The following is a 200069-nucleotide window of genomic DNA, read 5'->3' on the forward strand; positions in this document are numbered from 1 at the left end:
GCATGCACGCCATCGTCCGGCCCGGCCCCTACATCTGCGCCGAGTGGACGAACGGCGGGCTGCCGTACTGGCTCTTCACCGACGGTACGGTCGGGGTCCGGCGTGACGAGCCGGGGTTCCTGGGGGCAGTCTCCTCGTACCTGCAGGCGTTGGCACCGGTGCTGGTCCCGAGGCAGATCGACCACGGCGGTCCGATCGTCCTCGTGCAGGTCGAGAACGAGTACGGCGCGTACGGCTCCGACCCCGTGTACCTGCAGAAGCTCGAGGCGATGCACCGCGCGATCGGGCTCACCGTCCCCTTCACGAGCGTCGACCAGCCGATGGGCACGATGCTCGAGGACGGTTCGTTGCCGTCGTTGCACAAGACCGGGTCCTTCGGGTCCCGCTCGACCTCACGCCTGGAACGACTCCGACAGGCCCAGCCGACCGGACCGCTGATGTGCTCGGAGTTCTGGGACGGCTGGTTCGACAGCTGGGGTGAGCACCACCACACCACGCCCGCCGCTGCCTCGGCGTCGGACCTGGACGACCTGCTCGCCGCCGGGGGGTCGGTGAACGTCTACATGTTCCACGGCGGCACGAACTTCGGCTTCACGAACGGCGCGAACGACAAGGGCGTGTACCGGCCGATCGCGACGTCGTACGACTACGACGCACCGCTCGACGAGGCCGGTCGGCCCACCGCGAAGTTCCATGCCTTCCGTTCGGTGATCGAGCGCTACGCGCCCGTCCCGGTGCTGCCGGCATCGATGGAGCCCGGTGGATCCGGTCGCCTAGAATCGTATGCCTGTTCAAGCGACAGCCTGGAGGCACGGGTCGCCCCCGCCACGGACGTCGCCGTCCGCCTCGACCGCGTCGCGTCGCTCCGGTCCCTGCTGCCCGCGCTCACCGACTGGTCGACGCACGACAGCCCGCCGACGTTCGACGCGCTCGGCGCCGCCTCCGGCTTCGTGCTGTACCGGACCGAGGTCGACCTGCCGTCCGGTGGCGTGCTCACGGTCGGGGACGAGGTCTGCGACCGCGCGATCGTCTCGGTCGACGGCACCGTCGTCGGGGTCCTCGAACGCGAACACCACGACCGCGCGATCGCGCTCCCGCCGGTGACGGGCACGCTCGAGCTCCTCGTCGAGGACCAGGGCCGCGTCGACTACGGCCCACGCATCGGCGAACCGAAGGGCCTGATCGGCGGGATCGCCGTCGACGGTGTCCCGCTTGCCCGGTGGACTGCGTCGCCCCTGGCCCTCGACCCGATACCCGAGGCCGCGCTGACGATCCTCGCCGACGCCCTGCCCACCGACGGCAACGCCCTCGCCGGACCGGTGTTCGCCACGGGGTCGTTCGACCTCGACTCCGCCGACGACCGGTACCTGCGCCTCGATGGGTTCCGGAAGGGCGTCGCCTGGGTGAACGGGTTCTGCCTCGGCCGGTACTGGTCACGGGGGCCGCAGCGCACCCTGGCCGTCCCCGGGCCGGTGCTCCGTGCCGGGCGGAACGACGTCGTCGTGCTCGAGCTGCACGCCGCGGCCGCTCGTACCGTGCACCTGCTCGCGGAGCCGGACCTCGGTCACACGGAGGCGTAGCCCCGGGCTGTTCCGCGCGTAGGTCGTTTCGCGCGTACGAGGCTCGAGCGTGATGGGAAGGATCAGACCGCATCGAGGCCGTCGAGCTCGGCGAGGGCAGCGCACGCATCCGCGATCCGGTCGACCTCGGGGCGCGTCCACCACTCGGGTCCACGTTCACCGAGGCCGTGCTTCGCCAACCCGTTGCGGCGCCGCGCGGCTTCGAGGGCGTCGTCGTCGCCCGTGCGCTTCGCCTGCTTGACGGCGTTCCGCCCACGACCGAGGTGCGATCGAAGCGCGGCGGCGACGTCCTCGGGGAGCGCCGGGTCGGTCCGACGCCACCGCCGACCGTCGACGACGAAGAAGTGGTCGTCGGGTTCGCTCATGCCCCCAGCCTGCACCGTCGGTGGTGGCGGGTAGACAGGAGACGATGACCCACCCTCGCGCGCGACCGATGCTCGACGTCCGCCGCATCTACGCCGAACCGGCCGCCCTCGAACTCCCGCGTGGGCAGGAGGTCATCGGGCGCTGGCCCGGCGCCGAGATCGTCCCCGTCGACTCACACTGGAACATCCCGGAGGTGCACGGCGACGAGCGGAACGTCCAGCGGTGGGTGCGCATCAAGACCGAGGCGCTGGTGCTCGGGGTGAAGAAGTCGCTCGTCACCCGGCCGAACGGGCGCTCCGCCGACTTCATCGCGCCGTCGACCGCGAACGGCTGCGCCATGGCGTGCGCGTACTGCTACGTGCCGCGGCGCAAGGGGTACAGCAACCCGGTGACCGTGTTCGCCAACATCGACCAGATCACCAAGCACGTGGCCCGGAACATCGCGAAGCAGGGGCCGAAGGTCGAGCCGAACCAGTGTGACCCCGACGCGTGGGTCTACGACATCGGCGAGAACAGCGACTGCTCCGTCGACGCGATGATCAGCGACAACGTGCGTGACCTGTGCGACCTGTTCCGGATGACACCGACGGCCAAGGCGTCCTTCGCGACGAAGTACGTGAACCGGGACCTGCTCGACTGGGACCCCCTGGGACGGACACGCATCCGCTTCTCGCTCATGCCGCACGAGACCGCGAAGGTCACCGACATCCGGACGAGCCCGATCGCCGAGCGGATCGCCGCGGTGAACGACTTCGTCGACGCCGGGTACGAGGTCCACCTCAACTTCTCGCCCGTCATCCTGACGCCCACGTGGGAGTCCGACTGGGCCGAGTTGCTCCGGCAGGTCGACGACGTCCTGTCGCCCGCGGCGAAGGCGCAGCTCGCAGCCGAGGTGATCTTCCTCACGCACAACCAACCCCTGCACGAGGTGAACCTCGGCTGGCACCCGAAGGCCGAGGACCTGCTGTGGCGGCCGGACCTGCAGGAACCGAAGGTGTCGCAGAACGGTGCCGTGAACGTGCGCTACCGCTCCGGGATGAAGGGGCAGCTGGTCGAGCGGTTCCGCGAGCTCGTCGCGGAGCACCTGCCGAGCTGCCGCATCCGCTACGCCTTCTGACGCGTCGTCGGCTGCTGCCGTTCGGCCAGGGCTCACCGCACCTGGTCGCCACGGAGCGGGCGAGCGCGCAGTGGCTCACGGGCCACTTCCGGAGCGCGGAGGGCATCGAGCGCGAGGTCGACCCACCGACGGAACGCGTCCGGGGCCACCCCGCCGAAGGTGTCGATCGTGGTGGCGATCGACAGCTGCACCATCGCGACGTCGGCGAGCACGGCGTCCGTTCGAACGGCGCCGGCGTCCTGCGCGGCGCGGAACAGCGCATCGATGCCGTCCTGCACGCGGACCCGGAGGTCGAGCAACGTCGGAGCGTTTCGGTAGTCGGTCGTCATCAGGTCGCTGAAGCCGGTGTTCCGGGCCTCGATCTCGGCCGTCTCGCGGACGAAGGTCGCGAACCCGGACCACGAGTCGTCGGCGGACGGCGTCCGGCAACGGTCGACGAGCACTCACTGCATCGGCTCCGTGAGGACGGCCTGCCACAGCGCTGCGCGCGTGGGGAAGTGGCGGTACAGGGTCGCGTTGCCGAGTCCGGCCGCGACCGCGATCGGTTCGAGTGCAGCATGGAGGCCGTGCTCGCCGAACGCAGTCCGGGCCGCGTCGACGAGCGCCTGACGGTTGCGCACGACCGCGACCTGCAGGGAGCCGTCGTGCTCCTGGCGCTCTCGGTCGCGACGCTCGTCGTGCTGCTGCTCGCGCTCTAGCAGATCCGGGTCAGGGGATGAGCCGGTCGGCGCGGTAGCGGTCGAACAGTTCCGCGAAGGCACGCTCGGTCCGTCGGAAGGCGGTGAACCCGGCGTCGCGGCTCTTCCCCATGTCCGTGACGACCTCCATCGCGCGACCGAGGTCCGCGTCGGTGTGCCACCACGAGGCGAGCCGGGCGATGTCCCGCTCGGCGAGCCCGTGGCGGTCGGCGATGCCCGCCCACTCGGACTCGTACGGCGCCATCTGCTCCTCGAGCGGACGGACGGTGCCCTCGTACCCGACGACACGGGCCGGGTCGACACCGAGGTGCTCGGCCAGCCGCGGCCACATCCACCGCCACCGGAAGACGTCTCCGTTCACGATGTTGAACGCCTCGTCGGCACCCGCCGGCGTGGTCGACGCCCAGACCATGTGCTCGGCCAGGATGCCCGCGTCGGTCATGTCGGTCAGGTCGTTCCACTGCGCCGCGCTGCCCGGGAACACGAAGTCCAGGCCGAGTTCCTTCGCCAGCGTCGCCTGGACCGCGATCGTCAGGCCCATGTTCATGGCGTTGCCGACCGCATGACCGATCACCGTGTGCGAGCGGTGCACCGACCACGTGAAGCCCTGGCGCTCGGCGGCGGCGAAGAGCTCGTCCTCCTGCGCGTAGTAGAAGTTCGGGGTGTCGAGCCGCGGTTCCTCTTCGTGGAAGGGCGTGTCCGGCATCTCGCCCGCGGCGTAGGCCTCGAACGGGCCCAGGTAGTGCTTGAGGCCGGTGACGAGCGCGACGTGCTCGAGCGGTGCGTGGGCGAGCGCGGCCAGGAGGTCCCGGACCATGCCGCCGTTCACACGGATGTTCTCTGCCTCGGTCTCCTGCCGCTGCCACGCGGTGAAGAACACGTGCGTGGGGCGCTCGTCGGCGAGGGCGGTGCGGAGCGAGTCCGGGTCGCGGAGGTCCGCGGCGACGGTCCGGACTGCGTCCCGGGCGAGCGGACGTCGGGAGAGGGCCGTCACCTCCCACCCGAGGTCGAGCAGGTGCTCGACGAGGGCCGAGCCGGTGATGCCGCTGGCACCCACCACGAGGGCTCGGGGACGGTCGGTGGACGGTTCGATCGCTGTGGTCATCACCGGGTCCAACGTCGCTGGGCGACAGGTGTTCCCTCAGCGCGGTCGGCGGATACGGATCGGGCCCTTGGCGGTCGACGGGTCGACGACGCTGCCGTGCTGCGTGATCTCGACCTCGCCCCGGGCGACCATCCGGCGGGCTGCCCGGCGAGCGGGCTCCATGAGCGGGCGCCAGTCGTCGGGGTCGATCGAGCGGGCGACCTCGGACGGGCAGATGCTCGACGTGCGCGCCCGTGCGGCGAGCAGTTCGTCGATGCGTCGTTCGAGTGCGTGGTCGGTCGCGTCGACGCCGTGCTTCCGGCAGGCGCCTGAACACCACTTCGCCTCGGGTGCGGCCGACGAGGGCATCCGGCGTCCGCACGAGGCGCAGGTGCGTTCCGCGTGCGCCGAGTCCGACGCGTCGGCGTCCGCTGCGGTCCTGATCGCTCGTCCCATGCGGCCCATCATCGTCTGCGCTGTCCGGTTGCGCGCACAGCACAGGTCCGGCTGGCACGATCGTGGCGGTGAGCACCGACACTGCACCCGATCGCCCGCGCGAGCCCGCCTGGGTGGAGCACGTCATGTGGTGGCACGTCTACCCGCTCGGGTTCGTCGGTGCCGACGTCCGGCCGGACACCCCCGTGGACGGCCGCACCCTCGACCACCGGCTCGGCCGCCTCGAGCCCTGGCTCGACCACGTCGTGGACCTCGGCCTGAACGGGCTGCTGCTCGGGCCGGTCTTCGCGAGTTCGACGCACGGGTACGACACGGTGGACCACTTCCGGATCGACCCGCGCCTCGGCGACGACGCGGACTTCGACCACCTGGTCGCCGCCGCACACGAACGCGGTGTCCGGGTCCTGCTCGACGGCGTCTTCAACCACGTCGGTCGGGAGCACCCGGCGTTCCGCGCCGTCGAGGAGCAGGGTCCGGACGCGCCGACGGCCGAGCTGTTCGCGATCGAATGGACCGGGTGGTCGCCCGGGGACGACGTGCCGGTCGGACTGTTCGAGGGGCACGACATCCTCGTCGCGCTCGACCACGAGCGTCGCGCGACGGAGGACCTCGTCGTCGAGGTCATGACGCACTGGCTCGCACGCGGGGCCGACGGGTGGCGACTGGACGCGGCCTACGCGGTGCCGGCGACGTTCTGGGCACGGGTGCTCCCGCGGGTCCGGGAGCGCTTCCCGGACGCGTGGTTCACGGGCGAGGTCATCCACGGGGACACGGCTGCGTTCGTCCGCGACTCGAGGATCGACTCGACCACGCAGTACGAGCTCTGGCAGGGCATCTGGCACGGCATCGCCGACGGGAACTGCTTCGAGCTCGCGCACGCCGTCGAACGGCACGACGCGCTGCTGGTCGCGCAGGCACCGAGCACGTTCGTCGGCAACCACGACGTCACCCGCATCGCGAGTGCGGTGGGGGAGCGGTTCGCCGCCCACGCCGCCGCGGTCCTGTTCACCGTCGCCGGCACCCCGAGTGTGTGGGCCGGCGACGAGTACGGCTGGACCGGGGTGAAGGAGGAGCGCCTCGGTGGTGACGACGCCGTCCGCCCGGAGTTCCCCGCCGTGCCGCCAGAGCCCGTGGAACTCACGCACGCGTACGAGGCGCTCGTCGCGCTCCGTCGGCGGAACCCCTGGCTGCACCGCGCCCACACCGACGTCGTGCACCTCACGAACACCGCGATCGTGCTGCGGACCGCGACCGCGGAGCACGCGGTGGTGACCGCCCTGAACCTGGCGGACGATCCCGTTGACCTGCCCACGGCGGGTGCGACGCACGTGGAGGCGGGCGGTGCCGACGTGCAGAACGGGACCCTGCGCCTCCAGGCCGGCGGTTGGGCAGTTCTCGCGGACTGAGGGAGCAGGAATCGTCGAGTCGCGGAAGGCGACCCGACGATTTCTGCTCCCTCGACGGCCGGACGACGACGACCGGACGTCCGCGCCTACTTGCGCGCGGACGCCGCCCGGCGCTTGTTGAACACGTCGAACGCGACCGCGGCGAGCAGCACCAGGCCCTTGATGAGCGACTGGTACTCCGTGCCGATGCCGAGGATCGACATGCCGTTGTTCAGGATGCCGATGATGAGACCACCGACGATCGCGCCGGGGACGGTCCCGATGCCGCCGGTGACGGCCGCGCCACCGATGAACACGGCCGCGATGGCGTCGAGCTCGAACCCGTTGCCCGCTCCCGGAGCCGCCAGGTTCAGCTGCCCCGTGAACACCACGCCTGCCAGCGCTGAGATGACCCCCATGTTGACGAAGAGCAGGAACGTGACCCGCTTCGTCTTCACGCCCGAGAGCTGCGCGGCGAGGGCGTTGCCACCGATCGCGTAGATGTGGCGGCCGAACACCGCGCTCCGCATGACGACCGAGTAGATCACCACGAGGGCGCCGAGCACGACGAGCACGATCGGGGTGCCGTTGTAGCTGGCGAGCAGGAGCGCCACGTAGACGACGAGGGCGACGGTGAACGCGAGCTTCACGATGAACCAGGCGAACGGCTCGCTCTCGAGCTGGTACTTCCGGCGGGTCGCCCGACCACGGAACGACGTGATCACGAGGACGATCGCGGCCGCGAAGCCGAGGATCATCGTGAGCGGCTCGTAGCCGGTGGTGCCGAACGACGGCAGGAAGCCGGAGCCGAGCGAGCGGAAGCCCTCCGGGAAGGGCGAGATCTGCTGGTTGTGCAGGACGATCTGGGCGGCACCGCGGAAAGCGAGCATGCCCGCGAGCGTCACGATGAACGCCGGGATGCCGAAGTAGGCGATCCAGAACCCCTGCCAGGCACCGACGAGGGCGCCGACGACCAGGCAGAGCACGACCGCGACCGGCCAGGGCAGGCCCCACTGCGTGATCATGACGCCGGCCATCGCGCCCGTGAAGGCGACGACGGACCCGACGGACAGGTCGATGTGGCCGGCGATGATCACCATCACCATGCCGATGGCGAGGATGAGGATGTAGCTGTTCTGGACGATCAGGTTCGAGACGTTGATCGGGGCGAGGGTGATGCCGTTCGTCGTCACCTGGAAGAAGATGACGATGACGATCAGCGCGATGAACAGGCCGATCTGTCGGAGCTGCCCGGTGAGGTAGCCGGCGGCGGACTTAAGCGCGTTCATTGACAGGGGTCTCCCGTTCCTGGGTCATGTACTGCATGAGGACCTCTGGTGTGGCCTCGGAGCGGGGCACGTCGGCGGTGATCGTGCCCTCGGAGAGCGTGTAGATGCGGTCGCAGATGCCGAGCAGCTCGGGGAGCTCGGAGGAGATCACGATGATCCCCTTCCCCTGGTCCGCGAGCTGGTTGATGATCGTGTAGATCTCGTACTTGGCACCGACGTCGATGCCGCGCGTGGGTTCGTCGAGGATGAGCACGTCGGGGTCGGCGTACATCCACTTCGACAGGACGACCTTCTGCTGGTTCCCGCCGGAGAGCTTCCCGGTCACGACGTCGACGTTCGGCGCCTTGATGTTGAGGCTCCGGAGGTACTGCCCGGCGACCGTCGTCTCCTGGGACGCGTTGACGAAGCCCCAGTTGGCGAGCTTCCCGAGCGCCGACCCGGAGATGTTCCGCTTGATGTCGTCGATGAGGTTGAGGCCGTAGCGCTTCCGGTCCTCGGTGACGTAGGCGATGCCGTGGTCGATCGCCTGCGTGACCGTGTGGGTCTTGATCGGCTCGCCGCGCTTGTACACGGTGCCGCTGATGCCGGCGCCGTAGGACTGCCCGAACACGCTCATCGCGAGTTCGGTCCGTCCGGCGCCCATGAGCCCGGCGATGCCGACGACCTCGCCCGCGCGGACGGAGAGGTTCGCCTGGTGGATGATCTCGCGTGAGGAGTCGAGCGGGTGGTGGACGGTCCAGTCCTCGATGCGCAGGAGCTCCTCGCCGATCTGCGGGTCATCGCGCGAGGGGTACCGGTTGGACAGGTCACGACCGACCATGCCGCGGATGATCCGGTCCTCGGAGACGTCGTCGGCGCGCATGTCGAGCGTCTCGATCGTCTTGCCGTCGCGGATGATCGTGACCTTGTCGGCGATCGCCTTGATCTCGTTGAGCTTGTGGCTGATGATGATCGCCGTCATGCCCTCGGCCTGCAGCGACCGGATGAGGTCGAGCAGGTGCGCGGAGTCGTCGTCGTTCAGCGCCGCGGTGGGCTCGTCGAGGATGAGGAGCTTCACCCGCTTCGACAGCGCCTTCGCGATCTCGACGAGCTGCTGCTTGCCGACGCCGATGTCCACGATCTTGGTGACCGGGTTGTCCTTGAGGCCGACGCGCTGCAGGAGCTCGGCGGCCGCCAGGTTCGTCTTGTTCCAGTCGATGAAGCCGGCCCGCGACTGCTCGTTGCCGAGGAAGATGTTCTCGGCGATCGACAGGAACGGGCTGAGGGCGAGTTCCTGGTGGATGATGACGACACCCGCGGCCTCCGAGCCGTTGATGTCGCCGAACTCCACGGGGGAGCCGTCGATGAGGATCTCCCCGTCGAAGGACCCGTGCGGGTAGACCCCGGACAGCACCTTCATCAGGGTGGACTTGCCGGCGCCGTTCTCGCCGCAGATCGCGTGGACCTGCCCGCGCTCGACCTCGACCGAGACCCCTTGGAGTGCCTTCACGCCGGGGAACGTCTTGGTGATGTCCCGCATCTCGAGGATGGTGTCCGCCATGCGGACCGCCTTTCCGTCGTGCGCGCGTGCGCGCGCTGAGGAGGCGGACTGGAGGCACGGGGCGGGGTCGACCCGCGCCTCCAGTCCGACGGATGGGTTGCGACTACTTCAGGTCGGCTTCGGTGTAGTAGCCCGAGTCGACGAGGACTTCCTTGTAGTTGTCCTTCGTGACGACCGTCGGCTGGAAGAGGTAGGTCGGGACGACCTTGACCTTGTTGTCGTAGCTCTTCGTGTCGTTGACCTCGGGCTTCTTGCCCGTGAGCAGGTCCTCCGCCATCGTCACGGACTGCTTCGCGAGCTTGCGCGTGTCCTTGTAGATGGTCGAGTACTGCTGGCCGGCGATGATCGACTTCACGCTGGCCTGCTCGGCGTCCTGACCGGTGATGGTCGGAAGCGGGCGGTCACTCGATCCGTACCCGGCACCCTGGAGCGCCGAGATGATGCCGATCGACATGCCGTCGTACGGCGAGAGCACGCCGTTGAGCGTCGTGCCGCCCGAGTAGGACTTCGCGATCAGGTTCTGCATGCGGGCCTTGGCGGTCGCCGGGTCCCACTGCTGCGTCGCGGCCTGGGAGAGCTGGTCCTGGCCGGACTGGATCTTCAGCGTGCCGTCCTCGAGGTACGGCTTGAGGGTCTTCATCGCACCGTTGAAGAAGAAGCCCGCGTTGTTGTCGTCGAGCGATCCGGCGAAGACCTCGATGTTGAACGGTCCCTTCTCGCCGGTCTTCTTGCCGTCCGCGTCGAGGACGCCGAGGCCGGTGAGCAGGCTGTTCGCCTGGTCGACGCCGACCTTCTCGTTGTCGAACGAGACGTAGTAGTCGACGTTCTTGTTGCCCGTGAGCAGACGGTCGTACGAGATCACCTTGATGCCGGCCTTCGCGGCGGCGTCGAGCTGGTCGGAGAGTGCCCCGCCGTCGATCGACGCGATGATGAGGACCTTCGCGCCCTTCGTGATCATGTTGCTGACCTGCTGCGCCTGCTGCTGGACCTTGTTGTCGCCGTACTCGAGGTCGACCTTGTAGCCGGCCTTCTCGAGGTCGCTCTTGACCGCGTTGCCGTCCTTGATCCAGCGTTCCGAGACCTTGGTCGGCATCGCGACGCCGACGAGGGCGCCCTTGTTGTCGGTGCTGCCGCCGCCGTCGGTGGACGCACGGCCGCCGGCCGAGCAACCGGCCAGGGCGATGGCGATGCCGAGGGCGGCGACGCCCGCGACGATCTTGCGCTTCATCATCGAAGTACCTCAGTTCCTGCGCGTCGACGTCGACGCACTCGGGTGCCGGGGCTGCTGTGCCCCGCGGGATTTGCTCGTGTGAGCGCTCACATACTGTGGGTTCCGTGACGGGGTGTCAACTCATCGTGACCGTTTCGCGATCTTGTCGCGTCGGCCGGACTGCGCGGTACGGTTGGCCTCGTGACGACCACGACCGCGCTCGGGGACGCCGGCGGCAAACGTCGCAAGGCCCCCACGATCTTCGACGTCGCCGAGCGCGCGGGCGTCTCCCACCAGACCGTCTCCCGGGTGATCAACGGCGACCCGACGGTCCGTGAGCAGTTCCGCGCCCAGGTGTCCGACGCCGTCGCCGCACTGGGGTACCGCCCCCGTGCCGCGGCCCGGGCGCTCGCCGGGGGACGCAGTCGCGCGCTCGGCATCATCACCGCGGGCGACGCCCTGTACGGACCGTCGAGCACCGCCATCGGCTTCGAACGGGCAGCCCGGTCGGCCGGGTACCACGTGCTGCTCTCGACGTTGCCCGACGACCCCCGTCCCGTCGACCTGTCGAACGCCCTCGTGACGCTGCTCGCCCAGGACGTCGCCGCGATCGTGCTCGTCGCCGCCGACAACCGGGTGCTGGACGCCCTCGCCTCGCTGACCGTCCCGGTCACGGTGCCCGTCGTCGTGGCGAACGCGGTCCAGCGCGACGCCGCCCGAGCTCCGGTGGCACCCAGCGTCGCCGCGGTCGCGATCGACCAGTCCGCCGGCGCGGAACTCGTCATGCGGCACCTGTTCGACCACGGGCACCGGCGGATCGTGCACATCGCCGGACCAGCGGTCTCGCAGGAGTCCGAGGTGCGCCGGGTGACCTACGAGCGGATCATGCGCGACGCCGGGCTCGAACCCGTGGTGCTCGACGGTGACTGGACCCCGGCCAGTGGTTTCGCGGCCGCCCGGACCATCGACGTCCACACCGTCGACGCGGTGTTCGCCGGGAACGACCAGATGGCGCTCGGGGTGCTGCACGCCTTCGCCGACGAGGGGCTCCGGGTACCGGACGACATCGCGGTCGTCGGGTTCGACGACGTCCCCGAGGCCGCGCACTTCACCCCGCCCCTCACCACCGTGCGCCAGGACTTCCGGGCGATGGGCGAACGCGTGCTCGACACGGTGCGGGCGCTCGTCGAGGGCGAACCCCGCGACGAGACCCTGCTCCTGCCCGAGCTCGTGGTGCGTCGGAGCGCGTAGCGGCGGCGAGGCGCACGCAGTGTGCGAGGTTCCGCGCTCGGTGCGGGGTTTGCGCCGTCCCACGGTGCTCGGAACCTCGCACACTGGCGGCGCCCCCTCGCACGGTGCGAGGGGGGCGCCGCTCCGAGCCGACCCGACCGTCAGCCCTTCAACGCACCCGACGACAGGCCCGCGACGTAGAACCGCTGCAGCCCGACGTAGAGCGCGATGCACGGGATCATCGCCACCACCGACCCGGCGACGAGGTTCCCGTACGACACCTGCCCGTACGCGCCGGTCTGCAGGTTCAGCAGCGCGACGGGCAGCGTGTAGAGCGAGTCCTTCGTCAGGAAGGTCAGCGCTCCGAGGAACTCCGTCCACGACGCCAGGAACGCGTACAGTGCGGCGGTGGCGGCCCCGGGCAGGAGCAGCGGACGGAGAACGGACACGACGACCCGGAAGCGGGACGCCCCGTCGACGAACGCCGAGTCCTCGAGCTCGGTCGGGATCGACTCGAACGCGTTCCGCATCACGAAGACCCCGAACGGCAGGTTCACGGTCGTGTAGAACAGCACGAGCCCGAGCAGCGAGTTCGTGAGCTTCATCGCGTTCAGCTCGAGGTACAGCGGCGTCAGGATGGCCTGGAACGGCACCATCATCGTCAGCAGCACGAGTCCGAACACGAGCCCCGACCCGCCGAACCGGAAGCGGGCGAACCCGTACCCGGCCATCGTCGCGATGACCGCGGTCAGGACGGCCGTCGACACCGAGACGATCACCGAGTTGAACACTCCCGTCAGCAGGTGCGACGACGAGCTGAACACGGCGCTGAAGTTCTGCCAGCCGAGCTGGAAGAAGGTCGCCGGGTCCGGTGCCTGCGTGATCACGGCCTCGGGTTGGAACGCCCGCAGGATCGACCAGACGAGCGGGACGCCGAACACGAGCGCCGAACCGATGCCGGCGATCGCGTAGAGCGTGCGCTTGACGGCGGTGTCGCGCGGGTGCTGCACGCTGCCCTGGTGGTGGCGCCGCCTGCGCCCGTCGCCGCCGGTCGTGAGGGTCCGCGTGGACAGGTCCGGGGCGGCGAGCGAGGCCCGCGGTGTCGTGGTGCTCATGGCTCAGTCCTTCTCTCGGAGTGCCCAGAACTGGAACACCGTGACGGCGGCGATGACGATGACGAGTGCGATCGACTGGGCGGTCGCGGCTCCGAGCTGCAGGTTCACGAACCCGCGGTTGTAGATGGCGTTGACGATGGTGGTGGTCTCGGTCCCCGGCCCGCCCTGGGTCAGGATGTAGAACTGGTTGAACGCCAGCAGCGACCCGATCACCGAGATGATCACGCTGAGCGCGACCGTCGACCGGATCATCGGGAAGGTGATGAGCCGTTCGGTCTGCCACCACGACGCGCCCTCGAGCTGCGCGGACTCGTACACCTCGTCCGGGACGCCCTGCATCGCGGACATGAGCAGCACCATCGTCAGCCCGGACACGGCCCAGACGACGAGCACGCAGATGAGCAGCGTCGCGAGGGGGCCGTTCACGAGCCAGGCGGTACTGCCGTCGGTGATGCCGAGCCAGCGGAGCACCATGTTGACGGCGCCGGAGTTCGGCTGGGCCTCGAGCACGAGCATGAACGACAGCGTGGTGAGCCCGACGACGTACGGCAGGAAGAACACCGTCCGGAGCAGGGTGCTCCCGCGTCGCCGCGCACGGACCAGGACGGCCAGGAAGTACCCGAGCGCCAGGATCGGCAGCGTGACGATCGCCGTGTACAGCAGCGTGTAGCCGATGGCGTGCACGAACGTCGGGTCCTGGAACAGCGTCGCGTAGTTCTGCAGGCCGATGAACCGGTACGGGCCGATCAGGGGCCAGTTCGTGAACGAGATGTACAGCGCGAACACGAGCGGGGCGAGGACGAACACCGCGACGAAGAGGATCGCGGGGGCGACGAGCACGGCGCCGGTGCGCGGCGGGTGCGTGAGCGAGTTGCGGGTCCGGACCGGGCCGCGGCCCACGGTGGGTCGGCCCGCACCGGTCCGGCCGGCGGAGCGCCGGGTGGAGATGGTGGTCATGTCTGCACCTCTCTGTGCAACGGTCAGGCCTGGACCTGGTCGAGGATCCGCTGGTACTCGGACTGCGCGGTCTTCATGGCCGCGGCGGCTCCCGAGCCGAACACTGCCTGTCGGAACATCGCGAAGTACGGCGACGACGGCTGGTTGTTGAGCAGGTTGTACGCGAGCGTCCGCGGCGCGTAGCCCTTGTCGATGGCGTCGAGCGGGCCGAACGCGAGCGGGTACTGCTTCCGGTACTCCGGGGTCGCGGCGTCCGACCGGGTCGGGAAGTACCCGCCGTCGGGGAGCGCCTGCTGCTGCTGCAGCCCGTTCGCGTACTGCATGAACGCCCAGCCGCCGGACGGGTTCGCCGCCCCGTTCGGGATGCACATGTTGTCGCCGCCGTCGAAGAACGACCGCTTGCCGTCCCACGACGGGATGAGCACCGTCCGCATCTTCGCCCGCATCGCCTTCGTCGCGGCCGGGACCGTGGCGCCGTACGAGGTCGGGAAGATGCCGACCTTGCCGGCTCGGAAGTCCGCGCCCCACGTGGTGCCCGCGTCGGAGTACGTCGCCTTCGAGAGCACGCCGTCCTTCCACAGCTGCCGGTAGAACTCGAGCATGCGTTCGAGGGCCTCGTTGCCGGTGATGTTCGCCTGCTGGGACCCGACCTCGCCGGACATCATGTCGACGCCGGTGGCCCAGACGTGCGGCTGCGTGACGAAGCCGATGATGCCCGCGGCGTTGCCGGAGATCGACCAGCCGTAGACGTCGTCGCCGGTCTTCCGGATCGCCTTCGCCGCGGCGAGCAGCGAGTCGAGGTCCTTCGTCGAGTCCGCGACGTCGAGTCCGGCCCGCTCGAACAGCTCCGTGTTGACGAACAACTGCGAGTTGTCCGCCAGGTACGGCAGCCCGTAGTACCGGTCCCGGTACTCGAGCAGCCGCAGATGTCCCGGAGAGATCGCGTCGAAGTAGTCCAGGCCCTTGACGACGTCGGTGAGGTCGGCGAACGCCTCGCGGAAGATGAACAGCTGCGAGTTGATGTCGTCGATGTCCACGACGTCCGGCGGCTCACCGCCACGGATCGCGGTCGCGAGCTTCGTCACGTACTGCCCGTCGGGCACCGGCGTGAGCTCGACCTGCAGCTTCGGGTTCGCCTTGTTGAACCCGGCGACGGCCGCCGTGAGACCGGCCTGTGTCGCCGACCGGCACCAGACGTGCACCGTGCCGGTCGCGTTCCGGCCGAACGACGCCGCCTTCGCGTCGACCTTGGGCAGCGTGCCGGAGCAGGCCGCCAGGGTGAGGGCCGCCCCGCCGGCGAGACCGCCGGCGAGGAACGCTCTGCGCAGCATCACGTCACCGCGCCAGCGGGAGCCAGACGCGCATCGGCGCGGCGCCGCGGTTCGCCCAGGCGTAGTAGGGGACCGCAGTCGCGGTGACCGCCTGGAGGCCCGTGGCGGGGCCCGCAGCGCCGGCCGCGTCGTCGACGCTGGTGGCGTCCAGAGCGTGATCCGCGCCTCCCGGCCCGTCCAGTCGTCGGTACGGCCACGCTGCCTGCACGTGCTCGGCAGGCGCACGACCCGGAACGCGCAGCGTGACGATGCCGTCGAGCAACCCGTCCTGGCGGTCCTCGGTGATCGTCGCGTCCGCGTCGACCGTCAGGTCGTCGACCGTGAAGCCCTGCTGGTCCGCCTGCTCGACCGCGTACACGAGCGGGCCGCGCTCGATCGCGACCTGCCCGCGGGCGGCGTCGATCCGGGTGTCGGCGACGTACCGGTGCGGCGTCGTGTCGAAGGCGAGCTCGACGGTGTCGCCGGCGGTCCACTCGCGGTCGATGACGTGCAGCGTGCCCGGCGCGGGGCTGTCCGTGCCGTCCGGACCCGTGACCTTCGTGGTGTCCGACCACGCGGGGATCCGCAGACCGAGGGCGAGCGGGCCGTCCTCGGTGACCGTGACGCGCACGTGGCCGTCGTGCGGGTAGCCGGTCTCGACGTCGACCCGGCCGAGCGACGCTGTGGCGTACTGGTGCAGCTGCAAACCGCCGTCGGTCGCGGTCGCCAGGTAGCCGTCCAGGCTCGCGAACGTCCGCATGATGTTCGGCGGGCAGCACGCGCAGTCGAACCAGCCGCGGCGCCCGTGCGCGGGGGAGCGGTTCTCGTCTTGGTGGGCGTGGTCGCGCTGCTGCAGCGGGTTCACGTAGAAGTACTCCGTGCCGGCCAGGCTCACCCCGGCGAGGAACGCGTTGTACAGCAGGCGCTCGATCGCGTCGGCGTACTCGGGCTTGCCGGTCGCGAGCAGCAGGCGCCAGGCCCACTGGATGCCGCCGATCGCCGCGCAGGTCTCGGCGTAGCCGCGGTCGGTCGGGAGCTCGTACGGGTCGCCGAACGCCTCCCAGTCCCAGCGGGCACCGAGGCCGCCCGTGATGAACGCCTTCGTCGCGAGCATGTCCGCGAACTGCCGCTCGCTCGCCGTCAGGAGTTCGGTGTCGCCGGTCTCGATCGCGACGTCGACCGCTCCGGCCGCCAGGTACACGGCGCGGACGGCGTGCCCCTCGACGGTCGTGGCCTGTCGACTCGGCACGCGGTCGGAGAAGTACGTCGGTTCGCCGCCGGCCCGCTCGATGATGCCGTGCCCGCGGGCGTCCACGAACCAGTGCGCGAGGTCGAGGTAGTCGCGGTCGCCGGTCTCGCGGTAGAGCTCGACGAGGCCCATCTCGACGACGGGGTGGCCGTCGACGTCGGTCTTCTTGCCCGGCCCGTCACCGAACGTGCGGACGAGGTGGTCGGCGTTCTTGACCGCGATGTCGAGCAGACCGGTGTCGCCCGTCGCCCGGTGCTGCGCCACGGCGGCCTGGTACAGGTGCCCGGCGCAGTACATCTCGTGGCTCCACTTGAGGTCCGTGTACCGCTCGCCCTTCCCGCGGATCTGCTGCACGGAGTCGAGGTAGCCGTCGTCGGCCTGCGCCTGGGCGTAGAGGGCGGTGACCTCGCGCTGCAGTTCGAGCAGGTCCTCGGACGGGGCGCGGCCGTACTCCCACGCCACCGCCTCGAGCCACTTCGTCACGTCGGAGTCCATGAAGATCGGGCCGGTAGCCTCGCCCTCCTCGAGCCCGGCGGCGATCCGGAGGTTCCGGAAGTTCCCCGCGGCCTCGAGCAGGGCGTACCCGCCGCGGATCGCGTCACGGCCGTTCCGCTCCTGCCGGAGGGCCCAGAAGCCGCCGGTGATCCGGGCGTCGCCGGTCGGAAGGGGCCGGAGCGTGAGGTGCGCGTCGGCGGTCGGGAGGACCGGGGTCGCGGTGTGCGCGCGGCTGGTCGCGGTGCGCGCGCGGCTGTCGGTCGCGGGTGGGGTGGTCATGTCGCCTCCTTGCGATGTGACTGGTCCGTCGGCCGGTCCGTCGATCGGTGCCGGAAAACGGTTTCTGGCGGGGACGCTACGACACGTCTGACCGTTGCGCAAGGGTCGTCCGCGTCGAATGCATATGATCGTCATCTCAGTTCGTGGGTCGGAAAGGTGGTTGCCGTGACGGTCGATCGTGTCTCGCAGCCCGTCCGGATCACCGACGTCGCCGCGCTCGCCGGGGTGTCGATCGGCACCGCGTCGAAGGCCCTCAACGGGACCGGACAGCTCCGGGACGCCACCCGCGCCCGGGTGAAGGACGCCGCCGAGAAGCTCGGGTTCGTCGGCGACGCCCGTGCTCGTGCGCTGTCGTCCGGCCGGACCTACACGGTCGGCATGATCACGACGGACTCGTTCGGCCGGTTCTCGATCCCCGTGCTGCTCGGCGCCGAGGACGCCCTGTCCGCCGGGCAGATGGCCGTGCTGCTCTGCGACACCCGCGACGACCACGTCCGCGAGGCCCACTACCTCCGCTCGCTCGCCGCGCGCGGCGTCGACGGCATCATCGTGACCGGGCGTTCCGCGGACCCCAGGCCGCCGATCGACGTGTCCATCCCGGTCGTCTACGCCTTCACGCCGTCGACCTCGGACGCCGACGTCTCGATCACCCTCGACGACTCCGCCGGCAGCGCCGAGGTGGCATCGCACGTGCTGTCGCTCGGACGGCAGCGGGTCGCGATCGTCACCGGGCCCGCGCGGCACCGGTCCGCCGAGCGCCGCGTGTCCGGTGCCGTCTCGGTGCTCGGGTCCCGGCTCGTCGGCGAACCGCTGTACGGCGAGTGGTCGGAGCGGTGGGGACGACAGGCGGTCGACGTGCTCGCTCGGGGGTCGGTGGACGTCGACGCGATCGTCTGCGGGAGCGACCAGATCGCCCGTGGCGTGTGCGATCGACTGCGGGAGGTCGGTCGGTCCGTCCCCGACGACGTCGCGGTCACCGGGTTCGACGACTGGGACGTGATGGCGCTCGCGAGCCGGCCGCCGCTGACCACGGTCGACCTGCGGCTCGAGGAGCTCGGGCGTGTGGCGGGGCGGGCGCTCCTCGACCTGATCGACGGTGGGGCGGCGGCGTCCTCTGCGGTCACCCCGACGCTCGTCATCCGCGAGAGCACGATCGGCGCGTAGCCCGCGGGGTGCGCCTGCTTCCCGAGCGGGTGAAATACGTCGCGCTCGACGTCCCCGACCGGTGCGTTCTGCCCGCTCGCTGTCACACTGACGGCGGGTCCTGCCCGTTCGCGGGGTGCGAGGCGGGCGGGCATGCCGCGCGTGCACGCCAGGCCTTCCCGCCGGCGCCGGCGTCCGCGTCGCGCAGCCGCTGGCGCCGACCGGGCAAGACGTGCCGTCGTATGCGCGGCGAGCGGGCGCAACACGCCGATGAGGCGAGGTGAGCGCGACGTATTTCACCCCTCGGGGATCGTTCGGGGTTGGATCGAGCGCTTCGGTGCAGCGTCCGACGCGCGGCGGCGTTGCATGAGTGAGCGCTCACGTGCCAGGATGTGAGCGCTCACGGAGGACGATGAGGTTCTGGAGGAACGCATGGGCGACGATCGCCGGCAGCAGGTCGTGGACGGCCGCACGACACTCGGCATCGAGCTCGGCTCCACACGCATCAAGGCGTGCCTGGTGGACGAGGACCTCGTGCCCGTCGCCGCGGGCGCCCACGAGTGGGAGAACGAGTTCGTCGACGGCCGCTGGACCTACTCCCTCGAAGCCGTCGAGACCGGACTCCGCGCCGCCTACGCCGCCCTCGTGGCCGACGTCGAGGCGCAGTACGGCGTCACCCCGACGACCTTCCGCGCCGCCGGCGTCAGCGCGATGATGCACGGGTACCTCGCGTTCGACGCCGCGGGCGAGCTGCTCGTGCCGTTCCGCACCTGGCGCAACACCTCGACCGGTCCCGCCGCCGAACGGCTCAGCGACGCCCTCGACTTCAACGTCCCGCTGCGCTGGTCGGTCGCGCACCTGTACCAGGCGGTCCTCGACGAGGAGCCCCACGTCGCCGAGCTCGCCCGGGTCACCACGCTCGCCGGCTACGTCCACCACCGGCTCACCGGACGCGACGTCCTCGGCGTCGGCGACGCCTCCGGGATGTTCCCCATCGACAGCGGCCCGGTCGACAGCGGTCCCGGCGAGCCCGGCCACCGGGACTGGGACCGCGACAAGCTCGCCACGGCGCAGGACCTGCTGGGCGGAGCCGTCCCCGATCTCCGCACGCTCCTGCCCGAGGTGCTCGTCGCCGGGGAGCACGCCGGCGACCTCACCCCCGAGGGCGCCGCGTGGCTCGACCCGACCGGCACCCTGCAGCCCGGCGTCCCGCTCTGCCCGCCCGAGGGTGACGCCGGCACGGGCATGGTCGCGACGAACGCCGTCGCTCCCCGCACCGGCAACGTCAGCGTCGGCACGAGCATCTTCGCGATGGTCGTCCTCGAGCACCCGCTGAGCACCCCGCACGAGGAACTCGACGTCGTGACGACCCCCTCCGGTGACGCCGTCGCGATGGTGCACTGCAACAACGGGGCGAGTGAGATCGCGAGCTGGGCGAAGGTCTTCGGACGGTTCGCCGAAGCGTCGGGCAGCCCGATGGCGACGGACGACGTGTTCCGGGTCCTCCTGGGCGAAGCCGAGCACGCCGACCCGGACGCCGGCGGGCTCCTGTCCTTCAACTACCTCGCGGGGGAGCCCGTCACGCACGTCGAGGACGGCCGACCCCTGCTGCTCCGGACCCCGGACGCACGGTTCACGCTCGGCAACCTCGTCCGCTCCGAGGTGCACGGCGCCTTCGCCACCCTCGCGATCGGCATGGACGTCCTGCACGGCGAGCACGTCCAGATCGACCGGATGACGGCGCACGGCGGTGTCTTCCGTACCCCCGGTGCGCCGCAGCAGTTGCTCGCCGCGGCCCTGCGGGTCCCGGTCGCCCTCGAGGAGACCGCGGGCGAGGGCGGCGCCTGGGGCATCGCCGTGCTCGCCGCCTACCTCGAGCACACCGACCAGCACCTGGCGGACTTCCTGGCGGACACGGTGTTCGGCGGCGATGCCGTGCACGTGGCCGACCCCGCGCCGGGCGACGTCGACGGCTTCCAGACCTACCTCGGCCGGTACCGTGCAGCGCTCCCCGTCCAGGACGCAGCAGCCGCTGCTACCAGCCACGCGACCCGACCCAGCGCCACCACCCACCACGGCGAGCCGACGGCGGGTGCCGAGCCGCGCCTCCAGGAAGAGGAAGTGACCCGATGAACGACGAGATCCAGCAGGCGGTCGCCGCCACCCGTGAGCGCGTCGCGAGCCTGCACGGTGAACTCGTGCGCTACGGCCTCGTGATCTGGACCGGCGGCAACGTCTCCGAGCGCGTTCCCGGCACCGACCTGTTCGTCATCAAGCCGTCCGGTGTGTCGAGCGACGACCTGACCCCGGAGAACCAGGTGGTCTGCACGCTCGACGGTGTGCCCGCCGAGGGCTGGGGCAACGAGCACGGTCCGTCCTCCGACACCGCCGCCCACGCGTACGTGTACCGGAACATGCCCGAGGTCGACGGTGTCGTGCACACCCACTCGACCTACGCGACGGCGTGGGCTGCCCGCGCCGAGGAGATCCCGTGCGTGATCACGGCGATGGCGGACGAGTTCGGCGGCCCGATCCCGGTCGGCCCGTTCGCGATCATCGGCGACGACTCGATCGGTCACGGCATCGTCGAGACGCTCAGCGGCCACCGCTCCCGCGCGGTCCTGATGCAGAACCACGGCGTGTTCACGATCGGCAAGGACGCGAAGGACGCCGTGAAGGCCGCCGTGATGTGCGAGGACGTCGCCCGGACCGTGCACATCGCACGGCAGGGCGGCGAGACCGTGCCGATCGCGCAGGAAGACATCGATCGACTCTTCGATCGCTACCAGAACGTCTACGGACAGAACCCCGAAGGAGCCATGCGATGACGCAGGTGAACCCCCAGGCCACCCTGGACAGCTACGAGGTCTGGTTCCTCACCGGGTCCCAGGGGCTCTACGGCGAGGAGACCCTGCGCCAGGTCGAGGAGCAGAGCAAGGCCGTGCACGCCGAACTGGCCGGTGCGCTGCCGGTCAAGCTCGTCTGGAAGCCGGTCCTGAAGGACGCCGACGGCATCCGTCGCGCCCTCATCGAGGCCAGCGCCGACGACAAGGTCATCGGCGTCACGACGTGGATGCACACGTTCAGCCCCGCGAAGATGTGGATCGGCGGGCTCCAGGCGCTCACGAAGCCGCTGCTGCACCTGCACACGCAGGCGAACGTCACCCTGCCGTGGGCGGACATCGACTTCGACTTCATGAACCTCAACCAGGCCGCGCACGGCGACCGGGAGTTCGGGTACGCCCTCGCGCGCCTCGGGGTCCGGCACGCCACCGCCGTCGGGCACGTCTCGGACCCCCGCGTGCAGCAGCGGGTCGCGAACTGGACCCGTGCCGCAGCCGGTGCCGCTGCCGTGCGGGAGCTCAAGCTCACCCGCTTCGGCGACAACATGCGCTACGTCGCCGTCACCGAGGGCGACAAGACCGAGGCCGAGATCGAGCTCGGCGTGCAGGTGAACACCTGGGCGGTGAACGAGCTGGCTGCCGCGGTGGACGCCGCTGCGGCGGACACGGCCGCGGTGGACGCGCTCGTGGCGGAGTACGACGCGCAGTACGACGTCGTCGACGACCTGCGTGACGGCGGACCACGCCGTGCCGCGCTCCGCGACGGTGCCGCGATCGAGATCGGCCTCCGCGCCCTTCTCGCGCAGAACGGGTCCGCGGCGTTCACCACCAACTTCGAGGACCTCGGCACCCTCAAGCAGCTCCCCGGTCTCGCCGTGCAGCGCCTGATGGCCGACGGCTACGGCTTCGGCGCCGAGGGTGACTGGAAGACGGCCGTCCTGGTCCGTGCGATGAACGTCGCCGGCGCCGGACTGCCCGGTGGCGCGAGCCTGATGGAGGACTACACCTACGACCTCACCCCGGGTGCCGAGAAGATCCTCGGTGCCCACATGCTCGAGGTCTCGCCGACCCTCACCACGACCAAGCCGACGCTCGAGATCCACCCGCTCGGCATCGGCGGCAAGGACGACCCGGTGCGCCTGGTCTTCACCGCCGACGCCGGCGAGGCCGTGGTCGTGGCGCTGTCCGACACCCGCGACGGCTTCCGGCTCACCGCCAACGTCGTCGACGTGGTGCCCCCGACCGAGGCCCTGCCGAACCTGCCCGTCGGCCGCGCCGTCTGGGAGCCCCGGCCGTCGTTCCCGGTCGCCGCCGAGGCGTGGCTCACCGCCGGTGCCGCCCACCACACCGTGATGACGACGGCCGTCGGACTGCAGGTGGTCGAGGACCTCGCGACCATGGTCGGCACCGAGTTCCTGGTCATCGACGAGCACACCACCGCGCGCGGCTTCCGCGACGAGCTGCGTCTCCAGCAGACGTGGCACCGTCTCGACCGCGGCTTCTGAGGGACACGGACCGTACGATGAGCGACGTGATCGCAGAGCAGCGCACGCGGACGAACTGGGCGGGCAACGTCACCTACCGGGCCTCCGGGTTGGCGCGTCCGACCTCGGTGGCCGCGGTGCAGGAACTCGTCGCGTCGACCGCGCGCCTGACGGCGCTCGGCTCGCGGCACTCGTTCAACGCGATCGCCGACACGGATGCCCTGCAGGTCTCGCTGGCGGACCTGCCGCCGGTGCTCGACATCGACACCGACCGTCGCGTCGTGCGCGTCGCCGCCGGCATGATCCACAGTCAGGTCGCGGCCGGCCTGGAGGCACGTGGCTGGGCCCTCGCGAACCTCGCGTCCCTGCCGCACATCTCCACGGCCGGCGCCGTCGCCACCGGCACGCACGGCTCCGGCATCCGCAACCCGTCGCTCGCGCAGGCGGTGATCGGCCTCGAGGTCGTCCGCGCTGACGGTTCACTCGAGCACGTCGATGCGTCCACGCCCGACGGCGCCCTGGACGCGCACCGGGTGGCACTCGGCGCGCTCGGCGTCGTCACCGCGGTGGAGCTCGCCATCGAGCCCTCGTTCCAGGTCGCCACGACCGTGCACCTCGACCTGCCCTGGGACGCCGTCATCGAGCACTTCGACGAGGTCATGGCGGACGCGTACTCGGTGTCGATGTTCACGTCGTTCGACGACCGCAGCGCACGCCAGGTCTGGGTGAAGCACCGCGTCGACGAACCCGCTCCGGCCGTCGACCTGGTCGCGCTCGGGGCCCGGCCGGCGACCGGCCCCGTCCACCCGGGCGAGAACGACCCCGCCGGGGTCACCGAGCAGGGCGGCGTCTCCGGACCGTGGTCCGAGCGGCTCCCGCACTTCCGGTCCTCGTTCACGCCGTCGACCGGGGCCGAGATCCAGGCGGAGTACCTGCTGCCCGCGTCGTCCGCCGTCGACGCGCTGCAGGCCCTGCGTCCGTTGCAGTCGATGTTCGCGCCGCTGCTCATCGCCGCCGAGGTCCGCACGGTCGCACCCGACACCGCCTGGCTCGCGCCGTCGTCCGGGCGACAGTCGGTTGGGATCCACTTCACCTTCCGGCGGGACGCGGACGCCGTGGCCGCCGCGGTCCAGCGCATCGAGGAGGCACTCGCCCCCTTCGACGCCCGGCCGCACTGGGGCAAGGTCTCGGCCGCGAGCGCCGAACGCCTGCACGAGGTGTACCCGCGGCTGGACGCGTTCGCTGCTGTGGCGCGGGACCTCGACCCCGCGGGCAAGTTCCGCAACGACTTCCTCACGCGCGTGCTGACCTGACCCGAGGGCGGAACGCCGACGGTGTGGGCCGTCGGTAGGGTCAGCGGAGGAGCGGCGGTCGGTTGCCCCGGGCGACCTCGCGCTCGGCCAGCGTGCGCATCTCATCGTGGACGAGCTCCAGGAGCAGGTCAGCGGCGACGAGCCCGTCGTGCTGTCGCCGGAGCACCGAGAGTGGTGTCGTGGCGTGCTCGTCCGTGACCGGGACGTATCGGACGCCGTCGAAGGCGTGCAACGTCGACACGAACGGCATGAGTGAGACCCCGAGTCCGCACGCGATCGACGAGAGCATGGCGACGTCGTCGAGGGAGTACGTCCGGATCTGCGGGGAGAACCCGGCCCGGACGCATGCGCTGACGATGGCGTCGTAGCCCGGGATCCCCTCGTCGCGGTGGAAGAGCACGAACGGGTCGTCGCGGAGCTCCACGAGGTCGATGCGCTCCCGCGCTGCGAGCGGATGTGTGGAGGGCACGGCGGCGACGAGCGGTTCGTGCGCGATGAACGAGTGGGCGACGCCCTCCGGGGCCTCGACGAGCCGCCCGAACGCGAAGTCGACGCGGTGTTCGAGGACCGCCCGGTAGACGTGGGTGTCGAACACGCTCATGAGCGACACGCGGACGTCCGGCATCGCCGCACGGAGCCGCGGGACGACGCGAGGCACCAGGCCGGCGAACGTCGACGAGATCGAGGACACCTTGAGCGGCACGGTCGCCGTCGGCTCGTCCGCGACCGAGGCTTCGACGCGCTCGGCGTGGTCGAGCAGCGCCTTCGCCTGTTCAGCGAGCACCCGACCCTGCGGAGTGAGCTCCGGCGCTCGCCGCTGTCCCCGTTCAAACAACGACACGCCGAGTTCCCGCTCGAAGCGCGAGACCGACTGGCTGAGCGCCGACTGGCTCACGCCCAGTCGAGCGGCGGCGTCCTTGAAGGAGAGATCCTCGGCGACCGCCGTGAACGCTCGGAGATCGCGCAGTTCCATGCCCTGATCGTCGCACGATACTTCGCTCGATCTGCGATTCCGGTCGGTAAAGGTCGTGTTACTAAATTATTTCCGGACGTTTTTCATGCGCTTGTATCGCCTACGGTGATTTTGCCCGCACCACCTCACCTCCCCAGCACAGGAGTCACCATGCGACGCACCCACACCAAGGCCGCGGCGGTCGCGGTCATCGCGGCCCTCGCCATCGGGCTCACCGCCTGCTCGACGACCTCCACCGCCTCGACGTCCGGCTCGTCCGAGGACTACGGGACGCTCACGCCCGGGACCCTCAAGATCGGGACCCTGAGCGACGCCAAGCCGTACGCGTACAACGAGAACGGCAAGCTCACCGGCTTCGAGGTCGACATGGCCACCGCGATCGCGAAGCGCCTGGACCTCAAGCCGGTCTTCGTCCAGCAGGAGTTCTCGACGCTCCTGCCCGCCGTCGCCGCCGGATCGCTCGACGTCGCCGCGGCCAGTACGTCGGTCACGCCCGAGCGCAAGAAGTCCGTGGACTTCTCGAACACCTACTTCATCGGCTACATCTCGATCATCACCCCGTCCGGGTCGAGCATCACGGAGAAGGCCTCGACCCTGAAGGGCAAGCGCCTCGGCCTCATGCAGGGCACCCTGGAGGACCAGTACGCGCAGGACCACTTCCCCGGCGTCCAGATCGTCCGGTACCCGGACAACAACGCGGCGAAGGCCGCGATGCAGGCCGGCAGCATCGACGCGGTCTTCCTCGACTACCCGATCGGGCAGGACTTCGTCGACAAGGACTCGTCGATCCAGATGCCGATCAACATCGAGCTGCCCGAGTACCCGGTCGCGATGAGCATGCACAAGGACAAGCCCGCGCTCAAGAAGGGCATCAACGCCGCGATCAAGGACATCATCGCCTCGGGCGAGTGGCTGGAGATCGAGAAGCAGTACTACCCGGACGCGCCGGTGCCGGACCAGTTCCAGCCGACCGAGAAGTAGGACGCCATCGTGGACCAGCTCCAGACGCTCCTGCAGTCGTTCTTCAACGTCCCGGACATGCTCGTCGTCCTCCCCGACATCCTCGGGTACGGGCTCTGGAACACCCTGCTGCTCGCCGCGGCCGCGACCGTGGTCGGCATCGTCATCGGCCTGGTGCTCGCAGCACTCGCGGTGTCGAGGAGCCGCGCACTCCGAGTGCTCGCGGGGATCTACACGGACGTGTTCCGCGGGTTGCCGGCGATCCTCACGATCCTGGTCCTGGGGCAGGGGCTCGCCCCGCTGTTCAACCCGATCACCAAGGGCAACCCCTACCCGCTCGGCATCCTCGCCCTCGGTCTGATCGCCGGCGCGTACATCGGCGAGATCTTCCGGTCGGGCATCCAGAGCATCGACAAGGGGCAGCTCGAGGCGGCGAGGGCGCTCGGCATGGGCTACGGACCGGCCATGCGGCTCATCGTCATCCCGCAGGGGATCCGGCGGGTGCTGCCGGCCCTCGTGAACCAGTTCATCGCGATCGTCAAGGACTCGTCGCTGGTGTACTTCCTCGGACTGGTCACCTCGCAGCGCGAGCTGTTCCGGGTCGGACAGGACGCGGCGGTCACCTACGCGAACCTCTCGCCGCTCGTCACCGCGGGCATCTTCTACCTGCTCATCACGGTGCCGCTCACGCACCTCGTCAACGTCATCGACCGCCGTCTCCGGACCGGCCGTGCCGCCGTCGACGCGAGCGACGAGGGCGGCCCGCGTTCCTCGGCGAACCCAGCCACCGCTCCCGCAGGAGCCGTCACGATCGGACAGGACGGATGACCATGACCACGCCCACGAACAGCGCGACCACTCCCGGTCTCGACACCGGGGTCACCGACCTCGTCGGGGACATCCGGGGAGCCGGACTCGAACTCCGCGGGATCACCAAGCGCTTCGGCGCCAACGAGGTGCTGCACGGCGTCGACCTGGCGGTCCGGCCGGGTCACACCGTCTGCGTCATCGGACCGTCGGGCTCCGGCAAGTCCACCCTGCTGCGCTGTGTCAACCGACTCGAGGAGCCCACCTCCGGCACGATCCTGCTCGACGGCGAGGACATGACGGCGGGCGACCCGGACCGGCTCCGCAGTCGTGTCGGCATGGTGTTCCAGCACTTCAACCTGTTCCCGCACAAGACCGTCCTCGACAACATCGTCCTGCCGTTGCGGAAGGTGCGCGGGCTCGCGGTCGACGAGGCCCGGGACCGCGCGGTTCGATCGCTCGCGGACGTCGGGCTCGCCCACAAGCGCGACTTCCGGCCGTCGAGCCTGTCCGGCGGGCAGCAGCAGCGCGTCGCGATCGCCCGGGCACTGGCGATGCGTCCGGAGGTGATGCTCTTCGACGAGGCGACCAGTGCACTCGACCCCGAGCTCGTGAAGGAGGTCCTCGACCTGATGACCGGCCTCGCGACAGCCGGCATGACCATGCTCGTCGTCACGCACGAGATGGGGTTCGCCCGCCGCGCCGCCGACCACGTCGTGTTCATGGACCAGGGCCGGATCGTCGAGCAGGGCGAGGCTGCGACGATGTTCGAACGCCCCGAGTCCGAACGGCTCGCCGGCTTCCTGTCGAAGGTCCTCTGATGTCGTCCCGGCCCCGCGTCGCCGTCGTCGGGACGGGCACCATGGGCGCGATGACGCTGTGGCAGCTCGCACGGCGCGGGGTCGAGGCGGTCGGCTTCGACCGGTGGGCGCCGGGTCACGCGTTCGGCGCGGCGGGCGGTGAGACGCGGCTGTTCCGCAGTGCCTACGCCGAAGGCCCCGAGTACGTCCCCCTCCTCGCCGAGTCGCTCCCGGAGTGGCGGGCACTCGAGGCGGAGAGCGGCCTCGACCTGCTCACGCTCACCCGGGGGCTGATGATCGGCCGCCCCGGCTCGGCCTTCATGCGCGGCGTCGTCGCCTCGGTCACCGAGAACGACCTGCCCCACGAGGTGCTCACCGCAGCGGACGCCCGCGCCCGGTTCCCCGAGACCGTCATCGACGAGGACGAGACAGCCGTCCTCGACGAACGGTCGGGGGTGCTCCGTGCGGAGGTCTCCGTGTCGGCCGCCGCCCGTGTGGCCACCGACCGCGGTGCCGTGCTGCGCATCGGTGACGCGGTGGTGGCGGTGGAGCCGACCCCCACCGAGGTGACCGTCGTCACGGAGGGCGGGGCGCGCCTCCCGTTCGACCGCGTGGTGATCGCCGCCGGAGCCTGGTCGAACCGCGTCGCGGGGGTCGACCTGCCACGGCTCGACGTCCAGTCGATCGCCGTGCACTGGTACCCGGTCCGTCACCCGGCACGGTTCACGCCCAACCGCTTCCCGTTCGTCTGCCGGGACGCCGGCGTCGACTTCTGCGTCTGGCCGACGACTGACGGGGCGACCGTCAAGGTCGGCCTGGCCGCCGGCCTCGACCACCTGGCGAACGCCGACGAGCTCGACCAACGCATGCCGGACGAGCTCGTCCCCGTCGTCGACGAGTACGTCCGCCGCTACGTGCCGGACGCCGTCCCGGCTGCGGTCCGGCACGCCGTCCAGGTCGACGCGTGGACCGCCGACCACGACTTCATCGTGGACACCGCGGCCGACGGTCGCGTCGTCGTGCTCGCCGGGTTCTCCGGCCACGGCTTCAAGATGGCGCCCGTCATCGGACGCGCCGCCGCCGACCTCGCGCTCACCGGGTCCACCGCGCTGCCGGTCGGGCGGTTCCGCGCGGACCGCTTCGCACGGAACCCGACGCTCCGATGACCCGCTTCGACGCCGAGGTCGGCGTGGTCGGCGTGGGGACGATGGGGGCCCAGACCATGTGGCAGCTCGCCCGCCGCGGGATCCCGACCATCGGGTTCGAGCAGTTCGCACCGGGACACGACCGGGCTGGCGCCGGCGGTGAGTCGCGGCTCTTCCGGACCGCGTACCTCGAGGGCAGTCACTACGTGCCCCTGCTCCGACGGTCCCGCGCCGAGTGGGAGCAGCTCGGTGCGGACACCGGGGTGCGACTGCTCCACATGAGCGGCGGCCTGATGATCGGGACGGACGGCTCCGCGTTCCTGCGGTCGGTGGCGCGGTCGATCGACGAGCACGCCGTCGACCACGAGTTCCTCGACACGGACGCGCTCCGTGCCCGGTACCCGCAGCACACGGTCCGTGCCGGCGACGTCGCCTACCTCGACCACGAGTCCGGCTGGCTGCGGCCCGAGGTCGCCGTCACGCTCGCCGCAGCCGAGGCCGAACGGCTCGGCGGTATCGTCCACCGCCGGGCCCGCGTGACCGAGATCCGGATGACCGACGCAGCGGTGGAGGTGCACACCGACGAACGGGTGTTCCGGTTCCCGAAGCTCGTCGTCTCGGCGGGGGTCTGGACCTCGCAGCTGCTCCCCGGCATCACACCGCTGCACGAGGTCATCCGCATCGTCATGACGTGGTTCCCGACCACGACCCCGGAGCGGTTCACCGAGGACGTCTTCCCGATCTTCGTCCGCCAGTCCGACGGGTTCGACATCTCCGGCTGGCCGTCCGTCGACGGTGCCACGGTGAAGATCGGCCTGAACAACGGATGGGACCGCGTCGCCGATCCCGACGACCTCGACCGGTCCGTCCCGGACGCGCTCTTCGACGAGGTGCGGGACGCCGTCCGTGGGCTCGTGCCCGGCGTCGTGCCGGAGGTCGTCCGCGCCGGCGTGTACATGGACGGCTACACCGCCGACCACGACGCGTTCGTCGGGCCGCTCGGATGGGACGACCGGGTCACGGTGCTCGGCGGCTTCTCCGGACACGGGTTCAAGCTCGCCCCCGCCATGGGCACCGTCGCCGCGGACCTGGCGACGACCGGTGCCACCGACCTGCCCGTCGACTTCCTCGACCCCGCCCGCTTCTCCGCCAACGTCACCGCGGCCGACCGACTGCGCTTCGGCCGCCGCGTGACCCACTGACCCAGCACCCATCGGAAGGAACCTCATGGAGACCATCACCACCGACGTCGTCGTCGTCGGACTCGGCGCGTTCGGATCCGCAGCGCTCTGGCGTCTCGCCGCCCGAGGGGTGGACGTCGTCGGCGTCGACCGGTACGGGCTCGGACACCACATGGGTTCGTCGCACGGCGCCACCCGGCTGTTCCGCATCGCCTGCCAGGAGCACCCCGGCCTCACCCCCATCGCGCAGAAGTCCCTCGAACTCTGGACCGCCCTCGGCGAAGCGAACGGCGAGACCTACGTCCGGCAGACCGGCTGCTTGTCCACCGGTTCGCCCTCGTCCCGCCCGGTGTCGGGTGTCACCGCGGCCGCTGCCCGCGCCGGACTCGACGTCACACACCTCGGTCACGACGAACTGCTCCGCGACTTCCCCCAGTACGGCGGCACCGCCGAGGACACCGTCGGCGTGCTCGACCCGGGTGCCGGTATCTGCTACCCGGAGAAGAACGTCCGGGCCCAGGGGGAGGCAGCCATCGCCCTCGGGGCACGAGTCTTCACGGACACCCGGGTCACCGCGGTCGAGCTGGTGGACGGCGGGGTGCGCGTGACGACCCCGACGCTCGTGATCGAGGCGGCGCAGGCCGTGGTCGCCGCCGGCGCCTGGAACGGCAAGCTCGTCCCGGGGCTGCCCCTCCGCCCGCGTCGCACGCCGCTGTACTGGTTCAAGCCGAAGGACGACGCGACCGCCTCGTTCGCCCTCGACGCCTTCCCCGCCTTCATCCACGAGCTCCCCGACGGTCGGCACCTCTGGGGGCACGGCTCCGACGAGGACTACCTGGTCAAGATCGGCATGGAGGACTCCGGAGCGAACTTCGCGGACACCGACGCGGACACCGTCGACCGGTACATCCACCCGCGCGACGACGTCGAACAGCTCTCCTCGTGGGTGGCGGACGCGTTCCCCGAGATCGACCCGGTCCCGGTCAAGGCCATCCCGTGCATGGTCACGAACTCTCCGGACGGACAGTTCCTGGTCGGCCGTCCGGACGGGGACCCGCGCCTCGTGATCGCGGGCGGTGACCACGGTCACGGGTTCAAGCACGCCGCCGGCGTGGGCGAGCTCCTCGCCCAGATCGCCGTGGGGGAGATGCCGTACACGACGATCGACTTCCTCGACCCGGACCGGTTCGCGAACGGAGCGGGCGCCGACGCGGGGACGGTGCACGCCGGATCCGTCGCACCGGTCGGCGCATGAGCGGGCGCCCGGTCGCGCTCGTCACCGGTGCGTCGCGGGGCATCGGCCTCGCGATCGCCCGGGACCTCGCCCGCACGCACACCGTGATCGCCGGGGCCCGGTCTGCGGTCGCGCTGACCGTGCTCCTCGACGAGTGGCCCGAGGTCGTTCCGTTCGTCTGCGACGTGGGGGACGCCGACTCGGTGGCGGCGGCGGTCCGAGACCTCGGGGTCGACCGGCTCGACGTCGTCGTGCACTCGGCGGGCATCGCGGACGAGCGCGCGTTCGACACGTTCACCCGCGACGACTGGCGCAGATCGTTCGAGGTCAACGTCTTCGGCGTGGCCGACCTGACGGCGAGGCTGCTCCCCGCACTCCGCGTCGCCCGCGGCACGATCGTCTTCCTGAACTCGGGGTCGGGGATGTTCTCGTACCCGGACGGCGCGGTCTACTCGGGCACCAAGTTCGCCCTGCGGACCATGGCCGACTGCCTGCGCGAGGAGGAACGGGAACGTGGGGTCCGTGTCGTCTCCCTGCACCCGGGGTTCGTGGACACCGACATGGCACGGACCATCCGGCAGGCGTCCGGACGCGAGGGGCCGGACGAGTCGTACGTGCGGCCGGAGACGATCGCGTCCGCGGTCCGGGTCGCGGTCGACGCCCCGCACGAGGCGCAGTTCGAGACCATCTCGGTCAGAGCGACGCTCCGCGCGGAGGCAACGGGTTCCGTTCCGGGCGCGTCGGGAATAGTGGGACGTCACGGGTGACTTGGACCGTTACGTCATGCGACGTCCGTCGCACGCAGGATTCGGACGGCCGACCGCCGCGGTGTCAGGATGGACGCCGCCCGGTGACCCGACCCGGACCACGTCAGCGATCGCCCCCACGGTCGCCACCCCACCACTTCCCACGAGGAGCAGCATCGTCATGAGACGCCCCAAGCGCCTGACCATCACCGCGGCGGTCGCCGCAGCAGCAGCCCTGGTCCTGACCGGCTGCTCGGGCGGAGGGGCCTCCGACGACGCATCGAGCGGCACGGCCAAGGGCGGCACGCTCAACATCCTGACGACGGCGACCTCGGTGCACCTCGACCCGGCCACCAGCCAGAACCTCAACATCACCACGCTCGGCCTCGTGCTGCGTCGCCTGACCGCGTGGGACGTCGAGCCCGGCAAGACGGCCAAGGTCGTCCCGGACCTCGCGACGAACACCGGCGACTCGAGCGACGGCGGCAAGACCTGGACCTACCACCTCAAGAAGGGGCTGAAGTTCCAGGACGGCACGGCGATCACCACGAAGGACATCAAGTGGGGCATCGAGCGCTCGTTCGCGCCGACCCTCACCGGTGGCCTGAGCTACCACAAGTCGCTCCTCGTCGGCGGTGACACCTACAAGGGCCCGTTCGACGGCAAGACGCTCGACAGCATCGAGACGCCGGACGACTCCACCATCGTCTTCAAGCTCAACGCGGCCTACGGCGACTGGCCGTGGCTCGTGTCGATGCCCGCGTTCGCCCCGGTCCCCGAGGGCGACGGCACCGACACCGGTGCCTACGACGCCAAGCCCGTCGCGTCCGGCCCGTACCAGGTGCAGTCGAACACGCAGGGCTCGCAGATCACGCTCGTCCGGAACAAGGAGTGGAGCGCGTCGACCGACGACGTCCGCACCGCCGGTCCCTCGAAGGTCGTGTTCAAGGAGAGCCGGGACCCGTCGACGGTCACCCAGACGCTCATCGCCGACAACGGCGACGCGAAGGACTCCTTCGGCGCCACGTACCTCGGTGCGGCCGAGCTGAACCAGGTCCGCTCGAACCCGTCCGCGCAGGACCGCCTCGCCACCTCGAAGGCCGGCCCGATCACCTACATGGCGATCAACACGCAGAAGGGCTCGCTCAAGGAGCTCAAGGTCCGCCAGGCCCTGCAGTACGCCGTCGACAAGAAGTCGTACCGGATCGCCGCCGGTGGTGCGCTCGCCGGCTCGTACGCCACGACCCTCATCACGCCGGGCATCGCCGGTCGCCAGGACTACGACCTGTACAAGCCGGGTGCGTCCGGTGACGTCGCCAAGGCGAAGGAGCTCCTGCAGGAGGCCGGTGTCTCCGACCTCAAGCTGACCCTCGCCACGCCGAACGACCCGTCGAGCCTCGCCCAGTCGCAGGCCCTGCAGGCCGGCCTCAAGCGCGCCGGCATCACCGTCACGCTGAAGCCGCTCGACTCGGACTCGTTCTACACCGCGACGACCGACGGAACCGACTTCGACCTGGCGCTCTTCAGCTGGCAGCCGGACTTCCCGAGCGCGAACGCCAACATCCAGCCGCTCTACGACTCCTCGCAGATCGGTGGCGGCGGCTACAACGTCTCGAAGTACAGCAACCCCGAGGTGGACGCCCTCATCAAGGAGGCCAGCGCGACCGTCGACCAGAAGGACGCGCAGAAGCTCTGGGCCGAGGCGGACAAGAAGATCATGGGCGACGCCCCGATCGTGCCGCTGACCTACGCGAAGCAGTCGTTCCTCGCCGGCTCGAACGTGCAGAACTTCCAGATCGCGGACTTCCCGGCGTACCCGAACTACCTCAAGGTCTCGCTCGCGAAGTGAGTGCACCGCTGCTCGAGGTCGAGGGGCTCCGCGTCGCGTTCGGCGACGCGGAGCCCGTCGTCCGTGACGTCTCCTTCACCCTGACGCCCGGCCGGGTGCTCGCCCTGGTCGGCGAGTCCGGCTCGGGCAAGTCCGTCAGCGCGATGAGTGTGCTCGGCCTGCTCCCGCCGGAAGCCCGGGTCAGCGGCAGCATCCGGTTCCGCGGCACCGAGCTCGTCGGCGCGACGGACGACCAGCTGCGCGCGGTCCGTGGCGCCGGCATCGGCATCGTGTTCCAGGAGCCGATGAACTCCTTCACGCCCGTGCTCTCGATCGGGACGCAGATCGCCGAGGCGATCACGGCGCACCCGACGGACCTCGACCGTGCCGGGGTGTCCCCGCGGATCGACGAGCTGCTGCGTGCCGCCGGGCTCACCGACCCGCAGCGGATCCGGAAGGCGTACCCGCACGAACTGTCCGGCGGGCAGCTGCAGCGAGCGATGATCGCGATGGCGCTCGCGGGGGACCCGGTGGCGCTGATCGCCGACGAGCCGACGACGGCGCTCGACGTCACGGTGCAGGCGGGGATCCTCGACCTCCTCCGCAGGCTCGGGCGCGAGCGTGACCTCGCGGTGCTGCTCATCACGCACGACATGGGCGTGGTGGCGGACGTCGCCGACGAACTCCTCGTGATGCGTCGGGGCGACCCGGTCGAACACGGGACGGTCGCGGAGGTCTTCGCGCACCCGACCGCCGAGTACACCCGAGCACTCCTCGACGCGGTCCCCAGCCTGGAGGCGCGGGGTGCGGAAACCGATCACGTCACGACCGCAGGTGGGGCACCGGAGGCGAGTCGTGCCTCCAGGCCGCTCGTCGCGCAGCTGCGCGACGTCGCCGTGCGCTACGCACGCCGCGGCGAGCCTGTCGTGTCCGGCATCGACCTCGAGCTCTGCGCCGGCGAGACCCTCGGCCTCGTGGGGGAGTCCGGCTCCGGCAAGTCGACCATCGGGCGGGCGCTCGCCGGCCTGGTCCCGGTCGTGGCCGGTTCGGTCGAGGTGGACGGCAGTGACCTCCGCACGGCCCGCGGCGGACGGCTGCGGGAGCTCCGCAGCCACGTCGGCATCGTCTTCCAGGACCCGGCGTCCTCGCTCAACCCGCGGCAGACCATCGGGTGGAGCATCGCCGAGCCACTCTTGGTGCACGGCACCGCCTCCACCGCCGAGCGTGCGGAACGGGTGCGGGAGCTCCTCGTCGCGGTGCAGCTCGACCCGTCGTGGGCCGAGCGGTTCCCGCACCAGCTCTCCGGCGGACAGCGGCAACGCGTCGCCGTCGCCCGGGCCCTCGCACTCCGGCCCGCGCTCGTGATCGCCGACGAGCCGACCTCCGCCCTCGACGTGACCGTCCAGGCCGCCGTGCTCGACCTGCTCGCCGACCTGCAACAGGAGTTCGGCTTCGGCATGCTGCTGATCAGCCACGACCTCGCCGTCGTCCGGCAGCTCGCCGACGAGGTCGTCGTGCTCCACGACGGCCGAGTGGTCGAACGCGGCACGACCGACGCCGTGCTCGACGATCCGCAGCAGGACTACACGCGCATGCTCCTCGCCGCAGCGCCCGTCGCCGATCCCGTGCGACAGGCCGCCCGCCGCGAGGCCTGGCGCGCGTGGGAAGGGGTGGCCTCGTGACCGCCAACGTCGTCGACCGTCCGGTGTCGGCCGCTGCGAACCGGAGCACCGGGTTCCGCGCCGTCGTGCGCCGGGTCCGGCAGGACCGCTGGGCCGTGGCGTCCGCGGTCGTCATCGTCGTGTTCGTCGTCGTGGCGATCGCCGCGCCGCTCATCGCCGCGATCACCGGCCAGGACCCGTACGGCTACCACATCGACGCGCTGAACTCGTTCGGTGCGCCGAGGGGCGTCGGTGGTGGGATCAGCGGCGAGCACTGGTTCGGCGTCGAGCCGCTCACCGGGCGCGACCTGTTCGCCATCGTGACCTACGGCGCGCGGACCTCGCTCGGCATCGGCCTCGCCGCGACCGTCCTGTCGATCGTCATCGGCGTGCTCGTCGGTGTGACGACCGGGTTCTTCGGCGGCTGGTACGACCGGGTGCTCTCCCGGGTCGTCGACGTCATCTTCGGGTTCCCGTCGCTCGTGTTCATGATCGCCCTCACCGCGATCGTGCCGACGTCCTTCCCGAAGCCCGTGCTCGTCGTCCTCGTCATCGGCTTCTTCGGCTGGCCGTCCGTCGCCCGTGTCGTCCGCGGTCAGACCCTGTCGCTCGTGAGCCGGAACTACGTCGTCGCCTCGACCGCGATGGGCGCCGGCCGGTGGCACGTCATCCGGACCCAGCTGCTGCCGAACCTCGCGGCGACGATCACCGTCTACGCGACGATCTCGATCCCCTCGATGATCGGTGCCGAGGCCGCCCTGTCGTTCCTCGCCGTCGGCGTGACCCCGCCGACACCGTCATGGGGTCGGAGCATCGGCGACGCGATCGGGTGGGTGCAGACCGACCCGATGTACCTCGTGTTCCCCGGTCTCGCGCTGTTCCTGATCACCCTGGCCTTCAACGTGCTCGGCGATGCGCTCCGCGATGCCCTCGACCCCCGTGGAGGTGCACGATGAGCACGTTCCGCTTCATCGCCATCCGCGTCCTCGGTGCCGCGGTCGTGCTGCTCGTCGTCGCCGCGATCACCTACGCGCTGTTCATGCTGCTGCCGACGAACCCCGCACGGGCGATCTGCGACAAGCCGTGCACGCCCGACCGGCTGCGGGAGGTCCAGGCGTTCCTCGGCACCGACAAGCCGTGGCTCGCGCAGTTCGGGGCGTACCTCGCCGGGATCTTCACCGGTCGGACGTTCGGCTCCGGGGCGTCCGTCATCCACTGCGCCGCACCGTGCTTCGGGTACTCGTTCCAGCTGCACGACAGCGTCACGAACCTGATCCTGTCCCGCCTGCCCGTCACCGCCTCGATCGCGGTCGGCGCTGCCGTGCTGTGGCTCGTCGCCGGGGTCGCCGGTGGAGCACTCTCGGCCCTGCGCCGGGGGACCTTCGTCGACCGTGCCGTCATGACCGTCGCGGTCGCCGGGGTGTCCGCGCCGTCGTACCTCGTCGGGTTGCTCGGCATCCTGCTGTTCGGGTTCGTGCTCGGCGTCCTGCCCACCAGCGGGTACGTCGCCTTCGGTGACGATCCCGTCGGGTGGTTGACACACCTGATCCTGCCGTGGTGCGTGCTCGCGTTCATCAGTGCGGCGATCTACGCCCGGCTCACCCGCGGCGAGATGCTCGAGTCGATGTCGCAGGACTTCGTCCGGACCGCCCGCGCGAAGGGCCTGCGCGAACGCCAGGTCGTGGTGCGCCACGGACTCCGGACGGCGATCCTGCCCGTGGTGACGCTGTTCGGGCTGGACCTCGGGTCGCTGCTCGGCGGTGCGGTCATCACCGAGAAGGTGTTCTCGATGCAGGGCCTCGGTGCGCTGCTGATCGACGCGGTGCACACGCTCGACCTGCAGGTGGTCGTCGGCTTCACGCTGTTCTCGGCGCTGCTCATCGTGACGGCGAACGTGATCGTCGACGTGGTCTACGCGTTCGTCGATCCCCGGGTGCGCCGGCGGGCGTAGGGCACGGCGCGTCGCCGTCGCCGTCGCCGTCGCCCTCGCACGGTGCGAGGCCGTGGTTCGTTCGGTGCGAGGGTCACGCGGAGCGTGCGTCGTCCCACCACCGCAGGACTCGCGTGCCCGAGAGGGTGAGCCACCGCGACGGTTCACCCGCGGGGACGTCCACCTCGAACCACTGCCGCCCGGCCGGCCGTTCGCCCTGCGTCCACGTGCCGTCCGGGTTCCGTGCGGCGCGGACGACCTCGACCGCCTCGGCAGCGCGCGGGTCCGGCGGGGTGCCGTCGTGCAACGATGCCGCGCGCAGGTGGTCTGTCACCCGCAACGCGGTGTAGATCCACCGGAACGGGTACGCGAAGCGGTGCACCCAGGGGCCGACGACCTCGCCGTCGGACTTCCGGTGCAGCAACCGCCGTTCCAGCAAGTACTCCGCGCCCCGGTGCCGGGCCTCCCGGAGCTCCTCGGCACGTGGGTGCCGGCCGCCCGTGAGCTGCTCGTGCTGCAGCAACCCGTCCAGCACGTTGAGGGTCGAGTGGAACGAGGACACCGTCGAGCCCTCGACCCACTCGCAGTTCCAGCCGCCGTCGGGCTGCTGGTGCTCGAGCATCCAGTCCGCGATGCCGTCCACGTCCGCGCCGAGCCACGTGCCGTTCGCGAGCGTGAAGGCGTTGATGCAGCAGTCGACCTCGCCGCCCCAGTACGGCAGTTGCTCGTACTCCCACCGGCTGTTCGCGTCGAGCCGCGCGGCGGTGTCCCCGAGTACGGCGGCGTCGAGGCCCCAGTCGCGCAGGGCGTTGAGCGACCAGGTGGTCGCCGTGTACGGCTGCCCGGGCCCTTTCGCCTCGGGGCCGTCGAAGTCGAAGTCCGCGGGGAAGTACGCACCGCCCGCCCACTGCCCGTCCGGGTCCTGGTGGGAAAGCAGTGCCGCGCCGAGTCCCGCGGTGGCGACGCGTGCTCGGGTGGCCTGCCACGTCGAGGCGGGCCCGCCGAGGAGATCCCGCTCCACCTGCCACCGGATCGCCGGGTCGGAGTCGAGCAGCCAGTCGACCACGTCGTCGTCGCTCATGGCGCGGAGACTACGCCGAGCTGCCCGACCCGTCCTGCCCCACGTACCGGTAGGCCGCGCCGTCGTCCGTCCGCTCGAGCACCCCGAGGTCCACCGCGTCCCGCCGTACGATCGCGACGTCCTCGGCGAACATCGCGATCGCCGCGTTGAGCACCGGCTCGGGGACCGAACGAGTCGCCCCGAGCCGTGCGAACACCAGCCCCACGATGCGCAGTGACAGGGGGTGCCGTTGGTCGTCCGGAGCGGGCATCCGTGCGATGCGGTCGAACTCCAGCAACGCGGCCGGTGCCTGCAGCCGCTGCAGGTCCTGCGCCGTCCGCCCGAGCAGTGGCGTGTCCGGGCCGTCGTCGCCGAGCCAGTCGAACGCGGCGATCGCCGATCGGGTCCGATCGTCGATCTCGCCGTCACCCACCACGGCAGCACGCAGCGTCGGACTGGCCAGCACGGCGACCGCCTGCCTCGCTCGCCCCACCGACCGGCCGACGTCCATCAGAAGTACGTGATCCCGTGCGGCGTCCGCGGCGGGGTGAGCATCGCGCGGAGCAGCGCCGGCACAGCCGGGTCTGCGGCGCGCAGCAGGCCGGCGGCTGCCAGCGTGACCGGCGACACCGAGCCGAGCAGCAACGCACCGAGGTCTGCGACGTCGAGCTGGACGTCAGAACCGGCCACGTCGGCGACGTCGGCGGTCTTCGTGACGGTGCCCCGTGCCTCCAGGACGTCCAGCCGGTACGTACCGGTGGTGAACCCGAGCGTGTCCGTGACGGCGAGCGTCAGCGAACCGTCGACGGCGTACGGCCGCGACGCGAGCACCGCCGGCACGTCGAGGACGCGCAGCCAGACGTGGTCTTCCTCGTGGTCGACGTCGTACGCGCGGTTGTCCCCGAGGGCCGCCACGATCGGGTCGTCCAGCCGCGACCGGTTGTACTTGACGACGTCGTTCAGGTCGATCGAGAGCAGGAACTCCCACAGCGACAGGTACGCGGCGTCGGTCGCGTAGACCAGGTCGACGACCTCGAGCACGGTGTCGCCGTCGCGGCTCTCCTTGACGCGCCAGGTGACGTAGCCGTCGACCTCGTCGGAGTCGTCCGGGCGGTGCACGGCGGCTCGGACGTCCTTCGCCTTCTGGCCCTCCTGGTCGAGGAGCCCGAACACGACCGGCCACGTGCCGGCGTTCCGGACCATCGAACCCGGGGTGCGCGCGTTGAAGCGGTCGAACACCGCGCGGCCGGGACCACCGGCGAGCCACTGGGGCGTGACGACGCTGACGACGCCGGTCGTCGGCGCGAGGAACGGCAGCGCGCGGTTGCGGCGGACGCTGACCGCGCGCTCGCGGATGGCGCTGCCGAAGCCGAAGCGGCGGTAGATGGTGCCCTCCGACGCGGTGAGCGACGCGATGGCGTAGCCGTCGGCGGCACCGCGCTGGAGCGCGTGCGTCATCATGCTGCGGAGGATCCCGCGGCGTCGTTCGGTCGGTCGGACCGTGACCGCGGAGATCGCCTGCGTGTCGATCGACGATCCGTCGCCCCAGCTGAGCGACTTCCGGAACCACGCGAACGTGCCGGCGGGCCAGGTCTCGTCGACGGAGCCGCTCGCCGGACGACGCACGTAGGCGCCGAGCCAGGTGTTGCCGTCCTCGACGAAGTGCTCGACCATGCGCGCGGCGTGCTCGTCGCCGGGGTGCGTCTCGTGGAACCCGAGTCCGACGGCCTGCATCCATGCCTCGGTCTCGGCGTCGGGTGCGCCCTGCTCGCCCGCGCCGGGCGCGAACTCGCGCAGTTCGTAACGGTCGTCGAATGCCTCGTTGCTCACGTCTCGACACTATCGGTGGCCGGTGACGAAGGAGAAGGGCCGGCCTGGAGGCACGGGTCGCCTCCGCCTCGTCGGTCGCGTCGTACGGTCCGCGGCATCTCGGTCCGTGGTCGGCTCGGCAGGTCCCGTCACTTCACGCGGCGTCGGGCCGCTGACCGCGGCGGGTTCGCGCGGAGGTGCCCGCTGATCGTGCCGAGGATGCGGGCGAGGTCGGCGGCGTCATCGTCGGTGATCGACGCGAACAGGAGCCCGTGCACCGTGCTGATGTGCCCGGGGAACACCGCGGCGAGGACGTCCCGTCCGGCATCGGTGATCGAGACCATCGTGCTGCGTTCGTCGTCCGGTGACGGCGATCTGGTCACGAGTCCGCGCTGCTCGAGCAGCTGCGCCTGGTAGGTCAACCCGCTGCGGCTGTACACGACCCCGTCGGCGAGGTCCGTCATCCGCATGTGCCCGTCGGGGGCGTCCCCGAGCGTGGCCAGGAGCTGGAACTGCACGTAGCTGAGCCCACCCACGTCCTTGAGCTGCTGCTCGACGGCGGGGCGGAGGAGCGCACCGACCTCGGTGAAGGCGAAGTACGCGCCCAGCTGCGTCGGGGTCAGGGAGGTCGGGGTCTCGGACATGATCCGATCCTACCTGTTGCTTCGAGTTCGAAGCAGTGGTACGTTCCTGGTATTCGCTTCGAATTCGAAGCAAACGACGAAGGAGATCATCATGAAGGCAGTGCAGTTCCACGAGGTCGGCGGACCCGAGGTCCTCCAGTACGGCGAGGTCGAGCAGCCCACGCCCGGTATCGGCGAGGTGCTCGTCCGGGTCACCGCGTCCGCCTACAGCGCGGCCGACAACGGCATGCGCGCCGGGTTCCTCCCGATCCCGATCGAACTCCCGCACATCCCTGGCTACGACGTCTCCGGCGTGGTCGACATCCTCGGCGACGGCGTCACCGACCTCGCGGTGGGCGATGCCGTGATCGGGTTCCTGCCCATGGAGCGCGACGGGGGAGCGGCCGAGTACGTCGTCGCCCCGGCGGACGCCCTCGTCCCGGCGCCGACGAGCATCCCGCTGGCCGACGCCGCGGCCCTGCCGTCCGTGGCGTTGACCGCGTGGCAGGCGCTCGTCGACTCCGGTCGGCTCGAAGCCGGGCAGCGACTGCTCATCGTCGGTGCGGGCGGTGTCGTCGGCAAGTACGCGATCCAGCTCGCGAAGCGCCTCGGCGTGCACGTCATCGCGACGGCCAGCCCGCGCAGCGCCGACGCGGTCCGGGCAGCGGGTGCCGACCAGGTGATCGACCACACCGAGACGGACGTCCTGCAGGCGGTCGAGGGGCAGGTCGACGTCCTGCTCAACCTCGCGCCGCTCGAGCCCGAGCGGTTCGAGGCGTTCGTGGCCGCGGTCCGTGACGGGGGAACGGTGGTGAGCACCACGGCGTTCATCGCGACGCCGGGCGACGAGTCCCGGGGTGTCCGTGCCGAGACGGTGTTCGTCCTGCGGAACCGGGAGCGTCTGGCCGAGCTCGTGTCGCTCGTCGACGCCGGTGAGCTCACGGTCGAGGTGACGCGGCGGGTCCCGCTGACGGAGCTCGGGGCCGTGCACGCCGAGGGCGCTGCGGGGCGGATCGCGGGCAAGGTCATCGTCCTCGTCTGAGAGCCCGTCGGTCGCGATCAGGTCTGGACGGGTTGACCGTCCTTGGACGGTCCGCTCAGTCCGTCGCACCCCGCGGCGGATCGACCAGCAACCCCACCCGATCGGCGAGGTACGCCTCGAGCGGCACGGCAGAACCCGCGGCGGGGGACCAGCGCACGAGCGGGATACCGTCGTCGACGAAGAGCACCGCCGACGAACCGACGAGCGACTCGTCGAGCGGGATCGGCGTCGCCCCGTGGTTCACGGTGTCGCCCGGCGCGAAGTGCCCCTTCTGCGCCGCTGCCCGGTACGCCCGTCGTACCTCGGCGGAGACGGAGACGAACTGTGAGCGTCCGGGGTCGGTGACCCGCGTGATCAGGCCCGTCGCCCAGACACGACCGCCGGTCTCGAGCGACGAACCCACGAGCAGTGCACCGATCCGCCAGACGCGACCGAGCGACCGCATGGTGGGCTCGCGGCGGATGCCGAGCACGGCCTTCGGCTCGACGTACTCGCCGAGTGCCTCGTCCGGGACCGCGGCGGTCCGGAGCGTCCGGGCGGCGTCGTCGAGCAGCGCCCTCGCCCGTTCCACGCCGTCCGTCACGTCACCCGAGCGTAGCCCGGTGCGCCCCCGATGACCGACGCCCACCAGCCGTGCTGCTCCGCCGGCGCCGCGCCGCGGACACGATCCCGATCGTCACCATCACGGCTCCGTAGGCGAGCAGCACCCCCGCGATCGCCGGGATGAGCCACGTGCGCGACCCGTTGACGAGCTGGTTGACCAGCCCGATGTCCGGCAGGCTGTACCAGACCACGCCACGGACCTGTGCGGCGGTGACCGGTGCCGGGTCGGCGAGCGCGTTGTTGTCGCCCTTGAGCGTGAAGGTCCGGGACCCGTCGGACGACGACGCCACGGAGACCACCCGGTGGCTGATGACCGCGGGCTGCCCGGAGGTGATCTGGTACGTCACGACGTCGCCGATCCGGATGTCGTCCACCGGGGTCGGCCGGACGACGAGCAGGGTGCCCGGGGGCAGCGTCGGGTCCATCGACTGCGTCAGCACCGTGAGCGGGGTCGACCCGGTGGCCTTCGGCACGACGATCAGCACGACCGCCAGCCCCGCGACGAGCAGGAGCAGCCCGGTGCTCAGGCCGAGCCCCACGGCGCGGACCACGGCCTTCCAGCCCGCGACCGAAGAACCGGTGACCGACGCACCGGCAGTGCTCATGCGCCGCATCGGACTGCCTTCCCGTTGTTCTGCGTGAAGAGGGTGATCGTGCCGCTGGCCACGACGGTGCTCGTCGGGTTGCCCGCGCTGTCGAGGATCTTGACCGTGACCGTCACCGGGCCGCTGGTGGCGATGTTGGCCGGGATCTGGTCGGGCGCCAGGGTGAATCGCCCGTAGTAGTCCTGCTCCTTCTGGCCGACCATGGTCGAGGCGTCGGGACCGACGAACGCCCCGTACCAGGTGTCCTTCGGGCGGTTCGAGGTCGGCCACGCGACCTCGACGTACGTGCCGCTGTGGTCCGTGCAGGTGAACGCCGGGGTGGCGGCCGAGGTGTTCAGGTAGAAGCCGCCCTGCACGACGCCCGACGTCCACGTGCCCGCCGTGACCGTGAGGTTGACGTTCACGTTCGTGGTGGTGGACGCGGGAGCGGACGAGCTCGGCGTGCTCCGCGTGCACCACACGGCGCTGGCGCCGGCGGCGAGCTTCGACGTCATGCTCGGCAGCGACGCCCAGGTGCCGGAGACGGACCCGGTGCCGACCGAGGTGGACGCCGTGCAGGCCGACGTCGAGGCAACGGGCCACGCGACGACGCTCACCGCTTGCGCGAGGGCGGTCGAGCTGCCGGACACGACGGACACGGTGGTCGTCGCGGTGCCGGCGAGCGAGCCGGAGTTCGTCAGGGTGATCGGCTTCGTCATCGACGTCACGCTCGACGAGAACGTGGTCGTCATGTCGCTGGTGCCGCTCAGGGACGCCCCGGTCTTGCCGATCGTCACGCTCGAGGCGGTGGTCCCGGTGGCGCTCCACAGTGCCCACGCGGCCGAGGACCCACCGGCGAGGAACGCCGCGGTGAGCAGGACCGCGAGCAGGGCGCGGATGCGGCGGCTCACGCGCTCACCTGCGTCCCGGTGACGGTGAGGGAGAAGTCGGTCACGGCGCCCGCCACGCTCTGCGGCGCATCGGCGTCGAGGTCCATCTCGACACAGCCGACGGCGCTGGTTCCGGCGGCGAGTGTGAAGGACCCGCTCCCGGTGTCGAAGGCGGCGAGCCGACCGCTCGCGCCGGACAACCCCGTGCGGCAGTCGGCCGTCGAACCGACGACGGACAGGCGTAGCGTCAGCTCGCCGAGCACGGTGGCGGTCGTGGAGTTCGTGGCGTACGACACCTTGGTCGAGGTGGTGGCGACGCGCATGCTGAGCGGGATCGATCCCGTGTTCTGCACGGTGAAGGTCCCGGTCACGCCGGTCCCCGGCCCGAGCACGGCCGTGTTCATCGCCGAGAGCGGCCCGGTGGTGATGGTCGCGGTGGCGGACCGGACGGTCGACGCCGAGGTGCTCGCCGTGCCGTTCCAGAGTGCGTAGGTGCCTCCGGTGCCGAGCATCGCGGTGACGACCGCGACGACCAGGGCGGTGACGGTCGGCCAGATCCACCGGTGACGACGCGGTGCGCGGTGGCGCCCGGTCGTCCTCGGCGTGCTGGTCATGTCCGTCCCCTGGTCGTCGTGGTCGTGCGGTCACCGCCGGTGGGGCGGTGCGGTGGTGCAGGTGGTGCCGACACGGCCTGGAGGCACGTGGTCGCGATCGGCGGATCAGGGACCCATCGAGACCACGGCCTTCCAGGCCCGGGGCGGCACCCGCGGGTCAGGAACCGATCGCGGTCTGCGTCAGCGTGAAGGCGAGGGCGCCGACGTTGAGGGTCCCGCCCTGCCCGGTGGTCGCCGAGGAGGGGAGCGCGATGGTGAAGACGACCTTCACCGTCGAGGTCGCCGCCGAGGGCGAGACGACGAAGGTGTTCGCGTTCGACGTCGACTGCACGACCGAGGCGCTCGACGACGCCACCGCGAGGGTCTTCGTCGTCGCGGCGAGGAGCGCGGCGTCGCCGGTGATGCTCTGGTTAGCGTACGTGAGGTTGGCCTTGAGGTCCTGCCCGGTCGCACCGATCGTCAGCGTCTGGGTGAACTGGTACGTGTTGCCCGGCACCATGAGGGCGCTCGCCGGGTTGATCGTTGCCGAGCGGCCGTTCGTGACGTCCGTCCAGACGCCGTCGTTGTTGGCGCTGAGGGTCAGCGAGCCGGAGCTCACCGAGGACGCGGCCGTGCTGGCGCTGGCGTTCCACAGGGCGAAGGTGCCCGCACCGCCGAGGAGGAGAGCGACGCCGGCGGCGCCGGCGATGGCACCGGTCACGATCTTGTGCATGGAGGAGTCCGTTCCTGCGCGTTCGGGCGCGCTGAGGCCACCGGCAGCGCCGATGGGACGATGTCATCGGCCCCTGGTTCGCGGGGCCGCGGCTGACCTGTGCCGGAGAGTGGTCGCCGGGCTCCGCGACGTGACACGTCTCGGGCGGGCTGGACTCGCTCTGGTGACGACGCTACCGGTCCCCCAAAGTGCCGACAAGAGGGAACATGCGTCTGAATGGACCCAGTGCTGGGGGCATTTTCGTCCCCGAGAGTGCCGACACATTTTGTACCCCGGTCTGACGCTCCGGGAACGCGGAATGCCGGACACCCCCGTACCGTTGCACCGTCCGGAAACGAGGAGGGCCCATGGGCATCGTGCGGTGGCTGTTCGACGCGCAGCTCGTCATCGGCGACCAGACCGTGCTCTGGCGCGAGGTGATCGGCAACGTGTTCGGCCTGCTCAGCGCCCTCGGTGGGATGCGGCGCAAGGTGTGGGCCTGGCCGGTGGGCATCGTCGGCAACGCCCTGCTCTTCACCGTCTTCATGGGTGCGCTCTTCGACACCCCGAACCCGGTCAACCTGCTCGGCCAGGCGGGCCGACAGGTCATGTTCATCATCGTGAGCGTCTACGGCTGGTACCGCTGGACGCACCGTCCCGACGACGCGACGACCGTGATCGACCCGCGCTGGGCCTCCTGGAGGGCTCGTGGACTCATGGTCCTCGTCATGGTGGGCGGCACCGCGGTCCTGACCCCGATCTTCCGCGCCCTCGGTTCGTACGAACCGGTCTGGAGTGACGCCTGGATCTTCGTCGGGTCGCTGCTCGCCACCTACGGAATGGCGAAGGGCTGGGTCGAGTTCTGGCTCGTCTGGGTCGCGGTGGACCTCGTGGGTGTTCCGCTGCTGTTCTCGGCCGGCTACTACGCATCCGGACTCATGTACGTGTTCTACGGGGTGTTCACCCTGACCGGGTTCTTCGTCTGGATGAACCAGCGGACGAAGCCCTCGGCGGCACCGGTCACCGTCGGCTGACCGTCCGGAGTGCGCGGCCCCCGGTCTGGGACGAGACACCGGTCCGCCGACGAGGTGGGATGGTCGGATGGAACACGACCACGACGCCTCGCTCGGGGACGAGCAGTCCCTCGCCGAGCGGATCGTCCGCGGCGCAATCCGCGCCTACCGCCTCCACCCGTTCGACAGCGTCGACGCGAGCGTCGTCGCCGAGGTGGCCGGGATCGAGGTCGACGTCGTCGAGCGGCTGTTCCCGACCTGGGACGCCCTGCTGCTCGTGACGTACGACCGCTGGACGCAGCTGCGCGGGACGCGCCGGAAGAACCCGCCGTCGTGCACGATCGAGTACGTCCGGATGACCCTCGCGGAGGACGTCGCCGATCCGGGGCTCGTCCGGGTGCTCGCCGGCGTGATCACGATCGCGGCCGCCGACACCGGGTTCGCCGAGCTGTTCCGGAAGCGCTTCGAGGAGTACGTCGAACAGCTCTCCGCCGGGCTCCAGCGCGACGTCGACGCCGGCAGCGAGCGGCTCGCGATCCCGGCGTACCAGGCCGCGACACAGCTGCTGGCCGTGTACGAGGGGCTGCAGATACAGATGCTCGTCCGGCCGCACATCGACGTCCTCGTGGAGTTCGACCGGTCCGTCCGCACGCTCCGTCAGGGGTGGCGTGAGCGCGAGGTCCCCGCGTGGGACCTCGACGAGGTCGTCCTGACCCGCTGACGGCGCTACGGACGTGCGCGCCGCCACGACGCGATCTGGCGGAGTGTGACCTTCGACCCGTACTGGGCGACCGAGTGCCGGAACAGGTACTGCGCGAACCACAGCAGCAGTGCGGCGACGACGAACACCTCGACGATGCAGACGACGGACTCGATGACGGTGAGCGATCCGACCGCGTTGCGCACCATCGCGGTGATCGGCGTGAAGGTCGGGAAGTACGTGAAGAACGACGCGATCGGCGACGTCGGGGTGGTCATCACGAAGAACGCCGCGTAGAGCGGGATGATCAGCGAGAAGATCGCGACGGACTGGAGCGCCGAGGCGTCCTTGATCGAGGGGACCGCGGCACCGACGGCGACGAACAGCGCCGAGGCGAGCAGGACGCCGCCGATGAGCAGCAGCGCGCCGACGAGCATCCGCCAGGGGTCGACGACCAGCCCGCCGAGCCGCGAGGCGATCAGGGGGAGTGCCACCAGCAGTCCGATCAGCCCGGGCACCAGGAACACCCCGATCTGCACGAAGCCGACGAGCAGCATCGCGATGACCTTGCCGCGGATGAGGTCACCGGCGGTCACGGTGGTGAGGATCATCTCGGAGATGCGGTTCTCCTTCTCCTCGACCACGACCGTCACCATGCGGGTGGCGAGCAGGATCACGAGCCCGAAGAACGCGGCGACGTAGAGGAACGGCGGCACGATCGACAGCCAGCCCGGGGCGACCTGGCCGTCCGCGTAGGTCGTGACGTCGGTGTCCGGTGGCGACCGCAGCAGCTGGACGCTCTCGGGGTCGTCGACGGTCGCGGCGACGCTCTGCTCGAGCACGCGTTCGGCGAGCGAGGAGTACCCGCCGTTGCCGAACAGTCCACGATCGGCGGCGTCCACGCGGATGGGCTTGGTCGACGGCGACTCCGGGAACTCGATGAACGCGTCGAGCGTGCCGTCACGGACGGCTGCCCGGTCGGCCGCAGCGTCCGTGGAGGGCGCTCCGCCCCACTTCGCCGCGACGGTCTGGGACACGAGTCCGGAGTGGTCGACGTACCGGAACGGGGTCTTCGACGCCGAGGAGCTCGTCATGACCGAGTCGGTACCGGCTGCCTGGCCCACGCCGACGAGCAGTGACACCACGACGATGATGACCGGCAGGGCGAGCGTTCCGATCCAGAACGCGGGCTTCTTCACCGCGCGGACGAACTCGAACCGGACGACGGTCCCGAGGCGGCTCACGCGGCGACCCCCGGCGCTGCCGACTCGGCCGCGAGGGCGTCGTGCCCGTAGACCTGGACGAAGATCTCGTCGAGCGGGATCCGGCGCATCTCGAACGCGGTGACGTGCACGCCGGCCGACACGAGCGACGCGAGGATGTCCGACCCGTCGGCGGCCGCTTCGGGCGTCGGGACCAGGTACGCGCGGTGACCCTCGTGCCGGGCCATCCGGTAGAGCGGCGACTGCGGCACGGGGCCGTCGAGCCCGACCCTGGCGACCGCGCCCCCGAACGCGTCCTGCACGTCGGGGATGGTGCCGTACGCCGCAGCGGCACCGTCCTTCAGGAGCAGGATGCGGTCGCAGAGCCGTTCGACCTCGTCCATGTGGTGCGTGACCAGGATGACGGTGGCACCGTCCGCCTTCCGCTCGTCGACGAGGTCGAGCAGCAGTCGGCGGTTGACCGGGTCGAGGCCCTTCGTCGGCTCGTCGAGGATGAGCAGCCGCGGCCGGTCCATGATCGTGATCCCGAGCTGCACCTTCTGCTGCTGGCCACCGGAGAGCTTGTCGACGCGGAGCTTCGCACGGTCTGCCAGGCCGACCCGGGCGAGGTAGTCCATGCTCCAGGCCGTCGCCTCGGGGCCTCGCAGGCCGCGCAGTCGCCCGAAGTAGGTCATCACGTCGATGACGGACTCCTTGCGGTATAGGCCGCGTTCCTCGGGCAGGTAGCCGATGCCGCCGGTAGCGGGCTTGTAGGGGTGTCCGTCGATGGTGAGGGTGCCCGACGTCGGGGTCGTGATGCCGAGCAGTGCGCGGATCGTCGTGGTCTTGCCGGAGCCGTTGCTGCCGAGCAGGCCGAAGGTCTCGCCGGGGGCGATGTCGAACGACAGCCCGTCGACGACGTTGCGGTCCCCGAAGCGCATGACGAAGTCCCGCACGCTGATGCTCGCCCCACTCATGGGGCGACTGTACCGGGACCGCCTGACGGACTGGAGGCGCGGTGCCTGCCCGCACCGCGCCTCCAGTCCGCCTCCTGGTTCCGTCAGGAACGCAACCAGGCGGTCCCCACACCCGACAGTGCGCCGTCCGCCACCGGCGCGGAGGCGAGCAGCAGCTCGCCGGAGGGGAGTTCGTACGGCTCGTCGCCGAACACCGTGACGCTGGTCCAGCCGTTCGGGCGGCGGAACGCGAGCACGTCGTCGCGCCCGGTCTCGAGCCACTCGAGGTGCTCCTCGGACTGCAGCTGCCCGCGCAGGCCGAGGGCCTTCCGGTACAGGTTCAGGGTGGAGTCGGGGTCCGCGTCCTCGGCCTCGACGCTCGACGCCCCGAACCACGAGGGCTGCGGCAGGTGTGCCGTCCCGGAACCGAAGCCGAACGACGAACCGGACGTCGTCCAGGGGAGCGGCACGCGGCACCCGTCACGGCCGACGTCGACGCCCGGGTTCCGGAAGAACGCCGGGTCCTGGCGGTCGGCGTCGGGGATGTCGCCGACCTCCTGGAGGCCGAGCTCCTCGCCCTGGTACAGGTACGCGGAGCCGGGCAGAGCGAGCTCGAGGAGCGTCGCCGCCTGCGCACGACGCAGGCCGAGCGACCGGTCGAGCTCGTCCTGTGAGCCGCCGGCGAGCAGCCAGGCGCTGCCCTGCTTCTCCTCCGCGCCGTTGCGTGCGGGCAGGGCGTAGCGGGTGGCGTGCCGGACGACGTCGTGGTTCGAGAACACCCACGTGGTCGACGAGCCGGACTGCTCGGCGAGTCCGAGGTTGAACTCGATGATCGTCCGGAACTGGCCGGCGTCGAAGTCGGCCTCGAGCAGGTCGAAGTTGAACGCCTGCCCCAGCCCCTCGGCGCTGGCGTACCGGGCACGGCGGTCGGCGGCGACCCACGCCTCGGCGACGGCGGTGCGTGCCGGGGTGTACTCGTCGAAGACCTTCCGCCACTCGGCGTAGATCTCGTGCACGTCGTCGCGGTCCCAGAGGATGTGCGAGCCGTCCTTCGGGGACGCGATCACCTCGGCCCAGGTCGGCAGCTCACCCTCGGGCAGGTCCTTCGCCAGGCCGTGCGCGACGTCGATGCGGAAGCCGTCCACGCCCCGGTCGGACCAGAAGCGGAGGGTGTGCAGGAAGTCGTCGCGGACCTCGCGGTTCGCCCAGTTCAGGTCGGGCTGCTCCTTGGCGAAGTTGTGCAGGTACCACTGCCCGTCGCCGACCGCGGTCCAGGCCGGGCCGCCGAAGATCGACACCCAGTCCGCAGGGGCCTGTTCGCCGGACGGCCCGGTGCCGTCGCGGAAGACGTACCGGTCGCGGGCGGGGGAGCCCTTCGGCGAGGCGAGTGCCTCGCGGAACCACTCGTGGCGGTCGCTCGTGTGGTTCGGCACCACGTCGACGATCACCCGGATGCCGGCACCGTGCAGGGCCGACACCATCTCGTCGAAGTCCTCGAGCGTGCCGAGGCGTGGGTCGACATCGCGGTAGTCGTCCACGTCGTAGCCGCCGTCGGCCAGGGCGGACGGGTAGAACGGGCTGAGCCAGACGGCCTCGATGCCGAGCGACGCCAGGTACGGCACGCGCGAGGTCACGCCGGGCAGGTCGCCGATGCCGTCGCCGTTCGCGTCCGCGAAGGACCGCGGGTAGATCTGGTAGACGCTCGCCTGGCGCCACCAGGTCTCGTCCGTCGCGGTCGGGGCTGGCGTGTTCTGGACCAGGTTGTCGGTCACGAGGGGCCTTTCGTCGTTCGTTGTCGTCAGGTTCGAGTACGTCACTTGATGGCGCCCTGCGTCACACCGGCCATCACCCATCGCTGGGTGATGAGGTAGACGATGATCGCCGGTGCCATCGCCATCAGGTACGAGGCGAACGACACGTTGTAGTTGTTGCTGAACTGCGTCTGGAACATCTGCTGGAGCACCGGCAGCGTCTGCAGCGCCGGGTCCGACGTGATGAGCGACGGCATCACGAAGTCGTTCCACGATGCCAGGAACGCGAAGATGCCGACGGTCGCGCTCATCGGTGCCAGCAACGGGAACACCAGCCGCCAGAACACCTGTCCGGTGCTCGCGCCGTCGATGCGGGCGCTCTCCTCGAGTTCGGCCGGGATCGACCGCAGGAACGCGGTGAAGAGCAGCACGCTGAAGGACAGCTGGAACATGACGTGCAGGATCGCGACGCCGAACGGGTTGTCCAGGTGCGCGAGGCCGGTCAGCTTCACCTGCGAGAGCGCGAGGACCGGGAACGGCAGGAACATCGCGGCGAGCAGGTAGAAGAACGACCAGCGGAACAGTCGGCGGTCCCAGTTCCGGGCGATCGCGTACGCCGTGAACGAGGCGAGCAGGATCGTGCCGACGACGGTGATCGCGGCGACCAGCACCGAGACGCCGAACGCCCGCGGGAAGTCCGTCAGCTGCCAGGCCTGCACGAAGCCGTCGACGCTGAACGGAGCGGGGAGCGAGAACGCGTTGCCGTCGACCGACTGCGCCGTGGTCTTGAACGCCATCGTCACGGTGACGTAGAGCGGGACGAGGACGGACAGCGCGCAGACGATCAGGACGATCGTGACGGGCCAGTTCGCGTTCCCGCCGCGGCGGCCGGCGGCACGTCCGCCGGCGGACCGGTCCGCGTCCACCGACCGGATGCTGCCGGTCTTCGTCGTGCCCGGTCGCAGGGGTGCTTGCAAGGACATCAGAGCGCTGCCTTCCCGCGGGTCGCCCGCAGCTGGATCACGGCGATGACGACCGCGATGACGAAGAAGATCGTGGCGTTCGCCATCTGGTAGGCGTAGTCGCCGCCGTTGAAGCCCTTGAAGATGCTCATCGCGACGCTGGTGGTCGAGGTGCCCGGGCCGCCGTCGGTGAGGCCGACGATGATGTCGTACGAGTTCAGGAAGTTCTTGAACCCGATCACGAGGTTGATGAGGATGTAGCCCGCGGTGAGCGGTGCGGTGATCGAGATCAGCTGGCGCCACGAGCTCGCGCCGTCGAGTGCCGCGGCCTCGTACACCTCGCCGGGGATCGACAGCACACCCGCGATGTAGATGAGCAGTGTCGACGGGATCGCCTGCCAGGCGGTGACGATCACGATCGCCACCCATGCCAGGTCCGGGTTCGCCAGGATGCTCTGCTCCAGCGGAGCGAACCCGAGCGACGTCGCGAGCGCCGGCAGGCTGTTCGCGAACAGGAACGAGAACACGTACGCGATGACGATCCCGGAGATCACCATCGGCAGGACGAAGACGCCGCGGAGCGCGATCTTCCCGCGGATCTTCGACGTCAGGGCGATGGCGAGCAGGAACGCGACCGCGTTGACGACGATCACGGTGACGAGCGAGAACCCGATCGTGAACAGGTACGCCTGCAGGATCGCGGGGTCCGAGAACACCGCGATGTAGTTCGTCAGGCCGGTGAACCGGAACTCGCCGAAGCCGACGGAGTTGGTGAAGCTCAGCACGATGCCCATCACCGCGGGGAGCGTGATGGCGAGGGTGAACAGCACGAGGGTGGGGAGCAGGAACGCCAGGAAGAGCGGGTCGAGACGCCGGCTGCGGCGTCGTGTCCCGGTCGTTCCGGCCTGGAGGCGCGGTGCGGCTCCGCCCCGTCGGCGGCGGTCCGCCGTCGTGACGGATTCGGTGGTCGTGGTGGCCATTCGACGTCTCCTTACGCGGCCGTGCGGAGCGCGAGGCGCGCCCAGTCGGCGTCGAGGGTGCGGAGCTGGGGCTTCGGGTCGCCGCCGAAGGCGATCGACTGCGCGTAGTTCGCGACGGGGATCTCGGCGGGGATGAGCTGCGAGGCGCCGAGGTAGAACGCGGCGTCGTCGTAGTACGACTGCATGCCCGTGAGTGCCGGGTTCGAGGCGGGAGGGGCGTCCTTCCGCACGCCGAACCCGTTGTTGTCCGCGTTGTACTTGTCGTTCACCCTCGGGGTCATCAGGTACGTGAGGAACTCCCGGGCGGCCTCCTGCTTGCGGGACGCCTCCGGGATCCAGAGCGCGAGGTCGACGTTCACGCGCACCTTGTTGTCGGCGGCGTCGTCGGTGACGGGCAGCGGGAACGTCCCGAGGTCCATGTCGGGGGTCGTCTTCGCGATCTCGCCGAGTGCCCACGGCCCCTGCAGGTACATCGCGGCCTTCCCCTGGGCGAAGGCGAGGTTGCCGTCGCCGTACCCGCGGCTGGCCGCGCCCTTCTGGTGCCACTGGCGGAGCTGCACCATGCGCTCCACCGGTGCCCGGAAGTCGCGTTCGAACGACACCGAGGCGTCCTTGCCGACCTTCGTGCCCTCCCGCTGGAGTGCCGCGAAGGTCTTCGGGACGTCGACCATGCCGCCGATCGAGTAGTCGAACATGCCCTGCGCGATCGTCCAGTTGTCCTTGAACGTGCCGTAGATCGGTGCGATGCCGGCCTTCGTCAGGCGTTCGCACACCTCTGCGAACTCGCTCCACGTCGTCGGGACGTCGAGCCCCTGCTCGGCGAAGAGCTGCTTGTTGTAGATGACCGACGCCGCCGTCACCGAGTACGGCAGGGCGCTCTTGCGGCCGGGGTAGTCGGCGGTCTGCTCGAGGAGCGGCCACAGGTCGGGGTTGATCGTGTCCGCCTGGGGCAGGTCCGACAGGTCCGTCAACGCACCGTGCTCGACGAACGGGGCGACCGAGAAGTTGTAGTTCCAGCACCCGAGGTCCGGCGGTCGGTTCCGCACGAAGTTCGCGGACATGCTCGACGTCGAGTCGCGGACGACGCGGATCTTCGACTGGCTGGCGTGGAACTTCGCGATCACGTCGTCGAAGTACCCGATGACCTCGGGCTTGGACACGTAGAACGTGATCGTCTCGGGTCGGCTCCTCGAGGAACCGAGCGGAGCGCACCCGGCGAGTGCCAGGCCCGCCCCGATGCCGCCCGCCCCGAGCAGGAACCCGCGGCGGCTGACCGCGGCGGCGCTCCTGGTGGCGTGTGTCTGCACGTCGTCTCCGTCCGTCCGGACCCGGCGTCCCTGCCGTTCCGGTTCGCGGACCGGCTCCGGTGCCGCCCGCAGGACTTAATCTAGCGAGAAAATCTAATTACGCAAGGAAGTGTCTCCGCGATAGGGTCACCGCATGCCGCCGCACCGTGGAACGAGCGCCGAGACGCTGCTCGAGTACGCCTTCGCGGTCCGTGCGTTCACTGCGACCGAGGCGATCGACAGCACCGGACTCACCCGCTCCACGATCCTCGGCACCTGCGAGGAACTCGTCCGGCTCGGCTGGCTGCGCGAACTCGACGACGCACGGGCTGCGGGGGAGTACCGGATGGGGCGTCCCGCTCGGCGCTACGAACTCGACACCACGGCCGGCGTCGTGGTCGGCGTCGACGCCGGACAGCACCGGGTGACCGCGTTCGTCGCGGACCTCCGCGGGGCCGTCCTCGGCCGTGCGTCGGGGACACTCGGCGAGTCCGGGCTCGACGTCCCGGTCCGCCTGCGGGTCCTCGCCGAGACCGCGGCAGAGGCACTCGCCGACGCCGCGGTCGACCCCGGACACGTGCTCGTGACGGTCGTCGGCATCCCCGCTCCCGTCGACGCCGGCGGGGCCTCCCCTGGCGACGGCGGCTTCTGGGACCGGATGAACCCCGGGTTCGCGGGCACCGTCCCGAACGGACGGGTCGTCGTCGAGAACGACGCCAACCTCGCCGCGCTCGCCGAGCGGCCGTCCTCCGGCGAGGCCTCGTTCGCGGCGCTGCTGTCCGGCGAACGCTTCGGTGCGGGTCTCGTCGTCGACGGCGTGCTGCTCCGCGGGGCCCACGGCGGCGCGGGTGAGATGCGGGTGCTCGAACTCGTCGAGGGGGTCGGGTCCTCGGACGGCATCGGCGCCACGGCCCGGACGCTCGTGGCCGAGGCCGTCGCCGCCGGCCTGGTCCGGCCCGACAGCCCGCTCGCAGCCGAGGGGATCGACGCCGCCACCGTGTTCCGCGCCGCGCGAGACGGTGACGCGCAGGCCACCGCGATCGTCGACCGGCTCGGGGACCGCCTCGGCCGCGTGTGCGTGCTGCTCGCGAGCCTGCTCGACATCGACCGCGTGGTCGTCGCCGGCGCGATCGCCGAGCCCGCGGCCGCTGTGATCGATCGTGCCCGGGCGCTGCTCGACGACGGGCACTTCGACCCCGTTCCCGAGATCGTGGCGTCGTCACTCGGCGCGGACGTCGTGGTCATCGGGGCGGTCGCGCACGCCGTGGACGCGGTCCGAGCCGACCCGCTGTCGTTCCCGCTCCGCGTCCTCAGCTGAGCGCGAGCTCCAGCTCGTCCGCGTCCACCTGCGTCGCGGTCCACGAGCGACCCCAGGAGTCGAGGCTGGTCACGAGCGGGCGGAGGGACGACCCCATCGCCGTCAGGGAGTACTCGACCCGCGGCGGGACCTCGGCGTACACCGTCCGTTCGACCAGCCCGTCCGCCTCGAGCTCGCGCAGCTGCCGGGTGAGCACGCGGTCGGTGACGGTGCCCACCGCTCGGCGCAGTTCGCTGTAGCGGAGGGTGTGGTCGAGGAGCTCCTGGATGATGCTGAGCTTCCAGCACCCGCCGATCACGCTCATCGTGACCTCGACGGGGCAGACGGCCAGGGCGTTCCGGGTGGCATCGCGCATGCACCCACTATCCCCGATGTGTGTACCTCACATCAAAGTGCATACTTCCCAGATCCGGCGGTGGCGGCTGTGATGGAGGCATGGCAATCCACGACGACACCGTTCGCCCGCAGGCCCTCTACGTCTACGCACACCCCGAAGCCGTTTCGCTCAACCGGCAGCTGTTCGACGCTGCCCGGGCCGAGCTCGAACGGACCCACACGGTCGAGGTGAGCGACCTGTACGCGATGGAGTTCGAGCCGCTGCTCGGTCCCGGCGACGTCCCGGCCCAACGCAACGCCGACGGGAGCTTCCTCGACCGGTGGCTCGCGGCGCAGCACGGTGGGACCCTGCCGGACGACGTTCGTGCCGAGCAGCGCAAGCTCGTCGATGCCGACCTGATCGTGCTGCAGTTCCCGCTCTGGTGGTACGGCGTCCCGGCCGTCCTGAAGGGCTGGATCGACCGGGTGTTCGGCGCCGGGTTCGGCACGGACGGCGTGGACGAGTCGACCGGGTTGCCGACCCGGTACGGCGCCGGGCTGCTCGCCGGGAAGCGCGCGCTCGTCATCGTCACGGTGGGCGAGGACGAGCGCACGATGGGCGCCCGAGGGCTGAGTGGTGACCTGGACTCGGTGCTCTTCGGGCTCCGGCACGGCACGCTGTTCTACTCCGGCATCGACCCGTACGAGACGCACGCGGTGTTCGACGCCGACGGTCTGGACGCCGACGGTGTCGCGCGCGAGGTCGCTCGGCTCACCGAGCGGATCGCCGGTCTCGGGTCGGAGGAACCCGTGCGCTACCGGACCCTCGCGAGCGGCGAGTACCGGACCGGACGCGCGCTCCGCGCCGATCTCGCTCCGGGGCGGACCGACCTCGGCATCCACCGCACCGACGTCCGCTGACGAGCGCGAGCCAGAATGAGTGCATGGCCGATCGGTGGAACCACAACACGCACTTCCACGACCTGGTGCTGCGTGCGGTCCCATCTGGCGCGAGGACGGCACTCGACGTCGGAACGGGCAACGGCCTGCTCGCCCAGGACCTCGCCGATGCGGGCCTCGAGGTGACGGCGATCGACCTCGACGAGACGGTGCTCGACGCCGCCCGCACCGAGCACGCCGACGCAGCGATCCACTGGGTGCGCGGAGACGTGATGGCGGCCGACCTCGGGCAGCAGTTCGACGTCGTCGCCTCGGTCGCGACCGTGCACCACCTGCCGGACCTCGCCCTCGCGCTGTCGCGCCTGGCGGACCTGACTGCGCCTGGCGGAACGCTCGTGGTCGTCGGTCTCGCGAGGTCGACGCGGCTCCGGGATCGCCTGCCCGACCTGGTCGGTGTCGTGCAACACCGCTGGTACTCGTGGCGGCACGGCTACTGGGAGCATTCGGCACCCACGTGCTGGCCGCCGCCGCACCCCTACTCCGAGGTGCGACGGACCGCCTGGGCGGTGCTGATGGGCTCCCGCTACCGACGGCACCCGCTCTGGCGCTACACGATCACTTGGCGTCGACCGCGCTGATCGTCACGTCGAGTGCCGCCAGACTCCGTCCCCAGCGCATGTCGCGCCGCGACACGCGCAGCCTGCGTAGGCTCGTTGCGTGAGGGATGATCAGCCGGACGAGGCCGCCGCACAGGAGCACGACCCGTACGCCCGGAGGCCCGGGTACGTCACCGATGTGAGTGGCCGCACCGACAGCACGACCACGGCTGCCGCGCTCGGTGTCGCGGCGGGACTCGTCGTCACGTTCGTGTTCGGTTTCGTGCACCTCGTGCAGTGGATCGCCCTGCCCGCCGCGCTCGTCGTCGGTGTCGCCGTGTGGCTGCTGCTCCGGACCCGTCAGCGTCGCATCGACCGGAACGCCGGACGTTCACCCGACGCGGTCCCCAGCGCACGGGACCAGGCCGCCGCCGAGGCGAACGGCGGGCGCCGGCACTTCGTCGCACCGAACCCGGTCGTGCTGATCGTCATGGCGAGCGTCTTCATCGCCTTCGCGGTGGTGTCGCTCGTCTTCGGCCGGATCGCGGTGACGGGACTGCTCGTCCCGATCCTGCTCGTCGGCAGCGCAGCGTTCTTCCTCGTCGAGGGGATCGGCACCCTGGTCGTGCGGCGCCGTGCCTCCGTAGGGCGCTGACGGGATCGCGCGTCAGGACGGACTGGAGGCGCGGTGCCAGCTGGCACCGCGCCTCCAATCCGTCGTAACGGTCGCCGACCCCTACTCGGTCGTGGCGACCCAGTCGATGAGCAGGTTGCCGGACTCACCCCAGTTCCCGGTCTGGAACATGAACCGGTGCTCGGTCGTCGGGACGTCGTGGGTGACGGTGCCGATGACCTTGCCGTCGACCTTGTACGTGACGGACTTCCCCGGGTCCCAGTCGATCGTGTAGGTGTGCCAGTCACGCCACGAGACACCGGAGCCGAGCTGGACGCGCTCGACTTCCTGACCGGGGGTCATCGAGTGCTGGAATGCCGACGGGCTCTCGTCGAAGTTGCCCTCGGGGAAGTCGATCTCGCCGTCGGACCAGACGTCGGAGCTCGGCCACAGCATGAACGCCGCACCGTTGCCGTCGCCACCGGTCGCCTTCGCGCGGACGGAGAACGATCCGCCGACGTGGTCGTAGGCGCCGCTGCGCGAACCGAACGTGCCGGCCGTGCCGGCACCACCGAGCTGCACGTCCATGACGCCGTCGTGGACGGACACGGTCTTGCTCGGCTCGTAGATGCCGGACGTGCCGTCCGGGTACGGCTGCCAGGCCTGCGGGTAGAGGCGGCTGACGAGACCGGTCACCGCGGAGAGGTCGAAGTTCTCGACGAACGACGTTGCGGGCGCGAGCGAGATCAGGTCCGCCTGCGCGCTGTCGTCGCCGGGCGCAGTGTCGTCGCCCGGCGTCGCGTCGTCGGTGGGCGCCGACTCCTCGATGGGGGCGGAGTCGGCGGACGGCGTCTCGGTCGGGGTGGGTTCGTCGGTCGGGGTCGAGTCGTCCGAGGGCGTCGCCTCGTCGGTCGGCGTCGGCGAGACCGGTGCGGTCGGCGGGGCGTGGTGGCCGCGGCCACCCCACCAACCGTGGGCGGAGGCGGCGGTCGGGACGCCGATCAGCAGGGCGCTGGCGGTGGCTGCCGCCAGGACGATCCGGCTGCGGCGGTTGCGGGTCGAGTGGTTCGTCGTGGATGCGTGCTGCGCTCGGGCATGCACGTGCTTCGAAGCAGAGATGTCGGGCTCCTCGGGTGGGGCTCGGGCATGGAAGGGGCCCGCTCCACGGCGCGATCCGAGGATTTCGGTGACGGGTCCCCGAACATCATGCATCATCTGTGCCCCGTTCGGGGGGTTCTGCCCGATCCGGCCGCACCGAGACCGGGGTCCGGGGTCCCGCATCCGGACGAACAGATCCTCAGCTCCGGGCGATGGGTGTGAGCCGCTGCAGCTGCGTCACGTGTCCCGCCTCGAGCTCGTCGAGCGACGCCACCCCGAGCAGGCGCATCGTGCGCTCGATCTGCTCGGACAGGATCTGGATCATCCGGTCGACGCCGGCCTCGCCACCCGCCATCAGGCCGTACAGGTAGGCGCGTCCGACCATCGTGAACTTCGCGCCGAGGGCGACCGCAGCGACGATGTCGGCGCCGGACATGATGCCGGTGTCGAGGTGCACCTCGGTGTCCTTGCCGACCTCCTTGACCACGGAGGGGAGCAGGTGGAACGGCACGGGAGCCCGGTCGAGCTGCCGACCGCCGTGGTTCGACAGCGTGATGCCGTCGACGCCCATGTCGGCCAGGCGCTTGGCGTCCGCCAGGGACTGCACGCCCTTGACGACGACCTTGCCCTTCCACTGCGACCGGATCCACTCGAGGTCCTCGTAGGTGACGGTCGGGTCGAACATGTGGTCGAGGAGCTCCCCGACGGTGCCGGACCAGCGGTCGAGCGAGGCGAACGCGAGCGGCTCGGTGGTCAGGAAGTCGAACCACCACCAGGGCCGGGGGATCGCGTTGAGGATGGTCTTGGCGCCGAGCTGCGGCGGGATCGAGAACCCGTTCCGCTTGTCCCGGAGGCGCGCGCCGGCGACCGGGACGTCCACCGTGACGAGCAGCGTGTCGAACCCGGCCTTCTCGGCCCGGGACACGAGCGCCATCGACTTCTCGCGGTCCTTCCACATGTACAGCTGGAACCAGTTGCGCCCGTGCGGGTTGGCGTCGCGGACGTCCTCGATGGCGGTGGTGCCCATCGTGGACAGCGAGAACGGGATGCCGGCGCGTCCGGCGGCACGGGCCCCGGCTCGCTCGCCCTCGGTCTGCATCATGCGGGTGAAGCCGGTGGGCGCGATGCCGAACGGGTACGCCACGGGAGCGCCGAGCACGGAGCGGGAGGTGTCGACCTTCGACACGTCGCGCAGGATCGCGGGCGTGAACTCGATGTCCTCGAACGCCTGACGGGCGCGGGCGAGGGAGATCTCGGCCTCTGCAGCGCCCTCGGTGTAGTCGAACGCGGCGCGGGGCGTGCGCCGTGCGGCGATGTCCCGCAGGTCCCAGATCGTCAGCGCCTGGTCGAGTCGACGGCGCCGCGCGTTGAGGTCGGGCTTCTTGAACTGCATCAGTGGCGCGAGGTCGCGGACGGTCGGTAGCTGACGCTTGATCGGCGTGCGCCGAGCCGACGGAGCGCCGGGCGTCGCTGCCGGTGCGCCCGTCGCCGGGTCGACTCGGTGCTGGTTGTCGGTCGAGGTCATACAGACATCCTACGTCTCGGGGCGGATCGGTGGGTCGAAGTGGGGGAGGTGGCGGGGGTGTACCGCACGGGCTCGACGGTGCGGGCGACTCGGTCACGCAGGGCTTCGAGCGATGTACCGGCCAGTCCGCCGAGCCCCGCGGCCCGTGCCTGCACGAGGACGTTGCCGAGCGCGGTCGCCTCGACGGGGCCGGCCAGGACGGGCAATCCGGTCCGGTCGGCGGTCAACTGGCACAGCAGACGATTCTGCGACCCACCACCGACGATGTGCACCTGTCGGACGTCTCGGCCCGTGACGGCCACGATAGTCGCGAGCGTTTCCGCGTACGCGGTGGCCAGGGACTCGAGGATCGACCGGACGTACTCCGCCGGCGAAGCCGGTGCGCTCAGGCCGTGTGACGTGCACCAGGCCGCGATGCGCGACGGCATGTCACCCGGGGGCGTGAACGACTCGTCCGCGACGTCGAAGACGGGAACAGGGGCGGTGACGGCCGCGGCGGAGGCGAGCAGTGCCTCCAGGTCGATGCGGTCCCCGCCACGCTCCCAGGTACGGACGCTCTCGGAGAGCAACCACAGTCCGGACACGTTCTTGAGGAAGCGCACGCGGCCGTCGACCCCGCCCTCGTTCGTGCAGTTCGCGTCGCGTGCCGCGTCCGACAGGACCGGCGCGTCGAGCTCGACGCCGACGAGGGACCACGTGCCGGACGAGATGTAGGCGAAGTCCGGTTCCGTCGCGGGGACCGCGACGACCGCGGACGCCGTGTCGTGCGACCCGACGAGCGTCACCGAGGCGCGGCCGCCGACGGCGTCGGTCACGGACGGCAGCAGGGGACCGAGACGGTCGCCCGGGTCACGCAGCGTGGGCAGGAGTCCGGACGGGAGGCCCGCAGCAGCCCGCAACGTCGGATCCCACCCGCGGGTGGTCGCGTGCAACAGCCCGGTGGTGGACGCGTTGGTGCGCTCGGCAGCCTCGACCCCGGTGAGCCAGTACCCGAGCAGGTCGGGGACGAGCAGCGCCCGCTGGGCGAGGCGCAGTGACGGATCGGCGGCGAACTGGAACACGGTGTTGAAGGGCAGGTGCTGCAGGCCGTTCCGGGCGTACAGCTCGGCTGCCGACACCCGCTCGTGCACCGGAGCGACGCCGTGCTCGTGCCGCTCGTCGCGGTAGTGGTACGGCAGGCCGAGCAGGCGCCCGTCGCGGAGCAGACCGTAGTCGACCGCCCACGAGTCGATGCCGATGCTCGCGATCTCGGCGTGCCGGCCGAAGGCGTCGCGGAGGCCCGCCGTGACCTGCCGGTACAGCTCGACGACGTCCCAGTGCAGGGCCTCTCGGTCGCCTTCGTGGAGCGTGACCGGACCGTTCGGGAACCGGGCGACGTGCTCCATCCGGATGTCGTCGGCGTCGACGTGCCCGAGGATCACCCGGCCGCTGGTGGCTCCGAGGTCGACGGCGGCGACGGTGCCGGACATCAGCGCAGGAACGCGGCCGCGACGCCCGCGTCCACCGGAACGTGCAGGCCGGTGGTGTGCGAGAAGTCGTCGGTGCAGATCGCGTAGACGGCGTTGGCGACGTTCTCGGGCACGACCTCGCGCTTGAGGATCGTGCGCTGGGCGTAGAACTTGCCGAGGTCCTGCTCCTCGACGCCGTACGTCTTCGCGCGGTTCGCACCCCAGCCGGACGCGAAGATGCCCGAGCCGCGGACGACGCCGTCGGGGTTGATCCCGTTCACGCGGACACCGTGTTCGCCGAGTTCCGCGGCGAGCAGGCGGACCTGGTGCGCCTGGTCGGCCTTGGTCGCCGAGTACGCGATGTTGTTCGGTCCGGCGAACACGGAGTTCTTCGACGAGATGTACACGATGTCGCCGCCGAGGCCCTGCTCGATGAGGACCTTCGCCGCCGCCTTGGACACCAGGAACGAGCCCTTCGCCATGACGTCGTGCTGCAGGTCCCAGTCCTGCTCGGTGGTCTCCAGGAGGCTCTTGCTCAGGCTCAGGCCGGCGTTGTTCACGACGAGGTCGAGGCCGCCGAAGTGCAGCAGCGTCTGCTGGATCGCCTGGTCGATCGCGCCGGCGTCCGTCACGTTCGCCGCGACGCCGATGGCCTTGTCCGTGTTCCCGATCTCGGCCGCGGCGTCCTGCGCCTTCGCGAGGTCGAGGTCGGCGATCACCACGGCGGCTCCCTCGGCCGCCAAGCGCTTGGCGATGGCCTTGCCGATGCCGCTCGCGGCGCCGGTCACCAGGGCGATGCGCGTGGCGAGCTTCTTCGGAGCGGGCATCCGCTGCAGCTTCGCCTCCTCCAGTGCCCAGTACTCGATGCGGAACTTCTCGGCCTCGTCGATGGGGGCGTAGGTGCTGAGCGACTCGGCGCCGCGCATGACGTTGATCGCGTTCACGTAGAACTCGCCGGCGACCCGGGCGGTCTGGGCGTCCTTGCCGTACGAGAACATGCCGACGCCGGGCACCAGCACGATGAGGGGGTCGGCGCCGCGGATCGCCGGACTCGTCTCGTCGGCGTGGCGGTCGTAGTAGGCCTGGTAGTCCTCGCGGTACTGCTGGTGCAGCGTCCGCAGCCGCTCGATGGTGTCGTCGATGCTCGCCGAACCGGGCAGGTCGAGGATGAGCGGCTTCACCTTGGTCCGCAGGAAGTGGTCCGGGCAGCTCGTGCCGAGGGCGGCGAGTTCCTCGGCGCGAGCGCTCGCGAGGAAGTCGAGCACGACGTCGGAGTCGGTGAAGTGCCCCACCACGGGCTTGTCGTGGCCGGCGATGCCGCGGATCGTCGGCGCGAGCGCGGCTGCGCGTGCGTGGCGTTCGTCGGTCGGCAGCGCTTCGAACCCGGGGCGGACCGGCCCGAACGGCTGGTCCTTCCCGTTGGCTGCGATGTACTGCTCCGCCGTGTCGATGATCCAGCGCGAGTTCGTCTCGGCCTCGTCGCTCGTGGCGCCCCACGCGGTGATGCCGTGCCCGCCGAGGATCGTGCCGATCGCCTGCGGGTTGTCGCGCTTGATCGCGGCGATGTCGAGGCCGAGCTGGAACCCCGGGCGGCGCCAGGGGACCCACACGACCTGGTCGCCGAAGATGCGCTCCGTGAGCGCGGGGCCGTCCGCCGCCGTCGCGATCGCGATGCCGGCGTCCGGGTGCAGGTGGTCCACGTGCGCAGCGTCGACGAGGGCGTGCATCGCCGTGTCGATGGAGGGCGCTGCACCACCCTTGCCGTGCAGCGTGTAGTCGAACGCGGCGACCATCTCGTCCTCACGCTCCACGCCGGGGTAGACGTCCTCCAGTGCCCGGACCCGGTCCACGCGCAGGACCGCGAGGCCCGCCGGAGTGAGAGTGCCGAGGTCGCCCCCGGAGCCCTTCACCCAGAGCAGCTCGACCGGTTCGCCCGTGACGGGGTCGGTGTCGGTGCCCTTGGCGGAGGTGTTGCCGCCCGCGTAGTTCGTGATCCGCGGATCCGAGCCGAGCGCGTTCGATCGTGCGATGAGCGCACTGATCGTCTCGTCTGGATCCGTGCGCTGCGTTGCGGGGTCCACCCGTGCCTCCAGTCCTGTTGTCATGATGTCTACGCGCCCCATCCGGCCTGGACGCCGCCGACGCGGTCCTCGGCGATCGACTGCTGGTAGCCGGACTCGAGGTACGCGCGCATCGGGTTCGCCGGGAGCCCGCGGGACTCCCTCCACGAAGCGAGGTCGGCACGGACGTCGGTCTGGTACGCGTCCATGAAGATCTCGTTCGCGCCGAGGACGTCGTGGGCCTCCTGTGCCGCGGTCAGTGCGACGCGGTCGAGCAGCAGGGCACGGGCCGTCATCTCCTGGACGTTGAGCACGGAGCGGATCTGCCCGGGGATCTTGTCTTCGATGTTGTGGCACTGGTCGAGCATGAACGCGACGTCGGGGTTGTCGTAGCCGCCGCCGCGGATGACCTCGACCAGGATGCGGAACAGCTGGAACGGGTCCGCCGCCCCCACGATGAGATCGTCGTCCGCGTAGAAGCGCGAGTTGAAGTCGAACGAGCCGAGCTTCCCGAGGCGCAGGAGCTGCATCACGATGAACTCGATGTTCGTGCCGGGAGCGTGGTGGCCGGTGTCGAGGCAGACCATCGCCTTGTCGCCGAGGGCCGTCGTCTGTACGTAGCTCGTGCCCCAGTCCGGCACGTCCGTGTGGTAGAACGACGGCTCGAAGAACTTGTACTCGAGCACCAGGCGCTGGTCCGGGCCGAGGCGGTCGTAGATGGTGCTGAGCGACTCGTGCAGGCGGTCCTGGCGGGAGCGCATGTCCTCCTGCCCCGGGTAGTTCGAGCCCTCGGCCAGCCAGATCTTGAGGTCGCGCGAGCCCGTGGCGTCCATGACGTCGATGCAGCGCAGGTGGTGGTCGATCGCCTTCTGCCGGATCGTCTCGTCGACGTGGGTCAGGGCGCCGAACTTGTAGTCGTCGTCCTGGAACGTGTTCGAGTTGACGGTGCCGAGGGAGACGCCGTGCTCCTCGGCGTGGCGCTTCAGGTCGGCGTAGTCGTCGACGAGGTCCCACGGGATGTGCAGCGCGACGCTCGGGGCCAGACCGGTGTACTTGTGCACCTGGGCAGCGTCGGCGATCTTCTCGTAGGGGTCGCGGGGGGTGCCGGGCGTCCCGAACACCTTGAAGCGGGTGCCGGAGTTGCCGAACGCCCAGCTGGGCAGCTCGATCGCCTGCCGGGCCAGCTGGTCGGCGACGGAGCTGAAGCTCGCTGATGTCATCGTGTCACTTCCTCGTGGTCGATTGAATCGTTTCATACTGTACGGCCCGCGCGCGGTTCGCGCAAGCGCGGGTGGTCGCATCGGTGTGCCTGGTCGGTTGCGCCCCGTTCCGGACATCGCGCCCCGTTGTGTGGGGGCGCGATGTCCGTGCGAGGGCGCGAACGGCAGCCGGGCGAACGGCAGCCGGGCGAACGGCAGCCGGGCGAACGGCAGCCGGGCGAACGGAGACGGGCTACGCGGCGGGCACGGCGGCCGGCGCACGCAGCTCGTGCGTTCCGCCGCCGACGCGCTGCTCCGCGGCACCCGGCAGGCGCACCACGGCCGAGACGCCCTCGGGGACCGTCGCACGGACGAGCAGCTCCCCGTCGACGAGCTCCCACCGCACCGCGACGTGCCCGTGCACCGTGTCGAGCGAGGTCGACGCCCACGTCAGGCCTCCGCCCGGCTGCGGCGCGATGAGCACCGACTCGTACCCGGGGGTCAGCGGCGCGAGGCCACCCACCACGCGGTGCATCCAGTCCGCCACGGCACCGAGGGCGTAGTGGTTGAACGAGGTCATCTCGCCCGGGTTGATCGTGCCGTCGGGCAGCATCGAGTCCCAGCGCTCCCACACCGTGGTCGCACCCATCGTCACCGGGTACAGCCATGAGGGGCACTCCGTCTGCAGCAGCAGCCGGTACGCGTCGTCGAGGTGGCCGGTCTGCGTCAGCGCGTCGGTGATGAACGGCGTGCCCGCGAACCCGGTCGAGATCCGGTACCCGGACTGCTCGGCCAGCTCCGCCAGGCGGTCGCCCGCCGTCGCCTCGTCCTCGGGCGACAAGATCCCGAAGACGATCGCGAGCGCGTAGACGGTGGTGCAGTCGGAGCGGATCCGACCGTCGGTCACGTAGTGCTCCTGGAAGGCGGCCTGGAGGCCCGTGGCGAGTTCGTCGGCTTCGGTCGCCTCCGCCTCGTGGCCCGTCAACCGCGCCGCCTGCGCCACCAGGGTGGCGCTGCGGTAGGCGCACGCCGTCGCGACGACGCCCGGGTCGGCCTTCGCCTTGGCGGCGTCCTCCGGCGGGGCGTCCGGGTCGAGCCAGTCGCCGAACTGGAACACGGTGTCCCACAGCCCCTCAGGTGACAGGTGGCCCTTGATGCGCCGGAGGTGCGCGACCATCGAGTCGAGCTGCTCCTCGAGCACCGCGGTGTCGCCGTACGCCTGGTACAGCGTCCAGGGCACCCACACGCCGGCGTCCGACCAGATCGCGGTCGCGTCGGGCTTGCCGAAGTCCTCGGCGGGGGAGTACTTCAGCACGTCCGGCACCACGAACGGGATGATGCCGTCGGCGTGCTGCTGCTCGAGCCACACGTCGCGCAGCCAGTCGCCGAGGAACGCCCTGGTGTCGAACAGGTACGACGCCGTCGGGGCGAACGCCGCGATGTCGCCCGTCCAGCCGAGGCGCTCGTCGCGCTGCGGGCAGTCCGTCGGCACGCTGAGGAAGTTGCCCTGCATGCCCCGGACGACGTTGTCGTGGAAGGTGTTGAGCAGCTCGTGGCTCGACTCGAACGTGCCCGTGCGGGCGAGGTCCGACCCGACCTGCACAGCGGTGACCGCCGCGCGGAGTTCGTCGAGCGTGCCGGTCCACCCGTCGACCTGGGCGTACCGGAAGCCGTGGAAGGTGAAGCGCGGCTCGAAGACGTCGTCGCCACCGCTCAGGGTGAAGTGGTCCGTCGCCTTCGCGGTGCGCAGCGGGCGGGTGCCGAGCTCGTCGTGTTCGAGCACCTCGGCGTGCGTGAGGGTCAGGACGGTCCCCGCGGCACCGGAGGCGGTCACCCGGATCCAGCCGACGAGGTTCACACCGAAGTCGATCAGGGTCGCGCCGGACGGGCTCGTCCAGACCTCGACCGGGGCGATCTCGGCGAGGGGGCGGACGGGCGGCACGGTGTCCGCGACGAGTTCGCGCTCGCCGAGGTCGACCGTGTGCACGGCTGCTGCGGTGTCGATCCGGCCCGGGTACTTCCACGTGGTGTCGTCGACCCGGGCGTCGATGTCCTCACCGTCGTAGAGCTGGTCGGCGGTGATCGCACTCGACAGCGCCTGCCAGTCGGTGTCCGTCGCGACCCGCTGCTCGTGGCCGTCCGCGAACACGATCCGGAGCTCGGCGAACCCGGCGACCTCGTCGGCGTACCAGCCGCCACCGCCACCCCAGGCGAGGCGGCCGGCGGCCCAACCCTTGCCGAGGACGAGTCCGAGGACGGCTGCCTCGCCCGACCCGGTGCCGGTGAGGTGCTCGGTGACGTCGTGCGTCACGACGCGGAGGCGCCACTCGTAGCTCGTCCAGCCCGGCTCGAGCAGGTGGTCGGAGACGCGGGTCCCGCCGAGCCAGGCCTCGACGACGCCGAGGGCGCTGACGTCGAGGGTCGCGCTCGTGACGGCGCCGTGGCCGTCGTCGAGGGTGAACTCCCGGCGCAGGATCGGTGCGCTGCCGAGGTCGGCGTCGCTCGCGATGAACGGTGCGGTCCAGGTGGTCATGTGGTGTGGTCCTTTCACGCGACCGGTCGTCGTCGACCGGTGCGGGGGTCTGGGGTCCGGCCGCCCGCCCAGGGTGGGCGGTGCGGCGGAGGCGGGTCGCGCCTCCAGGCCGGGTCGGGCGTCAGCCCTTGACGGCGCCGCTGGTCATGCCGGCGACGATCTGACGGTTGAAGAAGATGTAGAGGATCAGCGGCGGGATCGTGATGAGCAGCACGTCGGTGAAGAGCAGGTTCAGCTGGCTGACCGACTGGCTCTGGAACGTGTAGAGCGTCTGCTGCACCGTCGCGTTCTCGGACCCGGGCAGGAAGTACAGCGGGTTCGTGAAGTCGTTGAACACGGTCACCGACTGCACGAGCACGACCGTGATGATCACCGGCTTGAGCAGCGGCAGGACGACCCCGAAGAACAGGCGGATCGGCCCGGCGCCGTCGAGCACGGCTGCCTCGTCGAGTTCCTTGGGGATCGTCGCGACGAACGCCCGGAACAGCAGGATGCAGAACGACAGGCCGAAGGTGGCCTCGATGAGGATCATCCCGCCCATGGTCTTGAACAGGTTGAGCCCCTGCAGCACCCAGATCGTCGGGACGATCGCGGGCGGGACGATGAGGCCGGCCAGGACGAAGAAGTTGATCAGGCCGTTCCACTTGCTCGGCCGCCGTTGCAGGACGTAGCCGACCATCGCGGAGAACACCACCATGATGATGACGCTCCCCACGGTCAGGACGGCGCTGTTCATGAACGAGCGCAGGATCCCGCCGTCGCCGGTCTGCATGACCGCCACGAGGTTCTGCCACAGCTGCCACTGGGTCGGCAGGCTGAAGCCGAGCTGGTTCGCCTCGGCCGGGCTCTTCGCGGCCTGCAGTAGGACGAAGACGAACGGCACGAGGAAGACCACGAAGCTGACGACGATGGCGATCGAGCCGACGGTCCACCGCTGGACGGTCTGGCGCTTCACGGGGCGGCGCGCGGGCGCGGCGGTCGCGGTCACAGGTCCGCCTCCTTGCGGTTGAGCAGCCAGGAGATCGGGACCATGATCGCCGTCACCACGATGAACAACACGACGTTGCCCGCGGTCGACAGCCCGTAGAACCCGGCCTGGTACTGCTTGTAGATCACACTCGCGATGACGTCACTGGTGAACCCTGGTCCGCCGCCGGTCATCGCCCAGATGAGGTCGAACGACCGCAGACCGCCGATGAGCGACAGGATGATGACCGTCCCCATCGCGGGTCGGGAGAGCGGCAGCGTGATGTTCTTGAAGATCGTCCAGGCGCTCGCTCCGTCGACCCTGGCGGCCTCGAAGTACTCCTGGGGGATCGCCACGATGCCGGCGATGAAGATGAGCGTCGCGATGCCGACGCCCTTCCAGACGTCCACCGCGGCGACGCTCCAGAGGGCGAGGGCCGGGTCGGTCAGCCACCCCGGTGTGGGGAGGCCGACCGAACCGAGGACGCCGTTGATGATCCCGTGGAAGGGGTCCATCAGCGCCTTGAACGTGATGCCGATGCCGATGGTCGACACCAGCACGGGGAAGAACACCACCGCTCGGAGGTACCCGCGCCCGAGCACGGGGCTCGTGAGGAGCAGGGCGAGGGCGAGTCCGAGGACCACCTTCGCCGCGCTCGTCACGAACCCGTACTCGAACGTGTGCACGAACCCGGAGACGAGCTGGGGGTCCTGGAAGAACCGGACGAAGTTGTCGAAGCCGATGAAGGTCTGGTCGAACAGCGTCCAGCGGGTGAGCGAGAAGTAGAACCCCGCGAAGGTCGGGACCGCGAAGAACACGACGTACAGCGCGATCGCCGGGATGAAGAACCACGCCGGGTAGAACGAGCGCATCCGCTTCCGGGCCGGGCCGGGGCCCGCCTTCGTTGTCTGCGGCGGGGCCACCGCCGTCGTGAGCGTCGCGGTCACGCCGGTCACCAGCCCTTGATGCCGAGCTGCTGGGCCTGCTGGACGACGTCGTCGTCGTACTGGTCAGCGCCCTTGGCTGCGTTCGTGATGCCCGAGCCGACCTGCACGCAGATCTTCTCGAGGTTCGGGCCCTTGATCGGGGAGAGGAACTCGAGCGCCGGGCTCGCCTTGCCGTCGTCGAGGTACTTCTGCAGGTCGCCGATCATCGGGGGCACCGAGTCGGGCAGCGTGCAGGTCGAGATGACGTACGGGCCTCCGGGGGTGCCGGTGTCGTTCTGCACCTTGCAGCCGTCGGACGAGTTCGCGAAGGCGATGAACTTCTTCGCGGCCGCGAGCTTGTCACCCGTGGTCGTCTTCGGGATGTAGAGGCCGTTCGGCTCCCAGATGGTGAGGTTCGTGTCCTCCGCGTTCTCCGCCGGCAGGGCGAAGGCGCCGATGTCGTTCACCGCGTCGGGCGAGTCCTGCTGGATCGCCGAGATCGCGTTCGTCAGCATCGGGTACTGGGCGCCCTTGCCGTCGGCGAGCATCTTCAGGCCGTTCGCCTGGGTGGCCGACGCGTAGTCCTCGTTGTAGAGGTCCTTGTCCTTGCCCTCCTGGAGGTGCTGGAACCCGGCGAGTGCCGGCTGGTCCGCGTAGGACTCCTTGTGCTTCGTGTACTGCGTCGCCCAGTTCTTCTGCTGCGCGGTGATGTTCGCGAAGTCGCCGAGGACGAACAGCTGGCTGGTCCAGGTGTCGCCGTAGGTCTGGATGATCGGCGCGATGCCGGCGTCCTTGATCTTCTCGCTGTTGCTGATGAAGTCCGCCCACGTCGTCGGGACGCTCAGGCCGAGGTCCGCGTAGACCTTCTTGTTGTAGAGGACCGCGCCGCCGAAGCTGGTGCCGAACGGTGCGCCGTACATGCCGTTGTCGGTGCTGACGACCTTCGTGAACTGCGGGTCGACGTCCTTCGCCCAGCTCTCCTTCGAGAGGTCGACGAGCGTGTTGTCCGGGTTGAGGGCCTGCATGAGCGAGCCGGAGTTGTAGTTGAAGACGTCGGCCATCTCGCCGGTCGACAGCCGGGTCTTCACCAGGTTGTCGCCGTCGGTGCCCTGCGGCTTCGTGTCGAACTTGACGGTGATGTCGGGGTTCGCCTTCTCGAAGGCCGCGATGAGCGGCTTCGCGGTGGCGGCGGTGGCCTCGGCGTTGTCGGCGAGGTACGTGATCGTGACCTTGCCGCCGCCGCTGCCGGTGTCGGCGGAGCCGCCCGACGAACAGGCGGCGAGACCGCCGATGAGGACCGTGGCGCCGCCGATGGCGAGCAGCCGGGTGGTCAGGGAACGAGCTGACATTCCTTACCTCCTCGTAAGGCCCGGGACGGGGTGACCCCGGGTGAAACGGACCCGGAGCCCGCGCCGATGCGGGTTCCGGTGGTGCTGTTTAGAACGTTTCAATCGGAATGGAACCATGCGGATTGAAGCGTGTCAATCACCGATTCGGATTCGTTACGGAAGTGCGTGCTCCCGCACGGTGCGCGGGCCGGGAGGGCGCGGTGCGGCACGGGCGCGGGCGCGGTTCGCGAAAGCGACAGTCTGCCGCGGGAGTTCCCCGGGAGACAGTCGCTCTGGCGGCACGGACGGTGCGTGTCTGCCGGAAGCTGTCGCTCTGGCGGGACGAGTGCGCCTGCGAGTGCGCCGCCGACTCAGGCCGCGCGCCCTCGCTCAGGCCTCGGTACGCCTCGGGTCGCTCGGCGTCCCCGCTGCGGCCACCTCGGCGGCGCGCGCCCGTCCGAGTGTGCTCTCCCGCGGCACGAGCTCACTGCCGAGCACCACCGTCCGGTGCACGTGCTCCGCGGGGTCGTCCGTCAGCTCGTCGAGCAGGAGCGACACCGCCGCCGCGCCCATCTCGGAGCCGTGCATCGTCACCGAGGTCAGCGGCACCGCCCCGCCCCACGCCACGGAGTTGTGGTCGCAGCCGGACACCGGGATGTCCTCGGGTACGCGGATACCTGCCGCGCGCAGTTCGGACACGACCGCCATCGCGAGGAGGTCCGTCACCCCGAGCACTCCGTCCGGCCGCGCATCGGCGGGCATCGCGGCGATGCGCGCGCCCGCGTCCGTCCCACCGGGGGGATCGATGTCGCCCGCGTCGATGTCCACGAGGGTGACACCCGGGTGTGCGGCGACGGCGCGCAGCACTCCGGCGCGTCGGCGTTCGACGGGCTGCAGTTCCGCCCGCGCACTGACGAAGCCGATGCGTCGGCAGCCGAGGTCGATGAGGTGTTCGGTCGCGAGGAACGCTGCCTGCTCGTTGTCCACGACGACCGAACACGCATCGACCTCGGTCGGTTCGAAGTTCACGTACACCACCGGGCGTCCGTGCCGACGCGTCGTCTCGACCTGCTCACGTGATTGCGTCATCGGGGCCAGGAGTATCCCCGAGACCCGTGCACTCTCGAGGAAGGCCAGGTGGTCGCCCTGCGCCTGCAGGTCGTCCTCACTGCTCGTGATGAGCAGTGTCAGGCCACGTTCGCGCGCGGCCAGCTGTGCCCCGTTCACCATGTCACTGAAGAGCGAGTTGCGCAGGGACATGACGACGAGGCCGATCGCCCGCGTGCTGCCCGACACCAGGGCGCGCGCGTTGCGGTTCGGCGTGTACCCGAGCTCCGCGATCGCCGCTCGGACGCGGGCCGCGGTGGCGTCGGCGACGCGCTCGGGGTGGTTCAGGACGTTCGAGACCGTCGCGAGCGAGACGCCCGCCCGAGCCGCGACGTGGTGCACGCTCGGCGGTCCGTCGCGCCGTGGGACATGCACCATGCTCCGATCGTAGGCGGAGCGGGGGGCCGTCCCGGCCCACCACCGGACTGGAGGCACGGTGCGGCGCCGCCACGCGCCTCCGGTCCGACACGGCGGAGCCGCTGGGGCGCGGCGCGCGCGTCAGCGCTCGGCGACCGTGGACTGCCGCACGACGAGCTCGGGGGTGAACTCCACGTGGAGGGTCTCGACCTCCTGGCCCTCCTCGACCTGGGCCAGCAGCAGCTCGATCGCCCGCCGCCCGAGGTCCTGCGCCGGCTGCCGGACCGAGGTGAGCGGGACGACGGCGGCCTCGGCGAACGCGATGTCGTCGTACCCGACGATGGCGATCTCGTCCGGCACGCGGACCGACCCCCGCATGATGAAGGCCTGCTCGAGTCCGACGGCGAGCAGGTCGTTCGCCGCGAAGACCGCATCGGGGCGCTCGGCGGTCGGGCGTGCCTGGATCTCCTCGCCGATGCGACGGCCCTCGAGGACCGACAGTGACGAGGTGGTGAGCACCTCGAGCGAGACCCCGGCCGCGGCCGCGGCGGCGACGGCTCCGGCGTGCCGGTCGGTGACCTGCCGGATGCCGAACGGGCCGCCGACGAACGCGACGCGCTTCCGCCCGATCGCCGCGAGGTGCGACACCGCGATGTGTCCGCCCGCGACGTCGTCCACCGACACCGAGGCGAAGTGTTCGTCGTCGGCTCGTCGGTCGACGAGCACCACGGCGGTGCCCTGGTCGCGGAGTCGTCCGAGCCGGGTGAGGTCGTCGCCGGCGGGGGAGATGAGGAGTCCCGCGACGCGACGTTCCTCGAAGAGGTCGACGTAGGTGTGCTCGCGGTCGACGGACTCGTCGGAGTTGCCGACGAGGACGGCGAGGCCCTTCCGCATCGCGGCGTCCTCGGCGCCGCGGGCAACGTCGGTGAAGAACGGGTTACCGCCGTCGAGCACGATGAGCCCGACGGTGGAGCTGCGGCCGGCGCGGAGCTGGCGCGCGGAGTCGTTGCGGACGAAGCCGAGTTCGGCGATCGCGGACTGCACCCGTTCGACGGTGCCGGGGGCGACCTTGTCGGGGCGGTTCAGCACGTTCGAGACCGTGCCGAGTGACACGCCGGCGAGCGCTGCGACGTCACGAACGCTCACTGCCATGGGGTCATCCTGGCATCGGGCCCGGTGTTTCGGGGGAGCGACTTGCCCTCGTGTCGATCCGCGGGTAACGTCCTCGCAGCACCGTTGAAACGATTCACAGACGAACACGCGAACGGAGGACCAATGGCGGTCCGTATCGGAGCCCGCAACACCACGGGCTGGAAGGCGACGATCTCGGTCGCCATGTCGAACTACATCGAGTCCGGGTCGATCATCGCGATCGCCACCAGCCTCAGTCTCTGGCAGGCCCAGTTCCACGTCGGGGACCTGCAGGTCGGACTCCTCGCGAGCCTGTCCGCGAACGCGTTCGGGGCTGCCGCCGGCGCCATCATCGGCGGACCGCTCTGCGACCGGTACGGCCGGAAGTTCATCTACACCTACGACCTGCTGCTCTACATGCTCGGCATCCTGCTCGCGGTCTTCGCGGGCAGCTACGGGATGCTGCTCGTCGGCTTCATCCTCACCGGCATCGCGGTCGGCGCCGGCGTCCCGGCGAGCTGGACGTACATCGCCGAGCAGGCGCCCGCCGACAAGCGCGCCGCCCACGTCGGCACCGCGCAGCTCGCGTGGTCGATCGGCCCGATGGTCGGGTTCGCCCTGGCCATCGCCGCCGCGCCCCTCGGACTGCTCGGCAGCCGGCTGATCTTCGCGCACCTGTTCGTCGTCGCCGCGATCGTGTGGTGGCTCCGGCGCGGCCTGCCCGAGTCGACGATCTGGAAGGACGAGCGCGCCGCCACCGGCAACGCCAACTTCTTCCACGGCTTCACGCAGCTGTTCAGCCGCCGCAAGAACCTCACCGCGATGCTGTTCCTGTTCGGCGTCTACGCGCTCTGGAACACCGTCGCGGGACAGGCCGGCATCTTCCAACCCCGCGTCTACTCGGCCACCGGGGTCACCAGTGTCACCGAGCAGTACGGCCTGCAGATCCTGGTGTGGGGCTGCACCGTCGCTGCGACCTACTTCGGGTTCATGCGCTACGGCGACCGGGTGAGCCGCCGGCTGCTGTTCGCGATCGGCGCCGTGCTCGCCATCGTCTCGTGGGCCGTCCTGATCTACGCACCGGCGAACCTCGGCACCCTGCTGTTCTTCGCGGTCGCGTGGGGTGTGTCCTCGGGCATCGGTGCGCAGGCGTTCTACGGCCTCTGGACCTCGGAGCTCTTCGCCACCCGCTACCGCGCCAGCGCCCAGGGCGTGCTCTTCCTCGCCGCCCGGGTCATGGTCGGCCTGCTGAGCATCTGGTTCCCGCTGCTCCTGTCCGACATCGGGCTCCGTGCGCTCGGCGGGCTCATCCTCGGCCTGCTCGCGCTGTCGTTCCTCGTCGGCACGATCTGGGCCCCGCGGACGCAGGGCAAGACGCTCGAGGCGATCGAGGCCGAGCGGTACGGCACCGTGACCAGCGTCACCGGCACCGTGCGGACCGCCGACGAGCGTGCCGTCCGCGATGCAGAGCAGCGTCGCCGCGCCGAGGCCGACCGGTGACCCGCGTCTGCTTCCGGTTGCAGGTGCAGGGCGCACACCTGGACGCCTACCGCGAGCGGCACGCGGCGGTCTGGCCGGCGATGCTCCGGGCGATCGCGGCGGCGGGGCGGCGGAACTACTCCCTGTTCCTCGACGACGACGGCCTGCTGATCGGCTACTACGAGACCGACTCGGTGGCTGATTCCGATGCGTCGCTGGCCGCCTCGGAGGTCGCCTCGGCGTGGGAGGCGCACATGCAGGACCTCTTCGACGGTGCGACCGGGCGGGCCGACCAGACCGCGCGGGTGCTCCCCGAGGTGTTCAACCTCGAGGACCAGTTGGCGGCCGCCGCGGATTGACGCGCTGCGGGTGCGTGCGCGCTGCGCGTGCATGCGTACTGTGCGTGCATCGAGTGAGCAGAAGTGGTCGAGTCCCGCGAACGGACTCGACCATTTCTGCTCACTGAACGACGGCGCCGGGGGCCTCAGGAGCTGCGGAGCGTGTCGTTCCCGTCGGACGTGATCGGCTCCTTGGGGGTCCAGCCGTACCAGCGCCCGTCGACCTCGGCGGTGATCCGACCGTCGCCACAGGTGAGGAGCCCGGTCGCCGGGAGTTCGTCGGGCAGGAAGCCGGCGGTCATCGCGGGCCCGCCCTTCGTCCCGTTCACGGCCGTGCACGCTGCGGTGTCGACGCCGTCCTTCGAGGTGAAGGCGATGACGTACCCGGGGTCGCTCGTGTCGAGCCGGACGTCGATGTCCTTCGCGTCCCCGGCGACCCACGACGGCATGAACCACGCGACGTCCTTCGAGTTCGCCTTCGAAGGGGCGTCGCCGTAGGAGTCGAAGTGCTTCTGTTGTTCGGGCATGTACGGCTCGACGACGCTGCACCCGGCGAGGGTGGCGACGATGAGCCCCATCCCGAGGACGGCGGCGGCGGAGGTGAGTGCGGATCGTTCGGAGCGGTTCGTGTGCATGCTTCCATCGTCCCGGTGATGTGCCAGCGGCAGAATCCAGCACGCACCCGCTCGGTGGTGGGGAAAACCCCCGGTTGTCGCGCACGCCCCCGGCGCATCGAGTGAGCAGGAATCGTCGAGTCCCGTCGACGGACTCGACCGTTTCTGCTCACCGGACGCAGGCCGAAGGCACCGGGGGCGGCAAGGGACGCTCGGTAGCGTGGGCCGCATGCAGCAGCCAGCCGCCGGGACCCTCCGCATCCTCCACCTGTCCGACACCCACCTGACGGGCGACGGCGCCCTGCACCAGGGATCCGTCGACACCACAGCAGCGCTCGAGAGTGTGCTCGCCCGCATCGACGGCGTCCCCGGGATCGGCCTCGTCGTGGTGTCCGGCGACGTCTCCGAGGACGGCAGCCCGGAGTCCTACGCCGCACTCGTCGAGCGGGTCGGCGGCTGGGCCGAACGACACGGCGCCGCACTCGTGGCCGTGCCCGGGAACCACGACCTGCGCGAGGGCTTCCGGCAGGTCCTCACGAACGGGCACGTCCTCGGCGAGGGTGGTCGTCCGCTCATGCACACGATGGAGTACCACCCGCCGACGGTGCCGGTCTGGGGCCAGTCCCTCGTCGCCGGGCGCCGCATCGTGACGGTCGACACCAGCGTCCCGGGTGCCGGGTACGGGGAGATCAGCGAGGCGTCGCTCGACCGACTCCGAGCAGCACTGGACGGCGAGCACGCTCCGCACGGCACCGTCGTCGTCCTGCACCACCCGCCGCTGCCCGGCCCGACGGCACTGCACGCGGCCCTGCAGCTCCGCAACCCGGGGGCCCTGGCCGACGTGATCCGCGGTTCGGACGTCCGGGTCGTCCTCGCCGGCCACTACCACCACCACTTCGCCGGTTCGCTCGCGGGCGTCCCGGTCCTCGTCGCGCCCGGCGTCGCGAACGACACGGACGTCACCGGTCCCTACGACGAGGAAGCCGCGTACGTCGACGCCGGGGCCCTCGTCGTCGACGTCGCCGAAGACGGCTCGGTCTGGTCGACGCCGGTCCGCGTGCCGCGTCCGGACGCCGATCCGCTCGCGTTCGCGTTCGACGCGGACACGGTCGCCCGCATCATCGAGGCGTCCACCGGGCAGTAGACGCACCCACCAGCGGACGGGAGGCACGGGGCGGGCCCGCACCGTGCCTCCAGTCCGCTGACTGCGCACGCTGGTACCCCGCACGCACGGGTTGCATCCGGGAACTCCGAGTAGGCCGGTGCCACACCTCCAGCGAAGGAGCACCCCATGCGGATCGGCAGTGCAGTGCAGTACGACCGGTACGGCGGGTTCGACGTCGTCGAACTCGTCCCCCAGGAGCGGCCGGACCCCGGCCCCGACGAGGTCGTGGTCGAGGTCTCCGTCGCCGGGCTGAACCACATCGAACGGTTCCTCCGCGAGGGTCAGCTCCGCGAGTTCGTCGACCTCGAGTTCCCCGCGCACCAGGGGGTCGACTTCGCCGGTGTCGTGCGGTCTCGCGGGTCGAACGTGCGCGACCTCCACGTCGGCGACGAGGTCATGGGCCACGCGCCGCACGGCGGATCGCACGCGACCTGGGTGGCGGTGCCGCGGGGTGCGGTCGTGAAGAAGCCCTCGACGATGACGTTCGAGGTCGCCGGCAGCCTGTACCTGGCGGGGTGCACCGCGCTGTCGATCGTCCGCTCCCTCAAGCTCGGCCCGGACGACACCGTCGTGATCAGTGCCGCTGCCGGCGGCGTCGGACACATCGAGTGCCAGCTCGCGCGCGATGCCGGGGCGACCGTGATCGGCCTCGGCAGTCCGCGCAACCACGACGCCCTGCGGCAGATCGGGGTCCGGCCGGTGGCCTACGGCGAGGGTGAGGAACAGCGGATCCGCGACATCGCCGAGGACCGACCCATCACGGCGTTCATCGACAACCGGGAGCACGGTGAGAACGTCGACCTGGCGTCACGGCTCGGCGTCGACCCGAAGCGCTTCGTGTCGAGCGAGGACCGCCGTGACCTGGAGATCCGGTTCCTGCGGGCTCCCGGCGACGACACCGAGGCAGCAGAGATGCTCACCACGCTCGGCGACCTCGTGCAGCGGCACAAGGTGCAGTTCATCATCTCGGGGTACTACCCGTTCGAGTACATCGTCGACGCGTACGAGGACCTCGCCGAGATGCACTCCCGTGGCAAGGTCGTCGTCGGGATGCAACCGGTCGAGACCGGCGCACGGCTGCACTGGTACAAGTCCGAGAAGTCCCGGGACCTGCGGGACCCCGTCAGCTGAGGATGTCCTTGCTGGCGAACCGGCTGTAGGCCAGGGCGCCGAACACCACGACGTAGCCGAGCTGCAGCACGGCGTTCGACCCGAAGGAGTCGAACGCGATCGGGTCGCGCAACAGGTCCCCGAACCCGAGCCACTGGTGCGAGAACAGGAACGGGTGAAGCCAGTCCAGCTGCGGCAACTGGTCGAGCACCTGCGACGCCCCCGCGAGCACCACCGTCGCGGCCATGGCCCCGACCGGCACGCTCGTCAGCGTGGACGCGAACAGTCCGATGGCCGACAGTCCGAGCATCGACAGGGTGACGTAGAGCGCGAGGAGCAGCGCCCGGCCGGCGTACGACCAGCCGTCGACCTGCGTGCCGGACAACAGCGTGACCGGTCCGATCGGGAACAGCAGTGCCCCGATCGCCGCGCCCACGAGCACGATGAGGAGCGTCGCCGCGAGGCAGAACGCCACCGCACCCGCGTACTTCACGAGGATGAACCGCACCCGGCCGGTCGGCGCGACGAGCAGGTAGCGGATCGTGCCGTGGCTGGCCTCGCCCGCGACCGTGTCACCCGCCACCACCCCGACCGTGAGCGGCAGGAAGAGCGGGATCGACACCGTCAACGCGGTGAACGACACGAACAGGCCGTTGTTGGTGATGTCGCCGAGGAATGCCGGACCGCCGCTGTCGTCGCCCGTGGTCAGCCGGACCGCGACGGCGATGAGGATCGGCACCAGCGCGAGCGCTCCGAGCATCGCCCAGGTCCGTCGGCGCCGGAACACCAGCGCGAGTTCGGAGCCGAGCAGGGCGAACGGGCGTGGGCGGCGGCGAGCGAACTCGCGGACGTCGTGCGTCGGCGTGGCGCTCGGCTGCGCGGTGGCGGCGTCCGGCTGCGGTGCGGCGGCGGGCTCGGACTGCGGTGCGGTGGCGGGCTCAGGCTGCGACATCGAATCCCTCCCCGGTGAGTGCGACGAACAGGTCCTCGAGGGTCCCGCCGCCGACCGTCAGCCCGCGGACCCGCACGTCGGCGCGGACCAGTTCGGCGGTGATCGTCTCCGGCAGCACCTCGTGCGGCAGGTCGGCGACGAGCACGTCCGCGCCGCCGTCGTGCCGCGGGGTCAGCCCGAGCCGGGTGAGCACGGAACCGGCCTGGCCGAGGTCCGGTGTGCGGACCGTGACCGTGCGTGCCCCGGCGGAGCGGAGGTCCTCGAGGGTGCCCTGCGCGACGAGCTTGCCCGTCCGCATGACCCCGGCGTGCGTGCACACCTGCTCGATCTCGGCCAGCAGGTGGCTCGACACGAACACCGTCGTGCCGTCGTCCGCCAGCGAACGGATGAGGTTGCGGACCTCGCGCGTGCCCTGCGGGTCGAGGCCGTTCGTCGGTTCGTCGAGCACGAGGAGGTCCCGCGGCGAGAGCAGGGCGTTCGCCAACCCGAGCCGCTGCTTCATGCCGAGCGAGTACGCGTGCGCCTTCTTGTCCGCGGCGTGGCCCAGCCCGACCCGGTCGAGCGCGTTCGCCACCCGGGCCTTCCGGCTGCGCGGATCCGACGTCGGATCGGCGGCGTCGAACCGGAGCAGGTTCGCCCGGCCGGACAGGTACGGGTAGAACGCCGGACCCTCGACGAGCGCACCGACCCGGGGCAGGACGTCGTGCAACGCCTTCGGCATCGGCTCGCCGAGCACCTCGATCGTGCCGCCCGTCGCGCTCGACAGCCCGAGGAGCATTCGGATCGTGGTGGTCTTGCCGGAGCCGTTCGGCCCGAGGAAGCCGAAGACGGCACCACGGGGGACGGCGAGGTCGATGCCGTCCACCGCGCGCTGCTTGCGGAAGACCTTCTGGAGGCCCGTGGTGCGGATCGCGAGGTCCGCTGCGGCCGCCGGGACGGCCGGGTCCACCACCGGTGGTTCCGTCGTGCTCACTTCGCGGCGGCGACCAGGGCGGACACCGGCACGGCTCCCGCGAGGACCCGTCCGTCGTCGGTCAGGTAGACGGACACGAGCGAGGTCTGGACCGCGCGACCGCCGTCGACCGACTTCGTCAGCTGGTCGAGCAGCCCGCTCGCGTCGTCGCCGAGCGTGGACTGGTCGACCGTGCCCTTCGGCAGCTCGGCGATCGTGCTCCAGCCCTTCCCGGTGAACGTCGGCTCGTCGCCGGCCGGCGCGTTCCGGTGCTGGGCGTCGCCCTTCTCGTGTGCGGGCGCGTCGGAGAGGTCCTTCGTCTCGACCTTCGCGTTCGACGGCGGGGTGAAGTCGAACAGCCTTGCGGCCGGAGCGCCGTACTGCAGGCTCGTGAAGCCGACCTGGACGGCCGGGTCGGACTGGCCCTTCGCCTCGATCGTGGCGCGCAGCGGGAGTCCGGTCTGCTGGTCGACCGCGAGTCGTACGGAGCCCACCAGCGTGCCGGAGGACTTCGGCGTCAGCGTGATCTGCCAGGCGTCGTGCCCGGCGACCCGGACGTCCTTCGGCTTCGACACCTTGGTGCTCGGCGTGATCGCGTCGATCGCCTGCTTCGCGATGTCGGACGGCGTCGCGGTGCCGCTCTTCGGCGTCGTGGCGTCCTTCGGCAGGACCACGTGCGTCGCCGTGCGCTCCTTCGAGTCCCAGGTCCAGACGTCGGAGCCGTTGCGGACGAGGTCCTGCTCGGCGAGCTGCTGCGTCAGCTGGACGCGCTGCTTGTCGGCGCCGTCCACGTACACCCGGGCGGTGTGCGACGAGGTCAGCAGGCCCAGGGCGTCGGACGCGTTCCCCTCGAGTGAGGACCCACCGGAACCCGTCGGGAGCTCGGGCAGACCGAGGTCGCTCGTCTGCACGAGCTTGCCGGAGTACTGCGCGTCGGAGGACTCCGCGATGCTCGCGATGACGGCGGCCGCGGTCGGGCTCTTCCCGGCGATCGGATCGCTGGCGGCGTTCGCGATCATCGGAGCCGCGACGGCACCGGCGACGACGACCGGCGCGATGACGGCGGGCAGCCAGGCTGACTTCTTCATCGGTTTCCCCTCGGTGGAGCATCGGAGTCGGGAGTACGGTACGTCCGGCCCCCGACAGGAGCCTGGGCGTCGCCGTACTCCAACCATCGCTCCCGAGGCGCGCGCCGTCGTCCACCGCGAGGATGACGGGCGTCGATCGTTCGTAGACTCGTGGCACGACCGAGGACGGTCGATGGCGACGAGGGAGACGGCATGCGGGCGGTGCTCGGTCTGGACATCGGGACGTCGAGCACGAAGGCGCTGCTCGCCCGGTTCGACGGCACCGTCATCGCCGAGGTCAGCCGGAAGCACGACGTCGACCGCCCGGAGCAGGGCCTCGTCGAGATGGATGCCGACGTCTGGTGGGACGAGTTCACGACGCTCACGCGTGCGTTGCTCGAACGGGTGCCGGACGTCGACGTCGCTGCGGTCGGCGTGAGCGGCATCGGCCCGTGCGTGCTCCTCACCGACGACACCGGGCAGCCCCTGCGACCGGCGATCCTGTACGGCGTCGACACCCGGACGGCGGACATGCTCGAGGACGTCACCGCGGAGCTCGGCGGCGAGGCTGCGATCCGCGAGCGTTGTGGTTCGGCGCTCAGCACGCAGGCGGCCGGGGTGAAGCTCGCCTGGGTCGCCCGGCACGAGCCCGAGGTGTGGTCGCGGGCCGCGCGGTTCACGATGCCGTCGTCGCGCGTCGTGGAGCGGCTGACGGGGGAGTACGTCCTCGACCACCACTCGGCGAGCCAGACGACGCCCCTCTACGACGTGCACGAGAACGCCTGGATCCCGGAGTGGTGCGAGCGACTCGCGCCGGGGCTCGAGATGCCGAGACTCCTCTGGTCGGGTGACCGGGCCGGCATCGTGACGGGCGAGGCGGCCGCGGCCACGGGCCTCCCGGCCGGCATCCCCGTGACGGCCGGGACCATCGACGCCTGGGCCGAGGGCGTGAGCGTCGGCGAGTCCGTGCCGGGCCGGATGTTCCTGCAGTACGGCACCACGATGTTCATGATCGCGCCGACGGCGCAGCCGATCCCCGTCCCCGGGATGTGGACCACGGTCGGGACACACCCTGGGCAGCCGAGCGTGTCCGGCGGGATGGCGACCTCCGGTGCGATCACGGACTGGCTCCGGCGGCTCGTGGACGGCGAGTGGTCGACGATGCTCGAGGAGGCCCGTTGCTCCGGCATCGGCGCGAACGGGCTGCTCATGCTGCCGTACTTCGCGGGCGAGCGGACGCCCATCGCCGATCCGGACGCCCGCGGGGTGATCGCGGGGCTCACCGTCCGGCACACGCGAGGGGACCTGTACCGGGCGACGCTCGAGGCCACGGCGTACGCGGTGCGGCACAACATCGAGGTGCTGCGGGAGGCCGGGGTCGAGGTCCGGGAACTCGTCGGCGCCGGCGGGGGACTGCTCGGGCGGCTGTGGCCGACGATCGTGTCTGACGTCACCGGGTTGCCGCAGACGGTGCCGAGCGTGACGATCGGGGCGTGCTACGGCTCGGCGTTCCTGGCGGCGCAGCTCGTCGCGGAGCCCGGCGACGGCGTCGACCTCGCCGCCTGGAACCCGCCGGCGGCCCGCATCGAACCGGACCCGGAGGCGACGGCGGCGTACGAGCCGGGGTACCGCGACTACCGCGAGCTGTACGACGCGACGAAGGCGGTCGTGCACCGCCTGGCCGCGCGCGGCTGAGGCTGGTGGGGACACAAAACACCGGTGCTCGTCGGCGAAACACACACATGCGTGGGTTCAGCGCGTGAACACCGGTGTTTTGCAGACCGCTACCGCGCAAGTACCGGGCAGCTAGGCGGTCGCGTCGACGCCGGCGGGGGCCGAGCCGTCGTACTCGCAGATCGCCTGGACCTTCGACGCACTCGCGCTCGACCGGTCGAACTCGTAGCCCAACCACTCCTTCGCCATGCGTCGGGCGACCTCGACGCCGATGACGCGTTGACCCATGCAGAGGACCTGGGCGTCGTTCGACAGGATCGAGCGCTCGACCGAGAACGAGTCGTGCGCGGTGACGGCACGGATGCCCGGCACCTTGTTCGCGCTGATCGCGACGCCGAGGCCGGTGCCGCAGATCAGGATCGCCCGGTCCGCCTCGCCGTTCGCGACGAGCCGTGCTGCGTCGACGGCGACGTGCGGGTACGCGGTGTGCCCGTCAGCGTCCACCCCGACGTCGACCACGGACGCGACCCGCGGATCGGCCTCGAGGTCGGCCTTGATGATCTCCTTGTAGTCGAACCCGGCATCGTCCGAGCCGACCACGAGACGGTACGTCATGCGTGTGTCCCTTCCTTGTCTGCTGCACGGGTGGCGAGGACCTCGCCGACCCGCGTGAGGATCATCCCCATCGAGGTGGCACCCGCGTCGGGTGTCCCCAGGCTCTTCTCCGCCAGCGGCCGGGCACGCCCGACCTTCGGCTTCAGGTCTGCGGTCGCCGCGGCTTCCGCGACGGCGACCTCGGCGGCAGCCTGCCATGCCTCGGTGAGGGAGCTGCCAGCGTCGACGCCGCCCCGCAGCTCGTCGACGAACGGCAGCAGCGCGTCGAGCAGGGTCTTGTCCCCGCGGGACGCCCCGCCGAGGTGCACGATCGAGTCGGCGAACGCCTGTGCCGCGTCGACGACGTCGGTCGCCTCGTACGCGGAGCGGTCGTCGCGCAGCGACCGACCGAAGGCCTCGAGTGCCGCGCCCCACAGGACCCCGGAGGTGCCGCCCGCGAACTCGGCCCACGCATCACCGGCGCGTCCGAGGACGAAGGCGACCCCTGCCTCCTGGCCGACCCTGTCGACCGCCTTGCGGGCTGCACCGATCCCCTTGACCATGCCGCGTCCGTGGTCGCCGTCACCGGCGACCGCGTCGATGCGGCCCAGTTCCTCCTCGTGCTCCCGCAGGAGCGCGTCGATCGCCTCGATCGCGGCGCGCGCCGTCTGCGCGGTCTGCCTGGAGGCACCACTCGCGTCCGGCACGACGGTCGCCTCGTCCTCGGCAGCGTCCACTGCGTCGGCCGGCACGAGCGCAGCGACCGGCGCCGCGACCTTGCGGTAGGCGGGTGTGTACGCGTCGGCCCTCCAGAGCGTCTCGAGTTCGTCGTCGAGCCACTGCAGGGTGAGCGAGCAGCCGCCCATGTCGAGGCTCGTGACGAGCTCGCCGACCTCGGGCTCGACGACCTCGATGCCGGCGTCCCGCAGGAGCGGGAGCACGCGGCCCCAGAGCAGGAAGAGCTCCTCGTACTTGGTGTCGCCGAGGCCGTTGAGGATCGGGGCGACCCGGGTGCCGGCGTTCGCCGGACGGTCCGCGAGCAGCCGTTCGACGAGCAGGCTCGCGAGCTCGGTCGCGGGCAGCAGGGGGACGTCCTGGATGCCGGGCTCGCCGTGGATGCCGAGGCCGAGGCCGAGGTGGCCGTCCGGAACCGTGAAGAGCGGTTCGGTCGCGCCGGGCATGGTGCAGCCCGAGAACGCGACGCCGATCGTGCGGGTCGCCGTGTTGGACGCGTTGCCGATCCGTTCGACCTCGTCCAGGTCCGCCCCCGCTGCCGCCGCGGCACCCATGGCCTTGAAGACCGAGAAGTCGCCCGCGATGCCGCGGCGCTTCGACTCCTCGTCGGCGCTGGCGATGTCGTCCGTGACGACCACGATGCGGGTGTCGATGCCCTCGGCGTTCAGCCGCTCGGCCGCGAGCCCGAAGTTCATCGTGTCGCCGGCGTAGTTGCCGAACGAGAGCACGACGCCCTTGCCCTGGTCGGCAGCCTTGGCGACCGAGTAGACCTGCGCGGTGGACGGCGAGGTGAAGATGTTGCCGACGACGGCGCCGGTGGCGAAGCCCGGACCGACCACGCCGCAGAACGCGGGGTAGTGGCCGGAGCCGCCGCCGACGACGACGGCGACCTGCGGCTCGGCGCCCTCGGTCGGCAGGGAGACGACGCCGCCGTGCACGCCCCGCACACGGTCGGCGTAGAGGGCGAGCCAGCCGGCGAGCTGGTCCTCGGCGAACTCGTCGGGGTCGTCGTGGATCGTGGTCATGGTGCGTGTCCTTCGGTCGTGTGGGGGTGGTGCACCGGGCGACGGCGGGACGGCCGCCGTCGCCCGGAACTCAGTGTGCGCTCCGGCCCTGGGGCACCTTGAGGAAGTGGATCATCACGAACGCGCAGGCGTACAGGCCGACGAACGTCCAGGTCACGGCCTGGCCGCCACCGCCGAGGGCGAGCACCGCGGCCACCACACCGGTGCCGAGGAACGCCGCGCCACCCGCGGCCGTCGTGTACATCGCCATCGCGGCGCCCTTGTGCTCCGGGGCGAGCGCCGGCATGATCGCGCCCATCGGGACGAACCCGGCGAGCAGGCAGCCGAACACGCAGCCGGCGATGACCGAGAGCACGTAGCCCCAGTCGGACCCGGCGGGGACGAGCTGCGGGACGTACCACCAGGCGACGAGGCCGGTCGCGGAGCCCACGATGCCGAACCACTTGACGGTGCGCTGCCAACCGATCTTGTCGCCGACCCAGCCGAACAGGGCGTTCACGAGGATGTTCGTCGCGTAGACGCACACGGTCATGAGCAGCCAGCGGCTCTGTCCCCAGCCGCGCTCGTTCGCGATGACGGCGGGCAGGACGACGAACATGCCGAACTCGGGCGCCGTGTTGATCAGGCGGACGAGGAAGCCCATCAGGATCTTCGGTCGCGTCGCCGTGAGCCGGATGCCGCTCGTCAGCACGCGCCAGGCGCTCTCGCCCTCGGGGGCGATGCGGGAGAACCCGTTCGGCAGGCGGACGCCGAACAGCAGGATGAGGAACCCGATGACGACCAGGCCGATCGAGGCGACCATCGCGCCGGTCTCACCGCCCGTGCCGCCGCCGAACACCGGGATGGCGCCGATCGCGAACAGGGAACCGAGGGTCGGCAGGCCACCCGTGAAGGCGACGTAGAACCAACCGACGGCCGAGCCGTTCCGCTCCACCGGCGTGGTGATGTTCACCCAGACGAGGAACGCGAAGGCGAACAGCGGGTAGCCGAAGCCACGGATCGCGTAGGCCACGGCGGCGAACGGGACACTGCCGATGTTCAGCGCGAGCAGGAACAGGACCTCGAAGACGACCCAGACCGCGAAGCCGAGGATCATCACCCGGCGCGGACCGACCAGGTCGGACAGGGCGCCGGACACGTAGCTGCCGATGAGCGCGGCGAGGCTGTAGAACGTGACGATCGTCGCGACCGTGGCCTCGGGGCTGCCGAGGACCGCGACCATGTGCGGCGTGATGAAGTTCGACTCGACGCCGTTGCCGGTCATGAAGACCAGCACGGCGAGGAAGCCGAGGGCGAGCGGGCGGGGGATGCCCATCTTGTCGAGACGGCCCTCGGTTCGGGGCGTCGTCGGCGCACCGGTGGCGCGCTGTGTCGTCGTTGACATGCTTGCTGACTCCTGTGGTGGGCTTCGGCTCAGGCCTGCAGGGACGGGATGATCGACACCTTGACGCTGGCGCCGGCGGAGTCGCCGACCAGGTCGAGGGCCTCCTGGAAGCGCTCCAGCGGGAACTGGTGCGTGCAGATCTCGGACATCGGCAGGGTCTCGGTCTCGAGCAGCTTGATCGCGGCCGGCCAGGTGTGCGGGCCGAGGTGGGCGCCGCGGATGTCGAGTTCCTTGTCGTCGGAGATGATCGACCAGTCGACGGAGACGTTGTCCTTGAACACCGAGTACTCGACGAAGGTGCCGAGCTTGCGCAGCAGGTTGAGGCCCTGGGGGACCGCGGACGGGTGGCCGGTCGCCTCGATGTAGACGTCGGCGCCGTAGCCGTCGGTGAGTTCCTTCACGCGGGCGACGGCGTCGTCCTCGGCGATGTTGATCGTGATGTCCGCGCCGACCTTGCGGGCCAGCTCGAGCTTCGCCTCGACGACGTCGAGCGCGATGATGCGGAGCGGGTTCTTCTGGCGGGCGCCCGCGATGGCGGAGAGGCCGATCGGGCCGGCACCGGCGATGACGACGGTGTCGCCGAACTTGATGTCGCCGCGCTCGACGGCGTGGAAGGCGCACGAGAGCGGTTCGGCGAAGGCGGCGACCTGGCCGGGCAGCGCGCTCGACACCGGGTGCGTCAGGGCCTTGGCGGGCACGAGGACGTACTCGGCCATGGCGCCGTCGTAGCCCTTGAAGCCGAACATGTCGTGGACGTTGCACATCCAGTACGCGCCCTCGAGGCAGTACTTGCACTCCCAGCACGGCACGATCTGCTCACACGCGATGCGGTCGCCGACGGACACCTTGCGCTTGGCGAGGGCGTCGTCGTCACCTGCGACGATCGTGCCGACGAACTCGTGCCCGGGGATGCGGTCCTTCTCGGCCCAGGCCGGGCGGTTCTCGTCGCCCCAGAACTTCGCGGCGCCGTGGTAGCACTTCAGGTCGCTCGCGCAGATGCCGACGGCGTCGGTGCGGAGCAGGAGCTCGCCGGGGCCGGGCGTCGGCACGGGGCGGGTCTCGAGGCGGTAGTCGCCCGGGCCGTGGACGACGACGGCGCGCATCGTCGTGGGGATGGTGGCGGCGGCAGTGGTGGCCGCGTTCTCGGTCGTCGTCGACATCAGCTGTTCCTCCGTTGGGTGGCTTCGGCGATGACTGTACACCCTCCGGAACGTTTGTCCAGAACACAATTTCCGCTACGGTCTGGACGAACGTCAGACTGAACGCAACGGAGCGCACATGACCACCAGCACCGCCACCAGCACCCCCACCGACTTCGCCGCCGCCCTCCGACCGGGCCCGGGCAGCGTGGACCTGACGAACGACTTCACCGGTCGCACCGCGATCGTCACCGGGGGTGCCTCGGGCATCGGGAACGCCATCGCCCGGGCGCTCGCCGCACGTGGCGCGCGGGTCGCGATCGTCGACGTCCGGGCCGACGGAGCTGCCGCTGCGGCGGCGGATCTGCCCGCGCCCGACGCCGGGGCCGTCGCCGCTGCCGACTCCGACTCCGGGGTCCACGCCGGCTTCGGGTGCGACGTCACCGACGAGGCCTCGGTCGCCCGCACGATCGCCGCGGTCTCCGAGCACTTCGGGGGTATCGACGTGCTCGTGAACTGCGCCGGCATCGCAGCGCTCGCCCCGGCCGAGGACCTCGACGCCGCGACCTGGGCGAAGACCATCGACGTCAACCTGACCGGCACCTACCGGGTCGCGCAGGCCGCCGGCCGGCACATGCTCGCCGCCGGGTACGGACGCATCGTGAACATCGCCTCGCAGGCTGCCCACGTCGGCATCGACGGCCACGCCGCGTACTGCGCGTCGAAGGCCGGCGTGATCGGACTCACCCGCGTGCTCGCCCTCGAGTGGGGTGGCCGCGGCGTCACCGTGAACACCGTGTCGCCGACCGTCGTCCTGACCGACCTCGGCCGGGCGGCGTGGGCGAACGAGAACGGCATCCGGCACCAGGACGAGATCCCCACCGGACGCTTCGCCACCCCCGGGGAGATCGCCGCCGCGGTGCTCTTCCTCGCCGGCGAGTCGAGCGCGATGGTGAACGGCGCCGACCTCCGCGTGGACGGCGGGTTCACGATCCGCTGAGGTGCGCCGGGACTACGATCGCCCCATGTCCGCCGAGATCCCTGCCGCCGAGGGTGCCCGGACCCGCTTCCCGCTCGACACGGTCTACCAGGCCGCGCGGATGTACTACCTCGAGGACGCCACCCAGGTCGAGATCGCCTCGCGCCTCGGGGTATCGCGCCCGACCGTGTCGCGACTCGTGGCCGAGGCGCGCCGGGCCGGACTCGTCCGCATCGAGGTCGTCGACCCGTTCCAGGACGAGACCGTCGCGCTCGCCGAGCGACTGCAGGTGGTGCTCGGGCTCCGGGCCGTGCACCTCGCCGCCGTGACGCACACCGCCACGCTCGGGGCCGACCTCGCCGCGCCGCTCGCCGCCGCCGTCGAGGGGATGTCGCTCGTCCCGGGTGACGCGGTGCTGATGTCCTCCGGTCGCACGGTGTACGACGTCGCACACGCGGGCATGCCCCCGCTGGCCGGCGTGCAGCTCGTCCCGACCGTGGGCGGGCAGGCGGACCCGATGCCCTGGTTCCAGACGAACGAGATCACCCGCACCGCCGCCGAGCACTCGGGTGCGATCCCGGCGTTCCTCTTCGCGCAGGCGCTGCCGTCGCCCGCGATGCGCTCCTCGCTCGACGAGGACCCGGCGTTCCAGCACGTGATCGGTCTCTGGGGTCGGGCGAAGGGCGCGATCCTCGGCATCGGTGCGCCCACCCCGACCCGCGACGCCCTCGCCCGCGGAGTCCCCGTCGAGGACTCCGTCTTCGACCAGGCGGCCGGCGACGTGTGCCTCAACTTCTACGCCGCCGACGGTTCGGCGATCGAGTTCCCGGGCAGCGACCGGATGGTGCGGACCTCCCGCGAGGTCCTGTCGTCCGTCCCGCACGCCGTCGGCGTCGCGGTCGGGGCCGCGAAGGTCGCGAGCATCGTCGGTGCGGTCCGCGGGGGACTGGTCAACGAGCTGGTGACGGACGCGGCGACGGCGCGCGCCCTGCTCGACGCTCTCGCCTGATCCTGCGCGCTCGTTCCCGGGAACCCGGCCGGGTGACGGCCTGGAGGCGCGGGGCGGGGCCGCCACGTGCCTCCAGGCCGTCAGGTGGGTGCGTCTACCGCGTGCGCCGCACGTCCCACAGGTGGTGCACCGGGTCGTGCGCGTAGTAGGTGGCGAGCGTCGCGACCGTGAACGCACTGCCGTCGGAGCGGAGGCCCGTCCGGGCGAGCTGGTCGTCCCGGACCTCGTCGAACGCGCGGGCCGCACGGTGTGCGGCCTCGCCGAGCTCGCGGGCGACGACGGCGGGGTCCTGCGCGGCGTAGTCGTCCTGCACAGCGGTGGCGTCCTGGTCCCAGTTCGGGAAGGCAGGGGCGTCCTCGGCGAGCATGAGTGCCAGCCGCTCCGCCATCTTCCGGTGGACGTCCCGGACGTGCGCGCCGTACTCGAGCGGTGACCAGGTCTGGTCGTCGGGGCGGTCGCGGACCCCGTCGCGGGCGAGCTCAGCGGGCCACGCGGACGTGTTCGCGTCGATGATCCCCGGGACGTCGCGGATCGTCACGGTGCTGCCGTCGTAGCCGCACTCGGGGCACGCGGACTCGATGACCCACGTCCAGTTCTTCGTCTCGGGTTCGATCGCCATGACGCGATGTTATGACGTCGTCACGGACCGCCGCGATCGCCGTCACCGTACGGAAGGCCGGTGTCCCTCGTTCGGGTGACACGCCGGTTCCTGTGAATCACCGGCCAATGACATTTCGGTCGCTCGGTAACGTCGTCCGCTGTTCCCGGGCCGGTACCCGTCGGCCCGCCGATCCCCTCGAGGAGAGATGCATGGGCTCCGATCCCAGCCATACCCCGACCCGGCCCGAGCGGCGCCTCCGCGTGAGCGACGTCACCGTGGTCGACAAGAGCATGATGCGCCGAGCCGTCAGCGGCATGGTCGTCGGCAACACCATGGAGTGGTACGACGTCGGCGTGTACGGCTACCTGGCCGTCACGATGGGGAAGGTCTTCCTCCCGACGGCCGAACCCTCCGTCCAGATCCTGTTCAGCCTCGGTGTCTTCGCGGCGACGTACATCGCGCGTCCGCTCGGCGGCATCGTGTTCGGACGCCTCGGCGACCGCATCGGCCGGCAGAAGGTCCTCGCGACGACGCTGATCATGATGGCGGCGTCGACGTTCCTCATCGGCGCGCTGCCCGCGTACGCCACGATCGGGGTGTTCGCACCGATCGTCCTCGTCGTGCTGAAGCTCGCGCAGGGGTTCTCGACCGGTGGTGAGTACGCCGGGGCGACCACGTTCGTGACCGAGTACGCCCCTGATCGCCGCCGCGGGTTCTTCGCGAGCATCCTCGACTTCGGCAGCTACCTGGGCTTCGCACTCGGTGCGACCGTCGTCTCGGTGCTGCAGCTCGCCCTCGGCGACGAGGCGATGACCGCCTACGGCTGGCGCTTCCCGTTCCTGGCCGCCGGTGTGATCGGTGTCGTGGCGATCTACTTCCGCCTGCGCATCGAGGAGTCCCCGGTGTTCCAGGCCACGCAGGCAGCCCAGGAGGCGGCTTCGTCGAACCGGGCGTCCTTCGAAGGAGAGCGGCCCGCGAACGTGTTCGTCATGGTCCGCGACCACTGGCGCCCGATCGTCATCGCCGTGATGCTCGTCGCCGCCTCGAACACCGTCGGGTACGCGCTGACGTCGTACATGCCGACGTACCTCACCGACTCGCTCGGCTACTCCGCGCTCGACGGCACGCTGCTGACGATCCCGGTGCTCGTGCTGCTCGCGGTCATGCTGCCCTTGACCGGCAAGCTGTCCGACAAGCTCGGCCGCCGGGTCGTGATGTGGATCGGTGCGGCCACCACGGTCGTGCTGGTCGTCCCCGCGTTCCTGCTCATCGGCCACGGTGCGCAGTGGTCGACGCTCGCCGGGCTCGGGCTCCTCGCGCTCATGACGGCGCTGTGGGTGTCGAACCAGGCAGCGTCCCTGCCGGCGCTGTTCCCCACCTCGACGCGGTACGGGGGCATGGGCTTCGCGTACAACATCGCCATCGCCGTGTTCGGTGGGACCACCCCGCTCATCGTGCAGGCCCTGCTCACGGCGACGGGTGACGAGCTCGCGCCGGCGTACTTCCTGATGGCGATGAGCGTCGTCGGGGCCGTCGGGGTGTTCTGCATGAAGGAGTCCTCGCGTCGCCCGCTGCCCGGTTCGATGCCGGCGGTCGAGACGGCAGACGAGGCCCGCGAGCTCGTGCTGACGCAGGACACGAACCCGAACCTCGACCTCGGGGACCTGCCGTTCGCTGCCGAGGACGCTGCGCGCCGTGCGCGTGAGGCTGCGCGTGACGGGGAGTTGGCCGCGCGCTGAGGGTGGCAGCGGACTCGGAACGACGAGTCCGATGTCGTACGACGTCGGACTCGTCGTTCCGAGTCCGCCGGCCCGCCGGCCCCGCCCGCCCGCTCACTCGTGTCGGTGCTCGCCCGACGGGTCGAGCGCCGGCCACACCGGGAACGGGTCCGCCCACGACCGCCAGAGCTCCGGCCCCGCGAGCAGCTCCGGCGCCGTGAGCAACGCCCCGTCGAGCGCCCGTTCGATCGAGCGCACGTCGAGCTCCTCGCCGACGAACCACAGCGCCTGACCGATCGGTGCGTCCTCGTCCCACGACGGGTTCGCGGTGGGGTCGAGCGCGAGCATCGCACCGAGGCTCGACCAGGCTCCGACGTGGTCCGGTCGTGAGGCCAGCCGGAAGAACCCCTTCGACCGCAGCACGCGGCCGTTGACGCCGGCGGCGAGGTCGTGCTCGATCACCGAGGCGAGCCGTCCGGGGTGGAACGGCAGCGGCTCCCGGTAGCGCAGGGCGACCAGGCCGTCCCGGGGGTCGCGCCCCGCGGAGCCGGACAGCGCCCGCATCCACCCGGCGCCGGCCGCGAGGAGCCTCGCCGCCCCGCCGTTGGACGCCGGCAGGTCCGCGGCGCTCCGGATCGAGGACACCGCGACGACCACGGCCTGCGGCGCGAGGCGGTGCAGCAGTGCGAGGAGGGCTCGACGGCGATCGACGGGGACAGGGGTCACGCGGTCGAGGACGATGACGGTGGCGTACTCGACGAGCGACGCGACCCGGTCGGCCGCGACGAACGCGTCGTCGACCTCGGACCACAGCAGCCGTGCGACGTCGTCGGCGCGCAGCACGCTCACGACGTGCCGCAGGATCCGGTCGTCCCCGGTCTCGGACCGTGCAGCGTTCGCGAGCATCATCCCGACCGCGCGGGAGTCGGCCCCGGGCGGCAGGGTGACGACCAGGCCGTGGTCGGCGTCGGGCCCGCAGACGCGGTCGAGGTGGTCGGCCCGCTCGGCGATCGCGCGGGCCACGGCGAACGCGCTCCCACGCGCGTGCATCCGGTGACCGACGGAGATCCGGGCGGCGACCCGGTCGGCGTCGACGTCGTGCAGGGCGGAGACGAGGGTGATGGCGGCGGGACGCATGTCGGCTAATGTACATGATCATCGTTCTCAACTAGGGAACGCCGTCGAAGGAGGCTCCGTGAAGGTCCGCAACTCGCTCAAGGCACGCAAGAAGATCCCCGGCTCGCAGGTGGTCCGCCGGCGTGGCCGCGTGTACGTCATCAACAAGAAGAACCCGCGCTGGAACACCCGCCAGGGGTGACGTCACCGGTGGTCCGTAGGGTGGTTCCATGCGACTGCTGCTCATCCGCCACGGCCAGACCCCTGCGAACGTGAACGGCGTCCTCGACGCCGAGGTCCCCGGACCGGGACTGACCGAACTCGGGCAGCAGCAGGCGGACGCACTCCCGGCGGCCCTCGCCGACCGGGGCATCGAGCGCCTGTTCGTCTCGACGATGGTCCGGACGCAGATCACCGCGGCACCCCTCGCCGCGTCGCTCGGCCTCGAGCCGGTCGTGCTGCCGGGTCTCCGCGAGATCGAGGCCGGCGACACCCAGGGCAAGCGCGACAAGGTGTCCGTGCAGATGTACATCTCGACGGTGCACGGGTGGTCGGCGGGGGACCGCAGCACGCGGATGCCCGGTGCCGAGAGCGGCGAGGAGTTCTTCGCCCGCTACGACGACGCCGTCCGGCAGATCCTGGAGACCGGGGTGGACGTCGCGGCCGCGTTCAGCCACGGCGCCGCGATCCGCACCTGGGCGAGTGCGGCGGCGGACAACACACCGGACCACTTCGGGACGCAGCGGCACCTGGAGAACACCGGGATCGTCGAGCTCGAGGGGTCGTTCGACGACGGCTGGCGCCTGGTCGACTGGGAGGGTGAGCCGGTCGGCGGCGAGCAGCTCATCGACCGGACCGCGCAGGACCCGACCGGCGAGCGGTTCTGAGCTGCGGCTCGCCACCGCACGCGCGGACAGACGGACTGGAGGCGCGGTGCCAGCTGCCACCGCGCCTCCAGTCCGAAGGGACGAGCGTTACGCGAGCTGCGAGGCGGACGTCAGCGGCACGATCACCCGGTGCGCCTCGCGCAGGACGTCGAGCGTCTGCTGGACCTCGTCCGCACGCTCCTCGGGCGTCCAGCCGAGCGAACCGGCGAGCACGTCGGCCAGCTCGTCGAGCAGGTCGATCGTGACGCCACCGACGAACGCGAGGTTCGTGCGGCGGAGCACCACGTCGACCAGGTGCACGGCCTGCTCGTGCTCGGCGAAGTACGCCACCTCGGCGCGGGTCATCGCGGGGTCGGACTCGAGCGGCTCGACGGGGCCGTCGACCAGGACGTCCACGACCTCGGCGGCACGGGTGCCGTAGCGCTCGAGGAGTCCCTCGACGACCGAGGCGTCGAGCCCGTCGCGGTGCGACTTGATCCAGAGGGCACGCTGGGCGTCCGTGGTGGGGAAGTCCTTGCCGCCACCGATCGGCATGCCCGTCGTGTCGACCGAGCGGGTGACGCCGAGCTTCGTGGTGGCCTCGGTCGACAGGTGTGCGGCGAGGGCACGGAAGGTCGTCCACTTGCCGCCGACGAGCGACAGCACGGTCGACCCCGGCAGCCCCGCGATGGGGGTGTCCACGATCCGGTAGTCACGCGAGACGAAGCCGGGGGCGGTGTCCTCGTGGCGGGGGAGCGGGCGGATGCCGGAGTAGCTGTAGACGATGTGGTCGCGGGTGACGTCGATCTGCGGGAACACGTGCTTCACGAGCCCGAAGAAGTAGTCGATCTCCTCGTCGGTCGTGGTGACAGGCTTCGACGGGTCGGCGTCGATGTCGGTCGTGCCGATGAGCACCCGGCCCTTGAGCGGGTAGATGAGCACGATGCGGCCGTCGTCGTTCTCGAAGAAGAGCTCGCGGCCCTTCGTCGCCTCGAGCAGCTCGTCGTTCTGCACGACGATGTGGGAGCCCTTCGTGCCGCCCATGAACTTCGTCTCGCCGCCGAACGCACCGTTCGTCAGGTCGGTCCAGGGGCCGGAGGCGTTGATGACGACGTCGGCCGTGAACACGAACTCGTTGCCGGTCTCGCGGTCGCGGAGCAGCACGCCGCCGTCGCGGGTGCCGGCGGCCTCGACGTAGTTGGTCGCGCGCGCGGTCGCGGCGGAGCCGGTGCCTTTGCCGGCCGCGAGGCCGTCCTTGAGCACGTCGAGCGCGAGACGCTCCGGCTCGTGCACGGACGCGTCGTAGTAGGTGCCCGTGTACTTCAGGTCCTTGTTGAGGGCCGGCATGTCCTCGAGCGCGGCCTTCTTCGTGCGGAAGACGTGCTTCGGGACGGAGCCGCCGTCGCGCGAGAAGGAGTCGTAGATCGTCATGCCGATCTTGATGAGCATCGCGCCACGCTCCTTCGTGGAGCGCTGCTTGTGCGTCAGCATGCGCAGCGGGGCGTTCATGATGCCCGAGAAGGTCGAGAAGATCGGCATCGTCGTCTGCAGCGGCTTGACGTAGTGCGGGGCGATGCGGATGAGGCCGTTGCGCTCTTGCACGCTCTCGCGCACCAGGCGGAACTCGCCGTTCTCGAGGTAGCGGATGCCGCCGTGGATCATGTGGCTCGACGCGGCGGAGGCGCCGGAGGCGTAGTCGCCGCGTTCGACGAGGGCGACGTCGACCCCCTGCAGGGCGAGGTCGCGGAAGGTGGCGATGCCGTTGATGCCGCCACCGACGACGAGGACCTGTGCGTTCGGGCGCTCCGTGAGCGCGTTCACCGTGTTCCGGGGCTGCGTCTTCTTCGACATGCTGCGTCGCTTCCTTGGTCGGTTCCGTGGGGTTCGACACCGATCGTGCGCCTCGGGTGAGAGGTCGGGCAACTTGCGTGCACGAACGTGCAGCACACCTGTGGACACGGCCCCGACAGCGGCCAGGAGGCGCGACAGGGGTTGCAGAGGCCGTGCACGTCCGTGCATGGTTGCGTTCTACCGATCGGAGCACGATGAGCGATGCGGCTCAGCCCATGCGGACGCAGCAGGCGCTGCGCGCCGCGCACCTCTACTACCTGCAGGACCTGACGATGGACGCCATCGCCGACGAGCTCGCGACGTCGCGGTCGTCGGTGTCGCGCCTGTTGAAGTACGCCCGGGACACCGGGCTCGTCGACATCCAGATCCGTTCGCCCCTCGACCAGGCCGCCGCGCTGAGCCGCAGCATCCGGTCGCGCTTCGGTGTGCACGCGCACGTGGTGCCGGTGCCGGACCACACGAGCGACGTCGACCGGCTCGAGCGGGTCGCCCTGTCCGCCGCACGGATCCTCACGCAGTACGTCGAGTCGAACATGGTCATCGGCATCTCGTGGGGTTCGACCGTGAGCGCGGTCAGCCGCTACCTGGTGCCGAAGACGACCCACGGCTCGACGGTCGTGCAGATCAACGGTGCCGCGAACACCCGCACCACCGGCATCGTCTACGCGTCCGAGATCCTCCGCAGGTTCGGCGAGGCCTACGGCGCGTTCGTGCAGCAGTTCCCCGTCCCGGCGTTCTTCGACGACCCCGCGACGAAGGAGGCCCTGTTCCGGGAACGCTCGATCCGCCGCGTGCTCGACCTGCACGAGCGCATGGACCTCGTCGTGTTCGGCGTCGGCGCACCCCAGGCACCGGTGCCCTCGCACGTGTACTCCGGCGGCTACCTCGACCCGTCCGACCGTGACGAGCTCACGAAGGCCCAGGTGGTCGGGGACGTCTCGACCGTGTTCTACCGGGCCGACGGGTCGTGGAAGGACATCGGCGTGAACGCCCGCGCGGGGGCGCCGGACCTCGACACGATCAAGCGTGCGCCTCGTCGGGTCTGCGTCGTCGCCGGACGGTCGAAGGCGGCGTCGCTGAAGGGAGCGCTCGCCGCCGGGCTCATCACCGACCTCATCCTGGACGAAAGCGTCGGGCAGGCGATCCTGCAGCCCTGAGCGGCGCTCTGCGTCACCTTCCGAACTACTTTGTCGGTGGTGCGCAGTACGTTCTGGAGCATGGTTGCCACGATCGATCCGCGCCGTCCCGGCGACACCCGGTACTACCGGCGGCTCGTGGGCACCGACATCGACCAGGCGCTGGCGTTCTTCGGCGGCGACTACGACTTCCGGGCCCCCTCCGTCCGGCGGACCCGCAAGCAGTGCCACTGGGACTTCGCGGGGGTCGGCGACGACCGGATGTCGCTGCGGTCGTCCCGGTTCATGGTCGACCTCCGGAGCGACAGCCGGGTCGACGACCAGTTCCTCGTCGCCTGGATGCGCAGCGGGTCGAGCACGATCACGTACGGCGGCGAACAGCACGACCTCGAGCCCGGCGTGCCCGTGGTCCTGCCGTTCGACGACACCTACGAGCTCCACCACCGCGACATCGCGCTCAACCTCGTGCACCTCGACGCCGGGTTCCTCCGGTCCGTCGTGGGCGAGGACGACTTCGCCTTCGAGCCCCTGCGCCGCCCGTCGACCGAGGGCATGCGTGCGTGGCAGTCGGTCGTCCGCGCGCACTCGGCCACGTGGCTCGACGTCGACCACGAGCTGACCGCGACGGTGCAGCGGGACATCGCCGAGGCGTTCGCGACCGCGGCGATCGCGGCGTTCCCGCAGCGCAGCCGGTGGCGGTCGACGGTGACCGGCAGCGGACCCGAGCACCAGCGGCTCCGGCGGGCGCTCGAGTACGTGCTCGAGCACGCACGTGAACCGATCGGCACGCCGGAGATCGCGGCGGCGGCCGGGCTCAGTCCGCGCGGGCTGCAGCAGTCCCTCCGTCGGCACCTCGACCAGACCCCGGGTGACCTGCTCCGTGGCGTACGGCTCGACGGCGCTCGAGCCGACCTCGTCCGGGGCGACCGCGACGACACGTCGGTGGCGGACGTCGCCCGGGCGTGGGGCTTCGGGCACCTCGGCCGGTTCTCGGCGACGTACCGCTCCCGCTTCGGGGAACTGCCGAGCGAGTCCCTCCGCGCTCGGTAGCGTGGCGGGATGGACACCGTCGTCACCGCCCTCCGTTCCGCGCTCGCCGACCCGGACGGCGCCGTCGTCCGGACCGAGCCGGGTGTGCTCGACGCCGCTCGGACGGACAAGTCCGGCTGGATCGCGCCCGGTGGGCCCGTCGCCGTGGTCGAGGCCCGGACGGTCGAGCACGTGCAGGCGACCCTCCGGACGTGTTCCGCGCTCGGCGTGTCGGTCGTCCCGCGCGGCGCCGGCACCGGGCTCGCGGGCGGTGCGAACGGTACCGAGGGCAGCGTCGTCCTGAGCGTGGCGCGCATGGACCGCATCCTCGGGGTGTCGACGCAGGACGAGTACGCGATCGTCGAACCCGGTGTGCTGAACGGCGATCTGAACGCCGCGGTCGCCGAGTTCGGCCTGCGCTTCGCGCCCGATCCGGCGAGTGCGGCGATCTCGAGCGTCGGCGGCAACATCGCCACGAACGCCGGCGGCCTGCGCTGCGTGAAGTACGGCGTGACCCGCGAAGCGGTGCTGGGGCTCGACGTCGTCCTGGCCGATGGTCGGCTCGTGTCGACGGGGCACCGGACCGTGAAGGGTGTCACCGGCCTCGACCTCACGGCGCTGCTCGTCGGGTCGGAGGGCACGCTCGGCGTGATCGTCGGCGCGACCGTACGACTCGTGCCGATCCCGGAGGGCGAGCCCGCGACGCTGGCCGCCGTCTTCCCGGACGTCGAGCGCGCGGCGTGGGCTGCGGCGCTCGTCGTCACCGATGCTGCCCGTCCGTCGACCGTCGAACTGCTCGACCGGGCGGCGCTCGAGGGGATCGCGGCCTACCTCGGGCCGGACGTGATGGCCCAGACGACGGGGAGTACCTCGGCGGACGGGGTGTTCCTCCTCGTCGAGTGGGACGGCCCGGGCGCGACGGAGGCGGCGCTGGGAGCCGTGCCGCGCCTCCAGACCGAGGGCGGGACCGTCCACCTGGCCGGGTCGGCGGCGGAACGCGACCGCCTGCTGACGATCCGTCGCTCGTTCCACCCGGCGATGGAGGCCCGTGGTCGCGTGCTCATCGAGGACGTCGCCGTGCCGCGGAGCCGACTCGCCGAGATGTTCGCGCGGATCGAGGAGATCGGCACCCGGTACGGCATCGCGATCCCGACGGTGGCGCACGCGGGGGACGGCAACCTGCACCCGAACTTCGTGTTCGACGGTGACGACGTGCCACCGCACGTGTGGCAGGCGGCCGACGCGATGTTCCGTGCGGCGATCGAACTCGGCGGGACGCTGACGGGCGAGCACGGGGTGGGGGTGCTCAAGCGGCGGTGGATCGGCGACGAACTCGGCGACGACGTGCTCGAGCTGCAGCGGGGCATCCGGACGGTGTTCGACCCCGCGGGGATCCTCAACCCGGGCAAGGTGTTCTGAGCGCTCCACCGAATCTCGTCGCACCGATCGACCCTTCTGCGACAGATCGTTCGGGTGTAATGCTGCTGTAACGAATCCGGTGCTCAATGGTGGGGACAGCAGCACCGCCCACGAAGGAGTCCGCAATGCTCATCGGCGTCCCCACCGAGATCAAGAACAACGAGTTCCGCGTCGCCGCCACCCCGGCCGGCGTCGCCGAGCTGACGCTGCACGGCCACCAGGTACTGGTGCAGGCGGGGGCGGGCGACGGCTCCTCGTTCCCCGACGCCGAGTACGCCGCCGCCGGCGCGACCGTGGTCCCGACCGCGGCCGACGTCTGGTCACGCGCCGAGATGATCCTCAAGGTGAAGGAGCCGGTCGCGTCGGAGTACGCCTCGATCCGCCCCGGGCAGGTCCTGTTCACGTACCTGCACCTCGCCGCAGACCGGCCGCTCACCGACGCCCTCGTCGACTCCGGCGCCACCGCGATCGCGTACGAGACCGTGCAGCTGCCGGACCGTTCGCTGCCGCTGCTCTCGCCGATGTCCGAGATCGCCGGACGGCTGTCCGCACAGGTCGGCGCGAACCACCTCATGCGCACGAAGGGCGGCCGCGGGCTGCTGCTCGGCGGGGTCCCCGGCACGCCGAAGGGCCGCGTCGTCGTGATCGGCGGCGGCGTCGCGGGGGAGCACGCTACGACCATGGCGCTCGGGATGGGCGCGGACGTCACCGTGTTCGACATCAGCCTGCCCCGGCTGCGCGCGCTCGACGCCCGGTTCGACGGTCGGGTCACGACGCTCCGGTCCTCGTCGCACGCGATCGCCGAGTCGCTGCGGGACGCTGACCTCGTGATCGGGTCGGTGCTGATCCCCGGAGCCTCGGCGCCGAAGCTCGTGACCGACGCCATGGTCGCGGACATGCAGCCCGGCTCGGTGCTCGTCGACATCGCGATCGACCAGGGCGGCTGCTTCGAGGGCTCGCACCCGACGACCCACGACGACCCGACGTTCGCCGTGCACGACTCGGTGTACTACTGCGTGGCGAACATGCCCGGTGCCGTGCCCCGCACCAGCACGATCTCGCTGACGAACGCGACGCTGCCGTACGCCGTGGCGATCGCGAACCAGGGGTGGGAGGCGGCGACCGCTGCGGATCCGGCGCTCGCGCTCGGGGTGAACGTGCACGCGGGGCAGGTCGTCAACGAGGCCGTGGCGGCCGCGCACGGCCTCGTGCCCGCCGCGCGCTGAGCGCGCGGGCGCGGCGCGGCCGCGGCGCCCGGTGGACGGCGGGCTCGGGCGGCTTCCGCGAAAGCGACAGATTTCCGCCGATGTTCGGCGGGAATCTGTCGCTTCGGCGGAGCGGACCACGCTCAGTGCGCGAAGTGTGTCGCTTTCGCGCCTCCGGCCACCGCGGCAGGCGCGCCGCGCCACCCGGCCCGGGCCCGCACCACGAGCGTCACGACGACTGCCGCAGCCGCGGCCACCACCGCGGCGACGGCGGTCGGCGTCGACACGAGCGGTCCGTCGAGCCGCGCGACCGCGACCCACGCCAGCCCCCACGCGAGCGACGCCGCCGGCGCCAGGCGCCCCCGGCCCCACACCGCGAGCAGGACCCCGACGAGTCCGGCGACGAGCGCCACGACGACCCCCCAGACGTCCTGGCCCAGCCCGAAGCCCCGGAAGCCCGCAGCCGTCAGCACCGCGGCCGTGTTCGCCGCCGTCGCGACGCACACCCACCCGAGGTACAGCCCGAACGTGCCGTCGGTGACGATCGCCTCGACGACGCCCGACGGTCGGGAGCGCCGCAGCAGCACGAACGTCCACACCAGCACCGCGAGCAGCGCCACGATGATCGGTTCGCTCAGCCACAGGAACCCGAACTGCACGGACAGGATCCACGCCGCGTTGAGTAGGAGGGACAGCACGACGGGCAGGGTGAGCCGCGCGTGCCGGTCGTCGTCCGCCGTGCGGAAGCACTGCCGGATCGCGTACGCCAGCAGCCCGACGTAGATGACGCTCCAGATCGCGAACGCCGGCCCGTCCGGCGCGATGGCCGTGGAGGACGCCGACAGCGCGCCGCCCGCCGCGTCCTGGATCGGCGTCCCGCCGGCTGCCCCGGAGCCGACGAACGCGCCGACCACCGCGACGACCGCACTCACCGCGACCGCGATCCGTCTCCAGATCCTCTTCATGTCAGCCCCTTTCGTCAGCATGCTGATGACCTGCACCGTAGGCGCGTGACCGGCCACGGCGCGCAGCGCACGTCCAGCAGACGGGGGACGGGCCGGACGGGAGGCGCGGTGCACCCCCGCCCCGCACCGGACGTCCGCCGCCCAGGCGCGTGGGGTAGGCACGTCGGCATGGAACAGGCAGTCGAGGCCGTCGTCGCCATCACCGCACCGTCGCAGGCCGATCGCGTCCGGACGCTCCTGGAGCACGGCCGTCACGACAAGGTGGAGCGCCAGCTCGCCCGGTCTGGGTGGTGGCGTCCGGAAGCCGTCGAGGACGTCTCCGTGGACCCGGCGGCGGCGGTGCACGGCGCCGCCGCCGACACGACGCTGTGGTCGTTCGAGCGGTCCGGTTGGGTCGAGGTCGACGTCGCGACCGCCGCCGAGCGGATCACGGACGGGTACTTCGCCCTCTTCGTCGCCGGCGACGGCACGGTCGTCTTCGCGCCGGAGGGCAGGACTCGGTACCGATCCGTGCGCTGAAGCGCGCCGTGGAGTGCCGTGGGGCGCTGCGGGCGCCCGGGTGCGTACGGTGGGCACGTGACCGTCGAGCTGAACACCGTCTACGTCGACCGGATCGCCCCGATCCCGAGTCCCTCGCTCGACGACACCTTCCGGATGCTCGAGGACCAGGGCGCCAGCGCGTGCATCGTGCTGCACCAGCCCGACGCGCAGGAGCTCGGCGACGTCGCGGTCGCCCTCGGCCTGCACGAGCTGGCGGTGGAGGACTCCGCCGAGGGCCACCAGCGCCCGAAGCTCGAGCGCTACGGCAAGACCCTGTTCGTCGTGCTCAAGCCGGCGCTCTACAACGACCAGGCGGAAGAGGTCGAGTTCGGCGAGGTGCACGCCTTCGTCGGCGAGGAGTTCTTCCTCGCGGTCGTGCAGGCGGACCCGCGCGGCAAGCAGAACGTCCCGCGTGCCCTGCAGCGGATGAGCGGCAAGCCGGGCCTCGTGACGGTGGGACCGCAGGCGCAGCTCTGGGCGCTGATGGACTCGATCGTCGACGGCTACGTGCCGGTGATCGACGGGCTGGAGGAGGACATCAACCAGATCGAGGACCAGCTCTTCGCGGGCGAGGCCGGGGTCTCCCGACGCATCTACGAGCTGTTCGGCGAGGTCGTCGACTTCCAGCGTGCCGCCCGGCCGCTCGTGTACATGATCGAGAACCTGCACCGCGGTGCCGAGAAGTACCACCTGCCGGTGGAGATGCAGCGCCGCTTCCGTGACGTCCTCGACCACGCCATCCGCACCGTCGAGCGCCTCGACACCTTCCGTCAGCTGCTGCAGAACGCCCTGACGGTCGACTCGACCCTCGCGGCGCAGAAGCAGAACGACGACACGAAGAAGATCTCCGGGTGGGCGGCGATCCTGTTCGCGCCGACGCTCGTCGCGGCGATCTACGGCATGAACTTCACACACATGCCCGAGCTGCAGTGGCCGTGGGGGTACCCGCTGGCGATCGTGGCGATGGTGCTGTTCGCGGCGGTCCTCTGGGTGGTGTTCAAGGTCAAACGCTGGTTCTGATGGAGACTGGGGCGGTGCCCACGAACGACGTCGTCCACCTGACCGCCGGAGGCGTCTCCCTCGTCCTCGACTGCCGGGACCACGCCCTGCCGGCGGTGGTGCACTGGGGTGCCGCCCTCGGCCTGCTCGACGACACCGAGCTCGCTGCCCTGGCCGACGCGGACGTCGCGCCGGTCGCCCCGAACGAGGCCGACGTGCCGGTGCGCCTGGCGATCCTGCCCGAGCCGCACCGCGGGTGGACGGGCCGCCCAGGGCTGTCCGGGCACCGGGACGGCCGGGACTGGTCGCCGGCGTTCACGGTGGAGCACCTCGACGTCGACACCGAACCCGGCACCGGCACCGAGACGGGCCAAAGCCAAAGCCAAAGCCAAGGCCGAGGCCAGGGCCAGGGCCGCGGCCCGGGCTCGGTGACCGCCCACGCCGTCGACCGCACCGCCGGCCTCGCGCTCCGCCTGACCGTCGAGATGCTGCCCTCCGGACTCGTCCGCACCCGTGCCGCCGTCACGAACACCGCCGAGGGCACGTACACCGTCGACGACCTCACCCTGGCGCTCCCGATCCCGTCCCACGCCCGCGAGGTCCTGGACTTCGCCGGCCGCTGGGGCAAGGAACGCACCCCGCAGCGCCGCGAACTCTCCGTCGGCACCCACGAGCGCGAGGGGCGGAAGGGCCGCACGGGTGCCGACGCCGCGACGGTCCTCAGCGTCGGGACGCCCGGGTTCGGCTTCGCCCGCGGCGAGGTGTGGGGCGTGCACACGGCGTGGAGCGGCAACCACCGACACCTCGCCGAACGTCTGGCGACCGGTCGGCAGGTCGTCGGCGGCGGCGAACTGCTGCTGCCCGGCGAGGTCCAGCTCGACACCGGGCAGACGTACGAGGGCCCCTGGCTGTACGCGGCGTACGGGGACGGCCTCGACGACCAGGCGCGCCGGTTCCACCGGTGGCTCCGGAGCCGCCCGAGCCACCCGACGACCCCGCGCCCGACGACCCTCAACGTCTGGGAGGCCGTCTACTTCGACCACGACCTCGCTCGCCTGACCGACCTCGCCGAACGCGCGGCACGTCTCGGGGTCGAGCGCTGGGTCCTCGACGACGGCTGGTTCCGACACCGCCGGAACGACCACGCGGGTCTCGGCGACTGGTACGTCGACGAGGACGTCTGGCCCGACGGCCTCGGTCCGATCGTCGACCGTGTCCGGGCCCTCGGCATGGAGTTCGGCCTGTGGTTCGAGCCGGAGATGGTCAACGAGGACAGCGACCTCGCCCGCGCCCACCCGGAGTGGATCCTGCAGGCCGACGGTCGCCTGCCGATCCGGTCGCGCCACCAGCAGGTGCTGAACCTGGCGATACCGGAGGCCTTCGCGTACCTGCTGGAACGGATGACGGCGATCATCGGCGAGTACGGCATCGAGTACGTGAAGTGGGACCACAACCGCGACCTCGTCGAGGCCGGTCACCCGGGCGGCTCCGCGGCCGTGCACGAGCAGACCCTCGCCGCCTACCGGCTGATGGCCACGCTCAAGGAGCGCTTCCCGACGCTCGAGATCGAGTCGTGCTCGTCGGGTGGTGCCCGGGTCGACCTCGGCGTCCTCGAGCACACCGACCGGGTGTGGGTGTCGGACGACATCGACCCGCTCGAACGGCAGCAGATGCACCGGTGGACGCAACAGCTCCTGCCCCCGGAGCTCCTGGGGTCGCACGTCGCGAGCGGGCGGAACCACACGACCGGCCGCGTGCACGACCTCGCCTTCCGCGCGGGCACCGCGATCGTCGGGCACTTCGGCATCGAGTGGGACCTCGCGCAGGCGACCCCGGCCGAGGAATCAGCGCTCGCCGAGTGGATCGCGTTGTACCGAGAGTGGCGCGGGCTGCTGCACGGCGGGGACCTGGTCCGGGTCGACGAGGTGGACGACACCCGCCTCGTGTACGGCACCGTCGCGCCGGACAGGCGGGAGGCACTGTTCTTCTTCGCCAGCGTCGGTCGGTCCGAGGTGTCGGGCACCGGACGCATCACCTTCCGCGACCTGGACGCCGACACGGTCTACCGCGTCGACCCGGTCGTCGTCGGGGATGGCCACGGGATCACGGCACCCGCGTGGTGGGCCAGTGAGCGGGTGTTCCGGGGGAGCGCGCTGGAGCGCGTCGGCCTGCAGCCGCCGCTCGTCCCGGCGGACTGCGTGGTGCCGTTCCGTCTGACGGCCGTCTGACCGCAACGGGGCACCCGGCCTGGAGGCGCGGGTCGGCTCACCGGGTCCGTCCAGGTCCTTCGCATGGTCGCCCCATGCAACCTGGCCAGGATCACAGGAAGCGCATCGACCGGCGCCTCCGCTCGGAAGGACCTCCCCATGCAGTGCCCCAACGACCAGGCCACCCTCGTGATGTCGGAGCGGTCCGGCATCGAGATCGACTACTGCCCCGAGTGCCGGGGCGTGTGGCTCGACCGCGGTGAGCTCGACAAGATCATCGAGCGCGGCTCTGGTGCGCCCACGCAGACGCCGCCGCCGGCGCCGCAGGCGCAGCAGGCCGTGCCGAACCCCGCCTACCCGCAGTCCGGCGGGCCGTACCCGCAGCCGTCGTACGCGCCCGGGATGGCCGTGCCCCGCAACGGGTACGCGTCGCCGGGGTCGCCCGGATCGCCGGGGTCGTGGGACAAGGGTCGCCGCGGGTACGGGCAGCCCGGGTACGGGCAGCAGTACGGCCAGCCCGGGTACGGGCAGCAGCAGTACGGGTACGGCAAGAAGCGTCGCGGCAACTGGTTGAGCGAGCTCTTCGACTGATCGTCCGGCGTCCTCGCGTGTCCGGTGCCGGTGGGGCGAGCCAGTAGGCTTCCCGATATGCCGCACACCGGACACGCGACACGCACGACCCCTGTCTGGGCCCTCAAGCTCGCCGTGGTCACCGGCCTCGTCGGGGTCGCGGGCGGCATCGCCGGCGTCTCGGTCTGGCTCGCCCTGCAGCTCATCCAGTTCGTCGCGTTCGGGTACCCGTTCGGCGGCCACCTCGAGGCAGCCGACGCCCCCTCGGCCCTGAACCGGTTCCTGGCGCTCGTCGCCGCCGGTGTCCTGACCGGGTTCGCCTGGTGGGCCCTCCGACGCTGGGGTTGCCCGATCGTCTCGGTGCCCGCTGCCGTCGGCGGCAAGCGGATGCCGTCCCTGGCCACGGTCGCCAACGCGGGCGTGCAGATCCTCGCCGTGGGCCTCGGCGCCTCCATCGGCAAGGAGGTCGCCCCGCGTGAGATCGGTGCCTGGCTGGCCCAGCTCGTCACCGCCCGGGCCGGGCTGACCGGGCGAGAGACGAAGATCCTCGTGGCCTGCGGCGCGGCCGCCGGTCTCGCCGCCGTGTACGACGTCCCCCTCGGCGGAGCGCTCTTCGCGGTCGAGGTCCTGCTCGGCGAGCTGACCTTCGCCACCGCGCTGCCGGCGTTCGCCACGAGTGCGGTCGCGGCGTTCGTCGCGCGCCTCGTCATCCCGGACGAGGTCCTGTACCACGTGCCCGCGATGCACCTCTCGCCGTCCCTGCTCGTCTGGGCCGTGATCGTCGGGCCCGTGCTCGGCTTCGCCGGGGTCGGCTTCGTGAAGCTCACCAACCGGCTGCAGGGGCTCGCACCGAAGGGGTGGCACCTGCTCGTCGTGCTGCCGGTCGTCTTCGCGATGGTGGGGCTCATCGCGGTGCCCTTCCCGGAGATCCTCGGCAACGGCCGGGCGCTCGGGCTCGTCGCCATGAACTCCTCCCTCGATGCCGGTTCGGTCGCGGGCCTGTCGCCGATCGTGTTCCTGCTCGTGCTGGGCGTCATCCGGACGATCACGACCTCCGCCACCATCGGCGCCGGAGCCGTCGGTGGCACGCTCACCCCGTCCATCGCCATCGGGTCGGCCGTCGGTGGCGGCCTCGGTGGGCTCTGGCTCCTGCTCTGGCCGACCGACGGCCCGAGCCTCACGGCGTTCGCGTTCATCGGGGCAGCGGCGTTCCTCGCGACGACGATGCGGGCACCCTTCACCGCGCTCGTGCTCGTCGTCGAGTTCACGCAGCAGGGGACCGACATCCTCATCCCGTCGTTGCTCGCCGTCTCCGGTTCGGTCGCGGTCGGCTACGTGCTCGCCCGTCGGCGCAGCGCGCAGATGGTCTGAACAGTTCGTCACGATCTCGCGCGTATCCCGGACGCCAGGCCTAGCATCGGCGGCAGGACGGGGCGCAGGGCTCCGCACCGAGGCGAGGAGCACCCGATGGCGGGGTTCGACGACATCACGAAGAAGGCCCAGGACTTCCTGAAGGACGGCAAGGTCCAGGACGCCCTGAAGAGCGAGAAGGCCGAGGGCATCAGCGACAAGGTGCTCGACGGCGTCGCCGGCGCGGTGAAGAAGGCGACGGGCGGCAAGTTCGACGACAAGATCGAGGGTGCGCGCGACGCTGCCGACAAGCAGGTCGGCAACGAGTAGTCGCACGACAGGAGGGCCCCGGACCGATCGGCGAGCGCCTATCAGATATGCACATATCGATTGGACGTCGGCGCGCGGAAGGACCACCATGGGGAGGTGACAGTCGTGGCGCCGAACCAACCGCTCATCGAGTCCGAGGTCGAGGCGATCAAACGGGACTTCCCGATCCTGCAGCAGCAGGTGAACGGCTTCCCCCTCGCGTACCTCGACTCCGGGGCCACGGCTGAGCGACCCCGCCAGGTCCTCGACGCCGAACGCCGGTTCCTCGAGCAGGACAACGCCGCCGTCCACCGCGGCGCCCACACCCTCGCCGCACTGAGCACCGACGCGTACGAGGACGCCCGTGCCACGGTCGCCGGGTTCATCGGAGCGGCGTCCCCGAACGAGGTCGTGTGGACGAGCAACGCCACGGACGCCCTCAACCTCGTCGCCTACGGCATCGCCAACGCCAGCCGCGGCCGCGGGGGAGCGGACGCCGAGCGCTTCCGCATCGGTCCGGGCGACGAGGTCCTCGTGACCGAGGCCGAGCACCACGCCAACCTCGTCCCGTGGCAGGAGCTCGCGGCGCTGACCGGTGCGACGCTCCGGTGGGTGCCGGTCGCCGACGACGGCACCTGGACCGCCGAGTCCGCCGTCGCCCTGATCTCGGACCGCACGAAGGTCGTCGCGTTCGCGCACGTGTCGAACGTCACCGGCATGATCGCGCCGGTGTCCGCCGTGGTCGCTGCGGCCCACGCGCACGGTGCGCTCGTCGTCCTCGACGCCTGCCAGTCCGCCCCGCACCGCCCCCTCGACGTGCAGGCGCTCGGCGTCGACTTCGCCGCGTTCTCCGGCCACAAGATGCTCGGTCCCAACGGCATCGGTGTGCTCTGGGGCCGCCACGAGCTCCTCGACGCCCTGCCCCCGTTCCGGACGGGCGGGTCGATGATCACCACGGTGACGATGGAACACACCGACTTCATGCCGGCGCCCGAGCGCTTCGAGGCCGGCACCCAGCCGGTGTCCCAGGCCGTCGCGCTCGCCGAGGCCGTCCGGTACCTGCAGGCCATCGGCATGGAACGCGTCCGTGCCCACGAGGAGCACCTGGCGCGCCGACTGCTCGAGGGCCTCGCGGCCATCCCCGGCATCCGCACCGTCGGCCCCGCTGCCGAGGTGCCCCGGTCCGGCCTCGTGTCGTTCGACGTCGACGGGGTGCACGCGCACGACGTCTCGCAGTACCTCGACGCGCAGGGCATCGCGGTCCGCTCCGGACACCACTGCGCCCAACCCCTGCACCGTCGACTCGGTCTCGTCGCCACCAGCCGGGCGAGCACGTACGTGTACACGACGGAGCAGGACGTCGATCGATTCCTGACCGCCGTCGGCGAGATCCGCGCCTACTTCGGCGCCGAAGGAGCAGCGTCGTGAACGCCCTCGACTCCCTCTACCAGCAGGTCATCCTCGACCACGCGAAGGCCCGGCACGGCGACCGCCTGCTCGACGCCCCCGACGCCGAGCACTTCGAACGCAACCCGACGTGCGGCGACGAGATCACCGTGCGCGTCCGACTGGAGCCCGGCACGGACCGCATCGCCGAGCTCGGCTGGCAGGGCGACGGCTGCTCGATCTCGATGGCCTCGGCGTCCGTGCTCACCGACATGGCCGTCGGCCGGACGGTCCCGGAGCTGCTGGCACTCACGGAGGAGTTCCGCACGATGATGCGGTCCCGCGGTGCCGGCGAACCCGACGAGGACGTCCTCGAGGACCTCATCGCCTTCCACGGCGTCTCGAAGTTCGTGATGCGCGTCAAGTGCGGCATGCTCGCGTGGGTGGCGGCGGAAGCCGCAGTGCGCGAGGCGACCGCGCGCTCCTGAGCCGACCGACGGCCGGACAGGAGGCGTGCTGCGGGGCCGCCCCGTGCCTCCAATCCGACACACGGTCGCGCGTCACGCTTCGTCACGGTGCGTGACCGGGTCGCTGTCGCCACGTAGCGTCGCGATCGTGAGTGACCCGAAGCAGCGGCAGATCCGGTTCAACGCGTTCGACATGAACTGCGTGGCGCACCAGTCCTCGGGACTGTGGCGGCACCCCCGCGACCGGTCGCGGCACTACAACGACCTGTCGTACTGGACGGACCTCGCGAAGTTGCTCGAGCGGGGCCACTTCGACGGCATCTTCATCGCGGACGTCCTCGGCACGTACGACGTCTACGGCGACTCGAACGAGGCCGCCCTCCGGACCGGCTCCCAGGTGCCGGTGAACGACCCGATCCTGCTGGTCTCCGCGATGGCGTCGGTGACCGAGCACCTCGGCTTCGGGATCACGGCCGGCACCGCCTACGAGCACCCGTACCCGTTCGCCCGCCGCATCTCGACGCTCGACCACCTCACCAAGGGCCGCGTCGGCTGGAACGTCGTGACCGGCTACCTGCCGAGCGCAGCACGGAACATGGGCCAGACCGACCAGCTGTCGCACGACGACCGCTACGACGTCGCGGACGAGTACCTCGAGGTCCTCTACAAACTGTGGGAGGGCTCGTGGGAGGACGACGCCGTCGTCGAGGACCGCGAGACCGGGGTCTTCACCGACCCGACGAAGGTGCACCCGATCGAGCACCACGGCGAGCACTTCGACGTGCCGGGCATCCACCTGTCCGAGCCGTCGGTGCAACGCTCGCCCGTCATCTACCAGGCGGGCGCGTCGCCGCGCGGCATCCGTTTCGCAGCGGAGAACGCGGAAGCCGTCTTCGTGGGCGCTCCGACCGTCGAGCAGCTCGCGTCGACCGTCGCGAAGGTCCGTGACGCCCTGGAGGCAGCTGGTCGCGACCGGTACGCCGCTCGCGTCTACACACTGCTCACCGTGATCACGGACGCCACCGACGAGCTGGCCCAGGCGAAGTACGAGGACTACTTGTCGTACGCGTCGGAGCTCGGTGCGCTGGTGCTCAACTCCGGGTGGATGGGTGTCGACCTGTCGCAGTGGGACCTCGACGAGCCGCTCGGTGACGTCGAGTCGAACGCGATCCAGTCCGCCGCGGCCAACATCGCCGCGGCGACCGGCGAGGACGGCAGCTCGTGGACGATCCGTGACCTGGCTCGGCACACGGCGATCGGCGGCCTGGGGCCGGTGGCCGTCGGCGGCGGAGCGACGATCGCCGACCGACTGCAGGAGATCCAGGAGCTGACCGACGTCGACGGGTTCAACCTGGCGTACGCGGTGACCCCGGGCACGTGGGAGGACGTCATCGAGTTCGTGATCCCCGAACTCCGAGCCCGGGGTGCCTACCCCGAGGGCTACACGGAGGGGTCGCTCCGCCACAAGCTGCACGGCCGCGGCGACCGGCTGCCGGAGGAGCACCGGGGAGCGTCGTTCCGGGTCGGTCAGCGCTCGGCCGTGGGCTGACCACCCCGCGCGTGGGTCACAGTGGCATCGGGAGCGCGTCGGCAGCGGTCGGCCACGGCGCCCACTTCGCCCGGGGAGCGCCGAGCAGGTACGGCTGCGGCGACGGGTAGCTGACGAGCTCGAGCGTCGACCCCCACGGCGTGCGGGTGTAGACGAACCGGTTGCCGTCGCCCGCCTCGAGTCCACGCAGGTCGCGCGGCTCGGAGTTGCGCGTGGCCCCGGCGGCCTCGACCCGTGCGAGTGTCTCGTCGAGGTCGTCCGCGTAGATCGCCAGGTGCTGCCACCCGAGGTCCGACGGGTGTGCGGCGCCGTGCTGGTCGGGTCCGAGGTACTCGAACAGCTCGAGGCCCGGGCCCTCGGGCAGGGCGAGCATCCGCATCGCACCCTGCGCCATCGTCGGTGGGATGCCGAGGTAGCGGTGCGCCTCGGGCGAGCCGTTCGGTGCCTCGGTCCGGCACCGCATGTCGTACAGGACGACGGCGTCGAACGCCGCCACGAAGAACGCCGTGGCTGCATCGATGTCCGGCACCGTGACGCCCACGTGGTCGATCCTGATTCCCCTGGTCATGGGTGATTCGTACCACCGGCCGACCACGCCGCGGCAGCCGCTCGGCACCGCGTGCGCCTTCCGTGCGGCAAGCCGCAGTCCGCACCGCGGTCCTCGTGCTGGAACGGCCGTTTCAGGACGGGTGCCGCGACACACGACCGTTACACAGGGGAAACGGGCGGCTCGAAGAGGCTCCGTAGCTTCGTGGCAGAGGCGGGCACCGCTCGCCCTTCCCACTCCTTCGGAGGACGCCATGGCTACAGAGATCGCGACCCCGGTCGCCGCGCCCCACGCCCCCCTCACGACGGCAGCCCCAGCGGGCGCCGGCGTCGTCAAGCCCGGGTACGACCCGGCGCTCACCAACGAAGACCTCGCCCCGCTGCGCAAGCAGACCTGGACGAGCTACAACATCTTCGCCTTCTGGATGTCCGACGTGCACTCGGTCGGCGGGTACGTCACCGCCGGGTCGCTCTTCGCCCTCGGCATCGCCAGCTGGCAGGTGCTCATCGCCCTGGTGGTCGGCATCCTCATCGTGCAGGTCTTCGCGAACCTCGTCGCGAAGCCGTCCCAGCGCACCGGGGTGCCGTACCCGGTCATCAACCGGGCGGTGTTCGGCGTCCTCGGGGCGAACGTCCCCGCGATCATCCGCGGCCTCATCGCGATGGCCTGGTACGGCGTGCAGACGTTCCTCGCCGCGCAGTCGCTCAACATCATCTTCCTGAAGTTCATCCCCGCGTCGGCCGGGCTGCTCGAGCACTCGTTCCTCGGGTTGTCCGCGCTCGGCTGGATCTCGTACGCGATCCTCTGGGTGGCGCAGGGCGCGCTGTTCTGGATGGGGATGGACGCGATCAAGAAGTTCATCGACTGGGCCGGTCCCGCGGTCTACGTCGTGATGATCGCCCTCGCCGTCTACCTGGTCGGGCAGGCGGGCATCGGCAACATCTCGTTCACGCTGTCCGCGGGGGAGCCGCTCTCCTTCGGCGCGAGCATCCCGGTGATGCTGTCGGCGATCGCCCTGGTCGTGAGCTACTTCTCCGGCCCGATGCTGAACTTCGGTGACTTCTCCCGCTACGCGAAGTCCTACGGTGCGGTGAAGCGCGGCAACCTCTGGGGCCTGCCGATCAACTTCCTGTTCTTCTCGGTGCTCACCGTGCTCTGCGCCAGCGCCACGGTGCCGGTGTTCGGCAAGCTCATCACCGACCCGATCGAGACCGTGCAGGCGATCGGCGCTCCGTTCGCGATCCTGCTCGGCGGCCTGACGTTCGTCACCGCGACGGTCGGCATCAACATCGTCGCGAACTTCATCAGCCCCGCGTTCGACTTCTCCAACGTGGCGCCGCGGAAGATCAGCTGGCGTGCCGGCGGGATGATCGCGGCGGTCGGTTCCGTGCTCCTCACCCCGTGGAACTGGTACGGCAACGACCAGGCGATCCTGTACACGCTCGGAGTGCTCGGAGCCCTGATCGGCCCGCTGTTCGGCATCCTCATCGCCGGCTACTACATCGTCGCGAAGCAGCGCGTGGCCGTCGACGACATGTACACGAAGGACCCGAGCGCGCGGTACTGGTACGCGAAGGGCTTCAACCCGAACGCGATCTGGACGCTCGTCGTCACCGGGGTGATCTCGGTCGCCAGCGCGGTCCTGCCGTCGGCGCTCGGCGTCGTACCGTGGCTGTCGAACTACAGCTGGTTCATCGGCTGCGCACTCGGACTCGTGGTCTTCTGGGGGCTGGAGCGTGCTCGCCCGAGCATGCCGGAGCTCGCCGCCGACGACCCGACGGTCGACGACGGAGCAGCGACCGGCCGCGCCTGAACCACCGCACCACCCGCACCACCGGAAGGACCCCGATGCGCATCCGCGTCGTCAACCCCAACACCACGAGCTCGATGACCGCGGCGATCGGCACCGCCGCCGCCGCGGTCGCCGGGCCCGACACGATCGTCGAGGCCGTCAACCCCACCATGGGGCCGGCGTCCATCGAGAGTCACTACGAGGAAGCCCTGGCCGTGCCGGGGCTCCTCGAGCAGATCGTGATCGGCGAGCAGGAGGGAGTGGACGCGTACGTGGTCGCCTGCTTCGGGGACCCGGGACTCGACGCCGCGCGGGAGGCCGCCTCCGGACCCGTCGTCGGGATCGCGGAGGCGGGCTTCCACGCGGCGGCGCTGCTCGGACGGCGCTTCGGGGTCGTCACCACCCTCGGCCGGACGGTCGGTCGGGCGCACGAGCTCGCCGAGCGGTACGGTTTCGCGTCGCTCGTCACCGAGATCCGGGCGTGCGAGGTGCCCGTCCTCGAGCTCGACGACCCGGCGTCCGGTGCCCGGGCGCTCGTGATCGAGGAGTGCCGGGCAGTGATCGAGGGCGGCGCGGACGCGGTCGTGCTCGGCTGCGCCGGGATGGCGGACTTCTGCGCCGAGGTGTCCAGGGCGATCGGGGCACCCGTGGTCGACGGGGTGGCCGCGGCGACGGTGCTCGCCGAGTCGCTCGTGCGGCTCGGCCTGACGACCGGGAGGAGCGGCGAGTACGCCGCCCCACCGGCCAAGCCGATGTCGGGACTGCTCGCGGGGTTCGAACGCCACCCGTCGGCGGACGCGACGGTCGGGGCGGACGCATGACGCGCCTCCAGGCGGACAACGTCGACAACGTCGACAACGCAGACGATGCCGACCTCGTCCTCCGCGCGGAACGCGCCTGGGTCGACGGCGCCTTCCGGGCCGCCGCGGTCGTCGTCCGCGACGGCCGCGTCGCGGACGTCCTCCCGTTCGACGCGGACGTCGCCGCGCTCGACGACCGCCGTGTGCCCGACGGACAGGTGCTGCTCCCCGGCCTCGTCGACACCCACGTGCACGTCAACGAACCCGGGCGGACCGAGTGGGAGGGCTTCGCCTCAGCCACCCGGGCCGCCGCCCTCGGGGGCGTGACGACCATCATCGACATGCCACTCAACTCGATCCCGGCCACGACCACCGTCGAGGCGCTCGACGTCAAACGCGCCAGCGCCGAGGGCCGCGTCGCCGTCGACGTGGGCTTCTGGGGCGGGGCGATCCCCGCGAGCCTCGGATCCCTCGACCGGCTGCACGACGCCGGCGTCTTCGGCTTCAAGTGCTTCACGGCGCCGTCCGGTGTCGACGAGTTCCCGCACCTCGACGGTTCGCAGCTGCGTGCCGCCATCGAGGAGGTCGCGCGCATCGACGCCCTGCTCATCGTGCACGCCGAGGACCCGGAGTACCTGGTCGACCACGAGGCGCTCGGCGGGCACTACCAGGACTTCCTCGTCACCCGCCCGGTCGACGCGGAGCGGTCCGCGATCGCCCGCGTCATCGAGGGTGCACGGGCCACGGGCGCGCGGGTCCACATCCTGCACCTGTCCGACGCCGGGGCGCTGCCGATGATCCGCGCGGCCAAGGCGGACGGGGTCCGGCTGACGGTCGAGACCTGCCCGCACTACCTCGCGTTCGAGGCGGGCACGATCCCGGACGGCGCGACCGAGTACAAGTGCTGCCCGCCGATCCGTGACGACGCGAACCGTGATGCCCTGTGGGCCGGCGTGCTCGACGGCACGATCGACATGATCGTGTCGGACCACTCGCCCTCCACCGCGGACCTGAAGACCGACGACTGGGGACTCGCGTGGGGCGGGATCGCCGGCCTGCAGGTCGGGTTCCGCGCGGTCTGGACGGAGGCTTCGCGCCGCGGCATCGCCCTCGAGGACGTCCTGCCGCTCTTCACGACCGGCCCTGCGGCGCTCGCCGGCTTCGCCGACCGTGGCGTGATCGCGCCCGGCGCGCTGGCCCACTTCGCGGTGTTCGACCCGTCTGCCACGGCCGTCATCGACGTGGCCGGGCTCGAACACCGCAACCCGGTCTCCGCGTTCGCCGGCCTGGAGGCACGGGGCCGAGTCACCGAGACCTGGTTGCGCGGGCGGTTGGTCGCGTCTTCGGACGCCGGCGTCACGTCCGTCGCCGGTCGGCTGGTCACACGGCCCGTCGACGTGCTCGTCGAAACACCCTTGTAACGATCGTTCCGATACGATCTTGACCGGAACGAGAGGACCGACCATGCTCCCTGTGAACCCGCCCGCCCGTCTCCTCATGGGACCGGGGCCGATCACCGCCGACCCGCGCGTGCTCCGTGCCCTGTCGACCCCGCTCGTCGGGCAGTACGACCCGTGGATGACGACCACGATGAACGAGACGCAGGCGCTGTACCGGCGGGTGTTCGGCACCGACAACGACGCGACCGTCCTCGTCGACGGGACCTCGCGCGCCGGGATCGAGGCGGCGCTGGTGTCGCTGCTCGTACCGGGGGACCGCGTGCTCGTGCCGGTGTTCGGGCGCTTCGGGCACCTGCTCGCCGAGATCGCCGGGCGTGCCGGAGCCGAGGTCCACACGATCGAGACCGACTGGGGGCAGGTGTTCACGCCGTCCGCGATCGAGGACGCGATCGTCCGTGTCCGTCCGAAGGTCCTGGCGATCGTGCAGGGCGACACCTCGACGACGATGAACCAGCCGCTCGACGAGCTCGGCGCGATCTGCGACCGGCACGGCGTGCTGTTCTACACCGACGCCACCGCGACCATCGGGGGCAACCCGCTCGAGGTCGACGCGTGGGGCATCGACGCGGTGAGCGCCGGGCTGCAGAAGTGCCTCGGCGGCCCGTCCGGCAGCGCGCCGCTCACGGTGTCGCCGCGCGCGGTCGAGGTCCTCGACCAGCGGCGCAGCGTCGAGGCCGGCATCCGCGAACCCGGCGACGAGGTCTCCGACGAGCCGATCCGGTCGAACTACCTCGACCTGGCGATGATCCTCGACTACTGGGGCCCGCGTCGGCTCAACCACCACACCGAGGCGGCGTCGATGCTCTACGCCGCGAACGAGTGCGCCCGCATCCTGCTCGAGGAAGGCCGCGACGCGGTGATCGCCCGGCACGAGACCGCCGGCAGCGCCATGCTCGCCGGCGTGCGGGCCCTCGGGCTCGGGGTATTCGGGGACCTCGGGCACAAGATGCACAACGTCGTCGCGGTCGAGATCCCGTCCGACGTCGTGGGCGACCAGGTCCGGGCGTCGATGCTCGACGACCACGGCATCGAGATCGGCACGTCGTTCGGGCCGCTGCACGGCAAGGTCTGGCGGATCGGGACCATGGGCTACAACGCCCGGAAGGACGCCGTCGTGACGACGCTCGCCGCGCTCGAGCACGCGCTCCGCCGGGCTGGTCACGCGGTGCCGCAGGGCGGGGGCGTCGACGCGGCGCTCGACGTCTACGCCGCTGCCGTGTCCGCGGGTGTCTCCGGCTCGCCCGTCGGGGTGCCCGCGTGAGCGCCGCAGCCGTGGTGCGCGCCACCGAGCTGGCCACCGCCGACGCCGAGCTCGTCGCGCGTTGGTGCGACGAACTGGCCCTCGTCACCGAGGAGACCGGCCGGATCACCCGTGTCTACCTGTCGCCCGAGCACGCCCGGGTCAACGCGATCGTCGCCGGGTGGATGCAGGACGCCGGGCTCACCACCTGGCAGGACGCCGCCGGCAACCTGCACGGCCGCGTCGACGGTGCCACGGCCGATGCCCAGGTCCTCCTGCTCGGCTCGCACCTCGACACCGTGGTCGACGCCGGCCGGTACGACGGGATCGTCGGGGTCCTGATGGCCGTCCGCACCGTCGCCCGCCTGACCGCGGCCGGGCCGTTGCCCGTCGCGCTCGAGGTCATCGCGTTCTCCGACGAGGAGGGCACCCGGTTCGGCAAGGCGCTGCTCGGGTCCTCCGCGGTCGCCGGTGTCTGGGACGAGTCGTGGTGGGACCTCGCCGACGGCGACGGGGTCACCCTCCGTCGGGCGTTCGAGGACTTCGGGCTCGATCCGTCACGGGTCGGCGAGGCCGCGGCGGACCCGGCCACACTCGCGGGCTACCTCGAGGCGCACATCGAGCAGGGGCCCTACCTCGAGCAGGCCGGGCAGGCACTCGGCGTCGTCACGAGCATCGCGAGCGCCCGGCGCTTCACGGTCGAGGCCGTGGGCGAGGCCCGGCACGCCGGCGGCACCCCGTACGAGCGACGGCACGACGCACTGCTCGCCGCCGCCGAGGCCGCGCTCGCCGTGGAACGGATCTGCCGGGCGTCGCAGCACGTCGGCACGGTCGGCACCATGACCGTGGAGCCCGGCGCCGTCAACGTCGTCCCGGGGCTCGCGCGGTTCTCGGTCGACCTCCGCGGGGAGTTCGACGAGGGACGCGACGAGGTCTGGGACGAGATCACCAAGGCGTTCGCCCTCATCGGGGAGCGCCGCGGGGTGAGCGTCGAGCCCACCGAGGTGCACCGTGCGCCCGCCGTGTTCTGTGCGCCGCGGCTGATGGACGCCGTCCGTGCGGGCATCGAGTCGACGGGCGAGGCTGCCCCGATGGAGCTGTTCTCCCGTGCCGGGCACGATGCGATGTCGCTCGGGTTGATCACCGACGTGGCGATGCTGTTCCTCCGCAACCCGGACGGCATCAGCCACCACCCCGACGAGTTCGTCTCGACCGAGGACATCGCCCTCGGACTCGACGCCCTCGCCGTCGCGGTCGAACGGGTGGCGCGGACATGAGCACCGCCGGACCCGACGTCCGCGCCCGCATCGACTCGGTGTGGGAGCAGCTCTCGCCCGCCGAACGACGGGTCGCCGCGATGGTGCGCCACGACCCGGAGCTCCTGCTCGTCGGGACCTCGGCCGAACTGGCCGCCGAGTCGGGGACCTCGAAGGCCACGGTCTCGCGGCTGGTCCGCTCCCTGGGGTTCCAGGACGCCGCCGAGGTCCGGCAGAGCCTCATGTCCGCGCGGGGCACCGGACTGCCCTGGGCTGCCGAGGACGCCGCCCACGTCGACCAGCGAGCCGTCGAATCGCGGAACCTCGACGCAGCCTTCGCGTCGCTCGCCCGCGCCGACCGACCCCGGCTCGCGCGGCGCATCGTCCGCGCCCGTCGCGTGCTCGTGATCGGGGAGCGCGGTGCGTACCCGATCGCCCTCCAGCTCCGCGCGCAGCTCGCCCAGGTCCGACCGGACGTGCGGGTCGGACCCGCCCCGGGACAGCGTCTCGGGGAAGAGGTGGCGGACCTCGACCGCCGCGACCTCGTCGTGCTCGTCACCGTGCGGCGGCACGCGGCCGGGGTGGACCGGGCCGTGCGGCACTGCGTCTCGACCGGTGCCGACGTCGTCGTCCTCGGCGACCCGACCGCCGCCGTCATCGCGGCGCCCGCGAACACGGCGATCCTCTGCCCGGTCGACTCGCCCTCGGCGTTCGACTCGATGGCGGCGCTCTTCGCGGTGGTCGCCGCGATCGCGAACGACGTCTACGAGGCGTCCGGCCCGGGTGGCCGGACGCGGGTGGACGCGGTCGCGAAGGCCTACGAGGCGCTCGGCGAACTCGCCGCGCCCTGACCGCCGTGTCCGTCCGCACGGAGCTCGGCCGCGAGTGAGGCGTTCCGCTCGGCGATGAGGCGGGGAAGGTACCGCGCCAGGGCGATCCGCTCGGCGAGCACGCCGAGCGGTCCGAGCGGGGCGCGGAACTCGATCTCGTCGACCATCCGTGTTCCGCGAGCCGACGGCTCGAAGTGATGGACGTGGTGGAAGCGGGCGAACGGACCACGCACCTGCTCGTCGACGAACCGGTGGGGCGCCTCCAGGGCGGTGATCCGACTCGTCATCCGCCAGACGATCCCGAAGTGCCGCGCGCGCCAGGTGACGCTCTCACCGAGGCCGATCGTGCCGGTGGTCGTGCCGGCCACGGCGCGCTCGTCGGTGGCGGCCATCGAGCGTTCGTGCGCACCGATGTCGAGCGACAGGGCGAACGCGCGCTCCGGCGGCGCGTCCAGTTCGGTGACGACCCGGAACGCGACCGTCACGACGTCGGCCAGACCGTGGGCGTCGACCGGTCGTCGTCACGGAGCGCGGCGGCGATGAGCTGGTCGTGACGCTGCCCGCGGTGGTGCACGCCGGACCGGAGTCGCCCCTCGTAGCGCAGCCCGAGTCGCTGCGCGATCGCGGCCGACGGCGTGTTCGTCGCGATCGCGCGCCACTGCACGCGCACGAACCCGAGGCCGTCGGGGGCGGGTGCGAGCGCCCAGTCGAGGACGGCTGCCGCGGCCTCGGTCACGAACCCGTGGCCACGGCCGTCCGGGTGCACCGCGTACCCGATCTCCGCGGCGCCGTCGACGAGGCCGAACAGGCCGATCGTGCCGAGCAGCCGCGGGTCGTCCGCCCGGCGGATCCCGAAGTCGTACCGGGTGTCGGCCGCCCAGCCCGTGCGGACGACCTCGGTGATCCACTGCCGGGCCTCGGCGTGGCCGTACGGGACGGGCACCGGAGTGTACGCGATGACGTCCGGGTCGTTCGCGTAGGCGACGACGTCCTCGGCGTCGGAGGGTTCCGGCACCGAGAGCACGAGTCGTTCGGTGCGGAGCGTCACGGGGTCCATCCGCCGAGCCTAACGAGGACGGGCGGTAGCGTCGGGGGATGACGTTCGACGCGCTCCCGTTCCCGGTCATCGACGGCCACAACGACCTGCCCTGGGAGCGCCGCGAGACCCACGACTCCGGGGTGGAGGGCATCGACTCAGAGGCGGGCTCACTCCACACCGACCTCCCGAAGCTCCGTGCCGGCGGCGTCGTGGGGCAGTTCTGGTCGGTGTTCGTGCCCTGCGACGAGCCCGACCCCGTGCGGGCGACCCTGCAGCAGGTCGACGTCGCGCACCGGATCATCGAGCGGTACCCGGACACCCTCGCGCTCGCGCGCACCGCCGCCGAGGTCCGTGCGGCGATCGACTCCGGCCGGATCGCGTCGCTGCTCGGCGCCGAGGGCGGGCACGCGATCGGGGACGACCTCGCCGTCCTGCGCGACCTCGCGCGGCTCGGCGTCCGGTACATGACGTTGACGCACAACGACGACACCCCCTGGGCCGACTCGGCGACCGGGTCGCACCCGCACGGCGGACTCACCGACCGCGGGCGCGAGGTCGTCGCCGAGATGGAGCGGATCGGCATGCTCGTCGACCTGTCCCACACCGCGCCGACCACGATGCGCGACACCCTCGACGTCGCGACGCAGCCGGTGGTCTTCAGCCACTCGTCCACGGTCGCCGTCAACGACCACCCGCGGAACGTGCCGGACGACGTGCTCGGCAGGCTGGCGGACAACGGCGGCGTCGTGATGATCACGTTCGTGCCGCAGTTCGTCTCCGCGGCGTACGCCTCGTGGCTCGCTGCCGGCTCAGCTGGTTCGCCGCCGCCCGTCACCGTCGCCGACGTCGCGGACCACGTCGAGCACGCACGGGACGTCGCGGGCGCGGCGCACATCGGCCTCGGCGGGGACTACGACGGCACCCCGGTGCTGCCGGCGGACCTGCGGGACGTGTCGCGGTACCCGGTGCTCGCGGCGGAGTTGCAGCGGCGCGGGTGGAGTGCGGGGGACCTGCGGGCGCTGGCGGGCGGCAACGTGCTGCGGGTGCTCGAGGCGACCGACGAGCGCTTCGCGCGCACGGCGCTCGTGCGCTGACGCGGGCGCGGCGCGCGGAGGCTCGGGGCGAGTTTCGCGCTGAGCGACACCTCTCGGGCGCCTGACCGCGAGAACTGTCGCCCAGCGCGAAACGTCGGGGCCAGCCGGGGACCGACTCCCTCAGCCGTAGGTGGGGTACTGCGGCCAACCCTCGGGACTGTCCTCCCAGGCCTGCTGCCGCCCGTACACCGTGCGGTCCATGATGTGCGCCACGGGCAGGATCGCCTCCGTGCCGCGTGAACCGGTCGCGTACGTCAGGTACGGCACACCGTCGCGCAGCAGGTAGTACGAGTACCCGGGCACGGGGCCGTCCCAGTCGTCGCTGTGCACGGTCCACCCCCAGTCGTCGTGGTAGCTCGTCGCGCCAGAGGACACCCACGTGTGCGGCCATCCGTGCTGGGCCCGCCAGGCCTCGAGCTTGTCGATCGGTCCCTCAGAGACCATCGCGAACGCGATCCCCTCGTCGTCGAGTCGGCCCATGTCGGCGGGCAGGTTGTCCACGGCCCAGGTACAGCTCGGGCACCCGGCGTCCCAGTCCCGTCCGTACATGACGTTCTGCACGAGGAGCAGGTACCGATCCCCGAACAGTTCGGTGAGCCGCACAGGGCCGTCGACTCCGGTGAACTCGTAGTCGTCGACACGCACCATCGGCAGCCGTCGGCGAGCGGCGGAGACTCGGTCGCCGTGGCGGGTGAGTTCCTTCTCGTCCTGCACCTGCGCCGCGAGCGCCTCGTCGAACGCATCGCGGTCGACGACCGGTGGAGCGACGTCGGGTTGCTGTTCCTTGGACATGGCGACCTCCTCGTCGTTGCGGAGCACGGTACGCGCGGAACGCGCGTGCGTCACCGGACAGGGACACCCTGGGTCGGATCGCTAGGATCACAGCGCACGCCGTGCCTCCAGTGGGGGAGGCACGCGACCTGACCCGAAGAGGACGGTACCGATGAGCGGCACGATCCACGACAACATCTCGCAGGCGTTCGGGAACACGCCGCTGGTCCGGCTGAACCGCCTGCCGAAGGCGGGCGGGGCCGAGATCCTGGCGAAGCTCGAGTTCTACAACCCCGGTGCGAGCGTGAAGGACCGCCTCGGCGTCGCGATCATCGACGCGGCCGAGGAGTCCGGCGAGCTGCAGGCCGGCGGGACGATCGTCGAGGGGTCCTCCGGCAACACCGGCATCGCACTCGCACTCGTCGGCGCAGCGCGCGGGTACCGGGTCGTCATCACGATGCCCGAGACGATGAGCGTCGAGCGTCGGGCCCTGATCCGGGCGTACGGGGCGGAGATCGTCCTGACGCCGGGTTCCGAGGGCATGAAGGGCGCAGTGTCGAAAGCCGAGCAGATCGTCGCCGAGACACCCGGAGCGATCCTGGCCCACCAGTTCGAGACGCCGGCGAACGCCGCGATCCACCGGAAGACCACGGCGGAGGAGATCCTCCGCGACACCGAGGAGCACGTCGACGTGTTCGTCGCCGGTGTCGGTACCGGCGGCACGATCACCGGCGTCGGTCAGGTGCTCAAGGAGCGCGTGCCCGGCGTGCAGATCGTCGCCGTCGAGCCGAAGGACTCCCCGCTGCTGACCGAGGGCAAGGCCGGTCCGCACAAGATCCAGGGCATCGGCGCGAACTTCATCCCCGAGGTCCTCGACCAGTCCGTCATCGACGAGGTGTTCGACGTCGAGCTCGACGACGCACTCCGGGTCGCCCGTGACCTCGGCACGCAGGAGGGCATCCTGGCGGGCATCTCCTCCGGTGCGATCATCCACGCCGCGATCGAGATCGCCGCACGCCCCGAGAACGCCGGCAAGCGGGTCGTCGCGATCGTGTGCGACACCGGTGAGCGCTACCTGTCGACCGTGCTGTTCGAGGGGCTCACTGCGTGAGTCGTCCCGTCCGACGAGGCGTGCTGCGGACGGTCCGTGAGGACCTGGCCGCAGCACGCCGCGGTGACCCCGCATCCCGCGGTGACCTCGAGAACGCGATCGTGTACTCGGGGCTGCACGCCATCTGGGCCTACCGACTGACGCACCGGCTGTGGATCGCGCAGGGGCTGCCCGGGTCGCGGTTCGCGGCGCGGGTCATCGGTCAGGTCGCACGGTCGGTGACGGGCATCGAGATCCACCCCGGCGCCCGGATCGGCCGACGCTTCTTCATCGACCACGGCATGGGGGTCGTGATCGGGGAGACCGCGGTGGTCGGCGACGACGTCGTGGTCTTCCACGGTGTGACGTTGGGCGGCCGCGGTGGCGACCACGGTCCGGGCGCTCGCCGGCACCCGGCGGTGGGGGACCGGGTCGTGCTCGGCGCGGGGTCGTCCCTCATCGGGGCGATCACGGTCGGCGCGGACTCGGTCGTCGGCGCGAACACCGTGGTGACGAAGGACGTGCCCGCGGGCTCGGTCGTCACCGGTGTGGCCGGGACGGCGCGCCCGCGCTCGGGACACGAGGGCGTCCCGACCCTCTGACGGGCGGCCCGCCGCGGCGCGCGACCGCGGCGGCGGTCAGCTCTTCTCGCAGGCGATCCCGTCGGCGTCCGCGTCCATCTTCTTGTTCGCGTTGTAGAGCGCGTCGTCCTTCTTCACCGTGCCCTTGAGCGCGCGGTAGGTGGTCTTGCCACCCGACGTCACCTTGTTCTGCGTGACGGACTTCTTCGCGATCCCGCCCGAGTACACCTTCTGCACGGCGGTGCAGTTCTTGTAGACGGTGGGGGCGGCCTGCGCGGTCGAGGCCCCGCCGACGACGACGGAAGCGGCGAGTGCGGTCGCGGCGGCGGCGATGCCGAGCGAGCGGACGAGACGGGTTCGGGTGGAGCGGGTTCGGGTGAGGTTCACGGCCTGAGGGTACGTCAGCAACGCGCGGCTCCTCCCACCCCAGAACGAGGCATGCTGGACGCATGGACGGCGAGACCCTGCACGAGGTCGCGGCACGCACCGCGATGGGCCTGCCCGCGGTGGCGGAGACGCAGCCCTTCGGTGAGGGCGCGTTCGTCTACAAGGTCGTCGGGAAGATGTTCGTGATGACGTCCGAGCTGCGGGGCGTGCCGATCGTCAACCTGAAGTGCGCGCCGCCACACGGTGCCGCGCTCGTGCGCGACCACGACGAGATCACGCCGGGTTGGCACATGAACAAGCAGCACTGGATCACGCTGTCGCCCGGGGACGGCATCGACGAGACCCTGGTCGAGGACCTCGTCGCCAACGCCTACGAACTCGTGGTGGCGGGACTCCCGAGGGCGAAGCGTCCGATCGACCCGCTCCGACGCACGCAGGGCGGATGACCAGACCGCAGGCGCGGACGCAGACCCCGGCGCGGGCACTCAGGCCCCGGCGCGGGCCAGCACCTTCGACACGTCCCGGACCACCTTCGGGGCGAGTCCACCCGTGCCGGGTCCGCCGTCGGCCCCACTGCCGGACGACAGCACCGCCTGCGCCTGCTCAGGTGTCAACCCGCTGAAGATCTGCCCGATCGTGACGCCGTGGTCCGGTCGGTGCGTGACGACGATCGGGTCACCGGCCGACACCGGTCCGGAGTGCAGCACGCGGAGGTACGCCCCGGGACGCCCCTCCTCGGTGAACCGCTTGACCCACTTGTCGACCCGCATCCGGCGGGCGAACGTGCCGCACGGGTTCCGCGGGATCGTCACCTCGAGCTCGAGGGTCTCGCCGATGCGCCACCGCTCACCCGTGACCGCGCCGGTGACGTCGACGCCCGAGGTCCGCAGGTTCTCACCGAACAGCCCCGGCGGGACGTCGCGGTCAAGCATCTCCGCGAAGTACGCGGCGTCCTCGTCGGCGTAGGCGTACACGGCCTGGTCCTCGCCGCCGTGGTGCTTCCGGTCTGCCTGCACGTCGGCGTGCAGCCCGAGCGGACGCACCCGGACGGCGCCGTCGACGGGACGCTTGTCGATCGCGGTGATCCCGATCGTGCCCGAGTCGGGCAGCAGGCGGTCGACGCGACAGACGGCGGTGACGAGGGACATGCCTCCAGCCTGCCGCAGAACCGGCGATCGCGGAACGTGTGACGATCCACCTCCGACGCACGTCTCATCGGTGACGGACCCCGAACCCGCGGTCCACCCGCGGACCCGGAACCCGCGGTCCACCCGAGGAGCCCAGATGACCGACACCGATGCGCGCCACACGACGTCCCACGGACGGATCGCACCGCAGCACCTGCTCGCCCAGGCCCGGGTCCGCTCGCTCTCGACGCGGCCCGTCGGACCGCTGAAGGTCGTCCGTGCCCAGCTGAACCCCATCCACCACCAGTAGAAGGAAAGCGTGCACCACCAGCCCCTCACCGATCTCGACGACGCCGTCCTCGCAGGTCGATCGTCCGACGGCGACGTCCGGGCGTTCGAGGTCCTCATCCGCCGCTACACGCCCTTGCTGCGCGCCTACGCACGACGGACCCTCGGCTCGACCGACGAGCTCGACGACGTCGTGCAGGAGACCTTCATCACCGCGTGGAACCGGCTCGACCGGCTCGACGACGGTGCGCGCGTCAAGGCGTGGCTCATGCGCATCCTCAGCCGGAAGTGCATCGACCGGATCCGAGCGCGCCGGTTCCACGACGACGTCACCGAGCTCGAGGTCGCCGCACCGGCCGCCGACGCCCCGGAACGCGTCGCCGAGGCACGCTCCCGCGAAGAGGCGGTGGAGAAGGCGCTCGCCGAACTGCCCGAGGCGCAGCGACGGTGCTGGGTGATGAAGGAAGTGCTCGAGTACTCGTACGAGGCGATCGCGGAGGAACTGGACCTCCCCGCCTCGACGGTCCGCGGACTGCTGTCCCGGGCGAGGAAGAACATGATCCGTCTGATGGAGGGATGGCGATGACCGACCGCGACACCGTCCGGCTCGAGTCGCTCGAGCCCGACGACCTCGACGGGCACACGATCGACGAGCTCGCCGACTACCTCGACGCCGGCATGCAGCCGGCCGACCCGAGCATCGACGACTCCGCAGCCTGTCAGAACGCCCTCGCCGCGATCGTGCGGCTGCGGCACTCCTCGCTCGGCTCGCTCGAGGCCGCAGCCGAGCAGGAAGCACCGGCCGACGAGTCCTGGATCAGCGGGGTGCTCGCGAACATCTCGCTCGAGGCCCGCGCCGGTCGCGACGTCCCGCTCCGCCCGGCGGCGCCGACGGAGCGACCCGTGATGACCGAGGGTGCCATCCGCTCCCTCGTCCGGACCGCCGGCGACGCCGTCCCCGATGCGCTCATCGCACGGTGCACGCTCGAGGGCGACGTCACCGAGCTCGGCGCTCCGGTCCACGTCGTCGTCGAGATCGCGGTGCGCGCCGGCTCGACGATCCAGCGGGTCGCCGCCGACGTCCGCGAGACGGTCGGGCAGGTCCTCGCCACCCAGACCGACCTGCTGGTGGAGGCCGTCGACGTGGTCGTCCGCGACCTGCTGCCACCGCCGACCAGCGACGACGCCGCCGCACACGACGACACCGAGGAGGACCCGGCATGAGCACCCACGACGAGACCTTCGCCGCCGTCGAGGAAGCCGTGCTGGCCGTCCCCGGTGTCGCCGACCTCTACCGCGCACGTCCGACCCTCGGCAGCACCGTGACCGCGGCGAAGAACCTCGCGACCCGGTCGACGATCGCGCGGGTCGTCCTCGACGACGACGTCCTCCGCATCGTGATCGGCACCGACGGATCGGTCCCCGCGCCGGAGACGGCGCGTGCCGCGCACCTCGCTGCGCTCGCAGCGGCGACCGCGCACGGTCTCCCGCTCAGCCGCGTGGACGTCCGGGTCGCGCGCGTCGGCTGACGGCCCGCCACCACCCGACGGCCTGGAGGCGCGTGGCGGCGCCGCCACGCGCCTCCAGGCCGTCACGGCGTCACCCCGTGCGGTCCGCGACCTCCAGGACCACCACCGTCGCGGTGACGAGCACCGCCGTCGCGACCAGCGAGACCGTGGGTACCGCGATGCTCGCGAGCACCGCGAGCGCGAGGACCACGACGACGACGTTCCACCCCGTCGTCAGTGACGGTCGCAGCGCGAGTGCCCAGATCGCGAGCACGAACACCGCGACCGGCACCGCGATGGTGGCGGCGACGGTCGTGTGCGACAGGTCCGCCTCGCCCGCGTCGGCGCTGACGGCGACCTCGATGCCGGCGGGCAGTGCCCCAGCCGCGGCGAACACGAGGTAGTGGCCGTAGCCGAACACGAGCGCGGTCGGCAGCGAGCGGATGTGGTCGTGCTGCTCCCGCGAGAAGTAGATCCACCAGAGGCCGGCGACGATGACCAGCCCGCAAGCCGCGAGCACCAGGAGCGACGCCAGGTGGTCGGCGTGCGCGATGCCGTCGATGACCGCGTTGGCCGAGGCGACGAGCCCCTCACCGAGGACGATGAGCGTGAACAGCGAGTACCGCTCGGCGATGTGTCGGGTGTGCCAGGGAGTGGTGCGGGCGCCGGTCTCGGCGAACGGCGGCACGAGCACCTCGAGCAGGATGAGCACCGGGATCACCGCCCACCCCACGTCGTGCGGCAGCAGCAGCGCGAGCACCCACAGGACCTGGACGACGACGATCCCCGCGGCGTACCGCAGGGCGGTGCGTCGGTACTCGGGCGAGGACGCCGCGGCGCGGAGCCACTGGCCGACCAGCGCCAGACGCATCACCACGTAGCCGACGACGACGATCGTGGTCGACCCCTCCACCATGGCGGCGTGCACCCCGGCGGCGAGGACGAGCACGCCGGCCATCTGCACGAACGTCATCACGCGGTAGAGCCAGTCGTCCGTGTCGAACGAGGTGGCGAACCAGCTGAAGTTCAGCCAGGCCCACCAGATCGCGAAGAACACGAAGGCGTACGAGACCACGGCCGACGAGACGTGCCCCTCCGCCTCGATCTCGTGCAGGTTCGACGCGGCGAACCCGACGGCGACGACGAAGACCAGGTCGAAGAGGAGCTCGAGGGGGCTGGCGGCACGGTGTCCCTCGGCGGGGTCCCGGGGCGCCATGCGGCGGAGTCCGATGGTGGTCACCTGGTATGCCTACACGACGAACGGCCCCGGGGGTCGTCCCGGGGCCGTTCTGTGCGTGCTGTGCAGGAGCAGTCGACTCAGTAGAAGTTCGACGCCTGCGAGTGCGCCCACGCCGCGCAGGGCGTGCCGTAGGCGGCGCTGATGTACTGCAGCCCCCACGTGATCTGCGTCGTGGCGTTGGTGCGCCAGTCCGCCGCGATCGTCGCCATCTTCGAGCCGGGGAGCGCCTGCGGGATGCCGGTCGCGCCACCGTTCGCGTTGACGGCCTGGTAGTTCCAGCCGGACTCCTTGGTCCACAGGTTGTCGAGGCACTGGAACTGGTCGGAGCCCCAGCCGTACTTCGACGCGGCGAGGGAGCTGGCCGTGGCCTTCGCACCCTCGACGGTGTTCGCTGCGGCCTGCTTGCGTGCCGCCTCGGCTGCCGCTGCGCGCTCGGCCGCTGCCTTTCGTGCTGCGGCTTCAGCGGCCGCCTTCGCGTCCGCGTCGCGCTTGTCCTGGGTGGCGCTGGCGTTCGCGACGTCGGTGGTGGCGTCGACCGTCGAGGAGATCCGCGACGTCAGAGCTGCGCCGGAGAGCTTCCGGTAGTCGTCGAGCGAGTCGATCCGGCGCTCGAGCGTCGCCGTGTCGGTCTTGTCGTTCGCGGACTCGACGATGGTCTGCGCGGTGGCGATGGTCGCCGCCGCCTGGGCGCGGTCGAGCGCGGTGCCCTCGAGTGCCGGTGCGCTGGTGGCGCTGGCGGTCGGCATGCCGAGTGCTTCGCCGATCGCGGGCTGCGTGCCGACGGTCGCGATGCCGCCGGCGACCGCGAGGACCGCGGCTCCGCCCACGATGAGCGTTGTGGGACGGCGGAGCGCTCGGCGGAGGCGCCGGTTCGGGGAGTTCAGGGCCTCACGTCGAGTCGAGGCGGTGGTGGTCGGGAGGTCGGTGTTGCGTCCTGTCATCGATTCCGGTGGTCGGCCGGCTCGTGGTGCGCAGCCGCTGACGCTGCACGCGGTGATGGGAGCGCGCAGGGGTGACGGACGTGGGGACGTCCGTCGTCAGGGGCTCGCGAGCCGGGGGAGGACCGGACGGTGGTGTGGGGCCCGTCCGTCCGCCGGCCGGCGACCGTGGGGTGGCCGCCGATGGGCGAAGTCGACACGATGACCCGTCATCCTGGACGCACCGTCCAGACTGACTGGCAGAACCGTCCGTCCACCCGTTGGTAACGGTTCGGTAACGACTCGATCAGGCCTCGGAGGTGTGAGCTTCCTGGGTACGGTCGCCCTGGGCCACGCGCTCGAGGGCGTCGAGCGCCGCGGCGATCGCGTCGACGTCCGGCTCGGGGAGCTCCGCGATGAGTTCGGCGACGATGCCCGTGCGATCGGAGCGTGCCCGCTCGACGGCCGCGATGCCCTCCGGTGTGGCACTCACCATGAACGCGCGACCGTCCCGCGGGTCGGCCTCGCGCTCGATGAACCCGCGCTGTTCGAGCTCGGTCAGGATCCGCGTCATCGTCGGCTTCGTGACGACCTCGATCCGCGACAGGTCGCCGGGGCGCAGGGGACCCTCGCGCTGGATCGTGGCGAGTGCGGAGACGATCCCGTAGCCGAGCGCGGCCGAGTCGGTGCGCGCCCGTCGGTTGATCCGGCCGACCGCAGCGGCGAGGCGCGCGGCGATCTCGGTACGGTCCGGCTGGCGGTGGCTCATACGGTGCTCCGGGTGGTCGGACGGGTGGTCGCGCCGATGCTATCGGCTCGCCGCGGCGCATGACTGGGAGCGTCGTGCTGGTGGGGACGGCGACTGCATGGAGGCGCGGGGAATGAGAATCGCCCGCCTCGCGTGTGCGAGACGGGCGGGTTCCTGTACGGGAGTTCAGCCGATCAGCGCTTTCTCGCCCGGGAGGAGGTGGATCGCCTCGGTCGCGAGCTCCGCCGCGATGTTGTCGCCGGACTCCGTGGCCTCGCGCAGACGGCGGAAGTCCTCGGTCATCTGGTCCCAGTCGACGAGCTCGTCGAGGTTCGGCAGGCGCAGGCGGAACGCGAGTCCGTCCATCGTGTCCCGGCAGACGCGCTGCAGGTTCTCGTTGCCGCACTCGTCGACGTAGAGGGCGAACACGCCGAGCGCGTCGTGGTTGACGGCCTTGACGTCGTGCGCCTCGTAGTCCTTGATGGTGGCGTCGAGCTGGGCGAGGATCTTCTTCTTCGCGCTCGCCCCCAGCAGCGGGACCGCCAGGCGGACGACCCCGCCGAACAGCACGCCGAGGGTCTGCAGTGCCTCGACGACCTCGGCCGGGTTCGGCGTGGTGACGCGCGTGTACCGGTTCGGTGCCATCTCGATGAGGCCGGCCCGGGCGAGCTGGCTCAGGGCTTCACGGATGGGGGTGCGGGAGACGCCGAGCCAGGCGATGAGCTCGTCGTCGTTGAGACGCTCACCGGGCTCCAGCGTGCCGTCCATGATCGCGTCGTGGATCTTCTGACGGACGGTGTCGCGGAGCAGCTGGTGCTCGGTCGGTGCGCTGCTGGGGACCGGCATGCGGGTTCCTTCGGGATCGAGAGTGGAAGGGGACGGGTTGGGCGACCGACCGTTCAGTACGGACGCATGCTTCACCGTACCTGATATAAGAACGGCGTTCTGCTCGGATCGGTGCGTGTCACGGGGTCGGTCGGGTTCACTCGTCGAGTCGCAGCAGCCGGAGCGTCACCGGGTCCTCCGAACCGGCGTACCAGCGTTCGAGGACGACCCGGAACGGCGCGGGGTCGTCGGCCGCCCGGCCGAACAGGGTCATCGACGACCGCAGCTTCAGTGCGTCGATGCCGCCGAGGAGTTCGTCGACCGAGCGGGCCGGTGCCGTCGCCGCCGCCTCGGTCGCCGCCAGGAGTCGCGGGCCGAGGACGGGGTGCGCCAGGTAGGCGCGGGCTTCCGCGATGCCGTCGAGGGCGTACTGCTGCGCGATCGGGCTTCGGCCGAGTCCGGTGAGCTGCGGGAACACGAACCACATCCAGTGCGAGGTCTTGCGTCCGGCGCGGAGCTCGGTGAGCGCGGCCGCGTGCACGCCGTCCTGCGCGCGGACGAAGCGTTCGAGGTGGTGCGGATCGTCGGTCACCGGACCACGTCTCCCCAGCCGTACCGGACGGTCGTGCGGTCCACGACGAGCAGCGAGTCGGGCGCCCGGTCGAGGAGCCCGGGCATGCCGACCGCGTCGGGGAGGTCGCCCCCGAGCCGCTCGAGCCGCGCCGACCGGATCTCGAGCGGCGGGTGCTGGCGCTGCCAGAAGACCGTCTGCGCGAGGTGCCGGGCGTGGATGCCCTCGCGGGTCGTGAGCTCCGTCGCGAGCGGTGTGTCGACGACCGGCCCGGCCACGACACGGACGGTGGCGTCGTGGCGGGGCTGCACCGTGCCTCTCCCCACCGGCACGGCCGGCCGGCCGCTGGCGCGTCCGTCCGGGACCGGCGGAGTGGGCCCAGGCCGTGTGCCGCGACCGCGGAGCCAACGGATCGGGTGCAGCCCACGTGCCGGGTGACGGACCGAGTGGTGCGCGATGGTGTCCCCGCGGCGGCGGGCCCGCGCGTGCGCGAACGTGTACGGCACCCCGAGCAGTGCGTGCGCGGCGACGATGGCGGGCACGTTCGCGGTGTCCACCGTGCGGTACGCGACCCCGCGGCGGCCACAGCCGTCGATCGTCAGGATCTCGATCGTGACCTCGGTCATCGTGCCGAGTCGACCCGAGGGCGGGAACGGCGGCACCCGGGTCTCACGGAAGACGTACGCCGACAGCCCGGCCCAGGCGCTGCCGTCGACCACGTCCGGGCGGGTGCCGCGCGGGACGAGCCGTGCGAGCGATTCCGGGTCGTGACGCCAGTGTGCGAACACGATGTCCTCCCAGGCGTGCACCGTGACGGGGCGGTGCAACAGCGGCACCGCGGCTCGGGCACGGGCTGGCTCGGTCACCGCTTCGGCGCGTGGCGGCCGACGCGCACGGCCCAGGCGACGAGGGGTGCCTGCAGCGGCAGCCGGAGGACGGACCCGAGCCGCATCGCCCGGGTCGAGCGTGGGCTGTCGAGCAGGTCGTTCGCCATCTTGACGTTCGCGGGGAACACCGCCAGGAAGAGCGCTGCCGCTGCCCACCCCGCCGCCCGACGCGTCGCCGGGATCACCAGGCCGGTGGCGATGCCGAGTTCGGCGGCGCCGGAGGCAAGCGTCGTCAGCCGCGGGGGCAGCGTGTCCGGCACGATCCGGTCGTAGCCCTTCGGCCGCAGGAAGTGGGTCACACCGGCGCCGCCCAGCACGACGGCGAGGAGGGTGGCGGTCCGGGTGGCGCGTCGTTGGCGTTCGCGTCGTCGCATGCACCCATCGTGCCCGTGCGACCCTCGACGCGCCCGGAGAGCGCTCAGGTCAGTGCCGTCGCGACGAGGTCGAGGATCGCCGTCGCCACCTCGGCCTTCGTGCCGGACGTCTCGCGGACGACCTCGCCACCGGGGACGAGCACCTCGATGGCGTTCTCCTCGCGTTCGAACCCCGCCGACCAGCCGACGTGGTTCACCACGAGCAGGTCCGCCGGTTTCCGGGCGATCTTCGCGCGGCCGAGTTCGAGACGGGCGGCACGGTCGGGCTCCGTCTCGGCGGCGAACCCGACGATGATCTGGCCGGTGCGCCGAGCGGCGACGAGTTCGGCGAGGACGTCGGGGTTCCGGACGAGCTCGAGCGTCATGGTGTCGCCCTGTGCTTCCTTCTTGAGCTTGTCCGGGCGGACCTCGGCCGGGCGGTAGTCGGCGACCGCGGCGGTCATCACGACGACGTCGGCCTCGGCGGCTGCCGCGTGCACCGCCTCGGCGAGCTCGAGCGCCGACCCGACGGGCACGATCGTCGCGTCGAGGCCCGCGGTGAGCCCGGCGTCGACGTTCGCCGCGACCACGGTCACCGTGGCGCCACGACCGGCGGCGTCCGCGGCGATGGCCAGGCCCTGCCGTCCGCTCGAGCGGTTCCCGACGAAGCGGACGGGGTCGAACGGTTCCCGGGTGCCGCCTGCGCTGACGACCACGCTGACGCCGGCGAGGTCGCCCTGCTCGCCCCGTGCGACCGCGCCGGAGGGGGCCGCCGGGGCACCAGTGTCGTTCCCGACCACGGCGAGCGCGGCCTCCACGATGTCCGAGGGCTCCGCCATCCGGCCGATGCCCGCGTCGTCGCCGGTGAGGGCGCCGACGACCGGGCCGACGAACCGGACGCCGCGCTCCCGGAGCACCGCGACGTTGGCCGTCGTCGCCGGGTGCTCCCACATCTGCGGGTGCATGGCGGGGGCGACCACGACGGGCGCCTCGGTGGCCAGGAGGGTCGTGCCGAGCAGGTCGCCCGCCAGGCCAGCGGTCATCCGGGCGAGGGTGTCGGCGGTGGCCGGGGCGACGACGACCAGGTCCGCGCGCCGGCCGAGTGACACGTGCCGGACCTCGGCGACGTCCTCGAAGACGCTCGTGGTGACCGGGTTCCGGCTGAGCGCCTCGAGCGTGGGCAGGCCGACGAACCGCAGCGCGCCCTCGGTCGGGACGACGTGCACGTCGTGGCCGCGCGTCACGAGGTCGCGGACGACCCCGACGGCCTTGTAGGCGGCGATGCCCCCGGTGATGCCCACGACGACGGTCAGGCGGCGCTCTGCTGCTGCGTTCACGCCCGTCACGCTACCCGGGGTCACGTGCGAGGATCGATCCCATGTGCACCGTCGTCGTCCGCGTCGACCCGGGGTCCGCGTGGCCCGTCACGATGCTCGCCCTGCGCGACGAGTCGCCCGACCGTCCGTGGGACCCGCCGGCGGCGTGGTGGCCGGAGCGTGACCCGGGGATCCGCGGCGTCCGCGACCGTTCGGCCGGTGGCGCGTGGCTCGCGGCGTCCGACGAGGCGGGGCTCGCGGTCGTCCTGAACCGCGGAGAGGACGTCCCGACCGCGGACGGCACCTGGGCGACGCGCGGGATCGTGCCGCTCGACGCCGTCGGTGGCGTGCTCCCGGGGCACGACGGCACGCTGCCGACCACGCGGGCGTTCAACCTGGTCCGCGCGACGGCAGCGGGCGCCGAGGTCCTGGCGTGGGACGGCGAACGAGTCCGCACGTCCGAGCTCGGTCCTGGTGTGCACATGGTCACGCACGGCGAACCCGACGACCCCGCGGCGCCGCGGATCGGTCGGTGGCTCGAGGCCTTCCGGGGCGTCGAGCCGCCGACCGGGCCGCCCGTGCTCGGGCCCTTCGACGAGCTCCGCACCGCGGACGCCGGCGACGACGCGGGCGACGGGTGGAGCGGGTGGTTCGGGCTGCTCGCCGAGTCGGCCGTGCTGCCCGCGGACGACCCGGACGCGATCCTCCGCGACGCGCACGAGCGGGACGGGCACTTCGCGACGCTGTCGATCGTGGCGGCGGCGGTCGGACCCGGGCGGACGGTCCTGCAGCACGCGCGGCTCACCGAACCGGGACGGCTCGACGGGTCGGTGGAGCTGCACCACGCCTGAATCGCCCCACAGCGGGCGACCGGCCACGTCATGGCCGCCGCGCGTAGCGTTCGGGCGTGCTCCCCGGGACGCGTTCCGTGCTGACCGCCGTCGTGGCGGTCGTCGCGGTGCTCGGACTCAGCGCGTGCTCCGAAGACGCGTCCGTCGCTGCGGCATCGACGTCGGGCGCAGCCCCGACGTCGACCTCCTCGCGCACTGCCCGGGCGTGGGACCACGCCCCCGGTGCACGCGTCGTCGTGATCGGCGACTCGATCAGCGGCGGGCACGGGCTGTCCGCCGAGCAGGCCTGGCCCGAGCTCCTCGCCCGGAGTGAGCGGTGGCAGCTGACGAACCTGTCGTGCGACGGCGCCGGCGTGCTGACCGAGGGGGACGACGACGACTGCGGCAGCACGTACGAGCAACTCGTCGAGCGCGCTGTGGACCTCCGCCCGGCGGTGGTCCTCGTGCAGGCGAGCTCGAACGACCTCGGGCAGGACGACGACGAACTCGCCGGTGCGACCGAACAGCTCGTCGCCGAGGTCCACCGGCTGCTGCCCCGGGCCCGCGTCGTCGGCCTGAGCGCGATCTGGAACGAGGACGCTCCGCCCGCCCAGCTCGCGACGATCTCGGCGGCGCTCCGGTCCGCCGTCGAACGCGACGGCGGGACCACGGTCGACGTCGGGCAGCCGCTGCGCGGGCACGCGGCCTGGATGCAGGCGGACGACGTGCACCCGACCGCCCGCGGCCAGCGAGCCGTCGAGGCGGCGGTGCGTACGGCCTTCGAACGCGCCCACGTGCGGTTCTAGAGGCGGCGGGGCGGAGGCGAGCCGCGCCTCCAGGCCGTGAGCGCTGCGCGCGTCAGGCGGGCGGCGTCGTCCCCGTGAGGTCCTCGGCCACGGCCCACAGCGAGCGCGCCAGATCGGCCTTCCGTGCCGACTTCGGGACGGACGCCGTGGTGGTGGGCCCGGTCAACCCGAACGCACCCGACGGGCCGTAGTACGCCCCTCCGGTCGCGTTCGGTCCGGCGGCCGCGTACAGCAGCGGCTCCGAACCCTGTTCGACGTCCTGGGTGAACGGCAGGGCGAGGTTCCGGGACCTGACGGGCTGTGAGCGACCCAACGACCGGCCGGCCGACTGCAGGTTCGTCCGCGTGTAGCCGGGGTGCGCGGCCGTGCTCATGAGCGGCCAGTCGAGCTCCACGGACAGCCGGTGCAGGTGCAGCGCGAGCAGGAGGTCGGCGAGCTTCGACTGGGCGTACGCACGCCAGCCGTTGTAGCCGCGCTCCCACTGCAGGTCGTCGAACCGGATCCGACCGGGGACGGCAGCGATGCTCGACATCGTCGCGACGCGGGAGTCCGGCGAACGGAGGAGTGCGGGGAGCAGCAGGTTCGTCAGCGCGAACGGGCCGAGGAAGTTCGTGCCGAACTGCAGTTCGAAGCCGTCGACGGTCTCGAAGCGCTTCGGTGGCGCCATCACGCCGGCGTTGTTGACGAGGACGTCGAGGGTCCGGTCGTCGGCGAGGATGCCGGCCGCGAACCGGCGGACGCTCGCGAGGTCCGCGAGGTCGAGCTCGCGCACCTCGACGTCGGCCTCCGGGTGGGCCGCTCGGATGGCGGCGGCGGCGTCCTCTCCCTTCGCGGGCGTGCGGACGGCGAGGACGACGGATGCACCGGCGGCGGCGAGGCGGGTGGCGGTCTCCTTGCCGGTTCCGCTGTTCGCGCCCGTGACGACGATGCGACGGCCGGTCTGGTCGGGGATCTGCGGCATGCGGGGGACCGTACACGCGGAGCCTGGTGGAGCCGTGGCGCGCGTGCTACATTGATGCAAACGCATCGATTTGTGGAGGGCCCATGAGCAACGCATTCGGCACCGACCGCCCCTCGGACGTGCCGCCGCCCGCACCCGAGCGGATCGGCCCCGTGGAGCTCGGCCTCGACACGTTCGGCGACGTCACCGAGCTCCCCGACGGCAGCGTCAAGACCGACGCGCAGAGCATCCGCGACGTCGTCGACCAGGCGGTCCTCGCCGACCAGGTCGGCCTCGACTTCATCGGCGTGGGGGAGCACCACCGCGCCGACTTCGTCGTGAGCGCGCCCGAGGTCGTCCTCGCCGCGATCGCCGCTCGCACCTCCGACATCCGCATCGGCAGCGCCGTCACCGTCCTGTCGTCGGACGACCCGGTCCGCGTCTACGAGCGGTTCGCCACCGTCGACGCGCTGTCGAACGGACGCGCCGAGGTCATCCTCGGCCGCGGGTCCTTCACCGAGTCGTTCCCGCTGTTCGGCTACGACCTCGCCGACTACGAGGTCCTGTTCGAGGAGAAGCTCCAGCTCTTCGCCGCACTCCGCGGCGGCGACCCGGTCACCTGGTCCGGCACGAAGCGGGCACCGCTCACCGACCAGGACGTCTTCCCGAAGCTCGAGCACGGCGCCATCCCCACGTGGATCGGCGTCGGCGGCTCCCCGCAGTCCGTCATCCGTGCCGCGTCCTACGGTCTGCCGCTGTTCCTCGCGATCATCGGCGGGCAGCCCGCGCAGTTCGCCCCGTTCTCGCGCCTCTACCGGCAGGCGCTCGCGCAGCTCGACCTGCCGCAGCAGCCGATCGCGATGCACTCGCCCGGGTTCGTCGCCGCCACCGACGAAGAGGCCGCCGAGCGCTACTGGCCCTACCACAAGGCCGTCACCGACCGACTCGGCGCCGAGCGCGGCTGGCCGCCCCTCGACGTCGCCGGGTACCGCGCGGGCCTGTCGGCCGGCGGATCGCTCTACGTCGGGTCGCCCGAGACGGTCGCCCGGAAGATCGCGCGGAACATGCGGATCCTCGGCGTCACCCGGTTCGACATGCGGTACGCGACGGGTCGTCTGCCGCACGAGGACATGATGCGGTCGATCGAGCTGTACGGCACGCAGGTCGCCCCGCGGGTGCGGGAGTTGCTGGCGGAGCCGGTGCCCGTCGCCTGAGGTTCCTGCTTCCGCACCACTGACTGTCCGTCAGGTCGGCCTGGAGGCACGGGCCGGGTCGCCGACGCCGCTCACGGGGGCGCCGGGTACGGTCCAGGGCATGTCGCCCACCCCCGCCCCGTCTCCCGTCGAGCGTCGGTTCCGCGGCCGGATCACGGGCGTCGGCACGACGTCCGGCGTGCGCATCGTCGTCGGCATGTGGGAGCGCTCGCCGTTCGGTGCCTTCACCGACGTGTTCCTCGAGCTGCCCGACGGCACGAGCGTCCTGCTCGCCCCCGACGAGATCGTCGCCGCGTACGTCTCCGGCACCTACGGGTTCGACACGGTCTCGGTCGTCGACGTGTCCGCGCGGCGGACCGCGCGCGGCATCGAGCTGTCCGCCGGCGCCCTGCAGGCCTCGATCGACGTCGGCACGATCTCCCCGCTCGGCCGGGTGCTCCGGATCGTCCCGAAGCCGATCGCCCGCGACCCCCGGTGGCTCGCGGTGATCGACCCGGTGGCTCGGCTCTTGGCGCCCGGGTCCGGGACGGCGGGCTCCGCCGGGAACGGCCGGCGCGAGTACTACGGCGTGACCGGGGCGCACGACGTCACCGGCGTGCGCGGGACCTGGGCGGGGGAGCCGCTGGGTTCCCTGGCGCCGCTCGACCCGCCCGTGGCGTTCGGCTTCGCCTCGATGCCGCGGGTCCCGCAGGTCGTCGACGTCGAGACGACGATCCGCGAACCCGCCTGACCGGGGCGCGCCGGTCCGCCCGCCCGCCCGCGCCCGTCCGCCCGTCCCCGTCCGCCCGTCCCCGTCCGCCCGTCCGCCCGTCGACTGAGCAGAAGACGTCGGGTCGCCCGCGCGCACCCGACGTCTTCTGCTCACTGAACAACACCGGACGACGCCGAACGACCCGCGCCGACCCGGACGCGCCCAGCATCGAGGGGCAGACTGGCTGGAACGGAACGCGCCCCGGGGAGACCCGGCCGCACGTCGGGCACAACGGGGCGCACGACGCGAGAGGAGCACCATGACCGACACAGAGGCAGACCAGCGCGCAGCCATCTCGGACATCGTCCACGGAGCCCACACGGCCCTGCTGACGACCGTCAGCGAGGACGGCCAGCTGCACGCGCGGCCCCTCGCCGTGCAGGACAAGACGTTCCACGGCACGCTCCGCTTCCTCGTGCAGGACGGAAGCGAGAAGGTCGAGGACATCGCCCGGAACCCGCACGTCAACGTCGCCATCGAGTCGCAGGGCGGCTACCTGTCCATCGCCGGCACCGCCACGGTGACGCAGGACGACACGGTCATCGACGAGCTGTGGTCACCGTTCGCCGAGGCCTGGTTCCCGGACGGCCGCGAGGACCCGACGATCCGACTGCTGACCGTCGAGGGCGACTCGGTCGAGTACTGGACGCAGGACACCGGCCCGGTGGGGAGCCTCGTGCAGACCCTCAAGGCCGCACTCGGCAAGCAGAGCCAGCCGGACACCGGCGACCACGGCACCGTCGAGCTCTAGCGGTCGCTGCTCGGCCCGTGCGTCACGGCGGGCCGAGCAGCCACAGCACCGCGACGAGCACCGGCTGCCCGAGCACGGCGCAGACCACCAGGGTCCACCGCATCCACGGCTTCGCGACGAGTTCCGGCGAGCCGAACAACGGGGCGAGGGGCATCAGCAACCGGGGCGTGGACGCCATCGGGAGCGACACCGCGAAGATGTACAGCGCGTACGCCGCCGAGAACACCACGGTCGTGAACCCCAGCCGACGGGTTGAACGGCGGAGCAGCCACACCGGGTACGCCACGAGCAGGAACACCACGATGAGGACCCCGCCCACGCCGAGCCAGCGTGCGGCGATGAGGAACCACGGGGTGAGCGGCGTGAAGTCGACCCGGCCGATGAAGTTCACCCACCAGGACATCTCGGTCTCGAGGTAGGCGTTCGGTGCACCCGTCACGTGCGCGGCGATGAGCGGCCAGGCGAACCCGGCGACGACCATCGCGAGGCCGGCGGCGACGACCCGGACGCGCTCGGCCACCGGGAACACGTCGAGGGAGCGGACACCGGCGGTCCGTCGGGCGCTGATCCACCGCACGAGGGCGACGACCCCGAGCACGAGCGGGATCGCGAGCGCGCCGGGCCGGGTGAAGGCGGCGACGACCCCGAGGACGGTCAGCAGGCCGTACCGCCGACGCTCGAGCGCGAGGAGCGCCCCGAACGTCAGCGCGAGGAACGTGCTCTCGGCGTACCCGACCTGCAGCAGGAACGACAGTGGCCCGCAGGTGAAGAAGAACACCGCCCACATCGCCGCCGAGGACCCGGCACGGTCGCGAACCAACCGGTGCAGCAGGTAGGTCGCGACGAGGCCGGCGAGCAGGGCGATCGCGGGTGCGCCGACGTCGAACGGCACGCCCGTCGAGGCGGTGAGCATCCGGATCGTGAAGGGGAACGCCGGCAGGAACGCCCACGCGTTCTGCGCGACGTGGCCCGCGGCGTCGAGCGGGAGCGTCGTCGGGTAGCCGTGCACCGAGATCTGCTCGTAGTACTGGCCGTCCCACGCCGTCAGGAAGTTGAGGAAGCCGTGGCCGTTGCCCCAGATCGCGTTCTCCGGCAGCGCGCGCCCGATGAGCGGGAACGCCAGTGCGAGCCAGAACGTCGACACGATGCGTCCGCCGGTCCACACGAGGAGCACGGCGGCCCACGCCGGCAGGCTCGTCACGAGGTCGAGCAGCCGGCGACGGCCGCTCGCGATCGACTCCGTCAGGGTCCCGTCCAGTCGACTCACCGCGGCGCTCCGCGATGTCCGGGCATGGCAGGGGGCACAGTACGAGCGTAGACGCGCAATGCTTGTGTGTTCCTCACCACGCGGCCTGGAGGAACGGATCGCGTTGTGCAGGACGGAACGGCTCGGGCGCGGGGCCGGTTCCACCGCCGCGCCGCCGCCTAGCCTGGAGGCCACGTCCACCGATCCGTGAGGAGCCACCGTGCCGGACAACACCGCGCCGAAGACCGCCATCGTGACCGACAACGCCCCGAAGCCCGCCGGCCCGTACAGCCAGGGCATCGTCGCGAACGGCTTCATCTACACCGCCGGCTTCGGCCCGCAGGACCCGGCCACGGGTGCGATCGCCGACGACGTCGCCGGGCAGACCGCCCAGGTGCTGGCCAACGTGGCCGCCGTCCTCGCCGAGCACGGTGCGACCCTGGACGACGTCGTGAAGTCGACCGTGCACCTCGAGCACTCCGACCGCGACTTCCCGGCCTTCAACGAGGAGTACGCGAAGCACTTCTCGCAGCCGTACCCGGTCCGCACCACCGTGCAGTCGCACCTCGCGAACATCCTCGTCGAGATCGACGTCGTCGCGGTGCTCCCGACCGCGGAGTGACCCCCGCGCTGGCTGAGTGAAGCCTCACCGACCCCCGGTGGCCGAGCCGTCCCGACGGAGCCCTGCGCCGGGGGTCGCGTGCGTCAGGGTGCCGGCGGCGAGCACCGGGACCCCCGCGACGAGGACGTCGTCGACGCCCTCGGCCAGCCGCATCGGCTCCGAGTACGACGAGCCCGCCGTGACCCCGTCCGGGTCGACGACCACGAGGTCCGCGATCGCTCCGGACCGGACCACACCGCGTGCACCGAGCCGGTAACGCTCGACACTCGTGGTGGACAGGTGCCGGACGGTCTCCGCCCAGCCGAGCCGCCCGGTCACCGCGTACTCCTGCAGGTAGCGCGCGAACGTGCCGTACGCCCGCGGGTGCGGATGTGTGCCGACGAAGATGCCGTCCGACCCGGCCGTGTGCCCGAGGAGCCGGAAGAGCGGCGTGAGGTCGTCCGCGGTCCGGGGTCGGGGGACCCGCATCACGACGGTGACCTGCAGGGCCGAGTCGACGAGCACGTCGAGCGCGAGGTCCACCGGGTCCGTGCCGGTGGCAGCAGCGGCCTCGGCGAGGGTCCGGCCCTGCAGCGCGTGGAACTCGGCAGCGGGCACGTGCGACAGCGTGATCTGGTCCGCCCAGTCCGTCCCGAGGTCGGCGCGGCCGAGCACCCGTGCCAGCACGGCACCCCGGACCCGGTGGCGGCCCGCGTCGTCCGCGAGCGCGCGGGCGAGGTCCTCGGTGCCTGGCCGCGCGAGTTCGGCGGGCAGCAGCAGCATCGACAGGATCGTGCAGCCGCGGGAGTACGGGTACGCGTCGAACGACATCGGCGCCCCGGTCGCCGCGAGTTCGGCGAGGGCGGACACTGCAAGTTCCACGGGGGCGTGCAGGTGCGACACGTGCGCCCGCGCGCCGGATGTCCGGACGATGTCGGCGATCTCGTCCAGCCCGGCGCGGGCATTCCCTTCGTACCCGCCGCGCATGTGCGAGACGTAGAGCCCGTCGGCCGCCGCGACCTCCGAGCAGAGCGCCGCGAGCTCCGCGGTGTCGGCGTACAGACCCGGCACGTAGTCGAGACCCGTCGCGAGGCCCGTCGCACCCTCGTCCAGGCCCCGGCGGACGAGGGCACGCATGGCCTCGAGCTCGTCGGGGGTCGCGGGCCGGTCGTCGTCGCCGATGACCTCGTGCCGGACCGTCCCGGCGGGCACCAGGGTCGCCACGTTGACCGGCGTGGTGCCGTCGTACGTTGCGAGCAGCGCACCCACACCGCCACCGCCGTACCGGGGGTGGGGTCCGTCGATCGCCGCGAAGTACCGGTCGGCGTAGGCGCCGTCGCCCGGTGCGGGGCCGACGCCGTCCTGTCCGGTGACGATGGTCGTGACGCCCTGCCGGAGCAGCGCGGACTGCACGGCCTCGTCGAACACGAGCGACCCGCCGTGCGAGTGTGCGTCCACGAACCCGGGGAGCACGAGGCGCTCGCCGCAGTCGATCGTCGCGACGTCTGTCGGGACGTCGAGGTCGGTGCCGACGGCGACGATCCGTCCGCCCGCGACGAGCACGTCGGCGCGCACGGCGCCGTCGGCCTCGACGACCCTGCCGCCGCGGAGGAGGACCTGCGCCGTGGCGGTCACCGTGCGAGCCCGGCTACGAGTCGCTCGGCACGGGTGCGGAGGGCGTCGAGGTCGCCGCTCGTCAGGGCGTCGCCGACGAGCGGTGAGCCGAGCCCGACCGCGACCGCTCCGGCCGCCAGGTACTCGGACGCGTCGTCGACACCGATGCCGCCGGTGGGGATCACGTCCACGAAGTCGAGCGGGGCGAGGACCTGCTTGAGGAACGCCGGGCCGCCGAGCTGCGCCGCCGGGAACACCTTCACCGCGCGGGCGCCGAGCTGCCAGGCGCGGACGATCTCGGTCGGGGTCGCCGCCCCCGGGTACCAGCCGAGGCCGCGCTCGTGCGCGCGTTCCCCGATCTCGGCGTCGAGGTGCGGGCTCACCGCGAAGACCGCGCCGGCCGCCGCTGCCTCGTCGAGCTGCCGCGGTTCGAGCACGGTCCCGACGCCGATCGACGCCGCCGTGCCGTAGCGCTCGGCGGCCCAGGCGATCCCTTCTCGCCAGCGCGGCGTGTTCGTGGTGATCTCGATCGCCAGGACGCCGGCGTCGACGAGCGTGGCGATGACGTCCTCGACGTGCTCGCCGGTGCCGCCGCGGAGGATCGCGATCGCCGGGCCGGCCGCGTGCCGGTGCCGGGCGGGAGCTGCGGGGTCGGTGCTGGTGGTGTTCGTCATGTGCTCGTTCCTCGTGGTCAGCGTGCGACAGGTCAGCGGTCGACGCGGTCGTGGACGGCGTGGTCGACGTCCGAGGGGGTGGTGGTGTCGTGCAGGGCGGCCGGGTCCGGTCGGCGCCAGTCGCTCTCGACGGTGCACGCGAGCGCGCCGGCGTCGGCCGCCCGGTCGAGGGCCTCGGCCGTGGTGGCACCCGAGAGCGCCGCCGCGAGCCAGCCGGCGACGAAGGCGTCACCGGCCCCGACGGGGTCGACGACCCGCACCGGGGTGGCCTGCCGACGGAGGAACTCCCCGTCGACGGACGCCACGGCGCCGCGCGACCCGAGCTTGACGACGGCGCGGCCCCGGGCGAGCGCGGCGAGGTCGTGTGCGAGGGTCTCGTCGTCGCCCTCGTCGTCGGCGAGCCCGAGCACGAGCCGGGCCTCGTCGTCGCCGGCGAACACGATCGACGACCGCCGGGCGACGTCCTGGTAGCGCTCCCGTGCGGTGTCGGCGTCGATGAGCTTCGGCCGGTGGTTGACGTCGAAGGACACCGGGACCCCGGCGGCGTCGGCGCGGTCGATCGCGGACTCGACGGTCGCGCGGGCCTCGTCGGAGAGCGCGAGCGTGATGCCGGTGACGTGCAGGAGCGCGGCCTGCTCGACGATGCTCGCCGGCAGGTCGGACCAGCTCAGGGCCGAACCCGCCGAGCCCCGGCGGTGGTAGGTCACCCGGGTGCGTCCGTCGGCCAGCCGCTCCTTCATCATGATGCCCGTCGACCGGTCGGGGTCCGGCACCGCGACGACGTCGACGCCCTCGCTCCGGACGTCGCGGGTGACGCGGTCGCCGGCGGGGTCGGTGCCCACCCGGCCGACCCACGTCGTCGGCACGCCGGCGCGGACGAGGCCGATCGCGACGTTGCTCTCGGCGCCGCCGGTGTCCACGCGCATGTGCTCGAGGTCCGGGACGGCACCCGTGTCGCGGCCGGTGAGGAGCAGCATCGTCTCGCCGAAGGTCAGGACGCGGCTCACGCCTTCCCCGGTCACCGGGTGCCCTTCGACAGGGCCAGCTGGGCGGAGGACGACCCGAGCGCCACGGAGATCTCGAGCGCGGTCCGGACGACGCCGTCGCCGAGTTCGCGGACGGCCGCGGCGGGGAACCGGGACGCCAGACCCGAGATGCTCATCGCGCCCACCACCTGGTTCGCGTGGTCGAGCACGGGGGCGGCGACGCACCGGATGTCCGGCTCGTTCTCGCGGTCGTCGATGCCGTACCCGCGGCCGTGCGTCCGGTCGACCTCCGCACGCCAGCGGTCGTCGTCGACGATCGAGTGCTCGGTCATCGCGGTCGCCGGCTCCGCGAGCACCCGTTCGAGCAGCTCCGGCTCACCGAACGCCACCATCGCCTTGCCGGACGCGGTGTTGCGCATCGGCAGGCGGTTGCCGATCCGGGAGCCCATACGGACGGTCCCGCGCATCTCGACCTTGTCGACGTAGACGATGTCCGTGCCGTCCGGGACGACCAGGTGGCAGGTCAGCCCCGTCTTCTCCGCGGTGCGGCGGAGGAACGGTGCGGCTGCCGAGCGGAGGTCGATGCCCTCGAGGTAGCTCTGCCCGAGCAGCAGCGCCCCGAGTCCGAGCGTGAAGCCCGCGTCGGGCGTCCGGCGCAGCAGGTCGTTCTCGACCATCGGGGCAGTCAGCCGCAGCACGGTGGACTTCGAAGTGCCGAGTTCCGTCGCGAGCGTGGTGAGCGACACCGCGGGCTCGCCGTTCCGGGTGCGGTCCGCGATGCAGTCGAGGAGTCGGAGACCGCGGCGCAGTGACAGCGCGGCGTTGCGGGCCGGTGCGGGGTCGCCGTCGTCCGTCACGGGTGCGACCGGGGTGGTGGCGCGCATCAGAACCACGTCGTGATCGTGTCGAGGACGGTCTCGTCGTCGTCGAGGACGACCACCTGCCGCCACTTGTCGAAGACCGTGCACGGGTGCGAGATGCCGAACACGACGACGTCGCCGGGCGCCAGCCCGGGCGCCCCGTCCGCCAGCGCGAGGTAGCAGTGCTGGTCGTCGAGGCGGGTGACGGTGACCGCCCCGGGGGCCGGAGTGACCGGAACGACGTCACCCGTGCCTCCAGGCCGGATGTGCCGGACGTGCCGGACGGAACGCACCACGGGGAATCCCTCGTCGAACGAGATGTCCCGCTTGCCGACCGCGACCAGCGCGAGTCCGGGCTCGGGACACGACGTGACGCGCCCCCAGACCTCGATCGCGGGGACGAGCGAACCTTCCTCCGGATGGCGGCCGAAGGGCGTCCGCTCGGCGTAGAAGCCGTCGTCGTGCGTGAGGTACGCGCCGGACCGGAGCAGCACGTCGAGGTCGTCCGGGCGGGCGGCGACCGCGTCGACCACCCCGTCGAACCAGGCGCTCCCGCCCATGCTCAGCAGCGCGCGCGGGGCGCCGACGAGCGGGTGCACCGCGGCGGCGACGGCGAGCACGCCCTCGACGTACGCGCGGGCGGCGTCGACGCCCGGCAGACCGCCCTCGTACCCGGAGACGCCGCGCAGCGAGAGGCCGGCGTCGTGCGCGGCCCGGGCGACGTCGAGCGCTTCCTCAGCTGTACGGACGCCGGTGCGACCACCGGGGAACCCGACCTCGACCAGGACGTGCAGGTCGCCCGCGACCTCGGCCTGCGCGGCGCGGGCCGCCTCGACGCCAGCGGGCGAGTCGACGTAGCAGAGGACGTCCGCGGCGGGGTCGGCTGCGCGACGGGAGGCGAGCCAGGCGAGTCCGGCGGGGTCGAGGACCTCGTTCGCGACGAGGATCCGGTGCACGCCGTGCTCCCACGCGACCATCGCCTGCTGCACGGACGCGACGGTGACGCCCCAGGCACCGGCGGCGAACTGCCGAGCGGCGAGCGCCGGCGCCATGTGTGTCTTCATGTGCGGCGCGAACAGGAGCCCGTGCCGCTCGACGTAGGCCTGCATGACCGCGGTGTTGTTCGCCAACGCGGACTCGCGCAGCGTCATGACGGGCAGGTGCGCGTGGTCGAGGACGTGGCGGGTCGCCGCGGCTGCCGGGTCGGGGGCGCCCTTCGTCGTGACCGTGCCGGGTGTGGTCGTCATCGAACCTCCTGTGCGTCGTGCGGTGCCCCTACGTTCCCGGTGTTGCGTCGGGCGGGGCAACGTCCTCGTCCCCGCCATTCTGCAGTGCAAAACCTCAGTTGGGCATAGCATTTGGCCTGACATGGCGACGACGATGACGACACGACGACGGAGCAGTACGGCGGTGGCCGTGCTCGTCGCGGGCACCTTCTTCATGGAGCTCCTGGACGGCACGATCCTGGCCACGGCGGCGCCGGCGATGGGACGCGACCTCGGGGTCGACTCCGCGGCGGTCGGCGTCGCGATCACCGCCTACCTGGTCACGCTGGCCGTGTTCATCCCGGTGAGCGGCTGGCTCACCGACCGCATCGGCTCCCGCACCGTCTTCGCGGGGGCGATCGCCCTGTTCACCATCGCCTCGGCACTCTGCGCGCTCTCGACGGGGCTCGTCGACCTGACGCTGTGGCGCATCCTGCAGGGCCTCGGCGGCGCGCTCATGGTGCCGGTCGGGCGGCTGGTGGTGCTCCGGAGCGCCGGGCGGGAGCAGCTGGTCACGGCCATCGCGATCCTGACCTGGCCGGCCCTCGCGGCACCGATCATCGCGCCGTTCATCGGTGGGGTGCTCGTCGACACCCTGTCCTGGCACTGGATCTTCCTCATCAACATCCCGCTCGGCGTCATCGCGTTCGTCGCCGCGCTCGTGCTCGTCCCGGAGGAGCGTGCGGCGGAGCGGGTGCCGTTCGACTGGTTCGGGTCGCTGCTCGCCTGCTTCGGCCTCGGTTCGCTCGTCGTGATGGCGTCCCTGCTGGCGCTCGACACGATCCCGGTCGTCGCGGTGATCCTGTCCGGGATCCTCGGCGCGGTGTGCTGCTGGCTCGCGGTCTGGCACTTCCGCCGGGCACCACACCCGATCATGGGGCTCGACTCGTTCCGGCTCGAGACCTTCCGGGTGTCGCACGCCGGCGGCAGCCTCTTCCGCCTGGCCGTCTCCGCGGTGCCGTTCGTCCTGCCGCTGCTCTTCCAGGACGCCTGGGGCTGGAGCGCCGTGCTCGCCGGGTCGGCCGTGCTCTGGGTCTTCGTCGGCAACCTCGGGATCAAGCCCATGACGACGCCGTTCCTCCGCTGGTTCGGGTACCGCCCGGTCATCATCGTGTCGAGTGCGATCGCCGCACTGAGCGTCGTCGCGATGGTGTTCATGACCGAGGACACCCCGTTCTGGCTCCTCGCCGTGCTGCTCGTCGTGAGCGGCGCCGCACGGTCCGTCGGCTTCACCGCGTACAACACCATCGCCTTCGCGGACGTCGAGCAGGCCGACATGACCCCGGCGAACACCCTGTCGTCGACCCTCCAGCAGACGGCCGCGGGCTTCGGTGTCGCGGTCGCCGCCGTGGTCATCCGAGCCGCCGCCGGACTCGGCGGGTCCGGGCCGTACGACGCGGCGTTCTGGGTGATCGCGGTGCTGCTCGTCGTCGCCTGCGTCGAGGGACTCCTGATGAGCCGCACGGCCGGAGACACGGTCCGACCAGCGCGCCGAGTCCGCGCCTGACGAGGGCGATCCGGCGTCGTCGTCCGTTTTCGACACGGTCACACGCGCGAAACCCGGGCCGCGCTACAGTCTCAGCAACTGTTTGCGATCGCCGAGTACGGTTGCCCGCGGCAGGGTGACCGGAAACACCCGGAACAGGAAGGCAGCATGGCCGCGACACAGCAGCAGGGGACGATCGCAGCCGACACGGCCGTGGAACCGACCGGGCTGCGTGTCGTCAGCTACAACCTCCGCGAGCACACCGCGAACGGCGAACTCGCCGCCCTGGCCGAGGCCTCGCAGGCCGACGTGATCTGTGTGCAGGAGTGCGACAGCAACGACCTGGCGCCCTCCGTCGCCGGGCTCTCCCTCGCCGCGTCCACCAAGGGCAACCGGCTCGGGCTCGCGATCTACAAGCGGGACGACCGCTTCGAGGTCCAGGACTTCACGATCCACTCCCTGCAGAAGTCGTTGCACGACCGGGTCCTCGCACCCGCGCACGAGCGGCTCATCGCGATGCACCTGCGCGACACCGAAGCCGACGCCGAGGTCATCGTCGCGTCCTTCCACGCCTCGCCCCTGACCGCGACGAACTCCCTGCGCCGGAAGCAGATCGAGGCCGCGCACCAGTTCGTCCGGGACCTCTCGACCGAGGCCCCCGCCGTCATGGTCGGCGACTTCAACTACCCCTGGTTCCAGACGAACCTGCGCCGCAAGATCGAGGAGCACGGCTTCGCGCTGTCGCTCTCCGACCAGCCGACGTACCTGCGCTACCGAAAGTTCACCGGCCACTTCGACTTCGCGACGAGCGTCGGCCTGCACATCGCCGGCGTCGAGACCCTGCCCGCCGGCATCTCCGACCACCGGCCGATCCTGGTCCGCGCGCACTACGAGCACCCCGGCGCGACCGGCACCGTCGCCACCGTGGAGTCCCCGGCCGCCTGAGGCGCCGTGCCCGCGGGCAGGGCCGTTCGCCGAGCGGGCAGAACTCGCCGCGCGCGTCTCACCGAGCGGGCGCAACGCGCCGTCTCGGCGCGGTGAACGTGACGAATACGGCCCGCTCGGGTCGTCAGGTAGCGTTCCGCCGAACGGGCAGGACGCGCCGCACGCGTTCCGCCGAACGGGCGGGACGCGCCGTCTCGGCGTCGCGAGCGTGACGAATACTGCCCGCTCGGGGGAGCGCCCCGCGCCCGTCCGGCGACGCACTGGAGGCCCGGTGCCGGTCGACGAGACCGGCACCGGGCCTCCAGGCGGTCGCCTTCCGGGCACGGCCCGCGTCAGCGACGCAGGGTCGCGCGCGCCAGCCGGTTGCCGATGAACTGGCCGAGCTGCACGATGACGACGATCGCCGCCACCGACACGTAGACGATCCACCAGTCGTAGCGCTGCGATCCGTACGTGATCGCGTACTCGCCGAGGCCACCGCCACCGATCAGCGCACCCTGCGCCGTCATGTCGACGATGCCGATGTAGATGAACGTGTAGCCGAGGATCAGCGGGCCGAGGCCCTCGGGGATGAGCACGGTGAGCAGGATCGACACCGGGTGCGCGCCCGATGCCCGAGCCGCCTCGACGACGCCGGGGTCGATCGCCAGGAGGTTCTGCTCGACGATCCGCGCCACGGCGAACGACGCCGCGAGCGAGATCGCGAACGTCACCGCCGGCACGCCGATCGTGGTCTGCACGACGACCCGGGACAGCGGGGCGATCGCCGCGAGGAAGATCACGAACGGGATCGGGCGGACCAGGTTCACGACCACGTTGAGGATCGTGTACCCGGTGCGGCTGCCGAGCAGGTTGCCCGGACGGGTCGCGTACAGGAGCAGGCCCAGTGCGAGCCCGATGATCCCGGCGATCACCAGCGAGATGAGCGACATCACGATGGTGTCGCGGATCGAGGTGAGGAAGACGTCGAACGTGTCGATCACGCTCTGGAAGCTGTTGTTCACGCTGCTGCCTCCTCGTCGGTCGTGACGCCCGCGGAGCGGAGGGCGTCGATGGCATCGTCGACACCGGTGGGAGAAGCCGCGCTGAGTTCGTAGGTCAGCGAGCCGATCCGACGCTCCCGGATCTCCCCGACCCCGCCGTAGACGAGCTCGGCGGTGACACCGGCGGCGCGGAACGCGGCGTCGATGCGGTTCTGGAGCCCGGCCTCGTCGGTGATCTGCACCGTGACGAGCCGACCGGGGTGCCGCTCCCGCAGACGTGTGAGCGTCTCGGGGGAGGGCCGGTCGTGCAGTGCGGTGCGGACGAACCGCTGGGCGGCGTCGGTCTGCGGGGTCGAGAAGACGTCGTACACGTCCCCGACCTCGACCACGCGGCCCTGCTCCATGACGGCGACCCGGTCGGCGATCTGCCGGACGGCGTCCATCTCGTGCGTGATGACGATGATGGTGACGCCGAGTTCTCGGTTGACCCGGCGCAGCAGCGCGAGGACCTCCGAGGTGGTCTCCGGGTCGAGGGCGCTCGTGGCCTCGTCGGCGAGCAGGAGCTCCGGGTTCGAGGCGAGCGCGCGGGCGATGCCCACGCGCTGCTTCTGACCGCCGGACAACTGCTCCGGGTAGGCGTACGCGCGGTCGAGCAGGCCGACGAAGTCGAGCAGCTCGGCGACGCGTCGCTCTCGCTCGGCCTTCGCCACACCTGCGACCTTGAGCGGGTACGCGACGTTGCCGGCGATGGTGCGGGAGCGGAACAGGTTGAACTGCTGGAAGATCATCCCGATGCGCCGACGCGCCAGACGGCGATCCCGCTCGGGGATCGCCGTCAGCTCCTGGCCCGCCACGGTGACGCTCCCGGAGCTCGGCAGCTCCAGGGCGTTCACGAGGCGGACCAGGGTGGACTTGCCGGCACCGGAGTACCCGATGACGCCGAGGACCTCTCCCTGGTGCACATCCAGGGAGACGTCCTCGACGGCCACCACGGTCTCGCCGGTGTCGGCGCGGCGGTAGTGCTTCGAGACGCCGCGGAGTTCGACGAGGACTGTCACTACTGCTTGGCCGCCTTCGCGTCCTTCTCGACCTTGGCGAGCTCGTCCTGCAGCGAGGAGGCGCTCTCGTCGCGGACGACCGCGTCGGGGTTGTCCTTGAGGAAGACCTTCTGCACGGCGTCGTCCTGGAAGAGCTTCGCGAGGGCGAGGTACGTCTTGTTGTCCTTGTCCGCGTCGCGGGCGGCGAAGACGTTCACGTACGGGGCGGCGTTCGCGCTGGACGGGTCGTCCTGGTACACGATGTCCGACGTCGGCAGGCCTGCGGCGGTCGCGAAGTTGTTGTTCACGACGGCGCCGGCGACGGAACCCTGCTGCAGGGCGTTCGCGGTCTGCGAGGCCTCGAGCGGCTCGACGTCGACCTTCTTCGTCTCGATGTCCGAGGTGGTCGAGAAGGCCGAGCCGCCGTCCTTCAGCGTGATGAGCTTCGCGCCCTGCAGCACCAGGAGCGCGCGCGCCTGGTTGATCGAGTCGTTCGGGATCGCGATCTTCGAGCCCTCGGGGATCGCCGACGCCTTGTCGTACTTCGTCGCGTAGAGCGGCAGCGGGTAGACGGCGGTCGAGCCGATCGGCTGCAGGTCGTCGTTCGAGGTGACGTTGTAGTCCGCGAGGTACTGGATGTGCTGGAACTGGTTGAGGTCCAGCTGCTCGTCCTTGAGTGCCGGGTTCGGCAGCGAGTAGTCCGCGAAGTTCGTGAGCTTCACCGTGACGTTGAGCTTCGACTTCGCGAGCTTCGTGTAGGTGCTCCAGTACGAGAGCGACTTGTCCGCGACGCCGATCGTGACGGTCTTCGGCGCGTCACCGGACGCGCCGGCCCCGTCGTCGTTGCTGCCCGAACGGACGGCTCCGACGATGAGGGCGACGACGATCGCGACGACGACCACCGCGGCGGCGATGATCCAGCCGATCGGGCGCTTGCCCTTCGGCTTCTCGGGCAGTGCGGGTGCTGCGGACATGCTGGTGCTCCTCGTGGGCAGTGCTGTGGGGGTGTCGCGGTGGTCCGCGGCGTGCAGTCGAGTGTGACGGGCCGCCCGGCGCGGTGCGAGTTCCGTTCCGCCGTGTTACATCCGTGTCACACGGGTCGGTCGGTCGCCGCCCCGTCGGTCATGTCGTCGGCACGTTCCAGCTGCGAGCGGGGAGAACACGCCGCGACTGTCCCGCCGAGCGGGCGGAACATGCCGTGCGGGCGGCGCGAGCGCGACGTACTTCGCCCGCTCGGCGGGCGGGCGGGTGGCGGGTGGCGGCCAGCGGGTGGCGGACTGGAGGCGCGGGGCGGGGCCGACCCGCGCCTCCAGTCCGGTGGTGGGAACTGCCCGGAACACGTCCGCCCGCCGGCCGTCGAGCGGTCACGACGCGCCGCGCGGGTCTTGCCGAGCGGGCGGAACGCACCGCCCGGGCGGCGCGAGCGCGACGTACTCCGCCCGCTCGGCGCAGCACGCAGAGCGGTCAGGCGGTTCACTGGAGGTGTGCGGAGCATCGAACTCGTCCTCGAACCCTCGTCCGACGCTGCGGTGCGGGCGGTGTGGGCCGCGCTCGTCGATGCCGGGCTCCCGAGCCTCGGTCGGCACCCGTCGCCGTCGAACGCTCCGCACGTGACCCTCGCAGCGGGTCCGACGCTGCCGGTGCCGACTGCGTTCGACGCTCCCGTGCCGGACTCGTTGCTGCTCGGCGGCCTGCTGCTCTTCCCCGCCGGCCCCGGCAGGTCGGTCCTCGTCCGCTCGGTCGTGCTGGACCCGGTGCTCGCCGCGTTCCACGCCGCGCTGCACCGGACCACGCCCGACGCCGTCGACACCACGCTGCCCGGCCGCTGGTCGCCGCACGTCTCCTTCGCCCGCCGGGTGCGCGACGCCGACCTGCCGCGCGCGGTCGAAGCGCTCCGCGACGCCCCGTTGCCGTCGACCCTGCAGGTCGCCGGGGTCCGGCACTGGGACGGGGAGACGCGGACGGTGACGCCGATCGGCTGAGTCGGTCAGACCCCGAGCACGCGCTCGCCGAACGCGGACGCGAACGTCCGGTCGGGGTCGGCTGCGGCGACGAGGTCGCGGAAGGCCTGGAGGCGCGGGTACAGCCCGTCGATCGCGTCGCGTCCCAGGGAGCTCATCTTCCCCCAGTGCGGTCGCCCGTCGAACGGTGCGAGCCGCTGCTCGAGGTCCGGCAGGAGCGCCGCGACCTCGGCCGGGTGCTTCTGCCACGTGAAGGCGATGCAGAGGACGTCCTCGCCCTGCGTCGGGCTGAGCCAGAACGGGTCCGCCGCCATCGTCCGGAGCTCGCACACGTGCAGGTGCGGCTGGATGCGGTCGGCCATGGTCCGGACGGCGTCGAGTGCGGCTGCCGCGTGCCGGAGCGGGACGAAGTGCTCGCTCTGCACCTCGGACCCGTGGCTCGGCACCGACTCGATCGGGAAGTGCGGGAGGCGGTCCCACCACGGTCCGACCGAGCCGTCCCGGGCGGTGTGGTGTCCGTCACCGGGGGAACCGGGCAGCTTCGAGGCGCCGAAGAGCTCCTCGGGCACGGCCACGTCCTCGGCGCCGTCGGGGACGCGCGACTTCAGCAGGACCTCGCTGATCTCGTCGCCGAAGACGGTGTACGAGCAGACCGAGGTGGCCGCGGCGTGGATCGCGGCGACGTTCGCGGTGAAGACGTCCCACGGGACCGGGCCGTACGAGTCCTGCCGCATGCCGTAGGTCGGCTCGACGTCGAGGGTGACGCGGGTGACGATGCCGAGCAGCCCGAGGTGCAGCACCGATCCCGGGAAGGACGGGTCGTCGCGGTCGATCGTCCGCGCGGCCCCGTCGGGTCCGAGCACCTCGAATGAGCGCACCGCGGTGCTGAGCGACCCGAGGGCGGTCCCGGAGCCGTGGGTCCCGGTCGCGATCGCGCCGCCGAGCGAGATGTGCGGCAGCGAGCCCATGTTGTGCAGGCCGAACCCGGCGCGGTCGATCTCGGGAGCGATGGCGCCGTACCGGGTGCCCGCGCCCATCGTCACGGTGTGGTGGACCCTGTCGACCTCGAGGTCGGTCGGGATCCCGGTCAGGTCGAGCAGGACCCCGGGGGCGTCGGCGGAGTCGTTGAACGAGTGCCGCGTCCCGAGTCCGTGCACCCGAGGCGACCGGGCGACGATCTCGGCTGCTTCGTCGACCGACGTCGGGCGGAGGACCCGCTCGGCCGTGTAGGTGACCGTGCCGGACCAGTTCAGTTCGCTCGTCGTCGACCGCATGGCGCCCACGATGCCACGAGCGGCTCGGTTCGCGCCCCCGGATGGACATCGCGCCCCGGAGGAACGGGGCGCGATGTTCGGAAGGGGGCGCGAACCGGAGCGCGCGAACCGGAGCGCAGGCGACCCGACGTCCGCGGGTCAGTGCATCGACGGTGCAGGCGCGCCCTCGGGCGTCGCCGGACGCCGGACCATCGCGGAGGTCGCGATGCCGAACAGGGAGATGATCGCGCCGACGAGGAACGCGGTCTTCACGCCCGAGGCGGTCGCGGCGGCCAGCCCGTCCGCCCCGCTGCCGGCCACCGCCGTCGACGCGCCGATGGTGAGGAGCGTGACGAACAGCGCGGTGCCGGCGGCTCCGGCGAGCTGCTGCGCCGTGCCGAGGACCGCGCTGCCGTGCGAGTAGAGCTTCGGGGGCAGCCCGCCGAGCGCCGCCGTGAACAGCGGCGTGAAGGTCAGCGCGAGCCCGATGCTCAGGACCACGTGGGCGCCGAGGACGAACCACACACTCGTGTCGACGCCGACCGTGGACAGCGCCCAGAGCACGGCGCTGACGATGATCGAGCCGGGGATGAGCAGGACGCGCGGGCCACGACGGTCGTAGATCCGGCCGACGACGGGGGAGAGCAGCCCCATCAGCAGCCCGCCCGGGAGCAGGAGCAGCCCGACCTGCAGGACCTCGAGCCCGAGCACGCGCTCGAGGTAGATCGGCAGCAGGATGAGCGTGCCGAACATCGCCATGAAGCTCAGCGCCATCGCGACGATCGGGATCGTGAAGCCCTTCGTCCGGAAGGTGCGCAGGTCGAGCAGGGCGCCGTCGCTGCGCTGCAACCGGGTCTGGCGGAGGACGAACACCGCGAGGGCGACGACGCCGACGACCAGGGCGGTGACCGGCACGACGGGGCCGGTGGTCGCGATCTCGCCGATGCTCGACAGCCCGTAGACGATCCCGCCGAACGCGAAGGCCGACAGGATCACCGAGAGCACGTCGAGCGGTGCCTTGCGCGGTGTCGAGACGTTCGCGACCTTCACCATGCCGAGGACCAGCGCGGCGAGGGCGATCGGCAGGACGAACCCGAACAGCCAGCGCCACGAGAACGCGTTGAGGATGAGGCCCGAGATCGTCGGACCGATCGCCGGGGCGACGGAGATGACGATCGAGATGTTGCCCATCACGCGGCCGCGGTGGGCCGGCTCGACGAGCGTGAGCACCGTCGTCATGAGCAGCGGCATCATGATCGCCGTCCCGCTCGCCTGCACGATCCGGCCGAGCAGCAGCATCGTGAACCCGGGCGCGAGCAGTGCGATGAGCGTGCCGGCGGAGAACAGGCTCATCGCCCAGACGAACACCGGGCGGGTGTTGAACCGCTGCAGCAGGAACCCGGTGATCGGGATCACGACCGCCATGGTGAGGAGGAACCCGGTCGTCAGCCACTGGCCGGTCGCGGCGCTGATGTCGAGGTCGTCCATCAGCCGGGGCAGGGCGACGCCCATGATCGTCTCGTTGAGGATGACCACGAACGCCGAGACGAGGAGCAGACCGATCACGAGTCGGGTCTCGCCGGGGGAGGGCTGTGCGACGCTCCCGGTGCGGGGTGCGGAATCGACGGCCTGGGACATGCGGGGCTCCTGGTGGATCACGACTGGTGGAACGAGGGGGCGCAGAACGCGGGGTGCGCAGAACGCGCAGACAGGGCAACCGCCTGAGTGGATTCGATTATTCCGCTTCGCTCCGACATCCGCACCGGGACACCCACCCGACGACCTCAGTGCAGGATCGCGAACCCCTCGACGTCTCCGTGCGGCACGACCGTCCGGCACGCCACGTCCGTCACGGTCGCCGAGGGCGGGCCGGTCCGGATGAAGGTCATCAGCGCGTCGACCGCCGGAGCAGGCCCCTCCGCCTCGACCTCGACCGTCCCGTCGAACAGGTTCCGCGCGTACCCGGCGAGCTCCAGTCCGTCGGCCTTCCGCGCGGTCCAGTACCGGAAACCGACCCCCTGGACCGTCCCCGACACGACGGCGTGCATCCTCGTCACCGTTGTCATGCGGCTCAATGTAGGCGCGCGGCCGGACCAGGAGTTTTCGTCGCTGTTTCCGTCTCGTGAAACCCGGTGATAGTGTCATTGCAACCCGAACACTTCGAGTCAACATGACACAAACAAGCGAACCCACCGAACCCCGCATCCGCGTCGCGGTCTCGACCGTGATCGTCGCGCTGCGCCCGCACCCCGACACCGGTGCCCCCGCGCTCTGGATGCCACTCGTCCGCCGGGTCGCCGAACCGTTCGAGGGTTCCTGGGCGCTGCCGGGCGGGTGGGTGCAGCCGGACGAGGGGCTCGAGGACTCCGCCGCCGCACGCCTCCGCGAGACGACGAACGTCCAGCCGCGGTACCTCGAGCAGCTCTACGCCTTCGGCGACGTCGAACGGTCCCCGAGCCGGGTCGTGTCGATCGTGTACTGGGCCCTGGTGCACCCGGACGAGGCGAGCTCGGTGCCCGACGACTGGAACGTGCGCTGGTTCCTGGCGGACGAGCACCCGCCGCTCGCCTTCGACCACGACCGCATCGTCGAGTACGCCCTCTGGCGACTGCGCAACAAGATGTCGTACTCCCGGATCGCCCAGGCGTTCCTGGGGGACCGGTTCACCCTCGCCGAGCTCCGCGGGGTGTACGAGGCGGTGCTCGGGCGTGCGCTCGACCCGGCGAACTTCCGGCGGCAGGTCGAGAAGACCGACGCGATCCTGCCGACCGACGAGACCACGAGCGGGGACCGGCACCGTCCGGCCCGGCTGTACCGCTCGAACCCCGACCTGGCCTACGCGGACAACGGCCCGCTGCAGCAGGGCACACGACCGCAGAACCGATAGGAACACCGCAGTGTCCATCGCAACGACCATCGAACTCATCTCCAACGGCCGGGCCGCCGGCAGCACCTGCACGCCCGACCTCGCCATGCCGACCTGGGACTTCGACGCCCGCCCCGGCTACGGCCCCGGCTCGTCGATGTCCGACGTCATCCCGACGTCCGCTCCGCGACAGGGCGTGATCCCGGACGAGTACAAGAACGCACCGGTGGACGAACTCCACGAGCGCATCGAGCGGGCGAAGGCGACCCTGGGCGACCGTGTCGTGGTCCTCGGGCACTTCTACCAGCGCGACGAGGTCGTGCGGCACGCGGACTTCCTCGGCGACTCCTTCCAGCTCGCCAACGCGGCGCTGACGAAGCCCGACGCCGAGGCCATCGTGTTCTGCGGTGTGCACTTCATGGCGGAGACGGCCGACATCCTCGCCCGCGACGACCAGCGCGTCATCCTGCCGAACCTCGCCGCCGGGTGCTCGATGGCGGACATGGCCGACATCGACAGCGTCGAGGCCGCCTGGGCCGAGCTGACCACGGTCTACGGCACCGAGCCGGACGCCGACGGCCGGGTCCCGATCATCCCCGTCACCTACATGAACTCCGCGGCCGACCTCAAGGCGTTCTGCGGGCGGAACGGCGGCATCGTCTGCACGTCGTCGAACGCGGCGACCGTCCTCGAGTGGGCGTTCGAGCGCGGCCAGCGCGTCCTCTTCTTCCCGGACCAGCACCTCGGCCGGAACACTGCCAAGGCGATGGGGATCAGCACGGACCTGATGCCGATGTGGAACCCGCGGAAGGCCCTGGGCGGCAACGACGCGCAGACCCTGCAGGATGCGAAGGTCGTCCTCTGGCACGGCTTCTGCTCGGTGCACCGCCGCTTCACGGTCGACCAGATCGAGCAGGCCCGTCGCGACCACCCGGGTGTCCAGGTGATCGTCCACCCCGAGTGCCCGATGGCCGTGGTCGACGCGGCGGACGCGGCCGGCAGCACGGACCTCATCCGGAAGACGGTGGCGGCGGCGACCGAACCGACGACGTTCGCGATCGGCACCGAGATCAACATGGTGAACCGGCTCGCGGCCGAGTACCCGCAGCACACGATCTTCTGCCTCGACCCCGTGGTGTGCCCCTGCTCGACGATGTACCGGATCCACCCGGGGTACCTGGCGTGGGTGCTCGAGGCCCTGGTCGACGGCGAGGTCCTCAACGAGATCGTCGTCCCCGCCGACGTCCAGGCCGACGCCAAGGTCGCCCTCGAGCGCATGCTCGCCGCGAAGCCGCGAGACTGAGGCGGAGGCCGTGCACGTCGTCATCGTCGGTTCCGGCATCTCCGGACTGACCGCAGCGATCCGCGCGAGCGCCCGCCACGACGTCACCCTGGTGACGAAGGGCGCCCTCGCCGACAGCGCGACCGCGTACGCCCAGGGCGGCGTCGCGGTCGCACTCGGTGCCGACGACTCGTCGTCGCTCCACCAGGCCGACACACACGTCGCGGCCGCCGGCAGCGCGGACGCCCGCGCGGTCGAGGTGCTCTGCACGGACGGACCGGCACGCGTCCGCGACCTGCTGTCGCTCGGCGTCCCGTTCGACCGCACGGCGGACCCGTCGAGCCTCGACCGGTACGGCGACGACCTCGCCCGCGGGCGCGAGGCAGCGCACGGCCGGTGGAGGGTCGTGCACGCCGACGGTGACGCCACCGGAGCGGCGATCGAGCGCACCCTCATCGACGCCCTGCACCGTCGTCACGTCACGATCCTCGAGCGCACCTGCCTCACCGACCTCGTCGTCCGTGACGGCGCCGTGGTCGGGGTCGACGTGCTCGACCTGCTCGGCGAACCGCGGCGGCTCGACGCCGACGCGGTCCTGCTCGCCTCCGGCGGAGCGGGACACCTGTACCGCGAGACGACGAACCCGCTCGTCGCGACGGGCGACGGCGTGGCCGCCGCGTGGCGCGCCGGAGCGGTCCTCGCGGACCTCGAGTTCGTGCAGTTCCACCCGACCCGCCTCGCGGTGCCCGGCGGGGGACTCGTGTCCGAGGCCGTCCGCGGCGAGGGCGCCGTGCTCCGGGACGCCCGTGGTCGGCGGTTCATGACCGACGTGCACCCGGACGCCGAGCTCGCCCCGCGGGACGTGGTGGCACGCGGGATCGCCGCCGCGGTGCGCGACCAGGGCGGCGCACCCGTGCTGCTGGACGCGACCGGTCTCGACGCCGGCTTCCTGGTCCGACGCTTCCCCGGACTCACCCGCGCCACCCGAGCCGCCGGGTTCGACTGGACCCGCGAGGGTGTGCCCGTCTCGCCGGCCGCGCACTACTCGATGGGTGGCATCGCGACCGACGCCGAGGGACGCACCAGCCTCCCCGGACTGCTCGCCGTCGGCGAGGTCGCCTGCACCGGGGTGCACGGTGCGAACCGGCTCGCCTCGAACTCGCTCCTCGAGGGGCTCGTCTTCGCCGTGCGGGCGGCTGACGCGCTCGACGCGCCCCGCCCCGGCCGGCTGCGCCTGCGGGGTGACGCAGGTCTCCACGTCACGACCGTCAGCGACGCGGCCGACGCGATCCGCGCCTCCAGTCCGATCCTGCCTGGAGGCGCGGATCGCCGCACCGACGGGACGGACGTCCGTCAGGCGGTCCAGTCCGTCATGACGGACCGCGTGGGCCTGCTCCGCGACGCGACCGGACTCGCGACCGCACGCCGCGAACTCGACGCCCTGCGCGTCGCGGACCCCACCGGGGTGCGCGACCACGAGGACCGAGCACTGCTCGACCTCGCACGGATCGTCGCGCTCGCCGCCGAGACCCGCACCGAGTCCCGCGGTGCCCACGCCCGCACCGACCACCCCGACACCGACCCGACCGCACCCGCGTCGTACGCGTGGGTCGCCCAGCACGCAGCCGTCCCGCAGGAGGTACCCGCATGACCGCACCGATCGATCCGGGGACCATCCCGCCGCACGCCCTGCGCCGGGTGATCGACACCGCTCTGGAGGAGGACGCGCCCTGGGGCGACGTCACGAGCGAGACCCTGATCCCGGCCGACGCGACCGCGACCGCGACGCTCGCAGCGCGGGAACCCGGCGTCCTGAGCGGCGGCGGCGTGTTCGTCGCCGTGATGCGCACGGTCGACCCGGCGATCGACGTCGTCGTGCACGTCGCCGACGGGACGTCGTTCACGGCGGGCACCCTGCTGGCGACGGTGACGGGCAACGCCCGCTCGGTCCTGCGGGCCGAGCGGGTCGCGCTGAACCTCGTGCAGCGGATGTCCGGCATCGCGACCGCGACGGCCGCCTACGTCGCAGCGGTCACGGGCACCCGTGCGCGGATCGTCGACACCCGGAAGACGACCCCGGGGCTCCGAGCGATCGAGCGGTACGCGGTGCGCTGCGGCGGCGGCCACAACCACCGGACCTCGCTGTCGGACGCCGTGCTCGCCAAGGACAACCACCTCGCGGTGCTCCTGGCGGGCGGGACGGCCGTCGGCGACGCCATCGGTGCGGCCCGGAAGCGCCTCGGGCACACCGTGCACCTGGAGGTCGAGGTGGACCGCCTCGACCAGATCGAACCAGTCGTCGCGGCCGGCGTCGACACGATCATGCTCGACAACTTCACGCCGGTCATGCTCGTCGAGGGCATCGCGCTCGTCGCCGGCCGTGCGCTCGTCGAAGCGTCCGGGGGCGTCTCGCTCGACACCGTCGCCGCGATCGCCGCGACCGGGGTGGACGTCATCTCCGTCGGGGCCCTGACGCACTCCGCCCGGGCGCTCGACCTCGGGCTCGACATCGACGTCGCGGTCTGACCGGGCCCGTGTTCTACCTCGACCGGGCCGCGACGACCCCCGTGCGCCGCGAGGTGCTCGAAGCCATGTGGCCGTACCTCACGGGCACGTTCGGCAACCCGTCGTCGACGCACGGCGTCGGTGACGCGGCTGCCCGTGGGCTCGCCGACGCCCGGGCAGCGGTCGCCCGGGTCCTGGGGTGCCGACCGGCCGAGGTCGTCTTCACCACCGGGGGCACCGAAGGCGCGAACACCGCGGTGAAGGGCATCGCGCTCGCGTCCCCCCGCGGCCGGCACGTCGTGACGAGCGCGATCGAGCACGAGGCGGTGCTCGAGAGCTGCCGGTACCTCGAGCGCTTCCACGGGTTCGAGGTCACCGTGCTGCCCGTCGACGCGCTCGGGGTCGTGGACCCCTCGGCGTTGCGTGCTGCACTCCGCCCGGACACGACGCTCGTGTCGATCGCGCACGCCGACAACGAGATCGGGACCGTGCAGGACGTCCGGGCACTCGCCGCGGTCGCTCACGAGGTCGGCGCCCGGTTCCACACCGACGCGGTCCAGTCCGCGCCGTGGCTGCCGGTCGGACTCGACGTGCTCGGCGTCGACGCCCTCTCGCTGTCGGGACACAAGGTCGGCGCGCCGAAGGGCACCGGCGTGCTGGCGATCCGGTCGGGCGTGGCGCTCGAGCCGCTCCTGCACGGCGGTGGACAGGAGCGGGGGAGGCGGTCCGGCACCGAGGACGTCGCCGGTGCCGTGGCGGTCGCGACGGCGCTGACCCTGCTGGCCGCCACCCGATCGGAGTCCGCGGCGCGGGCCACCGTGAACCGCGAGGCCGTGCTCGACGGGGTCCTCGCCGCCGTCCCCGGCGCGTTCGTCTCCGGGTCGCGGACCGCGCGGCTGCCGGGGCACGCGTCGTTCTGCTTCCCCGGCGTGAACGGCGAGACGGTGCTGCTCGAGCTGGAACAGCGTGACGTCGTGTCGTCGTCGGGGAGTGCCTGCGCCGCCGGCAGCACCGAGGCGTCCCACGTGCTCACGGCGCTCGGGCTGTCCGACGAGGTCGCCAGGACCGCGCTCCGGCTGACCTTCGACGCGAGCCTGACCGAGGCGGAGGTGCCCGTCGTGGTCGGGGCGGTCGCCGAGTCGGTCGCGGCCGTGCGGACACTCGCTTGAGCCCTATCGGGGTGTACTAGACGTTCTACTCCATGAGTGGGGTCGTGTCCCCCCTTCTGCGGACAGCCGATCTGCGTCAGAGTGTTCACATGGCAAACGCGATGACGACTCGGGTCCGGCAGGAGGACCACTTCCGGGCGGTCCAACTCCTCCCCGCACCAGCGACGGTCGTCGCGCTCGTCCTGGCCGCACAGCACGACCTCGGCACCGCCCCGCTCGGGCTGATCGCCGTCGTGGGTGCGCTGGCGACCATCGGGAGTGCCCTGCTCCCCATGGTCCGACCCGCGGCGGCCCGACGGTCGATGCCCGCACCGACCGAGACGGACCGGTACCGAGAGGACACCGAACACCCTTGAGGACCAGCGCCGACGGGTCCGTTTCCCCTGCGGACCCGGCGGTGCGATGACCGGACGCTGCCCCTGATCTGCGTCCGGCGCGGGGCACGGCACCCCCTGAATCGTCGTGCCCCGCTGGATCCCGCGACCCGTCGTGGGCGTGGGCGTCGCTTCCCCTGTGCGACGCCGCCCCCTCCGCCCACGGCGGGTCCCGGATCCTGCCCGTGCTCCCGCTAGCGTGGGCGCATGCCCTCGTACCGTGTGACCCTGGCCGTCGGGGCACTCGCTTCCGGCGCGACTCCCGACGCCGTCCTGCCCGAGGCCGCTCGCCTGGTCGCCGAACTCACCGTCGTCGAGGCGAAGGACGTCCGGCTGCTCCGGGGCGTGCCGTGCGCCGTCGTGCGGTTCGAGGCACCGTCGGACGAGATCGCTTCGGCCGTCGCATCGCACGCCGCGGACGGACTCGCTGCGACCGCCGAGGTCCGGTCAGCCGCCGTCACCCGGCGCGACGGACCCCGGTGGACGCCCGTGGGCTGACCGGCCACACGTAGTCCAGGTCGTCCGGCATGTCGGGGAAGAGCGGCCGGTAGTGCTCCGGGGCCTTCTGCACGAGCTTCGAGCGATGTGACCGGTGCACCGCCGGGTCGTCGTTCCACGGCGGTGTCGGGAAGTCGCCGCGCTCGTACGCCTCGCGATCTTCCGGCACGAGCCCGAGGTCGGCGAGCGTCTTGTCGAGACAGGTGTCCGCGTACCCGCGCTCGGTCCACGTCCGGCACGTGGCGTCCTGGTAGGCCATCAGCGCCGGACGGTACCCACGCCACATCGCGACGACCGGGTGGTGCTGCCAGCCGTAGTCCGGCAGCGTCAGTGCGCGCATCACCTGCAGCGTCTCGACCCGCTGCTTGCCGAGCCGCCGGTCGTCGAGCACCTCGGCCGAGGCGCGGAAGTCCGGGTACGGCAGGAACGTCTGCATGGCGCGGACGGTACGCGCCACGCGCTGGAACCCGACACATGTCGTCACAACCGAGCCGCCCGGGCGGCATGCGTGTGACGATCGACCGCATGAGCGGAGAACTCGTCGTCGGCGTGAGCGGCAGCCCATCGGACCCCTCGCGGACGTCCACCCTGGTGGCTGCGACCGTGGCGCGCCTCGGGCAGGAGATCGAGGACGCCCGGACCGAGACGGTGGAGATCGGCCCGCTGCTCGCCGACCTCGGTGCCGCGCCGTCCCGCGAGGCGATGTCCGACCGCACCCGCCGCGCCCTCGAGACCGTCGAGGCAGCTGACGTGCTCGTCGTGGGCAGCCCGGCGTTCCGTGCCGCGTACTCCGGTGCGTTCAAGCTCTTCTTCGACTGGATCGGGCAGTACGACCTCGTCGACACCCCGGTGCTCCTGACCGCGACGGGTGGGAGCGACCGGCACGCGCTGCTCGTCGAGCACCAGATGCGGCCCTTGTTCGGGTTCTTCCAGTCGACCACGCTGCCCATCGGCGTCTTCGGGAACGAGCGGGACTTCACGAAGCGCGAGGGCGGCTACGACATCGCGAACGTCGACCTCGAGCTGCGCATCGACCAGGCCGTGCACCGTGCCCTGCCGATCATCCGCGGCGGCTTCGCCACGGCCGGCGTCGGCGACGTCCGCCGCCCCGCCGACTTCTGAGACCGGGGCGAGCGAGGTCGCACGACACGCCGCGGGTCCGCCGCCGAGGTCGCGTGAACTGCCGCCCGCGTCGACCGCGAGCGGCAGGTCACGCGACCTCGTCGGGCGTCAGGGGGCGGGGACCGCGACCGTCGCGCCCGATGCGGCCGAGCTGCGCACCGCGTCGAGCACATCGACCACGTGCACGGCGTCGTCCGCCGGGACCGGCACCGGCCCGAGCCCGCGGACCGCACGGGCGAACCGCTCGTAGTAGTCCGTGTACGAGCTCTGCGCCGACGGGACCTCGACCGTCCCCGACGACGCCGTGAGCGTTCCGCCGGCCGGCTCGATGCCCCACCCGGCGCGGTCCTCGGCCGGCGAGTGCCCCGCCACCGCGGCCTGCGCCTGCACGTCTGTACTCGAGGCCTCGTACGTGCCGTCGACCCCGTCCACGCGGAGGCGTCGAGCGCTCAGCCAGCCGGCCTTGTTCGACGTCAGGACGGACTCCACGTCGGAGACGTGCGTCGCCGACAGGGTGAACCCGGCGTCGATGTCGCCGTCCTGGTCGCGTCCGAGTGCGCGGGCGTCCCGGACGTCGAGCGTGCAGGACACCCGGGCGATCGGGCCGAACAGCGACACCGCCTGGTCGACCAGGTGCGACCCGATGTCGGAGAGCACGCCGCCGCCGACCCCGGTCGCGATCCCGTGCCGCTCGACCAGGTCGAACCGCGACCAGAACCGCAGCGGCTCTCCGACGCGTCCGTCGTCGAGCACACCACGGAGTGTCGCGAGGTCGGTGTCCCAGCGTCGGTTGTGGAAGGGCGCGATGACCACGCCGGCTGCCGCTGCGGCGTCACGGATCTCGCGTGCGGTCGCCGGGTCGGGCGCGAAGGGCTTGTCCGCCACCACTGCGACCCCGGCAGCGATCGCCTCGAGCTCGAGGTCACGCCGCGTCGACGGGGGAGTGGTGATCACGACGGCGTCGACCCCGGCTGCCAGCAGGTCGCCGAGCGAGTCGTGCACCGGGACCCCGGGCAGGTCGGCCGCGAGCTGCTCCCGCTTGTCGGCCGAGCGGGCGACGACGCCCACCAGTTCAACGCCCTCGGCGTCGAGGAGGAACGGCCGGTGGAAGGCCCGCCCGCCGAGGCCGTAGCCGACGAGACCGATTCGAACTTTGTCCATACATTCGAACCTAGCGCGAGATACTCACGAACGGAACGTTCCAACCACCGGACGGGAGGCGCGTGGCGGGCGCGCCCCGCGCCTCCCGTCCGCAGTGGGGTCAGCCCTGCAGGGACGCGACGTGCGCGACCGCCAGACGGTAGCCGTCCGGGCCGGCGCCGGCGATGACGGCGGTCGCCGCCGTCGCGACGTGGTCGACGTGCCGGAACGGTTCGCGCTTCCACGTGTTCGACAGGTGCACCTCGACGACCGGGACGGACAGCGCCTCGACCGCGTCGTGCAGCGCGACCGAGGTGTGCGCGTACGCGGCGGGGTTGATGACCACCCCGACGAAGTCGTCGAGCGCCTCGTGCAGCCACTCGACGAGCTCGCCCTCGCGGTTCGTCTGCCGGAAGTCGGCGTCGAAGCCGTGGACCGCCGCCTCGGTGTGGACGATCGCCTCGATCTCGGCGAGCGTCACCGTGCCGTACTGCGTCGGGTCGCGCCGCCCGAGGATGTCGAGGTTCGGGCCGTTGAGGACGAGGATGCGCGACTGCTCGGTCATGGAGCGAGCCTATCGACGCCGCTCGTGGCCCTTGCGGGCGTGATGCATACCTCGGCTATGTGAACGGTCACAAATCGGTGTAACGTTCCCGTCCGGGTCGGCGGAGTTGTCGATCGCAACACACTGACGTGGAGTTTGAATGGTTCTCGCTGCAGCGAACAACGGGATCCGGCTCGATCTGGGCTGGGTCGACTACCTGATGATCATCGTGTACTTCGCGGTCGTCATCGGGATCGGTTTCACCGCCCGGAAGCAGGTCCGGACGAGCATGGACTTCTTCCTCTCGGGCCGCTCGATGCCCGCGTGGATCACGGGCCTGGCGTTCGTGTCCGCGAACCTCGGCGCGACCGAGATCCTCGGCATGGCCGCCAACGGTGCCCAGATCGGCATGGCGACCCTGCACTACTACCTCGTCGGCGCGGTGCCGGCGATGGTGTTCCTCGGGCTCGTGATGATGCCCTTCTACTACGGCTCGAAGGTGCGCTCCGTGCCCGAGTTCATGCTGCGGCGGTTCGGCAAGGCCCCGCACCTGGTGAACTCGATCGCGTTCGCGGTGTCGAACGTGCTCATCGCGGGCATCAACCTGTACGCGATGGCGATCGTCATCGAGGCCATGCTCGGCTGGCCCGAGTGGCTCGCGATCATCGTCTCCGCAGGCTTCGTGCTCGTCTACATCACCCTGGGCGGCCTGAGCAGCGCGATCTACAACGAGGTCATGCAGTTCTTCGTGATCATCGCCGGGCTCATCCCGCTGACGATCGTCGGTCTGCACCGCGTCGGCGGCTGGGACGGCCTGTCGTCCGCCATCGTGAAGACCCAGGGCGTGCAGCACCTGCAGGCGTGGGCCGGAACCGGCTTCGGTGACGTCACCAACCCGATCGGCGCGAACTGGCTCGCCATCGTGCTCGGCCTGGGCTTCGTCCTCGGCTTCGGCTACTGGACGACGAACTTCACCGAGGTCCAGCGCGCGTTCTCGGCGAAGAACATGTCCGCCGCCCGCCGCACCCCGCTCATCGCCGCGATCCCGAAGCTCTTCATCCCCGCGATCGTCGTCATCCCCGGCCTGATCGCCGCGGCCGTCGTCGGCAACCAGTTCGCCTCCGGTGCGCTGGACTACAACGACGCGATCCCGAAGCTCATCCAGATGTACCTGCCGACCGGCGTGCTCGGCGTCGCGGTCACCGGTCTGCTCGCCTCGTTCATGGCCGGCATGGCGGCGAACGTATCGTCCTTCAACACGGTCTTCACGTACGACATCTGGCAGCGCTACATCAAGCCGAACATGCCCGACGTGCACTACCTGAAGACCGGTCGCTGGGTGACCGTCGTCGGCGTGCTCGTCGGCATCGCGACCGCGTTCATCGCCGCACAGGCGTCGAACATCATGACGTACATGCAGACGCTGTTCTCGTTCTTCAACGCGCCGTTGTTCGCCGTGTTCATCCTCGGTCTGCTCTGGAAGCGGATGACCACCGCCGGAGCGCTCTGGGGCTACATCCTCGGCATCGTCACGCCGACGATCACCTGGATCGCCTACCTGGTGAACCCGAAGCTGTTCGCCACCGCGACCGCCGAGACCCTGTACGGCGCGATCATCTCGTTCGTCACCGTCCTCGTCGTCGGGTTCGTCGTGTCGATGTTCACCAAGCCGAAGGCCGAGAAGGAACTCGGCGGCCTGGTCTACGGCATCGGCAAGATCGACCTGCACGGCGACTCCGTGGCGACCGACACCGCCTGGTACCGCTCGCCCGCGCTGCTCGGCACCGTCGCACTCGTGCTGTGCGTCGTCCTCTACCTCCCGTTCCTCTGATCACCGAAGGAGATCTCCCATGAGCGACACCAACACCGCCATGACCGAGGAGCAGAAGGCCGCCCTCGTCCGTTCCACCCGCCGACTCGACCTGCGTCGCATCCTCGGTGGTCTGTTCGTCCTGTACGGCGTGATCACGACCATCGTCGGCATCGTCCACTGGGACACCGACCCGGAGAAGACCGGCGGCATCCACATCAACCTGTGGGTCGGGCTGTCGATGCTCGTCGGCGGGCTGCTCTTCTTCCTCTGGGACCGGCTGAACCCCGTCCCGGCGGAGGACATCATCGGCCAGGCCGAGGCCGAAGCGCACCAGAAGGCTGCCGGCGAGGGGCGCGAGCTCGCCTGACGCCTGTGGTCGGCGGGGCCGAGGGGCTCCTGCCGACCCGGAACGACGAAACCGCTGTCGTGCGACAGCGGTTTCGTCGTTCCACGGCGGTCGGCCTGGAGGCGCGGTGCCGGTTGTCGAGGCGGCGAACGTCCGGTTCGGAATCGTCGACGTAGGTGCGCTGCATCCGTCCAGTACATTGCGTTCCACTTGCTTCGCCGATGAAACGGTTGCGCTCGGCCCTCCGTCGCGCCAGGTTGACCACGACGAAAGGAACATCCCCATGGACACGATGGTCTTCATCAACCTGCCCGTCGCCGACCTCGAGCGCTCGAAGGCGTTCTACGAGGCACTCGGCTACTCGATCAACCCGGCGTTCAGTGACGACACCGCCGCGTGCGTCGTGGTGAGCGACACGATCTACGTCATGGTCCTCACGTACGCCAAGTTCGCCGAGTTCACCGACAAGACCATCGCCGATGCGGGGACGATCGAGGTCATCAACTCGCTCAGTGCGCCGTCGAAGGACGAGGTCCACCGCATCGTCGACGCCGCGGTGATGTCCGGGGGCGCCGAGGACCGTCCGGAGATGGACCTCGGGTTCATGTACCAGCGGAGCTTCGTCGACCCGGACGGGCACCGCTGGGAGTACGTGTGGATGGACCCGCAGGCGGCGCAGGACGGTCCGCCCGCCGAGTGACCGAGGGCCGTGGCGTCGGCTGTCGGCGGCCCGCGCCAGGATGGTGCCATGAGCACTGAACCCGCATCGTCACCGTCGGACCTCGTGGTCGGTGACGACGGACTCGCGCGACCAGTGTGGGCGTCGACGGACGAGCTGCTCCGGAGCTACTACGACACCGAGTGGGGCATGCCCGTGCGTGATGAGCGTGGCGTGTTCGAACGGCTCTCGCTCGAGGCGTTCCAGTCCGGTCTGTCGTGGCGGACGATCCTCGCGAAGCGCCCGGCGTTCCGTGCTGCCTTCGCGGACTTCGACGCCGACACCGTGGCGCAGTTCGGCGAGGACGACGTCGCACGCCTGATGGCCGACGCCGGCATCGTCCGGAACCGGGCGAAGGTCCTCGCGACGATCACGAACGCGAACGCGACGATCGCCCTGCGTGACGACGGCGGGCTGAGCGACTTCGTCTGGTCGTTCCGGCCGGCGACGACGCCCGAGCCGCACTCGTACGCCGAGGTCCCGACGAAGTCCGACGAGTCCGTGGCCCTGTCGAAGGCGCTCCGGAAGCGCGGGTTCGCCTTCGTCGGGCCGACCACGATGTACGCCTTGATGGAGGCGCTCGGCATCGTCGACACGCACCTCGTCGGCAGCCATCGCCGAGGGACCTCCGGCGTCTGGTCCTGATCGGAACGCGGGTCACTCCGCAGCGCTAGGGTCGCGACATGAGCTCCGAGAACCCGCGCGTCCGCCCCGTCCACCCGGTCGACGCCGAGGTGGTCGAGGTGCCGGTCGACGCCGAGGTCCCGGTGCCCGAGCCGAGCGACGACGCGGTCACGCCCGACCACGATCCCGACGAGGTCCGGATCTCGTTCCTGCTGTTCCCGGACCTCACGCAGCTCGACCTGACGGGTCCCGCGCAGGTGCTGTCCCGGGTGCCCGGCGCGCGGGTCGAGTACGTCGCGGCGACGCTCGACCCGGTGCCGAGCGACTGCGGTCTGGCGCTCGTGCCGACGACGACGATCGCCGAGGCCGGTCCAGCCGACGTCCTCGTGGTGCCCGGTGGCGACGGTGCGTTCGACGCCATGCTCGACCCCGAGGTGATCGGCTTCGTCCGGCGCGAGGCTGAACGGGCCACGTGGGTGACGTCGGTCTGCACGGGGGCGTTCGTGCTCGGCGGCGCGGGCCTCCTGGCGGGGAAGCGGGCGACGACGCACTGGGCGTCGAAGCCCATGCTCGCGGCGTTCGGTGCGCAGCCCGTCGAGGACCGCGTGGTCGACGACGGTGCGATCGTGACCGCGGCGGGGGTCAGCGCGGGCATCGACATGGCGCTGTGGCTCGCGGCCGAGCTCGCCGGGCAGCCCGCGGCCGAGGCGATCCAGTTGCAGATCGAGTACGACCCGCAGCCGCCGTTCGACGCCGGGTCCGCCGTGCGTGCCGACACCCGGGTGGTCACCGCTGCCCGAGCGGCCGCCGAGGATGCCCGAGGCGAACGGGTCGCACGAGCAGCAGCAGCCGTGATGCACTGACGCTGCGCGGGCGCGAGACCTAGCGGTTGCCCTTCGACCCGCGCTTCGGCTTGCCCTTCATCCCGCGCTGCACCCGACCGCGGCCGGTGGAGTTCTTGCCCCCGCCGCCCTTCGCACCGGTGCCCTTCGTGGCACCCCGCTTCGCGACGGTCTTCTTGTTGGAGGCTGTGGCCTTGCCGCCACCCGACGGACGCGAGCCGGCGTCCTCGGCCTGATCCGTGCCTCCAGGCTGGTCCTGAGCACCCCTGGAACTGTTGGCGGTCCGCCCGCGCACCACGCCGATGAACTCCTCCGTCGTGTCGGAGGCGTCCTCATCGCGCCAGACGAGCGCGATCCGGGTGCCCGGCGCGTCGACGAGCGGGCGCGCGACGAGGTCCTTGCGACTCGCCGCGCGGAAGAGCGACTGGGGGAGGACCACGGCACCGACGTTGGCCTCGACGAGGTCGAGAGCGGCATCGACGTCGGCCGGGACGGGCCCGGCGTCGACGACGTGCACGTCGGCCTCGGTGAGGTCGATCTGGGCGAGGTCGGCGAGCGGGGAGTCCTTCGGGACCGCGACGACCGCCGTCTCGGTCCAGAGCGGGATGGCGTTGTGCCCGTCCGGGAACGGGGCGCGGGCGAAGGCCATGTCGGCCTCGCCGGCGAGTGCGTCGACCACCTCGTCGGCGCCGATCGGGCGGAGTCGGAGGTCGATCTCGGGGAAGCGGTCGCGCCAGACGCGGGCCCACTTCGCCGGGGACACCCCTGGTACGAAGGCGATGGTGAGGGCCGCGGTCATGCAACCGAGCATAGGGGCCGTACCCTTGGGGGTATGGCGCAGGAACAGACCATGAAGCCCGAGACGGCCGCGAAGAAGCTCGGCATCCTGCTGGCGGCCGCCCCGGAGACCTTCCAGAGCGCGCCGATCAGCCGGACCGCGTTCGACGAACTCCGCACGGAACCCCCGACCTGGCTCGAGGACCTCCGTCGCGACGGCCCGCACCCGCGACCCGTCGTGGCGCAGAAGCTCGGCGTGTCGATCTCGGGGCTGACCCGTGCGGGCATCGACGAACCGCTCACGACCACCGAGATCAAGACGCTGCTCGAGCAGAAGCCCGAGTGGCTCGTCCGCGAGCGTGCGACCCAGGCCGCGGTGCACGCGGAGAACGCCCGTGTGAAGCAGGAGCGCGCCGCGAAGGCCGCTTCCCGCGCCGAGGACTGACCCACCCCGCACCAGCCGCCGCACCCGAGGACACGCCGTGCACGAGACCGTCGCCGACGCCATGCTCGTCGTGCCGCAGTTCGCGTCGGTGTGCTGCATCGTCGGTGACCGCTACCGTCCGCGGCCGGGCGTGATCGTCCCCGCGGCCGTGATGCTCGTCGCGATGCTGATGCCCGTCGTGCACGCAGGGGTCGTGTGGACGCTCCTCGCGGCGACGCTGCTCCTCCTGCTCGCTCCGCTGCCGGTGATGCGCCGTCGTCGTGCGGACGGTCGCCGGGCCGAACCGATGGACGTGCACCGCGCGCTCTCCGCCGTCGTGATGGCGGGCATGCTCCTGATGGGCCACGCGACCGGCATCGCCGACGGCCACGCCGGCCACGGGATCGCGTTGACCGCGGTGCTGGGAGCCGGAGTGATCGGCTACTCGGCGTTCAGCGGGTGGCTGCTCCGGTACGAGTGGGCACGTGAGGACCGACGTGCGGTCCGGAGCGGCGAGGTCTTCGCGATGACGGTCGCCGTGGTCGGCATGACGCTCGCGATGTAGCCCGCGCCGCGCGTCAGCGGTTCGTCACGCGCTCCTTCGCCTCGTGGATCGTGTCCTTCGGCACCGGCGGGACACCACGGCGGATGCCACGGAGGCCGACGACACCGAGGATCGCCGTGACGATCGCGAACACCACGAACGTGATGCCCACCGCGGCCCAGACCGGCAGCGCGAGGGCGATCAGCGCGACCACGAGCCCGGCGAGCAGGACGAGCGTCGTCAGGGCGAAGCCCACCGCGATCCCGGCGAGCACCAGGCCGGTCTTCGCGCCGTTCGCCCGTTCGGAGATCTCCCGCCGCGCAGAGGCGACCTCGTCGCGGACGGCACGCAGCACCGGTTCGAGGGCCTTCTGCACGAGTCCCGCCGTGACGGTGTCGCGGAAGGACGGCTTGCCGGTCGAGGTCTCGTCGTGGTCGGTGGTGCTCATGGGGTCTCCTGTCCGGGCGCGGTGCTCCGCGTCCGTCGGTGGGACGCTGCGACTCCGAGGATCGTCACGTCGTCTGCGTGCATGCTCGGGCACCTCGCAGGTCGGCGCGGGTCGGGCGCTGCGGGCGCAACTGCCTGGAGGCCCGGCTCGCGTCGTCGACGCGGGCCGGGCCTGGCAGGGATGGTCACCACCAGGGCGTCAGGACGCCGCCTCGTCCAGGGCGGTCCGCGGAGTGACCCGGTAGCGTCGAGACGTGTCCGATCGTCCCGTCCGTCGCCCCGACCCCGCTCCGCGCCTCGACGAGGTCGACGAGCGGATCCTCTGGACCCTGGCCGCCGACGCCCGGATCCCGAACAACCGGCTGGCGGCGGCGGTGGGCATCGCACCGTCGACCTGCCTGACACGGGTCCGCGCCCTCGAGGACGCCGGGATCATCCGCGGCTACCGTGCCGAGGTGGACGTCGCTCGGCTCGGGTTCGCGATCGAGGCGATGGTCTCGGTCCGTGTGCACGCAGCGGCTCGGCACGAGCTCCGTGACTTCGCGAAGCGCCTGCTCCGGGTGCCCGTCGTGCAGGACGTGTCGTTCCTCGCCGGCGACAAGGACTTCCTGGTGCACATCGCCTGCACGTCCACCGAACAGCTCCGCGACTTCGTGGCCGACGAGCTCAGTGGGGACCCGTCGGTGGCCACGACGCAGACGAACATCGTCTTCGAGCGACTCGTCGCCGACCGGGCGCACCAGGGCCGGTCGTTCGACGAACTCCGCCGCTGGCGCGCCTGACGATCAACGCCTGACGGTCAGCGTGTCCGCGCCATCGGCAGGTGCGGGATGCCGTCCTCGGAGAAGTCCTCGCCGGAGCGCACGAACCCGAACCGGGCGTACCACTGCTCGAGGTGCGCCTGCGCGTCGATCGCGATCCGCGAGGAGCGGGCCTCGGCGATCGCCGCTTCCATGAGCTGCGCCGCGAGCCCCTGCCCGCGGGAGGCGGCAGCGGTGGCGACGCGTCCGATGCGCTCGGTGCCGTCCGGCTCGCGGAGGAGTCGGAGCGTGGCGTCGACGGACCCCTGCCCCGCCCAGAACTGCAGCGTGCCCGGCTCGAGGTCGCGACCGTCGATGTCGGGGTACGCGGCCCCCTGCTCGACGACGAAGACGTCCTGCCGGAGGCGCAGGATCTCGTGCAGCGTCACGATGTCGAGGTTGCGGGTCGGAGCGTTGAAGATCGAGACCAAGACCGGCCTTTCCTGACGATTTCTTCCGAAACAGGGTGCGTTCCGGAGCGGAGCGGCGTACTGTGCCGATCAACCACTCTACGTGCGCAGCCGAGATCAGGAGGTGAGCGCATGGACCAGCCGTTGCGCGCACCCTGGCGCGCGATCGTCCGGTACGCCGTCCTCGGTGTCGGGATCGCCGCTGCCCTCGTGCTGCTCACACTCGTCCTCGGAGCCCGCCCGGCCTCCGCCGCGACGCCCGCGACCGCACCCCAGACCCAGCAGCCGCAGCAGCGTGGGCTGGTCGGTGGCCTGGTCCAGGGCCTCGGCGACACCGTCCACGGCGTCACCGGCGGGGTCGGACACGTCGTGCAAGACGTCGTCGCACCGGTCCGGACGGCGGTCACTCCGGCAGCACCCGCCCCGGCAGCACCCGCTCCAGTTCCAGCTCCGGCGGCACCTGCCGCACCCGCACCCGCGCCGGTCGCCGCAGCGCCCGCCCCGGCAGCGCCTGTGCAAGCAGCGCCGGCGGTTCCGGCGGCACCGGCTCCGGCGCCGTCGAGCACCGCTCCCGCGGCCGCTCCGGCACCCACCACTCCGAGCGCGCCAGCGCCGACCACAACGACACCGACCACCCCCGCGACGACGGCCGAACCGACGGAGGCGAGCAGCGCCTCCAGGCCGCTCACCGACACGGTCGTGACCGTGCTGCGGCCCGTCACCGGCACCGTGCAGTCGCTCACCGACGCGCGCCCCGTGACCACCGTCGTCCACACGCTCGACCAGGTCGTCGGCAGCCTGCCGATCGTCGGCACCGTCCTCGGCGACGACACGCTCGGAACGGTCACCCGCCCGGTCACCGGGCTCGTCGACGACACCCTCGGCGATGTCGGGACGACGGTCGGTTCCCTCCCCGGCGTGGTGGACGGCCTGCCCCCGGTGATCGGCGGAACCCTGCCTGGAGGCACGGATCCCCTCCCCGGCGCCCCCTCCGGCCCGGTTGGCGGCAGCTCCACCACGCCGTCCGGGTCGACGACGTCGGCCACCGGTGTGCGCGTCGCAGCCACGGCTGCGGAGGTGACGCCCGCAGCGGCGCAGCGGTCCGACTCCGCTCGGACCGCCTCGGCGCCCGCGGTGCGGGCCACGGTCATCGCCGGTGCCGCGCAGGCCACGCAGGACGTCACGTACGGCGGCCGCGCGCTCCTCGTTCCCGAGGGGCACGGCACCGGCCACGGTGACGGCCCGTTCGACGGGAGCGGTCCCGGGGTCCTCGGCGGCAGCGCCGCGGGTTCGGCGGGTGCCGCAGCCGCCGTCGGCATCGTCGGTTCCACCGGCGGTCAGATCTCCCTCGCCGCGGGGTCACGCGGCACCCTCTCCGACGACGCCGTCCCCGCGTCGGCCGTCGGCGAGCACGACGTCGCTCCTGACTGAGATCGGTGCGCCTGTCCGACACGGCAGGCACGCACCACCGGCCGCCACCGCGGTCGGCCTCACATCTCGATCAGGGAGCAACGATCATGAACAAGTACGTCTCCAGAGGGCTCTGGTTCGCCCTCTTCGTCGGCGGGCTGACGCTCGGGGGTGCTGCTGCGGCGAACGCAGCGACGACCTCCGGCGCGGACGGCACCGCCTCGGGCACCCAGGTGGCACCGTCCATCGAAGCCCCGGTGTCCGCGACCGGCAACGCACTCGGAGTCCTCGGGCACGCGGTGTCCTCGGTCACGGGCAGCACGCCGGCGTCCACTCCGGCGGCCCCGGCAGCACCCGCTGCACCCGCCGCGGCTCCGTCCACCTCGGGTGCTGACGGCGTCGCGTCCGGGACCCAGGTCGTCCCGGAGGTCACGGCCCCCGTGCACGTCTCCGGCAACGCGGTCGCCGTCGGTGGCGACGCTGCTGCCGCGGCTCCGGCTCCGGCCCCCGCTGCCGCTCCGGCCCCCGCAGCCCCTGCTCCGGCACCGGCTGCTGCGCCGGCCACGTCCGGTTCGGACGGCATCGCGTCGGGCACCCAGGTCGCCGGTGCCGTCACCGCCCCGGTGACAGCCGCCGGCAACGCGATCGCGGTCGGGGGAGACGCCACCTCGGCGTCGACGCCGGCTGTCCCCGCCACGACCCCGGCTGCTCCGGCAGCGTCGTCGGCTCCGACGACGTCGGGCTCCGACGGGACGGCGTCGGGCACCCAGGTGGCTCCGGTCGTCTCGGTCCCGATCACGGTGTCGGGCAACGGCATCGGTGTCCTCGGTGAGGGCGCCTCGGCGGGGTCGACGACCCCGGCGACGGGTTCGACGGGTTCGACGGGCACGGTCCCGGCTGCGGGTGGTTCGACCTCGGGGTCGGACGGGATCGCCTCGGGTTCGCAGGTGTCCCCGGTGGTCTCGCTGCCGGTGACGATCGGCGGGAACGGCATCGGGCTCCTCGGTGACGGCACGAGCGCCGGTTCGACGACCCCGGCGACCCCGGCCACGGGTTCGGCAGGCACGACGCCGGTCGCCGGTGGGTCGACCTCCGGCTCGGACGGCACCGCGTCGGGCACCCAGGTCGCGCCGGTCATCTCGGTCCCGATCACGGTGTCGGGCAACGGCATCGGCCTGGTCGGTGACGGCACGAGCGCCGGTTCGACGACCCCGGCGACGGGTTCGACGGGCACGGCCCCGGCCGCCGGAGGATCGACCTCCGGTTCGGACGGGATCGCCTCGGGTTCGCAAGTGTCCCCGGTGGTCTCGCTGCCGGTGACGATCGGCGGGAACGGCATCGGCCTGGTCGGTGACGGCACGAGCACCGGCTCGACGACGCCGACGACCCCGTCGACGGGTTCCACGGGCACGACGCCGGTCGCCGGTGGGTCGACCTCCGGTGACGGCGGCCTCCTCTCCGGGACCCAGCTGACCCCGGTGATCAGCCTCCCGATCACCATCGGCGGCAACGGGATCGGCATCGTCGGTGACGGCACCAGCACCACCCCGGGAACCGGCACGAACCCCGGTGGCGGCACCGACCCGGGCGACGGCACCGACCCCGGTGACGGCACGGACCCCGGTGACGGCACCACGCCCGGCGGCGGTACGGACCCCGGTGACGGGACCGGCGTCGGCGACGGCAGCACGCCCGGAACGGTGACCACCCCGGTGACCGCGGCCGACGTGTCGGCGGCGACCGGTGCCTCCAGGACGGGGACCGTGCTCCCGACGGCCACCGGCGTCTCGACGGTCGCACAGACCGTCGCCCGCACGGTCGGCGCCTCGGGCACCCAGCCCGCCCTCGCCTACACGGGAGCGACCTCGCCGGTCGTGCCCGCGGGCATCGCACTGCTCCTGCTGCTGGCCGGAGCGGGGACCTTGGTGCTGCGCAAGCGGCACTGACGGAACCCGGTCACGAGGGGCACCGCCGTGCGGTGCCCCTCGTCCCCGTGCCTGATGCTGGGAGGTCGCTGACCCACAACTGGGAAGCGTCGATGTCGAACCTGAGCACAGTGGAAGCGGCTCCGAGGCCCTCCGGGAGCCAGTCGACGCCACGATGAGACCGTGCTCCACGACCTCCTGCGCATCCCCATCACCGGCCTCGACGTGCTCGTCCCGATCGACGTCGCCGCTGCCCTGCTGACCGCGTTCGTCGTGGTCGCGCCAGTGCTCCGTCGGACGCGCGAGCACCCGGTCCGAGCGGTGCTCGTCCGGACGGCGTCGTTGGTGGTCGGAGCGGGGATCGGCCTCGTCGCCGTGTGGTGGACCGGCGACGTGCTCGACCTCTTCGGGGTGTCCTTCACCCCCGTGACCCGGATGTGGATCGCGTTCGCGTTCGCCGCGGCCGCGATGCTGGTCGTGGTCCTCGTGCAGGGCGGCTGGACCCTTCGCGTCGTCGCCGTCGGTGCAGCCGCGGTCGTCGCGCTCTCCGCCGGACTCGGGGTGAACGTGGACTTCGGGTTCTACAAGGACGTCGAGCAGGCGGTCGCGACGAACCCGTACTCGACCCGGTCGCTGAGCGCACGGCCGGACGCCACGAAGCCCCACCAGGTGGTCGACGCCGCGGGGTGGCGGGCTCCGGCGGGGATGCCCCGCGACGGCGAGGCGTTCAGTGTCCGGATCCCCGGGACCGTGTCGCACTTCCGGGCGCGCAAGGCCGTGGTCTGGCTGCCGCCGGCCGCGCGGACCGCCCACCCGCCCACGCTGCCGGTGCTCGTCGCGCTGTCCGGGCAGCCCGGAGAGCCGTCCGACCTGTTCCAGACCGGCGACCTCGGCCGGTACCTTGACCGGTATGCCGACGCGCACCACGGACTCGCGCCGATCGTCGTCGCGCCGGACCAGCTCGGCGCCCCCGCGCACAACCCGATGTGCGTCGACTCCCGGCGCCTCGGCAAGAGCGCGACCTACGTCATGACCGACACCGTCGACTGGATCCGAGCGCACCTGCCCGTGGCGGCGGCCCCGAGCGCGTGGGGGATCGTCGGGTTCTCCGAGGGGGCGACCTGCGCGATGCAGTTCTCGACCGCCCACCCCGACGTGTTCGGCTCCGCGCTGGCGATCTCGAGCGAACTCGCGCCGCGCACCGGCAGCATCCAGAACACCATCGCCGAGGGCTTCGGCGGATCGGTCGCCGCGTACCGGGCGGCTGCGCCGAGCGCGATCATGGCGGCGCACGGCCCGTACCGGGACCACCTGACCGTCTTCGGGGTCGGGCAGGACGACGCGCCGTACCGGGCCTCGACCGCAGCGCTGCGGACGGTCGCCGAGCGGGAGGGCATGCAGACCTCGCTCGTGGTGTCGCCGGGGTCCGCGCACGACTGGAACACGGTGCGGTACGTGCTCGCGCACGGCCTGCCGACGGTCATCGCACACCTCGGGCTCCCCGCGATGCCGGGTGCGCTGTGACGCCCGTCCGCCGCGCCTGGCAGGCGGTCCACCGGAACCCCGTGACGACGACGATCGTCCTCCTCGTGCTCGCCACGTCGGCCACCGCCGTGGTCCTCCGGATCCTGCACGGCGGTGGGCCGGTCTCGTACGGGCCGTTCCGGGTCTTCGCGGTCTCGACCGGGGTGCTGGCGCTCCTGCTGACGCTCGCCGGGGTCGTGGTCCTGGTCGGCGCCGCCGAACGCCTGATGGGGTCGTGGCGGACGGCGCTCGCGTTCGTCGTGACGACGGTGGTCGGGACCGGGGTCGGTGCGCTGAGCGCCTTCGTCGACACGGACGGCCGCGACGTCGGGCCCCTGCTGCTCGGGCGGGCGACGAGCTTCGACCCGTGGACCGCGATCGTCGGGACCATCGTCACCGCGAGCGCGTTCGCCGGCCCGCTCTGGCGCCGCCGCATCCGGGTGAACGCGCTGGCCGTGGTCGCGGCGCTCCTGCTCTACGCGGGACACGCCTCGGACCTCTACGCGGTCCTCGCCGCCGGCGCGGGCTGGGTCCTCGGTGAGCTCCTGCGCCGGACGCCGAAGCGGAACGGTTGGGCCAGGAGCTCCCACCGCGAGACCCGGGTGCTGCTCGGCACCGTCGTCCTCGTGTCGGCGGTCGGACCGGTCATCGCGCTCGTCTCCCGCGCCCGGGTCGGCATCCTCGCCCCGCTCGCGGCCGTGGTCGGCGCCGGACCGGTCACACCCGTGCGGGGCTGCCGGGCGGACGGGGTCGCGGGGGAGTGCCTCCGCTCCCTCCTCGCGTACCGCGCGACCGACCCCTGGAGCCTGGTCCTCGCCGCGGCACCGCTGCTGGTCCTCGTCGTCGCGGGACTCGGGCTGTTCCGCGGCAGCCGCTTCGCCGTGTGGCTCGTGGTCGTCGTCGACGTGGTGACGGCGCTCGCCGCGGCCGTCACGTACGGGGCGGTCCCCGGGAAGGTCGAGCGACTGCACGGGAGCGAGGACCAGTTCATCGTCGGGGTGTCGATCGCCGCGTCGATCGTCGTCCCGCTCGCGACCGCCGTCGTCCTCGTGCTGCTCCGGCGGTCCTTCACGGTGCTGCCCTCCCGCCGCCGTGTCGTGGCATTCGCGGTGACCGTGGCGGCTGCGGCAGGGACCATCGTCGCCGTCGTCCTCGTGACCGCGGCGTCGTCGCCCCAGCACGTCGAGGACCCGCTCCGCCTGGCCGTCGCGGCACTCGGACCGATCGCCCCGGTGACGTTCTGGGACCGGCTCCCGTCGCTGCACCCGATGCTCCGTGTCGTGATCGGACTCGCCGGCCCGGTGCTCTGGTTCGTCATCGCCTTCGCGGCCGTCCGCCCGACCGGCGCCGTGGAACCGGACGCCGACGCGGACGGCACGCGCCGGGACCGGGAGCGTGCCCGAGCCCTCCTCGAAGCCGGTGGCGGCGACGCGTTCGGCTGGATGACGACCTGGCACGGCAACGCCTACTGGTTCGCCGCCGACGGCCGGACCGGCGTCGCGTTCCGCCGCAACGGCCGCGTCGCGGTCACGGTCGGCGGCCCGTTCGGCTGGCCCGACGCCCGTCAGGAGGCGATGACCGCGTTCGCCCGGTGGTGCGACGACAACGGGTGGACGGCCGTCTTCTACGGCATCGGCACGGATGCCGCCGGCACACTCACCGCGCAGGGCTGGGGAACGCTGCCGGTCGCGGAGGACGCCGACCTCGACCCCCGCACCTGGACGACGAGCGGCAAGAAGAAGCAGGACGTCCGGACCTCGGTCAACAAGGCGAAGCGCGAGGGCCTCACCGCGACGTGGTCGAGCTGGCAGGACCTGCCGTCGTCGACCGCGCGGCAGATCGAGGCGATCTCCGAGGAGTGGGTCGCCGAGCGCGAGCTGCCCGAGATGGGGTTCACGCTCGGCGGCGTCGACGAGATGCGGGACCCGGCCGTCCGGACCCTCGTCGCGCAGGACCCCGACGGCACGGTGCTCGCGGTCACGAGCTGGTTGCCGAGCCACCGGGAGGGGCGGGTCGTCGGCTGGACGCTCGACGTCATGCGCCGGACCGGCGCTGCGCCGAACGGGGTCATGGAGTTCCTCGTCGCCAGTGCGGCCGACCAGATGCGCGAGGACGGGGTCGAACGGCTCAGCCTGTCCGCCGCGCCGCTCGCCCAAGCCTCCGAGCGCTCACCGGCGAACGAGGGTGTGCAGGACCTGCTGGGCCTCGTCGGCGGCGTGCTCGAGCCGGTGTACGGGTTCCGGTCGCTCCTGCGGTTCAAGCTGAAGTTCGGGCCGGACCTGCACCCGCTGGTGCTCGCGTACCCGGACCCGGTCGCGCTGCCGGCGATCGGGATCGCGGTCGTCCGCGCCTACCTGCCCGACCTGTCGCTCCGGCAGGCCGTCGCGCTGGCGCGCGGTCGCGGCTGAGCGGACCACGCGTCCGCCCCGCGGCCCACGGGACCACACGGCGGACGGGAGGCACGGTGCGGGCCCGCCCCGTGCCTCCCGTCCGGCGCAGCGCGCCCCCACGACGCCCCGTTACGTCCGCACGACCGGTGCGGTGTCCTCGTCATCCGTGTGGGGTATCGTTCCGGGTACGCAAGCGCTCCGGGGTCGGTGTAATTCCGAACCGGTGGTGACAGTCCACGAACTGATGACGGGTGCGAACCCGACAGAGGTTGACCCGGCGGAACTCCGGGACCGACGGTGAGAGTCCGGATGGGAGGCGCGCTGGCGGACGAGACGTCCCACGAACCGTGGGTGCGACCCGTCCGTCGATGCCGACGATCGTCGAACGCCCCCGGAGTCCCGTTGAGAGGACACCAGTGTTCACCGGCATCATCGAGGAACTCGGCACCGTCACCGCCGTCGAGCAGCACGGCGACTCCGTCGCGCTCACCGTCCGCGGCCCGCTCGTCGTGGCGGACGCGCGGCACGGCGACTCCATCGCCACCTCGGGCGTCTGCCTGACCGTCGTCGAGCAGACCCCGGAGACCTTCACGGCCTTCGTCATGAAGCAGACGCTCGACATGAGCGCGCACGGTTCGCTCGCCGTCGGCGACCGCCTGAACCTCGAGCGCGCGGCCTCCGTGGGCGACCGGCTCGGCGGCCACATCGTACAGGGGCACGTCGACGGCACCGCCACCGTCCTCGAGACCGACGACGGTGACGGTTGGCGGCGCGTGCGGTTCTCGCTGGCGCCCGAGCTCAGCCCGCTCGTCGTCGACAAGGGCTCGATCGCGATCGACGGCGTCTCGCTCACGGTGAGCGCCGTCTCCGACGAGGACACCCCGGTCGACGACGCCTGGTTCGAGGTGAGCCTCATCCCGGAGACCCTCGAGGCCACGACCCTCGGCGCCCGCGTACCGGGGGACCGGGTCAACATCGAGACCGACGTCCTGGCGCGGCACGTCCGACGGATGCTGCGGCTCGACCGGGTCGCCGAGGCGGTCTAGATGGACGCGCTGTCGAGCATCGAGGACGCCCTCGCCGCGATCGCGGTCGGTCGTCCCGTCATCGTCGCGGACGACGAACACCGCGAGAACGAGGGCGACGTCATCCTGTCCGCCGAACTCGCGACCCCCGAGTGGATCGCCTGGACGGTCGCGCACTCGTCCGGGTTCATCTGCGCACCGGTGAGCGTCGAGATCGCGGACGCGCTCGACCTGCCGCCGATGGTGCAGCACAACGAGGACGTCCGCGGCACCGCCTACACGGTGACCGTCGATGCGGCCGTCGGGGTGACCACCGGGATCAGCGCGCACGACCGCGCCCGGACGCTGCGGGTCCTCGCCGACCCGGCCTCCGTGCGCGACGACCTGCACCGCCCCGGCCACGTCGTGCCCCTGCGCGCACGGCCGGGCGGAGTCCGCGAACGTGCGGGCCACACCGAAGCAGCGATCGATCTGGTCACCGCCGCCGGGCTGCGTCCCGCGGCGGCGATCTGCGAGATCGTCGACGAGGACGGCAGCATGATGCGCCTGCCGCGGCTCGTCGAACTCGGGCACCGAGAAGGCGTGCCCGTCATCACCATCGCCGCACTCGTCGAGTGGCTCGACGCGGCAGACCGGGCAGCGGCGGAAGTCCTGTCCACGGAGGGAACGACACGATGAGCGGAGCAGGCGCGGCGGACCGCGACCAGGTCGACGGCAACGGGATCCGGGTGGCGATCGTCGCCGGGCAGTGGCACGACCAGATCGCGGGTGGGCTCCTCGCCGGGGCGCAGCGCGAGGTCGAACGGCTCGGCGCCACGGCCGAGGTCATCCCCGTCCCGGGGAGCTTCGAACTGCCCGTCGTGGCGAAGGCTGCGCTCGAGTCCGGGTTCGACGCGGCGGTCGCCCTCGGTGTGATCATCCGCGGCGGGACCCCGCACTTCGAGTACGTGTCGGACGCGGCCACGAGCGGGCTCACCCGCGTGGCGATCGACACCGGCAAGCCCGTGGGGTTCGGCGTCCTCACGCTGGACGACGAGCAGCAGGGGATCGACCGTGCCGGGCTGCCCGGGTCGAAGGAGGACAAGGGCGCCGAGGCCGTGCACGCCGCGGTGTCGACGGCGGTGACGCTGCGGCGGCTGCGCGTGCTCGCGTAGGCGGTCGCCTCCTGGTGGCGGCCTCACACGCTGGTGGCGGCGTCGCAGGCTGAAGCGACCATCGCGCCCCGTTCTGGACATCGCGCCCCGTTCTGTCGGGACGCGATGTCCGTTCGGGGGCGCGGTCCGGGCGCGCTCGGCCAGCGCACGGAACCCGGCCGGAACGACGACGGCCCCGCACCTTGAGAGGTGCGGGGCCGTTCGTGTCTGCGGTGCTGACTACCGCTTGCCGAAGACGTGGATCGGCAGGAAGAACGAGAGGCACATGAGCACGAGACCGCCCATGAAGACGAATGCCTGACCCGAGCTCACCTGGAACGCGAAACCGAACAGGTACATCGACACCAGCAGCAGCAGGATCGAGAAAACAGCGGCGATGACGCGGCCCACAGTGGTACCTCCGGATGTCAGGCGGGTGGATCGCACCCAGTCTATCCCCAGGAGCGGGGAACGTCGTTCACGCGCCGGGTCGGGTGGCGATCAAGCGGTCGACGACGGCGAGGAGCGGCTCCATGTCGACGCTCGCGCGGTCGGGTCGGCCGGCGCTCGCTGCACCGAGGGACGCTGCGTGGTACAGCCCGTCGCCCATGAGCTTGATCGCCTGGGCGGTCGGCGCGTCGCCGAGCGAGTCGACCAGCGTCGCGAGCCAGGCGTTCTCGGTGTCGTCGAGGGTCCGGCCGGCCTCTTCGTACCCGGCCTGCTGCAGTCGGCTGGCCGCCAGGAGGGCGAGGTCGAGCTCGCTGCCGACGAACTGGCAGTTGCGGACGAAGTAGCGCGCAGCGCCGTCCTCGGCGTCCCGCATCCGCTCGACGTCGATGGCGGACAGGTCGGACAGACGCTCGCACAGACCCTCGACGAGCGCGGCCTTCGACCCGAAGTGGTACAGCAGTCCGCCCTTCGAGACACCGGCGCGGGCGGCCACGGCGTCGAGGGTCGCCGGGCGTTCCCCTTCTTCGCACACGATGGCGACGAAGCTGTCGAGGACACGGTCGCGAGCACTTGCCATGGGGTGAGTCTAGGGATTCGCGGGCGGCAGCGCGGGACACGCGCTGCCGCCCGCACCCTCATCCCTTCAGCGCACCGGCGGCGATGTTCGCGATGAAGTGCCGCGAACCGATGATGAACACCCCGATCAACGGGAACACGCTGATCACCGCGCCGGCCATCACGGCACCGAGGTCGGTCGCGTTCACCGAGCTCAGCCCGGCCAGCGCCACCTGCAGCGTCTGGCCCTTCGGGTCGATGAGCACGATGAGCGGCCAGACGTAGTCGTTCCACGCCGTGATGAACGTGAAGATCCCGAGGAACGCCAGACCACCCCGGAGCATCGGGACCGCGATCGACCACCAGGTCCGGAAGAACCCGGCTCCGTCGACCCGGGCCGAGTCGATCACCTCGTTCGGGATCGACCCGGTCGCGAACTGCCGGAGGAGGAAGATCCCGAACGCGTTCGCGGCGCCGGGGATGATCAACGCCTGCAGGCCGCCGATCCACCCGAGGTGAGCCATCAGCACGAAGCTCGGCACCAGCGACAGGCTGCCGGGGACGAGGAACGTGGCGAGCATCACGGTGAACAGGGACCGCTTGAACGGGAACTCGTACTTCGCGAAGGCGAACGCGGCGAGCGAGTCGAACAGCATCACGAGCACTGCCGTGCCACCCGCCACGATGACCGTGTTGAGCAGGGCCCGGAGCATGTCGACGTTGCTGAACACCGACGCCACGTTCGCCAGCGCGTTGCCGCCGAACCACAGCGACGGCGGGTACCCGAAGATCTCCGCGTTCGTCGACGTGGACATCACGAGCAGCCAGTAGAACGGGAAGATCGACAGCACGACGCCGACGATCAGGCACAGGTGCGTGACGGCGGTCCCCACCCATCCACGGCGGAACGCGTGACCGCGGTCCTGGCCCGCGGCACCCGGTCGGCCGAGCGCCGCAGCGGTGTTGGTCGTCGTCGTGGTCGGTGTCGCGGTCATGCGTCGACCCCCTTCGGAGCGGTGCGGACGGCGCGCGGGGTCCGCAGTCGCCGCGGGGTCTTGAGGCCGTCGCGTTCACTGAGCAGTCGCCAGTTGATGATCGCGAAGACCACCGAGAAGATGAACAGCACCCAGGCGATCGCCGAGCCGTACCCGAAGTCGAACTGGTTGAACGCCTGTTCGTACTGGTAGAGCACGATCGTCATGCCGGCCTCGTCCGGGCCACCGACCGCCTGGCCGTTGAACAGGATCTGCGGCTCCGTGAAGAGCCCCAGCCCGCCGATCGTCGACGTGATGACGGTGAACAGGATCACCGGCCGGAGGAGCGGCACCGTGATCCGCGAGAAGATCTGCCACGTGTTCGCCCCGTCGACCTTCGCCGCGTCGTAGAGCTCGGTGGAGATCGACTGCAGGCCCGCGAGGTAGATGATCGCGTTGTACCCGGTCCAGCGCCAGATCACCATCACCGAGATCGTGACCTTGATGCCCCAGTACGACGACAGCCACCCCACCGGGTCGGCCCCGAGTGCCTTCATCGCGGCGTTCACCAGGCCGAAGCCGTCGGAGAACACCGAGCCGAAGACGATCGCCATCGCGACCATGCTCGTGACGTTCGGGATGAAGAACGCCACCCGGTACAGGCCCTTGCCACGGATGTCGCCGTGCAGCAGGAACGCGAGCACGAGCGCCAGGAACAGCATCGGCACCGTGGACATGATCCAGATCAGGAACGTGTTGGCGACGGCGTTCCAGAACCGGGGGTCGCCGAGCAGGTACTGGTACTGCGCCAGCCCGACGAACGCGGGGGAGCCGACACCGTCCCAGTCGGTGAAGGACAGCACGATCGAGAAGACGATCGGGAACAGTCCGAACACCAGGAACAGGACGTAGAACGGCGCGATCGCGACGTACTGCGGCCAGAAGCGCCGGAGACCGAACCGCCCGCCGGTCGCGGCGGTGGTGATCGACGCCGTCGGGGTGCCGACGACGGCGGGGATGCTCGTCGTCGGGGGTGCCTGCTTCGTGCTCATGCCTGCACCCCGCGCTTCTCGAGGACCCGGTTGGTCTGGTCGACGGCGTCCTGCCAGGCGCGGTCCGGCGACTTGCCGGACTCGACGTTCGTGATCTCGGTCGCGAACGCGCCGATGAAGCGCTCCGAGTTCGAGATGTACGTGACGGGGACGTCCATGGCGGAGGCGTTGAAGAACCCGAGCGGGTCCTGGTCGCCGAAGTAGTTGCCGGGGTTCTTCATGAGCCCGTTCGAGAACGACGCCGGTGTCGAGGGGAACAGCTGCACGTCGTTGTACGTGTGCGACTGCACCTCGGGTGACGTGATCCACTGTGCGAACGCGGCGGCGGCAGCCGGGTCCTTCGAGGTCTTCGGGACGGCGAGGAACGAGCCGCCGCTGTTGCCCGGCCGCTCCGGCTGCCGGGCGATCCGCCACTTCCCGGCGGTGTCCGGTGCGGTGTCGTGGATGACCTGGGTCCACCAGGCCCCCTCGATCTGCCCGGCGACCCGACCGGACACCCATCCGGCGTTCTGGTCGGTGCCGGACTGCAGGTTGCCGGTGAGCCCGGACCGGATGCACGCCACGGCGTTCTCCCACGCCTGGCGCACGGAGCTGTCGTCCTGCTCGAACACCGGCCGGTCGTCGCGGTCGAAGTACCGGGTGGGGCTGGCGAAGATGTACTGGTTGAAGAGCTGGGTGGCGGTGATCACGGTCGCGGCGCCGGCCCCCTTGCGGATCTTCGCGCCGAACGACCGGAACCCGTCCCAGGTCGCGATGGCGTCGGAGACCTCGTCCGGGTCGGTCGGCAGCCCGGCCTTCGCCAGGACGTCCTGCCGGTAGAAGAACCCCGTCGGCCCGGTGTCGACCGGCCAGAAGCACTGCCGACCGCTCGGGGTGCGGCCGAGCGCGCTCTTCCAGTCGTAGTACTCGCTCCGCTTGGCCCGGCCGCCGTGGTCGTCGAAGTCGGTGAACAGGTCCTCGTCGGGGAAGTACAGCCAGCAGTTCGAGTTCACCATGAGCACGTCGGGGATGAACGCGTTGCCGGCGAGCGCCGTCCGGAACTTCGTGTCGTACGACGCGCCGCCGATCAGGTCGGGCCGGAGACGTTTCGGCTCGTGCCCGCTGATGCCGCCGGCGGCCTGCTGCAGGAACTTCGGGTCGAGGGACCGGTTCCAGTACCAGAGCACCAGTTCGTCGGGGTCCTTCGAGATGGCGGTGCCGGTGGAGCACCCGGCGAGGAGCGCCGTGGTGGCGAGGGCGCCGAGGGCGCCCGCACCGGCGAGGAACCCCCGCCGGCTGAGACTGGTCGATGGTGCTGCTGTCACGGAGTACCTGCTCTCGTCATTGAGATCGCGGTGGAGACATCCGGAGCGTTCGACCGTGAACGCTCACGAAGTGGTGCAGAGCCTGCCCCGACCGACACGCCGTGTCAAGCACCAACATCATTGCAACGGCGGCATCAGGGCATTACGGTCGTTGCGACCGTGAAGGTTCACGACACGATAGGGATCCGCATGTCAGCGCAGACCGCGACCACCGCCACCAGCACCCAGAACTGGGCCGTCCTCGGGCCGGGCAGCATCGCCCGCCGCTTCCTCTCGCAGCTGTCGTCGAGCACCGCCGGGGCGACCCTCGTGGCCGCCGGCAGCTCGTCGACCGAGCGTGCGCAGGCGTTCGCGGACGAAGCGGCCGAGCACGGCTTCGCCGACGTCGCCGCCCTGACCTACGACGAGGTCCTCGCCGACCCGCGGGTGCACGCCGTGTACGTCTCCACGGTGCACACCGGTCACGCGGCCCTGGTGCTCGCCGCGCTCGCCGCAGGCAAGGCCGTGCTGTGCGAGAAGCCGCTCTCGCCGAACCACGGCACCTCGATGGCGCTCGCCGACGCCGCACGCCAGGCCGGCCTGCCGCTCGTCGAGGCGTACATGTACCGCTTCCACCCGCAGACCGCGGCCCTGCTCGACCTCGTCCGCCAGGGCGCGATCGGCGAGGTCACCCACATCGACGCCTCGTTCGCGTTCCGTGCCGGCAGCCGGACCGGCCGGCTGTTCGACGTCGACACCGCGGGCGGCGGCATCCTCGACGTCGGTGGGTACCCGGTGACGATGGCCGCTGCGATCGTGCAGGTTGCCAGCGGCGAGCACGTGTCCGAGCCGACCGAGCTCACGGCGACCGGGACCCTCGGCCCGACCGGCGTCGACGAGTGGACGGTGGCCGAGCTCACCTACAAGAACGGCATCACGGCGAACCTCCGCACCGGCGTCCGCGTGCAGGACGAGAACGCCGTGGTCGTGCACGGCACCACCGGGAAGATCACGCTGACCGACCCGTGGACCCTGGGCGACGACCCGACGATCGAGGTCCGCACCGTCGACGAGGACCCGCGCACGCTCTCCTTCGCCGGTGCGCACCCGTACGCGCTCGAGGCGGACGCGACCACCGCCGCGCTCGCCGCCGGCCGGGTCGACGCCCCCGAGTTCACCCTCGACGAGTCGCTCGCCGCCGCCCGCACGCTCGACAAGTGGCGTGCCGCGATCGGCCTCCGCTTCCCGTTCGAGGCGGAGACGGCCGACATCCCCACCGTGAGCGGGGAACCCCTGCGGGTGCAGGACGGCAACCCGATGCGCTACGGCGAGGTCCCCGGCGTCGGCAAGCGGATGTCCCGTCTGGTCATGGGCGTCGACAACCAGCCCGACCTGGCCCACGCCAGCGCCATCTTCGACCTGTTCGTCGAGCAGGGCGGCAACGTCTTCGACACCGGGTACATCTACGGCGGCGGCGTGCTCGAGGGGCGCCTCGGCAAGTGGATCCAGAACCGCGGTGTGCGCGAGGACGTGGTCGTCATCACGAAGGGCGCGCACACGCCGTTCTGCGACCCGGAGTCCCTGTCCCGCCAGCTGCTGGAGAGCCTCGAGCGCCAGGGCACCGACTACGCGGACATCTACATGATGCACCGCGACAACGAGGACATCCCGGTGGGGGAGTTCGTCGACGTCCTCGACGAGCACCGCCGCGCGGGCCGCATCCGCGTGTACGGCGGCTCGAACTGGAGCACCGCCCGCTTCGACGAGGCCAACGAGTACGCCCGCGCGAACGGCAAGCACCAGTTCGAGGTCCTCAGCAACCACTTCGGCCTCGCCGAGGCGTACGACGTGCCGTGGGCGGGGTGCCGGCACGCGACCGACGCTGCGTCGAAGCAGTGGCTCGAGGAGCGTCAGGTCCCGCTCCTGCCGTGGTCGTCCCAGGCTCGTGGCTTCTTCACGGGCCGCGCGAAGCCGGAGGACACGAGCGACGCCGAGCTCGTGCGCTGCTACTACTCCGACGAGAACTTCGAACGTCTGCGTCGCGCGCGGGAGCTCGGGGAGCAGTTCGGGGTCCCGGCGACGGCGGTCGCGCTCGCGTACGTGTTGAACCAGCCCTTCCCGACGTTCCCGCTCTTCGGACCGCGTACGATCGCGGAAGCCCGGTCCTCGATGACGGGGCTCTCCGTCGACCTCACTCCCGAACAGGTGGCATGGCTGGACCTCCGCGACTGACCGACCCGGTCCCCGCCCCCGGCGGCCGGGCGACGATCATCGACGTCGCAGCGGCCGCCGGGGTGTCCCGGCAGACCGTCACTCGTGCGATGAACGGCATGTCCGGCATCAGCGCGGCGACGAAGCAGCGGGTCCTCGCGGCCGCCGAGCAGCTCGACTACCGGCCGTCCCGGTTCGGTCGCGGGCTCGTCACCGGGGGAGACCACCAGCTGGGCCTGGTCGTCAACGACCTCCGGAACCCGTACACGCCGCAGCTCGCCTCCGCGGTGTTCCGGCTCGCCGCGGAGCAGGGCTGGAACGTCATGCTCGCCGACGTCGACCTCGCGAGCGACGCCGACCGGATGGTGCAGGCCCTCGGGTCGCAGACGGACGTCGTGATCGGGTACCTCGGGTCCCGCCGTGAGCGCTGGAACGACCTGCTCGGCACGGTGCCGATGGTGGAGCTCGACCCCTCCACCGACCCACCCACGGCGGCCGTCTGGATCGACCCGGCCGACGCGATCGAGGACCTCGCCGACCACCTCGTGGCGACCGGCGTCCGGCACCCCGTGGTCCTCGACAACTCGTCGCCCGAGCACACCAGCGTGCGCGGGGTGCTGATGATGGAGGCACTCCGTCGACGCGGCTACTTGCCGGAGCTGGTGCACGCCCCGCACGGCACGGCCGAGTGCGGCGCGGAGGAGACGACGCGGATCCTCCGGCGCCGACGCCGCGAGGACGCGATCCTGGCGTTCAACGACGTGATGGCGCTCGGCGTGCTGCAGGCCTGCCGACGAGGCGGGGTCGACGTGCCCGGTGACGTCCGGGTGGTCGGCGTGGACGGGCTACCGCTCGGTGGGCTGGTCTCGCCGACGCTCACGACCCTCGCGGTGGACCTCGACGCCGTCGCGCGCGAGGCCCTCGGGCTGGCTCTCGGCATGCTCGCCGGTGCGCTCCCTCGCCACGGCGACGCGGTGCAGCGCACCGTGCGCCACCGCCTGCTCCTGCGCGAGTCGGCCTGACGACTGCGGCCCGCCCTGGGCGGGACCGGACAGCGGACGGGAGGCACGGTGCGGGCTGGCACGGTGCCTCCCGTCCGCCCTTGGTTGCATTTGCAACCATCACCGTCCAGACGGTACACTAACGGAGTCCTGACGGGACGCGTGCCCACCCCGCGTCCCGTCTCGTCTGTTCCGCCGTCGACCTGGTCCGGCTCGAAGTCCCCTGGAGTCACCGTGTCCGCCCTGCTCACCAGCCCCGTCCCCACCCCGGTCGCCGGCAGCCGCACCCGACGGTTCGCCGCGCTCGCCGTGCTCATGCTCCCCGTCCTGCTCATCTCGGTCGACAACACGATCCTGAGCTTCGCGCTGCCGTCGATCTCGCGCGCGCTGAACCCGGACGCCACCACGCAGCTCTGGATCGTCGACGCGTACCCGCTGGTGCTCGCCGGGCTCCTCGTCGTGATGGGCAGCATCGGCGACCGCATCGGGCGCCGGCGGATCCTGGTGATCGGTGCGACGGGCTTCGCGGTCTTCTCGGTCGCGGCGGCCTTCGCGACCGACGCCTGGATGCTCGTCGCGGCCCGCATCGTGATGGGTGTCTTCGGCGCCATGCTCATGCCGGCGACGCTGTCGATCATCCGCAACGTCTTCACGAACGCGGGGGAGCGGCGGATGGCCCTCGCCGTCTGGTCGACGATGTTCGCGGCGGGCAACGCCCTCGGCCCGCTCGTCGGCGGCACGCTGCTCGCGCACTTCCACTGGGGTGCGGTGTTCCTCGTCGCCGTGCCGATCCTCGTCGTCATGCTCGTCGCCGTGCCGTTCTGCGTGCCCGAGTCCCGCGACCCGAACCCCGGCCCCGTCGACGTCCCGAGCATGTTCCTGTCCCTCGGCGCCCTCGCCCCGACGGCCTGGGCGATCAAGTCGGTCGTGCACCCGGAGGAGCGCGGGTTCGCGATCGCGATGCTCGCGGTCGGCGTGCTCTGCGGGATCGCGTTCGTGCGCCGACAGCTCCGCTCGCGCACCCCGATGCTCGACCTCCGGCTGTTCCGCAGCACCGCGTTCACCGGCAGTGTCCTGATGAACATGGCGGCGATGTTCTCGCTCACCGGGTTCCTGTTCTTCATCGCGCAGCACCTGCAGCTCGTCGCCGGGCTCGACCCGTTCACGTCCGGCATCGTGCTCGTGCCGGGGTCGGTGCTGACGATCGTCGCCGGACTCGTCGTCGTGCCGATCGTCGCCCGGGTCGCACCGCGCTGGGTCGTCGCCGTCGCCCTGCTGTTCTCGGCCGCCGCGTACGCGATGGTCGCGGTGCTCGGCCACGACGCCTCGATCGTGGCGCTGGCGTTCGCGTTCGTGCTGCTCGGCATCGGGATCGGTGCGTCCGAGACCGTGACGAACGACCTCATCATCTCGACGGCGCCGGCGGACAAGGCCGGTGCGGCGTCGGCGATGTCGGAGACCGCGTACGAGATCGGTGCGGTGCTCGGCACGGCGGTCCTCGGCACGATCCTGGCGACCGCGTACCGGGCGCACGTCGTGGTGCCCGGCGGCCTGAGCTCGTCGGCGCACACCGCGGCCCAGGAGACCCTCGGCGGCGCGGTGTCGGCGGCGACCTCGCTCGGCGGGTCGGCCGGGCAGGCGCTGCTCGAGTCGGCCCGGGCGGCGTTCGACTCCGGCGTGACGATCACGGCGGGGGTCGCTGCGCTCCTCATGGTCGTCGCCGCGGCCGGCTCCGTCGTGATGCTCAAGCGCCGGTAGCGGAGCCCTCGCTTCGTCGAGTGAGCAGGAATCGTCGAGTTGCCGTCGAGCACCAGACGATTCCTGCTCACCCGACGTCCGACCAGCTCACAGCGGATGTCACACGAGGTCACACGGCGCGCCCGGGATCGGTCGAACCTGGGAATCGTTGACCTCAACCATGGTTGAGGTCATACGTTGGGACATGGCCGCGGAGCCGCGGCCATCCCCATCCGAAGGAACGACCACGACTCCCATGCCCGACGAAGCACCGGCGACCATCGCGGACGCGTACAAGTCCGCCTTCCGCGGGCACCCTGCCGGTGTCGCCGTCATCACTGCCGACGGCCCCGACGGTCCGACCGGCCTCACCGCGTCGAGCGTCGCCAGCGTCGCGGTCGACCCGCCCGTCCTCGTGTTCTCGCTGTCCACCAACTCCGGTTCCGCCGGCGTCGTCCTCGGAGCACCGATCTTCGTGGTGCACCTCGTGGACTCCCTCGGCGTCGACCTCGCCAAGCGCTTCGCGGCGACCGGCAGTCCCACGGCGGACGACCCGATCTGGGGGACGCTGCCCTCCGGCGACCGCTACCTGCCGAGTGCCGCGAGCGCCCTGCGCTGCCGGCCCCTGTCGACGACTCCGATCGGCTCGTCCACCGTGGTGGTGGCGGAGGTCCTCGACATCGTCGTCGGCCTCGAGCGCGGGGAGCCGCTGGTCTACCACAACCGGGAATTCCACTCCCTCACCGATCGTTCCCGGCTCTCGTGAGCCGCGGAGCACCATCCGCCAACCACTGATCGAAAGGAACTCACATGGCTGAGTACACCCTGCCGGAGCTGCCGTACGACTACGCCGCACTCGAGCCGCACATCAGCGGCAAGATCATGCAGCTGCACCACGACAAGCACCACCAGACCTACGTGACGGGCGCGAACACCGCGCTCGAGCAGCTCGCCGAGGCCCGCGAGTCCGGCAACCTGGCCAACGTCAACAAGCTCGAGAAGGACCTCGCGTTCAACCTCGGTGGCCACGTCAACCACTCGATCTTCTGGACGAACCTCGGCCCGGACACGAAGGTCCCGGAGGGCGAGCTCGCCGCCGCGATCGACGAGTTCTTCGGCTCGTTCGAGAAGTTCCAGGCCCAGTTCACCGCCGTCGCCACGGGCATCCAGGGCTCCGGTTGGTCCGTCCTCGCCTGGGACACCGTGGGCCAGAAGCTCACCACGTTCCAGCTGTTCGACCAGCAGGCCAACGTGCCGTTCGGTCTCGTGCCGATCTTCATGCTCGACATGTGGGAGCACGCCTTCTACCTCGACTACCTCAACGTCAAGGCGGACTACGTCAAGGCCGTGTGGAACATCGTCGACTGGGAGAACGTCGCCGCTCGCTTCGCGAACGCGAAGTCGCAGAGCTTCGTCACGCTCTGACGCACACGCAGCGGGTCACCTTCGTGTGGTGACCGACTGACGAACGGGAGGCACGGTGCCAGCTGGCACCGTGCCTCCCGTTCGTGTCGGGTGGCGACTCAAGCAGCGGCGAACTGCACGCCGGAGACGAGCTTGTGCGCGATCGTGCGGAGCGCGGCGTCGGTGTCGGTGTGCTCGCGGTCGAGGATGCTGCCCCACTGCGCCCCCCGGGCCGCGAGGACGGCGCCCTGCGCCGCGCGGTCGGCGTCCGTCTCGCGGTAGCCGTGCGCGCGGCACCACGCGGCGATCGCGGCGATCTGCTCACGGTGGAAGGTGCGCTCGCGGTCGCGACCGTCGAGGGACTCCACCGCACCGAGCTCGAAGGTGAGCCGGGCTGCGAGGGAGCGCTCGGGGTCGTCGAGCCCGCCGAACACGGCGATGAGGTACTCGGCCAGGGCGATGTCGTCGGCGTCTGGTTCCAGCGTCGCGGTCGAGACGGCTTGGGCGAGGTGCTCCACCACGGCGTCGATGAGGGCGTCCCGCGTGCCGAAGTGGTAGACGATCGGGTACGCGCTCGTGCCGAGCACCCGTCCGAGGCTGCGGACGGAGACGTCCTCGAGCTTGGTGTCCTGGAGGTGCTGAGCCACCTTCGCGATGATCGCGGGCTTGAGGGTGGGGTCGGGCTTCCGGGGCATGGTGTCTCCAGCGGGTCGTGGGCGTGCTCGACCGTTCACATACGATCATTGAGTATATTACCGGCTCGTGATCGATAACGCCAGGGAAGTCCCGTGCGCGTGTGAGCCTCCGTGCCGGCTTGAAACCGAGTTCTGCTCGTTTCCACGTAGGATGGGCGGGATGTCCATGTCGTCCGAGCGCCCCGAGGCCCCGTCGCGTCCCGGCGCGCCCCGCGCCGGACGGGCGGTCGCAGGCCGGCGTCGCGGGGCGGGGAAGCGCTTCCTCGTCGTCGGGGACGTGCTCGACGGTGTCCTGGTGCAGACGACGGCCACGGTGCTGGGCGACCACGACCCGGCAGCCGTGATCCGGCACCGGCCCACGGGCGCCGCCGGGAACACGGCGACCTGGCTCGGATGGCTCGGCGCGGAGGTCGACCTCGTCGCCCGGGTCGGTGTCGACGACGTCTACCGGCACGAACGCGCCCTCGCCGACGCCGGGGTGCGGGCGCACATCCGGTACGACGCCCGGTCCGCCACCGGGGCGGTCGTGTCCGTCCGCAACGGAGACCGCAGGACGGCGATGTCCGACCCGGCCGCCAGCGGCGTGCTGTCCGAGGACGACCTGCCGCCCGATCTGACCGGACGCGCGGACATCGTGCACCTCACCGGCGCGGCCATGCTCGGCGGCGGTGGGGCAGCTCGCATCGCGTCCCTGGTCGAGCGTGCGCACACCGGGCCGGCCCGGGTCGCCCTCGACCCGTCGTCCACGGCGATCGTCCACGCGATCGGTGCCGCCGAGTTCCTGGAGGCGCTCGAGGGCGTCGACGTCCTGTTCCCGAGCGAGCAGGAGGCCCTCGCGCTGACCGGGACGTCCTCGGTGGCGGCCGCGATGCCCCTCCTGACCGCCAGGGTGCCGCTCGTCGTCGTGACGATGGGCCACGACGGGGTGCTCCTCGGACGCCCGGGGCGCAGCCCGCAGCGTGTGCCGATCACGCCGGCGACGGTCGTCGACACCCTCGGGGCCGGTGACGCCTTCGCCGCCGGGTTCCTGCGGGCATGGGCGACCGATCCGGTGCGCGTCGGAGCTGCCGCGCGCGAGGGCACCCGGGTCGCGGCACGGGCCCTCGGGTTCGTGGGCGGACGGCCGCCGGTCTGACGAGGCCCGTCAGTGCTCGCTCGGGGTCAGCGCTCGCTGGGCTCGGCCGTCACGGTCAGGGTCTGGACGAGTCCGGTGGCGAGGGGCGCGAGGCGGATCTCGACGCGGAGCCGTCCGGTGGTCCCGGGGAGCCACCACCGCAGGTGCGACGGTGCCGTCGACGACTCCTCCACCGGATCCGCGGACACGTCGGCGCCGACGGCGGCGACCGCCGTGGCGATCGCGCGACGCCGACGCTCGTACGGGACGTCCAGGGCGACGTTCGGTGTGCAAATCGCGTCCGCAAGGTCGTCGCTCCAGTCAGCCAGGAGGCGCGTCACGGCTCCCTGCGCCGCCCGCGTCGCGGCCGTGGTTCGTCCAGTGCCCGGGCGCGCGCCCGCGGTCACGGTTCCGGACTCGCCAGCGTTCGCGTTCGCGTTCGCGAGGACGATGTCGAGCGCGCGGTCCGCTGCCGCGGAGACCTTCGCCTGCGTGGCGTTCTCGAAGGCGACGACTCCGAGGCCGTCCCGCACCGACCACCGCACGTGCGCGGAGAACCCCGGGTAGCCGCCGGAGTGCGACACGAGTTCACCGAACCGGGGGTCCTGCTCGACGAAGAGCCCGAAGCCGTACGCAGTGGGCCGGAGCGACGTCGGCACGACCGAGGCGGGCACGACGCGCGTCGCCTGTTGCATGAGTCGCCGGTCGGCCGGTGTGACCGGACCCGGCTCGGGTGCGTCCGTGAAGGCCGATGCCAGGTGTGTGGCCCACCGGGCGAGGTCCGCCACGGTCGAGAACAGGCCACCGATCGACGAGAAGGCGCCGGGGCCGGTCGTCGGCAGGGGCTCCCAGTCGCCGGCGTGCGGGCGGACCCCGGTCACCACGAAGCCACGCGACTCGGCGGCGCTGAACACCGTGTCGTCGAGTCCCAGCGGGCGGAGCACCCGGTCGGCCGCCACCTGCGGGTACGGTGCCCCGGCCACGACCGAGATCACCCGGCCGAGCAGCGCGTAGCCGGTGTTCGAGTAGGCGAACCGTGTTCCCGGGACCGAGTCGAAGAGCAGCCCGTCGCGCAGGACCGCGTCGAACTCGGCGTCGGAGAGCGACTCCTGCCGGTCCGCCCACGGGTCGTCGGTGGGGAAGCCGCCCGCCATCGTGAGCAGCAGGCGCAGGGTCGGCACGGGGGAGTCCGGGGTGGGGAGGGCGACCGCCGAGAACGCCGGCACGAAGTCCGTCACCGGGGCGTCGAGCGAGACGAGCCCGTCCGCGACGAGGGCGAGGAGGGTCGCGGCCGTCACGCTCTTCGTGCACGAGGCGATCCGGTACACGGTGTCGGCATCCGGGACCGTACCGTCGCCTCGGTCACCGTGTCCGCCGGAGGCGACGAGCCCGGTCCGGTCGAACACGCCCCAGACGCTGCTCGGGGCGGTGCCGCGCTCCACCCGGTCCTGGAACACGGCATCGACCACGGCGATGGTGCCCGTGTCGATCCCCGTCACGACCGGCGCATCCGGTCGTAGGCGTCGAGGGCTCGCTGCCGGGTCTCCTTGAGGTCCAGCATGGGCTCGGGACGGTCCTCGTCGGCCGGGACCCAGCGGTGCACGTACTCGCGGTGCGGGTCGAACCGCTCGAGCTGCCGATCGGGGTTGAACACCCGGAAGTACGGCGCCGCGTCGAACCCGGAGCCAGCGACCCACTGCCAGTTCGCGGCGTTGTTGGCGGAGTCGGCATCGACGAGGGTGTCCCAGAACCACTGTTCCCCGATGCGCCAGTCGACGAGCATGTTCTTCACGAGGAAGCTGGCCGTCGCGAGCCGGACCCGGTTGTGCATCGCACCCGAGTGCCAGAGCTCCCGCATGCCCGCATCGACGAGGTCGAACCCGGTCGTCCCGGTGCGCCAGCGGTCGATCTCGGCGTCGGGGGCGTCCCGCCAGGGGAAGGCGTCGAACTCACGTCGGACGTTCACCGTGGTGATGTCCTCGCAGTGGAAGTACTCGTTCCAGTTGAACTCGCGCCAGGCCAGCTGCCGGAGGAACGCCGAGGCGTTCTTGCGCTGTTCGGGCTCGAGCTGTCCGTGCAGGCGGTGCCAGACGTGGTACGGGCTGACCTCGCCCCACCGCAGGTGCGGGGAGAGATCGCTCGTGGCGGCCATCGCGGGTTCGTCGCGCTGGTCGTAGTCATCGAGCGCGTGGTGCACGAAGTGTTCGAGCCGACGGTGCGCGCCCTGCTCGCCGGGTTCCCAGGCGTCCCGGAGGCCGCCGGCCCAGTCGGGGTGGGTCGGCAGCAGGTCCCAGGCGTCGAGGTCGTCGCTCGCGACCCGGGGCGCCGCGGGGAGGTCACGCGGCTTGGGCAAGGGGTGACGGGGCTCGGGCATCGCCTGGGCGGCACGCCAGAACGGTGTGAAGACCTTGTACGGCTCGCCCTGTCCGGTCAGGACGGTCCACGGTTCCCAGAGCAGGCTCGCAGCGAAGCTGTGCGCCTCGGTTCCGCCGTCCGTCAGCGACGACTTGATGCCGGCGTCGAGGTCGCGCTCGGCGCGGCCGTAGCGGCGGTTCCAGAACACCGCGTCGGCGTCGGTGTCGGACACGAGGGCGTCGATGGCCTCGGCAGCCGCCCCGCGGCGCAGCACCAGTCGGGACCCGCGCTCGCGGAGTTCGCCGTCCAGCGCGGCGAGGGAGTGGTGCAGCCACCACCGTGCCGCAGCCCCGATCGGTCGGATGCCGGGGGACTCGTCGTCGAGCACGTACGCGACCGTGACGTCCCCGCCGTGATCGATCGCCGCCCGGAGCGCCGGGTTGTCCGCGAGTCGGAGGTCGTCGCGGAGCCAGACGAGTGCGCCGCTCACACCGTGGCCGGGTCCGGGGTGGCCGTGACGCGTGCGCCGCGGCGGGGTGCCGTCGAGCCCGCTGCGACGCGGAGCTTCGTGCACAGCTCGGTCAGTGTGCGGAGTTCGGTGTCGCTCAGGCCCGCACCGACCTGGTCCGCGATGGTCTGCGCGTGCTGGACGGCCACGGAGCGGTAGACGTCGAACCCGTGTGCCGTGAGGGCCACGATGACCCCGCGGGCGTCGGTGGGGTCCGGCTGCTTCTCGACGATGCCCCGCGCGGTGAGCCGCTCGACGAGCCGGCTGACGCTCGGCTGCGTGAGGAGCAGGTGCCCGGTGAGTTCGCGCATCCGGCACCGTCGCCCGGGCTGGGTCGACAGGTTGAAGCAGACGTCGTACTCGTTGAAGGAGATCTCGCCGCCGGGGAACTCGGCGTTGAGTGCGCGCATCACGGTGACCTGGGCGCGGAACAGCGCTTCCCAGGCCGCCACGGCGGTCGCCTTCTCGCTGCGACGTGTCTCGTCCACGATCGCGCTCCCTCCGGTCGTGCGGTCATCCCACACTACCGACGGCATGGGACACACGACGCCGCTGGCGTGCAGCGATGTCCCCCGGAACGCAACGAGGGCCGCCCACCCGATGGGTGGACGGCCCTCTCCCTTGCACCAAGAGTGTCCTGCAATCACATTCCGCAGGCGGTGCCACAGCAAACACCGTCTGCACCATCGACTGTATAACGAACGGGTAACGGCGCGCTACTGGTCGCCGCGGTCGTTCGCTGCGAGTTCACCAAGAACGACCGATCAGGATCAGAAGAGGTCGGGCGACGGCGTCGAGGCGTACCGCACCGCGACGTCCGCGTGCCGGTCGAAGCGGTAGCCGACACCGCGCACGGTGCGGACGATCTCCTCGAAGGCGCCGAGCTTCGAACGGAGTCGACGGACGTGCACGTCGATCGTGCGCTCGTTCGGGGTCTCGTCCTCGCCGTCGGACCACAGACCGTCGATGATCGCCGAGCGGTCGACGGTCTGACCCTCGCGGAGGACGAGGAACTGCAGGAGCTCGAACTCCTTGTACGTCAGGGGAGCGGCTTCGCCGTCGAGGGTGACGCGCTTCCGGGAGATGTCGATGACGACCCCGGTCTCCTCGGGCTCGGGCTTCTCGGCCTGCTTGCGTGCGGCCACGGCGGAGCGGTCCTGCAGGGCGAGGCGGACGACGTCGACGTCGCGGCCACCGGAGCCCTCGGCGGCGACGGCCACCGCGGCGTAGGTCTCCGACGACGGGACGAGCTGCGCGGTCAGGGCCTTGAGCTGCTCGACGACCGCGGCGAGCGTCGTCCCGGCAGCGGCCGCCTTCGCCTCGTCGATGCCGACGTACAGCGCGAAGCCGCGAGCCTCGGTGCCCTCGGGCAGGGCGCGGTTGCGTTGCGGGGCGACCACCGGGCTGGTCGGCACACCGGTCGCGGCGGGCGGGGCGACCGGCTCACGGCGCGGACGGATCGGGGTCACGGTGCCGAGGTCGGTCGGCGCGGGGACTGCGGTGCGGAGGGTGGTGCGGGGCTGAGCGATGGTGAGCGACATGGCGGTTCTCCGGGCGATGTGGCTGCGGGCACGAGTGGTGCCGCGGCTGTGTCGAATGCGTCGGTCCGGGTACGGCTAGTGCCGTGGTGCCCTGCGGTCCTGCTGCGGACCGGGGCCGACCCGGGGGTACGGGAGACAGACCTCGTGACGTGGTGCGCGTCGTCGACGTGGTCGTCACCCGGGGATCACGCTCGCGCGACGGGGGTGGTGTCGCGGGGGATCCGGCTGGAACGGGTGCCGATCAGGCACACATTCGACAACGCATGACGGCCATGGCCGGCATCATCATGCCGGCGGTCCCCTGTGCCTCGGAGAGGACGCGGGTGGACACGGTTGCAGTCATGGAACGAGTATCGGTGGGATACCAACGTCGTGTCAACCGTCCGCGCGGACGGTGCGTTCTGCGAACCCACGGGGAAGACGGACTGGAGGCGGGGGGGCCGCCCGGCCCCCCCCCCCCCGGGGGGGGGGGGGGGGGGGGGGGTGGGGTTAATAGAAAAAAAAAATGGGGGGGGGGCGGACGTGCACCAAAAGGGGGGGGCCCCGCGGGAGTGCATGTAAAACCGGCCCCGG

The 200069-nt window shown here is 71.4% G+C and carries 197 protein-coding genes, 1 pseudogene and 1 riboswitch (1 of these 199 cut by a window edge); of the genes and pseudogenes, 103 read left to right on the forward strand and 95 right to left on the reverse strand.

Translation table 11 applies throughout. The annotated features are described in order from the left end of the window. A protein-coding gene (locus ABIC61_RS00565) for a glycoside hydrolase family 35 protein (RefSeq protein WP_354028406.1) crosses the window boundary here: on the forward strand, positions 1-1580 show its 3' portion. Its footprint begins 250 nt before the window's first position; only the last 1580 of its 1830 coding nucleotides appear in the window; the start codon falls outside the window, past its left edge; its stop codon occupies positions 1578-1580. 62 nt (positions 1581-1642) lie between these two features. Here the strand turns inward: ABIC61_RS00565 and ABIC61_RS00570 are convergent, their stop codons facing one another. Continuing rightward, on the reverse strand, positions 1643-1945 hold the full coding sequence (locus ABIC61_RS00570; protein ID WP_354028407.1) for an amidohydrolase family protein: 303 nt from the start codon (positions 1943-1945) through the stop codon (positions 1643-1645). A 44-nt stretch (positions 1946-1989) separates the two neighbouring features. Between ABIC61_RS00570 and ABIC61_RS00575 the strand changes: the two genes are divergently transcribed. Next, positions 1990-3063 (forward strand): spore photoproduct lyase family protein, encoded by a 1074-nt coding sequence (locus ABIC61_RS00575; protein WP_354028408.1) that lies wholly within the window; start codon positions 1990-1992, stop codon positions 3061-3063. A gap of 32 nt (positions 3064-3095) precedes the next feature. On the opposite strand, the gene ABIC61_RS00580 is transcribed toward ABIC61_RS00575, so the two are convergent. Together ABIC61_RS00580 and ABIC61_RS00585 are read right to left on the reverse strand one after the other, a co-directional pair. Next, on the reverse strand, positions 3096-3506 hold the full coding sequence (locus tag ABIC61_RS00580) for an SbtR family transcriptional regulator (RefSeq protein WP_354028409.1): 411 nt from the start codon (positions 3504-3506) through the stop codon (positions 3096-3098). Then, entirely contained in the window at positions 3507-3683 is a 177-nt protein-coding gene (locus ABIC61_RS00585; protein ID WP_354028410.1) for a TetR/AcrR family transcriptional regulator, read from the reverse strand. On the opposite strand from ABIC61_RS00585, the gene ABIC61_RS00590 reads away from it, so the two are divergent. Continuing rightward, complete coding sequence (locus ABIC61_RS00590) at positions 3621-3761, forward strand: hypothetical protein (RefSeq protein ID WP_354028556.1); 141 nt, start codon at positions 3621-3623, stop codon at positions 3759-3761. The genes ABIC61_RS00585 and ABIC61_RS00590 overlap by 63 nt on opposite strands. A 10-nt stretch (positions 3762-3771) precedes the next feature. On the opposite strand, the gene ABIC61_RS00595 is transcribed toward ABIC61_RS00590, so the two are convergent. Both ABIC61_RS00595 and ABIC61_RS00600 read right to left on the reverse strand, forming a co-directional pair. Next, complete coding sequence (locus ABIC61_RS00595) at positions 3772-4866, reverse strand: SDR family oxidoreductase (RefSeq protein WP_354028411.1); 1095 nt, start codon at positions 4864-4866, stop codon at positions 3772-3774. Between the two features lie 36 nt (positions 4867-4902). Then, a complete protein-coding gene (locus ABIC61_RS00600; protein WP_144751519.1) occupies positions 4903-5301 on the reverse strand; it encodes a DUF3253 domain-containing protein in 399 nt (132 codons plus the stop codon). Between the two features lie 68 nt (positions 5302-5369). Between ABIC61_RS00600 and ABIC61_RS00605 the strand changes: the two genes are divergently transcribed. Next, positions 5370-6707: an alpha-amylase family glycosyl hydrolase gene (locus tag ABIC61_RS00605; RefSeq protein WP_354028412.1), complete on the forward strand. Its 1338-nt coding sequence runs from the start codon at positions 5370-5372 to the stop codon at positions 6705-6707. Between the two features lie 86 nt (positions 6708-6793). Here ABIC61_RS00605 and mmsB read toward each other — a convergent pair whose 3' ends face one another. The 3 genes from mmsB to chvE form a co-directional block, all read right to left on the reverse strand. After that, positions 6794-7975 (reverse strand): multiple monosaccharide ABC transporter permease, encoded by a 1182-nt coding sequence (mmsB, locus tag ABIC61_RS00610; RefSeq protein WP_144751522.1) that lies wholly within the window; start codon positions 7973-7975, stop codon positions 6794-6796. Next, positions 7962-9515, reverse strand: coding sequence for a multiple monosaccharide ABC transporter ATP-binding protein (mmsA, locus tag ABIC61_RS00615; protein ID WP_354028413.1), 1554 nt, complete (start codon positions 9513-9515; stop codon positions 7962-7964). Before mmsA ends, mmsB begins: the two co-directional genes overlap by 14 nt. 103 nt (positions 9516-9618) lie before the next feature. Further along, the gene (gene chvE / locus ABIC61_RS00620) at positions 9619-10746 is read right to left on the reverse strand and encodes a multiple monosaccharide ABC transporter substrate-binding protein (protein WP_144751528.1); all 1128 of its coding nucleotides are present in this window, start codon (positions 10744-10746) and stop codon (positions 9619-9621) included. 180 nt (positions 10747-10926) lie between these two features. Between chvE and ABIC61_RS00625 the strand changes: the two genes are divergently transcribed. After that, positions 10927-11976, forward strand: a complete 1050-nt coding sequence (locus ABIC61_RS00625) for a LacI family DNA-binding transcriptional regulator (RefSeq protein ID WP_144751531.1) — start codon at positions 10927-10929, stop codon at positions 11974-11976. A 140-nt stretch (positions 11977-12116) separates the two neighbouring features. Here the strand turns inward: ABIC61_RS00625 and ABIC61_RS00630 are convergent, their stop codons facing one another. From ABIC61_RS00630 to ABIC61_RS00645, 4 genes are read right to left on the reverse strand one after another with little or no spacing between them, the layout of a single operon-like run. Further along, complete coding sequence (locus tag ABIC61_RS00630; RefSeq protein ID WP_144751534.1) at positions 12117-13070, reverse strand: carbohydrate ABC transporter permease; 954 nt, start codon at positions 13068-13070, stop codon at positions 12117-12119. A gap of 3 nt (positions 13071-13073) precedes the next feature. Then, on the reverse strand, positions 13074-14027 hold the full coding sequence (locus tag ABIC61_RS00635; protein WP_144751537.1) for a carbohydrate ABC transporter permease: 954 nt from the start codon (positions 14025-14027) through the stop codon (positions 13074-13076). A gap of 23 nt (positions 14028-14050) precedes the next feature. Then, positions 14051-15358: an ABC transporter substrate-binding protein gene (locus tag ABIC61_RS00640; protein WP_354028551.1), complete on the reverse strand. Its 1308-nt coding sequence runs from the start codon at positions 15356-15358 to the stop codon at positions 14051-14053. Between the two features lie 4 nt (positions 15359-15362). Next, entirely contained in the window at positions 15363-17360 is a 1998-nt protein-coding gene (locus ABIC61_RS00645; RefSeq protein ID WP_354028414.1) for a glycoside hydrolase family 127 protein, read from the reverse strand. A gap of 165 nt (positions 17361-17525) precedes the next feature. On the opposite strand from ABIC61_RS00645, the gene ABIC61_RS00650 reads away from it, so the two are divergent. The 5 genes from ABIC61_RS00650 to ABIC61_RS00670 all read left to right on the forward strand — a co-directional run bounded on the left by ABIC61_RS00650 (position 17526) and on the right by ABIC61_RS00670 (position 24143). After that, positions 17526-18524, forward strand: a complete 999-nt coding sequence (locus ABIC61_RS00650; protein WP_354028415.1) for a LacI family DNA-binding transcriptional regulator — start codon at positions 17526-17528, stop codon at positions 18522-18524. Positions 18525-18935: 411 nt separating this feature from the next. After that, entirely contained in the window at positions 18936-20636 is a 1701-nt protein-coding gene (locus ABIC61_RS00655; RefSeq protein ID WP_354028416.1) for a xylulokinase, read from the forward strand. Further along, a complete protein-coding gene (locus tag ABIC61_RS00660; RefSeq protein WP_354028417.1) occupies positions 20633-21331 on the forward strand; it encodes an L-ribulose-5-phosphate 4-epimerase in 699 nt (232 codons plus the stop codon). The genes ABIC61_RS00655 and ABIC61_RS00660 overlap by 4 nt, the downstream gene beginning before the upstream one ends. After that, a complete protein-coding gene (gene araA / locus ABIC61_RS00665) occupies positions 21328-22851 on the forward strand; it encodes an L-arabinose isomerase (RefSeq protein WP_354028418.1) in 1524 nt (507 codons plus the stop codon). Before ABIC61_RS00660 ends, araA begins: the two co-directional genes overlap by 4 nt. Positions 22852-22868: 17 nt before the next feature. Continuing rightward, a complete protein-coding gene (locus tag ABIC61_RS00670) occupies positions 22869-24143 on the forward strand; it encodes a D-arabinono-1,4-lactone oxidase (RefSeq protein WP_502908770.1) in 1275 nt (424 codons plus the stop codon). Positions 24144-24183: 40 nt separating this feature from the next. Here the strand turns inward: ABIC61_RS00670 and ABIC61_RS00675 are convergent, their stop codons facing one another. Continuing rightward, the gene (locus ABIC61_RS00675) at positions 24184-25116 is read right to left on the reverse strand and encodes a LysR family transcriptional regulator (protein WP_354028420.1); all 933 of its coding nucleotides are present in this window, start codon (positions 25114-25116) and stop codon (positions 24184-24186) included. Positions 25117-25266: 150 nt separating this feature from the next. Between ABIC61_RS00675 and ABIC61_RS00680 the strand changes: the two genes are divergently transcribed. The 11 genes from ABIC61_RS00680 (at position 25267) to ABIC61_RS00730 (ending at position 37429) form a co-directional block, all read left to right on the forward strand. Further along, the gene (locus ABIC61_RS00680; protein WP_354028421.1) at positions 25267-26097 is read left to right on the forward strand and encodes an ABC transporter substrate-binding protein; all 831 of its coding nucleotides are present in this window, start codon (positions 25267-25269) and stop codon (positions 26095-26097) included. Between the two features lie 9 nt (positions 26098-26106). Further along, the gene (locus ABIC61_RS00685; RefSeq protein WP_354028422.1) at positions 26107-26904 is read left to right on the forward strand and encodes an amino acid ABC transporter permease; all 798 of its coding nucleotides are present in this window, start codon (positions 26107-26109) and stop codon (positions 26902-26904) included. Between the two features lie 2 nt (positions 26905-26906). Then, the gene (locus tag ABIC61_RS00690; RefSeq protein ID WP_354028423.1) at positions 26907-27704 is read left to right on the forward strand and encodes an amino acid ABC transporter ATP-binding protein; all 798 of its coding nucleotides are present in this window, start codon (positions 26907-26909) and stop codon (positions 27702-27704) included. Beyond that, positions 27704-28849: an N-methyl-L-tryptophan oxidase gene (gene solA / locus ABIC61_RS00695; protein ID WP_354028424.1), complete on the forward strand. Its 1146-nt coding sequence runs from the start codon at positions 27704-27706 to the stop codon at positions 28847-28849. Before ABIC61_RS00690 ends, solA (ABIC61_RS00695) begins: the two co-directional genes overlap by 1 nt. Then, entirely contained in the window at positions 28846-30030 is a 1185-nt protein-coding gene (solA, locus tag ABIC61_RS00700) for an N-methyl-L-tryptophan oxidase (protein WP_354028425.1), read from the forward strand. Before solA (ABIC61_RS00695) ends, solA (ABIC61_RS00700) begins: the two co-directional genes overlap by 4 nt. A gap of 25 nt (positions 30031-30055) precedes the next feature. Then, a complete protein-coding gene (solA, locus tag ABIC61_RS00705; protein WP_354028426.1) occupies positions 30056-31264 on the forward strand; it encodes an N-methyl-L-tryptophan oxidase in 1209 nt (402 codons plus the stop codon). Continuing rightward, on the forward strand, positions 31261-32010 hold the full coding sequence (locus ABIC61_RS00710) for an SDR family oxidoreductase (RefSeq protein WP_354028427.1): 750 nt from the start codon (positions 31261-31263) through the stop codon (positions 32008-32010). Before solA (ABIC61_RS00705) ends, ABIC61_RS00710 begins: the two co-directional genes overlap by 4 nt. A 160-nt stretch (positions 32011-32170) precedes the next feature. Further along, positions 32171-33838 (forward strand): ABC transporter substrate-binding protein, encoded by a 1668-nt coding sequence (locus ABIC61_RS00715; RefSeq protein ID WP_354028428.1) that lies wholly within the window; start codon positions 32171-32173, stop codon positions 33836-33838. Further along, complete coding sequence (locus ABIC61_RS00720; RefSeq protein WP_354028429.1) at positions 33835-35499, forward strand: dipeptide ABC transporter ATP-binding protein; 1665 nt, start codon at positions 33835-33837, stop codon at positions 35497-35499. The genes ABIC61_RS00715 and ABIC61_RS00720 overlap by 4 nt, the downstream gene beginning before the upstream one ends. After that, positions 35496-36434 carry an ABC transporter permease gene (locus ABIC61_RS00725; protein WP_354028430.1) on the forward strand — a complete coding sequence of 313 codons (939 nt, stop codon included), beginning with the start codon at positions 35496-35498 and terminating at the stop codon, positions 36432-36434. The genes ABIC61_RS00720 and ABIC61_RS00725 overlap by 4 nt, the downstream gene beginning before the upstream one ends. Beyond that, positions 36431-37429 (forward strand): ABC transporter permease, encoded by a 999-nt coding sequence (locus ABIC61_RS00730; protein ID WP_354028431.1) that lies wholly within the window; start codon positions 36431-36433, stop codon positions 37427-37429. Before ABIC61_RS00725 ends, ABIC61_RS00730 begins: the two co-directional genes overlap by 4 nt. Before the next feature lie 73 nt (positions 37430-37502). Here ABIC61_RS00730 and ABIC61_RS00735 read toward each other — a convergent pair whose 3' ends face one another. The 4 genes from ABIC61_RS00735 to ABIC61_RS00750 form a co-directional block, all read right to left on the reverse strand. Next, positions 37503-38489: a squalene cyclase gene (locus ABIC61_RS00735; protein WP_354028432.1), complete on the reverse strand. Its 987-nt coding sequence runs from the start codon at positions 38487-38489 to the stop codon at positions 37503-37505. A 10-nt stretch (positions 38490-38499) separates the two neighbouring features. Then, complete coding sequence (locus ABIC61_RS00740) at positions 38500-38934, reverse strand: DUF2087 domain-containing protein (protein ID WP_354028433.1); 435 nt, start codon at positions 38932-38934, stop codon at positions 38500-38502. Between the two features lie 44 nt (positions 38935-38978). After that, the gene (locus tag ABIC61_RS00745) at positions 38979-40298 is read right to left on the reverse strand and encodes a GNAT family N-acetyltransferase (RefSeq protein WP_354028434.1); all 1320 of its coding nucleotides are present in this window, start codon (positions 40296-40298) and stop codon (positions 38979-38981) included. A gap of 128 nt (positions 40299-40426) precedes the next feature. Next, positions 40427-40921: a MarR family winged helix-turn-helix transcriptional regulator gene (locus ABIC61_RS00750; protein WP_354028435.1), complete on the reverse strand. Its 495-nt coding sequence runs from the start codon at positions 40919-40921 to the stop codon at positions 40427-40429. A gap of 91 nt (positions 40922-41012) precedes the next feature. Between ABIC61_RS00750 and ABIC61_RS00755 the strand changes: the two genes are divergently transcribed. Continuing rightward, a complete protein-coding gene (locus ABIC61_RS00755) occupies positions 41013-41942 on the forward strand; it encodes an NADP-dependent oxidoreductase (RefSeq protein WP_354028436.1) in 930 nt (309 codons plus the stop codon). 55 nt (positions 41943-41997) lie between these two features. On the opposite strand, the gene ABIC61_RS00760 is transcribed toward ABIC61_RS00755, so the two are convergent. From ABIC61_RS00760 to ABIC61_RS00780, 5 genes are all read right to left on the reverse strand, one after another. After that, the gene (locus ABIC61_RS00760) at positions 41998-42525 is read right to left on the reverse strand and encodes a hypothetical protein (protein WP_354028437.1); all 528 of its coding nucleotides are present in this window, start codon (positions 42523-42525) and stop codon (positions 41998-42000) included. Between the two features lies 1 nt (position 42526). Next, positions 42527-43150, reverse strand: a complete 624-nt coding sequence (locus ABIC61_RS00765) for a signal peptidase I (RefSeq protein ID WP_354028438.1) — start codon at positions 43148-43150, stop codon at positions 42527-42529. Further along, complete coding sequence (locus ABIC61_RS00770; RefSeq protein WP_354028439.1) at positions 43147-44040, reverse strand: hypothetical protein; 894 nt, start codon at positions 44038-44040, stop codon at positions 43147-43149. The genes ABIC61_RS00765 and ABIC61_RS00770 overlap by 4 nt, the downstream gene beginning before the upstream one ends. Then, positions 44037-44633, reverse strand: coding sequence for a TasA family protein (locus tag ABIC61_RS00775; protein ID WP_354028440.1), 597 nt, complete (start codon positions 44631-44633; stop codon positions 44037-44039). The genes ABIC61_RS00770 and ABIC61_RS00775 overlap by 4 nt, the downstream gene beginning before the upstream one ends. 157 nt (positions 44634-44790) lie before the next feature. Further along, a complete protein-coding gene (locus tag ABIC61_RS00780; RefSeq protein ID WP_354028441.1) occupies positions 44791-45345 on the reverse strand; it encodes an alternate-type signal peptide domain-containing protein in 555 nt (184 codons plus the stop codon). Between the two features lie 347 nt (positions 45346-45692). Here ABIC61_RS00780 and pnuC point away from each other — a divergent pair, with 347 nt between their 5' ends. Together pnuC and ABIC61_RS00790 are read left to right on the forward strand one after the other, a co-directional pair. After that, entirely contained in the window at positions 45693-46358 is a 666-nt protein-coding gene (gene pnuC, locus ABIC61_RS00785) for a nicotinamide riboside transporter PnuC (RefSeq protein ID WP_144751595.1), read from the forward strand. 67 nt (positions 46359-46425) lie between these two features. Next, positions 46426-47058, forward strand: coding sequence for a TetR family transcriptional regulator C-terminal domain-containing protein (locus ABIC61_RS00790; RefSeq protein ID WP_144751598.1), 633 nt, complete (start codon positions 46426-46428; stop codon positions 47056-47058). A gap of 5 nt (positions 47059-47063) precedes the next feature. Here ABIC61_RS00790 and ABIC61_RS00795 read toward each other — a convergent pair whose 3' ends face one another. The 6 genes from ABIC61_RS00795 to ABIC61_RS00820 all read right to left on the reverse strand — a co-directional run bounded on the left by ABIC61_RS00795 (position 47064) and on the right by ABIC61_RS00820 (position 54195). Beyond that, entirely contained in the window at positions 47064-48281 is a 1218-nt protein-coding gene (locus ABIC61_RS00795) for an ABC transporter permease (protein ID WP_354028442.1), read from the reverse strand. Beyond that, positions 48278-49216 (reverse strand): ABC transporter ATP-binding protein, encoded by a 939-nt coding sequence (locus ABIC61_RS00800; protein ID WP_354028443.1) that lies wholly within the window; start codon positions 49214-49216, stop codon positions 48278-48280. The genes ABIC61_RS00795 and ABIC61_RS00800 overlap by 4 nt, the downstream gene beginning before the upstream one ends. Before the next feature lie 83 nt (positions 49217-49299). Continuing rightward, on the reverse strand, positions 49300-50967 hold the full coding sequence (locus tag ABIC61_RS00805) for a glycoside hydrolase family 13 protein (protein ID WP_502908771.1): 1668 nt from the start codon (positions 50965-50967) through the stop codon (positions 49300-49302). A gap of 41 nt (positions 50968-51008) precedes the next feature. Then, positions 51009-51929 (reverse strand): carbohydrate ABC transporter permease, encoded by a 921-nt coding sequence (locus tag ABIC61_RS00810; protein WP_354028445.1) that lies wholly within the window; start codon positions 51927-51929, stop codon positions 51009-51011. After that, complete coding sequence (locus tag ABIC61_RS00815; RefSeq protein ID WP_079236752.1) at positions 51929-52888, reverse strand: carbohydrate ABC transporter permease; 960 nt, start codon at positions 52886-52888, stop codon at positions 51929-51931. Before ABIC61_RS00815 ends, ABIC61_RS00810 begins: the two co-directional genes overlap by 1 nt. A gap of 11 nt (positions 52889-52899) precedes the next feature. Next, positions 52900-54195 carry an ABC transporter substrate-binding protein gene (locus ABIC61_RS00820; RefSeq protein WP_354028446.1) on the reverse strand — a complete coding sequence of 432 codons (1296 nt, stop codon included), beginning with the start codon at positions 54193-54195 and terminating at the stop codon, positions 52900-52902. A 133-nt stretch (positions 54196-54328) separates the two neighbouring features. On the opposite strand from ABIC61_RS00820, the gene ABIC61_RS00825 reads away from it, so the two are divergent. Continuing rightward, positions 54329-55492, forward strand: a complete 1164-nt coding sequence (locus ABIC61_RS00825) for an ROK family protein (RefSeq protein ID WP_354028447.1) — start codon at positions 54329-54331, stop codon at positions 55490-55492. On the opposite strand, the gene ABIC61_RS00830 is transcribed toward ABIC61_RS00825, so the two are convergent. After that, positions 55485-55847, reverse strand: a complete 363-nt coding sequence (locus tag ABIC61_RS00830) for a winged helix-turn-helix transcriptional regulator (protein ID WP_354028448.1) — start codon at positions 55845-55847, stop codon at positions 55485-55487. The genes ABIC61_RS00825 and ABIC61_RS00830 overlap by 8 nt on opposite strands. Positions 55848-55927: 80 nt before the next feature. Here ABIC61_RS00830 and ABIC61_RS00835 point away from each other — a divergent pair, with 80 nt between their 5' ends. From ABIC61_RS00835 to ABIC61_RS00845, 3 genes are all read left to right on the forward strand, one after another. Beyond that, on the forward strand, positions 55928-56728 hold the full coding sequence (locus ABIC61_RS00835; RefSeq protein ID WP_354028449.1) for an NAD(P)H-dependent oxidoreductase: 801 nt from the start codon (positions 55928-55930) through the stop codon (positions 56726-56728). A 23-nt stretch (positions 56729-56751) separates the two neighbouring features. Next, positions 56752-57345, forward strand: coding sequence for a class I SAM-dependent methyltransferase (locus ABIC61_RS00840; protein WP_354028450.1), 594 nt, complete (start codon positions 56752-56754; stop codon positions 57343-57345). Positions 57346-57424: 79 nt separating this feature from the next. Beyond that, positions 57425-57958, forward strand: a complete 534-nt coding sequence (locus ABIC61_RS00845) for a hypothetical protein (RefSeq protein ID WP_354028451.1) — start codon at positions 57425-57427, stop codon at positions 57956-57958. An 81-nt stretch (positions 57959-58039) separates the two neighbouring features. Here ABIC61_RS00845 and ABIC61_RS00850 read toward each other — a convergent pair whose 3' ends face one another. From ABIC61_RS00850 to ABIC61_RS00900, 11 genes are all read right to left on the reverse strand, one after another. Next, positions 58040-59017 carry a glycoside hydrolase family 16 protein gene (locus tag ABIC61_RS00850; protein WP_354028452.1) on the reverse strand — a complete coding sequence of 326 codons (978 nt, stop codon included), beginning with the start codon at positions 59015-59017 and terminating at the stop codon, positions 58040-58042. Positions 59018-59213: 196 nt separating this feature from the next. Continuing rightward, positions 59214-60407, reverse strand: coding sequence for an alpha-hydroxy acid oxidase (locus tag ABIC61_RS00855; protein WP_354028552.1), 1194 nt, complete (start codon positions 60405-60407; stop codon positions 59214-59216). A gap of 128 nt (positions 60408-60535) precedes the next feature. After that, positions 60536-62008: a rhamnulokinase gene (locus tag ABIC61_RS00860; protein ID WP_354028453.1), complete on the reverse strand. Its 1473-nt coding sequence runs from the start codon at positions 62006-62008 to the stop codon at positions 60536-60538. Continuing rightward, positions 62008-64092, reverse strand: coding sequence for a bifunctional aldolase/short-chain dehydrogenase (locus ABIC61_RS00865; RefSeq protein ID WP_502908772.1), 2085 nt, complete (start codon positions 64090-64092; stop codon positions 62008-62010). The genes ABIC61_RS00860 and ABIC61_RS00865 overlap by 1 nt, the downstream gene beginning before the upstream one ends. A gap of 5 nt (positions 64093-64097) precedes the next feature. Continuing rightward, complete coding sequence (gene rhaI, locus ABIC61_RS00870; RefSeq protein ID WP_354028455.1) at positions 64098-65267, reverse strand: L-rhamnose isomerase; 1170 nt, start codon at positions 65265-65267, stop codon at positions 64098-64100. Positions 65268-65499: 232 nt separating this feature from the next. Beyond that, positions 65500-67779, reverse strand: a complete 2280-nt coding sequence (locus ABIC61_RS00875; protein ID WP_354028456.1) for a family 78 glycoside hydrolase catalytic domain — start codon at positions 67777-67779, stop codon at positions 65500-65502. A 121-nt stretch (positions 67780-67900) separates the two neighbouring features. Beyond that, complete coding sequence (locus ABIC61_RS00880; protein WP_144752609.1) at positions 67901-68734, reverse strand: carbohydrate ABC transporter permease; 834 nt, start codon at positions 68732-68734, stop codon at positions 67901-67903. A 29-nt stretch (positions 68735-68763) separates the two neighbouring features. Beyond that, positions 68764-69618 carry a carbohydrate ABC transporter permease gene (locus ABIC61_RS00885; RefSeq protein ID WP_144752612.1) on the reverse strand — a complete coding sequence of 285 codons (855 nt, stop codon included), beginning with the start codon at positions 69616-69618 and terminating at the stop codon, positions 68764-68766. Between the two features lie 80 nt (positions 69619-69698). After that, positions 69699-71021: an ABC transporter substrate-binding protein gene (locus ABIC61_RS00890; RefSeq protein ID WP_354028457.1), complete on the reverse strand. Its 1323-nt coding sequence runs from the start codon at positions 71019-71021 to the stop codon at positions 69699-69701. A 369-nt stretch (positions 71022-71390) separates the two neighbouring features. Further along, positions 71391-72485 carry a LacI family DNA-binding transcriptional regulator gene (locus ABIC61_RS00895; RefSeq protein ID WP_144751649.1) on the reverse strand — a complete coding sequence of 365 codons (1095 nt, stop codon included), beginning with the start codon at positions 72483-72485 and terminating at the stop codon, positions 71391-71393. Positions 72486-72605: 120 nt separating this feature from the next. Beyond that, a complete protein-coding gene (locus ABIC61_RS00900) occupies positions 72606-73616 on the reverse strand; it encodes a LacI family DNA-binding transcriptional regulator (RefSeq protein WP_354028458.1) in 1011 nt (336 codons plus the stop codon). Between the two features lie 123 nt (positions 73617-73739). Here ABIC61_RS00900 and ABIC61_RS00905 point away from each other — a divergent pair, with 123 nt between their 5' ends. After that, positions 73740-75095: an MFS transporter gene (locus ABIC61_RS00905; RefSeq protein WP_354028459.1), complete on the forward strand. Its 1356-nt coding sequence runs from the start codon at positions 73740-73742 to the stop codon at positions 75093-75095. After that, a complete protein-coding gene (locus ABIC61_RS00910; protein WP_354028460.1) occupies positions 75092-75433 on the forward strand; it encodes an L-rhamnose mutarotase in 342 nt (113 codons plus the stop codon). The genes ABIC61_RS00905 and ABIC61_RS00910 overlap by 4 nt, the downstream gene beginning before the upstream one ends. A gap of 125 nt (positions 75434-75558) precedes the next feature. On the opposite strand, the gene ABIC61_RS00915 is transcribed toward ABIC61_RS00910, so the two are convergent. Further along, positions 75559-76047 carry a hypothetical protein gene (locus ABIC61_RS00915; RefSeq protein WP_354028461.1) on the reverse strand — a complete coding sequence of 163 codons (489 nt, stop codon included), beginning with the start codon at positions 76045-76047 and terminating at the stop codon, positions 75559-75561. A 208-nt stretch (positions 76048-76255) separates the two neighbouring features. Between ABIC61_RS00915 and ABIC61_RS00920 the strand changes: the two genes are divergently transcribed. Together ABIC61_RS00920 and ABIC61_RS00925 are read left to right on the forward strand one after the other, a co-directional pair. Next, positions 76256-77170 carry a metallophosphoesterase gene (locus ABIC61_RS00920; RefSeq protein ID WP_354028462.1) on the forward strand — a complete coding sequence of 305 codons (915 nt, stop codon included), beginning with the start codon at positions 76256-76258 and terminating at the stop codon, positions 77168-77170. 147 nt (positions 77171-77317) lie between these two features. Beyond that, entirely contained in the window at positions 77318-78322 is a 1005-nt protein-coding gene (locus tag ABIC61_RS00925) for an NADP-dependent oxidoreductase (protein WP_354028463.1), read from the forward strand. Here the strand turns inward: ABIC61_RS00925 and ABIC61_RS00930 are convergent. The 3 genes from ABIC61_RS00930 to ABIC61_RS00940 are packed head-to-tail and all read right to left on the reverse strand — an operon-like array spanning position 78315 to position 81293. Next, on the reverse strand, positions 78315-79253 hold the full coding sequence (locus ABIC61_RS00930; protein WP_354028464.1) for an ABC transporter permease: 939 nt from the start codon (positions 79251-79253) through the stop codon (positions 78315-78317). The two genes, ABIC61_RS00925 and ABIC61_RS00930, sit on opposite strands and share 8 nt — an antisense overlap. Further along, positions 79240-80226, reverse strand: coding sequence for an ABC transporter ATP-binding protein (locus ABIC61_RS00935; protein ID WP_354028465.1), 987 nt, complete (start codon positions 80224-80226; stop codon positions 79240-79242). Before ABIC61_RS00935 ends, ABIC61_RS00930 begins: the two co-directional genes overlap by 14 nt. Next, the gene (locus tag ABIC61_RS00940; RefSeq protein WP_354028466.1) at positions 80223-81293 is read right to left on the reverse strand and encodes a LolA family protein; all 1071 of its coding nucleotides are present in this window, start codon (positions 81291-81293) and stop codon (positions 80223-80225) included. Before ABIC61_RS00940 ends, ABIC61_RS00935 begins: the two co-directional genes overlap by 4 nt. A 192-nt stretch (positions 81294-81485) precedes the next feature. Here ABIC61_RS00940 and ABIC61_RS00945 point away from each other — a divergent pair, with 192 nt between their 5' ends. Further along, entirely contained in the window at positions 81486-82967 is a 1482-nt protein-coding gene (locus ABIC61_RS00945) for an FGGY-family carbohydrate kinase (RefSeq protein ID WP_354028467.1), read from the forward strand. A gap of 111 nt (positions 82968-83078) precedes the next feature. Here the strand turns inward: ABIC61_RS00945 and ABIC61_RS00950 are convergent, their stop codons facing one another. From ABIC61_RS00950 to ABIC61_RS00965, 4 genes are all read right to left on the reverse strand, one after another. Then, on the reverse strand, positions 83079-83561 hold the full coding sequence (locus ABIC61_RS00950) for a ribose-5-phosphate isomerase (RefSeq protein WP_354028468.1): 483 nt from the start codon (positions 83559-83561) through the stop codon (positions 83079-83081). Next, positions 83558-85300, reverse strand: a complete 1743-nt coding sequence (locus ABIC61_RS00955; RefSeq protein ID WP_354028469.1) for a dihydroxyacetone kinase family protein — start codon at positions 85298-85300, stop codon at positions 83558-83560. The genes ABIC61_RS00950 and ABIC61_RS00955 overlap by 4 nt, the downstream gene beginning before the upstream one ends. A gap of 70 nt (positions 85301-85370) precedes the next feature. Then, on the reverse strand, positions 85371-86684 hold the full coding sequence (locus tag ABIC61_RS00960; RefSeq protein WP_222121947.1) for an MFS transporter: 1314 nt from the start codon (positions 86682-86684) through the stop codon (positions 85371-85373). 29 nt (positions 86685-86713) lie between these two features. Continuing rightward, on the reverse strand, positions 86714-87844 hold the full coding sequence (locus tag ABIC61_RS00965) for a zinc-binding dehydrogenase (RefSeq protein ID WP_354028470.1): 1131 nt from the start codon (positions 87842-87844) through the stop codon (positions 86714-86716). Positions 87845-87962: 118 nt separating this feature from the next. Between ABIC61_RS00965 and ABIC61_RS00970 the strand changes: the two genes are divergently transcribed. Together ABIC61_RS00970 and ABIC61_RS00975 are read left to right on the forward strand one after the other, a co-directional pair. Next, a complete protein-coding gene (locus ABIC61_RS00970; protein ID WP_144751689.1) occupies positions 87963-88823 on the forward strand; it encodes a GolD/DthD family dehydrogenase in 861 nt (286 codons plus the stop codon). A gap of 25 nt (positions 88824-88848) precedes the next feature. After that, positions 88849-89811 (forward strand): sugar-binding transcriptional regulator, encoded by a 963-nt coding sequence (locus ABIC61_RS00975; protein ID WP_354028471.1) that lies wholly within the window; start codon positions 88849-88851, stop codon positions 89809-89811. A 94-nt stretch (positions 89812-89905) separates the two neighbouring features. Here the strand turns inward: ABIC61_RS00975 and ABIC61_RS00980 are convergent, their stop codons facing one another. Then, positions 89906-90430 (reverse strand): DinB family protein, encoded by a 525-nt coding sequence (locus ABIC61_RS00980; protein WP_144751695.1) that lies wholly within the window; start codon positions 90428-90430, stop codon positions 89906-89908. Between the two features lie 191 nt (positions 90431-90621). Here ABIC61_RS00980 and ABIC61_RS00985 point away from each other — a divergent pair, with 191 nt between their 5' ends. After that, complete coding sequence (locus tag ABIC61_RS00985) at positions 90622-92151, forward strand: MFS transporter (RefSeq protein ID WP_354028472.1); 1530 nt, start codon at positions 90622-90624, stop codon at positions 92149-92151. 93 nt (positions 92152-92244) lie between these two features. Here the strand turns inward: ABIC61_RS00985 and ABIC61_RS00990 are convergent, their stop codons facing one another. Continuing rightward, the gene (locus ABIC61_RS00990) at positions 92245-93267 is read right to left on the reverse strand and encodes a CobW C-terminal domain-containing protein (RefSeq protein WP_354028473.1); all 1023 of its coding nucleotides are present in this window, start codon (positions 93265-93267) and stop codon (positions 92245-92247) included. A 58-nt stretch (positions 93268-93325) separates the two neighbouring features. On the opposite strand from ABIC61_RS00990, the gene ykgO reads away from it, so the two are divergent. Both ykgO and ABIC61_RS01000 read left to right on the forward strand, forming a co-directional pair. Continuing rightward, entirely contained in the window at positions 93326-93448 is a 123-nt protein-coding gene (ykgO, locus tag ABIC61_RS00995) for a type B 50S ribosomal protein L36 (RefSeq protein WP_354028474.1), read from the forward strand. A 28-nt stretch (positions 93449-93476) separates the two neighbouring features. Continuing rightward, positions 93477-94133, forward strand: a complete 657-nt coding sequence (locus tag ABIC61_RS01000) for a histidine phosphatase family protein (protein ID WP_144751703.1) — start codon at positions 93477-93479, stop codon at positions 94131-94133. 87 nt (positions 94134-94220) lie between these two features. Here the strand turns inward: ABIC61_RS01000 and ABIC61_RS01005 are convergent, their stop codons facing one another. After that, positions 94221-95963, reverse strand: coding sequence for a glycerol-3-phosphate dehydrogenase/oxidase (locus tag ABIC61_RS01005; protein ID WP_354028475.1), 1743 nt, complete (start codon positions 95961-95963; stop codon positions 94221-94223). A gap of 194 nt (positions 95964-96157) precedes the next feature. Here ABIC61_RS01005 and ABIC61_RS01010 point away from each other — a divergent pair, with 194 nt between their 5' ends. From ABIC61_RS01010 to ald, 4 genes are all read left to right on the forward strand, one after another. After that, a complete protein-coding gene (locus ABIC61_RS01010) occupies positions 96158-97120 on the forward strand; it encodes a sugar-binding transcriptional regulator (RefSeq protein ID WP_079236723.1) in 963 nt (320 codons plus the stop codon). Between the two features lie 60 nt (positions 97121-97180). Further along, a complete protein-coding gene (locus tag ABIC61_RS01015) occupies positions 97181-98149 on the forward strand; it encodes a helix-turn-helix transcriptional regulator (RefSeq protein ID WP_354028476.1) in 969 nt (322 codons plus the stop codon). A gap of 9 nt (positions 98150-98158) precedes the next feature. Next, positions 98159-99547: an FAD-binding oxidoreductase gene (locus ABIC61_RS01020; protein ID WP_354028477.1), complete on the forward strand. Its 1389-nt coding sequence runs from the start codon at positions 98159-98161 to the stop codon at positions 99545-99547. Positions 99548-99672: 125 nt separating this feature from the next. Continuing rightward, entirely contained in the window at positions 99673-100773 is a 1101-nt protein-coding gene (ald, locus tag ABIC61_RS01025) for an alanine dehydrogenase (protein WP_144751717.1), read from the forward strand. Between the two features lie 122 nt (positions 100774-100895). Here ald and ABIC61_RS01030 read toward each other — a convergent pair whose 3' ends face one another. After that, positions 100896-101717: a TspO-related membrane protein gene (locus ABIC61_RS01030; protein ID WP_354028478.1), complete on the reverse strand. Its 822-nt coding sequence runs from the start codon at positions 101715-101717 to the stop codon at positions 100896-100898. Between the two features lie 168 nt (positions 101718-101885). On the opposite strand from ABIC61_RS01030, the gene ABIC61_RS01035 reads away from it, so the two are divergent. From ABIC61_RS01035 to ABIC61_RS01075, 9 genes are all read left to right on the forward strand, one after another. After that, positions 101886-102236: a hypothetical protein gene (locus ABIC61_RS01035; protein ID WP_354028479.1), complete on the forward strand. Its 351-nt coding sequence runs from the start codon at positions 101886-101888 to the stop codon at positions 102234-102236. A 57-nt stretch (positions 102237-102293) separates the two neighbouring features. Further along, complete coding sequence (locus ABIC61_RS01040) at positions 102294-103277, forward strand: magnesium and cobalt transport protein CorA (RefSeq protein ID WP_144751726.1); 984 nt, start codon at positions 102294-102296, stop codon at positions 103275-103277. After that, the gene (locus tag ABIC61_RS01045; protein WP_354028480.1) at positions 103277-105484 is read left to right on the forward strand and encodes an alpha-galactosidase; all 2208 of its coding nucleotides are present in this window, start codon (positions 103277-103279) and stop codon (positions 105482-105484) included. The genes ABIC61_RS01040 and ABIC61_RS01045 overlap by 1 nt, the downstream gene beginning before the upstream one ends. A gap of 138 nt (positions 105485-105622) precedes the next feature. Beyond that, positions 105623-106054: a TFIIB-type zinc ribbon-containing protein gene (locus ABIC61_RS01050; RefSeq protein WP_354028481.1), complete on the forward strand. Its 432-nt coding sequence runs from the start codon at positions 105623-105625 to the stop codon at positions 106052-106054. 57 nt (positions 106055-106111) lie between these two features. Next, positions 106112-107404 carry a chloride channel protein gene (locus ABIC61_RS01055; protein WP_354028482.1) on the forward strand — a complete coding sequence of 431 codons (1293 nt, stop codon included), beginning with the start codon at positions 106112-106114 and terminating at the stop codon, positions 107402-107404. A 96-nt stretch (positions 107405-107500) separates the two neighbouring features. Then, positions 107501-107713, forward strand: coding sequence for an Rv0909 family putative TA system antitoxin (locus tag ABIC61_RS01060; RefSeq protein ID WP_354028483.1), 213 nt, complete (start codon positions 107501-107503; stop codon positions 107711-107713). A 105-nt stretch (positions 107714-107818) separates the two neighbouring features. Continuing rightward, positions 107819-109120 carry a SufS family cysteine desulfurase gene (locus tag ABIC61_RS01065; protein WP_354028553.1) on the forward strand — a complete coding sequence of 434 codons (1302 nt, stop codon included), beginning with the start codon at positions 107819-107821 and terminating at the stop codon, positions 109118-109120. Further along, entirely contained in the window at positions 109117-109566 is a 450-nt protein-coding gene (gene sufU / locus ABIC61_RS01070; RefSeq protein ID WP_354028484.1) for a Fe-S cluster assembly sulfur transfer protein SufU, read from the forward strand. The genes ABIC61_RS01065 and sufU overlap by 4 nt, the downstream gene beginning before the upstream one ends. A gap of 124 nt (positions 109567-109690) precedes the next feature. After that, on the forward strand, positions 109691-111094 hold the full coding sequence (locus ABIC61_RS01075) for an LLM class flavin-dependent oxidoreductase (RefSeq protein WP_354028554.1): 1404 nt from the start codon (positions 109691-109693) through the stop codon (positions 111092-111094). Between the two features lie 16 nt (positions 111095-111110). Here ABIC61_RS01075 and ABIC61_RS01080 read toward each other — a convergent pair whose 3' ends face one another. Continuing rightward, positions 111111-111662 carry a VOC family protein gene (locus ABIC61_RS01080; protein WP_354028485.1) on the reverse strand — a complete coding sequence of 184 codons (552 nt, stop codon included), beginning with the start codon at positions 111660-111662 and terminating at the stop codon, positions 111111-111113. A 232-nt stretch (positions 111663-111894) separates the two neighbouring features. Here ABIC61_RS01080 and ABIC61_RS01085 point away from each other — a divergent pair, with 232 nt between their 5' ends. From ABIC61_RS01085 to ABIC61_RS01110, 6 genes are read left to right on the forward strand one after another with little or no spacing between them, the layout of a single operon-like run. After that, complete coding sequence (locus tag ABIC61_RS01085; RefSeq protein ID WP_354028486.1) at positions 111895-113454, forward strand: NCS1 family nucleobase:cation symporter-1; 1560 nt, start codon at positions 111895-111897, stop codon at positions 113452-113454. A 35-nt stretch (positions 113455-113489) separates the two neighbouring features. Then, positions 113490-114254: an aspartate/glutamate racemase family protein gene (locus ABIC61_RS01090; RefSeq protein ID WP_354028487.1), complete on the forward strand. Its 765-nt coding sequence runs from the start codon at positions 113490-113492 to the stop codon at positions 114252-114254. After that, a complete protein-coding gene (allB, locus tag ABIC61_RS01095; protein ID WP_354028488.1) occupies positions 114251-115654 on the forward strand; it encodes an allantoinase AllB in 1404 nt (467 codons plus the stop codon). The genes ABIC61_RS01090 and allB overlap by 4 nt, the downstream gene beginning before the upstream one ends. A 43-nt stretch (positions 115655-115697) precedes the next feature. Further along, a complete protein-coding gene (locus ABIC61_RS01100; RefSeq protein ID WP_354028489.1) occupies positions 115698-116954 on the forward strand; it encodes a pyridoxal-phosphate-dependent aminotransferase family protein in 1257 nt (418 codons plus the stop codon). Further along, complete coding sequence (locus ABIC61_RS01105; RefSeq protein ID WP_354028490.1) at positions 116951-118210, forward strand: allantoate amidohydrolase; 1260 nt, start codon at positions 116951-116953, stop codon at positions 118208-118210. The genes ABIC61_RS01100 and ABIC61_RS01105 overlap by 4 nt, the downstream gene beginning before the upstream one ends. Then, positions 118207-119040: a MurR/RpiR family transcriptional regulator gene (locus ABIC61_RS01110; protein WP_144751760.1), complete on the forward strand. Its 834-nt coding sequence runs from the start codon at positions 118207-118209 to the stop codon at positions 119038-119040. The genes ABIC61_RS01105 and ABIC61_RS01110 overlap by 4 nt, the downstream gene beginning before the upstream one ends. Here ABIC61_RS01110 and ABIC61_RS01115 read toward each other — a convergent pair. Continuing rightward, positions 119007-119504 (reverse strand): SRPBCC family protein, encoded by a 498-nt coding sequence (locus ABIC61_RS01115; RefSeq protein WP_144751763.1) that lies wholly within the window; start codon positions 119502-119504, stop codon positions 119007-119009. The genes ABIC61_RS01110 and ABIC61_RS01115 overlap by 34 nt on opposite strands. Further along, positions 119501-120076 (reverse strand): GNAT family N-acetyltransferase, encoded by a 576-nt coding sequence (locus ABIC61_RS01120; RefSeq protein ID WP_144751766.1) that lies wholly within the window; start codon positions 120074-120076, stop codon positions 119501-119503. Before ABIC61_RS01120 ends, ABIC61_RS01115 begins: the two co-directional genes overlap by 4 nt. 38 nt (positions 120077-120114) lie before the next feature. Between ABIC61_RS01120 and ABIC61_RS01125 the strand changes: the two genes are divergently transcribed. Then, positions 120115-121152: a dipeptidase gene (locus ABIC61_RS01125; protein WP_354028491.1), complete on the forward strand. Its 1038-nt coding sequence runs from the start codon at positions 120115-120117 to the stop codon at positions 121150-121152. 120 nt (positions 121153-121272) lie between these two features. Here ABIC61_RS01125 and ABIC61_RS01130 read toward each other — a convergent pair whose 3' ends face one another. Next, positions 121273-121944, reverse strand: a complete 672-nt coding sequence (locus ABIC61_RS01130) for a DUF899 family protein (protein WP_354028492.1) — start codon at positions 121942-121944, stop codon at positions 121273-121275. Positions 121945-122095: 151 nt separating this feature from the next. Between ABIC61_RS01130 and cysK the strand changes: the two genes are divergently transcribed. Both cysK and epsC read left to right on the forward strand, forming a co-directional pair. Then, a complete protein-coding gene (cysK, locus tag ABIC61_RS01135; protein ID WP_144751775.1) occupies positions 122096-123034 on the forward strand; it encodes a cysteine synthase A in 939 nt (312 codons plus the stop codon). Then, complete coding sequence (gene epsC, locus ABIC61_RS01140; RefSeq protein WP_354028493.1) at positions 123031-123615, forward strand: serine O-acetyltransferase EpsC; 585 nt, start codon at positions 123031-123033, stop codon at positions 123613-123615. Before cysK ends, epsC begins: the two co-directional genes overlap by 4 nt. Before the next feature lie 36 nt (positions 123616-123651). On the opposite strand, the gene ABIC61_RS01145 is transcribed toward epsC, so the two are convergent. Further along, positions 123652-123981, reverse strand: a complete 330-nt coding sequence (locus ABIC61_RS01145; protein ID WP_354028494.1) for an excalibur calcium-binding domain-containing protein — start codon at positions 123979-123981, stop codon at positions 123652-123654. A 62-nt stretch (positions 123982-124043) separates the two neighbouring features. Between ABIC61_RS01145 and ABIC61_RS01150 the strand changes: the two genes are divergently transcribed. Next, positions 124044-124427 (forward strand): MmcQ/YjbR family DNA-binding protein, encoded by a 384-nt coding sequence (locus ABIC61_RS01150; RefSeq protein WP_354028495.1) that lies wholly within the window; start codon positions 124044-124046, stop codon positions 124425-124427. Positions 124428-124466: 39 nt separating this feature from the next. On the opposite strand, the gene ABIC61_RS01155 is transcribed toward ABIC61_RS01150, so the two are convergent. Further along, complete coding sequence (locus ABIC61_RS01155) at positions 124467-125129, reverse strand: MOSC domain-containing protein (RefSeq protein ID WP_144751781.1); 663 nt, start codon at positions 125127-125129, stop codon at positions 124467-124469. Positions 125130-125265: 136 nt separating this feature from the next. On the opposite strand from ABIC61_RS01155, the gene ABIC61_RS01160 reads away from it, so the two are divergent. The 4 genes from ABIC61_RS01160 to ABIC61_RS01175 are packed head-to-tail and all read left to right on the forward strand — an operon-like array spanning position 125266 to position 126925. Next, the gene (locus ABIC61_RS01160) at positions 125266-125418 is read left to right on the forward strand and encodes a hypothetical protein (protein WP_354028496.1); all 153 of its coding nucleotides are present in this window, start codon (positions 125266-125268) and stop codon (positions 125416-125418) included. Positions 125419-125427: 9 nt separating this feature from the next. Next, on the forward strand, positions 125428-125982 hold the full coding sequence (locus ABIC61_RS01165; RefSeq protein WP_354028497.1) for an RNA polymerase sigma factor: 555 nt from the start codon (positions 125428-125430) through the stop codon (positions 125980-125982). Beyond that, positions 125979-126620, forward strand: coding sequence for an Asp23/Gls24 family envelope stress response protein (locus ABIC61_RS01170; RefSeq protein WP_354028498.1), 642 nt, complete (start codon positions 125979-125981; stop codon positions 126618-126620). Before ABIC61_RS01165 ends, ABIC61_RS01170 begins: the two co-directional genes overlap by 4 nt. Next, positions 126617-126925, forward strand: a complete 309-nt coding sequence (locus ABIC61_RS01175; RefSeq protein ID WP_144751788.1) for a hypothetical protein — start codon at positions 126617-126619, stop codon at positions 126923-126925. Before ABIC61_RS01170 ends, ABIC61_RS01175 begins: the two co-directional genes overlap by 4 nt. 70 nt (positions 126926-126995) lie before the next feature. Here the strand turns inward: ABIC61_RS01175 and ABIC61_RS01180 are convergent, their stop codons facing one another. From ABIC61_RS01180 to coaBC, 8 genes are all read right to left on the reverse strand, one after another. Further along, on the reverse strand, positions 126996-128144 hold the full coding sequence (locus ABIC61_RS01180; RefSeq protein WP_354028499.1) for a low temperature requirement protein A: 1149 nt from the start codon (positions 128142-128144) through the stop codon (positions 126996-126998). Positions 128145-128221: 77 nt separating this feature from the next. After that, positions 128222-129085, reverse strand: a complete 864-nt coding sequence (locus tag ABIC61_RS01185; RefSeq protein ID WP_144751791.1) for an aggregation-promoting factor C-terminal-like domain-containing protein — start codon at positions 129083-129085, stop codon at positions 128222-128224. 283 nt (positions 129086-129368) lie between these two features. Further along, positions 129369-129830, reverse strand: a complete 462-nt coding sequence (locus tag ABIC61_RS01190) for a MarR family winged helix-turn-helix transcriptional regulator (protein ID WP_144751794.1) — start codon at positions 129828-129830, stop codon at positions 129369-129371. A gap of 165 nt (positions 129831-129995) precedes the next feature. Continuing rightward, a complete protein-coding gene (locus ABIC61_RS01195) occupies positions 129996-130655 on the reverse strand; it encodes a GntR family transcriptional regulator (RefSeq protein ID WP_354028500.1) in 660 nt (219 codons plus the stop codon). 136 nt (positions 130656-130791) lie between these two features. After that, complete coding sequence (locus tag ABIC61_RS01200; RefSeq protein WP_354028501.1) at positions 130792-131226, reverse strand: DUF1810 domain-containing protein; 435 nt, start codon at positions 131224-131226, stop codon at positions 130792-130794. Continuing rightward, positions 131223-132071 (reverse strand): DUF2071 domain-containing protein, encoded by an 849-nt coding sequence (locus tag ABIC61_RS01205; protein WP_354028502.1) that lies wholly within the window; start codon positions 132069-132071, stop codon positions 131223-131225. Before ABIC61_RS01205 ends, ABIC61_RS01200 begins: the two co-directional genes overlap by 4 nt. Continuing rightward, entirely contained in the window at positions 132068-132466 is a 399-nt protein-coding gene (locus ABIC61_RS01210; protein ID WP_144751806.1) for a DoxX family protein, read from the reverse strand. The genes ABIC61_RS01205 and ABIC61_RS01210 overlap by 4 nt, the downstream gene beginning before the upstream one ends. A 44-nt stretch (positions 132467-132510) precedes the next feature. Further along, positions 132511-133758: a bifunctional phosphopantothenoylcysteine decarboxylase/phosphopantothenate--cysteine ligase CoaBC gene (gene coaBC, locus ABIC61_RS01215; protein WP_354028555.1), complete on the reverse strand. Its 1248-nt coding sequence runs from the start codon at positions 133756-133758 to the stop codon at positions 132511-132513. Positions 133759-133823: 65 nt separating this feature from the next. On the opposite strand from coaBC, the gene ABIC61_RS01220 reads away from it, so the two are divergent. After that, positions 133824-134612 carry an NRDE family protein gene (locus tag ABIC61_RS01220; RefSeq protein ID WP_354028503.1) on the forward strand — a complete coding sequence of 263 codons (789 nt, stop codon included), beginning with the start codon at positions 133824-133826 and terminating at the stop codon, positions 134610-134612. Between the two features lie 56 nt (positions 134613-134668). Next, positions 134669-135397 (forward strand): SGNH/GDSL hydrolase family protein, encoded by a 729-nt coding sequence (locus ABIC61_RS01225; protein WP_354028504.1) that lies wholly within the window; start codon positions 134669-134671, stop codon positions 135395-135397. Between the two features lie 52 nt (positions 135398-135449). On the opposite strand, the gene ABIC61_RS01230 is transcribed toward ABIC61_RS01225, so the two are convergent. Further along, positions 135450-136358 carry an SDR family oxidoreductase gene (locus tag ABIC61_RS01230; RefSeq protein ID WP_354028505.1) on the reverse strand — a complete coding sequence of 303 codons (909 nt, stop codon included), beginning with the start codon at positions 136356-136358 and terminating at the stop codon, positions 135450-135452. Positions 136359-136441: 83 nt separating this feature from the next. On the opposite strand from ABIC61_RS01230, the gene ABIC61_RS01235 reads away from it, so the two are divergent. From ABIC61_RS01235 to ABIC61_RS01245, 3 genes are all read left to right on the forward strand, one after another. Then, positions 136442-137551 (forward strand): LLM class flavin-dependent oxidoreductase, encoded by a 1110-nt coding sequence (locus ABIC61_RS01235; RefSeq protein ID WP_354028506.1) that lies wholly within the window; start codon positions 136442-136444, stop codon positions 137549-137551. 100 nt (positions 137552-137651) lie between these two features. Then, positions 137652-138281 (forward strand): hypothetical protein, encoded by a 630-nt coding sequence (locus tag ABIC61_RS01240; RefSeq protein WP_354028507.1) that lies wholly within the window; start codon positions 137652-137654, stop codon positions 138279-138281. A 280-nt stretch (positions 138282-138561) separates the two neighbouring features. Further along, positions 138562-139053, forward strand: a complete 492-nt coding sequence (locus ABIC61_RS01245) for a pyridoxamine 5'-phosphate oxidase family protein (protein ID WP_079236683.1) — start codon at positions 138562-138564, stop codon at positions 139051-139053. Positions 139054-139075: 22 nt separating this feature from the next. Here the strand turns inward: ABIC61_RS01245 and ABIC61_RS01250 are convergent, their stop codons facing one another. After that, the gene (locus ABIC61_RS01250) at positions 139076-140320 is read right to left on the reverse strand and encodes a putative hexosyltransferase (protein ID WP_354028508.1); all 1245 of its coding nucleotides are present in this window, start codon (positions 140318-140320) and stop codon (positions 139076-139078) included. Between the two features lie 199 nt (positions 140321-140519). Between ABIC61_RS01250 and ABIC61_RS01255 the strand changes: the two genes are divergently transcribed. Beyond that, the gene (locus ABIC61_RS01255) at positions 140520-140921 is read left to right on the forward strand and encodes a RidA family protein (RefSeq protein ID WP_079236681.1); all 402 of its coding nucleotides are present in this window, start codon (positions 140520-140522) and stop codon (positions 140919-140921) included. 24 nt (positions 140922-140945) lie between these two features. On the opposite strand, the gene ABIC61_RS01260 is transcribed toward ABIC61_RS01255, so the two are convergent. From ABIC61_RS01260 to ABIC61_RS01280, 5 genes are read right to left on the reverse strand one after another with little or no spacing between them, the layout of a single operon-like run. Continuing rightward, positions 140946-142535 (reverse strand): N-acyl-D-amino-acid deacylase family protein, encoded by a 1590-nt coding sequence (locus ABIC61_RS01260; protein ID WP_354028509.1) that lies wholly within the window; start codon positions 142533-142535, stop codon positions 140946-140948. Next, the gene (locus ABIC61_RS01265; RefSeq protein ID WP_354028510.1) at positions 142532-143188 is read right to left on the reverse strand and encodes a bifunctional 4-hydroxy-2-oxoglutarate aldolase/2-dehydro-3-deoxy-phosphogluconate aldolase; all 657 of its coding nucleotides are present in this window, start codon (positions 143186-143188) and stop codon (positions 142532-142534) included. The genes ABIC61_RS01260 and ABIC61_RS01265 overlap by 4 nt, the downstream gene beginning before the upstream one ends. 32 nt (positions 143189-143220) lie before the next feature. Then, the gene (locus ABIC61_RS01270) at positions 143221-144210 is read right to left on the reverse strand and encodes a sugar kinase (protein ID WP_354028511.1); all 990 of its coding nucleotides are present in this window, start codon (positions 144208-144210) and stop codon (positions 143221-143223) included. Further along, a complete protein-coding gene (locus ABIC61_RS01275; RefSeq protein WP_354028512.1) occupies positions 144207-145058 on the reverse strand; it encodes an IclR family transcriptional regulator in 852 nt (283 codons plus the stop codon). The genes ABIC61_RS01270 and ABIC61_RS01275 overlap by 4 nt, the downstream gene beginning before the upstream one ends. Then, positions 145058-146281, reverse strand: a complete 1224-nt coding sequence (locus tag ABIC61_RS01280; RefSeq protein WP_354028513.1) for an alanine racemase — start codon at positions 146279-146281, stop codon at positions 145058-145060. Before ABIC61_RS01280 ends, ABIC61_RS01275 begins: the two co-directional genes overlap by 1 nt. 121 nt (positions 146282-146402) lie before the next feature. Between ABIC61_RS01280 and ABIC61_RS01285 the strand changes: the two genes are divergently transcribed. Next, complete coding sequence (locus tag ABIC61_RS01285; RefSeq protein WP_354028514.1) at positions 146403-147806, forward strand: MFS transporter; 1404 nt, start codon at positions 146403-146405, stop codon at positions 147804-147806. Positions 147807-147953: 147 nt separating this feature from the next. Continuing rightward, entirely contained in the window at positions 147954-148730 is a 777-nt protein-coding gene (locus ABIC61_RS01290) for an endonuclease/exonuclease/phosphatase family protein (RefSeq protein WP_144751836.1), read from the forward strand. 332 nt (positions 148731-149062) lie between these two features. Here ABIC61_RS01290 and ABIC61_RS01295 read toward each other — a convergent pair whose 3' ends face one another. The 3 genes from ABIC61_RS01295 to ABIC61_RS01305 all read right to left on the reverse strand — a co-directional run bounded on the left by ABIC61_RS01295 (position 149063) and on the right by ABIC61_RS01305 (position 151724). Then, positions 149063-149662, reverse strand: coding sequence for a methionine ABC transporter permease (locus tag ABIC61_RS01295; protein WP_144752646.1), 600 nt, complete (start codon positions 149660-149662; stop codon positions 149063-149065). 68 nt (positions 149663-149730) lie between these two features. After that, a complete protein-coding gene (locus tag ABIC61_RS01300) occupies positions 149731-150771 on the reverse strand; it encodes a methionine ABC transporter ATP-binding protein (protein ID WP_144751839.1) in 1041 nt (346 codons plus the stop codon). After that, on the reverse strand, positions 150771-151724 hold the full coding sequence (locus ABIC61_RS01305; protein ID WP_354028515.1) for a MetQ/NlpA family ABC transporter substrate-binding protein: 954 nt from the start codon (positions 151722-151724) through the stop codon (positions 150771-150773). The genes ABIC61_RS01300 and ABIC61_RS01305 overlap by 1 nt, the downstream gene beginning before the upstream one ends. Before the next feature lie 510 nt (positions 151725-152234). Here ABIC61_RS01305 and ABIC61_RS01310 point away from each other — a divergent pair. Next, a complete protein-coding gene (locus ABIC61_RS01310; protein ID WP_354028516.1) occupies positions 152235-152732 on the forward strand; it encodes a 2'-5' RNA ligase family protein in 498 nt (165 codons plus the stop codon). A gap of 5 nt (positions 152733-152737) precedes the next feature. On the opposite strand, the gene ABIC61_RS01315 is transcribed toward ABIC61_RS01310, so the two are convergent. The 3 genes from ABIC61_RS01315 to ABIC61_RS01325 all read right to left on the reverse strand — a co-directional run bounded on the left by ABIC61_RS01315 (position 152738) and on the right by ABIC61_RS01325 (position 156030). Next, positions 152738-153985: a D-arabinono-1,4-lactone oxidase gene (locus ABIC61_RS01315; RefSeq protein WP_354028517.1), complete on the reverse strand. Its 1248-nt coding sequence runs from the start codon at positions 153983-153985 to the stop codon at positions 152738-152740. Between the two features lie 138 nt (positions 153986-154123). Continuing rightward, on the reverse strand, positions 154124-155602 hold the full coding sequence (locus ABIC61_RS01320; RefSeq protein ID WP_354028518.1) for an MDR family MFS transporter: 1479 nt from the start codon (positions 155600-155602) through the stop codon (positions 154124-154126). Between the two features lie 146 nt (positions 155603-155748). Further along, positions 155749-156030, reverse strand: coding sequence for an acylphosphatase (locus tag ABIC61_RS01325; RefSeq protein WP_186321943.1), 282 nt, complete (start codon positions 156028-156030; stop codon positions 155749-155751). Positions 156031-156134: 104 nt separating this feature from the next. Between ABIC61_RS01325 and ABIC61_RS01330 the strand changes: the two genes are divergently transcribed. The 7 genes from ABIC61_RS01330 (at position 156135) to ABIC61_RS01360 (ending at position 162658) form a co-directional block, all read left to right on the forward strand. After that, positions 156135-156851: an NUDIX hydrolase gene (locus tag ABIC61_RS01330; protein ID WP_079236667.1), complete on the forward strand. Its 717-nt coding sequence runs from the start codon at positions 156135-156137 to the stop codon at positions 156849-156851. Positions 156852-156861: 10 nt separating this feature from the next. Next, a complete protein-coding gene (nadA, locus tag ABIC61_RS01335; RefSeq protein ID WP_354028519.1) occupies positions 156862-158133 on the forward strand; it encodes a quinolinate synthase NadA in 1272 nt (423 codons plus the stop codon). Positions 158134-158143: 10 nt separating this feature from the next. Then, entirely contained in the window at positions 158144-159763 is a 1620-nt protein-coding gene (gene nadB / locus ABIC61_RS01340) for an L-aspartate oxidase (RefSeq protein ID WP_354028520.1), read from the forward strand. Further along, positions 159760-160638, forward strand: coding sequence for a carboxylating nicotinate-nucleotide diphosphorylase (gene nadC / locus ABIC61_RS01345; RefSeq protein WP_354028521.1), 879 nt, complete (start codon positions 159760-159762; stop codon positions 160636-160638). The genes nadB and nadC overlap by 4 nt, the downstream gene beginning before the upstream one ends. An 8-nt stretch (positions 160639-160646) precedes the next feature. Then, positions 160647-161786 carry a cysteine desulfurase family protein gene (locus ABIC61_RS01350; RefSeq protein WP_354028522.1) on the forward strand — a complete coding sequence of 380 codons (1140 nt, stop codon included), beginning with the start codon at positions 160647-160649 and terminating at the stop codon, positions 161784-161786. Positions 161787-161875: 89 nt separating this feature from the next. Beyond that, a complete protein-coding gene (locus ABIC61_RS01355) occupies positions 161876-162142 on the forward strand; it encodes a hypothetical protein (RefSeq protein ID WP_133518835.1) in 267 nt (88 codons plus the stop codon). 225 nt (positions 162143-162367) lie between these two features. Beyond that, entirely contained in the window at positions 162368-162658 is a 291-nt protein-coding gene (locus ABIC61_RS01360; RefSeq protein WP_354028523.1) for a hypothetical protein, read from the forward strand. Here ABIC61_RS01360 and ABIC61_RS01365 read toward each other — a convergent pair. After that, positions 162618-163094 carry an MSMEG_6728 family protein gene (locus ABIC61_RS01365; RefSeq protein ID WP_354028524.1) on the reverse strand — a complete coding sequence of 159 codons (477 nt, stop codon included), beginning with the start codon at positions 163092-163094 and terminating at the stop codon, positions 162618-162620. The two genes, ABIC61_RS01360 and ABIC61_RS01365, sit on opposite strands and share 41 nt — an antisense overlap. A gap of 89 nt (positions 163095-163183) precedes the next feature. Between ABIC61_RS01365 and ABIC61_RS01370 the strand changes: the two genes are divergently transcribed. Then, on the forward strand, positions 163184-163780 hold the full coding sequence (locus ABIC61_RS01370; protein WP_186321944.1) for an NAD(P)H-dependent oxidoreductase: 597 nt from the start codon (positions 163184-163186) through the stop codon (positions 163778-163780). A gap of 108 nt (positions 163781-163888) precedes the next feature. Here the strand turns inward: ABIC61_RS01370 and ABIC61_RS01375 are convergent, their stop codons facing one another. Next, complete coding sequence (locus tag ABIC61_RS01375; protein WP_354028525.1) at positions 163889-164941, reverse strand: Gfo/Idh/MocA family oxidoreductase; 1053 nt, start codon at positions 164939-164941, stop codon at positions 163889-163891. A gap of 100 nt (positions 164942-165041) precedes the next feature. Further along, positions 165042-165485, reverse strand: a complete 444-nt coding sequence (gene aroQ / locus ABIC61_RS01380) for a type II 3-dehydroquinate dehydratase (protein ID WP_354028526.1) — start codon at positions 165483-165485, stop codon at positions 165042-165044. 139 nt (positions 165486-165624) lie between these two features. Between aroQ and ABIC61_RS01385 the strand changes: the two genes are divergently transcribed. The 5 genes from ABIC61_RS01385 (at position 165625) to ABIC61_RS01405 (ending at position 169828) form a co-directional block, all read left to right on the forward strand. Beyond that, positions 165625-167295, forward strand: coding sequence for a sodium:solute symporter family protein (locus ABIC61_RS01385; protein WP_354028527.1), 1671 nt, complete (start codon positions 165625-165627; stop codon positions 167293-167295). A gap of 19 nt (positions 167296-167314) precedes the next feature. Beyond that, positions 167315-167644, forward strand: a complete 330-nt coding sequence (locus tag ABIC61_RS01390; RefSeq protein ID WP_222121951.1) for a hypothetical protein — start codon at positions 167315-167317, stop codon at positions 167642-167644. 262 nt (positions 167645-167906) lie between these two features. Then, on the forward strand, positions 167907-168323 hold the full coding sequence (locus ABIC61_RS01395; protein WP_354028528.1) for a VOC family protein: 417 nt from the start codon (positions 167907-167909) through the stop codon (positions 168321-168323). A 48-nt stretch (positions 168324-168371) separates the two neighbouring features. Beyond that, a complete protein-coding gene (locus ABIC61_RS01400) occupies positions 168372-168986 on the forward strand; it encodes a DNA-3-methyladenine glycosylase I (protein ID WP_354028529.1) in 615 nt (204 codons plus the stop codon). A gap of 38 nt (positions 168987-169024) precedes the next feature. Further along, the gene (locus ABIC61_RS01405) at positions 169025-169828 is read left to right on the forward strand and encodes a DJ-1/PfpI family protein (RefSeq protein WP_354028530.1); all 804 of its coding nucleotides are present in this window, start codon (positions 169025-169027) and stop codon (positions 169826-169828) included. Positions 169829-169847: 19 nt separating this feature from the next. Here the strand turns inward: ABIC61_RS01405 and ABIC61_RS01410 are convergent, their stop codons facing one another. Continuing rightward, complete coding sequence (locus tag ABIC61_RS01410) at positions 169848-170606, reverse strand: LysR family transcriptional regulator substrate-binding protein (RefSeq protein WP_354028531.1); 759 nt, start codon at positions 170604-170606, stop codon at positions 169848-169850. 33 nt (positions 170607-170639) lie between these two features. On the opposite strand from ABIC61_RS01410, the gene ABIC61_RS01415 reads away from it, so the two are divergent. Both ABIC61_RS01415 and ABIC61_RS01420 read left to right on the forward strand, forming a co-directional pair. Continuing rightward, positions 170640-171029 (forward strand): DUF5997 family protein, encoded by a 390-nt coding sequence (locus ABIC61_RS01415; RefSeq protein WP_354028532.1) that lies wholly within the window; start codon positions 170640-170642, stop codon positions 171027-171029. A 37-nt stretch (positions 171030-171066) separates the two neighbouring features. Beyond that, positions 171067-171573, forward strand: coding sequence for a hypothetical protein (locus tag ABIC61_RS01420; protein WP_354028533.1), 507 nt, complete (start codon positions 171067-171069; stop codon positions 171571-171573). A gap of 13 nt (positions 171574-171586) precedes the next feature. Here ABIC61_RS01420 and ABIC61_RS01425 read toward each other — a convergent pair whose 3' ends face one another. Next, the gene (locus ABIC61_RS01425; RefSeq protein ID WP_144751903.1) at positions 171587-172000 is read right to left on the reverse strand and encodes a phage holin family protein; all 414 of its coding nucleotides are present in this window, start codon (positions 171998-172000) and stop codon (positions 171587-171589) included. A 253-nt stretch (positions 172001-172253) separates the two neighbouring features. Between ABIC61_RS01425 and ABIC61_RS01430 the strand changes: the two genes are divergently transcribed. After that, positions 172254-172781, forward strand: a complete 528-nt coding sequence (locus tag ABIC61_RS01430; RefSeq protein WP_079236647.1) for an Lrp/AsnC family transcriptional regulator — start codon at positions 172254-172256, stop codon at positions 172779-172781. Between the two features lie 17 nt (positions 172782-172798). Here the strand turns inward: ABIC61_RS01430 and ABIC61_RS01435 are convergent, their stop codons facing one another. Further along, positions 172799-173230 (reverse strand): GNAT family N-acetyltransferase, encoded by a 432-nt coding sequence (locus tag ABIC61_RS01435; protein WP_354028534.1) that lies wholly within the window; start codon positions 173228-173230, stop codon positions 172799-172801. Positions 173231-173341: 111 nt separating this feature from the next. On the opposite strand from ABIC61_RS01435, the gene ABIC61_RS01440 reads away from it, so the two are divergent. The 7 genes and pseudogenes from ABIC61_RS01440 to ribH all read left to right on the forward strand — a co-directional run bounded on the left by ABIC61_RS01440 (position 173342) and on the right by ribH (position 182637). Then, positions 173342-174640, forward strand: a complete 1299-nt coding sequence (locus tag ABIC61_RS01440; RefSeq protein ID WP_354028535.1) for a hypothetical protein — start codon at positions 173342-173344, stop codon at positions 174638-174640. 86 nt (positions 174641-174726) lie between these two features. Next, positions 174727-176565: a beta strand repeat-containing protein gene (locus ABIC61_RS01445; protein ID WP_354028536.1), complete on the forward strand. Its 1839-nt coding sequence runs from the start codon at positions 174727-174729 to the stop codon at positions 176563-176565. A gap of 162 nt (positions 176566-176727) precedes the next feature. Next, entirely contained in the window at positions 176728-178068 is a 1341-nt protein-coding gene (locus tag ABIC61_RS01450) for an alpha/beta hydrolase (protein WP_354028537.1), read from the forward strand. Between the two features lie 41 nt (positions 178069-178109). Continuing rightward, a complete protein-coding gene (locus tag ABIC61_RS01455; RefSeq protein WP_354028538.1) occupies positions 178110-180476 on the forward strand; it encodes a bifunctional lysylphosphatidylglycerol flippase/synthetase MprF in 2367 nt (788 codons plus the stop codon). Between the two features lie 172 nt (positions 180477-180648). After that, positions 180649-180783, forward strand: a riboswitch (FMN riboswitch). A 91-nt stretch (positions 180784-180874) separates the two neighbouring features. Continuing rightward, the gene (locus ABIC61_RS01460; RefSeq protein WP_144751924.1) at positions 180875-181504 is read left to right on the forward strand and encodes a riboflavin synthase; all 630 of its coding nucleotides are present in this window, start codon (positions 180875-180877) and stop codon (positions 181502-181504) included. Continuing rightward, positions 181505-182128: pseudogene (ribB, locus tag ABIC61_RS01465) on the forward strand (3,4-dihydroxy-2-butanone-4-phosphate synthase); the annotation flags it as partial. It lies immediately after the preceding gene. Between the two features lie 29 nt (positions 182129-182157). Continuing rightward, entirely contained in the window at positions 182158-182637 is a 480-nt protein-coding gene (gene ribH, locus ABIC61_RS01470; RefSeq protein ID WP_354028539.1) for a 6,7-dimethyl-8-ribityllumazine synthase, read from the forward strand. A 219-nt stretch (positions 182638-182856) separates the two neighbouring features. Here the strand turns inward: ribH and ABIC61_RS01475 are convergent, their stop codons facing one another. From ABIC61_RS01475 to ABIC61_RS01495, 5 genes are all read right to left on the reverse strand, one after another. Beyond that, positions 182857-183027, reverse strand: a complete 171-nt coding sequence (locus ABIC61_RS01475) for a hypothetical protein (protein WP_186321946.1) — start codon at positions 183025-183027, stop codon at positions 182857-182859. A gap of 67 nt (positions 183028-183094) precedes the next feature. Further along, the gene (locus ABIC61_RS01480) at positions 183095-183643 is read right to left on the reverse strand and encodes a TetR/AcrR family transcriptional regulator (protein WP_079236636.1); all 549 of its coding nucleotides are present in this window, start codon (positions 183641-183643) and stop codon (positions 183095-183097) included. Positions 183644-183701: 58 nt separating this feature from the next. Next, entirely contained in the window at positions 183702-184616 is a 915-nt protein-coding gene (locus tag ABIC61_RS01485; RefSeq protein ID WP_079236635.1) for a carbohydrate ABC transporter permease, read from the reverse strand. Further along, the gene (locus ABIC61_RS01490; protein WP_354028540.1) at positions 184613-185647 is read right to left on the reverse strand and encodes a carbohydrate ABC transporter permease; all 1035 of its coding nucleotides are present in this window, start codon (positions 185645-185647) and stop codon (positions 184613-184615) included. Before ABIC61_RS01490 ends, ABIC61_RS01485 begins: the two co-directional genes overlap by 4 nt. Further along, a complete protein-coding gene (locus ABIC61_RS01495; protein ID WP_354028541.1) occupies positions 185644-186951 on the reverse strand; it encodes an ABC transporter substrate-binding protein in 1308 nt (435 codons plus the stop codon). The genes ABIC61_RS01490 and ABIC61_RS01495 overlap by 4 nt, the downstream gene beginning before the upstream one ends. Positions 186952-187140: 189 nt before the next feature. On the opposite strand from ABIC61_RS01495, the gene ABIC61_RS01500 reads away from it, so the two are divergent. From ABIC61_RS01500 to ABIC61_RS01520, 5 genes are all read left to right on the forward strand, one after another. Then, positions 187141-189162 carry an aldo/keto reductase gene (locus tag ABIC61_RS01500; RefSeq protein ID WP_354028542.1) on the forward strand — a complete coding sequence of 674 codons (2022 nt, stop codon included), beginning with the start codon at positions 187141-187143 and terminating at the stop codon, positions 189160-189162. Further along, entirely contained in the window at positions 189141-190163 is a 1023-nt protein-coding gene (locus tag ABIC61_RS01505; protein ID WP_354028543.1) for a LacI family DNA-binding transcriptional regulator, read from the forward strand. The genes ABIC61_RS01500 and ABIC61_RS01505 overlap by 22 nt, the downstream gene beginning before the upstream one ends. Positions 190164-190376: 213 nt before the next feature. After that, a complete protein-coding gene (locus tag ABIC61_RS01510; protein WP_354028544.1) occupies positions 190377-191900 on the forward strand; it encodes an MFS transporter in 1524 nt (507 codons plus the stop codon). 235 nt (positions 191901-192135) lie between these two features. Beyond that, positions 192136-192645: a flavin reductase family protein gene (locus tag ABIC61_RS01515; protein WP_354028545.1), complete on the forward strand. Its 510-nt coding sequence runs from the start codon at positions 192136-192138 to the stop codon at positions 192643-192645. A 44-nt stretch (positions 192646-192689) separates the two neighbouring features. Beyond that, positions 192690-193304: a superoxide dismutase gene (locus ABIC61_RS01520; RefSeq protein ID WP_070418340.1), complete on the forward strand. Its 615-nt coding sequence runs from the start codon at positions 192690-192692 to the stop codon at positions 193302-193304. Between the two features lie 98 nt (positions 193305-193402). On the opposite strand, the gene ABIC61_RS01525 is transcribed toward ABIC61_RS01520, so the two are convergent. Continuing rightward, positions 193403-193978, reverse strand: a complete 576-nt coding sequence (locus ABIC61_RS01525) for a TetR/AcrR family transcriptional regulator (RefSeq protein WP_354028546.1) — start codon at positions 193976-193978, stop codon at positions 193403-193405. A gap of 160 nt (positions 193979-194138) precedes the next feature. Here ABIC61_RS01525 and ABIC61_RS01530 point away from each other — a divergent pair, with 160 nt between their 5' ends. Next, a complete protein-coding gene (locus ABIC61_RS01530) occupies positions 194139-195113 on the forward strand; it encodes a carbohydrate kinase family protein (RefSeq protein ID WP_186321947.1) in 975 nt (324 codons plus the stop codon). Positions 195114-195139: 26 nt separating this feature from the next. Here the strand turns inward: ABIC61_RS01530 and ABIC61_RS01535 are convergent, their stop codons facing one another. From ABIC61_RS01535 to ABIC61_RS01550, 4 genes are all read right to left on the reverse strand, one after another. Continuing rightward, on the reverse strand, positions 195140-196591 hold the full coding sequence (locus ABIC61_RS01535) for a serine hydrolase domain-containing protein (RefSeq protein WP_354028547.1): 1452 nt from the start codon (positions 196589-196591) through the stop codon (positions 195140-195142). Continuing rightward, a complete protein-coding gene (locus ABIC61_RS01540) occupies positions 196588-197937 on the reverse strand; it encodes a cryptochrome/photolyase family protein (protein WP_354028548.1) in 1350 nt (449 codons plus the stop codon). The genes ABIC61_RS01535 and ABIC61_RS01540 overlap by 4 nt, the downstream gene beginning before the upstream one ends. Then, entirely contained in the window at positions 197934-198443 is a 510-nt protein-coding gene (locus tag ABIC61_RS01545; protein WP_354028549.1) for a MarR family winged helix-turn-helix transcriptional regulator, read from the reverse strand. The genes ABIC61_RS01540 and ABIC61_RS01545 overlap by 4 nt, the downstream gene beginning before the upstream one ends. Before the next feature lie 282 nt (positions 198444-198725). Beyond that, positions 198726-199496, reverse strand: coding sequence for a winged helix-turn-helix domain-containing protein (locus tag ABIC61_RS01550; protein ID WP_144751979.1), 771 nt, complete (start codon positions 199494-199496; stop codon positions 198726-198728). Positions 199497-200069: the final 573 nt, after the last annotated feature.

The sequence above is a fragment of the Curtobacterium sp. 1544 genome, assembly GCF_040544915.1.
Taxonomy (GTDB): Bacteria; Actinomycetota; Actinomycetes; order Actinomycetales; family Microbacteriaceae; genus Curtobacterium; species Curtobacterium pusillum_C.

Bases quoted from the DNA above. Each gene is read 5' to 3' on its own strand.
- ABIC61_RS00570 (WP_354028407.1), bottom strand. From the start codon at position 1,945: ATGAGCGAACCCGACGACCACTTCTTCGTCGTCGACGGTCGGCGGTGG.
- ABIC61_RS00575 (WP_354028408.1), top strand. From the start codon at position 1,990: ATGACCCACCCTCGCGCGCGACCGATGCTCGACGTCCGCCGCATCTAC.
- ABIC61_RS00590 (WP_354028556.1), top strand. From the start codon at position 3,621: ATGGAGGCCGTGCTCGCCGAACGCAGTCCGGGCCGCGTCGACGAGCGC.
- ABIC61_RS00595 (WP_354028411.1), bottom strand. From the start codon at position 4,866: ATGACCACAGCGATCGAACCGTCCACCGACCGTCCCCGAGCCCTCGTG.
- ABIC61_RS00600 (WP_144751519.1), bottom strand. From the start codon at position 5,301: ATGGGACGAGCGATCAGGACCGCAGCGGACGCCGACGCGTCGGACTCG.
- mmsB (WP_144751522.1), bottom strand. From the start codon at position 7,975: ATGAACGCGCTTAAGTCCGCCGCCGGCTACCTCACCGGGCAGCTCCGA.
- mmsA (WP_354028413.1), bottom strand. From the start codon at position 9,515: ATGGCGGACACCATCCTCGAGATGCGGGACATCACCAAGACGTTCCCC.
- chvE (WP_144751528.1), bottom strand. From the start codon at position 10,746: ATGATGAAGCGCAAGATCGTCGCGGGCGTCGCCGCCCTCGGCATCGCC.
- ABIC61_RS00630 (WP_144751534.1), bottom strand. From the start codon at position 13,070: ATGAGCACCACGACACCGCGGGCCTCGCTCGCCGCCCCGGACCTGTCC.
- ABIC61_RS00635 (WP_144751537.1), bottom strand. From the start codon at position 14,027: ATGACCACCATCTCCACCCGGCGCTCCGCCGGCCGGACCGGTGCGGGC.
- ABIC61_RS00640 (WP_354028551.1), bottom strand. From the start codon at position 15,358: ATGCTGCGCAGAGCGTTCCTCGCCGGCGGTCTCGCCGGCGGGGCGGCC.
- ABIC61_RS00645 (WP_354028414.1), bottom strand. From the start codon at position 17,360: ATGACCACCCCACCCGCGACCGACAGCCGCGCGCGCACCGCGACCAGC.
- ABIC61_RS00655 (WP_354028416.1), top strand. From the start codon at position 18,936: ATGGGCGACGATCGCCGGCAGCAGGTCGTGGACGGCCGCACGACACTC.
- ABIC61_RS00660 (WP_354028417.1), top strand. From the start codon at position 20,633: ATGAACGACGAGATCCAGCAGGCGGTCGCCGCCACCCGTGAGCGCGTC.
- araA (WP_354028418.1), top strand. From the start codon at position 21,328: ATGACGCAGGTGAACCCCCAGGCCACCCTGGACAGCTACGAGGTCTGG.
- ABIC61_RS00670 (WP_502908770.1), top strand. From the start codon at position 22,869: ATGAGCGACGTGATCGCAGAGCAGCGCACGCGGACGAACTGGGCGGGC.
- ABIC61_RS00675 (WP_354028420.1), bottom strand. From the start codon at position 25,116: ATGGAACTGCGCGATCTCCGAGCGTTCACGGCGGTCGCCGAGGATCTC.
- ABIC61_RS00680 (WP_354028421.1), top strand. From the start codon at position 25,267: ATGCGACGCACCCACACCAAGGCCGCGGCGGTCGCGGTCATCGCGGCC.
- ABIC61_RS00690 (WP_354028423.1), top strand. From the start codon at position 26,907: ATGACCACGCCCACGAACAGCGCGACCACTCCCGGTCTCGACACCGGG.
- solA (WP_354028424.1), top strand. From the start codon at position 27,704: ATGTCGTCCCGGCCCCGCGTCGCCGTCGTCGGGACGGGCACCATGGGC.
- solA (WP_354028425.1), top strand. From the start codon at position 28,846: ATGACCCGCTTCGACGCCGAGGTCGGCGTGGTCGGCGTGGGGACGATG.
- solA (WP_354028426.1), top strand. From the start codon at position 30,056: ATGGAGACCATCACCACCGACGTCGTCGTCGTCGGACTCGGCGCGTTC.
- ABIC61_RS00710 (WP_354028427.1), top strand. From the start codon at position 31,261: ATGAGCGGGCGCCCGGTCGCGCTCGTCACCGGTGCGTCGCGGGGCATC.
- ABIC61_RS00715 (WP_354028428.1), top strand. From the start codon at position 32,171: ATGAGACGCCCCAAGCGCCTGACCATCACCGCGGCGGTCGCCGCAGCA.
- ABIC61_RS00730 (WP_354028431.1), top strand. From the start codon at position 36,431: ATGAGCACGTTCCGCTTCATCGCCATCCGCGTCCTCGGTGCCGCGGTC.
- ABIC61_RS00735 (WP_354028432.1), bottom strand. From the start codon at position 38,489: ATGAGCGACGACGACGTGGTCGACTGGCTGCTCGACTCCGACCCGGCG.
- ABIC61_RS00750 (WP_354028435.1), bottom strand. From the start codon at position 40,921: ATGTCCGAGACCCCGACCTCCCTGACCCCGACGCAGCTGGGCGCGTAC.
- ABIC61_RS00755 (WP_354028436.1), top strand. From the start codon at position 41,013: ATGAAGGCAGTGCAGTTCCACGAGGTCGGCGGACCCGAGGTCCTCCAG.
- ABIC61_RS00765 (WP_354028438.1), bottom strand. From the start codon at position 43,150: ATGAGCACTGCCGGTGCGTCGGTCACCGGTTCTTCGGTCGCGGGCTGG.
- ABIC61_RS00775 (WP_354028440.1), bottom strand. From the start codon at position 44,633: ATGACCAGCACGCCGAGGACGACCGGGCGCCACCGCGCACCGCGTCGT.
- ABIC61_RS00780 (WP_354028441.1), bottom strand. From the start codon at position 45,345: ATGCACAAGATCGTGACCGGTGCCATCGCCGGCGCCGCCGGCGTCGCT.
- pnuC (WP_144751595.1), top strand. From the start codon at position 45,693: ATGGGCATCGTGCGGTGGCTGTTCGACGCGCAGCTCGTCATCGGCGAC.
- ABIC61_RS00790 (WP_144751598.1), top strand. From the start codon at position 46,426: ATGGAACACGACCACGACGCCTCGCTCGGGGACGAGCAGTCCCTCGCC.
- ABIC61_RS00800 (WP_354028443.1), bottom strand. From the start codon at position 49,216: ATGAGTGGGGCGAGCATCAGCGTGCGGGACTTCGTCATGCGCTTCGGG.
- ABIC61_RS00810 (WP_354028445.1), bottom strand. From the start codon at position 51,929: ATGTCCTTGCAAGCACCCCTGCGACCGGGCACGACGAAGACCGGCAGC.
- ABIC61_RS00815 (WP_079236752.1), bottom strand. From the start codon at position 52,888: ATGGCCACCACGACCACCGAATCCGTCACGACGGCGGACCGCCGCCGA.
- ABIC61_RS00825 (WP_354028447.1), top strand. From the start codon at position 54,329: ATGCCGCCGCACCGTGGAACGAGCGCCGAGACGCTGCTCGAGTACGCC.
- ABIC61_RS00830 (WP_354028448.1), bottom strand. From the start codon at position 55,847: ATGCGCGATGCCACCCGGAACGCCCTGGCCGTCTGCCCCGTCGAGGTC.
- ABIC61_RS00835 (WP_354028449.1), top strand. From the start codon at position 55,928: ATGGCAATCCACGACGACACCGTTCGCCCGCAGGCCCTCTACGTCTAC.
- ABIC61_RS00840 (WP_354028450.1), top strand. From the start codon at position 56,752: ATGGCCGATCGGTGGAACCACAACACGCACTTCCACGACCTGGTGCTG.
- ABIC61_RS00855 (WP_354028552.1), bottom strand. From the start codon at position 60,407: ATGCAGTTCAAGAAGCCCGACCTCAACGCGCGGCGCCGTCGACTCGAC.
- ABIC61_RS00860 (WP_354028453.1), bottom strand. From the start codon at position 62,008: ATGTCCGGCACCGTCGCCGCCGTCGACCTCGGAGCCACCAGCGGCCGG.
- ABIC61_RS00865 (WP_502908772.1), bottom strand. From the start codon at position 64,092: ATGACAACAGGACTGGAGGCACGGGTGGACCCCGCAACGCAGCGCACG.
- rhaI (WP_354028455.1), bottom strand. From the start codon at position 65,267: ATGACATCAGCGAGCTTCAGCTCCGTCGCCGACCAGCTGGCCCGGCAG.
- ABIC61_RS00875 (WP_354028456.1), bottom strand. From the start codon at position 67,779: ATGACCACCTGGACCGCACCGTTCATCGCGAGCGACGCCGACCTCGGC.
- ABIC61_RS00885 (WP_144752612.1), bottom strand. From the start codon at position 69,618: ATGCGCTCGTTCTACCCGGCGTGGTTCTTCATCCCGGCGATCGCGCTG.
- ABIC61_RS00890 (WP_354028457.1), bottom strand. From the start codon at position 71,021: ATGTCAGCTCGTTCCCTGACCACCCGGCTGCTCGCCATCGGCGGCGCC.
- ABIC61_RS00895 (WP_144751649.1), bottom strand. From the start codon at position 72,485: ATGGTGCATGTCCCACGGCGCGACGGACCGCCGAGCGTGCACCACGTC.
- ABIC61_RS00900 (WP_354028458.1), bottom strand. From the start codon at position 73,616: ATGGCAGTGAGCGTTCGTGACGTCGCAGCGCTCGCCGGCGTGTCACTC.
- ABIC61_RS00905 (WP_354028459.1), top strand. From the start codon at position 73,740: ATGGCGGTCCGTATCGGAGCCCGCAACACCACGGGCTGGAAGGCGACG.
- ABIC61_RS00915 (WP_354028461.1), bottom strand. From the start codon at position 76,047: ATGCACACGAACCGCTCCGAACGATCCGCACTCACCTCCGCCGCCGCC.
- ABIC61_RS00920 (WP_354028462.1), top strand. From the start codon at position 76,256: ATGCAGCAGCCAGCCGCCGGGACCCTCCGCATCCTCCACCTGTCCGAC.
- ABIC61_RS00925 (WP_354028463.1), top strand. From the start codon at position 77,318: ATGCGGATCGGCAGTGCAGTGCAGTACGACCGGTACGGCGGGTTCGAC.
- ABIC61_RS00930 (WP_354028464.1), bottom strand. From the start codon at position 79,253: ATGTCGCAGCCTGAGCCCGCCACCGCACCGCAGTCCGAGCCCGCCGCC.
- ABIC61_RS00940 (WP_354028466.1), bottom strand. From the start codon at position 81,293: ATGAAGAAGTCAGCCTGGCTGCCCGCCGTCATCGCGCCGGTCGTCGTC.
- ABIC61_RS00945 (WP_354028467.1), top strand. From the start codon at position 81,486: ATGCGGGCGGTGCTCGGTCTGGACATCGGGACGTCGAGCACGAAGGCG.
- ABIC61_RS00950 (WP_354028468.1), bottom strand. From the start codon at position 83,561: ATGACGTACCGTCTCGTGGTCGGCTCGGACGATGCCGGGTTCGACTAC.
- ABIC61_RS00955 (WP_354028469.1), bottom strand. From the start codon at position 85,300: ATGACCACGATCCACGACGACCCCGACGAGTTCGCCGAGGACCAGCTC.
- ABIC61_RS00960 (WP_222121947.1), bottom strand. From the start codon at position 86,684: ATGTCAACGACGACACAGCGCGCCACCGGTGCGCCGACGACGCCCCGA.
- ABIC61_RS00965 (WP_354028470.1), bottom strand. From the start codon at position 87,844: ATGTCGACGACGACCGAGAACGCGGCCACCACTGCCGCCGCCACCATC.
- ABIC61_RS00970 (WP_144751689.1), top strand. From the start codon at position 87,963: ATGACCACCAGCACCGCCACCAGCACCCCCACCGACTTCGCCGCCGCC.
- ABIC61_RS00975 (WP_354028471.1), top strand. From the start codon at position 88,849: ATGTCCGCCGAGATCCCTGCCGCCGAGGGTGCCCGGACCCGCTTCCCG.
- ABIC61_RS00980 (WP_144751695.1), bottom strand. From the start codon at position 90,430: ATGGCGATCGAACCCGAGACGAAGAACTGGACGTGGGTCATCGAGTCC.
- ABIC61_RS00985 (WP_354028472.1), top strand. From the start codon at position 90,622: ATGGGCTCCGATCCCAGCCATACCCCGACCCGGCCCGAGCGGCGCCTC.
- ABIC61_RS00990 (WP_354028473.1), bottom strand. From the start codon at position 93,267: ATGCGTCCCGCCGCCATCACCCTCGTCTCCGCCCTGCACGACGTCGAC.
- ABIC61_RS01000 (WP_144751703.1), top strand. From the start codon at position 93,477: ATGCGACTGCTGCTCATCCGCCACGGCCAGACCCCTGCGAACGTGAAC.
- ABIC61_RS01005 (WP_354028475.1), bottom strand. From the start codon at position 95,963: ATGTCGAAGAAGACGCAGCCCCGGAACACGGTGAACGCGCTCACGGAG.
- ABIC61_RS01010 (WP_079236723.1), top strand. From the start codon at position 96,158: ATGAGCGATGCGGCTCAGCCCATGCGGACGCAGCAGGCGCTGCGCGCC.
- ABIC61_RS01015 (WP_354028476.1), top strand. From the start codon at position 97,181: ATGGTTGCCACGATCGATCCGCGCCGTCCCGGCGACACCCGGTACTAC.
- ABIC61_RS01020 (WP_354028477.1), top strand. From the start codon at position 98,159: ATGGACACCGTCGTCACCGCCCTCCGTTCCGCGCTCGCCGACCCGGAC.
- ald (WP_144751717.1), top strand. From the start codon at position 99,673: ATGCTCATCGGCGTCCCCACCGAGATCAAGAACAACGAGTTCCGCGTC.
- ABIC61_RS01030 (WP_354028478.1), bottom strand. From the start codon at position 101,717: ATGAAGAGGATCTGGAGACGGATCGCGGTCGCGGTGAGTGCGGTCGTC.
- ABIC61_RS01035 (WP_354028479.1), top strand. From the start codon at position 101,886: ATGGAACAGGCAGTCGAGGCCGTCGTCGCCATCACCGCACCGTCGCAG.
- ABIC61_RS01045 (WP_354028480.1), top strand. From the start codon at position 103,277: ATGGAGACTGGGGCGGTGCCCACGAACGACGTCGTCCACCTGACCGCC.
- ABIC61_RS01050 (WP_354028481.1), top strand. From the start codon at position 105,623: ATGCAGTGCCCCAACGACCAGGCCACCCTCGTGATGTCGGAGCGGTCC.
- ABIC61_RS01055 (WP_354028482.1), top strand. From the start codon at position 106,112: ATGCCGCACACCGGACACGCGACACGCACGACCCCTGTCTGGGCCCTC.
- ABIC61_RS01060 (WP_354028483.1), top strand. From the start codon at position 107,501: ATGGCGGGGTTCGACGACATCACGAAGAAGGCCCAGGACTTCCTGAAG.
- ABIC61_RS01080 (WP_354028485.1), bottom strand. From the start codon at position 111,662: ATGACCAGGGGAATCAGGATCGACCACGTGGGCGTCACGGTGCCGGAC.
- ABIC61_RS01085 (WP_354028486.1), top strand. From the start codon at position 111,895: ATGGCTACAGAGATCGCGACCCCGGTCGCCGCGCCCCACGCCCCCCTC.
- ABIC61_RS01090 (WP_354028487.1), top strand. From the start codon at position 113,490: ATGCGCATCCGCGTCGTCAACCCCAACACCACGAGCTCGATGACCGCG.
- allB (WP_354028488.1), top strand. From the start codon at position 114,251: ATGACGCGCCTCCAGGCGGACAACGTCGACAACGTCGACAACGCAGAC.
- ABIC61_RS01100 (WP_354028489.1), top strand. From the start codon at position 115,698: ATGCTCCCTGTGAACCCGCCCGCCCGTCTCCTCATGGGACCGGGGCCG.
- ABIC61_RS01110 (WP_144751760.1), top strand. From the start codon at position 118,207: ATGAGCACCGCCGGACCCGACGTCCGCGCCCGCATCGACTCGGTGTGG.
- ABIC61_RS01120 (WP_144751766.1), bottom strand. From the start codon at position 120,076: ATGGACCCCGTGACGCTCCGCACCGAACGACTCGTGCTCTCGGTGCCG.
- ABIC61_RS01125 (WP_354028491.1), top strand. From the start codon at position 120,115: ATGACGTTCGACGCGCTCCCGTTCCCGGTCATCGACGGCCACAACGAC.
- ABIC61_RS01130 (WP_354028492.1), bottom strand. From the start codon at position 121,944: ATGTCCAAGGAACAGCAACCCGACGTCGCTCCACCGGTCGTCGACCGC.
- cysK (WP_144751775.1), top strand. From the start codon at position 122,096: ATGAGCGGCACGATCCACGACAACATCTCGCAGGCGTTCGGGAACACG.
- ABIC61_RS01150 (WP_354028495.1), top strand. From the start codon at position 124,044: ATGGACGGCGAGACCCTGCACGAGGTCGCGGCACGCACCGCGATGGGC.
- ABIC61_RS01155 (WP_144751781.1), bottom strand. From the start codon at position 125,129: ATGTCCCTCGTCACCGCCGTCTGTCGCGTCGACCGCCTGCTGCCCGAC.
- ABIC61_RS01160 (WP_354028496.1), top strand. From the start codon at position 125,266: ATGACCGACACCGATGCGCGCCACACGACGTCCCACGGACGGATCGCA.
- ABIC61_RS01170 (WP_354028498.1), top strand. From the start codon at position 125,979: ATGACCGACCGCGACACCGTCCGGCTCGAGTCGCTCGAGCCCGACGAC.
- ABIC61_RS01175 (WP_144751788.1), top strand. From the start codon at position 126,617: ATGAGCACCCACGACGAGACCTTCGCCGCCGTCGAGGAAGCCGTGCTG.
- ABIC61_RS01185 (WP_144751791.1), bottom strand. From the start codon at position 129,085: ATGACAGGACGCAACACCGACCTCCCGACCACCACCGCCTCGACTCGA.
- ABIC61_RS01190 (WP_144751794.1), bottom strand. From the start codon at position 129,830: ATGAGCCACCGCCAGCCGGACCGTACCGAGATCGCCGCGCGCCTCGCC.
- ABIC61_RS01195 (WP_354028500.1), bottom strand. From the start codon at position 130,655: ATGCCGGTCCCCAGCAGCGCACCGACCGAGCACCAGCTGCTCCGCGAC.
- ABIC61_RS01210 (WP_144751806.1), bottom strand. From the start codon at position 132,466: ATGCGACGACGCGAACGCCAACGACGCGCCACCCGGACCGCCACCCTC.
- ABIC61_RS01220 (WP_354028503.1), top strand. From the start codon at position 133,824: ATGTGCACCGTCGTCGTCCGCGTCGACCCGGGGTCCGCGTGGCCCGTC.
- ABIC61_RS01230 (WP_354028505.1), bottom strand. From the start codon at position 136,358: ATGCCGCAGATCCCCGACCAGACCGGCCGTCGCATCGTCGTCACGGGC.
- ABIC61_RS01235 (WP_354028506.1), top strand. From the start codon at position 136,442: ATGAGCAACGCATTCGGCACCGACCGCCCCTCGGACGTGCCGCCGCCC.
- ABIC61_RS01240 (WP_354028507.1), top strand. From the start codon at position 137,652: ATGTCGCCCACCCCCGCCCCGTCTCCCGTCGAGCGTCGGTTCCGCGGC.
- ABIC61_RS01245 (WP_079236683.1), top strand. From the start codon at position 138,562: ATGACCGACACAGAGGCAGACCAGCGCGCAGCCATCTCGGACATCGTC.
- ABIC61_RS01265 (WP_354028510.1), bottom strand. From the start codon at position 143,188: ATGACGAACACCACCAGCACCGACCCCGCAGCTCCCGCCCGGCACCGG.
- ABIC61_RS01275 (WP_354028512.1), bottom strand. From the start codon at position 145,058: ATGCGCGCCACCACCCCGGTCGCACCCGTGACGGACGACGGCGACCCC.
- ABIC61_RS01280 (WP_354028513.1), bottom strand. From the start codon at position 146,281: ATGACGACCACACCCGGCACGGTCACGACGAAGGGCGCCCCCGACCCG.
- ABIC61_RS01285 (WP_354028514.1), top strand. From the start codon at position 146,403: ATGGCGACGACGATGACGACACGACGACGGAGCAGTACGGCGGTGGCC.
- ABIC61_RS01290 (WP_144751836.1), top strand. From the start codon at position 147,954: ATGGCCGCGACACAGCAGCAGGGGACGATCGCAGCCGACACGGCCGTG.
- ABIC61_RS01295 (WP_144752646.1), bottom strand. From the start codon at position 149,662: ATGTCGCTCATCTCGCTGGTGATCGCCGGGATCATCGGGCTCGCACTG.
- ABIC61_RS01305 (WP_354028515.1), bottom strand. From the start codon at position 151,724: ATGTCCGCAGCACCCGCACTGCCCGAGAAGCCGAAGGGCAAGCGCCCG.
- ABIC61_RS01315 (WP_354028517.1), bottom strand. From the start codon at position 153,985: ATGCGGTCGACGACGAGCGAACTGAACTGGTCCGGCACGGTCACCTAC.
- ABIC61_RS01320 (WP_354028518.1), bottom strand. From the start codon at position 155,602: ATGTCCCAGGCCGTCGATTCCGCACCCCGCACCGGGAGCGTCGCACAG.
- ABIC61_RS01325 (WP_186321943.1), bottom strand. From the start codon at position 156,030: ATGACAACGGTGACGAGGATGCACGCCGTCGTGTCGGGGACGGTCCAG.
- ABIC61_RS01330 (WP_079236667.1), top strand. From the start codon at position 156,135: ATGACACAAACAAGCGAACCCACCGAACCCCGCATCCGCGTCGCGGTC.
- nadC (WP_354028521.1), top strand. From the start codon at position 159,760: ATGACCGCACCGATCGATCCGGGGACCATCCCGCCGCACGCCCTGCGC.
- ABIC61_RS01355 (WP_133518835.1), top strand. From the start codon at position 161,876: ATGGCAAACGCGATGACGACTCGGGTCCGGCAGGAGGACCACTTCCGG.
- ABIC61_RS01360 (WP_354028523.1), top strand. From the start codon at position 162,368: ATGCCCTCGTACCGTGTGACCCTGGCCGTCGGGGCACTCGCTTCCGGC.
- ABIC61_RS01365 (WP_354028524.1), bottom strand. From the start codon at position 163,094: ATGCAGACGTTCCTGCCGTACCCGGACTTCCGCGCCTCGGCCGAGGTG.
- ABIC61_RS01370 (WP_186321944.1), top strand. From the start codon at position 163,184: ATGAGCGGAGAACTCGTCGTCGGCGTGAGCGGCAGCCCATCGGACCCC.
- ABIC61_RS01375 (WP_354028525.1), bottom strand. From the start codon at position 164,941: ATGGACAAAGTTCGAATCGGTCTCGTCGGCTACGGCCTCGGCGGGCGG.
- aroQ (WP_354028526.1), bottom strand. From the start codon at position 165,485: ATGACCGAGCAGTCGCGCATCCTCGTCCTCAACGGCCCGAACCTCGAC.
- ABIC61_RS01385 (WP_354028527.1), top strand. From the start codon at position 165,625: ATGGTTCTCGCTGCAGCGAACAACGGGATCCGGCTCGATCTGGGCTGG.
- ABIC61_RS01390 (WP_222121951.1), top strand. From the start codon at position 167,315: ATGAGCGACACCAACACCGCCATGACCGAGGAGCAGAAGGCCGCCCTC.
- ABIC61_RS01395 (WP_354028528.1), top strand. From the start codon at position 167,907: ATGGACACGATGGTCTTCATCAACCTGCCCGTCGCCGACCTCGAGCGC.
- ABIC61_RS01400 (WP_354028529.1), top strand. From the start codon at position 168,372: ATGAGCACTGAACCCGCATCGTCACCGTCGGACCTCGTGGTCGGTGAC.
- ABIC61_RS01405 (WP_354028530.1), top strand. From the start codon at position 169,025: ATGAGCTCCGAGAACCCGCGCGTCCGCCCCGTCCACCCGGTCGACGCC.
- ABIC61_RS01410 (WP_354028531.1), bottom strand. From the start codon at position 170,606: ATGACCGCGGCCCTCACCATCGCCTTCGTACCAGGGGTGTCCCCGGCG.
- ABIC61_RS01415 (WP_354028532.1), top strand. From the start codon at position 170,640: ATGGCGCAGGAACAGACCATGAAGCCCGAGACGGCCGCGAAGAAGCTC.
- ABIC61_RS01425 (WP_144751903.1), bottom strand. From the start codon at position 172,000: ATGAGCACCACCGACCACGACGAGACCTCGACCGGCAAGCCGTCCTTC.
- ABIC61_RS01440 (WP_354028535.1), top strand. From the start codon at position 173,342: ATGGACCAGCCGTTGCGCGCACCCTGGCGCGCGATCGTCCGGTACGCC.
- ABIC61_RS01445 (WP_354028536.1), top strand. From the start codon at position 174,727: ATGAACAAGTACGTCTCCAGAGGGCTCTGGTTCGCCCTCTTCGTCGGC.
- ribH (WP_354028539.1), top strand. From the start codon at position 182,158: ATGAGCGGAGCAGGCGCGGCGGACCGCGACCAGGTCGACGGCAACGGG.
- ABIC61_RS01480 (WP_079236636.1), bottom strand. From the start codon at position 183,643: ATGGCAAGTGCTCGCGACCGTGTCCTCGACAGCTTCGTCGCCATCGTG.
- ABIC61_RS01485 (WP_079236635.1), bottom strand. From the start codon at position 184,616: ATGACCGCGACACCGACCACGACGACGACCAACACCGCTGCGGCGCTC.
- ABIC61_RS01490 (WP_354028540.1), bottom strand. From the start codon at position 185,647: ATGAGCACGAAGCAGGCACCCCCGACGACGAGCATCCCCGCCGTCGTC.
- ABIC61_RS01500 (WP_354028542.1), top strand. From the start codon at position 187,141: ATGTCAGCGCAGACCGCGACCACCGCCACCAGCACCCAGAACTGGGCC.
- ABIC61_RS01505 (WP_354028543.1), top strand. From the start codon at position 189,141: ATGGCTGGACCTCCGCGACTGACCGACCCGGTCCCCGCCCCCGGCGGC.
- ABIC61_RS01515 (WP_354028545.1), top strand. From the start codon at position 192,136: ATGCCCGACGAAGCACCGGCGACCATCGCGGACGCGTACAAGTCCGCC.
- ABIC61_RS01520 (WP_070418340.1), top strand. From the start codon at position 192,690: ATGGCTGAGTACACCCTGCCGGAGCTGCCGTACGACTACGCCGCACTC.
- ABIC61_RS01525 (WP_354028546.1), bottom strand. From the start codon at position 193,978: ATGCCCCGGAAGCCCGACCCCACCCTCAAGCCCGCGATCATCGCGAAG.
- ABIC61_RS01530 (WP_186321947.1), top strand. From the start codon at position 194,139: ATGTCCATGTCGTCCGAGCGCCCCGAGGCCCCGTCGCGTCCCGGCGCG.
- ABIC61_RS01550 (WP_144751979.1), bottom strand. From the start codon at position 199,496: ATGTCGCTCACCATCGCTCAGCCCCGCACCACCCTCCGCACCGCAGTC.